General features: G+C 61.0%; 212 protein-coding genes and 1 tRNA gene (2 of these 213 only partly in view). 125 read left to right on the top strand and 88 right to left on the bottom strand.

What is annotated here, in order from left to right:
- A protein-coding gene (locus HV822_RS14900; protein WP_238870940.1) for a lysophospholipid acyltransferase family protein crosses the window boundary here: on the top strand, positions 1-739 show its 3' portion. The gene continues 8 nt to the left of window position 1, outside the view; the window shows 739 of its 747 coding nt (coding positions 9-747); its start codon lies beyond the left edge, outside the window; its stop codon occupies positions 737-739.
- 4 nt (positions 740-743) lie between these two features.
- Here the strand turns inward: HV822_RS14900 and HV822_RS14905 are convergent, their stop codons facing one another.
- The 3 genes from HV822_RS14905 to HV822_RS14915 form a co-directional block, all read right to left on the bottom strand.
- Positions 744-1,202, bottom strand: a complete 459-nt coding sequence (locus HV822_RS14905) for a hypothetical protein (protein WP_238870941.1) — start codon at positions 1,200-1,202, stop codon at positions 744-746.
- A 154-nt stretch (positions 1,203-1,356) separates the two neighbouring features.
- Complete coding sequence (locus HV822_RS14910; RefSeq protein WP_238870942.1) at positions 1,357-2,730, bottom strand: sigma-54-dependent transcriptional regulator; 1,374 nt, start codon at positions 2,728-2,730, stop codon at positions 1,357-1,359.
- A complete protein-coding gene (locus HV822_RS14915) occupies positions 2,727-4,232 on the bottom strand; it encodes a sensor histidine kinase (RefSeq protein ID WP_238870943.1) in 1,506 nt (501 codons plus the stop codon). Before HV822_RS14915 ends, HV822_RS14910 begins: the two co-directional genes overlap by 4 nt.
- 164 nt (positions 4,233-4,396) lie before the next feature.
- On the opposite strand from HV822_RS14915, the gene HV822_RS14920 reads away from it, so the two are divergent.
- Positions 4,397-4,783: a DUF4168 domain-containing protein gene (locus HV822_RS14920; RefSeq protein WP_238870944.1), complete on the top strand. Its 387-nt coding sequence runs from the start codon at positions 4,397-4,399 to the stop codon at positions 4,781-4,783.
- A gap of 66 nt (positions 4,784-4,849) precedes the next feature.
- Here the strand turns inward: HV822_RS14920 and HV822_RS14925 are convergent, their stop codons facing one another.
- Complete coding sequence (locus HV822_RS14925; protein ID WP_238870945.1) at positions 4,850-5,743, bottom strand: LysR substrate-binding domain-containing protein; 894 nt, start codon at positions 5,741-5,743, stop codon at positions 4,850-4,852.
- 121 nt (positions 5,744-5,864) lie between these two features.
- Here HV822_RS14925 and HV822_RS14930 point away from each other — a divergent pair, with 121 nt between their 5' ends.
- The 11 genes from HV822_RS14930 (at position 5,865) to HV822_RS14980 (ending at position 15,780) form a co-directional block, all read left to right on the top strand.
- The gene (locus tag HV822_RS14930) at positions 5,865-6,977 is read left to right on the top strand and encodes an S-(hydroxymethyl)glutathione dehydrogenase/class III alcohol dehydrogenase (protein WP_238870946.1); all 1,113 of its coding nucleotides are present in this window, start codon (positions 5,865-5,867) and stop codon (positions 6,975-6,977) included.
- A 139-nt stretch (positions 6,978-7,116) separates the two neighbouring features.
- Positions 7,117-7,965 carry an S-formylglutathione hydrolase gene (gene fghA, locus HV822_RS14935; protein WP_275419379.1) on the top strand — a complete coding sequence of 283 codons (849 nt, stop codon included), beginning with the start codon at positions 7,117-7,119 and terminating at the stop codon, positions 7,963-7,965.
- 74 nt (positions 7,966-8,039) lie between these two features.
- Positions 8,040-8,516, top strand: coding sequence for a 2-C-methyl-D-erythritol 2,4-cyclodiphosphate synthase (ispF, locus tag HV822_RS14940; RefSeq protein ID WP_238870947.1), 477 nt, complete (start codon positions 8,040-8,042; stop codon positions 8,514-8,516).
- Entirely contained in the window at positions 8,509-9,564 is a 1,056-nt protein-coding gene (truD, locus tag HV822_RS14945) for a tRNA pseudouridine(13) synthase TruD (RefSeq protein WP_238870948.1), read from the top strand. The genes ispF and truD overlap by 8 nt, the downstream gene beginning before the upstream one ends.
- Positions 9,564-10,313 (top strand): 5'/3'-nucleotidase SurE, encoded by a 750-nt coding sequence (surE, locus tag HV822_RS14950; RefSeq protein WP_238870949.1) that lies wholly within the window; start codon positions 9,564-9,566, stop codon positions 10,311-10,313. The genes truD and surE (HV822_RS14950) overlap by 1 nt, the downstream gene beginning before the upstream one ends.
- Positions 10,314-10,319: 6 nt before the next feature.
- Positions 10,320-10,991 (top strand): protein-L-isoaspartate(D-aspartate) O-methyltransferase, encoded by a 672-nt coding sequence (locus tag HV822_RS14955; RefSeq protein WP_238870950.1) that lies wholly within the window; start codon positions 10,320-10,322, stop codon positions 10,989-10,991.
- Between the two features lie 22 nt (positions 10,992-11,013).
- The gene (locus HV822_RS14960) at positions 11,014-11,937 is read left to right on the top strand and encodes a DUF368 domain-containing protein (protein WP_238870951.1); all 924 of its coding nucleotides are present in this window, start codon (positions 11,014-11,016) and stop codon (positions 11,935-11,937) included.
- A gap of 54 nt (positions 11,938-11,991) precedes the next feature.
- Positions 11,992-12,873: a peptidoglycan DD-metalloendopeptidase family protein gene (locus HV822_RS18245; protein ID WP_238873624.1), complete on the top strand. Its 882-nt coding sequence runs from the start codon at positions 11,992-11,994 to the stop codon at positions 12,871-12,873.
- A 260-nt stretch (positions 12,874-13,133) separates the two neighbouring features.
- Positions 13,134-14,042: an RNA polymerase sigma factor RpoS gene (rpoS, locus tag HV822_RS14970; RefSeq protein WP_396264906.1), complete on the top strand. Its 909-nt coding sequence runs from the start codon at positions 13,134-13,136 to the stop codon at positions 14,040-14,042.
- A 251-nt stretch (positions 14,043-14,293) separates the two neighbouring features.
- Positions 14,294-14,866: a LemA family protein gene (locus tag HV822_RS14975; RefSeq protein WP_238870952.1), complete on the top strand. Its 573-nt coding sequence runs from the start codon at positions 14,294-14,296 to the stop codon at positions 14,864-14,866.
- Positions 14,863-15,780: a GIDE domain-containing protein gene (locus HV822_RS14980; RefSeq protein WP_238870953.1), complete on the top strand. Its 918-nt coding sequence runs from the start codon at positions 14,863-14,865 to the stop codon at positions 15,778-15,780. The genes HV822_RS14975 and HV822_RS14980 overlap by 4 nt, the downstream gene beginning before the upstream one ends.
- A gap of 73 nt (positions 15,781-15,853) precedes the next feature.
- Here the strand turns inward: HV822_RS14980 and HV822_RS14985 are convergent, their stop codons facing one another.
- The 3 genes from HV822_RS14985 to HV822_RS14995 form a co-directional block, all read right to left on the bottom strand.
- Complete coding sequence (locus tag HV822_RS14985) at positions 15,854-17,914, bottom strand: putative bifunctional diguanylate cyclase/phosphodiesterase (protein ID WP_238870954.1); 2,061 nt, start codon at positions 17,912-17,914, stop codon at positions 15,854-15,856.
- A gap of 205 nt (positions 17,915-18,119) precedes the next feature.
- Positions 18,120-18,701 (bottom strand): superoxide dismutase [Fe], encoded by a 582-nt coding sequence (gene sodB / locus HV822_RS14990; RefSeq protein ID WP_238870955.1) that lies wholly within the window; start codon positions 18,699-18,701, stop codon positions 18,120-18,122.
- A 223-nt stretch (positions 18,702-18,924) separates the two neighbouring features.
- Positions 18,925-19,536 (bottom strand): LysE/ArgO family amino acid transporter, encoded by a 612-nt coding sequence (locus HV822_RS14995; protein WP_238873625.1) that lies wholly within the window; start codon positions 19,534-19,536, stop codon positions 18,925-18,927.
- 100 nt (positions 19,537-19,636) lie between these two features.
- On the opposite strand from HV822_RS14995, the gene HV822_RS15000 reads away from it, so the two are divergent.
- Positions 19,637-20,530: a LysR family transcriptional regulator ArgP gene (locus HV822_RS15000; RefSeq protein ID WP_238870956.1), complete on the top strand. Its 894-nt coding sequence runs from the start codon at positions 19,637-19,639 to the stop codon at positions 20,528-20,530.
- Between the two features lie 14 nt (positions 20,531-20,544).
- Here the strand turns inward: HV822_RS15000 and HV822_RS15005 are convergent, their stop codons facing one another.
- Positions 20,545-21,603, bottom strand: a complete 1,059-nt coding sequence (locus HV822_RS15005; RefSeq protein ID WP_238870957.1) for a saccharopine dehydrogenase family protein — start codon at positions 21,601-21,603, stop codon at positions 20,545-20,547.
- A gap of 72 nt (positions 21,604-21,675) precedes the next feature.
- On the bottom strand, positions 21,676-22,038 hold the full coding sequence (locus tag HV822_RS15010; protein WP_238870958.1) for a hypothetical protein: 363 nt from the start codon (positions 22,036-22,038) through the stop codon (positions 21,676-21,678).
- Positions 22,039-22,265: 227 nt separating this feature from the next.
- Between HV822_RS15010 and HV822_RS15015 the strand changes: the two genes are divergently transcribed.
- Positions 22,266-23,156, top strand: a complete 891-nt coding sequence (locus HV822_RS15015) for an ATPase (protein ID WP_238870959.1) — start codon at positions 22,266-22,268, stop codon at positions 23,154-23,156.
- A complete protein-coding gene (locus tag HV822_RS15020; RefSeq protein WP_238870960.1) occupies positions 23,156-23,791 on the top strand; it encodes an acyl carrier protein phosphodiesterase in 636 nt (211 codons plus the stop codon). Before HV822_RS15015 ends, HV822_RS15020 begins: the two co-directional genes overlap by 1 nt.
- Here HV822_RS15020 and HV822_RS15025 read toward each other — a convergent pair.
- On the bottom strand, positions 23,725-24,429 hold the full coding sequence (locus HV822_RS15025) for a lysophospholipid acyltransferase family protein (RefSeq protein ID WP_275419380.1): 705 nt from the start codon (positions 24,427-24,429) through the stop codon (positions 23,725-23,727). The two genes, HV822_RS15020 and HV822_RS15025, sit on opposite strands and share 67 nt — an antisense overlap.
- A gap of 104 nt (positions 24,430-24,533) precedes the next feature.
- Positions 24,534-25,286: a GNAT family N-acetyltransferase gene (locus tag HV822_RS15030; protein ID WP_238870962.1), complete on the bottom strand. Its 753-nt coding sequence runs from the start codon at positions 25,284-25,286 to the stop codon at positions 24,534-24,536.
- Positions 25,287-25,460: 174 nt separating this feature from the next.
- Between HV822_RS15030 and HV822_RS15035 the strand changes: the two genes are divergently transcribed.
- Entirely contained in the window at positions 25,461-26,246 is a 786-nt protein-coding gene (locus HV822_RS15035; RefSeq protein WP_238870963.1) for an oxygen-binding di-iron domain-containing protein, read from the top strand.
- 37 nt (positions 26,247-26,283) lie between these two features.
- Positions 26,284-27,444 (top strand): phospholipase D-like domain-containing protein, encoded by a 1,161-nt coding sequence (locus tag HV822_RS15040; protein WP_238870964.1) that lies wholly within the window; start codon positions 26,284-26,286, stop codon positions 27,442-27,444.
- Positions 27,445-27,499: 55 nt separating this feature from the next.
- On the opposite strand, the gene HV822_RS15045 is transcribed toward HV822_RS15040, so the two are convergent.
- The 3 genes from HV822_RS15045 to HV822_RS15055 form a co-directional block, all read right to left on the bottom strand.
- A complete protein-coding gene (locus tag HV822_RS15045; RefSeq protein WP_238870965.1) occupies positions 27,500-28,264 on the bottom strand; it encodes an enoyl-CoA hydratase in 765 nt (254 codons plus the stop codon).
- A 112-nt stretch (positions 28,265-28,376) separates the two neighbouring features.
- On the bottom strand, positions 28,377-29,306 hold the full coding sequence (locus HV822_RS15050) for a 2Fe-2S iron-sulfur cluster-binding protein (RefSeq protein ID WP_238870966.1): 930 nt from the start codon (positions 29,304-29,306) through the stop codon (positions 28,377-28,379).
- A complete protein-coding gene (locus HV822_RS15055; RefSeq protein WP_238870967.1) occupies positions 29,299-30,426 on the bottom strand; it encodes a GGDEF domain-containing protein in 1,128 nt (375 codons plus the stop codon). The genes HV822_RS15050 and HV822_RS15055 overlap by 8 nt, the downstream gene beginning before the upstream one ends.
- A gap of 269 nt (positions 30,427-30,695) precedes the next feature.
- Between HV822_RS15055 and HV822_RS15060 the strand changes: the two genes are divergently transcribed.
- Positions 30,696-32,222: a fumarate hydratase gene (locus HV822_RS15060; protein WP_238870968.1), complete on the top strand. Its 1,527-nt coding sequence runs from the start codon at positions 30,696-30,698 to the stop codon at positions 32,220-32,222.
- A gap of 145 nt (positions 32,223-32,367) precedes the next feature.
- Here HV822_RS15060 and HV822_RS15065 read toward each other — a convergent pair whose 3' ends face one another.
- Both HV822_RS15065 and pyk read right to left on the bottom strand, forming a co-directional pair.
- A complete protein-coding gene (locus HV822_RS15065) occupies positions 32,368-32,955 on the bottom strand; it encodes an HvfX family Cu-binding RiPP maturation protein (RefSeq protein ID WP_238870969.1) in 588 nt (195 codons plus the stop codon).
- A 52-nt stretch (positions 32,956-33,007) separates the two neighbouring features.
- Positions 33,008-34,459 (bottom strand): pyruvate kinase, encoded by a 1,452-nt coding sequence (gene pyk, locus HV822_RS15070; protein ID WP_238870970.1) that lies wholly within the window; start codon positions 34,457-34,459, stop codon positions 33,008-33,010.
- A gap of 93 nt (positions 34,460-34,552) precedes the next feature.
- Between pyk and edd the strand changes: the two genes are divergently transcribed.
- The 3 genes from edd to eda are packed head-to-tail and all read left to right on the top strand — an operon-like array spanning position 34,553 to position 37,733.
- A complete protein-coding gene (gene edd / locus HV822_RS15075) occupies positions 34,553-36,361 on the top strand; it encodes a phosphogluconate dehydratase (protein WP_238870971.1) in 1,809 nt (602 codons plus the stop codon).
- The gene (gene pgl / locus HV822_RS15080) at positions 36,358-37,074 is read left to right on the top strand and encodes a 6-phosphogluconolactonase (RefSeq protein WP_238870972.1); all 717 of its coding nucleotides are present in this window, start codon (positions 36,358-36,360) and stop codon (positions 37,072-37,074) included. Before edd ends, pgl begins: the two co-directional genes overlap by 4 nt.
- Before the next feature lie 8 nt (positions 37,075-37,082).
- Positions 37,083-37,733, top strand: coding sequence for a bifunctional 4-hydroxy-2-oxoglutarate aldolase/2-dehydro-3-deoxy-phosphogluconate aldolase (gene eda / locus HV822_RS15085; RefSeq protein WP_238870973.1), 651 nt, complete (start codon positions 37,083-37,085; stop codon positions 37,731-37,733).
- Here the strand turns inward: eda and HV822_RS15090 are convergent.
- Entirely contained in the window at positions 37,730-38,662 is a 933-nt protein-coding gene (locus HV822_RS15090; protein ID WP_238870974.1) for a universal stress protein, read from the bottom strand. The two genes, eda and HV822_RS15090, sit on opposite strands and share 4 nt — an antisense overlap.
- Before the next feature lie 145 nt (positions 38,663-38,807).
- Here HV822_RS15090 and HV822_RS15095 point away from each other — a divergent pair, with 145 nt between their 5' ends.
- The 4 genes from HV822_RS15095 to sbcB all read left to right on the top strand — a co-directional run bounded on the left by HV822_RS15095 (position 38,808) and on the right by sbcB (position 41,565).
- Positions 38,808-39,182: an outer membrane protein assembly factor BamD gene (locus HV822_RS15095; RefSeq protein WP_238870975.1), complete on the top strand. Its 375-nt coding sequence runs from the start codon at positions 38,808-38,810 to the stop codon at positions 39,180-39,182.
- A gap of 69 nt (positions 39,183-39,251) precedes the next feature.
- Entirely contained in the window at positions 39,252-39,674 is a 423-nt protein-coding gene (locus tag HV822_RS15100; protein ID WP_238870976.1) for a DUF4124 domain-containing protein, read from the top strand.
- Between the two features lies 1 nt (position 39,675).
- Positions 39,676-40,071: a PilZ domain-containing protein gene (locus HV822_RS15105; RefSeq protein WP_238870977.1), complete on the top strand. Its 396-nt coding sequence runs from the start codon at positions 39,676-39,678 to the stop codon at positions 40,069-40,071.
- Between the two features lie 45 nt (positions 40,072-40,116).
- Positions 40,117-41,565, top strand: a complete 1,449-nt coding sequence (gene sbcB, locus HV822_RS15110) for an exodeoxyribonuclease I (protein ID WP_238870978.1) — start codon at positions 40,117-40,119, stop codon at positions 41,563-41,565.
- Between the two features lie 85 nt (positions 41,566-41,650).
- On the opposite strand, the gene mvaT is transcribed toward sbcB, so the two are convergent.
- On the bottom strand, positions 41,651-42,022 hold the full coding sequence (gene mvaT / locus HV822_RS15115; protein ID WP_238870979.1) for a histone-like nucleoid-structuring protein MvaT: 372 nt from the start codon (positions 42,020-42,022) through the stop codon (positions 41,651-41,653).
- A gap of 333 nt (positions 42,023-42,355) precedes the next feature.
- On the opposite strand from mvaT, the gene purU reads away from it, so the two are divergent.
- From purU to HV822_RS15135, 4 genes are all read left to right on the top strand, one after another.
- On the top strand, positions 42,356-43,207 hold the full coding sequence (gene purU, locus HV822_RS15120) for a formyltetrahydrofolate deformylase (protein WP_238870980.1): 852 nt from the start codon (positions 42,356-42,358) through the stop codon (positions 43,205-43,207).
- Between the two features lie 68 nt (positions 43,208-43,275).
- Positions 43,276-43,689 (top strand): CBS domain-containing protein, encoded by a 414-nt coding sequence (locus tag HV822_RS15125; protein WP_238870981.1) that lies wholly within the window; start codon positions 43,276-43,278, stop codon positions 43,687-43,689.
- The gene (locus tag HV822_RS15130; protein WP_238870982.1) at positions 43,686-43,838 is read left to right on the top strand and encodes a hypothetical protein; all 153 of its coding nucleotides are present in this window, start codon (positions 43,686-43,688) and stop codon (positions 43,836-43,838) included. Before HV822_RS15125 ends, HV822_RS15130 begins: the two co-directional genes overlap by 4 nt.
- Before the next feature lie 149 nt (positions 43,839-43,987).
- Positions 43,988-45,241, top strand: a complete 1,254-nt coding sequence (locus HV822_RS15135; protein ID WP_238870983.1) for an HD-GYP domain-containing protein — start codon at positions 43,988-43,990, stop codon at positions 45,239-45,241.
- A 43-nt stretch (positions 45,242-45,284) separates the two neighbouring features.
- Here HV822_RS15135 and ahpF read toward each other — a convergent pair whose 3' ends face one another.
- Both ahpF and ahpC read right to left on the bottom strand, forming a co-directional pair.
- Complete coding sequence (ahpF, locus tag HV822_RS15140) at positions 45,285-46,868, bottom strand: alkyl hydroperoxide reductase subunit F (protein WP_238870984.1); 1,584 nt, start codon at positions 46,866-46,868, stop codon at positions 45,285-45,287.
- Positions 46,869-46,970: 102 nt separating this feature from the next.
- The gene (gene ahpC, locus HV822_RS15145) at positions 46,971-47,534 is read right to left on the bottom strand and encodes an alkyl hydroperoxide reductase subunit C (RefSeq protein ID WP_238870985.1); all 564 of its coding nucleotides are present in this window, start codon (positions 47,532-47,534) and stop codon (positions 46,971-46,973) included.
- Positions 47,535-47,788: 254 nt separating this feature from the next.
- Here ahpC and moaC point away from each other — a divergent pair, with 254 nt between their 5' ends.
- The 7 genes from moaC (at position 47,789) to HV822_RS15180 (ending at position 54,812) form a co-directional block, all read left to right on the top strand.
- Positions 47,789-48,268, top strand: coding sequence for a cyclic pyranopterin monophosphate synthase MoaC (moaC, locus tag HV822_RS15150; protein ID WP_238870986.1), 480 nt, complete (start codon positions 47,789-47,791; stop codon positions 48,266-48,268).
- Positions 48,265-48,513 (top strand): MoaD/ThiS family protein, encoded by a 249-nt coding sequence (locus HV822_RS15155; protein ID WP_238870987.1) that lies wholly within the window; start codon positions 48,265-48,267, stop codon positions 48,511-48,513. Before moaC ends, HV822_RS15155 begins: the two co-directional genes overlap by 4 nt.
- 1 nt (position 48,514) lies before the next feature.
- Entirely contained in the window at positions 48,515-48,985 is a 471-nt protein-coding gene (gene moaE, locus HV822_RS15160) for a molybdopterin synthase catalytic subunit MoaE (RefSeq protein ID WP_238870988.1), read from the top strand.
- Positions 48,982-49,968 (top strand): GTP 3',8-cyclase MoaA, encoded by a 987-nt coding sequence (gene moaA / locus HV822_RS15165; protein ID WP_238870989.1) that lies wholly within the window; start codon positions 48,982-48,984, stop codon positions 49,966-49,968. Before moaE ends, moaA begins: the two co-directional genes overlap by 4 nt.
- A gap of 148 nt (positions 49,969-50,116) precedes the next feature.
- The gene (hemN, locus tag HV822_RS15170) at positions 50,117-51,499 is read left to right on the top strand and encodes an oxygen-independent coproporphyrinogen III oxidase (RefSeq protein ID WP_238870990.1); all 1,383 of its coding nucleotides are present in this window, start codon (positions 50,117-50,119) and stop codon (positions 51,497-51,499) included.
- A gap of 104 nt (positions 51,500-51,603) precedes the next feature.
- Positions 51,604-52,797 (top strand): hypothetical protein, encoded by a 1,194-nt coding sequence (locus HV822_RS15175; protein WP_238870991.1) that lies wholly within the window; start codon positions 51,604-51,606, stop codon positions 52,795-52,797.
- 143 nt (positions 52,798-52,940) lie between these two features.
- The gene (locus tag HV822_RS15180; RefSeq protein WP_238870992.1) at positions 52,941-54,812 is read left to right on the top strand and encodes a methyl-accepting chemotaxis protein; all 1,872 of its coding nucleotides are present in this window, start codon (positions 52,941-52,943) and stop codon (positions 54,810-54,812) included.
- Between the two features lie 260 nt (positions 54,813-55,072).
- Here the strand turns inward: HV822_RS15180 and bfr are convergent, their stop codons facing one another.
- Together bfr and HV822_RS15190 are read right to left on the bottom strand one after the other, a co-directional pair.
- Positions 55,073-55,537 (bottom strand): bacterioferritin, encoded by a 465-nt coding sequence (gene bfr, locus HV822_RS15185; RefSeq protein WP_238870993.1) that lies wholly within the window; start codon positions 55,535-55,537, stop codon positions 55,073-55,075.
- A gap of 212 nt (positions 55,538-55,749) precedes the next feature.
- Positions 55,750-56,667, bottom strand: coding sequence for a helix-turn-helix domain-containing protein (locus tag HV822_RS15190; RefSeq protein ID WP_238870994.1), 918 nt, complete (start codon positions 56,665-56,667; stop codon positions 55,750-55,752).
- A gap of 226 nt (positions 56,668-56,893) precedes the next feature.
- On the opposite strand from HV822_RS15190, the gene HV822_RS15195 reads away from it, so the two are divergent.
- A complete protein-coding gene (locus tag HV822_RS15195; protein WP_238870995.1) occupies positions 56,894-57,745 on the top strand; it encodes an NmrA family NAD(P)-binding protein in 852 nt (283 codons plus the stop codon).
- Positions 57,746-58,003: 258 nt separating this feature from the next.
- Here HV822_RS15195 and HV822_RS15200 read toward each other — a convergent pair whose 3' ends face one another.
- The 3 genes from HV822_RS15200 to HV822_RS15210 all read right to left on the bottom strand — a co-directional run bounded on the left by HV822_RS15200 (position 58,004) and on the right by HV822_RS15210 (position 59,582).
- Positions 58,004-58,768, bottom strand: coding sequence for a hypothetical protein (locus tag HV822_RS15200; protein WP_238870996.1), 765 nt, complete (start codon positions 58,766-58,768; stop codon positions 58,004-58,006).
- Between the two features lie 48 nt (positions 58,769-58,816).
- Entirely contained in the window at positions 58,817-59,128 is a 312-nt protein-coding gene (locus HV822_RS15205) for a hypothetical protein (protein ID WP_238870997.1), read from the bottom strand.
- Positions 59,129-59,252: 124 nt separating this feature from the next.
- Positions 59,253-59,582, bottom strand: coding sequence for a hypothetical protein (locus HV822_RS15210; RefSeq protein WP_238870998.1), 330 nt, complete (start codon positions 59,580-59,582; stop codon positions 59,253-59,255).
- 467 nt (positions 59,583-60,049) lie between these two features.
- Here HV822_RS15210 and HV822_RS15220 point away from each other — a divergent pair, with 467 nt between their 5' ends.
- The 11 genes from HV822_RS15220 to HV822_RS15270 all read left to right on the top strand — a co-directional run bounded on the left by HV822_RS15220 (position 60,050) and on the right by HV822_RS15270 (position 67,376).
- Positions 60,050-60,259, top strand: a complete 210-nt coding sequence (locus HV822_RS15220; protein WP_238871000.1) for a DNA-binding protein — start codon at positions 60,050-60,052, stop codon at positions 60,257-60,259.
- 3 nt (positions 60,260-60,262) lie between these two features.
- Positions 60,263-60,508 (top strand): hypothetical protein, encoded by a 246-nt coding sequence (locus HV822_RS15225; protein WP_238871001.1) that lies wholly within the window; start codon positions 60,263-60,265, stop codon positions 60,506-60,508.
- Positions 60,505-60,723: a hypothetical protein gene (locus HV822_RS15230; protein ID WP_238871002.1), complete on the top strand. Its 219-nt coding sequence runs from the start codon at positions 60,505-60,507 to the stop codon at positions 60,721-60,723. Before HV822_RS15225 ends, HV822_RS15230 begins: the two co-directional genes overlap by 4 nt.
- Before the next feature lie 430 nt (positions 60,724-61,153).
- Positions 61,154-61,504, top strand: a complete 351-nt coding sequence (locus tag HV822_RS15235; protein ID WP_238871003.1) for a hypothetical protein — start codon at positions 61,154-61,156, stop codon at positions 61,502-61,504.
- A 25-nt stretch (positions 61,505-61,529) separates the two neighbouring features.
- Positions 61,530-61,760, top strand: a complete 231-nt coding sequence (locus HV822_RS15240) for a hypothetical protein (protein ID WP_238871004.1) — start codon at positions 61,530-61,532, stop codon at positions 61,758-61,760.
- A 25-nt stretch (positions 61,761-61,785) separates the two neighbouring features.
- A complete protein-coding gene (locus HV822_RS15245) occupies positions 61,786-62,028 on the top strand; it encodes a hypothetical protein (protein ID WP_238871005.1) in 243 nt (80 codons plus the stop codon).
- A gap of 125 nt (positions 62,029-62,153) precedes the next feature.
- A complete protein-coding gene (locus HV822_RS15250; protein WP_238871006.1) occupies positions 62,154-63,413 on the top strand; it encodes an attachment protein in 1,260 nt (419 codons plus the stop codon).
- Positions 63,413-63,763 (top strand): DUF2523 family protein, encoded by a 351-nt coding sequence (locus HV822_RS15255; protein WP_238871007.1) that lies wholly within the window; start codon positions 63,413-63,415, stop codon positions 63,761-63,763. Before HV822_RS15250 ends, HV822_RS15255 begins: the two co-directional genes overlap by 1 nt.
- Before the next feature lie 2 nt (positions 63,764-63,765).
- Positions 63,766-65,001, top strand: coding sequence for a zonular occludens toxin domain-containing protein (locus tag HV822_RS15260; RefSeq protein WP_238871008.1), 1,236 nt, complete (start codon positions 63,766-63,768; stop codon positions 64,999-65,001).
- Positions 65,002-65,067: 66 nt separating this feature from the next.
- Entirely contained in the window at positions 65,068-66,354 is a 1,287-nt protein-coding gene (locus tag HV822_RS15265; RefSeq protein ID WP_238871009.1) for a hypothetical protein, read from the top strand.
- The gene (locus HV822_RS15270) at positions 66,354-67,376 is read left to right on the top strand and encodes a phage integrase (RefSeq protein WP_238871010.1); all 1,023 of its coding nucleotides are present in this window, start codon (positions 66,354-66,356) and stop codon (positions 67,374-67,376) included. The genes HV822_RS15265 and HV822_RS15270 overlap by 1 nt, the downstream gene beginning before the upstream one ends.
- Positions 67,377-67,389: 13 nt before the next feature.
- Here HV822_RS15270 and HV822_RS15275 read toward each other — a convergent pair.
- From HV822_RS15275 to HV822_RS15290, 4 genes are all read right to left on the bottom strand, one after another.
- Positions 67,390-67,463, bottom strand: a tRNA-Gly gene (locus tag HV822_RS15275).
- A 43-nt stretch (positions 67,464-67,506) separates the two neighbouring features.
- Positions 67,507-68,505 (bottom strand): LLM class flavin-dependent oxidoreductase, encoded by a 999-nt coding sequence (locus tag HV822_RS15280; RefSeq protein WP_238871011.1) that lies wholly within the window; start codon positions 68,503-68,505, stop codon positions 67,507-67,509.
- Between the two features lie 201 nt (positions 68,506-68,706).
- Positions 68,707-71,019, bottom strand: coding sequence for an EAL domain-containing protein (locus HV822_RS15285; RefSeq protein WP_238871012.1), 2,313 nt, complete (start codon positions 71,017-71,019; stop codon positions 68,707-68,709).
- A gap of 17 nt (positions 71,020-71,036) precedes the next feature.
- Complete coding sequence (locus HV822_RS15290) at positions 71,037-72,215, bottom strand: tetratricopeptide repeat protein (protein ID WP_238871013.1); 1,179 nt, start codon at positions 72,213-72,215, stop codon at positions 71,037-71,039.
- Between the two features lie 287 nt (positions 72,216-72,502).
- On the opposite strand from HV822_RS15290, the gene flhA reads away from it, so the two are divergent.
- The 14 genes from flhA to HV822_RS15360 all read left to right on the top strand — a co-directional run bounded on the left by flhA (position 72,503) and on the right by HV822_RS15360 (position 86,927).
- Entirely contained in the window at positions 72,503-74,629 is a 2,127-nt protein-coding gene (gene flhA, locus HV822_RS15295; protein ID WP_238871014.1) for a flagellar biosynthesis protein FlhA, read from the top strand.
- Positions 74,630-74,689: 60 nt separating this feature from the next.
- Positions 74,690-76,063, top strand: a complete 1,374-nt coding sequence (gene flhF, locus HV822_RS15300) for a flagellar biosynthesis protein FlhF (RefSeq protein WP_238871015.1) — start codon at positions 74,690-74,692, stop codon at positions 76,061-76,063.
- A gap of 29 nt (positions 76,064-76,092) precedes the next feature.
- Entirely contained in the window at positions 76,093-76,920 is an 828-nt protein-coding gene (gene fleN, locus HV822_RS15305) for a flagellar synthesis regulator FleN (RefSeq protein WP_238871016.1), read from the top strand.
- On the top strand, positions 76,917-77,654 hold the full coding sequence (locus HV822_RS15310; RefSeq protein ID WP_238871017.1) for an RNA polymerase sigma factor FliA: 738 nt from the start codon (positions 76,917-76,919) through the stop codon (positions 77,652-77,654). Before fleN ends, HV822_RS15310 begins: the two co-directional genes overlap by 4 nt.
- A gap of 221 nt (positions 77,655-77,875) precedes the next feature.
- Positions 77,876-78,253: a chemotaxis response regulator CheY gene (locus HV822_RS15315; RefSeq protein ID WP_238871018.1), complete on the top strand. Its 378-nt coding sequence runs from the start codon at positions 77,876-77,878 to the stop codon at positions 78,251-78,253.
- A 27-nt stretch (positions 78,254-78,280) separates the two neighbouring features.
- On the top strand, positions 78,281-79,066 hold the full coding sequence (locus tag HV822_RS15320) for a protein phosphatase CheZ (RefSeq protein WP_238871019.1): 786 nt from the start codon (positions 78,281-78,283) through the stop codon (positions 79,064-79,066).
- Between the two features lie 163 nt (positions 79,067-79,229).
- Entirely contained in the window at positions 79,230-81,461 is a 2,232-nt protein-coding gene (locus HV822_RS15325; RefSeq protein ID WP_238871020.1) for a chemotaxis protein CheA, read from the top strand.
- Between the two features lie 76 nt (positions 81,462-81,537).
- A complete protein-coding gene (locus tag HV822_RS15330) occupies positions 81,538-82,656 on the top strand; it encodes a protein-glutamate methylesterase/protein-glutamine glutaminase (RefSeq protein ID WP_238871021.1) in 1,119 nt (372 codons plus the stop codon).
- Positions 82,656-83,396 (top strand): flagellar motor protein, encoded by a 741-nt coding sequence (locus tag HV822_RS15335; RefSeq protein ID WP_238871022.1) that lies wholly within the window; start codon positions 82,656-82,658, stop codon positions 83,394-83,396. The genes HV822_RS15330 and HV822_RS15335 overlap by 1 nt, the downstream gene beginning before the upstream one ends.
- A 15-nt stretch (positions 83,397-83,411) precedes the next feature.
- Positions 83,412-84,254 (top strand): flagellar motor protein MotD, encoded by an 843-nt coding sequence (motD, locus tag HV822_RS15340; protein ID WP_238871023.1) that lies wholly within the window; start codon positions 83,412-83,414, stop codon positions 84,252-84,254.
- 86 nt (positions 84,255-84,340) lie between these two features.
- The gene (locus HV822_RS15345) at positions 84,341-85,135 is read left to right on the top strand and encodes a ParA family protein (protein ID WP_238871024.1); all 795 of its coding nucleotides are present in this window, start codon (positions 84,341-84,343) and stop codon (positions 85,133-85,135) included.
- A gap of 88 nt (positions 85,136-85,223) precedes the next feature.
- A complete protein-coding gene (locus HV822_RS15350) occupies positions 85,224-85,961 on the top strand; it encodes a CheW domain-containing protein (RefSeq protein WP_238871025.1) in 738 nt (245 codons plus the stop codon).
- An 81-nt stretch (positions 85,962-86,042) separates the two neighbouring features.
- Positions 86,043-86,522 (top strand): chemotaxis protein CheW, encoded by a 480-nt coding sequence (locus tag HV822_RS15355; protein ID WP_238871026.1) that lies wholly within the window; start codon positions 86,043-86,045, stop codon positions 86,520-86,522.
- Between the two features lie 3 nt (positions 86,523-86,525).
- Positions 86,526-86,927, top strand: a complete 402-nt coding sequence (locus tag HV822_RS15360) for a DUF2802 domain-containing protein (protein WP_238871027.1) — start codon at positions 86,526-86,528, stop codon at positions 86,925-86,927.
- Positions 86,928-86,937: 10 nt separating this feature from the next.
- On the opposite strand, the gene HV822_RS15365 is transcribed toward HV822_RS15360, so the two are convergent.
- Both HV822_RS15365 and fliK read right to left on the bottom strand, forming a co-directional pair.
- Entirely contained in the window at positions 86,938-87,261 is a 324-nt protein-coding gene (locus tag HV822_RS15365; protein WP_238871028.1) for an EscU/YscU/HrcU family type III secretion system export apparatus switch protein, read from the bottom strand.
- Positions 87,261-89,006 carry a flagellar hook-length control protein FliK gene (gene fliK / locus HV822_RS15370; RefSeq protein ID WP_238871029.1) on the bottom strand — a complete coding sequence of 582 codons (1,746 nt, stop codon included), beginning with the start codon at positions 89,004-89,006 and terminating at the stop codon, positions 87,261-87,263. The genes HV822_RS15365 and fliK overlap by 1 nt, the downstream gene beginning before the upstream one ends.
- Before the next feature lie 171 nt (positions 89,007-89,177).
- Between fliK and ccmA the strand changes: the two genes are divergently transcribed.
- The 10 genes from ccmA (at position 89,178) to HV822_RS15420 (ending at position 96,900) form a co-directional block, all read left to right on the top strand.
- Positions 89,178-89,813 (top strand): cytochrome c biogenesis heme-transporting ATPase CcmA, encoded by a 636-nt coding sequence (gene ccmA / locus HV822_RS15375; RefSeq protein ID WP_238871030.1) that lies wholly within the window; start codon positions 89,178-89,180, stop codon positions 89,811-89,813.
- A complete protein-coding gene (ccmB, locus tag HV822_RS15380) occupies positions 89,813-90,487 on the top strand; it encodes a heme exporter protein CcmB (RefSeq protein WP_238871031.1) in 675 nt (224 codons plus the stop codon). Before ccmA ends, ccmB begins: the two co-directional genes overlap by 1 nt.
- Positions 90,488-90,507: 20 nt before the next feature.
- A complete protein-coding gene (locus HV822_RS15385) occupies positions 90,508-91,251 on the top strand; it encodes a heme ABC transporter permease (protein WP_238871032.1) in 744 nt (247 codons plus the stop codon).
- The gene (gene ccmD, locus HV822_RS15390; protein WP_096003667.1) at positions 91,248-91,415 is read left to right on the top strand and encodes a heme exporter protein CcmD; all 168 of its coding nucleotides are present in this window, start codon (positions 91,248-91,250) and stop codon (positions 91,413-91,415) included. Before HV822_RS15385 ends, ccmD begins: the two co-directional genes overlap by 4 nt.
- On the top strand, positions 91,415-91,873 hold the full coding sequence (gene ccmE, locus HV822_RS15395) for a cytochrome c maturation protein CcmE (protein ID WP_238871033.1): 459 nt from the start codon (positions 91,415-91,417) through the stop codon (positions 91,871-91,873). Before ccmD ends, ccmE begins: the two co-directional genes overlap by 1 nt.
- Before the next feature lie 10 nt (positions 91,874-91,883).
- Positions 91,884-93,857 (top strand): heme lyase CcmF/NrfE family subunit, encoded by a 1,974-nt coding sequence (locus tag HV822_RS15400; RefSeq protein ID WP_238871034.1) that lies wholly within the window; start codon positions 91,884-91,886, stop codon positions 93,855-93,857.
- The gene (locus HV822_RS15405; RefSeq protein WP_238871035.1) at positions 93,857-94,405 is read left to right on the top strand and encodes a DsbE family thiol:disulfide interchange protein; all 549 of its coding nucleotides are present in this window, start codon (positions 93,857-93,859) and stop codon (positions 94,403-94,405) included. Before HV822_RS15400 ends, HV822_RS15405 begins: the two co-directional genes overlap by 1 nt.
- Positions 94,402-94,884, top strand: coding sequence for a cytochrome c-type biogenesis protein (locus HV822_RS15410; protein ID WP_238871036.1), 483 nt, complete (start codon positions 94,402-94,404; stop codon positions 94,882-94,884). Before HV822_RS15405 ends, HV822_RS15410 begins: the two co-directional genes overlap by 4 nt.
- On the top strand, positions 94,877-96,088 hold the full coding sequence (gene ccmI / locus HV822_RS15415; protein WP_238871037.1) for a c-type cytochrome biogenesis protein CcmI: 1,212 nt from the start codon (positions 94,877-94,879) through the stop codon (positions 96,086-96,088). The genes HV822_RS15410 and ccmI overlap by 8 nt, the downstream gene beginning before the upstream one ends.
- Before the next feature lie 446 nt (positions 96,089-96,534).
- Positions 96,535-96,900 carry a SpoIIAA family protein gene (locus tag HV822_RS15420; RefSeq protein WP_238871038.1) on the top strand — a complete coding sequence of 122 codons (366 nt, stop codon included), beginning with the start codon at positions 96,535-96,537 and terminating at the stop codon, positions 96,898-96,900.
- A gap of 10 nt (positions 96,901-96,910) precedes the next feature.
- Here HV822_RS15420 and HV822_RS15425 read toward each other — a convergent pair whose 3' ends face one another.
- Positions 96,911-98,227, bottom strand: a complete 1,317-nt coding sequence (locus tag HV822_RS15425; protein ID WP_238871039.1) for an MFS transporter — start codon at positions 98,225-98,227, stop codon at positions 96,911-96,913.
- Positions 98,228-98,390: 163 nt separating this feature from the next.
- Here HV822_RS15425 and smc point away from each other — a divergent pair, with 163 nt between their 5' ends.
- The 4 genes from smc to HV822_RS15445 all read left to right on the top strand — a co-directional run bounded on the left by smc (position 98,391) and on the right by HV822_RS15445 (position 106,477).
- Positions 98,391-101,885 carry a chromosome segregation protein SMC gene (smc, locus tag HV822_RS15430; RefSeq protein WP_238871040.1) on the top strand — a complete coding sequence of 1,165 codons (3,495 nt, stop codon included), beginning with the start codon at positions 98,391-98,393 and terminating at the stop codon, positions 101,883-101,885.
- An 89-nt stretch (positions 101,886-101,974) separates the two neighbouring features.
- Positions 101,975-102,817 carry a cell division protein ZipA gene (gene zipA, locus HV822_RS15435; RefSeq protein ID WP_238871041.1) on the top strand — a complete coding sequence of 281 codons (843 nt, stop codon included), beginning with the start codon at positions 101,975-101,977 and terminating at the stop codon, positions 102,815-102,817.
- A gap of 277 nt (positions 102,818-103,094) precedes the next feature.
- Positions 103,095-105,470, top strand: coding sequence for an NAD-dependent DNA ligase LigA (gene ligA, locus HV822_RS15440; RefSeq protein ID WP_238871042.1), 2,376 nt, complete (start codon positions 103,095-103,097; stop codon positions 105,468-105,470).
- A gap of 32 nt (positions 105,471-105,502) precedes the next feature.
- Entirely contained in the window at positions 105,503-106,477 is a 975-nt protein-coding gene (locus tag HV822_RS15445; protein ID WP_238873626.1) for a tRNA dihydrouridine synthase, read from the top strand.
- Positions 106,478-106,564: 87 nt separating this feature from the next.
- Here HV822_RS15445 and HV822_RS15450 read toward each other — a convergent pair whose 3' ends face one another.
- Together HV822_RS15450 and HV822_RS15455 are read right to left on the bottom strand one after the other, a co-directional pair.
- Positions 106,565-108,121, bottom strand: a complete 1,557-nt coding sequence (locus tag HV822_RS15450) for a methyl-accepting chemotaxis protein (protein ID WP_238871043.1) — start codon at positions 108,119-108,121, stop codon at positions 106,565-106,567.
- A gap of 178 nt (positions 108,122-108,299) precedes the next feature.
- Complete coding sequence (locus HV822_RS15455; RefSeq protein WP_238871044.1) at positions 108,300-109,391, bottom strand: FAD-dependent oxidoreductase; 1,092 nt, start codon at positions 109,389-109,391, stop codon at positions 108,300-108,302.
- A gap of 145 nt (positions 109,392-109,536) precedes the next feature.
- On the opposite strand from HV822_RS15455, the gene HV822_RS15460 reads away from it, so the two are divergent.
- The 6 genes from HV822_RS15460 (at position 109,537) to HV822_RS15485 (ending at position 118,114) form a co-directional block, all read left to right on the top strand.
- On the top strand, positions 109,537-110,877 hold the full coding sequence (locus HV822_RS15460; protein ID WP_238871045.1) for a spinster family MFS transporter: 1,341 nt from the start codon (positions 109,537-109,539) through the stop codon (positions 110,875-110,877).
- Between the two features lie 47 nt (positions 110,878-110,924).
- Positions 110,925-112,109, top strand: coding sequence for an acetyl-CoA C-acyltransferase (locus tag HV822_RS15465; RefSeq protein ID WP_238871046.1), 1,185 nt, complete (start codon positions 110,925-110,927; stop codon positions 112,107-112,109).
- A gap of 170 nt (positions 112,110-112,279) precedes the next feature.
- Entirely contained in the window at positions 112,280-114,079 is a 1,800-nt protein-coding gene (locus tag HV822_RS15470; RefSeq protein WP_238871047.1) for an acyl-CoA dehydrogenase, read from the top strand.
- Positions 114,080-114,409: 330 nt separating this feature from the next.
- Positions 114,410-116,521, top strand: a complete 2,112-nt coding sequence (locus HV822_RS15475) for a TonB-dependent receptor family protein (protein ID WP_238871048.1) — start codon at positions 114,410-114,412, stop codon at positions 116,519-116,521.
- A 388-nt stretch (positions 116,522-116,909) separates the two neighbouring features.
- On the top strand, positions 116,910-117,500 hold the full coding sequence (locus tag HV822_RS15480; protein WP_238871049.1) for an IMPACT family protein: 591 nt from the start codon (positions 116,910-116,912) through the stop codon (positions 117,498-117,500).
- Positions 117,501-117,610: 110 nt separating this feature from the next.
- Entirely contained in the window at positions 117,611-118,114 is a 504-nt protein-coding gene (locus HV822_RS15485) for a DUF2059 domain-containing protein (protein WP_238871050.1), read from the top strand.
- 177 nt (positions 118,115-118,291) lie between these two features.
- On the opposite strand, the gene HV822_RS15490 is transcribed toward HV822_RS15485, so the two are convergent.
- Positions 118,292-119,455, bottom strand: coding sequence for an MFS transporter (locus tag HV822_RS15490; protein WP_238871051.1), 1,164 nt, complete (start codon positions 119,453-119,455; stop codon positions 118,292-118,294).
- 95 nt (positions 119,456-119,550) lie between these two features.
- Between HV822_RS15490 and HV822_RS15495 the strand changes: the two genes are divergently transcribed.
- On the top strand, positions 119,551-120,444 hold the full coding sequence (locus tag HV822_RS15495; protein ID WP_238871052.1) for a LysR family transcriptional regulator: 894 nt from the start codon (positions 119,551-119,553) through the stop codon (positions 120,442-120,444).
- Positions 120,445-120,576: 132 nt separating this feature from the next.
- Here the strand turns inward: HV822_RS15495 and HV822_RS15500 are convergent, their stop codons facing one another.
- Together HV822_RS15500 and HV822_RS15505 are read right to left on the bottom strand one after the other, a co-directional pair.
- Positions 120,577-121,413, bottom strand: coding sequence for an SDR family NAD(P)-dependent oxidoreductase (locus tag HV822_RS15500; protein WP_238871053.1), 837 nt, complete (start codon positions 121,411-121,413; stop codon positions 120,577-120,579).
- Positions 121,410-122,339, bottom strand: coding sequence for an alpha/beta hydrolase (locus HV822_RS15505; protein ID WP_238871054.1), 930 nt, complete (start codon positions 122,337-122,339; stop codon positions 121,410-121,412). Before HV822_RS15505 ends, HV822_RS15500 begins: the two co-directional genes overlap by 4 nt.
- Before the next feature lie 161 nt (positions 122,340-122,500).
- Between HV822_RS15505 and HV822_RS15510 the strand changes: the two genes are divergently transcribed.
- Both HV822_RS15510 and HV822_RS15515 read left to right on the top strand, forming a co-directional pair.
- Positions 122,501-123,472 (top strand): AraC family transcriptional regulator, encoded by a 972-nt coding sequence (locus HV822_RS15510; protein WP_238871055.1) that lies wholly within the window; start codon positions 122,501-122,503, stop codon positions 123,470-123,472.
- 127 nt (positions 123,473-123,599) lie between these two features.
- Positions 123,600-123,911 carry an NIPSNAP family protein gene (locus HV822_RS15515; RefSeq protein WP_238871056.1) on the top strand — a complete coding sequence of 104 codons (312 nt, stop codon included), beginning with the start codon at positions 123,600-123,602 and terminating at the stop codon, positions 123,909-123,911.
- A gap of 106 nt (positions 123,912-124,017) precedes the next feature.
- On the opposite strand, the gene alkB is transcribed toward HV822_RS15515, so the two are convergent.
- The 13 genes from alkB to arsS form a co-directional block, all read right to left on the bottom strand.
- Entirely contained in the window at positions 124,018-124,671 is a 654-nt protein-coding gene (gene alkB / locus HV822_RS15520) for a DNA oxidative demethylase AlkB (RefSeq protein WP_238871058.1), read from the bottom strand.
- A 98-nt stretch (positions 124,672-124,769) separates the two neighbouring features.
- Positions 124,770-125,045, bottom strand: a complete 276-nt coding sequence (locus tag HV822_RS15525) for a hypothetical protein (RefSeq protein ID WP_238871060.1) — start codon at positions 125,043-125,045, stop codon at positions 124,770-124,772.
- Complete coding sequence (locus HV822_RS15530; protein ID WP_238871062.1) at positions 125,045-125,833, bottom strand: SDR family NAD(P)-dependent oxidoreductase; 789 nt, start codon at positions 125,831-125,833, stop codon at positions 125,045-125,047. Before HV822_RS15530 ends, HV822_RS15525 begins: the two co-directional genes overlap by 1 nt.
- A 206-nt stretch (positions 125,834-126,039) precedes the next feature.
- Positions 126,040-126,876 (bottom strand): 5'/3'-nucleotidase SurE, encoded by an 837-nt coding sequence (gene surE, locus HV822_RS15535; RefSeq protein WP_238871064.1) that lies wholly within the window; start codon positions 126,874-126,876, stop codon positions 126,040-126,042.
- Positions 126,877-126,937: 61 nt separating this feature from the next.
- Positions 126,938-127,984 (bottom strand): phosphotransferase, encoded by a 1,047-nt coding sequence (locus HV822_RS15540; RefSeq protein WP_238871066.1) that lies wholly within the window; start codon positions 127,982-127,984, stop codon positions 126,938-126,940.
- Positions 127,985-128,078: 94 nt separating this feature from the next.
- On the bottom strand, positions 128,079-128,843 hold the full coding sequence (locus tag HV822_RS15545; protein ID WP_238871067.1) for an SDR family NAD(P)-dependent oxidoreductase: 765 nt from the start codon (positions 128,841-128,843) through the stop codon (positions 128,079-128,081).
- A 363-nt stretch (positions 128,844-129,206) separates the two neighbouring features.
- Complete coding sequence (locus tag HV822_RS15550) at positions 129,207-130,403, bottom strand: acyl-CoA dehydrogenase family protein (protein ID WP_238871068.1); 1,197 nt, start codon at positions 130,401-130,403, stop codon at positions 129,207-129,209.
- A gap of 185 nt (positions 130,404-130,588) precedes the next feature.
- Positions 130,589-131,203, bottom strand: coding sequence for a TIGR04282 family arsenosugar biosynthesis glycosyltransferase (locus tag HV822_RS15555; protein WP_238871069.1), 615 nt, complete (start codon positions 131,201-131,203; stop codon positions 130,589-130,591).
- 210 nt (positions 131,204-131,413) lie between these two features.
- Positions 131,414-132,109: a TIGR04283 family arsenosugar biosynthesis glycosyltransferase gene (locus HV822_RS15560; RefSeq protein WP_238871071.1), complete on the bottom strand. Its 696-nt coding sequence runs from the start codon at positions 132,107-132,109 to the stop codon at positions 131,414-131,416.
- Complete coding sequence (locus HV822_RS15565; RefSeq protein ID WP_238871072.1) at positions 132,106-134,247, bottom strand: FAD-dependent oxidoreductase; 2,142 nt, start codon at positions 134,245-134,247, stop codon at positions 132,106-132,108. The genes HV822_RS15560 and HV822_RS15565 overlap by 4 nt, the downstream gene beginning before the upstream one ends.
- Positions 134,244-135,203 (bottom strand): hypothetical protein, encoded by a 960-nt coding sequence (locus HV822_RS15570; RefSeq protein ID WP_238871074.1) that lies wholly within the window; start codon positions 135,201-135,203, stop codon positions 134,244-134,246. The genes HV822_RS15565 and HV822_RS15570 overlap by 4 nt, the downstream gene beginning before the upstream one ends.
- The gene (locus HV822_RS15575; RefSeq protein ID WP_238871076.1) at positions 135,200-136,567 is read right to left on the bottom strand and encodes an SLC5/6 family protein; all 1,368 of its coding nucleotides are present in this window, start codon (positions 136,565-136,567) and stop codon (positions 135,200-135,202) included. Before HV822_RS15575 ends, HV822_RS15570 begins: the two co-directional genes overlap by 4 nt.
- Before the next feature lie 22 nt (positions 136,568-136,589).
- Positions 136,590-137,552, bottom strand: a complete 963-nt coding sequence (gene arsS / locus HV822_RS15580; protein WP_238871078.1) for an arsenosugar biosynthesis radical SAM (seleno)protein ArsS — start codon at positions 137,550-137,552, stop codon at positions 136,590-136,592.
- Positions 137,553-137,760: 208 nt separating this feature from the next.
- Between arsS and HV822_RS15585 the strand changes: the two genes are divergently transcribed.
- Positions 137,761-138,627, top strand: a complete 867-nt coding sequence (locus tag HV822_RS15585; protein ID WP_238871080.1) for a class I SAM-dependent methyltransferase — start codon at positions 137,761-137,763, stop codon at positions 138,625-138,627.
- Between the two features lie 17 nt (positions 138,628-138,644).
- Here the strand turns inward: HV822_RS15585 and HV822_RS15590 are convergent, their stop codons facing one another.
- Positions 138,645-139,679, bottom strand: a complete 1,035-nt coding sequence (locus HV822_RS15590; RefSeq protein ID WP_238871081.1) for an AraC family transcriptional regulator — start codon at positions 139,677-139,679, stop codon at positions 138,645-138,647.
- A gap of 483 nt (positions 139,680-140,162) precedes the next feature.
- Here HV822_RS15590 and HV822_RS15595 point away from each other — a divergent pair, with 483 nt between their 5' ends.
- Together HV822_RS15595 and HV822_RS15600 are read left to right on the top strand one after the other, a co-directional pair.
- Entirely contained in the window at positions 140,163-141,962 is a 1,800-nt protein-coding gene (locus HV822_RS15595; protein ID WP_238871082.1) for a DUF1302 domain-containing protein, read from the top strand.
- A gap of 30 nt (positions 141,963-141,992) precedes the next feature.
- Positions 141,993-143,357, top strand: coding sequence for a DUF1329 domain-containing protein (locus HV822_RS15600; RefSeq protein ID WP_238873627.1), 1,365 nt, complete (start codon positions 141,993-141,995; stop codon positions 143,355-143,357).
- 272 nt (positions 143,358-143,629) lie between these two features.
- On the opposite strand, the gene HV822_RS15605 is transcribed toward HV822_RS15600, so the two are convergent.
- Complete coding sequence (locus tag HV822_RS15605) at positions 143,630-144,637, bottom strand: AraC family transcriptional regulator (RefSeq protein ID WP_238871084.1); 1,008 nt, start codon at positions 144,635-144,637, stop codon at positions 143,630-143,632.
- A 309-nt stretch (positions 144,638-144,946) separates the two neighbouring features.
- Between HV822_RS15605 and HV822_RS15610 the strand changes: the two genes are divergently transcribed.
- The 4 genes from HV822_RS15610 (at position 144,947) to HV822_RS15625 (ending at position 151,072) form a co-directional block, all read left to right on the top strand.
- A complete protein-coding gene (locus HV822_RS15610; protein WP_238871086.1) occupies positions 144,947-146,677 on the top strand; it encodes a DUF1302 domain-containing protein in 1,731 nt (576 codons plus the stop codon).
- Positions 146,678-146,706: 29 nt separating this feature from the next.
- A complete protein-coding gene (locus HV822_RS15615) occupies positions 146,707-148,077 on the top strand; it encodes a DUF1329 domain-containing protein (RefSeq protein WP_396264916.1) in 1,371 nt (456 codons plus the stop codon).
- A 153-nt stretch (positions 148,078-148,230) separates the two neighbouring features.
- Complete coding sequence (locus HV822_RS15620; protein WP_238871088.1) at positions 148,231-149,553, top strand: DEAD/DEAH box helicase; 1,323 nt, start codon at positions 148,231-148,233, stop codon at positions 149,551-149,553.
- A gap of 451 nt (positions 149,554-150,004) precedes the next feature.
- Positions 150,005-151,072, top strand: a complete 1,068-nt coding sequence (locus tag HV822_RS15625; RefSeq protein WP_238871090.1) for a 3-deoxy-7-phosphoheptulonate synthase — start codon at positions 150,005-150,007, stop codon at positions 151,070-151,072.
- A gap of 29 nt (positions 151,073-151,101) precedes the next feature.
- Here HV822_RS15625 and HV822_RS15630 read toward each other — a convergent pair whose 3' ends face one another.
- The 3 genes from HV822_RS15630 to HV822_RS15640 form a co-directional block, all read right to left on the bottom strand.
- The gene (locus HV822_RS15630) at positions 151,102-152,286 is read right to left on the bottom strand and encodes a multidrug effflux MFS transporter (RefSeq protein ID WP_238871092.1); all 1,185 of its coding nucleotides are present in this window, start codon (positions 152,284-152,286) and stop codon (positions 151,102-151,104) included.
- Complete coding sequence (locus tag HV822_RS15635) at positions 152,283-153,101, bottom strand: alpha/beta hydrolase (RefSeq protein ID WP_238871094.1); 819 nt, start codon at positions 153,099-153,101, stop codon at positions 152,283-152,285. The genes HV822_RS15630 and HV822_RS15635 overlap by 4 nt, the downstream gene beginning before the upstream one ends.
- 99 nt (positions 153,102-153,200) lie before the next feature.
- Positions 153,201-154,130, bottom strand: a complete 930-nt coding sequence (locus HV822_RS15640) for a LysR family transcriptional regulator (RefSeq protein ID WP_238871096.1) — start codon at positions 154,128-154,130, stop codon at positions 153,201-153,203.
- A 118-nt stretch (positions 154,131-154,248) separates the two neighbouring features.
- On the opposite strand from HV822_RS15640, the gene HV822_RS15645 reads away from it, so the two are divergent.
- The gene (locus tag HV822_RS15645) at positions 154,249-155,589 is read left to right on the top strand and encodes an aspartate aminotransferase family protein (protein WP_238871098.1); all 1,341 of its coding nucleotides are present in this window, start codon (positions 154,249-154,251) and stop codon (positions 155,587-155,589) included.
- A gap of 48 nt (positions 155,590-155,637) precedes the next feature.
- Complete coding sequence (locus HV822_RS15650) at positions 155,638-157,134, top strand: CoA-acylating methylmalonate-semialdehyde dehydrogenase (RefSeq protein WP_238871099.1); 1,497 nt, start codon at positions 155,638-155,640, stop codon at positions 157,132-157,134.
- A gap of 134 nt (positions 157,135-157,268) precedes the next feature.
- Here HV822_RS15650 and HV822_RS15655 read toward each other — a convergent pair whose 3' ends face one another.
- The 5 genes from HV822_RS15655 to HV822_RS15675 form a co-directional block, all read right to left on the bottom strand.
- Positions 157,269-158,084: an inositol monophosphatase family protein gene (locus tag HV822_RS15655; protein ID WP_238871101.1), complete on the bottom strand. Its 816-nt coding sequence runs from the start codon at positions 158,082-158,084 to the stop codon at positions 157,269-157,271.
- Positions 158,085-158,105: 21 nt separating this feature from the next.
- Positions 158,106-158,630, bottom strand: a complete 525-nt coding sequence (rloA3, locus tag HV822_RS15660) for a retropepsin-like aspartic peptidase RloA3 (RefSeq protein WP_238871102.1) — start codon at positions 158,628-158,630, stop codon at positions 158,106-158,108.
- 111 nt (positions 158,631-158,741) lie between these two features.
- Positions 158,742-160,358: a Vgb family protein gene (locus HV822_RS15665; RefSeq protein ID WP_238871104.1), complete on the bottom strand. Its 1,617-nt coding sequence runs from the start codon at positions 160,356-160,358 to the stop codon at positions 158,742-158,744.
- 470 nt (positions 160,359-160,828) lie between these two features.
- Positions 160,829-162,682, bottom strand: a complete 1,854-nt coding sequence (locus HV822_RS15670; protein ID WP_238871107.1) for an ABC transporter ATP-binding protein — start codon at positions 162,680-162,682, stop codon at positions 160,829-160,831.
- A 101-nt stretch (positions 162,683-162,783) separates the two neighbouring features.
- A complete protein-coding gene (locus HV822_RS15675) occupies positions 162,784-163,449 on the bottom strand; it encodes an SGNH/GDSL hydrolase family protein (protein WP_238871109.1) in 666 nt (221 codons plus the stop codon).
- Between the two features lie 502 nt (positions 163,450-163,951).
- Here HV822_RS15675 and nirB point away from each other — a divergent pair.
- From nirB to HV822_RS15710, 7 genes are all read left to right on the top strand, one after another.
- Positions 163,952-166,510: a nitrite reductase large subunit NirB gene (gene nirB / locus HV822_RS15680; protein ID WP_238871111.1), complete on the top strand. Its 2,559-nt coding sequence runs from the start codon at positions 163,952-163,954 to the stop codon at positions 166,508-166,510.
- Positions 166,510-166,875 (top strand): nitrite reductase small subunit NirD, encoded by a 366-nt coding sequence (gene nirD, locus HV822_RS15685; protein ID WP_238871113.1) that lies wholly within the window; start codon positions 166,510-166,512, stop codon positions 166,873-166,875. Before nirB ends, nirD begins: the two co-directional genes overlap by 1 nt.
- 71 nt (positions 166,876-166,946) lie before the next feature.
- Positions 166,947-167,756 (top strand): formate/nitrite transporter family protein, encoded by an 810-nt coding sequence (locus HV822_RS15690; RefSeq protein ID WP_238871115.1) that lies wholly within the window; start codon positions 166,947-166,949, stop codon positions 167,754-167,756.
- 54 nt (positions 167,757-167,810) lie between these two features.
- Positions 167,811-169,529: a bifunctional protein-serine/threonine kinase/phosphatase gene (locus HV822_RS15695; protein ID WP_238871116.1), complete on the top strand. Its 1,719-nt coding sequence runs from the start codon at positions 167,811-167,813 to the stop codon at positions 169,527-169,529.
- A gap of 302 nt (positions 169,530-169,831) precedes the next feature.
- Positions 169,832-172,093 (top strand): DUF6351 family protein, encoded by a 2,262-nt coding sequence (locus tag HV822_RS15700; protein WP_238871117.1) that lies wholly within the window; start codon positions 169,832-169,834, stop codon positions 172,091-172,093.
- 135 nt (positions 172,094-172,228) lie between these two features.
- On the top strand, positions 172,229-172,816 hold the full coding sequence (locus HV822_RS15705; protein WP_238871119.1) for a LysE family translocator: 588 nt from the start codon (positions 172,229-172,231) through the stop codon (positions 172,814-172,816).
- Between the two features lie 15 nt (positions 172,817-172,831).
- Complete coding sequence (locus tag HV822_RS15710; RefSeq protein ID WP_238871122.1) at positions 172,832-173,635, top strand: AraC family transcriptional regulator; 804 nt, start codon at positions 172,832-172,834, stop codon at positions 173,633-173,635.
- A 62-nt stretch (positions 173,636-173,697) separates the two neighbouring features.
- On the opposite strand, the gene HV822_RS15715 is transcribed toward HV822_RS15710, so the two are convergent.
- The 3 genes from HV822_RS15715 to HV822_RS15725 all read right to left on the bottom strand — a co-directional run bounded on the left by HV822_RS15715 (position 173,698) and on the right by HV822_RS15725 (position 178,192).
- Positions 173,698-175,149 (bottom strand): esterase-like activity of phytase family protein, encoded by a 1,452-nt coding sequence (locus HV822_RS15715; RefSeq protein ID WP_238871123.1) that lies wholly within the window; start codon positions 175,147-175,149, stop codon positions 173,698-173,700.
- A gap of 320 nt (positions 175,150-175,469) precedes the next feature.
- Complete coding sequence (locus tag HV822_RS15720; protein WP_238871125.1) at positions 175,470-176,309, bottom strand: CvfB family protein; 840 nt, start codon at positions 176,307-176,309, stop codon at positions 175,470-175,472.
- 41 nt (positions 176,310-176,350) lie between these two features.
- Positions 176,351-178,192, bottom strand: coding sequence for a monovalent cation:proton antiporter-2 (CPA2) family protein (locus HV822_RS15725; protein ID WP_238871127.1), 1,842 nt, complete (start codon positions 178,190-178,192; stop codon positions 176,351-176,353).
- 135 nt (positions 178,193-178,327) lie between these two features.
- Here HV822_RS15725 and HV822_RS15730 point away from each other — a divergent pair, with 135 nt between their 5' ends.
- Positions 178,328-179,140 (top strand): methyltransferase domain-containing protein, encoded by an 813-nt coding sequence (locus HV822_RS15730; protein ID WP_238871129.1) that lies wholly within the window; start codon positions 178,328-178,330, stop codon positions 179,138-179,140.
- A gap of 350 nt (positions 179,141-179,490) precedes the next feature.
- On the opposite strand, the gene HV822_RS15735 is transcribed toward HV822_RS15730, so the two are convergent.
- Genes HV822_RS15735 through HV822_RS15745 form a run of 3 tightly spaced genes read right to left on the bottom strand, consistent with a single transcriptional unit; the run spans position 179,491 to position 180,736 of the window.
- Complete coding sequence (locus HV822_RS15735) at positions 179,491-179,979, bottom strand: SprT family zinc-dependent metalloprotease (protein WP_396264919.1); 489 nt, start codon at positions 179,977-179,979, stop codon at positions 179,491-179,493.
- On the bottom strand, positions 179,979-180,446 hold the full coding sequence (locus HV822_RS15740) for a flavodoxin family protein (RefSeq protein ID WP_238871130.1): 468 nt from the start codon (positions 180,444-180,446) through the stop codon (positions 179,979-179,981). The genes HV822_RS15735 and HV822_RS15740 overlap by 1 nt, the downstream gene beginning before the upstream one ends.
- A gap of 2 nt (positions 180,447-180,448) precedes the next feature.
- Entirely contained in the window at positions 180,449-180,736 is a 288-nt protein-coding gene (locus HV822_RS15745; protein ID WP_238871132.1) for a hypothetical protein, read from the bottom strand.
- A gap of 196 nt (positions 180,737-180,932) precedes the next feature.
- Between HV822_RS15745 and HV822_RS15750 the strand changes: the two genes are divergently transcribed.
- Together HV822_RS15750 and ggpS are read left to right on the top strand one after the other, a co-directional pair.
- On the top strand, positions 180,933-182,252 hold the full coding sequence (locus tag HV822_RS15750; RefSeq protein WP_238871133.1) for an MFS transporter: 1,320 nt from the start codon (positions 180,933-180,935) through the stop codon (positions 182,250-182,252).
- Entirely contained in the window at positions 182,249-184,513 is a 2,265-nt protein-coding gene (gene ggpS, locus HV822_RS15755; protein ID WP_238871135.1) for a glucosylglycerol-phosphate synthase, read from the top strand. The genes HV822_RS15750 and ggpS overlap by 4 nt, the downstream gene beginning before the upstream one ends.
- Positions 184,514-184,574: 61 nt before the next feature.
- On the opposite strand, the gene HV822_RS15760 is transcribed toward ggpS, so the two are convergent.
- Positions 184,575-186,431 (bottom strand): choice-of-anchor I family protein, encoded by a 1,857-nt coding sequence (locus HV822_RS15760; protein ID WP_238871136.1) that lies wholly within the window; start codon positions 186,429-186,431, stop codon positions 184,575-184,577.
- Positions 186,432-186,558: 127 nt separating this feature from the next.
- Here HV822_RS15760 and HV822_RS15765 point away from each other — a divergent pair, with 127 nt between their 5' ends.
- From HV822_RS15765 to HV822_RS18250, 6 genes are all read left to right on the top strand, one after another.
- Positions 186,559-187,170 (top strand): DNA-J related domain-containing protein, encoded by a 612-nt coding sequence (locus HV822_RS15765; RefSeq protein ID WP_238871139.1) that lies wholly within the window; start codon positions 186,559-186,561, stop codon positions 187,168-187,170.
- 139 nt (positions 187,171-187,309) lie between these two features.
- A complete protein-coding gene (locus tag HV822_RS15770) occupies positions 187,310-187,909 on the top strand; it encodes a Yip1 family protein (RefSeq protein ID WP_238871141.1) in 600 nt (199 codons plus the stop codon).
- A 138-nt stretch (positions 187,910-188,047) separates the two neighbouring features.
- The gene (gene ttcA / locus HV822_RS15775; protein ID WP_238871142.1) at positions 188,048-188,872 is read left to right on the top strand and encodes a tRNA 2-thiocytidine(32) synthetase TtcA; all 825 of its coding nucleotides are present in this window, start codon (positions 188,048-188,050) and stop codon (positions 188,870-188,872) included.
- Positions 188,873-188,885: 13 nt separating this feature from the next.
- Entirely contained in the window at positions 188,886-189,557 is a 672-nt protein-coding gene (locus HV822_RS15780; protein WP_238871144.1) for a DNA-3-methyladenine glycosylase I, read from the top strand.
- A 113-nt stretch (positions 189,558-189,670) separates the two neighbouring features.
- The gene (locus HV822_RS15785) at positions 189,671-190,195 is read left to right on the top strand and encodes a C40 family peptidase (protein ID WP_238871146.1); all 525 of its coding nucleotides are present in this window, start codon (positions 189,671-189,673) and stop codon (positions 190,193-190,195) included.
- Positions 190,192-190,398 carry a cysteine-rich CWC family protein gene (locus HV822_RS18250; protein ID WP_396264920.1) on the top strand — a complete coding sequence of 69 codons (207 nt, stop codon included), beginning with the start codon at positions 190,192-190,194 and terminating at the stop codon, positions 190,396-190,398. The genes HV822_RS15785 and HV822_RS18250 overlap by 4 nt, the downstream gene beginning before the upstream one ends.
- On the opposite strand, the gene HV822_RS15790 is transcribed toward HV822_RS18250, so the two are convergent.
- Both HV822_RS15790 and HV822_RS15795 read right to left on the bottom strand, forming a co-directional pair.
- Positions 190,395-191,048 carry a class I SAM-dependent methyltransferase gene (locus HV822_RS15790; protein ID WP_238871148.1) on the bottom strand — a complete coding sequence of 218 codons (654 nt, stop codon included), beginning with the start codon at positions 191,046-191,048 and terminating at the stop codon, positions 190,395-190,397. The two genes, HV822_RS18250 and HV822_RS15790, sit on opposite strands and share 4 nt — an antisense overlap.
- Positions 191,045-192,124 carry a patatin-like phospholipase family protein gene (locus tag HV822_RS15795; RefSeq protein ID WP_238871149.1) on the bottom strand — a complete coding sequence of 360 codons (1,080 nt, stop codon included), beginning with the start codon at positions 192,122-192,124 and terminating at the stop codon, positions 191,045-191,047. The genes HV822_RS15790 and HV822_RS15795 overlap by 4 nt, the downstream gene beginning before the upstream one ends.
- 128 nt (positions 192,125-192,252) lie before the next feature.
- Here HV822_RS15795 and HV822_RS15800 point away from each other — a divergent pair, with 128 nt between their 5' ends.
- Genes HV822_RS15800 through HV822_RS15815 form a run of 4 tightly spaced genes read left to right on the top strand, consistent with a single transcriptional unit; the run spans position 192,253 to position 194,861 of the window.
- On the top strand, positions 192,253-192,564 hold the full coding sequence (locus tag HV822_RS15800) for a PepSY domain-containing protein (protein WP_238871151.1): 312 nt from the start codon (positions 192,253-192,255) through the stop codon (positions 192,562-192,564).
- Positions 192,530-192,868: a PepSY domain-containing protein gene (locus tag HV822_RS15805; protein ID WP_238871153.1), complete on the top strand. Its 339-nt coding sequence runs from the start codon at positions 192,530-192,532 to the stop codon at positions 192,866-192,868. The genes HV822_RS15800 and HV822_RS15805 overlap by 35 nt, the downstream gene beginning before the upstream one ends.
- The gene (locus HV822_RS15810) at positions 192,868-193,539 is read left to right on the top strand and encodes a response regulator transcription factor (RefSeq protein WP_238871154.1); all 672 of its coding nucleotides are present in this window, start codon (positions 192,868-192,870) and stop codon (positions 193,537-193,539) included. The genes HV822_RS15805 and HV822_RS15810 overlap by 1 nt, the downstream gene beginning before the upstream one ends.
- Positions 193,536-194,861, top strand: a complete 1,326-nt coding sequence (locus tag HV822_RS15815) for a sensor histidine kinase (protein WP_238871156.1) — start codon at positions 193,536-193,538, stop codon at positions 194,859-194,861. Before HV822_RS15810 ends, HV822_RS15815 begins: the two co-directional genes overlap by 4 nt.
- On the opposite strand, the gene HV822_RS15820 is transcribed toward HV822_RS15815, so the two are convergent.
- Positions 194,862-196,025, bottom strand: a complete 1,164-nt coding sequence (locus HV822_RS15820) for an EAL domain-containing protein (protein WP_238871158.1) — start codon at positions 196,023-196,025, stop codon at positions 194,862-194,864.
- Positions 196,026-196,418: 393 nt separating this feature from the next.
- On the opposite strand from HV822_RS15820, the gene HV822_RS15825 reads away from it, so the two are divergent.
- A complete protein-coding gene (locus HV822_RS15825; RefSeq protein WP_238871160.1) occupies positions 196,419-197,627 on the top strand; it encodes an ammonium transporter in 1,209 nt (402 codons plus the stop codon).
- A gap of 126 nt (positions 197,628-197,753) precedes the next feature.
- On the opposite strand, the gene fabI is transcribed toward HV822_RS15825, so the two are convergent.
- The 8 genes from fabI to gloB form a co-directional block, all read right to left on the bottom strand.
- A complete protein-coding gene (gene fabI / locus HV822_RS15830) occupies positions 197,754-198,548 on the bottom strand; it encodes an enoyl-ACP reductase FabI (RefSeq protein WP_104737703.1) in 795 nt (264 codons plus the stop codon).
- Positions 198,549-198,561: 13 nt separating this feature from the next.
- The gene (locus tag HV822_RS15835) at positions 198,562-200,196 is read right to left on the bottom strand and encodes an ABC transporter ATP-binding protein (RefSeq protein WP_238871162.1); all 1,635 of its coding nucleotides are present in this window, start codon (positions 200,194-200,196) and stop codon (positions 198,562-198,564) included.
- A 1-nt stretch (position 200,197) separates the two neighbouring features.
- Positions 200,198-201,229, bottom strand: coding sequence for an ABC transporter permease (locus HV822_RS15840; protein WP_083728981.1), 1,032 nt, complete (start codon positions 201,227-201,229; stop codon positions 200,198-200,200).
- Positions 201,230-201,232: 3 nt separating this feature from the next.
- A complete protein-coding gene (locus HV822_RS15845) occupies positions 201,233-202,306 on the bottom strand; it encodes a microcin C ABC transporter permease YejB (protein ID WP_083728983.1) in 1,074 nt (357 codons plus the stop codon).
- Between the two features lie 2 nt (positions 202,307-202,308).
- Positions 202,309-204,153: an extracellular solute-binding protein gene (locus HV822_RS15850; protein WP_238871164.1), complete on the bottom strand. Its 1,845-nt coding sequence runs from the start codon at positions 204,151-204,153 to the stop codon at positions 202,309-202,311.
- Positions 204,154-204,170: 17 nt separating this feature from the next.
- On the bottom strand, positions 204,171-205,994 hold the full coding sequence (locus HV822_RS15855) for an extracellular solute-binding protein (protein ID WP_396265169.1): 1,824 nt from the start codon (positions 205,992-205,994) through the stop codon (positions 204,171-204,173).
- Between the two features lie 173 nt (positions 205,995-206,167).
- Positions 206,168-207,724, bottom strand: a complete 1,557-nt coding sequence (locus HV822_RS15860; RefSeq protein WP_238871168.1) for a LysM peptidoglycan-binding domain-containing protein — start codon at positions 207,722-207,724, stop codon at positions 206,168-206,170.
- 65 nt (positions 207,725-207,789) lie between these two features.
- The gene (gene gloB / locus HV822_RS15865) at positions 207,790-208,569 is read right to left on the bottom strand and encodes a hydroxyacylglutathione hydrolase (protein ID WP_238871169.1); all 780 of its coding nucleotides are present in this window, start codon (positions 208,567-208,569) and stop codon (positions 207,790-207,792) included.
- Between the two features lie 77 nt (positions 208,570-208,646).
- Here gloB and HV822_RS15870 point away from each other — a divergent pair, with 77 nt between their 5' ends.
- Genes HV822_RS15870 through dnaQ form a run of 3 tightly spaced genes read left to right on the top strand, consistent with a single transcriptional unit; the run spans position 208,647 to position 210,603 of the window.
- On the top strand, positions 208,647-209,432 hold the full coding sequence (locus tag HV822_RS15870; RefSeq protein ID WP_238871171.1) for a class I SAM-dependent methyltransferase: 786 nt from the start codon (positions 208,647-208,649) through the stop codon (positions 209,430-209,432).
- Positions 209,416-209,868: a ribonuclease HI gene (gene rnhA, locus HV822_RS15875; protein ID WP_238871173.1), complete on the top strand. Its 453-nt coding sequence runs from the start codon at positions 209,416-209,418 to the stop codon at positions 209,866-209,868. The genes HV822_RS15870 and rnhA overlap by 17 nt, the downstream gene beginning before the upstream one ends.
- A gap of 3 nt (positions 209,869-209,871) precedes the next feature.
- A complete protein-coding gene (dnaQ, locus tag HV822_RS15880) occupies positions 209,872-210,603 on the top strand; it encodes a DNA polymerase III subunit epsilon (protein ID WP_238871175.1) in 732 nt (243 codons plus the stop codon).
- 76 nt (positions 210,604-210,679) lie between these two features.
- On the opposite strand, the gene nhaB is transcribed toward dnaQ, so the two are convergent.
- Positions 210,680-212,173: a sodium/proton antiporter NhaB gene (nhaB, locus tag HV822_RS15885; protein WP_238871177.1), complete on the bottom strand. Its 1,494-nt coding sequence runs from the start codon at positions 212,171-212,173 to the stop codon at positions 210,680-210,682.
- Positions 212,174-212,520: 347 nt separating this feature from the next.
- Here nhaB and HV822_RS15890 point away from each other — a divergent pair, with 347 nt between their 5' ends.
- From HV822_RS15890 to HV822_RS15905, 4 genes are all read left to right on the top strand, one after another.
- Positions 212,521-213,333: a crotonase/enoyl-CoA hydratase family protein gene (locus HV822_RS15890; protein WP_238871179.1), complete on the top strand. Its 813-nt coding sequence runs from the start codon at positions 212,521-212,523 to the stop codon at positions 213,331-213,333.
- 96 nt (positions 213,334-213,429) lie between these two features.
- Complete coding sequence (locus tag HV822_RS15895) at positions 213,430-215,043, top strand: ferrous iron transporter B (protein ID WP_238871180.1); 1,614 nt, start codon at positions 213,430-213,432, stop codon at positions 215,041-215,043.
- Complete coding sequence (gene nudC, locus HV822_RS15900; protein WP_238871182.1) at positions 215,040-215,876, top strand: NAD(+) diphosphatase; 837 nt, start codon at positions 215,040-215,042, stop codon at positions 215,874-215,876. Before HV822_RS15895 ends, nudC begins: the two co-directional genes overlap by 4 nt.
- Positions 215,877-215,898: 22 nt before the next feature.
- Positions 215,899-216,543 carry a hypothetical protein gene (locus HV822_RS15905; RefSeq protein ID WP_238871184.1) on the top strand — a complete coding sequence of 215 codons (645 nt, stop codon included), beginning with the start codon at positions 215,899-215,901 and terminating at the stop codon, positions 216,541-216,543.
- 68 nt (positions 216,544-216,611) lie between these two features.
- Here the strand turns inward: HV822_RS15905 and HV822_RS15910 are convergent, their stop codons facing one another.
- The 4 genes from HV822_RS15910 to HV822_RS15925 all read right to left on the bottom strand — a co-directional run bounded on the left by HV822_RS15910 (position 216,612) and on the right by HV822_RS15925 (position 220,700).
- Positions 216,612-217,379, bottom strand: coding sequence for an SDR family oxidoreductase (locus HV822_RS15910; protein WP_238871186.1), 768 nt, complete (start codon positions 217,377-217,379; stop codon positions 216,612-216,614).
- Positions 217,380-217,606: 227 nt separating this feature from the next.
- The gene (gene atzF, locus HV822_RS15915; protein WP_238871188.1) at positions 217,607-219,412 is read right to left on the bottom strand and encodes an allophanate hydrolase; all 1,806 of its coding nucleotides are present in this window, start codon (positions 219,410-219,412) and stop codon (positions 217,607-217,609) included.
- Positions 219,413-219,630: 218 nt separating this feature from the next.
- Positions 219,631-219,945, bottom strand: a complete 315-nt coding sequence (locus HV822_RS15920; RefSeq protein ID WP_238871190.1) for an SCP2 sterol-binding domain-containing protein — start codon at positions 219,943-219,945, stop codon at positions 219,631-219,633.
- 50 nt (positions 219,946-219,995) lie between these two features.
- Positions 219,996-220,700: a histidine phosphatase family protein gene (locus HV822_RS15925; protein ID WP_238871191.1), complete on the bottom strand. Its 705-nt coding sequence runs from the start codon at positions 220,698-220,700 to the stop codon at positions 219,996-219,998.
- Between the two features lie 171 nt (positions 220,701-220,871).
- Between HV822_RS15925 and sohB the strand changes: the two genes are divergently transcribed.
- Positions 220,872-221,897: a protease SohB gene (gene sohB / locus HV822_RS15930; protein WP_238871193.1), complete on the top strand. Its 1,026-nt coding sequence runs from the start codon at positions 220,872-220,874 to the stop codon at positions 221,895-221,897.
- A gap of 8 nt (positions 221,898-221,905) precedes the next feature.
- Entirely contained in the window at positions 221,906-222,892 is a 987-nt protein-coding gene (locus tag HV822_RS15935) for a YhdH/YhfP family quinone oxidoreductase (RefSeq protein ID WP_238871194.1), read from the top strand.
- 61 nt (positions 222,893-222,953) lie between these two features.
- Here HV822_RS15935 and HV822_RS15940 read toward each other — a convergent pair whose 3' ends face one another.
- The 5 genes from HV822_RS15940 to metH form a co-directional block, all read right to left on the bottom strand.
- Positions 222,954-223,451, bottom strand: a complete 498-nt coding sequence (locus HV822_RS15940) for a DUF934 domain-containing protein (protein WP_238871195.1) — start codon at positions 223,449-223,451, stop codon at positions 222,954-222,956.
- Positions 223,435-225,093, bottom strand: a complete 1,659-nt coding sequence (locus tag HV822_RS15945) for a nitrite/sulfite reductase (RefSeq protein WP_238871197.1) — start codon at positions 225,091-225,093, stop codon at positions 223,435-223,437. The genes HV822_RS15940 and HV822_RS15945 overlap by 17 nt, the downstream gene beginning before the upstream one ends.
- A gap of 354 nt (positions 225,094-225,447) precedes the next feature.
- A complete protein-coding gene (locus tag HV822_RS15950; protein WP_238871199.1) occupies positions 225,448-225,678 on the bottom strand; it encodes a DUF2970 domain-containing protein in 231 nt (76 codons plus the stop codon).
- Between the two features lie 46 nt (positions 225,679-225,724).
- The gene (locus tag HV822_RS15955) at positions 225,725-227,059 is read right to left on the bottom strand and encodes an MATE family efflux transporter (protein WP_238871201.1); all 1,335 of its coding nucleotides are present in this window, start codon (positions 227,057-227,059) and stop codon (positions 225,725-225,727) included.
- On the bottom strand, positions 227,059-227,238 hold the final stretch of the coding sequence (gene metH / locus HV822_RS15960) for a methionine synthase (RefSeq protein WP_238871203.1). Its footprint extends 3,513 nt past the window's final position; the window shows 180 of its 3,693 coding nt (coding positions 3,514-3,693); its start codon lies beyond the right edge, outside the window; its stop codon occupies positions 227,059-227,061. Before metH ends, HV822_RS15955 begins: the two co-directional genes overlap by 1 nt.

Raw genomic sequence — 227,238 nt, forward strand, 5'->3', positions numbered from 1 at the left:
TTCCGCTTCGCTGACTGAATCTGCTACCTTGCTGCGCCGCATTGGCGTAGTGGTTGGCTCCGTACTGGTTACCCTTGCTTACTGTCTGGATGTGCTTTGGCGCGCAGCGCTGCGGCGCCTTGATCGTGCCCGGGTGGATAGTTACACCCGTGGCTGGGCTGGCGCCCTGCTGCGCCTGGTGCGCCTTGAGGTGGCAGTGGTGGGGCGGGCGCCGGATTTCAGCGATGGTCGTCGCTATATCGTTTTGTGCACCCACGCCAGCCACTACGATATCCCAGTCAGCTTTGTGGCGCTGCCAGGCTCCATTCGCATGCTCGCCAAGTCGGAGTTGTATCGCATCCCGGTGCTGGGGCTGACCATGCGCCTGGCGGAGTTTCCGTCTATCAACCGCCACAAGCGTGATCAGGCGCTGGCCGATTTGGCGCGGGCCCGGCAGATGATGGAGTCAGGCATTGTGCTGTGGGCTGCCCCGGAGGGCACGCGCTCGCGCAGTGGTGAGCTGTTGCCGTTCAAGAAGGGGTGCTTTCATCTCGCGTTGGACACCGAGGCGGTGATTGTGCCGGTGGCCATCCGCGGTATTCACAAGGTGCTGCCGGCGCGCAGCTGGCGCTTCAATCTCGGGCAACAGGTGTCGGTACACATTGGTGAGCCAATTGACGCCGGCAGCTACACGCGTGCAGAGCTGCCCGAGCTGATGGCTGAGACTCGGCGGCGCATTGCGGCGCTGTTGGGGGGATAGGCGATCAGCGTTGGGTTGATTCTTCGACCGCTAGGTGAAATTGTGCGCCTTCGGCTTCCAGCGGGGCGAGGGTGCTGATGCAGTAATCCAGTTCGCCCAACAGGTCACGCACCTTGTTGCTGTTCAGGCCGCTGTGCGGAGACTTGCGCAGATGGTGCTGCAGTGCTTCCAGCGTGCTCATGCCGGTCGCTACCGGCTGCCAGCTGACGTCCTCAATACCCCATATCTGACCGGTCTGCGGGTCCGGTTCCGGCACGGCCTTTTTCGCTTCATCGTCCAGCATCGCCACAGCGGCCTGTAGCTCCAGCGCGGTGGTGTCGACAAAACTGCTGAGCTCTGAAACGCCCAGTGTGCGGCACAGGCCGTCCAGCAGTTTCAGCTCGTTGCGCAAGGTATCGAGCAGACGGTCATCTGGCTGGAATTGATGGTTCAGCAGGGTGTTCAGCCGCAGGGCGCTTGCCACAGTGTGCTCCTGAGTTGAGAAGGAATAGGTAGGGTCTGTTGACGCCTCGTTCACTTGCCTGCCGGACGTTATCTTCTGGGCCGGGTAGGGCGGAGGGAGTGCAGTCCCTCTGACCTACTTTAACCCAGAGAGCGGCTGACCTGCACCGCCGTGCTCATTCGATCCAGCGGTACAGCGTGCGCCGCGTGATACCCAGGATGGCTGCGGCCCGGCGCTTGTTGCCGCCGGTCGCGCTGAGCACCTGGTGAATGTACTGGCGCTGGACTGTCTCCAGGCTTGGCAGCTGCTCCAGCGCCGTGCCGGTCAGCTCGTCCAGCAGCGGGACGCCGGGTGAGCCCGGATTCTGCTGCTCTGCCTGCCGCAGTCGGTCCGGCAGATTGTTCAGCGTGATCAGGTCTCCGGTGCAGAAGGTGGCCGCACGCTCCACGGCGTTCTGTAGCTCGCGTACGTTGCCTGGGAAGGGGTGGCGCTGCAGGGCCAGGCGGGCGTCATCGGCAAAGCCCTTGATGTGGCGCTGTTGTCTGGCGTTGAAGCGCGTGAGAAAGAAGTCGGCCAGGGCGTGAATGTCTTCGGCTCGCTCACGCAGCGCGGGTACCTGCAGGGTGAAGGTTTCGAGGCGATAGAACAGGTCTTCGCGGAAGCTGCCGTCAGCTACACAGTCGGTCAGTTGGCGGTTGGTGGCGGCGATCACGCGAACGTTCAGCTGAATTTCGTGATCGCTGCCGACCGGTCGCACCTTGCCATCCTGCAGGGCGCGCAGCAGCTTGGCCTGCAGGGCCAGCGGCATCTCGCCAATCTCATCCAGCAACAGGGTGCCGCCGTCAGCCTGCTGGAACAGCCCGGCGCGGGTCTTGCGGGCGCCGGTATAGGCGCCGGCGGTGTGACCAAAGAACTCGCTTTCCATCAGCTCGCTGGGAATGCCGCCGCAGTTCACCACCATGTACGGGGCGCCTTTGCGGCTGCTTTGCTCGTGCACGGCGCGGGCAACCAGCTCCTTGCCGGTGCCGCTTTCGCCCTGGATAAGTACCGGGCCGTCCGCGTTGGCAACCTGGCGGATATCCTGAAACAGGCGGCGCATCACGCTGCTCTGGCCGATGATGCCGTGACACTGTTCCACCGCCATGATCGAGCGATAGCGTTGTACTTCGCGGCGCAGACGGCGGTTTTCCAGCAGGCGGCTGGTCGTGAGCAGGAAATGATCCATTTCCAATGGCTTGGTAAGAAAGTCGTCCGCGCCTTGCTGCAGCGCCTGCACGGCCTGTTGTACCGAGCCAAAGGCGGTGATAATCAGCATTGCTGGCGCGGGGTTCAAACTCTGCGCAACCGGCAGCAGGCTCAGGCCGTTGGCGCCGGGTAGACGCAGGTCGCTGATCAGCAGATCAATATCGCCCTGTTGCAGTAGCGGCTGCGCGGCTTCTGCGCTGGCGCAGGCGGTGACGCGGTAGCCTTCGGCCTCGAGTTCTTCCTGCAGCAGTTCGCGCAGGCCCGGATCATCCTCTACCAGCAGCAGGTGTTCGGTGTGGCTCATGCGGTGCTTTTCCCTTGATCAATCGGTAGCAGCAGGCTGGCCCGGCAGCCGCCCAGCGGGCTGTCGCCGAGTACTAGCTCGCCACCGTGCTCTTCGGCGATGGTGTTGACGATGGCAAGCCCTAGCCCGGTGCCGTCGCCCGGTGGTTTGGTGGTAAAGAAGGGCTCCAGCAGTTGCTCGCGCGTGGCCTCGGGCAGGCCGCGGCCGTCGTCATCAATGTCTATGCGCAGCTGGCCTTGTTGCTGGCTAAGGGTTACCTGCAGCTGCCGCTCACTGGCTTGTAAGGCATTACGCAGCAGATTCAGCAGCGCTAGCTCCAGGCGGCCCGGATCGCCTTTGATGGTTGGCAGCGGGGGCTGACTGGCGGTCTTGGTCTGTAGCTGGCGACCGCTGACTTCCAGCTCGGGGGTAATGGCTGCCACCGCGCTGTCGAGGACCTGGCGCAGCGAGGTCGCTCGTGGTTCGGTAGCGCTGGGGCGGCTGTAGTCGAGCAACTGGCGCACCGTGTGGGTAAGGCGGCTAACCTGAGCGCGGATGGCGCTCAGCTCGCGGTGCTGCGCGTCGTTATCCCCAACCTGTCGCTGCAGGCGGCGGGCGCGGCCATCAATAACGCTTAGCGGGGCGCCCAGTTCATGCGCGACCCCGCGCGCCATGCCGCCGATCGCCGCCATTTTTTCCTGATCCTTGAGCTGCGCCAGCAGCCCGGTTTCGGCAGCACGACGCTGGTCCAGCTCCTGGTGCGCCTGCTCTATGCTGTCGAGCATCTGGTTCAGCCCCTCGGCCAAGGCGGCCACTTCCGTTGGCCCCTCCAGCGCTGCCCGGTGTGCATGATCTCCCTGGGCGACGCGCTGCATATGTTCCAGCAGTCGATCAACATGCCGACCAATACCGCCGTAGTGCCCGAGCATGACTGCGCAGAGGATACCGACCGCCAGCACGCCCCACGCCAACCAGGCGATGATCTCCAGTTGATCCAGCGCCCGGCCGAAATCGCTGGCGCGCCGGGTTATCTGAATCAGCCCCTGAATTTGTCCGCCGGCGTCGAGCAGCGGCATAAAGTGGGAGAACAGGTGACGTCCGCCGACCTGGCTGAAGCCCTGCTGGGCTTGGCCGGTGGAAACAATCAGGTCGGGAATGGCAGTGCGGGTCAGGTCGCTCTCGGTAATGCCCGCCGATGCCAGGCGTACGCCGTTGACGTCGAATACCGAGGCACCATACACCTCACCAATGATAAAGACCGACCCGAGTGCGAGTTCGATGGCTTGCTCGTCGTGCTCGCGCAGGGCGTCGCCGATAGGGATGCTGATGGCCCGGCCGATCAGCTCCAGGTCATCTTTCAGGCGCTGCTGCTGAAACTGGCTGGCCTGCTCCAGGCCGAAGCGTATGCCCAGTGCCGTGAGTACCAGCAGCGGCAGCACGACAAATAGCAGTAGCGTGCGCTGCAGGCCACTGATGCCGAGCCAGGAGAATGGGTCATATCTGAACGGATATTTTTTGCTCATGTTTAAAAAAGATACGGTTTTGTGGGCGATTCAGGCAAGCTGAGCCGCGTTTTGGTTGGTTTTTCTGCAATTTAAGCTTTATAAAACAATGGCTTATTGGTGTTGTTCGGGTGTGGCACGGTCTCTGCTCTAGACCCAGTGATACTCAACCAAGGAGAAACACCATGACGAATCTGAAAACACTGACTGCCGCCCTGTGTGTTGTGACCCTGAGTGCGGGCGTCCCGTTCGCTGTTGCGCAGTCCGCTGGCGGTACCGCCGGTCAGCAGTATGGTGCGCCTACAGAGGCGGCCTCGGCGCCGGTGACCGATGAGGAGCTGGAGAAGTTCGTTGCAGCGGAGCAGAAGGTCAACGAAATCCGCCAGAAACTGACCGAAGAGCTGGGCAATGCGGGTGACCAGCAGGAAGCCCAGCAGATGCAGCTTGATGCCCAGGAAGAGATGGTTGAGGCCATCAAGGATGAGGAGATGGATATTCCCCGTTACAACGAAATCGCGTCGCGCATGCAGACAGATATGGAGCTGCGCCAGCGCGCGCAGCAGATCAATTGATAGCGTGATTTGAGTTGAGAAAAAGGGGCTTCGGCCCCTTTTTTAGTGCGCTGTCAGGGTGCGCTGTCAGGGTGCGCTGTATTCCGGGCGCTCGGCCAGGCCGCGTTTGAGGTGGTCAACCAGTTGACGCACCTTGGGTGAGAGGTGCCGCTGTTGCGGATACAGCGCCCAGACGGCGGTATGCGGCGGCTGGTGCTGAGGCAGCAGGGCGCGCAAGGCACCGCTACGCAGGTGGCCTTGCACGTAGTAGTCGGGCAGCTGGCACAGACCGAAGCCGCGTAGCGCGGCATCCAGTACCGCCTGGCCACTGTTGCAGCGCCAGTTGCCCTGCACGCGAACCGGTAGTTCTCGACCGCGCTGTTGGAAGGTCCAGACGTCGGTGCTGCCGATCAGGCAGTTGTGTCGCGGCAGTTCGGACAGGCTGTGCGGCGCGCCAAAGCGCTCCAGATAGGATGGTGCGGCGCACAGGTACATATGCCGCGGAGCGATGCGAGTGGCAATCAGGCTGGAGTCCTGTAGCCGGCCGAGGCGAATGGCCAGATCATAGCTGCCATGCAGCAGATCCAGCGTCTGATTGGTCAGCGTCATTTCCACGCGCAGTTGCGGGTACTGCTGCATGAAGTCGTTGACGATGGGCATGATGAAGCTTTCGCCGTAGGCCACGGCGCAGGTCATGCGCAGCAGGCCTTTGGGTTCGCTGCCCAGATCAGTGATGGCCTGCAGCGCTTCGTCGCGGGCGTCAATCAGGCGCTGGCAGTGCTGCAGAAAGGTCTGGCCGGCTTCGGTCAGGCTGACGCGACGGGTACTGCGGTAGAACAGGCGGCTCTGCAAGCGGTCCTCAAGCCGGGCCACCTGACGGCTGACGTGGGAGGAGGATACGCCCAGGCGAGAGGCTGCGCCGGTGAAGTGTCCGGTCTCGGCCACGGCTACAAACTCGTCGATACCCTCCCAGTCACTCATACCCACTCACTCCTGATTATCCCTGCTTGGCAATAATGTTTTGTCTGGTGAGGGATTATCCACGAAACCACTCTCTACTACACTTGCCTACCTGTGATTACCTCACTCAATGGAGAGTCCTATGATCAAGTCCCGCGCCGCTGTGGCCTTTGCGCCGAATGAACCCCTGCAGATTGTTGAAGTGGATGTGGCGCCGCCGCAGGCCGGCGAAGTGCTGATTCGCATCATTGCCACCGGTGTTTGCCACACCGATGCCTACACCCTGTCTGGTCAGGACAGCGAGGGTGTTTTCCCGTGCATCCTTGGACATGAGGGTGGCGGCATTGTTGAGGCGGTGGGCGAGGGTGTTACCTCGGTCCAGGTGGGCGACCATGTGATTCCGCTGTATACCGCCGAGTGTGGCGAGTGCAAGTTCTGCAAGTCCCAGAAAACCAACCTGTGCAGCTCCGTGCGCACCACCCAGGGTAAAGGCGTGATGCCCGACGGCACCAGCCGCTTCAGCTATAACGGTGAGCCGATCTATCACTACATGGGCTGCTCCACCTTCTCCGAGTACACCGTACTGCCGGAAGTCTCGGTTGCTGTGATTCCGAAGGAAGCGCCGCTGGAGAAGGTCTGTCTGCTGGGCTGTGGCGTTACTACCGGTATTGGTGCGGTGCTGAACACCGCGAAGGTAGAGGCCGGCGCGACCGTTGCTATCTTCGGTCTGGGCGGCATTGGTCTGGCTGCCATCATCGGCGCCAAGATGGCCGGTGCCAGCCGCATCATTGGTATCGATATCAACCCGGGCAAGGAAGGCATCGCTCGCGAGCTGGGTCTGACCGAATTCGTCAATCCGAAGGACTACGACAAGCCGATTCAGGAAGTCATCGTCGACATGACCGATGGCGGCGTTGACTACAGCTTTGAGTGTATCGGCAACGTACAACTGATGCGTGCAGCGCTGGAGTGCTGTCACAAGGGCTGGGGTGAATCGACCATCATCGGTGTGGCCCCGGCTGGCGCCGAGATCAGCACCCGTCCGTTCCAACTGGTCACCGGTCGCGTCTGGCGCGGCAGCGCCTTCGGTGGCGTCAAGGGCCGCACCGAGCTGCCGAGTTATGTCGAAAAGTCCCAGAAAGGTGAAATCCCGCTGGACAGCTTTATCACCCACACCATGGGCCTGGAGCAGATCAATGACGCCTTTGAGCTGATGCACGAGGGTAAGAGCATTCGGACGGTCATTCATTTTTGAAAAGCGGCTTGAGGCTGAAGGCTAGAGGCTAAAAGTTGAAGAGTTGAGCAGTTGGTCGAGCCAGTAGCACGGGCTGCTTCTGGCTTCCAGCCTTCAGCTTCCAGCCTCTGGCGGCTTTTATCTGTTTTCGAGGTTTCCTATGAACGACATTGAACTGGTCAGCGCCAACAAGAGCTTTGGCGGCTGGCTGAAGCGTTATCGTCACCGCTCTCAGGTGCTGCACTGCGACATGGTGTTTGGCATCTATCTGCCGCCGCAGGCGGATCAGGGCAAACCGTTGCCGGTGCTGTACTGGCTGTCGGGGCTGACCTGTACCGACGAGAATTTCATGCAAAAAGCCGGCGCGCAGCGGCTGGCTGCCGAGCTGGGTATGGTCATTGTTGCGCCGGACACCAGCCCGCGTGGCGAGGGCGTGCCGGACGACGCCGACGGTGCCTATGACTTCGGTCTGGGCGCGGGCTTTTACGTCAACGCCACCGAGCAGCCGTGGGCGCAGCACTACCGCATGTACGACTACGTCGTGCAGGAGCTGCCGGGGCTGATCGAGGAGCACTTCCCGGTATCGGATCAGCGCTCAATCAGCGGTCACTCGATGGGTGGCCACGGTGCGCTGATCTGTGCCCTGAAAAATCCCGGTCGCTACCGCTCGGTCTCGGCGTTTGCGCCGATCAGCAACCCGAGCGACTGCCCTTGGGGGCACAAGGCGCTGGGGCAGTATCTGGGCAGTGATCGGGCGGCCTGGAAAGCCTGGGACACCTGCGAGTTGCTGGGCGGGGCGAGCGAGCGTTTGCCGCTGCTGGTGGACCAGGGCGAGTCCGACAACTTCCTGGCTGAGCAGCTCAAGCCTGAGGCGCTGGAGGCGGCGGCCGCTGCGGCGGGCCATCCGCTGACCCTGCGCCGTCAGCCCGGCTACGACCACAGCTACTACTTCATTGCCAGCTTTATTGATGACCACCTGCGTCATCATGCTGCGGCGTTGGGCCTGTAGCAGACTGACTCCGGCCTGTTCCCTGTCATGTCGAGGCGGTAGAATCGCCGCCATCGACTGACCGGAGACTCACTATGCGCATTGGCCATGGCTACGACGTTCACCGCTTTGGTGATGGCGATTTCATCACTATTGGCGGGGTGCAGATTGCACACAATCACGGTCTGGTGGCCCATTCAGACGGTGATGTGCTGTTGCACGCGTTGTCCGATGCGCTGCTTGGTGCCGCGGCCTTGGGCGATATTGGTCAGCACTTTCCTGATACCGACCCTGAGTTCAAGGGCGCCGACAGCCGAGCGCTATTGCGTCATGTCATGGGGTTGCTGCGCGAGCGCGGCTGGAGGGTCGGCAACGTCGACGCCACCATTGTTGCTCAGCGCCCGAAGATGGCCGCGCATATTCCGCTGATGCGCGAGCGGATTGCGGCGGATCTGGGCGTTGCGCTGGATCAAGTCAACGTCAAGGCGACCACTACTGAAAAATTGGGCTTTGTCGGGCGCGAAGAAGGTATCGCTGCGCACGCTGTTGCGTTGTTGCTGGCTGATGTCTGAGGCGCTGCTGGGGCCGCGTGCCTGGGGTGACAGTTGCGGCCGCGCAACACTGAAGGCAACACCTGAGGACTTTCGGGTGACCGAAGTGCTGGATATCGCGCTCAGCGGTGCCGGTGAGCACCTCTGGCTGCTGCTGGAAAAGCGCGGTCTGAATACTGAAGAGGTCGCTCGCAAGCTGGCCCGTTCGGCGGGTATTTCGCTGCGCAACGTCAGTTACGCCGGCCTGAAGGATCGTCAGGCGGTGACCCGTCAATGGTTCAGTTTGCAGCTGCCGGGCCGGGCTGATCCTGACTTCAGCGCGCTTTGGAATGACCAGCTGCGCTGCCTGGAGCAGAGCCGCCACCAGCGCAAGCTGCAACGCGGTGCCCACAGTGCCAATGGCTTTTTTATTCGCCTGACTGATCTGGCCGCAGACCGGTCGCGTTTGGATGAGCGGTTACAGATTATTGCCCGCCAGGGTGTGCCTAATTATTTTGGCCCGCAGCGCTTTGGTCGTGACGGCGGCAATCTACATGACGCGCGTCGCTGGGCAGAGCAGGGCGGTTATCCGCCAGCCCGTGGCACCCGCTCGCGACTGCTGTCCACGGCGCGCAGCCTGCTGTTTAACCGCATGCTGGCAGCGCGGGTTGCCGACGGCAGCTGGAACTGCATTCTGCCAGGTGACTGTTTGGCGTTTACCGACAGTCGCAGCCACTTTCCGGCCAGTGAATTGGCCGCAGATGATCCACGGCCGGCGGCGCTTGATCTGCATCCCACGGCGTCGCTCTGGGGCGCAGGCACGCTGGCCAGCACAGCGCAAACGGCGCAGCTTGAACAGCAGGTGGCCGACGACGAACCGCAGCTCGCGGCCTGGCTGGAAGGGGCGGGTCTGGAGCAGGCGCGGCGGATTTTACGCCTCCCCATTGGCGGTCTGACGTGGCATTATCCGTCGACCGATTGTCTTGAACTGGAATTTACCCTGCCTACCGGCTGCTTCGCCACGGCGTTGCTGCATGAGCTGCTGGACCTCTCCAGCGCCCCGGGTGGCGGACTGGAAAGTGAGATCTGATGCGAATTCTGATTGCCAACGATGATGGTGTGCTGGCGCCGGGCATCAAGTCCCTGCACGGCGCGCTGGCCGATTATGCCGATTGTGTGGTGGTGGCTCCGGCCGAAGACCGCAGTGGTGCCAGTAGCGCCCTGAGTCTGGACCGGCCGCTGCGTCCGTTCACCCTGGACAACGGCTATATCGGGGTCAATGGCACGCCGACCGACTGTGTGCACCTGGGCCTGAACGCGCTGTTTGAAGACAGCATCGACATGGTGGTGTCCGGTATCAACCTCGGTGCCAACCTGGGCGATGACGTGCTGTATTCCGGCACTGTGGCCGCCGCGCTGGAAGGCCGCTTTCTGACGCGCCCGGCCATGGCCTTTTCGTTGACTGGCCGCCAGGCCGATAATCTGCCGAGCGCTGCGTACTTTGCCCGCAAGATGGTCGAGGCGCACGATCAGCTGGATCTGCCGCCGCGCACGGTGCTCAATGTCAACGTGCCCAACCTGCCGCTGGAACATATCAAAGGTGTGCGCCTGACCCGCCTGGGCCACCGGGCGCGCGCCGCCAGGCCGATCAAGTGGGTCGATCCGCGCGGCAAGGAAGGTTACTGGATCTCGGTAGCCGGCGACGCCGAAGATGGCGGTGAGGGCACCGATTTTCACGCCATCATGCAAGGGTACGTGTCGGTGACACCGCTGCGTGTCGATAAGACCCTTTATGAGGTGTTTGATCACCTGGAACACTGGCTGGGTGAGTTGGGCTGATAGACCATGGTACGCGACGACCTCTACCGCGCCGGCATCGGCATGACCTCTCAGCGCACCCGCGAGCGGCTTCTCGAGCGCCTGTTTGAAGAGGGTATTCGCAACCTGCACGTGCTCGAAGCCATACGCCGTACCCCTCGCCATCTGTTTGTGGACGAGGCGCTGGCGCACCGCGCCTACGAAGATACCGCCCTGCCGATCGGCCATAACCAGACGCTGTCGCAGCCATATATTGTGGCGCGCATGACCGAGTTGCTGCTCGGCGGCGGGCCGCTCGACAAGGTTATGGAAGTGGGCACCGGTTCTGGTTACCAGACGGCAATTCTCGCGCAGGTGGTGGAGCGGGTGTTCAGCGTTGAGCGCATCTATCCTCTGCAAGAGCGCGCCAAGAATGTGCTGCGCGACATTGATATCCGTAACGTGGTGTTTCGTCACGCCGACGGTAACTGGGGCTGGCCCCAGTACGGGCCCTATGACGCCATTCTGGTTACCGCCGCGCCGGCTGAAATACCGCGCGAGCTGTTGGGCCAGTTGGCCGATGGCGGCCGTCTGGTAATCCCGGTTGGAGAGCACGAGCAGCATTTGATGCTGGTGGTGCGCCAGGGCGACGAATTTATCCATCAGCAGGTTGAGCCGGTGCGTTTTGTACCGTTGCTGGCCGGCGCCATCCACTCCTGACCTCAGCCAGCAAGGACCCTCTGTGAAGGAATACCTGTTTATCTTTCTGCGTGGCGTGGCCATGGGGGCTGCCGATGTCGTGCCCGGTGTCTCGGGCGGCACCATCGCGTTCATTTCCGGCATTTATGACCGGCTACTTGCTGCGATTGCTGCCTGTACACCAGACAAGGTGATCTGGCTGCTGCGCGGGCGCTTTGTCGAAACCTGGAAGGCCATCGACGGCGCCTTTCTGTTTACCCTACTGGCCGGCATTCTGTGCAGTATCGTCTCGCTGGCGCGCCTGATTACCTACTTGCTGGAGCAGCATGGCTTGCTGGTCTGGTCTTTTTTCTTCGGGCTGATTGTTGTCTCGGTGTACCTGGTCGGCCGTGAGATCAGCCGCTGGAACCTTTGGACCCTAGTGGCTGCGTTGGGTGGCGCGCTCTTTGCCTACCTGATCACAGTGGCTGCGCCCCTCAGTTTGAGCGTTACGCCACTGAATCTCTTTATCGGGGGGGCTATCGCCATCTGCGCGATGATTCTTCCGGGCATTTCCGGCAGCTTTATCCTGCTGTTGCTGGGCCTGTACACCGGTGTTCTGCAGGCGGTAAAAAACCTGGATGCTGGCCTGTTGGGGCTGTTCGCGCTGGGCTGTGTCACAGGCCTGCTGAGCTTTTCGCGCCTGCTGTCATGGCTGCTCAAGCACGCCCGTAACGTGACCCTGGCTTTTCTCACCGGTCTGCTGGTCGGCTCGCTGAACAAGGTCTGGCCCTGGAAACAAGCCTTGTCCTGGCGCACCAACAGCCACGGTGAGCAGGTACCGTTGACTGAGACCAACCTCTGGCCGCAGCAATATAGTCAACTGACAGGAGAGCCTTCGCTCTGGCAGGCTGGATTGGCATTGATGGTGCTTGGCGTGGTATTAGTGTTGGCATTGGAGTGGTGGGGACGGCGCGCTTCAGCTTAGGTGCTGCTGCCGACGCGAACCCTGCAGGCGATACTGAACGGGAGCCAACCTGGAATGGGGCGGTGTGTGCGAGAGGGGTGCTGGGCCGCTGAACGGGCCAGGGGTGCCGCAGTAGTATTACTGGCGGCCATACTGGCTGCCTGCGCCGGTCCGTCGGGTACCGTGCCGATTGATGATCGCGGTCGCGGCGGCCAGCGTGCGCAATCTGTCACGACCGGTGCCCACACCGTGCAGCGTGGCGAGACCCTGTACCAGATCGCCTTTCGTTATGGCTGGGACTGGAAAGAACTCGCCAGCAGGAACAACCTGCGTGCGCCCTATACCATTTACCCTGGCCAGCGTATCAGCCTGGCCAGTGGATCCAGCGCGCGTGCCCGCACGCCAGCCCCAAGCACTCCTGCGCGGCCCGCTCCGGTGACCAGCAATCCGGTTGTTACCTCCGCTCCTGCCCGCAGCACCCCTGCTAGCACACCGAGCGCGCCCACCACCCGGGCGCCGGCCAGCACTGCCAGTACCACCAGCTCCCCGACCACAGCGCCGGTTATCGCGCCTGGACCGGTTAGCGCAGCGGGCTGGAGTTGGCCGGCGCGGGGTACCTTGGTGGCTCGATTTCAGTCAAACGGTAGTTTGAATAAAGGGATTGATATTGCCGGGCAATTGGGTGAGCCTGTGAAAGCAGCAGCTGACGGCGCCGTGGTGTACGCAGGGCGAGGATTGATCGGCTATGGTGACATGATCATCATCAAGCATGACGAGACTTTCCTCAGTGCTTACGCACACAACAGTCGTTTGCTGGTGAAGGAAGGGGATCAGGTCAAGGTTGGTCAGGTAATAGCTGAAATGGGCAGTAGCGGAACTGATCGCGTCAAGTTGCATTTTGAGATCAGACGTAAGGGGCAACCTGTAGACCCGTTGGCGTATTTACCTCGATCTTGATGCTAAGGTGTAGTCAGGTCTGACATCGTTCTGTCATTTTCGGCAGGCAGTCTGCTGAAAAAGGTTCGATTGGCAGTCCAGCGCAGTCGCGAAGTGCACGCCGGGATCGGGTCAGTGCTGCGGCTGTTGAGATACCGCGTTTTTCTGATATTTGGGGCGCGCATATGGCAGTCAAAAATAAGAAACCGCCAGAGCAAAGCTTGGCAGCAGGTAGTAGGCTATCGCAGAGCGACATCAAGGTTGATGAGGAGGTGCAAGGAATGCCCGTATCCGTCGAACGTCCCCAGCGTGTTACCCCGCGCAATCACCGCCGGGAGAACGCCTTCGAGTTTACCAAGGAGCTGGATGCTACTCAGCTCTATCTGAATGAAATCGGTTTTTCCCCGCTGTTGACACCTGAAGAAGAGGTGCATTTTGCCCGCCTGGCGCAGAAAGGGGATCCGGCTGGCCGCAAGCGCATGATTGAAAGCAACTTGCGCTTGGTGGTGAAGATTGCGCGACGCTACGTGAATCGCGGGCTGACGCTGCTCGACTTGATCGAGGAGGGTAACCTGGGGCTGATTCGTGCGGTGGAGAAATTTGACCCCGAGCGTGGCTTCCGCTTTTCGACCTACGCGACCTGGTGGATTCGGCAGACCATTGAGCGCGCGATTATGAACCAGACGCGCACCATTCGCTTGCCGATCCATGTGGTGAAAGAGCTGAATATCTACCTGCGCGCGGCCCGTGAGCTGACGCAGAAGCTTGATCACGAACCCTCTCCAGAAGAAATCGCTCATTTGCTCGACAAGCCGGTTGAAGACGTCAAGCGCATGCTCGGCCTGAATGAGCGAGTGGCCTCGGTAGACATGTCTCTGGGCCCAGATTCTGACAAGACCCTGCTGGATACGCTCACCGACGATCAAGGTGGCGACCCCTGTGACCTGCTGCAGGATGATGACCTCAACGCGAGCATTGACCAGTGGCTGGGTGAGCTGACCGAGAAGCAGTGCGAGGTGGTGACCCGGCGGTTTGGTTTGCGTGGTCATGAAAGCAGCACGCTGGAGGAGGTGGGGCGTGAGATCGGTCTGACCCGTGAGCGGGTACGACAGATTCAGGTCGAGGCCCTCAAACGCCTGCGTGACATCCTCGAGCAGCACGGTCTGACCGGCGAGTCGCTGTTCCAGTAAGCTAGCCGGGGCCGTCTGTTGGCGGCCCCGGAATATTCCTGCCTGCTTATCCTTCCTGAAAAAAACGCCTCGCAGCGGCAGCTGGCATTAGTCAGCGCTGACCAAGTTCTTTCTTCTTGTGTGCTGCGTTCCACGTTGCGGAGCGCGATGTTTTTGCGTGCGCCGGCGCCTGTGGAATTAATCAGGGCTTCCTTTATAGTGTGGCCTGTGCCTGCGCAGCTGTGCGCGTTAATTACCAAAGGAGATGGGTGATGGAACTGACGACGGTTATCGTGCTGGTGGTGTTGGGTGTGGTGTTGTTGTACGCGATCATGTTGTACAACCAGCTGGTCAGCGTGAAACACGCGGTCAGTCAGGCCTGGTCCAATATCGACGTGCTGCTGCGCCAGCGTCATGACGAGCTGCCCAAGCTGGTCGATGCCTGTCGCCGTTACATGACGCACGAGAGCCAGACGCTGGAGCGGGTGATCGCTGCGCGTAGCGCGGTGGCGTCGGCGCGGGCAGACGAAGACGTCCAGGGTGTTGGACGCGCAGAGTCGGTGTTGCGCGCCGGCTTGGGACAGTTGTTTGCGCTGGCTGAGAACTACCCTGAGCTGAAGGCCAATGAGTCGTTTCAGCACCTGCACGAGCGCATCAGCGGCCTGGAAAATGGCATCGCTGACCGGCGCGAGCTATACAACGCTGCAGTCAACATCAACAACGTGCGGATTGAGCAGTTCCCGGAGGTGTTGCTGGCTCGTCTGTTCGGCTTCAAGGCGGCCGAGCTGCTGCAGTTCAGCGAGGAAGAGACGGCGGATGTCGACGTGCGGGCGCTGTTTTCGTGATTGATGTTCATGGCGTACTGCTGTTGTCCACGCCTGCTTATTACATCTTTAGTTGCCTCGCCAGCGCGCTGGCGTTGTTCTTTCTGATGGCGATGTTTCGGCGCTGGCGGCGCGCGCGTTGGCTGGAAGACACTCCTACCTCACGTATTCGCTCTGCTGCCCAGGGGCTCGTCGAGCTGCAGGGAACCTTGGACGCCGGTGGACATGAGCCGCTGATCTCGCCGCTGGGTGAGGTGGACTGTCTGTGGTACCGCTTTGTCGTGGAGGAATATCAGCGTACCGGCAAGAACAAGGAATGGCGTACGGTGGAGAAGGGCGAGTCGGAGCGTCCTTTCTTGCTACGCGACGATACCGGTAGCTGCTGGATCAAGCCCAAGGGGGCAGACGTGCATCCGCGCCAGCGGCGGCGCTGGGAAGGTAGTCAGCGCTGGCCGGCGGGCCGCAATGTGCGTACCGGCTTTTTGGCGGGGTTGCTTGGTAGTCGATACCGTTACACCGAGGAATGGTTTTCCGAGGGCGAGATGCTGTACGCGCTCGGCTGGTTCGAAAGTCGCGGAGGTGGTCGTGAAGCGATTGATCAGCAGGCTATTGCGCGTCAGGTAATCAGCGGCTGGAAGGCCGATTATGATGATCTGCTGGCACGTTTTGATCGTAACGCTGACGGCCAGATCGACCTGCAGGAGTGGCAGCAAGTGCGCGCCGCGGCCGGTCGTGAGGCCGAGCGCTTGGCGCGGGTAGAGGGGCGCCAGCCTGTGGTGCATGTCTTGGCCAAGCCTGCACGCTATGGCTTGCCGTTCATCTTGTCAGATCACCATGAAGAGGATTTGAGCCGCCGCATGCGGCGCGGTGCGGTCTGGTGCATGCTCGGACTAGGTGTCAGCATGCCGCTGGCTTGCTGGTTCTGGCTGGCCTAGGGGCTGTTGCCGCATTGTTCATTTGCTTGCCAGAGGCCATGTTCTGGCCAGGCTAGGCGCAATACCGCATCCCTTACTGTGTTACTTGCTGTTGTGGTCGTGAGGCGTTGTAGCTGCGAACCCAGTCGTCGAATGCCGAGGCCGACAATGGGCGACTGTAGTAGTAACCCTGACCCTCGTTGCAGCCTTGGGCGGTGATGTAGGCTTCTTGCTCGGCGGACTCCACCCCTTCGGCAATGACCTGCATATTGAGGCTGCGCCCCAGTTGAATGATGGCGCGCACGATGGTGGCATCGTCCTCGTCCACTAGAACGTCCTGGACAAAGCTGCGATCAATCTTGATCTTGTCTAGGGGCAGGCCTCGCAGATAGCTGAGCGATGAGTAGCCGGTTCCGAAGTCGTCGATGGCAATCTGCACTCCGGCCTTCTTGAGGCTGTTCAGGTGACCCGCGGCGGCAGCGATATCTTCCATCAAGCCGGTCTCGGTCACCTCCATCTCCAGGCAGCGCGGGGGCAGTTTGTAGCGTTGTATGAGGTTGGTCACCATGCGCGACAGTTCGCTGTGGTGAAGTTGGACGGTTGAGAGGTTAACTGCCATGCGCAGGTCGGTCATACCTGTGTCATGCCAGAGACGCAGCTGGCGACAGGACTGATCCAGGACCCATTCCCCGATGCTGATGATTGCGCCGTTCTGTTCGGCCAGCGGAATGAACAGGTCGGGCGGTACCAGACCGCGCTCCGGGTGGTGCCAGCGCAGCAGGGCTTCTACCCCGACTACCCGGTGATCTTCGAACGACACCTGAGGCTGGTATACCAGATGAAATTCATTGCGATCCAGTGCGCCGCGCAGCTCCTTGTCCAGCTCGCGGCGTACGCGCATCTCGCTATCCAGGCTGGCGATATAGAACTGGTAGCGGTTACGTGAGCGCGCTTTGGCCAGCATCATGGTTTGTTCGGCTTTCTGCAGCAGCTTTTCGGCGTTGTCACCGTCGTCGGGGAACAGGGTGATGCCGATGGTGGCGCGCAGGCTGACCGAGTGTTCGCCAATCTCGAAAGTACGGCCAAGGTCGTCAAGAATGGTTTGTGCCAGCTCGGCTGCCTCGTAGGGCTCGCCGACGCCGGTTTGTACCAGTGCGAACTGGTCGCCGCCCAGGCGAGCCAGGCTGCCCAGGCGTCCGCTGTTGGCGCGCAGGCGATCGGCGACGGTAACCAGCAGGCTGTCGCCGGATTGGTAGCTGAATTGCTCGTTGATCTCTTTGAAGTCATCCAGGCCGCAAACCAGAACTGCAACGCCGCGCTGTCGCCGGCCGGCGTCGGCCAGAATACGACCTAGCTGTTCCTGCAGCATGCTGCGGTTTGGCAGCCCTGTGAGGTGGTCGTGTTGGGCCATGTGCAGCAGATTCGCTTCGGCTTCGCGGCGCCGGCTACTGTTGCGCTCGATTGACTCAAGCAGCTCGTTGGCCTTGATGATCCAGAGACCGAGTTCGTTCTTCTCCTGGCCCGGCAGCATGGGGATGTGCATTTTGCCTGGATGGTCTGGATTGATGTCGCTGATACGCTCGATGATTGCCGCCAGCGGCTTGGTGAGCAGCAGGTGATACAGCAGGTACAGCGCCAATGCCATAGCCATAGCGCGTAGTACACCGGAAATCAAGATGATCAGGGAGTCCTGCAGGAAGTCCTGTCCGTAGTGGACGGTGTCCAGCACGATGCGCAAATCACCGTAGTACTCGTTGTAGGGCTCTCGGCCGAACAGGCCTACGCTGTAGTGCTGTTCTACACCAAACAGCCAGTCAGTGACGACGCGCACGGGGCTTTGGGTTAGCGGGCGCTCGCGGCTGGCTAGCTGGGTTTCGTCCGGGTGGCCAATGGAGGCGAAGCGGACAGCGGGGTGCTCAAACAGCCCGCCAATCACCTGTAACGCCATTTCTCGGTCCAGGCTGTAAACAGCCTGGGTGGCCGGGTCCTCCGACATGGCGAGGATTTGCTCGGCGGTGCTATCAATCTGTAGGCGTTCTTTGCGCAGATCAAAACTGATTTGACCCAGGCTCAGCACTACACCCACCAGTAGTGCCCATAATAGCACTAGGCGTAAAAGTCTGACCGAAAGACTGTGTCTGCGCTCGAGCTTCAAGGTGTTCTTGTTCCTGTCCTGGTAATGTCTGCGCTTGAGGCATCATGCAGGGGAGGAGGTCTATGCGCAATAGCTGCACATACCGGTGTTCTCCCGCCAAGGTGGCTATCAGGAAACATTAACTTGGCGTCAAAATGCAATCATTTTTTCAGCCAAAACGCAAACACCCTGCCGGAGCAGGGTGTTTGCGGTATTGCTGGCGGGATCAAGCGGCGAAGTTTTTCGCTACAAAGTCCCAGTTGACCAGGTTCCAGAACGCCTCAACGTACTTCGGACGTGCGTTGCGGTAGTCGATGTAATAGGCATGTTCCCATACGTCGCAGGTCAGCAGCGGAGTGTCGCCGCTGGTCAGCGGGCAGCCGGCGCCGATAGTGCTGGCCAGTGCCAGGGAGCCATCAGACTTCTTGACCAGCCAGCCCCAGCCGGAACCGAAGGTGCCGATGGACACTTTGCTGAACTCTTCCTTGAAAGCTGCGAAGGAGCCAAACGCCTTGTTGATGGCCTCAGCCAGCTCGCCAGTCGGCTCGCCGCCGCCGTTCGGGCTCAGGCAGTTCCAGTAGAAGGTGTGATTCCAGATTTGCGCTGCGTTGTTGAATACGCCGCCGCTGGAGGTCTTGATGATATCTTCCAGGCTCTTGCCTTCATACTCGGTGCCAGGAACCATGTTGTTCAGGTTGACCACATAGGTGTTGTGGTGCTTGCCATGGTGGAATTCCAGCGTTTCTGCCGAGATGTGCGGCTCCAGCGCGTTTTTCTCGTAGGGGAGTGCGGGTAGTTCAAAAGCCATGATCTCTCTCCATCGTCAGGTATCAGGGTCTGCATTGCACGGGCGTTGTCCGAATGCAAATGCCGACGGGGTGCCGTGTTGGGTCACGGTCAATGTTGCTGCGCCTTCTGCGAACTGTCGGTATCAACGGCCGCAGGGCGCTGCCCGTCTTGCGATCGGGAAGACCCGATGATAGCACCTGATATCCGCCCTATCCACGCACCTTCCATGGGGTTTTTCTCGGTCAGAGGCTCTGTAGTGCGGGCTGGGCGAGTGACCAGGCGACCGTCAGCATCATGCCAGCGACCATCAAATCGATTAGCCGCCAGGTCAAAGGTCGCTGCAAAACGGGTGCCAGGCGGGCGGAGCCAATGGCCAGCAAGGTAAACCAGAGGATGGAGGCGCTGGCCGCGCCCAGCGCGAAGACCAGTGGCAGGCTGTGTTGTGCCGCCAGACTGCCGATCAGCACCATGGTGTCCAGGTAGACGTGGGGGTTGAGCAGGGTGACGGCCAGGGTGGTGAGCAACACCGTGCGGCGTGAGCGGGCGGGCGCGCGCATGGCTTCCAGGCCGCGTGGTGAAAGGGCTCGCCATAGTGCTTGGGTGGCGTAGATCAGCAGAAACACCACGCCGCCCCAGCGGGTGATTTCCATCGCCAGCGGGTGCGCCTGCAGCAACGCCGACAGGCCGAATGTGCCGGCGAGAATCAGTATTGCATCGCAGCTCATACAGATCAGGGCTACGCTGATGTGATGCTCACGACGCAAACCCTGGGCGAGTACGAAGGCGTTTTGCGCGCCGATGGCCATGATCAGGCCGGCGGCGGCGATCAGGCCGTGGAAGTAGCTGTAGAACAGAGTGGGCATAAGGGCTTCCTAATTAACAATGGCGGCAGTCTGCGCTGGACAGAGTGATAAGGAAAACAAATAATCCTCATGATTCATTAGGAAAAGTAATGTGGTTGATTACAAGCTGCTGGTCGCCCTGGCTGCGGTTATCGAGCATGGCGGCTTTGAACGAGCGGCATCGCATTTGGGGCTGTCCCAGTCTGCGGTATCGCAGCGTATCAAGTTGCTGGAGGCGCGCCTGGGGACTGCCGCGCTGGTGCGCAGCGCGCCGCCGCAGGCAACGGCGGCAGGCCAGCGGCTGCTCAACCATGTGCAACAGGTACGACTGCTGGAGCGTGATCTGCAAGCCGATCTGCCCCAGATTGCGGATCAGGGTGGTCGTACTCGCCTGCGGGTGGCGTTGAATGCTGACAGCCTGGCGACCTGGTGGGCCGCAGCCGTTTCTGGCTGGTGTGAACGGGAGCAGGTATTGCTGGACCTGCAGGTGGAAGATCAGGACGTAGGGTTGCGCCGCATGCGCAGTGGTGAGGTGGCGGCCTGCCTATGCGCCGCGGAGCAGCCGGTGGCCGGGGCGCGCAGTGCGCTGCTGGGGCAGATGCCCTACCTGGCCGTGGCCAGTCCGGCCTTTGTGCAACGGCACTTTGCTGGAGGGCTGCAGGGGCTGGCGGCGCGGGAGGTGGCGCGGGTGCCGGCAGTAGTATTTGGGCCGGATGACCAGTTGCAGCATCGTTTTGTCCAGCAGTTCGGTGTTGTTGGCGAGTTTGACTATCATCTGTGCCCCTCGTCGGAGGGCTTTGTGCGGATGCTTGAGGCGGGTGTGGGCTGGGGCATGGTGCCGGCGCTGCAGGTAACCGATGCGCTCGCCACAGGGCGGTTGCAGCAACTGCTGCCCAGTCAGGCACTGCAGGTGCCGCTGTACTGGCATTACTGGCGCAATGGCGGGCAACTGCTCAATGGCCTGACTGAACAGTTGCTGCGCCTGGCGCCAAAGTTGTTGCGCTGAGTGCGCTCGGCTTGTTACTCAATGAGCATGCTGCCGGAGCCCGGCAGCTTTTCGATGCAGTCGCTGCCCAGCAGGCGCGAGGGGGTGTAGTAGCCGGGAGCCGGCTCGTTTTCAAGCAAAAACGCGACAGCCATGAGGGCGCCCTCGACTGTGACGTCATAGCCGTTGGCGGTTTCGATGCGCGCCACCACCTTCCGCCCTGCGCGGTTTTGCGCCTCGCCCCAGACATAGCTGCGCGCGGATTCGCGTTGCTGGGTGTCGGGCCCGAGGATACGGCGTGCGACCAGATATTTAAGCAGAGCCTGGATCGGTGCCAGGCCCAGCAGCGGGCGCAGACGATCCAGGCGGCGCAGGCGAGCGGCTGCGCTGGGCGCCATCGGCAGGAACACCTCGATATGGTCGATGCCGGTGGAGAACCAGGCGGTGGCGATGTCGCCCCAGGGAATGGTCACCGCGTGCTTGGTGCCATTGCCAAAGTCGATCTCGCGGCTCTGGTAGGCCAGCGGCACGCTGACGATGCGGTCATCCTTGCGTATGCGGCCGCCATATTTGAGCCCTTCAACCGAGGTTTTGGCGGTGCCTGGCGATAGCGCGCTGCGCGAGTCAAAGCCCAGGGCCAGCCGGTCGGCATCGGGTAGTTCCTGTTTCAGGCGGGCGGCGATGCAGTCGGTCGGTATCACGTCAAAACCGACGCCCGGGCAGATAACAATGTTGGCTTGTTCGGCATCAGCCTGCCGCGCCTGGGCTGCAACAAAGGCATCAATCTCGCCGGTGATATCCAGGTAGTGACAACCGGTGGCGAGACAGGCTTCGATCAACGGCGCGCTGGTGGCGGAGAAGGGGCCAGCGCAGTTCAGCAGCACCTTTTGCTCTGCCATAATGTGCTGCAAGGCGGCCTGATCGCTAAGGTCAAATGTCTGGTGAGGCAGTTTCAGTGACTCGCCGAGACGAGCGATGGCTGCGCCGTTGCGGCCAGCCAGTATCGGCTGCAGCCCGCGTGCGGCGGCGGCCTTGGCCAGCAGTTGGCCGGTGTAACCATTGGCGCCGTAGATCATCCATTGCGACATGCACATGCTCCTGAATACGGGGACGCACTCAGATTAATGGCTGTCGACGGCTTGCGCCAGCGCCGCAGCGTGACGCGCTTAGCCGCGGATCACCTGGCCGCGATAGATGCGCACGCTGCCGCTAGGGGCGTTGCCCTGGTCGGTGTCGGCCTCCAGGCGTGCTCTGTTTTCCTGCCGGTGCTGAAATTGCCGAGCGGCAATGGCACCCTGCGCAAGGGGGGAGGGCTGAACGGCCGGCTCCGGCGCGTGCACCAGGCCCGCCAGACGGCTACCCAGTTCGCGAATCTCCAGCTCGCTGCTGTCACGACTCAGGCCAATCATGTGTTCAACGGCATCTGGATCACCCAGGCGCACAGTGACGCCCAGAGAGCGCTTGAGCTGACGTCGTAGCGCGGTCATGCAATCCAGTGTGGCGCGGTTGAACTGTGCCTCTGCAATCATGTTCATACCTCCGTAGGTCGCTGGTAGGGTGAAGGTGTGGTAGCCAAGTCAAATTTCGGTAAGCAGAATGTGTACCAATCTGCTGAGTGGCTGGGGGGAATGCGGCGTGTAGCCTGGTTCTTCGGTCACGGAAGTGACGTCAGATGATTGGCGTGCAGCGCGCTGGTGCAGGCTTGCACTGCTCTGGCGCAAGGGTTTTGGTTTGTTCAGGTGGGTAAGGTAAAGCAATGAAAGAGCCAGAATTGGGTGAACTGCCCAGCATCAGTGCTGTACGGGAGCGGCCCTCGGCTGAGACCAAGGCGCCTCGCTCTCGCGGAGCGGAGAACACGCTTCGTGCCGAGCCGCCGCCACGCGCTGCGGTGGCCGGCACCGGTGCGCTGTGGGCTCTGTGTGCGGCGCTCAGCCTGGCGCTGATCGGGCTGGGGTATTGGACGCACCAGCAGCAGCGGGCGTTGAAGCAGCAACTGGTTTCGACTCAGAACAGTTTTGCGCGGATCAGCGAGGAGGCCTCCGGGCGGATCCAGGATATCACTGGTCAGGTGTCTGCCAGTCAGGATAGCTTTGGCGCCGCCGAGCAGGCTCGACAAGAGCAACTCAAACGGCTGCAGGACGCGTTTGCGGCGTTGGAAAAGCGTCAGGCTGAGCAACAACAGCTACTTGAGCAACTGGATCAGCGTGGAGAGCGCCGTGGCCAGCAGTTGGTAGCCCAGCAGCAGGCGCTGCAGGCCCTGAGCGAGCGCAGTGAGCAGCAACTGGCCGACGCCGAGCAGCGCGGCGTTGAGCTGGCGGCTGTAAAAAACCAGCTTGCCGAGGCCGAACAGGGGCTCGAGCAGGTCTTTAGTGAGCTGGCAGGGTTGGCGGCACTTGAGTTGCAGCTAGGGCAGCAGAGCGAGCGACTGGATGAGCAGCGTCAGGCGCTGGCTAGCTTGCAGAATCAGGACCATTCGGCGGAGGTAGACCAGGCGCTGCTGGTGCTGCGCAGCGAGCTGGATCAGCGCCTGGGAGCAACCGATCAGGCGCTGAAGGCGATCGACAGCTTTCGTCTGCAGACCAACCGCAGCCTGAGCACCCTGCAAAACCAGTTGAGCGCGCTGCACCGCCGGGTTGAGGGTAACTGATGAACTTTTTGGCCCATCTGCTGCTGGGGTCGGCCTCGGCTGAACAGGCGCTGGGCAGCATGCTGGGTGACTTCGTCAAAGGCCCGGTGCAGCAGCTGGACTTGCCAGAGGCGGTGCGTGGCGGTGTCTGGTTGCATCGGCGCATCGACAGCTACACCGATGCGCACCCTCTGGTGCTGCAGAGCAAGGCGCGTATCAGTGGAGAGCGCAGGCGCTTTGCCGGGATTCTGGTCGACATGTTCTACGACCACCTGCTGGCACGGCACTGGGCGAACTTTGCTGATCGGTCGCTCGATGACTTCAGTCAGGATGTGTATCGCCAGTTGCGCGCCCAACGGGCATTGATGCCGGAGCGCGCGTGGACCGTCGTGAGTTACATGAGTGAACAGGACTGGTTGGGCAGCTACGCCGAGCTGAGACACTTGCACCGGGCGGTCGATAACATGGCCCGGCGGTTTCGTCGTGAAACGGCTCTACCGGGCGGCGTGGCGGAGCTTGAGGCAGCGTATCAAGGGTTTGAGGACGATTTTCTGGCTTTCATGCCGGAGCTGCAGCGCTTTGCCGAGGATCAGGCGGCCGCCTTGACCTCGGCGGGCTCGCTGGCTGACTTGCCATCATCCAGGCCTAGCGCCTGACAGACCGAGGCATGTGCGCTGCGTGCCAGCTGGTTGCGGTTCAACGCGCTGCTGTCCAGCAGCGGCAGGAAATGAATCTCCACGTCGATATCCCGTGAGCCCAGCAATCGCCACAGATGCTGCGAGAACTCGTCGTCATCGATAAAGGGTGCCACCGCGTCCCGTTGACCAGCGTAGCGGTAGGCAACGGCGACTGGCTGGGTTGGTACCTGCGCCTCAATGGCGGCCGCCAGCAGGCGGCCGTGAAAGGTGCGTACCCGATCGCCTGCGGTGGTGGTGCCCTCGGCGAACATCACCAGGCTGCGGCCTGCTGCCAGCACGTCGTTCAACTGGTCCTGCACGGTACTGGAGGTGCCTTGACCGCGCTGAATGAAGCAGGTGCCGGCCGCGCTGGCCAGCCAGCCGATGACAGGCCAGTTGCGCACCTCTGCCTTGGACAGAAAATGCACCGGCGCTTGAGCGCCGAGCACCACAATATCCAGCCAGGACACATGGTTGCTTACCCACAGGGCGGTTTGCCCGGGCGCGGTGCCCTGTACCCGCACCCGCAGGGGTAAAATGCGGATCAGGTTGCGGAGCCACCAGCGGGTGAGCTTTTGCCGTTGCCGATCAACCCGCGCTGGTAGCAACCATTGCATCAGTTGAGCCCAGCACACCAGCAGCAGCCCGCACCCGATCCAGCCGATGACTGCGCACAGGCGCAGTAGCCGTCGAGGCATACTTACCGAGCGCGCAGCCATGCTCAACTGGCCTTGAAGTGACGTGCGTAGCGCGGACACAGTTGTTCGCGGCGCAGCAGAATGAACACGTCGGCACAGTTGAATTCCGGATCCCAGCAGGGCTCGCCGCAGACCTTGGCGCCCAGGCGCATGTAGGCCTTGAGCAGCGGTGGCAGCTGGGCGGTGACGTTGTCTGGCAGGGTGCGCTCGGGCAGCGGCAGACGTGGAATGGCGTTGAGGTAGTCGCGATTCAGGTAGCGTCCGCGCAGGCGCTGCATGATGGCGTGGGCCTGTATGCCGCCATCGTTCATGTCGATGCTGGCGCAGCCCATCAGATAGCCGTACTGGCGCTCGTTCATCAGTTGGGCCAAGCCGGACCAGAGCACCGAGATGGTTGCGCCGTTGCGGTAGTTGGCGTGTACGCAGGTGCGTCCAATTTCCATGATGTCGCCGCGCAGGTCCGTCAGGCCAACCAGCTGGAACTCGCTCTCGCTGTAGAAACCACCCGCCGCGCCGGCCCGGCTGCTATCGAGAATGCGGGTGGTGGCCACTACCTGACCGCTACGCTGATCGCGCACGATCAGGTGTTCGCAGTGCAGGTCGTAGTGGTCCTGATCCAGCCCGGGCTCGGTGCTGTGCAGCTGGGCGCCGCACTCCTGTCCAAATACCTGATAGCGCAGGGCTTGTGCGGCCTGCAGGCTGGCGGCATCGGTTGCCAGTTCCACGGTCAGGTGACGATTGCCGGATTCTTCAAGGGCGAAAGCTGCTTGGGTCATGGACACCTCCATCTGGGCATCAGCTGCTGTTGTTCAGGCTGAGCCTATGGCGCGGTGGTGTCAGTCGCGTGAATCTGTGGTGACGTTCCTGTGACGCTCGCTTCGTTGATACAAGTCAGTAGCCAGCCTCCGGGTGGAGGGTATAACAGCGGCTTTTGCGTCGAGGTGCCAACAATGACGGGTTCGCCCAGGGTTCTGTTTGATAACGGTGAGCACAAGGTGCTGTGCTTCGATCAGTTGGTCAGTGGCGATGGTGTGCAGTCAAACCAGTTTCTGATCATCGATCATGATCAGCATGCATTGCTTGATCCGGGGGGCGACCTGACTTACACGCCCCTGTCACTGGCGGTGAGTCGGCATATTCCGCTGCAGGAGCTGACCTATGTGTTTGCCTCGCACCAGGACCCGGACATTATCGCGTCACTCGACAAGTGGTTTCTGCACACCGGATGCCGCGTGGTGTGCTCGAAGCTGTGGGCGCGCTTCTTGCCGCACCTGAGTGCCAGCTACCTGACCAAGCATACCGGCTTGAGTACCACCGAACGCATGATCGCGGTGCCGGACCGCGGTATGGACATTCCGTTGGGCCGCTGCCAAATCAAGGTATTGCCTGCCCACTTTCTGCACTCTGTAGGTAATTTGCACTTCTATGACCCGCTCAGTGGCATCCTGTTTTCTGGTGATATGGGTGCTTCCATGGTGGATGATGCGGAACCGGTGACCGACTTTGCTGCTCACAGGAGCAGTATGGAAGGTTTTCATCGGCGCTACATGGCGGGCAACAAGGCCTGCCGCCTGTGGGCAAACATGGTCCGGCGGCTGCAGCCGAAGATGATTGTGCCGCAGCACGGCAGTCCCTTTGCAGATGCTGATACCATCAACGCCTTTCTGGATTGGATCAGCGAGCTGGAATGCGGGCTGGACCTGCTGACGCAGGAGGATTACTGCATTCCAGCGTAACGGCGGCTGCCTCTGACTGGTGGCCTAAGGACAGATTATGCAGGCACCGGTTTATCCCTGGCGTGAGGGTAATCGCTTCAATTTGCGCGTGGATGGGGAGTCCTTCTTCCCGCACATGCTGTCGTGTTTCGAGCAGGCGCAAAAGAGCATTGATATCGAGCTGTATCTGGTGGAAACAGGACGCAGCACGCGACAGTGGATCGATGTGATGCTGGCTGCCCGCGAGCGCGGGGTGCAAGTGCGCTGCCTGCTGGATGGGGTCGGTAGTGACGGCCTGCAGGCGAGCGAGCGCAAGGAGCTGGAGCAGGCCGGGGTGGTCTTGCGCTTTTACAACCCGCCCAGGCTGCTCAGCGGTTCGCGCTTGTTTCACCGCGATCACCGCAAGCTGTTTGTGATTGACCGACGCCTTGCGCTGGTGGGCGGCACGGGCATCACCGACGAGTTCTGCCAGCCCGATCCGCAGACCGGTACCGCCCTTTGGCATGAGCAGCTGCTGGAAATTGAGGGCCCGGTAGTCGAGGACTGGGTATCGCTGTTCGAGTACGAGTGGGAGCGTGTCGAGGAGCGAGCCAGGCCAGGGCTGGCAGCAGTGCGTCGCGGCCAGGTGCCGCCGTTGCCGGCCGGGCGTGATGGCCAGGGCCGGGTTGCCTACGTTGGCGCGCGGGAGCAAAAAGAAGTGGTGGCTTCGCTGCTGGCTGCGGTGAAGCGATCGGAGCGGCGCGTCTGGCTGACCACCCCTTATTTTCTGCCGTCACGGCGTATTCGCTGGGCGTTGTCTCGTGCCGCGCGGCGTGGTGTCGATGTACGTCTGCTACTGTGCGGCATGACCATCGATCACCCGCCAGTGCGTTACGCCGGTCAGCGCTATTACACGCGTTTGCTTAAGGCCGGCGTAAAAATCTACGAGTACCAGCCCCGGTTTACTCACCTGAAAACGGCACTGGTGGACGACTGGGTGTCGCTGGGCTCCTGTAATTTTGACCACTGGACGCTGCATTGGAACCTGGAAGCTAATCAGCAGGCGGTGGATAGTGAGCTGGCGGCGGCGGTGGCCAAGAGCTTTGAGAATGACTTTGAGCAAAGCCGCTTGTGGACGCTGGCTGAGTGGAAAGAGCTGCCCTGGTCGCACCGTTTCAAGATTCGTTTCTGGGGGCAGATCAACCGCTGGGTAATGTGGGTGTTTGGTATTCCGCGTTAAGGAAGCAATCTCTCTGCGCCTCGGCTGGCGCAGAGAGACTGAGGAGCAGCCCGAATCAGTTGAAAACGGGTTTGCGCTTCTCCATAAAGGCGGTCAGCGCTTCCTTGGCTTCGGCACCGCTGAGCAGGGTGGCGAAATGCTGTCCTTCGGTTTCCATGACCTCATCGGCGGTGCGGCTGATGCCGTTGCGGATCAGTTGCTTGGTCAGGCGTACCGAGCTGGGCGGCAGCTCAGCGATGCGCAGGGCCGCGGCGCGGGCAGCGTCCAGCACGGCCTGGCCGACCGGCAGCGCCTGGTTGGCCAGACCGATCTCGCAGGCGCGACTGCCATTGATCTCCTCGCCCAGCAGCAGTAACTCAGCGGCGCGGGGGTGGCCCAACAGGCGCGGCAGCAGGAAGCTGGAGCCGGCCTCCGGACAGAGCCCAAGGTTGACGAAGGGCATTTTCAGGCGCGCGTTCTGCGCCACATAAATCAAATCGCAATGCAGCAGCATGGTGGTGCCGATGCCGACGGCAGGGCCGTTCACGGCGGCAATGATGGGTGTGCTGGCATGGCAGATGGCCTTGAGGAAACGGTACACCGGGCTGTCGGTGCCGGAGCGCTCGTTCTTGATGAAGTCGCTTACGTCATTGCCGCTGGTAAAACACTCTGTGCTGCCTTGAATGATGATGGCGCGGATGCTGTTGTCGTTCTCGGCCGCGGCGATGGCGTCGCCCATGTCGCCGTACATCTCGCGGGTCAGCGCGTTCTTCTTGTCGGCGCGGTTCAGGGTCAGGGTCAGCACGCCCTGGCTACGGTCGATCAGCAGATGGTCGCTCACGGTTATTCCAGCCTGTGTTGTCGTTTAGGGAAGCGCAGGCATGCTCGCACGTCTGGCTGGAGCTGGCAGCAAAGCACAACCTGTTGAATGGCTGAGCATAACAGGGCCGCATTCAGCGCCGGGTGAACACCTCGTGCAGCACCTGGGTTCGGCTTAGTCCAGCCATAAACAAGGGGCGGCCCAGACGCTCCACGAAGGTCTGGGAGCCGCAGGCCAACGCCAGTGTGCGGCGCGAGGGGACGCGCAGGCGCTGCAGGTCTGCTTCAAAGTGCTGCCGCTGGCGCAGCGCTAGTTGCAGGTTGGGGTGAGCCTTGGCCAGTTGTTCGAGTTCGTCCTGCAGGTAGCAGGGCTGCTCGCCCCGTTGCCAGTGCCATAGCGTGATACCCGCTGTGTGTCCCTGTTGCAGCGCGTCCCGGGCGATGGCCTGGAGTGGGGCCAGCCCGGTGCCGCGCGACAGCAACAGGAGTGGACGGTCCTGCCAGTCAGGTTGGTAGTGCAGGTGCCCGCTGGGGCTTCCCAGGTAACACTGGGCGCCAACGCCCAGGTGTTGCAGGCGCTCACCGAATTGGCTGCCCGGGCGTTGCTGGAGGTGAAACTCAAGCAGCGGGCTGCCCGCTTGGCTGGCAATGGAAAAGGTTCTCGCCGTGCCGCAGGGTAGCCAGATGACCAGGTGTTGTCCGGGGTGAAAACGCAGCGCTCTGGCCGGGCGCACTCGCAGGCGCAGGACCAGGGCATTCAGCTGTGTCAGTTCTTCAATATGGGCTGGCAGACCATCGGTAGCGGGGTCGTACAGACTCAGGTGCAAATCCTGCTGAACGTTGCACTGGCAGGCCAGTAGCCAGCCTTCTGCCTGCATGGCGGGTGACAGAGACGCCTGCGCCGCCTGTGGCGCCGCTCCCGGCTGGCTACGGACCAGGCAACTTTGGCAGTGCCCGCTGCGGCAGGAATAGTTGATGGGCAAGCCCGCGGCCAGTAGCTCGTCCAGCAGGTTGCTGCCGGCCGACACGCGCAGGCGGCGGTCAGCAATCTGGATATCAGGCATAACTGGGCTGGTGTAACTCGCAACGGTTGCGGCCGCTATTTTTGGCCAGATACAGAGCCTGGTCTGCATCGTTTAGGCAGACTTCCAGGTCATCCTCCGGGCGGATCACGCAAAGACCCGCCGAGAGACTACAGTGCACGCCTGCCGGCAGCGCGTCAAAGTTGAGGACGGCAAAGGCGGTACGCAAGCGCTCCATACACTGCAGCAGGGCTTCGGGGTTACTATCGCCGAGCAGAATGACAAACTCCTCGCCGCCAAAGCGTGCGACCAGGTCGCCGTCGCGCAGGCTGTTGCGAGCCAGTTCGGCAAAGCCCTGCAAGACCTCGTCACCGGCGGCGTGGCCATACAGGTCGTTGATGCGTTTGAAGTGATCCAGGTCGATCAGTGCGAGGCCCAGTTGCTGGCTGGGGCGCATCAGGGTCATGCGACGTTGCGCTTCGGTAAGAAAGTGGCGGCGGTTGGCCAAGCCGGTCAAGGCATCGGTGGTGGCCAGGTTCTGCAGTTGCCCCATCATGCCGCGCAGGGTTTCCTGGTGAGCCTGCAGGGTGTTGTGGCGCCGTTGCAGGCGTTCGCGCAGCTCACGGATATAGCTGCCGGTCAGGCTCAAACAGAACAGGAAGCAGGCCAGTACAAACCACTCGACCAGGCTCAGGGTAAAGCTGCGAGCGCCGGGTTTGAAATAGTGCTCCAGGGTGATCAGCAGCCCAAAGCACACCAGTGCCAGGCCTGACTGAATATGAAAGTCCCGCCGCGACAGCTGAAAGATGCCGAAGACCAGAATGTTGGCGTAGATCATGATGAGGGTGCCGCGCAGCGGGCCGGCAAAGGCTAGCAGGTAGGTGATCAGCAAAATGGCCACGACAATTTGCGCGTTGGTCATGCTGGGGTCTTTCAGGCGCAGGTTCCAGTTACTGCGCATCAGCAGCAGGAACACCAGCTGGGTGCTCAAGCCCAACAGGATATGGCTGAACACCAGCAAGGCCGAGCCTTGGTAGTGCCCGACTGCCCAAGCGACGCCAATCACCAGGTAAGTGATCAGGTAGTTGATCTGGGCGAGGTAAAAACGCTGCAGCCTTAATGCCTGAAACTTGGCTGTCTTGGAATCTGGCGCCTCACTCACTCTGTTTGCCTCCGAATGATGGCATTATGACGTCAATTTATCGGGTATCTGTCGTTTTGCAAGCGCTTTTCTAGCGGCATGCAGCAAATGTGATCAATGCCCGGTGTTCGACTTCTGTCAGATGGCGCTGTCCTGCCGGTGCGGCTCGGGTATACTTATGCGCGCTTTTTCAGGGCCAGTTGACCCGCAGAGTCGGCGGCCCCATCCCGTGAGTCTGGTTTGGCGCCCCCAGCGTCACCAGCAGCCACAATGCAGAGGAGCTGTCCGAGATGGCCGTTATCAAGCAAGACGATCTGATTCAGAGCGTCGCCGACGCGTTGCAGTACATTTCCTACTACCATCCGGTAGATTTCATTCAGGCCGTACACGAGGCCTATCAGCGCGAAGAGTCGCAGGCTGCCCGTGATGCCATGGCGCAGATTCTGATCAACTCGCGCATGTGTGCTACCGGACATCGTCCGATCTGCCAGGACACCGGCATTGTCACTGTGTTCGCCCGCGTAGGTATGGATGTGCGCTGGGATGGCGCCACCATGAGCCTGGACGACATGATCAATGAAGGCGTGCGCCGCGCCTACAACCTGCCTGAGAACGTGCTGCGCGCCTCCATTCTGGCTGATCCGGCCGGCAAGCGCGCCAACACCAAGGACAACACCCCGGCCGTGATCCACTACCAGATCGTGCCAGGTGACAAGGTCGAGATCGACGTGGCAGCCAAGGGCGGTGGATCCGAGAACAAGTCCAAGATGGTCATGCTCAACCCCTCCGACTCGATCGTCGATTGGGTGCTCAAGACCGTGCCGACCATGGGCGCTGGCTGGTGCCCGCCGGGCATGCTGGGCATCGGCATTGGTGGTACGGCCGAGAAGGCTGCGGTGCTGGCCAAAGAGTCGCTGATGGACTCCATCGACATCCACGAACTGCGTGCCCGTGGCCCGCAGAACCGGGTCGAAGAGCTGCGTCTGGAGATCATGGACAAGGTCAACGCGCTGGGCATCGGCGCGCAAGGCCTGGGCGGTCTGACCACCGTGCTGGACGTCAAGATCAAGGATTACCCGACCCACGCAGCCAGCCTGCCGGTCTGCATGATCCCGAACTGCGCCGCGACCCGTCACGCGCACTTTGTGCTCGATGGCAGCGGCCCGGCAGTACTGGAAGCGCCGCCGATGGATGCTTACCCGGAAATCACCTGGGAAGTGGGCTCCAGCGTGCGCCGCGTCAACCTGGACACCGTGACGCCGGAAGAGGTGCTGAGCTGGAAGAGCGGTGAAACCGTATTGCTGTCTGGCAAGATGCTGACCGGCCGCGACGCTGCGCACAAGCGCATGGTCGACATGCTCAACAAGGGCGAAGAGCTGCCGGTTGATCTGAAAGGCCGCTTTATCTACTACGTTGGCCCGGTTGATCCGGTCCGTGACGAAGTGGTTGGACCCGCTGGCCCGACCACCGCAACCCGCATGGACAAGTTCACCCGCCAGATCCTCGACCAGACCGGTCTGCTGGGCATGATCGGCAAGTCCGAGCGCGGTCCGATTGCGATCGAAGCGATCAAGGATCACAAGGCGGTGTATCTGATGGCAGTCGGTGGCGCGGCGTACCTGGTTGCTCAGGCAATCAAGAAAGCCGACGTACTGGCCTTCCCGGAGCTGGGTATGGAAGCGATCTACGAGTTCGAGGTCAAGGACATGCCGGTCACCGTGGCGGTGGACACCACCGGTGAGTCTGCGCACATTACCGGCCCGCAGATCTGGCAGAAGAAGATTGCCGATAAAAGCCTGGCGGTTGAAGTGGAGTAAGCGCTTCGCCGTATAAAGAAGCCCCGCTGCGCGGGGCTTTTTTGTGTCTTGGCAGATCACGCCCTATAGGGCGGCCGCCGTCGCGTAGGGCGGAGAAAGCGCAGCGTCTCCGCAAGGGGGCGCTGCTTTTTCTTCATACTCTGGTTTAGCCGGTCGAGAGTCGACGTTTCAGCCAGTAATCAACACTCACCCAACGCCCACCGCCGGTAAAGAACAGACTCAGCAGCAGAATGAAGTAGGTGGCGGCGAACTCGATGCCGTTATTGAGTATGACCAGGCGGCCGCTGCTGCTCAGCCAGTCGTAGTTGCCGTGCTTCTGTAGCAGCGCCTTGGCGCGTGCCAGCTTCTCGGCGGAGGCAGCGACGCGGTCATTGGCGAAAAGCGAGTTGGGATCTGCAATGGCTGACCAGCCGTACGGCCAATGCACGGCAAAGGCCGCTACCAGCATGGTGATCATCAGCGGAGTGCTGATCCAGCGAGTCGCAAAGCCGATCAGCAGCAGTACCGCACCGACGACTTCGGTGAGCGCCGCCAGCCAGGCCAGCAGCTCAGGGAAGGGCAGGCCGAGGCCGTGTTCAAACCAGCTGATGGTTGAGTCGATATGGGCGAGTTTGCGGGTGCCGGCCATCCACATGATCGGTGCCAGATAAAGGCGGATCAGTAGCGGCGCAAGGAAGTCGAGGGTTTGGGTGCGGTCCAGCAGGCGCTGGGCCGGCAGCAGGGTAGAAAGCATGGCATCGGGTCCTTGGTGGTGACCACCAGAGGACGCCGATGCCGGCTGGTTGTTACACCAGCTCTTCGCCTACGTGCAGCAGCTTCATGGAGTTGGTGCCGCCACGGGAGTTGTAGACGTCGCCCTTGGTCAGAATAACCCAGTCACCGGGCTGCACATGGCCCGCGGCGAGCAGCCGGTTGACGGCTTGCTGGTTGATCTCGCTGGAGGGCAGCTCCGCCGGGTTGAACGGGATAGCCTGTACGCCGCGCATCAGCGAGACGCGGCCCAGGGTCTGGGCATTGGGCGACAGCGCGAAAATTGGCAGGTGCGAGCGGATACGCGACATGATCAGCGGGGTGTAACCGCTCTCGGTCAGGGTGATGATCGCGGTCACGCCCGGGAAGTGGTTGCCAGCATACATGGCAGCCAGTGCCACGGTTTCGTCGCAGCGTTCGAAGGTCTGGTACAGGCGGTGGCCGGACTTCTTGCTGACCGGCTGCTTTTCGGCGCCCAGGCAAACGCGGCTCATGGCGCGCACCGCTTCGACCGGGTAATCGCCGGCGGCGCTTTCGGCTGACAGCATAACCGCGTCGGTGTAATCCAGCGCTGCGTTGGCAACGTCGGACACCTCGGCGCGGGTCGGCATGGGGCTGGTGATCATGGATTCCATCATCTGGGTGGCGGTGATGACCACCTTGTTCTGCTTACGTGCGCGGCTGATGATGTGCTTCTGGATGCCGACCAGCTCGGCGTCACCAATTTCCACGCCCAGATCGCCACGGGCAACCATGACGGCATCGCTTGCCTGGATCAGGCCGTCGAGCGCCGCGTCATCGGCAACCGCTTCGGCGCGCTCAATCTTGGCGACCAGCCAGGCGTCGGATTCGGCGTCACGCAGCAGCTTGCGCGCCAGTTCCATGTCGGCGGCGTCACGGGGGAAGGAGACCGCCACGTATTCCATCTGCAGTTCGGCGGCGAGGTTGATGTCGGCGCGGTCCTTGTCGGTCAGCGCAGCAGCAGACAGGCCGCCGCCACGACGGTTGATGCCCTTGTTGTTGGACAGCGGGCCGCCGGTGGTAACGCGGCAGCGCACTTCATCGCGGCCGACACTCTCAACCTGCAGCACCACGCGGCCATCGTCCAGCAGTAGCTCGTCACCAGCGCGGCAGTCCTTGACCAGATCCGGGTAGTCCAGACCTACGACGTCCTGGTTGCCTTCCTCCAGTCCGTGGCTGGTGGACAGGCGGAAATGGTCACCCACCTCCAGGCTGATCGGGCCGTCGGCAAAGCGTCCGATGCGAATCTTCGGGCCTTGCAGGTCGCCTAGCAGGGCTACATGCTGGCCGTTCTCGGCAGCAATTTCGCGCACCAGACGGGCACGCTGGCGGTGCTCGTCTGCGCTGCCGTGGGAGAAGTTCAACCGGGCCACGTTCATGCCGGCGTTGATCAGCTCGGCAATACGTTCCGGGCTGCTACTGGCGGGCCCGAGGGTGGCAACGATCTTGGTGCGGCGCAGTGACATGCAGAGGTCCTTGTTCGGTGGGTTTTGGCTGCGTCCTACAATAGACCATAATGCCGTTAAACGGGTAGGTAGACAGTGAACGGAGCGGTGGTCATGCACCCTGAGGTAACGGCGGTAACAGAGCGGCTGCGAGCGCGCAGCCGCGATTCCCGGGCAGCTTATCTGGCGCAGATGGCGCAGGCACCAGCGGGTCGCAGCGGCTTGTCCTGCGGCAACCTGGCGCACGGCATGGCGGCTTGCTCCGCGCAGGACAAGGCTCGCATCCGCATGATCGATGAGGTCAATATCGGCATGGTCAGCGCCTACAACGACATGTTGTCGGCACATCAGCCCTATGAGCGTTATCCGCAGCTGCTGCGTGAATACCTGAGAAGCATCGGTGCCACCGGCCAGGTGGCAGGCGGCGTGCCGGCCATGTGCGACGGTGTAACCCAGGGCGAGCCGGGTATGGAGCTATCGCTGGCCAGCCGCGATGTGATTGCCATGGGCACCGCAGTGGCGTTGTCGCACAACATGTTCAATGGCGTCCTGTGCTTTGGCATCTGCGACAAGATCGTGCCAGGGCTGCTGCTGGGCGCGCTGCGTTTTGGTCATTTGCCGGTTGTTTTTGTGCCCTCCGGCCCGATGCCGAGCGGTTTGGCGAATAGCGAGAAGGTGCGCGTGCGCCAGTTGTACGCCGAGGGCAAGGTGGAGCGTGAACAGCTGCTGGCGGCTGAGAGCGCCTCCTATCACAGCCCCGGCACCTGTACCTTCTACGGCACCGCCAACACCAACCAGATGCTGCTGGAAGCCATGGGCCTGCAACTGCCGGGCGCGTCCTTTGTGGCGCCAGATACGCCGCTGCGTGACGCCCTTAGCAAGGCCGCAGCCAAGACCGCGGTGACCCTGGCGCGGGCGGGGCAGGGCAGTCTCTGTCAGGTGCTGGATGAACGGGCGTTGATCAACGCGGTGGTGATGCTGCTGGCGACCGGTGGCTCAACCAACCTGACGCTGCATCTGGTGGCCATCGGTCAGGCAGCCGGCTTGCAGCTGCGTTGGCAGGACATGGCAGACCTGTCGCAGGTGGTGCCGACGCTCGCGCACATTTACCCCAGTGGCAAGGCGGACATTAACCAGTTTCAGGCCGCTGGTGGCACCGCCTGGCTGTTTCGCGAGCTGCTGGCGGCGGGGCTGCTGCATGAAGATGTAGATACCGTCGCGGGCGCCGGGTTGGCGCGCTACTGCCAGGAGCCTTATCTGCGTGATGGTGAGCTTGCCTGGCGCGATGGTCCGCAGCACAGCCTGGACGATAGCGTACTGCGACCGGTCAGTGCGCCCTTTGCTGCTGATGGCGGCCTGCGCATGCTTGATGGCGAGCTGGGACGTGGCGTGATCAAGGTGTCGGCCGTGGCGCCGGAGCATCGTCAGGTAACGGCCCCGTGCCGTGTTTTCGATAGTCAGGAAGCTTTTGTCGCGGCCTTTGAGGCCGGTGAGCTGGCCCGTGACGTCATTGCGGTGGTGCGCTTTCAGGGGCCGGCAGCAAACGGCATGCCTGAGTTACATCGGTTGATGCCCTACCTGGGCGCGCTCCAGGATCGTGGTCATCGCGTTGCACTGGTGACCGATGGCCGGCTATCCGGCGCCTCGGGCAAGGTGCCGGCGGCTATTCATCTGTGCCCCGAGGCACTGCAGGGTGGCGCCATCGCGCGCTTGCGAGATGGTGATGTGCTCAGCCTTGATGCCGAGGCCGGGACCCTACAGGTCGATGCGACTGGCTGGCAGCAGCGCGATGCTGCATCTTGCCCGCAGGCGGTGCGCCGGGGCTGGGGCCGTGAGCTGTTTGCGTTCATGCGGGCTCAAGCCAGCTCGGCGGAGCTGGGTGCCAGTGTCTTTACCGCCGGACTGCAGGACGCGGATCAGTGAGTAGCGCACTGCTGGCCGCACTGCGCGAGCGCGGCGTTGGCTGGGTGCAGACACCCTCGCCGGGGGCCCAGGCGCGCGTGCTGGCCGAATCTGTGGCGATGTCGCTGCGCGAGGCCCAGGCAGCGCGCGGGCAGGCCAGGCTGGCTTTGTCCGGCGGTCGCAGCCCGATCCCCTTTCTCAAGGCGCTGGCATGCCATGTGCTTGACTGGGAGCAGGTCAAACTCACTCTGGTCGATGAGCGATGGGTGGCCGCAGATCAACCTGAGAGTAATGAGCGATTGTTGCGCACCCATCTGCAGCCGGTGTTTGACCGGTTGCAGTGGCAGGGGTTGTACCAAGGTACGAGCCCTGCGCAGGATGCGGCGCTGGCGGATAATGCGTTGGCCCGCTGGGCGCCTTTGGATGTCGTGGTGTTGGGGATGGGGCGGGATGGCCATACTGCCTCGCTGTTTCCCGGCCAGCCGCAGTTGAGAGAATGGCTAGAGCCCAGCGCCGGCGCATTATGCGCGGCTACACTGGCGGCAGACGGCTCGCCAAGGTTGACCCTGACCGGGCGTGCGTTACACTCCGCGCGCCGGCAGCTACTGGCGATCAGCGGCGAGCAGAAATTGCAGGTTCTGATCGACGCGCTGGAGCGCGAACCGCTGGATTGCCCGATAGCGGCGTTTTTGCGCGCGCCGCTGGAAATTCACTATTGCCCGGACCAAGCCTGAGGACACTGATGTCGCTGCCAGAAAAGACCCGTTTGCTCGACAGCCTGTTCGCCAGCAGTCGTCTGTTGCCGTTGCTGAATATCGAGCGCATGGCAGACGTGCTACCGCTGGCCGATGCCTTGAGTGCCGGTGGTATCAGCACCCTGGAAATCACCCTGCGCACGCCGCTCGGCATTGATGCCATCGCCCTGTTGCGAGCTGAGCGCCCGGCACTGACGGTAGGGGCCGGAACCGTGCTGGATGCGAGCCAGTTTGCCGCTGTGCAGGCTGCTGGCGCTGCCTTTGTGGTGACGCCCGGCGTTACCCAGGAACTGCTGGAGTGGGGCTGCGACGCTTCTATTCCCTTGCTACCGGGGATCGCTACAGCATCTGAATTAATGCAGGGCTACCGGCTTGGGTATCGTCGTTTCAAGGTTTTTCCGGCTGAGATAGCGGGCGGAGTCGCTCTGCTGAAGGCTTTTGCCGGCCCGTTTCGCGACGCGGCGTTTTGTCCCACGGGCGGGGTGACGGCCAACAACCTTGGTGCCTATCTGGCGCAGCCGAATGTGATGGCGGCAGGCGGCAGCTGGATAGCGCCGCCGCAGCTGATTGCGGCGGGGCGCTGGCAGGAGATTACCGCGCTGGCCCAGGCGGCGGTCAGCGCTGGGCAGCGCGCTTAGGGCTTGCTGGGGTCGACGAAACCGTCTGGCTTGATAATCAGCAGGTCGCAGGGCGTGGCATCAATCAGCCGTTCGGCGGTGTGGCCGATCAGCGCGCTTTCCAGTCGGGAGCGCGATACCGCGCCCATGATCAGCAGGTCAATCTTCTGCTCCTCGACAAAGCCCGGCAGGGCTTCTTCCGGGTCTCCTTCAAGCAAATGCGACGTCACGCCCTCAGCCGGCGAGCGGGCCAGTAGCTGGCTGAAAGCGGTGGCGTGATGCTGTTTTACATCCTTGGCGTAGCCTTCGTAGTCGGCAATCACACTGGCGTCGAACACCATGGTACGTGGCAGTGGCGTATAACAGTGAGCCAGGTGCAGTTGCGCCTTGAGTTGCTGGCTGAGCTGGTAGCCGTACGCGACCAGCTTGTTATCCAGCGCTGCTGGCTTATCGGCGCTGTGCAGTGGGTCGACACTGGCGCACACCTGGCTGAGTGTGTTGTCGCCATGCTTGACTAGCCACAGCGGCACTTCGCAGTAGCGAATCAGTTGCCAGTCGGCAGCGCTCAGCAGCAGGCGCTTGAGCGGGTTGCGCTGGTGACTGGTTTTCAGCACCAGATCGGGGCGACGGGCCTGCACTTCACGCAACACATGCCGGTCCAGACGCTTGCCCCAGATCGCGGTGGTGTCGATCTGTACGCCTTTGTTGCGTAGTGGTGCGGCCAGTTGCTCCAGGTGGGCCTGGTGGTGGGCGAGCAGCGATTCACGGGCTTTCTCCAGGGCATGGGATTCAAACAGCACGCCGCCGTCCAATGCTGGAACATAGTCACAAAGCATCAGGGTAACGCGAGCCTCGGTGTAGTGTTCAAGCAATTGTGCGGCGCGCTCCAGGGCCGGTTGTTGTTCCTCTCGGGTGGCATCTACCACCACGAGCATATGGCGAATGTCCATACGGCTGACTCCTGTTGTCCAAGGCTCTGGTCGGGAAGGTTCAGCCTAGCCAAGTCGGCCGGGCTTTGCACTGATCTGGGTCATGGCTTGGCGCGCTGCAGATCGGCGAGCAACTGCCGATACAGAGCCATTAGCGGAGGTGAACATGAATAGATTCTGGCTCGTCGGAGCCCTGGCTTTAGCGTTGAGCGGATGCGCATCGAGCGCCTACAAGGGACACCTGGATGACGCTTACCAGGCCTATGCCGAGGGCGATTGCACTAAGGCAATGCTCGAGCTCTCTCGCACGGAGCGGGGCATCCGGTCACGGCCTTATCTGCAACCGGAAATCTCGCTGCTGCGAGGTCAGTGTCTGGAGCGGCTGTCGTTGTATCTGGATGCAATCCAGACTTACCGCTTTATGCTCGACAGCTATCCGTCCAGCGAATACAGCTATCGGGCAGCCGCGCGGCTGGGAACCTTACGTCAACTGGGACACTACGATCCGGCCCGGCCGGTGCCGCCGCGTGCCGTAGATTGAGCGCTTGGCTCGATAGTGGCCGTCCGCTATGCTCAGAGGCCTGTTTATTCAATCGGAGTAAGCACATCTATGCGCATGCTTCTGCTGCTGCTCTGTTGTGGCGCCAGTCTGCCGCTGCACGCCGAGATCTACCGCTGGGTAGATGCCAACGGGCAGGTGCATTTTGGCGAGCGGGCCCGCCCTGGTGCTGAGGCGATTGAGGTGCGCCCACAGGTAATCGAGCGTGATCAGCGCGTGCTCGACGGCGAGGCCGATATGCAGCGCCTGCTGGAGGTGCGCGCGGCTGAGCGCGAGCAACGCAACGCCCAGTTGGCCGAACGCCGACAGCGGCAGGCGGCACGCTGCCAGCAATTGCGCCAGCGTCTGGCTGACTTTCAGCGTCGCACCTATTGGTACGAAGAGGATGCCCAAGGCAAGCGGGTAGAGGTCAGCCCTGCGCGCGTACGCGAGGCCGAAGCTGCGGTCCGCCAACAGATTGCCGAGCAGTGCTGATATGCAAGTGCTGCCTGGTTCCGACCCAATACCAACGCCAGACCAGCGGCGCATTCCGCGTCATCAGCTCAGTGCCTACCTGGCGGTGATCAACAGTCTGACGGGGCGCCCGTTTGGCTACATTGGTAATTTATCCGCCCACGGCGTCATGTTGATTTGCACACTACCTGTCGTGCTCAATGAGGAATACCATCTGGAGCTGCATCTGCCCGAGATGAGTGCCAAGGAATATCCCCGTATCATTCGATTTCGAGCGCGCAGTCGCTGGTGTCGTGCTGATGTCGCGCCCGGCCATTACGATTGCGGGTTCAGCATCAGCCACAACCGCGAGGCCTTCGCCGGTCTCGCCAGAGCGTTGCAGCGTTACTTCACGTTCGGCGACTTTACGGGTGCCTGAGGCGTTAAGGTGCGTTACTCTGCCGCTTTGCCAGCAGGGGGACACATGACCAAGCGCTTTTTCTGGTACGACTTCGAGTCAACCGGCATTGATCCGCGACGCGACCGCCCGCTGCAGGTGGCGGGTATTGCGACCAACGCCGAGCTGGAAGAGATTGGCGAGCCGTTGTGTATCGACGCCCGGCTGCCAGCCGATGTGCTGCCCCACCCACAGGCCTGTCTGGTCACCGGTATTACGCCGCAGCGACTGGCCAGCGGACTGCCGGAAGCGGACTTTATTCAGCGCCTGCATGAGCAGATGATGCAGCCTGGCACCTGCACGGTCGGCTACAACAACCTGCGTTTTGACGACGAGATGACGCGCTTCTCGTTGTACCGCAACTTCCATGATCCCTACGCCCGTGAATGGCAGGGTGGCAACAGCCGCTGGGACTTGCTCGACGCCTTGCGTGCTGCCCACGCGCTGCGTCCTGAGGGCATTGAATGGCCGCAGGTGGACGGGTTCACCAGCTTGCGACTCGAGCTGCTGACCGCCGCCAACGGTATCGATCACGGGCAAGCTCACGACGCGCTGGCCGACGTGCGCGCCACTATTGCCATGGCGCGGCTGCTCAAGCGCGCGCAGCCGCGGTTGTTTGATTACCTGCTGGGGTTGCGTGACAAGCGGCGTGTAGCGGAGTTTATCGACCTGCAGCATGTACGCCCACTGGTGCATGTGTCGGGCCGTTTTGGGCGCGAGCGCAGTGGCCTGTCGCTGGTGTTGCCGCTTGGCTGGCACCCGGTTAACCGTAACGCGGTGATTGTCTATGACCTGGCGGTTGACCCGGCTGCACTGACGGATGTACCGGCTGATCAGGTGCGCGAGCACCTGTATACCCGCACCGAGGACTTGCCCGAGGGGCAACTGCGTCCTGGCCTTAAGCTGGTTCACATCAACAAGTGTCCGGTGCTGGCGGACACCAAGGTGCTGCTGCCTGCCGATATAGCGCGCTTGCAGCTCGACCTGCCACTGATGCTCAAACGCGCCGAACAACTGGCTGTCTGGCGTGGGCAGGGGCAGGGCGTGTTGGCAGAGATCTATCAGGAGCAGCCAGCGGACGATAGCGTCGAACAGGATGCCGAGGTTCAGCTCTACGATGGATTTCTCGGTGATGCCGATCGTCGATTGATGGCGGCTATCCGCGAGGCCGATGGTGCTGCGTTGGGCGCGATGCGCTGGCCCTTGCGGGATCAGCGATTGGTGGACATGCTGCCGCGCTATCGGGCGCGTAACTTCCCAGACAGCTTGAACGCACAGGAGCAGCAGCAGTGGCTTGCATGGTGCGCAGCCCGATTGTCGGGGGTGGCAGGGGGGGCGCCAATCACCTTGCCAGCCTTCCTGCAGGAAATTGATGCCCTGCTGCCGACCCTGGATGCGTCTCAGCAGGCGTTGTTGCAGAGCTGGCGTGCGTACGCTCTGCAGCAGGCGGATCAGTTGGGTATTGGCTCTGCCTGAGCGTCTGCAGGTTGGCCTAAGGGCGAGGCGTTGAGCACAAAAAAACCCGATGCCAGGGCATCGGGTTGGTCGGCTACTGCAGCTATCAGCCCAGGATGGTGACCCAAGACTCAACAGTGTCGGCGCCGTACTTTTCTTTCCAGGCCTTCAGAGTCTTGTGGTTGCCGCCTTTGGTTTCGATAACTTCACCGGTGTTCGGGTTTTTGTACTGCTTAACCTTGCGCGCGCGCTTGGCGCCGCCAGCAGCTTTGCCCTTGGGCGCCGCCAGTTTGTTGTCCGGGTCAAGAATGGCAGCCACATCTTTCAGCGACTTATTGTACTGCCCCATCAGGCTGCGCAGCTTTTCTTCGAACTCGATTTCTTTCTTAAGTTTGTCATCATTGGACATCGAATTCAGGCGCTCTTTAAGTTCGCGGATCTGTTCTTCGATGTGCCGGTATTCTTGCAGCATGGACATGGGATAGTTTCCTTTATGCCTAGTTTGATAATCAGGACCAAAGAATAATAGGTTATGCCTGCCAAACCTACAATAAGTTGTTGTATATCCCTGCGTGCCACAATCGGCGTTTTTATGTGTGTGATGACATGTTTTTCTCTGTTGCTGCGTTTTGCAAAATCACCCCGGCGCGATAGTGTCTTATCTCCGTTTGCAGCCCTCTGCCTGACGCCTTGCTGACCGAATTAGTCCGCACGCACACAGGGGCAACAGGGTAGAATGTCGCGGCCCGACATATCCCTTGCAAGTGATATGGGCAATGTCTTTTGAAAATCGCACACCACAGGAGAGCAAATGCGCACTTTCAGGCTGGTAATCGCCTGCCCCGATCGGGTTGGCATCGTCGCCAAGGTCAGTAACGTACTGGCCACCTATAACGGCTGGATTACCGAAGCCAATCATCATTCGGATAATTTGTCTGGTTGGTTCTTCATGCGTCATGAGATTCGCGCCGACTCCCTGCCGTTTGACCTGGAAGGGCTGCGCACCGCGTTCGCGCCGATTGCCCGTGAGTTTCATATGGATTGGCGGGTAAGTGACTCGGCAGTGCGCAAGAAAGTGGTATTGATGGCCAGTCGCGAGTCGCACTGTCTGGCTGACTTGTTGCACCGTTGGCATAGCGGTGAGCTGGACTGTGATATCAGCAGCGTCATATCCAACCATGACGATTTGCGCAGCATGGTGGAATGGCACGGTATTCCCTTTCATCACGTTCCAGTCGACCCGAAAGACAAAGAGCCCGCGTTTGCCGAAGTTACTCGACTGGTTGAAGAGCAAGAGGCCGAGTGTATTGTACTGGCGCGCTACATGCAGATTTTGCCGCCGGCGCTGTGCGAACGTTATGCACACCGCATTATCAATATTCATCACAGTTTTTTGCCGTCGTTCGTTGGTGCGCGGCCTTATCACCAGGCGGCACAGCGCGGGGTCAAGCTGATTGGGGCGACCTGTCATTATGTGACAGAGGAACTCGATGCCGGACCGATCATCGAGCAGGACGTGGTACGTATCACCCATCGCAACAACGCTGAAGACATGGTGCGGCTGGGCAAGGATGTGGAGAAGATGGTGCTGTCGCGAGGCTTGCGCTATCACCTGGAAGATCGGGTGCTGGTACACGACAACAAGACGGTGGTGTTCAGCTAAGCTGTAGAGGGACGTTTGTGACGCTGGCGTTGGCCTGGAGGCGCCGGCACACCCTCACAGGAGGCTTTATGCTCAAATCCGTCAAAGTGCGTGATTATATGACCACGGACCTGGTCACCTTTTCCCCCGAGATGGATCTATTTCGTGCCATCGACCGCCTATTGGCTCACCGCATTTCCGGCGCCCCGGTGCTCGACGCCGATGGGCACTTGGTCGGGCTGCTGTCCGAAGGTGATTGTCTTAAGGGTATTCTGGCCGGCAGCTACTTCGAGGAGGCAGGCGGCAGCGTGGCCTCGGTAATGACGGTGGTTGTGGAGACCATTGACGCCGACGCTGACATCGTCAAGGCGGCCGAGCACTTTATCAACATGCGCCGGCGGCGCCTGCCAGTGCTGGATGAGGGCAAGCTGGTAGGGCAGATCAGCCGTCGTGACATTCTGCGCGCCATGCAAACCTACAACGAGCATGGAGCCCCCAAATGAACGATGAAGAAGAACAGGGTCCGCTGGCCGCTGGCGCGGCCAATCTGCCGCCTACCTTGGGAGAGGGCTGCTTGCTGCGGTTTGACCCGGACGAGCTGACTGATGAAATGGGCGCAGATTTTGATGCGCCGCTGACGCCTGAGAGCTGATCTGCGTTGCGCGGTGCGCTGGCAAAGGCGCTCGACCGGTGGCATATTGTCATCATAGTGAGGGAGTCATCCGCAACGCGCGCAACGTCGTGCCGAGGCGGGCTGTACGGATACGCGGCAAAACAATCACTAAAAGGCCGTAACCGAGCATGCTCAAGAAGATTTCAACTGCCGCCCTGCGTAAGGGTATGTTTGTAGACCAGTTTTGTGGCTCCTGGCTGGATCACCCATTTTGGAGTCGCAAGTTATTCATCGAGAACGACAAGACCCTCGAGTCCATCGTGCTCAGTTCGATCACCGAGGTGGTGATCGATACCACCAAGGGCGCTGACGTCGCCTCCAGACCGTCTAACTGCGCCACGCCTGATCCCGAGCCCGCCCCTGAGACGGACGCTGACCCTATTTCCGCCGCTGAAGTGCCCGCTGCCGGGGCTCCGGCGGTGGTGTCTGAGCTGCCCGTCAGCGTTGCGCTGGAAGATGAGGTGCAGCGCGCCAAAGCTATTTTCCGCCATGGCAAACAGGCGGTGCGCAGCATGTTCCAGGAGGTGCGTCTGGGCAAGGCGTTGGATACCGAGGGGCTGCGAGACCTGGTTGAGGATATGAACCGCTCGCTGGCACGCAACCCGCACGCGCTGCTCAGCGTGGCACGTATCAAGCACAAGGATGAGTACACCTATCTGCATTCGGTTGCTGTGGCCGCGCTGATGGTGGGGCTGGCGCGGGCAGCCGAGCTGGACGAAGCCACGGTGCGGGATGCGGGCATGGCTGGGCTGCTGCATGACCTCGGTAAGGCCATGATGCCCGAGGCGGTGTTGAACAAGCCGGGCCGACTGACCGATCAGGAATTTGAGGTCATGCGTCAGCATCCGCTTGAGGGCTACAAGCTGCTGCAGGCTTGGCAGGACGTGCCTGAACCGGTGCTGGACGTTTGCCTGCATCATCACGAGAAAATGGATGGTAGTGGTTACCCAGAGCGACTGCCGGCCGAGCAGATCAGTATCATGGCGCGCATGGGGGCTATCTGCGACGTGTATGACGCCATTACGTCCAATCGCCCATACAAGGCTGGTTGGGATCCGTCTGAGTCGCTCAGTCGCATGGCCAGCTGGCAGGGGCATTTTGACCCCACGCTGTTGCAGCTGTTTGTACGCATGCTGGGTATCTACCCGGTAGGCTCGCTGGTACGGCTGAGTTCAGGTCGTTTGGGTGTGGTGGTCGAGCAGAACGCCGGTGCGTTGCTGCTTCCGTATGTCCGGGTTTTTTATTCGGCGACGCTGAAGCAGGCGGTGCCAGTGACGCTGATCAACCTGGCCGAGCCAGGTGAAAACGAGCGCATTCAAGCCCGCGAAGACCCCCAGGACTGGCCCTTCAAGAATCTTGAGCGTTTCTGGATGGGCGACTAAAAAAGGCAGCCGATGGCTGCCTTCTTTACGCCCGCCTATTACCTCAGGCAGTGACGGCTTCGTTGCGCTCGATCTGCGCCGGGTCCGGCGTGCGGATCAGGTGATCGAAGGCGGCCAGTGACGCAGTGGAGCCAGCCCCCATGGCGATGATGATCTGCTTGAACGGCACGGTGGTGACGTCGCCTGCGGCAAACACGCCGTCGAGGTTGGTAGCGCCACGTGCGTCGATCTCGATTTCGCCAAAGCGGGTCAGGTTCAGCTCGCTGTCTTTCAACCATTCGGTGTTGGGCACCAAGCCGATCTGTACAAAGATACCTGCGACATCGACCTGCTTGAGCTCGTCGTTGCTGCGGTCCTTGTAGGTCAGACCGACGACCTTGTTGCCGTCACCACGCACCTCAGTGGTTTGCGCATTCTTGATGATCTCGATGTTTTTCATCGAGCGTGCCTTGCGCTGCAGCACCTCGTCGGCGCGCAGGGTGTCGGCAAACTCCAGCACGGTGACGTGCTCGACGATACCCGCCAGGTCAATCGCCGCCTCGATGCCCGAGTTGCCGCCGCCAATTACCGCTACGCGCTTGCCCTTGAACAACGGGCCATCGCAGTGCGGGCAGTAGGCCACGCCCTTGCCGCGGTATTCCTGCTCACCGGGCACGTTCATTTCTCTCCAGCGCGCGCCGGTGGCGAGGATGACCGACCGGCTGCGCAAGGTCGCGCCGCTCTCCAGGCCAATCTCAACATAGTCGCCGGTTTCCAGGCTGGCGGCCTTTTGCTCGGTGATCACGTCGACGTCGTATTCCTTGACGTGTTGCTCCAGGCTGGCAACCAGCTTGGGGCCTTCGGTGTAGGGCACGGAGATAAAGTTCTCGATGCCGACGGTATCCATCACCTGGCCACCAAAGCGCTCGGCAACGATACCGGTGCGGATGCCTTTACGGGCAGCGTAGATGGCGGCCGAGGCGCCAGCCGGGCCACCGCCAACGATCAGTACGTCGTAGGGGGCTTTCTCGTTCAGCTCGGCAGCTTTGCGCTTGCTGGCGCCGCTGTCGACCTTGTTGACGATCTCGGCGAGGGTCATGCGGCCCTGACCGAAGGGCTGGCCGTTCAGGTAGACCGACGGCACAGCCATGATCTGGCGCTCGTCGACTTCGTCCTGGAACAGGGCGCCGTCAATCATCACGTGAGTAATGTTGGGGTTCAGTACCGCCATCAGGTTCAGCGCCTGGACCACGTCCGGGCAGTTCTGGCAGGACAGCGAGATGTAGGTTTCAAAGTGAAACTCGCCGTCCAGGTTGCGGATCTGCTCCAGCAGGGCCGGGTCGGCCTTGGACGGGTGGCCGCCTGATTGCAGCAGCGCCAGTACCAGAGAGGTGAACTCGTGGCCCATCGGGATGCCGGCGAAGCGAATGCGCGGCGTCTCGCCTGCCGGACCGACACCCATGCTCGGGGTGCGTTTGTCGTCGGCGGCTATCAGGCCGATTTTGCTCGACATGTCGGCGATTTCGACCGCGAGTTCGTGCAATTCTTTGCCCTTGGGGCTGTCATCGGTGGACACGCTGACTTCAATCGGGTTAACGATGTGCTGCAGGTACGTGTCCAGTTGCTTCTTCAGGTTAGCGTCCAACATGTGCGTGTCCTTTTGAATAAGAGTCAAATTCTGGGCATAAAAAACCCGGCCCGCCGTCTGCGCGCCTGAGGCTGCGCAGCGGGCCGGGTTATCAGGCCGATCTTAGATCTTGCCTACCAGGTCGAGGGAGGGAGCCAGAGTGGCTTCGCCTTCCTTCCACTTGGCCGGGCAGACTTCACCCGGGTGGGCGGCGATGTACTGGGCTGCCTTGACCTTGCGAACCATGTCTTCGGCGTTGCGGCCGATACCTTCGGAGGTGATTTCAACAGCTTGAATCACGCCCTGGGGGTCGATGATGAAGGTACCGCGGTTGGCCAGGCCCTGATCTTCGCGCAGAACTTCAAAGTTGCGGCTGATCTGCATGGTCGGGTCACCGATCATGGCGTACTTGATCTTGCCGATGGTTTCGGAGCTGTCGTGCCATGCTTTGTGGGTGAAGTGGGTGTCGGTGGAGACCGAGTACACCTCAACGCCCATCTTTTGCAGCTCGTCGTAGTAGTCGGCAACGTCGCCCAGCTCGGTCGGGCAAACGAAGGTGAAGTCAGCCGGGTAGAAGAAGAAGACGGCCCACTTGCCTTTAACGTCGGCTTCGGTCAGGTCGAAGAACTCGCCGTTCTTGAATGCGGAAGCCTTGAAAGGTTTGATTTCAGTATTGATTACGGACATTGAAAAACTCCTTATCTGAGTCGTTTTCGTCGTTGGTTGAGAAGACAGGAGCAATGGTATGCGCCTGGGCTAAATACTTAAAATAAATTTCAACTAAACCCTGGATAGCTTTTCGCTATATAGGCTCGCCGCCGCCGATTTCAAGGTGGCAGGGGTATCTTGGGGTTATTTTCGTGACGGTTTCAGGGCTGTCCGGTTCTGCCTTACCGCAGATTGCAGTAAAGTAGACCGCACGTATTCAAGGGGTTCACTCTATGCTGACTCATCTGGACGCACAAGGGCGCGCGAACATGGTCGATGTGACCGCTAAGTCCGTTACTCAGCGCGAGGCGGTAGCCGAGACGTTGGTGCGGATGCTTCCCGCCACCCTCGACCTGATTCAGGCGGGCGGTCACCCCAAGGGCGATGTGCTGGCAGTGGCGCGTATCGCCGGGATTCAGGCTGCCAAGAAAACCTCTGATTTGATCCCGCTGTGCCATCCGCTGATGCTCACCAGCGTCAAGGTTGAGCTGACACCACAGCCGCCGGATGCTGTGTACATTCAGGCCCGTTGCAAGCTGGCCGGGCAAACGGGTGTCGAGATGGAAGCGCTGACCGCCGCCAGCGTCGCTGCTTTGACCTTGTATGATATGTGTAAGGCGGTAGATAAGGGCATGGTCATCGAGAGTACGCGATTGCTGAGCAAGTCTGGTGGCAAGAGCGGTGGCTATCTGGCGCCGGGGCAGGGCATATGATTGATTTGCAGTTTTTTGCGCGTTATCGCGATGTGCTGGGCTGCGGCGCGGAGCAACTGCCCTGGGATGACAGTTTGCGAACCTTGGGTGATGTGCGTGACCGCCTGCTCAGCCGCGGTGAAGCCTGGCAGGTGCTGGCCGAGCCGCGTCTGATGTGTGCCCGCAATCAGACGCTCTGTGACCTGGCGACCCCGGTGGCCGACGGTGACGAGGTCGCCTTTTTTCCACCGGTTACCGGGGGCTGAGATGCGAATCTGCGTACAGACCGATAGCTTTGATCCGGGTGCACTGCTGAACCAGATGCATGCCGATTACCGTGGCACCGGCGCTGTGGTCGGGTTTGTCGGTTACGTGCGTGACTTCAACGATGGCGACCCGGTGAGCGGAATGTGGCTGGAGCACTACCCGGGCATGACCGAAAAGGCGCTTGCTGACATCGTTGAGCAGGCACAGACGCGCTGGCTGCTGCATGAGGTACATGTGTTGCACCGGGTTGGACAGCTGGAGCCGGGTGAGCCGATTGTCTTTGTTGGCGTGGCCAGTGCGCACCGCCAGGCCGCATTTGAGGCCAACACCTTTATTATGGATTACCTGAAAACCCGCGCCCCGTTCTGGAAGCGCGAGAGCACGCCGCAGGGTGAGCGCTGGGTGGACGCAAAACACAGCGACGAGCAGGCGCTAACTCGCTGGCAAGCCTCGGAGAGCAAGCCGTCATGAGCCTGCAGGACGGTCTGGGGCGGCGTATTGAATACCTGCGACTGTCGGTGACCGACCGTTGCGATTTTCGCTGCGTCTACTGCATGGCCGAAGATATGACCTTTCTGCCGCGTGCGCAGATTCTGACCCTGGAAGAGATCGAACGGTTGGCCAGGCTGTTTGTTTCCCTCGGCGTGCGCAAAATTCGGCTGACCGGCGGGGAGCCGTTGGTCAGGCGCGGCATCATTGATTTGTGCGCGCGGATCAGTGCATTGCCAGGGCTGCGTGAGTTGGTGATGACCACCAACGGCTCGCAACTGGTCAAGCTCGCGCAGCCGCTGGCCGCGGCCGGCGTCAAGCGCCTGAATATCAGCCTGGACAGTCTGGATGCTGCGCGCTTTCAGGCCATTACCCGCACCGGCAAGCTGCAACAGGTACTCGAGGGTATCGAAGCGGCGCGGGAGGCAGGGTTTGAGCGTATCAAGCTAAACACCGTGGTGCTCAAGGGGCGTAACCACGATGAGGTGCCAGCGCTTACCGAGTACGCCTTATCACGTGGGCTGGACATTACCTTCATCGAAGAAATGCCGCTCGGCGAGGTTGGCCGAGCGCGCGGTGAGGCCTACTGTTCCAGCGATGAGGTACGAGCCATGCTCGCTGAGCAGTATCGGCTGATTGACAGCACCGAGAGCAGCGGCGGCCCGGCGCGCTATTTGCGGGTGGAGGGTTACCCGGACAGCCGCATTGGCTTTATCTCGCCGCACTCACACAACTTCTGCGACACCTGCAATCGGGTGCGCCTGACAACTGAAGGGCGCTTGCTGCTATGCCTGGGGCATGAAAATGCGCTGGATATGCGTCGTTTGCTGCGTCAGCACCCTACCAGTGATGTGCCGGTGCATGCTGCGCTGGAGCGTGCGCTGATACACAAGCCAGCGCGGCATGAGTTTGATGTGGGTGGCGAAGTGCAGATCCTGCGTTTCATGAACGCGACCGGCGGCTAAGGAAGCGCTGATCAATTCCACACGCCCCGCAGAGGGCATGCGGAATTAATCAGTGCTTCCCTAGGCGCTCGCTCGCTTATTGATGCTGGTCAACAACGCTTCGGCCGAGCCCGCGTAGTCTTTCTCATTATTTGCCGGAGAAAGCCCCATGCTGCCAACCCTTCGCTGGGATGCGGACCTGATTCGTCGTTACGACCATGCCGGTCCGCGCTATACCTCCTACCCGACTGCCCTGCAGTTTCACGATGGCGTCAAGCCAATGGATTTTTTGCATGCTGTCGACGCCAGTCGAGCGGCCAACCGCCCTTTGTCGCTGTATGTGCACATCCCTTTTTGCGCCAACATTTGCTATTACTGCGGCTGTAACAAGGTGATCACCAAGGACCGGAGTCGCGCCCGTGAGTACCTTGCCTGCCTGGAGCGCGAGATGGAGCTTATCAGCTCACACCTCGGGCCGCACCAGCAGGTGGAGCAGCTGCACTTTGGCGGCGGTACGCCGACCTTTCTCAGCCATCAGGAACTGGGCGAGCTGATGGCGGCGCTGCGCCGCAACTTCAATCTGCATGACGATGATATCGGTGACTACAGCATCGAAATTGACCCCCGTGAGGCAGATTGGGCAACCATGGGCCTGCTGCGTGAGCTGGGGTTTAATCGCGCCAGCTTTGGTGTCCAGGATCTGGACCCGGAGGTGCAGCGCGCAGTCAACCGGCTGCAGTCGCTGGAGCAGACGCAGGCAGTCATGGATGCCGCGCGCACCCTGGCGTACCGGTCGATCAATATTGATCTGATCTACGGGCTGCCCAAGCAGACGCCTGAGCGCTTCGCCCGCACCGTTGAAGCGATTATCGAGCTCAAGCCCGACCGCTTGTCGGTCTTCAACTATGCGCATCTGCCTGAGCGCTTCCTGCCGCAGCGACGTATCAACAGCGCTGACTTGCCTGCGCCGGCGCAGAAGCTGGAGATGTTCGAAAACAGCGTGCGGCAGCTACTGGACGCGGGGTACCGGTATATCGGCATGGATCACTTTGCGCTGCCCGATGACAGCCTTAGCGTGGCGCAGGAAAACGGTGAACTGCAACGCAACTTTCAGGGTTACACCACCCATGGTCACTGCGATCTGATCGGGCTCGGGGTGTCATCGATCAGTCAGGTGGGTGATCTGTACAGTCAGAACTCAGCTGATCTCAAGGTCTATCAGCAGTCTTTGCAGCAGGATGCGCTGGCTACCCGCAGGGGAGTGGTCTGCCATACCGATGATGTGATTCGCCGAGCGGTGATCAGCCAGCTGATCTGTCATTTCAGTCTCAGCTTCAACGACATCGAACAGCGCTTTGATATCGACTTCCGCGACTACTTTGCCGGCTGTCTGCCCATGTTGGAGCAGATGGCGCGCGATGGCCTGCTAATCCTGACGCCCGGCGGCATTCGTGTGCTGGCGGCGGGGCGTCTGTTGGTGCGCTCGATCTGCATGTTGTTCGATGCCTACCAGAGCGATCTGAGCCAGCAGCGCTTCTCGCGGATTATCTAGCGCTCGCAGAGGGCGTGTGGAATTGATCGGTGTTTCCCTCGCCCGCCAGTTCTTTGCGCTCGCCTGCTATGCTGCGGACAGACTGGGGCGGCAGAGGGCTGGCTATGAAGGGGTTGAAAGAGCGCAGCGGCCAACGCCGCCTGCTGCTGTTGGTGGTTGTCACTCTGCTGGTGGTGCTGTCGTGGCTGGGGCAGGGAGATCGAAGCTCTGCCGCTCATCTGGACGCTTCGTTGTTGCAGGCCTCGGTCGCTTTTGCCTCCGCTCGCGCGCTTAACGCGCTTATTTCGGTGTTGCAGTCCACCACTATCAGTTTCAGCCTGTTTGGCGGTGTTGCCGTTACACTGGGTGAAATGCTCGACCCGTTCAACGATCTTATCGAACAATACGCCTACCTGATGCAATGGGCTATTGGCTCGCTGCTGGCGCAGAAGATATTACTCGGGCTGGTGGGGCAGACCTTCTTCAAATGGCTTCTGACGCTCTCTGCGCTGCTGTTGGGCGCCTCGCTGTGGCTACGCGGCGGGCGCCATGCGGGGGTGTTCCTGCGGCTGTTTCTGGTGATCGCTTTTTTGCGCTTTGTACTGGTGGCAGTCGTGCTGATCAATGGCGAGGTGGATCGTTGGTATCTGGCGCAACAGAGCCGCGAGCAGATTGGCCTGCTGGATCGCCTGCCAGGCGAGGTCGAAGTGCTCGGCGCCGATACGGGCGCCGAGGCTGCGATGCTCGGAGGCTCGACGGCAGAGCAGGCGTTGGACAGCCAGCTTGCCATGCTTGAGGAGCAACGCAGCCGCCTGATTGTCGCCCAGCGTGAGGCTGGCAGGGCGGTGAGCTTGCAGCGTGAGGAGTTGACCAGCCAGGAGCAGCAACTGGACTGGTCTGAACGCCTCAATCCCTTCGCTGAGGTGCCGGCCAGAGAGGACGCTGCGAAGCGGCTGGCGATGCTGCGTGACAGCTACCAGGGTATCAGCCGGGAGCTGAGTGAGGTCGAACAACAAAGGGCGCGGGTGCTGGAGGAGCGGTCAGCGCTGCCTGCCGAGGGTGACAGCAGCTGGCGCGGCTTGGGGGAGCAGTTGGCAAAGGCCGGGGACCCGCAGACCTATCTGGCGATCAAGCAGGCGCTGGACGAGGCCGTCGACAGCGTGTTGCAAGTGATGACGCTGTTTGTCTTGCGCACGCTGATTCTGCCGTTGCTGTTTTTCTACCTGCTGCTGCGTGGCTGGCGCTGGCTCTGGCAGCTGGATGCAGAGCGGCTGCTGGGCGGGCCTGGTGTCCAACCCGGTCGCGTGCCTGCGGCCTGATTTCTGCGTGATGGCATTGGGTCATCTAGTATTGGAAAGGTCGCCTCTGGTGCTGGCTGTAAAGTTTCCGATTTTTGGGACGACATAAAGGAAGTGCGGATTCAACCGCATGCCCTCTGGCTCTCTTTCCGAGGCACCGTCCAATGCCCACCAAACTTAGCTTCAATCACAAGATAGTACTGGCTGCGGGCCTGGTGGTGATTGCCGCCTTCGCTGCCTTCTCGGTATACAACGACTACCTGCAGCGGCGCACCCTGCAAACCAACCTGCAAACCTACCTGAATGATGCTGGCAGCCTGACTGCGCAGAACATCAGCAACTGGCTGTCTGGTCGCATCCTGCTGCTGGAGAATCTGGCGCTCAACCTGCAGAGTGAGGGCAGTGATCGACAGGTGCCCTTGCTTGAGCAGCAGACCTTGGCAAGCACCTTTGATTTTGCTTACCTCGGCGGTGCCGACGGCAGCTTCATCATGCGGCCGGATTCCGAGATGCCGGCGGACTACGACCCGCGCAACCGGCCCTGGTTTACCGCTGCGCAAGCCGCCCGGGGCACGGTGTTGACCGAGCCCTACATGGATGCCGCTACCGGGGCGCTGATCGTCACCATCGCTACCGCCGCCGGTCGTGATGTGGTGGGTGGCGATCTGAACCTGCAAACCATCTCGCAGATTATCAACGCGCTGGACTTCAACGGCATGGGGTACGCGTTTCTGGTCAGCCGTGACGGACGGGTGCTGGTGCATCCGGATTCGGCACTGCAAATGAAAACCCTGAGCGAACTGTATCCGCAGAACACGCCGCAGATCAGCAGCGCGCTGAGTGAAGCTGAGTTGCACGGCGAGGCGCGCTTGCTGACCTTTCTGCCGGTTGCCGGTTTGGCCGGGGCAGACTGGTACATTGGCCTGTCGATTGATCGCGAGAAGGCCTTCGCCAGTGTGACCAGCTTTCGTATCTCGGCGCTGATCGCCGCAGTGATTGCAGTCATGGTCATTGTGGTGCTGCTGAGTCTGCTGATGCGCTATCTGCTGCGCCCGCTGGTCTCGCTGGGCGGGGCGCTGGAGAACATTGCAGAAGGTGAGGGGGATCTCACGCGGCGCCTGCCGGTGACCAGTCAGGACGAGTTTGGCCGTTTGGCGGCGGCGTTCAATCGCTTTGTGCAACGCATCCACGAATCGATCACCCAGGTTGCCTCCACCAGTACCGAGCTGGGCGATGTTGCACGGCAGGTGGTGGCGGCTTCGAATGCCAATATGGCCAGCTCCGATGAGCAGTCCAGCCGTACCAACAGTGTGGCTGCTGCCATCAACGAACTGGGCGCCGCAGCGCAGGAAATTGCCCGCAATGCGGCGGACGCCTCCGCCCAGGCCTCCGGTGCCCGTCAGGGGGCGGAGCGCGGCAGCGAAGTGGTCAGCGAAACCATCGACGCCATGCAGTCGTTGTCGAGCAAGATCAGCGAGTCGAGCGAGACTATCCAGTCGCTCAGCCACAAGACCACTGACATCGGCCACATTCTGGAAGTGATTCAGGGTATCTCCGAGCAGACCAATCTGCTCGCCCTGAACGCGGCGATTGAAGCGGCGCGCGCCGGTGAGGCAGGGCGAGGGTTTGCAGTGGTGGCCGATGAGGTGCGCAATCTTGCGCATCGCACGCAGAGCTCGGCGCGCGAGATTCACGACATGATCGAAGACTTGCGCAGTGATGCCGGCGCGGCGGTAGCGCTCATGAGTGACAGTCAGTCGCACAGCCAACGTAGCGTCGAGGTGGCTACTCAGGCAGGCGACCGGTTGAGTGAGATCACCCAGGGAATCGGCGATATCGACAATATGAACCAGTCCGTCGCCGCCGCGACCGAGGAGCAGACCTCGGTGATCGAGAGTCTTAACGTCGACATCACGGAGATCAATACTCTCAATCAGGAAGGGGTCGACAATTTGCAGGCAACCCTGCGCGCCTGTACCTCGCTGGAGCAGCAGGTCAACCGTCTGCGCCAACTGGTTGGCAGCTTCCGTATCTGAGGCGTCAGGGGCTGTTGCCGGGCCGCAGCGCCTGCTGCCAGTTGCGCGCCGGGTAAAAGAACCTCAAGGCCGCTACCTGGTGGCCGATGCCAGGGTTCTAAGGTCGTGGGCGCGGTCACGGATACTGCGCTACCCCGTGCAGGTGAGGGCCGCATATCTGCTGCTGTGCCAGCCTCCGAAAGGGGGGAAAGACGAGTTGCCGGCAGGGCGCGCACAAAAAAGCCCCGCTTGCGGGGCTTTCTGAAAGGGAGCGGTACAGATTACATCTGCGACTGCAGGTAGTTCTTTTCGCCAACCATCTTGATCAGGCGCAGTTGCTGCTCCAGCCAGTAGGCGTGATCTTCTTCGGTATCTTGCAGTTGCAGTTCCAGAATCTCACGGGTCTGGTAGTCAGCGCAGCGTTCGCATAGGGCGATGGCCTTGGCCAGATTCTCGCGTACTTCGTACTCCAGCTTGAGATCCGACTCCAGCATTTCCTGCACGGTAAGGCCGGGCGTAATCACCGAGGGGCGCATGTCCGGTTTGCCTTCCAGAAACAGGATGCGCTTGAGGATAGCGTCCGCGTGCTGGGTTTCTTCTTCCATCTCGTGGTTGATGCGCTCGTACAGCTTGGCGTAACCCATGTCCTCGTACAGGCGCGAGTGCAGAAAGTACTGGTCACGCGCGCCCAGCTCACCGCGCAGCAGCTCGATCAGGCAGTTGACGACGTCTGGATGACCTTTCATGGCACTGCTCTCCCACTCGTTAGTTGAACATACGGCCATTGTGCAGCATGTTTCATCTGAATGCCATGATTTGGTTTGAAAAATCCAATAATTACAAGGGGTTATATGTATTTTTATAGTAAGGAAAGCACGAAGTAGAGCTGTTTGCGCACGCGAGCTTTTCTCGTTTCTTGGGCAAGTTATTGATCCTGCACAAAAACGCAGTGAACGCTTCAGGTGGTTGCGGCTCTGCCTGACATGCTGTGGCGGAAGCGGGCTGGGGTCATGCCGGCCCCTTTACGAAAGAACTTTACGAAGTTGGTTGGCTCTGAAAAGCCCAGTTGATGTGCCACCTGAGCTACTGAGGCATCGCTGTGCGCCAGCAGGCGTTTTGCCTCCAGCAGGATGCGCGCGGAGATGACGTTCTTGGCAGAACGCCCCTCGGCGCTCAGGCAGGCGCGGCTGACGGCGCTTTGCGAATAGCCAAGGCGCTTTGCGTAGTACTGTAGTTGATGCTCTGTGGCGAATGTTTGCTCGAGCAGCTGGATAAACAGGCGATATGTCTTGTGGCGAAGGGCGTCGGCTGGCGGGTGGTCCAGGTGCAGCTGTTGCTGCTGTCGGGCGACTCTGATGAGCAGAGCCATCAACTCGTGGCGCAACAGGGCTATATCTAGGCTACTACCGCTGAACTGCGCGAAGTCGGCGCGGATCTTTTGGAAGCCGCCTGCGATTGCGTCGCGAGCAGACTCCGGCAAGCTGATGCAGGTTACCCAGTCGTCCAGCCCCAGGCGTCTCAGGTCACTGTAGGGCATGAGCTCGCTGCGATGAGGCAGGGTGCCTGGGTCGACCAGGATTAACTGCGCCTGCAGACCCTCACTGTGATGCCACTGCTGAACCTGGCCGGGTCTGACAAATACCAGGCTGCCTGGCAGCAGGTTCCAATCGACAAAGTCGACGGTGTGCGTTGTATGACCCTCCAAGACCAACAGGAGCATGAAGAAGTCGACCCGCTCAGGCCGTTCCAGCCAGCCTTGGGGCGTTCTGCCGCGTAGCTCATTGACGCTCATGGGCTCTATCCCCAGGGCAGCCAGCAAGGGGTTTTCGAAGCCTACTGTGCGCAGGTTGCTCGTGCGCTGGTCGATTGTCGTCATGAATTATGTAAACGCTCGATTTTGACCATTTATTTCTGCCGACATACCTCGCGCACACGCTGCTGCCGGCTCACACTGTATAGCAGTTGCAGCGTCTGCTCTCAAAACGATCACCCAAATTTGATCGGGCTTTTTTGAAAGAGGCTTCTGCCTTGATGGCTTTTCTGCACAGCTGGCTGTGTAAGGAGAGCTCGGAAGTGGTTTTCAAAATGTGAGGAAATTGATCATGAAAAGATATCTGATTGCAGGTGCTTCCGGCAATATTGCATCCCGGGTTGCGAGCTCACTGGCCGAGCACGGCAACAGTGTGCATGCCGTCACCAGCAAGGCTGAGCGCGAGGGCAAGGTCGAAGGTAACCTGCGTTGGGTCTACGCCGACCTAGCGCGTGGCGAGGAAATAACCGATATATTCTCGGGGGTGGATCGTGCTTTCCTGTTCGTACCACCGGGGTATGCGGCTCATGATGCTTTTCTCGCACCGTTGCTGAAGGCGGCGGTCGAACATCAGTTGGAAAAGGTGGTGCTGATGACCGCCTTTGGAGCGAATGCTGATGAAACCTCTCCTCTGCGGTTGGCCGAGCGGCAGCTGGAGCAATCCGGTATGGCCTACAACATCGTGCGTCCCAACTGGTTCATGCAGAATTTCAGCTCTTTCTGGCTGCAGGGTATCAACGAAGAGAACAGTATTCTGCTGCCGACAGGGCGAGCCAAGGGTAGCTTTATTGATGTACGCGACATTGCCGATGTGGTCGTTCGTCTGATCGCCACCGATGATCTTAACAACCGGGCATTTGATATCACCGGCAGCCAGGCTCTGGACCATGATCAGGTGGCGGCCATCCTGTCGCGGGTTACCGGGCGGACCATCGTCTACCAGGAAATCGCTCCGCAGCAACTAAAAGAGGGCTTGCTGCAGGCCGGCTTGCCGGCAGACTACGCGGACTTTTTGTTGTTGATTCTGAGTCACTTTGCCCAGGGTCACAGCGAGGCTGTGACCAATAGCGTGAGGGAGCTGCTGGGGCGCGAGCCAATCAGTTTCGAGCAATATGCAAACGACTGCCGTACTGCCTGGATGTAGGCGGCTACCGGTGGCAAGGAGTGTGTAATGTGGCGCTTGGCGTGAGCGCCACAGCAAGGTATAGGCTAGCTGGAGCGGGTGAAGGGAATCGAACCCGTTTCAGAGTATCTGCATTGTCTAGCTATTTTTAGCTTTTCTCTTCAAATCAGGCTGTTAGCTAAATCTTCGCCTTGTGTTGTCCTGCATTGCTCAGCTATGTCTGCGACACTTTTTCGACACTGAATTGGCCGAAATAGACGTCGAGTGGTGTTTGTATTGCTATTGAATTTTCTGCTTTTTCATGCTGTCTATTTTTTTTCTTTCTTTCGCTATTCTCTCTTTTTCGAAATTCTCATTTTTTAGTCTTAAGAATCCTTCAGGGTTTAGCTTGCAGTGGTGATGGTGGTGCTCTTTTTCTAATCGCTCTTTTTCTTCTGCTATTTCTTTTTCCGTTTTTTTTCTTTTTCCCCAAAGCGATCTCCCTTTTTGGAATGCCACATACCAGCTATAGATTAGCACTACGGCTGAAAATACAGGGCTTGACCACCCAATGATTTCAATTGTTACAGGTATGATGCATATCCATACTGTCATTCCGATAAGTAGGATTTTCCTACTCTTTGCCTCATTTTCTTGCTTTACTGCGACTTCTTCGTATGTCGTGCTACCTAGGTCTGAGTAAATTTCTTTCAGTTTTTCTTTAGATAGATCGAATTTGGGTTTTTCTGATTCGGGGTATTCGTCCCAGTGCTGAATGATTTTTCCTTTCTTTGCATAACCTAGTAGAAAGTTATGCCCCACCTTATCTTTTGTTCGCCATTTTTCATTTGTTTTGTTATCGATCATGAGCATTATTGGGGTTGCATATCTTAATGCCCAGTGCTCTAGCTCTGATTCTGCTATTTCTTTTATGTTTTCTAGCGGTTCGTATATATGGAGCGTTAGCATTGCGAATTCACCCCCTGTAAATACGGGGTTGTACTCTACATAGTAGCCATCTCTTTTTTCTTCGATAGCATTGTATCTAACCCAAGGTTTAATCATCGGATTCCCTTTTGACAGAGCAGACGCCTACTTCGCTTGTGCTGTTTTTTAAGCGGTATCGTCGATTTCTCTAAATTTTGCTAGAGCGACTTCTTGTACGCGAGCATGGATCAAAATAAAAATGCTGAACATGAAACCAAGTATGGTTATTTTTAAAAGCCACGAAGCTGTGTTGTACATTAGTTCTGGGTCGGAAAAATAAGGTTCTTGCCAGAAGTTCAATATGTAGTTGCTGAAGTCGGAGTACTGAGTCGCGGCAATTGTTCCCAAAACTAAAATTGCCCCTGCTGATAAGCTGGGTATAATTGAAAGTCTTGCTGCCCAGCATAGTTTTATGATCGACTTTTTGATTATGTTCATGTATTTAATGTTCTGTTTTTATATGCTTGCGAAGCTTTCGATTTTTAATGGTTCGTGGTTTCGGTGGAGAGGATACTTTGATGATTTTCAATCGGTCGCTCTTCTTTGAGTCAAGTTTTTAGGTTCACCACGTTTTCTCTCTGCGCCCTTGCGCGCACTCTTGTACGTCTTGGTCGATCACATTGCCTGGCTTCATGCACTCTCGTACAGAACGCATCGGTCCTCTATTTGCCTCCATTTCGGCTCTTTCTTGTGCTCTGAGCTGATTCCGGGCCGCTTGGCCCAACGCTGAGTCATTGTCGGCAAACGTCTGCATGACGCTTTTTTGGATGTAGTCCGTATAGGCTTTGAGCGTGGGCTCCATCGCTTCTGCTGCTTGAGCCAATGCGGTCTTTTCCTCGGCTGTAGCGGTGATGCTGAACAGCATCAGGGTGATTGCTGTTGTCTTCTTCATCCTTGTTACTCCTACTCTTCCTTGACCCTGTGAAACCGGGAAAACCAGCGCCTAGCAGCTTCTTTTGTGATCGCTATCCCGCGTTGTGACTGGGTAACTTTGAGTTGGCCTCGTCGTATTCTGGGCTTGTTTGGCCTATCTCCGGCATCACTTCACCGGTGCTCAACCACCACCTGTACTGCGGATAGACCTTCCCTAGTGTCTCTACTTCATCTGCACCGACACGGGCTTTGCCTCGTTTGATGCTGACCCAGCGGTCGTAATTGGTCTCACCTGCGCGAGTGAGTTCGCTCAGGTTGCTTATCTCTATCAATGCAAGTGATCTATCAGTAATGCTCATTTAATAGTAACAAATCATATTTTGGACTATGTACAAACCTTAGCTTGGACGCTATTGTTTGGACTATGTTCATGGACATAGTCCATGAGGTGTTTTCTTCATTGCCAAACATAGTGGAACAAAGCGTATGGATATGGAAGGCGTAGGACCGGAAAACCTCATTGGCGCACCGCCAATCATGCCGTGGCCCAAGTTTGCCGACTGGATCGGCATGGGCGATGAACCCCGCGTGGTTGAGTCATGGATTCAACGGGGCTATCTCCCGACCAAGAAAATCGGCAAGCGCCAGATGGTCAACGTCGCGTTGCTTGTCCGTCAGTTGCTGGAAGAGGAATAGGTCGTGAACAGCCTGCAGCGCTACAAGCCCAAGCACGAACCCGGCTGCGAATGCTCCGTTTGCTGGACTCACCAGTTCTGCAACGAAATGCACGCCCGCAACGATGCCCGCGAAAAGCGCTGTCACGAACTCCTGAACAACCCGCTGGAAGCTCGTCGGGAAAAGTTCTGGACGCTGGAGCGCAAGGAACGTGGAACCCCGTTCGTTCCCATGGAACGCCCGACCTTGCCGAAAGGTAATCAAGCATGAGCAACCAGATCGCAGCGCTGACTGATGGCTATGTCCTTTGCCAAGAGTGCGGCCACGTCGAGGAATACTCCGAGGCCCGCGCCAACCGGCAGGAACGCTGCTCGCGCTGCAAGTCTGGTTTCTTCTGCGGTTGTCACTGCTGCGACGGTCTGGCCCGTATGAACCTCCAGCTGCGTATTCACGAACAGTTTGATCAGAAGGAAAACGACCAATGACCGTCCGTTTCCGTACTGCTCGTTATCTGGTGGCGTTGCTCTGGCATTGGTCAGTGCCGTTCATGCTGGGTGCCGTGACGGCTTCGATTGTTGCTGCTCAAGGCATCCTCTCAACCGTTGAACTGATTGATCAGTCTTTTGATGGCGCCCTACAGCGGACGGTCGCCAGTTGTTCAACCGCAGCGCCCGAGACGGCGGAAATTAGCGGAGCAACGCGGAGTCTGTTTCCGCTGGCTCGGGGGCCAACAAGCCCACCGGGCGCGTTAGTCCTGGCATTACCCAGTGATACCCGGCCCTAGGCCAACAACGTAAACCCCCGCAGTACCGAGAACACCCTCGGGCGAAACCAGAAATTCGCCTGTGTGGATTCGCTCGGCCTGCAGAAAGGCAAAACCGCGCAATCAGGCGCATCACAAGTGAGGTAACACCAATGGCACGTTCAACTATCGAAGTCGCATTTCTGAGCACTCAAAAGCTCCAGTTCAGCAACAAGGACGGCAACGTGAAGATCGTGAAGGTCTTCTATGGCGATGAACCTGACGGCCAAACCGAACACGGTCTGTCCGTGGTCAGCATGGACGTTCCCGAAGAAGTGGCCGATGAAATCTTTGCTGCCGGTGCCAACATCGCCCCGCTCGAACAGGTGCGCATCACCTTTGAGATTGCCCGCGCTGGCAAACAAAAGGGCAACAATCTGTGCCTGCACATCGAGCCGGTGAAACCCAAGGCCGACAAGCCTGCGACTCAGGCCCAGTCCCCCAACACCCAGGCCAAAGCCTGACCCGTTAACTGAAAAGGGGTAGGCCATGGGACCGCAAGTTTACGTTCAGGTGTGTTCCACCTTCGACCAATCCGGCCAGTGCGTACAGGCCGCTTGGCAACTGGCCTACCTCGCTTCGGACTCCACCGAGTTCGAAGCCTTCACCTCATTCGACCCTCAAGCCTTTTGGCTTGGGTTCGGATCGACAGTGACCTGTTTCTTCGTCGGTTTCGGCATCGGGTTGCTGGCGGCACTGTTCCGCAAGATGCGCGGATAACTTAACCCTGCAAGAGGTAGTACCCATGAAACACATGAACGCTGTTCGTCGCTTCGGCGGCAAGTTTGGCATTGCATCCCGCAATGCCGCCATTGCTCTGACCGTCCCGGTCATGGCGTCCCCGGCCTTCGCGGCTCTCCCGGAAACGGTCCAGACCGAGGTTGATACCGCTGTCGCTGATCTTCGCTCTGGCGGCGGCCTGATCATCGGTGCAGTTGCGGTACTGGCCGGTCTGGCTCTGGTGATCGCTGTCTTCCGTAAGGCGTAAGCCGTGCTCTGGTCATTGCTGCTGGGCGTCGTGTTGGCCTCGGCGTTCATCACAGGCATCAAGGTTGGCCAGTATCAATGACTTCTAGGGGCCTTCGGGCCCCTTTCTTGTTTGAGGGTGTGGGTATGCGTTGGGTCGTTGCACTACTTCTGATGATAGGGGCCGGTCCCTCTTTTGCTGTCGATTACTATTGGGGCATCGCATATCGCGGCAGCTATTCGGGCGCATCTCCCCAAGCCGCCTGTTCTGCCATGACCTCGGCCAAGACTAGCTCGACTGAAATTTGGACTGTTGACCAAGTTTTCATGGTCTCGCCCACGCATTACAAGTGCTATGCCAAGGTGGTTAATCCGAACTACCCAAATCAGCCTTCCATTTCCAAGCAGGACGCTTATCGGTACGGCGACAACTGCCCCATTGGCACGACTGAAGATGCCGCTACTGGTCTTTGTGAGGTCGATTGCTCTGACACTGTTGGCGAGTCCTTGTTTGTTCGTGGCGATAACGCCGTTGTTATTAATAGCAATGGCACCAATTACGTTGCCTCTCAGGCGCCTGAGTCGATCTGCTCCCTCAACTGCAGCTACGCGCCTACCTCTAGTTTTTCTGCCAGCTGTTATCTCGTAGCGGGCTCCACTACTTCCGGTTATTGCAACTACATCGTCGAGGGCACAGGTGATACCTGCAGCGGCTCGAACCTCGTTGCCGGCGATACCTCTGGCGACCCTCTTAACCCTGTTGATCCAGGTGATGGCAGTGAGCCGGAAGAACCTGATCCCTGTCATGGTGTGCCTGGCTACGAGTGGGACGGCTCCACCTGCGTCAAAACTGACGGCGAAGGCGGTGGTGATGGTTCGGGTGATGGTGGTGACGGCTCCGGTGATGGTGACGGCGATGGATCGGGCGACGGCGATGGCGGTGACGGCTCGGGTGACGGCGGGTCGGGTGACGGCGGGTCGGGTGGCGATGGCGATGGCGGTGGCTCGGGTGATGGCGACGGTGACGGTTCAGGCGGCGGCGGTGGCGGGTCGGGCGATGGTGGCTGCACTGGTGAGGATTGCGGCGAAGGTGAGGGCGGCGGTCTCAACCGTCCCGAGAAAGGCAACTTCGAAGAAGCCATAGCTGAATACGAGCAAAAGATCACCGACACGCTTGCCGAGATCAAAGACCAGTCCGGCCAGTTCGGGTCGCTGATCGAGCAAAAGATGACTATCCCGCTGAATTCCGGTAACGCCGTTTTGCCCTGCTTTGAAGCTGAGGTAGTAGGCCGCACGGTCGGCTTCTGCCTGTCTGATAACGCTGATCAGCTCGCCATCCTGCGCAACATCCTGCTGTTTCTCGCAACCGTGATCGCCCTGTTCATCATCTTCCGGGAGGACAAGTAATGGATATCCCGTTTATCGGTGACATTCTCGAGTTTTTTCAGGCTGTCTGGGACTGGATCTATTCAGGCATCTACGACTTTGTGAAAGAGGCCTTTGTACTCGCCACCAAGGTCGCCATCTATAGCTATTACCAAGCCCTGCTATTCGCCCTGCAGGTGGCTTATCAGACTTTTCACGAACTGGTGAGCGAGATCGGCATCAGCGACAAGGTGCAGCAGTACTACAACATGTTGGACGCTGACGTTCGCTCGGTGCTTGCGTTCTTCGGCATACCTGATGCGCTGATGATTATCTTCTCGGCCATCGGCACCCGCTGGACCCTCAAGTTCGTACCGTTTGTGGGGCGCTGATCATGGCTATCAAAATCCACCATGGCCCTAACGGCTCCTATAAAACCTCCGGCGCTATTCAGGATGACTTGATTCCTGCACTTAAGGCCGGTCGGCACATCATCACCAACATTCGTGGCCTGACACGTGAGCGGGTGTTTCAGGTGTTTCCTGACCTGCCGTCGAGCGTCGAGATTGAAAACCTCGATCTGGAAAACCTCGACGACTTGGAGAAGATGCGCACCTTTCCGCAGTGGGCACTGCGGGGCGCGTTCATCATCTTCGATGAAACGCAGCTGATCTTCCTCAAGTCGTGGCGCGAAACCGATCTGCGCAAGTTCGATTTCCCGGGTGGTCCCCAGGCTGCAAAAGAAGCTGACCGGCCCATCAACTGGCTGGATGGCTGGACCCGTCACCGGCACTGGAACTGGGACATCATCCTCACCACGCCCAACATCGGCTACATCCGCGAAGACATTCGCTTGACCGCCGAGAAAGCCTACCTGCATTCGAATTTGGCCGTGATTGGCATCAAGGGCCGTTACAAGGAATCGCAGCACTCGGCCACCGAGAACAAGCCCGCCATGAAAGGCTCCATGGTCGCCGTTAAGAAGATCAACAAGAGGACTTTTCAGCTCTATGACTCAACAGCAACCGGTACCGTCTCCGACACCATCGCGGGCAAGAGCATTTTTCGAGACCCTAAAGTACTTTTTCTACTCGGTCTTCCGGCCCTTTTTGTTGGGAATTTTCTACTTGGTGGTGGATTCAGCTTCAACCAGCCTAATGATGATCCTGCGCCTGCTGCGCAGCCTGTGGCGGGTGCTGTGGCCGGTCATCCGGGTAGTAATTCAATACCTGTTAATCCGCCTCGTAACGATGGTTATTTTTCTCTACCTGGGCAGCAAGGTGATCGGCTGGCTGCTGTGACCCATCCCTTCCAAAACCATGTAATCCAGATTCGTGGGTCATTGCTTGGCGACAAAGACGCCTTTCGGCTCTACCTGTTCGATGTGATCGCCCCCGGTGGTGAGCGTTTCCAGCTTAACAGCCGCCAGCTTCGACAGAGTGGCTACTCCCTTTCCGAGACGGCTGATTGTTCGGTGCGGCTGACTTTCGCAGGCGCATCCTTCTACGCCGTATGCGCCGGGGCTGCGGAGCGCGCCGCCGAGCGGCTCGTCTCGGAGCGTAGCGGCGCGCCCAGCAGCGAACCCGCGCGCCCCTATGTCCGCGTCATCGAGCACAGCGCGCCCCGCTGACGTCCCTGTAACACGTCAGATAAACAGTACTAACAAACCTCAATAACACGCATTGGAGCACAGTTAATGGCCCGGCTAATTGACCAAAAACGACTGAACAAACAGACAGCTGAGGATGATGTTAAAGGGCGTCTGTTTGTTGATCCTTCCACCTGCAAACTGACTGACCTGTCTGGTGTTCGGTTGCTTCGCTGTGGTGTGGATACCGTCCGCCAGCTTTACCGGGGCATGATCCGGTTGGGTGTTCTGGCCCTGTTTGAGAAAACCGGCACCATCGTTGAATTTGCCGGTCAGCGTTGGCATACCGGACGGGTAGGGCGTGATTCGGGCTACCAGTTCAAGCTGCAGAATGCTGACCTTGGGTTCGTTCTGCTGATCAAAAACTTCAACGCTAAAGCCGACAGCATCGGTCCACACCTCAAAATCGAAGTGTCGCCCCACACCATCGACACGCTGTCGCCTGATCGGCTGCAAGCCCGTATGGACTATTACGCTTCTGAGATTCTGGAGCACGTCGAAGTAAATCAGTGTGCGGTGCATCTGGCTCTGGACCTGCAGGGCTGGCAACCACCAGCCGATCTGGTGTCCCGCATGCACTGCCGTGCACGCAATCACCGGGACGTATCCGGTATCAACTCCATTGAGTGGGCCACTAAGTCCAGCGTCTACGGTCGCGGGGAAACGTCCATGTTCGGCTCGGCCAGTGGCGTCCAGCTCTGTATCTATAACAAGACCGAGCAGGCCAAGGCCACCGACAAGCTGGATTACTGGCAAAGCGTCTGGCGTCGCAATGATGACCCGTTTGATGATGCCTGCCTGGACAACTACAACCCCGATCAAGACGTGTGGCGTATTGAGCTGCGCTATCACCATTCCGTTATCCAGCAATTCGCCAGCGGATCCACTCAAGTCAGCACCGGTCAGCTGATCGACACGCGCACCTTTGAGGCGTTCTGCCCGCATCTGGACGGCCTGTGGCGCTATGGCCTGCAGCAGTTCAAGCTGCTCACCCGACCGGGCTGCTATGACCCGTTCTGGACCCTGATTCGTGAGGATGTACGTGTAGAACTGCCGGTGGAATCCCTGATGGACGACACCGAGTACAAACGCTATTACAAGACGGCTGCTGGCTTCTCTGGCAAGAACGTTGAGCTGTTCGTGGGAAACTTCGTTAGCCTGCTGGCACGGGAGCGAGTGGGCGCTACTAAAGCGTTTGACCGTCTGAGGGAGTGGGAATGCTGGCCTGTTATTCGCGATCACTACGCTGCAAAGGATATGGGCGAGCGTGCTATCTATCGCCATATCCGCGACCTGCTTGAAGAACGTCACGTTAGATGGGGCAGGGCGGTCTGATGGCGATCACTAAGCAACCTGATGGCCGTTGGAAAGCGGACGTTGAACCCGTCAAAGGGAAACGGTTTCGCAAGACTTTTAAAACCAAGGCTGAGGCCCTGCGGTTTGAGGCTACTTGCCGTTCAAAGGTCGCTTTAGACGGTGATTGGTCTCCCAAGCCCAAGGACAAGCGCAAGCTGTTGGAACTGGTCGAACAGTGGTACCAGCTTCACGGCGTTACCCTGGCCAACGGTGTGCAGCGCCATGCTATTTTGGTTGAGTACGCCAAGGCGCTCGGCAATCCGGTTGCCCGTACTTTGAACGGGTCTTCTGTGGCTCGCTTGCGATCTGCACAGCTCAAAGCAGGCTTGGCACCTAAAACGGCTAATAACCGGCTGGGCTATCTCAAGGCCGTTTATAACCAGCTGCATGAAATGGGCGTGATTGACTACCGCTCGCCTATCAATCTGCGTCCGATCAAGCTGCAGGAAAACCCGCTCACGTACCTTACCTGTGACCAGATCACCGAATTACTAGCCGTTCTCGACTCCCGCCCGCTGTCCCCACACCCGGCCATGATCGCCCGCATTTGCCTCGCTACTGGTGCCCGCTGGGGTGAGGCCCAAGCCCTGACCCCGGAACGTGTCAAAGGCGGTTCAGTGCTGTTTGCCAACACTAAGTCAAAGCGGGTGCGGTCTGTTCCTATTGCACCGGGATTGCATCTTGATCTGGTCCAGCATTGGCGGCGGCACGGTCCGTTTACTCAATGCATGAACGGATTTCGCAAAGCTCTGGAACTGGTTTCTTTCAAGCTACCTCGGGGGCAGGCATCGCATGTGCTGCGGCATACCTTCGCCAGTCACTTCATCATGAATGGCGGCAACATCGTCACGCTGCAAAAAGTGCTTGGGCATTCCTCGCTGTCGATGACGTTACGCTATGCGCATCTGTCGCCTGATCATCTGTCTGAAGCTGTGCGGCTGAACCCGCTGTTCGACACTTTGTCGACACAAGGGCAGGGGAATAAGGAAAAGTCTTTGTAAAACAGTGGGATACTGGAGCGGGTGAAGGGAATCGAACCCTCGTATGCAGCTTGGGAAGCTGCCGTTCTACCATTGAACTACACCCGCGCAGGCGCTCTTTTTACCAGAGTCGCCTGCATCAGGGAAGGGGTTACAGCGAGTCGGCCACCTGTTTCAGCAGGCCATAGCTGTGCTGGCGCGCGCTCTGGTCAAAAATAGGGCTATTGACGATCAGCTCGTTGACGCCGGTACGTTCCAGCAGTTCGGCCAACTGACTGCCAACCGCGTCAACGTCACCAATCAGGCTGCCTGATAGCGTGGACATGACTTGATGGCGCTCGTGCGGCTGCCATAGCGACTCCATATCGTGGGTCGGCGGTGGCAGTTGCCCCGGTGTACCCCGAATCAGCTTGAGAAAAGCCTGTTGGTGAGAGCTGGCCAGGTAATGGGCCTGTTCGCGATCGTCGGCGAGGTAGGCGTTGATGCCCAGCATGGCGTAGGGCGTGGTCAATTGCTCGCTGGGTATGAAGTGTTCGCGATACAGCCGCAGGGCGCTGAACAGGTAGTCGGGTGAGAATTGCCCGGCGAAGGCAAAGGGCAGTCCCAGCTGCCCGGCCAACTGGGCGCTGAAGGTGCTGGAGCCAAGTAGCCAGATGGGTACGTTCAACCCGGCGCCGGGTACCGCACGTAGCCGTTGGTCGGGTGCGGCAGGGGCAAACAGTTGGCGCAGCTCGTCCAGCATCTGTGGAAAGTCAGACCCGTCGGTGCGGCCTCGGCGCAGCGCTTGCGCGGTGATTCCGTCGGTACCGGGCGCGCGGCCCAGCCCCAGGTCTATGCGGCCGGGGTAGAGTGATTCCAGGGTGCCGAACTGTTCGGCAATCTGCAGTGGCGCGTGGTTGGGCAGCATAATGCCGCCTGAGCCGATGCGGATCTGCTGGGTACCTGCGGCCAGGTAGCCCATCACCACTGAGGTGGCGGCGCTGGCAATGCCGGTCATGTTGTGGTGCTCGGCTACCCAGAATCGCCGGTAGCCCAGGGTTTCGCAGTGTTGCGCTAGCGCCAGTGCATTGTGCAGGGCGGTGGTGGGGGTGGCTCCCTCGGCGATGGAGCATAGGTCCAGTACGGACAGCGTTATGGCGTGCTGCGTCATGGGGTATCCTGCGTATTGGCGGGTAATTTCGTCATGCTAGCGTCGGTGAGCCGGGCTGTATAGGCAACGCTGATCCGCAGCGCAGACACCGCCCACAGGAAGTATAGGGGGGCACGCTAACAGGAGCACCAGCCAATACAGCGGGCCGATTCGCTTGTCTGTCCGGCCGAAGCTCCCCAGGCTGACTGAGGTGACGGGCGATCAGTCGGCTTCTAACTCCACTTCAGTGATCAGTGCAGCAGACGGCATGCCGATGGCTGCGCCCTGGGCGAACTGAATGCCCAGCGCCTGCACGCGCTGCAGTACGTCGGGGCTGTGCACAAACTCGGCGACCGTTTGCATGCCCAGTTCCTCGGCGAACTGGACGATGCCGCGGCACAGGGTCAAGGCGGTCGGGTTGCTGTCGAGCTGGCGTATCAGGCTGCCGTCGATCTTGATCAGGTCGACATCCAGGCGCAGCAGGTGTTCAAAGTTGGAGTACCCGGTGCCGAAGTCATCAATCGCGATGCGACAGCCCAGTACTTTGGCGCGGTCGATGAATTGGCGTACGGCGGTGTAGTTTTCGATACCCTCGGACTCCAGGATTTCAAAGATGACCTGTGGGCCGACCTGGTGCCGGTCGATTTGGCTGAGAATGTAGTCGGTCAGCTCCGGGTCCAGCAGGTCATCACAGGACAGGTTGAGCGAAAAACTCCAGGGCTGGCCCGCGAAGCGCTCCAGCGCGGTATCCACCATGCGGCGGGTCAGCGAGCGGTAAAGTCTGATCTTTTTGGCCAGCTCCAGAAAGTGTATCGGGCTGATGGGCTCACCCTGCTCATCGAGCATACGCACCAGGCACTCGTACTTGTCGATGCGTCCGGTGCTCAAGTTCAAAATCGGCTGGTAGAAGGCAACGATGCGGTCCTGTTCCAAGGCTGCGCGCAGCCGGTTGGCGCCAATCAGATTTTGTTCGTAGCTCTCGCGTACACGCTGGCGGGCATCGTAGAACACGTGGCTTTCCATGTTCATGCGTGCCAGCTCCAGGGCAATGTTGGCCCCATGCAGCAGTTGTTCGCCGGTCAGGTCGGCGGCTTCGCCTTGACCGCTGCAGGCCACGCCGAGACTGGCGTTGAGCGCCAGCGGCTGTTCTTGCCAACGCACCTGCACGTTGCCGATGAAGGCCAGCAACTGTTCCAGCGCCGGGGTCAGGCTGCTGGAGTCGTGATGGCCGGGCAACCAGATAGCCAGTTCGTCTGCCGGCATTCGGTAGAGACGGCTGCCGCGCCACTTGGGGTGGCTGTCCAGGTGGCGCTGCAGGGCCTGGGCCAAACTGACGATGACGTGATCTCCGCAGCGATGGCCGTAAAAGTCGTTGATCTCCTTGAAGGCGTCGATGTTCAGCAATACCAGGCTGGCGGTATGGCTTTTCTTCAGGTCGACCAGCAGACGTTCTCGGTTAGGCAGGTTGGTCAGGCTGTCGGTATACAGGGTTTGCAGCTGTCGCAAGGTGCCGGCTACCAGATACAGAATCAATGCCGAGATCAACAGCATGACTACGCCGGCAATCAGCTGAAGACGCACGTTGCTGGCGCGCATTGGCGCCAGTACAGCATCAATCTCTGCCTGTGGCACACCAATGCCAAACACCATGCCGGCGCGGCTGCGTGAAAAGAACAGGCGGTAATCCTCGCCGTTCAGGCGCTGCGACAGCTGCTGCATGGGCGAGGTCAGCTGGCGCGAGTTGATGACATGTGGCAGCGACTGGGGCTTGAGTTGGGTGTGCAGATCCAGCCCGATAACGCCGTTAATCAGGGTTTGCGCGCGGCTCTGGTCGGCGGCTGCCGAGAGGCTGGAGAGGTTACGGTTGGCATGGTCGATCAGAAAGGAAAAGGTGCCCGGCGTAACCTCCACACGGCTGACCGTGCGGATGACATCGTCGGCCAGCCAGTCAGTGGTCGCCAGCCCAATCGGTGTGCCGCCGCTGCCCAGTACCAGGGTGGCGTGACTGATCACCACCGAGTCGATGCTGCTTTTGTAGTAGGCGGCGGTCCAGTTCAGCGTCGGGTCGACCAGCGCGTTGTTGCCTCGGGCCGCCACCAGTTTTTCGTACCACTCGCGCAACTGCCGCTGTTCGTCGGCCGGTACGGCAGTAATGGCGATGCCCTGGGCCTGTCGATAGGCATAGCGTGTGGGTAGGCGGCCGCTGGCGTACCAGAGGGTGCTGCCGTGGCTGTCGGGAAAGTCCGTCAGCGCGTGGCGAAGGCTATCGTCCAGCTGCCCTGTGCCGGCGCCCTGGCGCGGTAGCAGGCTGCCGGCACGCGCCAGACCCTGGGTGCTTTGCGCCATCAATCGGTGGTGTGCGTTGATGCGGTCCAGATTGGCGTAGAAGGTGTCGGTAATCTGGCGTTCGCGTAGTTGCCCCATGGCGCTTTCGGCAAACTCGAGATTCAGGCTAGCCATCAGCCAACTGACGATCAGAAAGAGCCCTACCATCAGGCTGAGCAGGACCATAATTGCGCGCTTGACTGGCAGCATGCCCTTTGCTCCGACGGTTAGCGGCTGTTAAGACGGTTCTGAATCTGGCTGCGGGCACTGGCCAGTTGGTCGCTGCCGAGCTGCGTTGACAGCCGCTCGACATGCAGCTTGCCGCGTTGCTCGCCATTGACCAGTGACAAGCTTAGCCAGACGTAGGCGGCTTGCAGGTCGATGGGCCCGCCGGTGCCTTGCATGTAGTCTAGCCCCAGTCGATATTGCGCCTCGGGTGAGCCGGCTTCGGCGGCCTGTTGCAGCCAATGGCGTCCGGCCGCGCTGCCATGCTTGTTGCGTCCCAGTGCCAGCATGGCCGGCAGGTAGCCCTCAGCGGCTGCGCGGCGTAACTGATTGTCGGCCTGCGCGGTGTCGGCCTCAGTGCCCAGACCCTGCTGGTAAGCCTGCGCAAGTTGATAGCGCGCTGCCGGCAGGCCGCTGTCGGCGGCTCTTTTCAGCCAGCCTAGCGCCTCGGTCGGCCGCCCTTGCTGTTGCAGCAGTTCAGCCAGCAGCATCTGCCCGTTAGGCTGACCCTGGGCCGCAGCGCTGCGTGCCCAGCGCAGTGCGGTGGTTTGGTCGCCGCTGCTGTGGGCGATAGCCGCCAGGTGGTACTGGGCTTTGGCGTCGCCGCTCTCGGCCGGTGCGTGGCACGCGGGCTCGGCCTGTTGGTAGTTCTTGATGGCAAACAGCAGGTAGCAGTTGTCAGCGTCGCCGTTGTTGCCGGTTGCGGCGCTTGCCGGAGCCGGGTTGCTGGGCTGAGCGCTGGATGTTGGCGCGGCGGGCACGCGGCTGGCGAAGTCGCTGACCACCTGCGGACAGGAGAGTTGATATCCGGCTCGCAGGCGTTGCAGATTTGAGCGTGTCGGCTGTTCACGCCGGTAACGATCCTCAATGGCCTGGCAGCGGCTGACGCGCTCCTCGCGCACCAGTGGCAGATAGTCAGCGTAAGCCGGGTCGTCGGCATGAGCATTGATATAGCGGGTCAGCGGGTCGATGTACTGCTGGGCGAACAGGGCTTCGACTTCAGCATGGCGCGCCTCGGCCTCCGGGTCGCCGGTGATGCGCGCTGCCAGCTCGCTGAGCTTTTGGGTTTGGGTCTTGATGATTTCGCCGGAGCGCGTCAGCAGGCTGTCCGGGCCGGACAGGTTCTGGCAGCCGCCAAGGGTCAGGGCCAATGCCAGCAGCAGGGAAGTGTAGACGCGCATCATGTCTCTCTGGTGACGTGGCCGGGGCGGTGCGCGACCCGGGCAAAGGGTGAATGACTCAGGTATCCGTCGGGGTGATCGGGCTGGCTTTCCCTTGCCGCTGTTGCGCGAGCAGTGTATCAGAAAGGCTGCGCGCAGCAGGCATGGCCGCTCCCCGGAATCTCTCTATGATGGCACATGGATGGCGTCCGTGCTGCGTCTGTTCCCGAACAAGTGGAACGCTTCTTGCGTAGTCCCCGGTACTACGCACCATGCGTCAAATATTTGATTCGGGGACATTTCTGCCAATGGCTGTTGATCGTGCGCAACTGATGGGCAATATGCGGACCAATCTGGCTGGGCTGCGCCATGGCAGCCTGGGGATTCCGGTGCTGTTGCTGGTGATGCTCGGCATGATGATGCTGCCGATCCCGCCGTTTCTGCTGGACGTGCTTTTTACCTTCAATATCGCGCTGTCGCTGGTGGTGCTGCTGGTTTGCGCTTATGCCCTGCGGCCATTGGACTTTGCCGTTTTCCCGACCATTTTGCTGGTGGCCACGCTGCTGCGACTGGCGCTCAACGTGGCGTCGACCCGTGTGGTGCTGCTGTACGGTCACGAGGGGGGCGATGCAGCGGGTAAGGTGATCCAGGCCTTCGGTGAGGTGGTAATCGGCGGTAACTACGTAGTAGGTCTGGTGGTCTTCGCCATCCTGATGATTATCAACTTTGTGGTGGTCACCAAGGGCGCCGGGCGCATCTCCGAGGTCAGTGCACGCTTCACCCTGGATGCCATGCCCGGCAAACAGATGGCAATTGATGCCGACCTGAACTCCGGCCTGATTGATCAGGACCAGGCCAAGGTCCGTCGGCAGGAAGTGGCGCAGGAGGCCGAGTTTTACGGCTCCATGGACGGTGCCAGCAAATTCGTACGCGGCGACGCCATTGCCGGCCTGCTGATTCTGTTTATCAACGTGATCGGTGGTTTGGCGATCGGTATGGCGCAGCATGGACTGCCGTTTGCCGAGGCCGGTCGCATCTATGTGCTGCTGACCATCGGTGACGGCCTGGTGGCGCAAATCCCGTCGCTGCTGCTGTCTACGGCCGCCGCCATTATGGTGACGCGGGTATCGACATCCGAGGACATGGGCGCGCAGGTGCAGCGCCAGATGTTTGCCTCGCCCAAGGCGCTGGCGGTAGCCGCCGCCATCCTGATTGTCATGGGCCTGATTCCGGGCATGCCGCATTTCTCCTTCCTCAGCCTGGGTGCGATCGCCGCAGGCGGTGCCTGGTTCATCGCCAAGCGTCAGAAGGAAAAGGCCGAAGAAAAAGTCGAGGCGGAGCGCAAGCAGGCTCAGCTGCCAGCGGTGCAGACGCCGGAAACCCGCGAGCTGGGTTGGGACGACGTGACGCCGGTGGACATGGTCGGTCTTGAGGTCGGCTACCGGCTGATTCCCCTGGTGGATCGCAACCAGGGTGGTCAGCTGCTGGCGCGCATCAAGGGCGTACGCAAGAAGTTGTCGCAGGACCTGGGCTTTCTGATGCCCTCGGTGCACATCCGCGACAATCTGGACCTGGCACCCAATGCCTATCGTTTGACGCTGATGGGCGTCAGTGTGGCCGAGGCGGAGATTTATCCTGACCGTGAGTTGGCCATCAACCCGGGTCAGGTATTTGGCGAGATCAAGGGCATCGCCGGCAAGGACCCGGCCTTCGGGCTGGATGCGGTGTGGATCGAAGCGTCGCAAAAGGACCAGGCCCAGTCCTTGGGTTACACCGTGGTAGACGCCAGTACCGTGGTGGCCACCCATATCAACCAGATTCTGCACAAGCACGCCCACGAGCTGATTGGCCATGAGGAAGTGCAGCAACTGATGCAGGTGCTGGCCAAGGCCTCGCCCAAGTTGGCCGAGGAGCTGGTACCGGGGCTGATTTCGCTCTCCAACCTGCTCAAGGTGCTGCAGGGGCTGCTGCAGGAGCAGGTGCCGGTACGTGATATTCGCACCATTGCCGAGGCCATCGCCAATAACTCGGGCAAGAGTCAAGATACCGGCGCCTTGATCGGCGCGGTACGGGTCGCGCTGTCGCGCTCCATCGTGCAAAGCATTGTGGGGCTTGACTCCGAGCTGCCTGTGATCACCTTGGAGCCTAGGTTGGAACAGATGTTGCTTCAGAGTCTGCAGAAGGCCGGGCAGGGCACTGATGACGGAATGTTGTTGGAGCCGGGCATGGCCGAGAAGCTGCAACGCTCGCTGTCAGACGCGGTACAACGGCAGGAGGTGCAGGGTAAGCCGGCAATTCTGCTGGTGGCCGGGCCGATTCGCATGATGATGGCCAAGTTTGTCCGCTATGCGGCGCCCGGAGCCCATGTACTGTCCTACCAGGAAATACCCGATAGCAAGCAGGTCACCATCATTGCGACGGTAGGCCAGAACTAGCAGCACCGAATGATTGAGACATCTGCCCCGGCAGGTGACCGATAAGCGACGAGGTCAGCCATGAAAGTCAAACGTTTCTTTGCCGCCGATATGCGCCAGGCGATGAAGCAGGTCCGCGATGAGCTGGGCGCCGATGCGTCCATCATTGCCAACCGCCGGGTGGCTGGCGGCGTCGAACTGACGGCTGCGCTTGATTACGAGGCGCCGCGCCTGAGTGCGCCAACGCCCGGCCTGGATCAGGAGCTGAAAAAAACCCAAGAGCGCATCGTTGCAGCCCGGGCCGAGCTGGAAAGCGGTGAAATGGCGTCGCACGACCAGCCGCTGGTCAACCGTCAGCTGTTTGGTGAAAGTACCCGTCACGCTGCGCGCCAGGGCTCGGCTGAAGCACGTGAGCTGCTGGATCGTCTGATCCAGGAGCCGACCGAGCTGGCCAAGCCGGCGCCCGCTGCCAGTCGCCGTGCCCCTGATGCCGAGCAAACGCCCGCCGCTGATGTTGACAGCGTTGGCCTGAGTGCCATGCGCGCCGAGCTGGCGGGCCTGCGCGAGATGCTGGAGTCTCAGCTGGGCGGTTTGGCCTGGGGCCAGCTCAACCAGCAAAAGCCCAAGCAGGCAGGTCTGTGGCGTCGCCTGACCCAGATGGGTCTGCCGGCGGAGATCTGCCAGGGGCTGCTGCGTCAGGTTTCTGACGTGAGTGATGTGCGCCAGGCTTGGCGCATGCTGCTGGCGCACCTGGCGCATCGCGTCCCTGTGTTGCGTGAAGAACCCATTGATGCTGGCGGTGTGATTGCCCTGGTTGGCCCCACTGGCGCCGGCAAAACCACCACCCTGGGCAAGCTCGCTGCCCGCTATGTGTTGAAGCACGGCAGCCAGCACGTTGCGCTGGTAACCATGGATACCTACCGCATCGGTGCCCACGAGCAACTGCGCACTCTGGGGCGTATTCTGAACGTGCCGGTCAAGGTGGTAGACGACAAGCAGAATCTCAGCGACGTGCTGGCTGACTTTGCCGGCAAGCGCCTGGTATTGATCGATACCGCCGGCCTGCAGGCCAATGATCCTTATCTGCGTGGCCAGCTCGATGCGTTGGCAGAGCAAGGCCGCCAGGTGCGCAACCTGCTGGTGCTGGCGGCGACCAGCCAGCACCGGGTGATGAAGGCGGCGTACCACAATTACAAATCCTGTGGCCTGTCCGGTTGTATTCTGACCAAGGTGGATGAGGCCGCGACGCTGGGTGAATCGCTGGGGCTGGCTATGGAGCAAGGTTTGCCGGTAGCCTATCTGGCAGATGGCCAGCGAATCCCGGATGATCTGAGCAAGGCTGTCGGCCACCAACTGGTCAGTCGCGCGGTCAGCATGGCGGGTAACGAAGCACCGGCCGATCAGGCCATGGCGGACGTGTTTGCCGGTATGATGCATACCCAGCGAGCAGGCTAAGTATTCAACAAACAAGGTATCCAGCGCAGATGGGCAGCAATCACCCGGTTCAGGTAATCGCAGTCACCGGCGGCAAAGGCGGCATCGGCAAGACCAATGTGTCAGTCAACCTCAGTCTGGCGCTGGCCGACATGGGGCGGCGCGTGGTGTTGCTCGATGCTGACCTTGGCCTGGCCAACGTCGACGTGTTGCTCGGCCTCAAGCCCAAGGCGACGCTGGCCGATGTGCTTGAAGGCCAGTGCGACCTGCGTGACGTCATGGTCAACGGCCCAGGCGGCATCCGTGTCGTGCCCGCTGCATCCGGTGCGGCCAACATGGTCAGCCTGAGTGCGCAGCAGCACGCGGGCCTGATCCAGGCGTTCAGCGAAATCGGCGACAATATCGACGTGCTGATTGTCGACACCGCCGCCGGTATCGGCGATTCGGTCGTCAGCTTTGTGCGTGCTGCGCAAGAAGCGCTTGTCGTGGTCTGTGACGAGCCCACCTCGATTACCGACGCATACGCGCTGATCAAGCTGCTTAATCGTGACTACGGCATGACCCGTTTCCGCGTGTTGGCCAACATGGTCGGCACACCGCAGGAAGGGCGCATGGTGTTTGCTAAGCTGGCCAAGGTGACTGATCGCTTTTTGGATGTCGCCCTGCAGTACGTTGGCGCTGTCCCCTTTGACGAGGCGGTGCGCAAGTCTGTCCAGAAGCAACGCGCGGTGTTCGAGGCCTTTCCGCGCAGCAAGGCCTCGTTGGCGATTCGGGCAATTGCCCAAAAGGTGGATGCCTGGCCACTACCGGCCAATCCCCGCGGTCACCTAGAGTTCTTTGTCGAGCGCCTGGTGCAGCCGGCAGGAACCGGTCTATGACGGCACAGGTTGGCAGATTGAACATGTATACACGCGCTCAGGGCTCGGCAGAGCAGCAGGATCGCCTGGTCGAGCAGTATGCCCCGCTGGTTAAACGTATTGCCTACCACTTGCTTGGACGCTTGCCCTCCAGCGTCCAGGTTGAAGACTTGATGCAGGCCGGCATGATCGGCCTGCTGGAAGCCTCCCGCAAATTCGATTTTGGCAAAGGCGCCAGTTTTGAAACCTACGCTGGTATCCGTATTCGCGGCGCCATGCTCGATGAGGTGCGCAAGGGCGATTGGGCCCCCCGTTCGGTGCATCGCAATACCCGCATGGTCAGCGATGCAATGCGCGCTGTGGAGGCGCGACTGGGGCGTGACGCTAAAGATCACGAGGTTGCCGCCGAATTGGAGATGAGTCTGGAAGAGTATTACGCCATTCTCAGCGACACCGCCGGCAGCAAGCTGTTCAGTTTTGACGACCTGCTGGAAGCCGGTGCTCCGGCAGATGTGCAGGGCGATGAGGAGCCGTTGAGCGGCTTGCAAGACGAGCGTTTTCGCGCGGCGCTGGTAGAGGCAATCGACGGCCTGCCCGAGCGCGAGCGGTTGCTGCTGTCGTTGTACTACGACGAAGAGCTGAACCTCAAGGAGATCGGGGCGGTGCTGGGCGTCAGCGAATCGCGGGTCAGTCAGTTGCACAGTCAGTGCGCGGCGCGCCTGCGGACGAAGCTGACAAACTGGCGAAATGATTGATTTTGTCGCCAACATCCGGACAATGCTCGGATTGCCCGACTGGCAAAAGGCCGGCAGGGTGCGGTAACGGCACATAAGAAGGGCGCGTCCGAACAGGCAGTTGGCAGCAGTTTCCTGTTCAGAGCATCTTTCTACGGCTTGTGTGGCCATTGGCAATGGGTATCTGGGAGTGCAGGCCTGCACTTTTCCTGGTTTGTACGGAGGTCGACTTGGACAAGAATATGAAAATTCTCATCGTTGATGATTTTTCGACGATGAGGCGCATCATCAAGAACCTGTTGCGCGACCTTGGGTTTACCAACACGGCTGAAGCCGACGACGGCAGCACCGCGTTGCCGATGCTGCAGAGCGGCAACTTCGACTTTCTGGTGACCGACTGGAACATGCCCGGTATGAGCGGCATCGATCTGCTGCGCGCGGTGCGCGCTGACGAACGTCTCAAGCACCTGCCTGTGCTGATGGTGACGGCCGAAGCCAAGCGCGACCAGATCATCGAGGCGGCTCAGGCTGGCGTGAACGGCTACGTGGTCAAACCTTTCACTGCGCAAGCGCTGAAAGAAAAGATCGAGAAGATTTTCGAGCGGGTGCAGCCCAAATAACATCCAGCCGGGGTACAGGTTATGGCTTTGAGCAAGGATCCCGGTCAGGCAACTGCCCAGGAATTCGAACATTCACTCAAGGACAACGCGCGCCAGCTGGTGGACCACCTTGAGAGCGGCGATTTTGCCGAGGCGTTGCTGGTTATCCACGCCATCAATCAGGCGCGTGATCGTGGTTTGTATCATGAGGTTGGCCAGCTGACCCGCGCGCTGCACAACGCCATTGTCAATTTTCAGATCGACACCACCCATGCCTTGGGCGGTGACAATGAGTCTTCCAAGATTTCCGATGCCTCCGACCGCCTGGACTATGTTGTCCAACTGACCGACAAGGCAGCCAATCGCACCATGGACCTGGTAGAAACCAGCGCCCCCAAGGTCTCTGAGCTGGGCCAGCAGGCCAGTGCGTTGAAGGCTGACTGGCAGCGCTTGCAGCGGCGTGAAATGGCGGCCGACGAATTTCGCGATCTGTATCGTCGTGTCGGCGAGTTTCTCGATCGCACTGAGAGCGTCAGTAGCGATGTCTCCTCCGATCTGAACGACATTGTCATGGCGCAGGATTACCAGGACCTGACCGGTCAGGTGATCAAGCGCGTTATCACCCTGGTGCATGATGTTGAGCAAAGCCTAGTCAGCCTGGTACGTATGGCCGGTCAGGTGGATCGGATCACTGGCATCAGTCACGTTGATCTTGGCGAGACAAAAAAAACCTCTTCCAGGGGTGAAGGTCCGCAGATTCATGCCGATAAAAGAGAAGACGTTGTTTCCGGCCAGGACGAAGTTGATGACCTCCTGTCCAGTCTGGGTTTCTGACTCCTGCCGCAACCGCCGTATCCTCAGCCGGCGCCGTCCGGCTGGCGGGGGTGAAATCAGGTGCCTGCCGAGCCGCAACGTTCAATAACAACGGTGTGCGTAGCACGCAAGTACGGGTGGCGCCAAACCGTTTACCGATAACACGCCCGAGGGGAGTGGGTGCATGAGTTTCGAAGCGGATGAAGAGATTCTCCAGGACTTTCTGGTCGAGGCCGGGGAGATTCTCGAGCAATTATCCGAACAGTTGGTTGAGCTGGAAAACCGGCCCGACGACATGGATCTGCTCAATGCCATCTTCCGCGGCTTTCACACCGTCAAGGGCGGCGCCGGCTTTCTGCAGCTCGATGCTCTGGTAGCGTGCTGTCACATTGCGGAAAACGTATTCGATATCCTGCGCAAGGGCGAACGCGCCGTTACCTCCGAGCTGATGGATGTGGTGCTACAGGCGCTGGATACCGTCAACAGCATGTTCGATCAGGTTCGTGAACGTCAGGAGCCGACCCCCGCAGATCCTGCCTTGCTTGATGCGCTGTCGCGGTTGGCGCAGCCTGCATCGGCTGACGAAGCGGCTGCTGAGCCCGAGCCTGAAGCTGCAGCAGTCGCATCCGAGGTTGTCGAGGCAGCGGCGGTGGCGACGCCAGCGGCTGCTGATAACGGCGACATCACCGACGACGAGTTTGAGCAGCTGCTAGACGCGCTCCATGGCGATGGCGGCAGCCCCTCTGCGGCGCCGGCGGCAGCCGCAGCGACCGCGGCGACCGCGGGCAGTGATGATATTACCGATGACGAGTTCGAAGCGCTGCTGGATCAGTTGCACGGCAGCGGCAACGCGCCCGCCGCGGTCAGCAGCCCTGCGCCTGCGGAGTCGGCGTCTGACGACATCAGCGACGACGAGTTTGAGGCGCTGCTGGACGAGCTGCATGGCAAGGGCTCGGCGCCCGGCCAGCAGAGCGCGGGTCCTGCTGCTGCGCCAGAGGCGACAGACGCAGATGCATCGGATCACATTACCGATGACGAATTTGAAGCGCTGCTGGATCAGCTGCATGGCAAGGGTAGTGCGCCGGGCGCTGTGGCTGCCGCTGGCACGCCAGCCAAGCCGACGCCAGCTGCGCCACCCGCTGCCAAACCTGAACCCAGCAAACCGGCGCCAACACCTCAATCGATGGCCAAGGCGCCTGCTCCGCCAGCGCCGTCAGCGAGCAAGCCAGCCGCGGAGGCGCCCGCCGCCGATACCACGGTGCGTGTAGATACCGCCCGGCTGGACGAAATCATGAACATGGTTGGCGAGCTGGTGCTGGTGCGTAACCGCCTGGTCCGCCTGGGCGTGGCCAGCGGCGATGAAGAGCTGGGCAAGGCGGTGGCCAATCTGGATGTGGTGACCGCCGACCTGCAGATGTCGGTCATGAAGACCCGCATGCAGCCGATCAAGAAGGTATTCGGCCGCTTCCCCCGGGTGGTACGTGACCTGGCGCGTAACCTGAAGAAAGAAATCAACCTTGAGCTGATCGGTGAAGAGACCGACCTGGACAAAAACCTGGTCGAAGCGCTTGCCGATCCGCTGGTGCACCTGGTGCGTAACTCGGTTGACCACGGCATTGAACTGCCGGCTGAGCGCGAAGCCTCCGGCAAGCCGCGCACCGGTAAGGTCGTGCTGTCGGCCCAGCAAGAAGGTGATCACATCCTGCTGACCATTGTCGATGACGGCAAGGGCATGGACCCTGAGGTGCTGCGCACCAAAGCAGTCGAGAAGGGCATGATGGAGAAGGACGCGGCCGATCGCCTGAGCGACAGCGAGTGCTTCAACCTTATCCTGGCCCCCGGCTTTTCCACCAAGACCGAAATCTCCGACGTGTCGGGCCGTGGTGTGGGCATGGACGTGGTCAAAACCAAGATTTCCCAGCTCAACGGCACCATCAATATCGAGTCGACCAAGGGGCAGGGCTCGCGCATTGCCATCAAGGTCCCGCTGACGCTCGCCATCATGCCGACGCTGATGGTCATGCTGGCCGATCAAGCCTTTGCCCTGCCGTTGGTCAGCGTGAACGAGATCTACAGCCTGGACCTGTCGCGTACCAATGTGGTGGACGGCCAGGAAGTCATCATCGTGCGTGAAAAGGCGCTGCCGCTGTTCTACCTCAAGCACTGGCTGATGCCGGGTGTCGAGGATACCAGCGACCATTCCGCCGCCAGTGTGGTGATCGTGTCGGTCGGCACCCAACGGGTTGGCTTTGTTGTCGACCAGCTGGTTGGTCAGGAAGAGGTGGTGATCAAGCCGCTGGGGCGCATGCTGCAGGGTACCGCTGGCATGGCCGGCGCCACCATCACCGGCGACGGACGCATTGCGCTGATTCTGGATATCCCCAGCCTGCTCAAGCGCTACGCGCGACGCATGTGATAGCCTGAGCTAGGCGCCACAGAGCGGCGCCGTCGATTTTTTTACTTCATGTGCAGGATGCAGTTCGGGAGAGGGTATGGCGGTTAAGGTGCTGGTGGTCGATGATTCGGGTTTCTTTCGCCGCCGGGTGACTGAGATCCTGGCAGGTGACCCGCAGATTCAGGTGGTGGGTACGGCCACCAATGGGCGCGAGGCCATCGAGCAGACTCTGGCGCTGCACCCTGACGTAATCACCATGGATTACGAAATGCCGATCATGGATGGCATCGAAGCCGTCCGCCAGATCATGCAGCGCTGTCCTACACCGGTCATCATGTTCTCCTCCCTGACCTATGAGGGGGCTCGCGTTAGTCTTGATGCACTGGACGCCGGCGCCGCTGACTATCTGCCGAAGAACTTTGAGGATATCTCGCGCAACCCGGATAAGGTGCGTCAATTGCTGTGCGAACGCGTTCAGGCGCTGGCGCGCACCAACCGGCGCTCCCTGGGGCTTGGCAGCAGCGTGCCCGCAGGGCCGCCCGCCAGTAGCCTGAGCGCTCCGGCGCGCAGCATCGGCGGCCATGCAACAGCCGCAGCGCCGCGCCCTGCTGCGGCTCCTACCACGCCAGCGAAAACCAGCCCGGCGCCGCGTAAGCGCAGCTACAAGCTGGTAGCCATTGGTACCTCAACCGGCGGCCCGGTGGCGTTGCAGAAAGTTCTCACCCAGTTGCCAGCGAACTTCCCGGCACCCTTGTTGCTGGTTCAGCACATGCCGGCTGCTTTCACCAAGGCGTTTGCCGAGCGCCTGGACAAACTCTGCCGGATTTCTGTCAAGGAGGCCGAAGACGGTGACACCCTGCGTCCTGGTCGTGCCTTGCTGGCGCCCGGCGGCAAGCAGATGATGGTGGATTCACGCGGTGTGGTGCGCATCTTGCCGGGCGATGAGCGCCTAAACTACAAGCCCTGCGTGGATGTGACCTTTGGCTCGGCCGCCAAGGCCTTCCAGGACAAGGTGCTGGCAATTGTGCTGACTGGTATGGGGGCTGATGGCCGGGAAGGGGCACGGCTGCTCAAGCAGTCCGGCAGCGCAGTCTGGGCGCAGGACGAGGCCAGTTGCGTAATCTACGGTATGCCGATGGCAGTGGCCAAGGCCAATCTGGCCGACGGCATCTACCCGCTGGATGATATCGGCCGTTACCTGGCAGAGATCGGCTGATGGATATCCTCAGCATCATCGGTGTCATTCTGGCGTTTGTCGCCATTATTGGAGGCAATTACCTGGAGGGCGGCCATGCAAGCGCCCTGCTGAATGGGCCGGCGGCGCTGATTGTCATTGGCGGTACGCTGGGGGCGGCCTTCATCCAGACCCCGCTGACAGTGTTCAAGCGCGCGCTGGTGATCTTTCGCTGGATTATCTTTCCGCCGCCCAATCGCATGCGCGAAGGCATTGGCCAGATCATCAACTGGAGCACCATCGCAAGGAAAGAAGGGTTGCTTGGGCTGGAATCGCTGGCTGAACTGGAGCCCGATGCCTTTGCCCGCAAGGGGTTGCAGCTATTGGTCGATGGCAGTGAGCCGGAGGCGCTACGCAGCATTCTTGAGGTCGACCTGGTCAACCGCGAGCACGGCGACCTGATGGCGGCAAAAGTCTACGAAAGCATGGGCGGCTACTCGCCGACCATTGGCATCATCGGCGCTGTGATGGGGCTGATCCATGTGATGGGTAACCTGGCGGACCCGTCACGGCTGGGGGCTGGGATTGCGGTGGCCTTTGTCGCGACCATCTATGGTGTAGCGCTGGCCAACCTGCTGCTGCTGCCGGTTGCGGCCAAGCTCAAGTCGGTAGTGCTGCAGCAATCCAAGTATCGCGAAATGCTGCTGGAGGGGCTGCTGTCCATCGCTGAAGGTGAAAATCCACGTTCGATTGAAATGAAGCTCGAAGGCTTCCTCGACTGAGCCGGGGCCGCCAACATGCGCCGCAATCGACAGCAAGAGCACGAAAATCACGAACGTTGGCTGGTGTCCTACGCTGACTTCATAACCCTGCTGTTCGCTTTTTTTGTGGTCATGTACTCCATCTCCTCGGTTAATGAAGGCAAGTACAAGGTGTTGTCGGACACCCTGGAAGGCGCCTTTAATCAGCCCCAGCGCTCGATGGACCCCATACAAATTGGCGATCAGCTGCCGCGTGGCATAGCGCAAGCGAACACCGACGCTAGTGGGGCCGGTACGCCGGATGCCAGTAGCCAGGCGCTGCAGGACATCACCAGCGCCATGCAGGCCGCGTTTGGTGAGTTGATTGAGGCTGGTGAGCTGGAGGTTCGCGGCAATGAGATGTGGGTTGAAATCGAGCTGAGTTCGGGGCTGCTGTTTCCCAGCGGCGACGCGCTACCGCTGGACGCGGCTTTTGATCTGGTCGAACGCATCGCTGGCATTCTCAAGCCCTACGATAACCCCGTGCACGTCGAGGGTTTCACCGACAATATCCCGATTCGTTCAGGGCGTTACCCTACCAATTGGGAGCTGTCGGCGGCGCGCGCTGCCACGGTAGTGCGCATGCTAGGCAACGGGGGGGTGAACCCTGACCGCCTTGCTGCCGTGGGCTATGGTGAATTCAGGCCAGTGGCTGATAACAGCACTGAAGCCGGTCGACGAGCGAACCGCCGGGTTGTGCTGCTGGTTTCGCGTTACCTTGATCGTCGTCATGAGCCCTTTAGCGGTCCGGGCGAAGGGGTGGATGGCATGCGCGAGGCGCGGTTGCCTGCTGCGCAGGAGGCTTCTGGCACGGGTTCTGCATCGAATCAGCTTCGCTAGGCGCAAAGTGATTGGTCTGTCAAAATGTTGTCGTATGTTCACGTAGTCGGGATGCTCGCCACAGGTAGCGCCCGCGGAGGAAAGGTATGAGAGTCTGGGCTGTCGCCAATCAAAAGGGTGGGGTGGGTAAGACCACGTCGGCCGTGGCGTTGGCCGGCTTGTTGGCGGACCAGGGCCAGCAGGTTCTGGTGGTGGATCTTGACCCGCATGGCTCGATGACCAGTTATTTCGGTCACGACCCGGACCAGCTCACCAGCAGTGTCTTCAATCTGTTCCAGCACAATGGACAGGTGCCCGACGGTCTGGCCGCCGCACTGCTCAAGGACACTTCCCACCCGAATATCCGTCTGATGCCCTCAAGCACCTCGCTGGCTACGCTGGAGCGTCAGTCCGCGGCCCAGGGTGGCTATGGTCTGGTTATCTCTCGGGCGTTGGCACAGCTGTGGAATGACTACCAGTTTGTGATCATCGACAGTCCGCCGCTGCTGGGTGTCTCGATGATCAACGCACTCGCCGCGTGCGAGCAGTTGATCATCCCGGTGCAGACCGAGTTTCTGGCACTCAAGGGTCTGGAGCGAATGGTGCACACCTTGAATATGGTCAACCGCTCGCGCAAGCAGGCGCTGCCCTTTACCATCGTGCCGACACTGTTTGACCGCCGCACCCAGGCCTCGCTCAATACCTTACGGCTGCTGCGTCGTGACTATGCCGAGCATCTGTGGCAAGCCTATATTCCGATCGATACCAAGCTGCGTGATGCCAGTCTGGCAGGTGTAGTGCCATCGCAACTGGATGGTAATGCCCGTGGCGTCCTGGCCTATCGTGCGCTGCTGCGTTACCTTCTCGCGCAGTCCCTGAGCCGTGGTGAGCAGGTTGCCTGATACGGTGAGCAACGCGGCTAATGCTTTTGTCCAGCAGGCCGATAAAGAACCAAGGCCGTACGCGGCGTAGTGAGCTGATTTCCCGGTTATGAACAAGCCCCAGTTACCCGTCCAGCAATACGTCCCCGAACAGACCATCCAGCATTACCTGGATGCGCTGCTGCAGGATGCGGCCGAGGAGCTGGCGCGTGCGGAAGAGGTGGTGCCGGCTGCGCCGCCGGTGGCAGAAGAGCCGCCCCGTGAGGCGGTTGTCCACCGGTTGGAACGCTCAGTTGAAGTGGTGCCCGAGCGCGAGCCTGAGGTCGAGCCCGCACCCAGTGCGCCGCCGCCTGCCCCTGCGACTGCGGCATGGCGAGATGAGCCATTTGAGGCGCTGTTGTTTGATGTGGGCGGCCTAAAGCTGGCGGTGCCGCTGGTGCTGCTCGGCACTATTTATCCGCTGGAAGGGGAGATTACCCCGCTGTTCGGTCAGCCGGATTGGTTTTTGGGCATCCTGGCCACGCCAGCGGGTAACCTCAAGGTGCTGGATACCGCGCGCTGGGTTATGCCCGAGCGCTACAGTTCGGACCTCAAAGACAGTCTGAGCTTTGTTATTTCAGTTGAAGGCTTCGATTGGGGGATGGCGGTACACGGCGTGCAGCAGTCCATCCGCCTCAGCCCCGATCAGGTTAAATGGCGCTCCCAGCAGGGCAAGCGTCCGTGGCTGGCGGGTACGGTAATCGAACACATGTGCGCGCTGCTGGATGTCTCGGCATTGGCCGAGCTGATTATCGGCAATACCGGGCGTGGCGCCGCTGGTAATGCCGTAGCGCCAGCATTAGGATAAAAATACTTGGCGGGCACCTGCTGCCGTGCTGCCACACCGGTCAGATGATCGGTGGATACCAACGATGATCGGGAAAAGACAATGAAAAACGATTCGGGACAAGGTGCTGAAGATCCGATCCTGCAATGGGTGACCTTCCGGCTGGATAACGAGACCTACGGCATCAACGTGATGCAGGTGCAGGAAGTGCTGCGACACACCGAGATTGCACCAGTGCCGGGTGCGCCGGCTTATGTGCTGGGTATCATCAACCTGCGTGGTAACGTGGTCACCGTGATCGACACGCGTCAGCGCTTTGGCCTGAGCCCTGCGCCGATCACAGACAACACCCGTATCGTGATTATCGAGGCAGACAAGCAGGTGGTTGGCATTCTGGTCGACTCGGTGGCAGAAGTGGTTTACCTGCGTCAGTCCGAGATCGAGACCGCGCCTAACGTCGGCACTGATGAGTCGGCCAAGTTTATTCAGGGCGTGTGCAACAAGAACAACGAACTGCTGATTCTGGTCGATCTGGAAAAGATGATGACCGAAGACGAGTGGGCCGAGCTGTCAGGGTTCTGATTGATGAATGAACCCTGGTTGCTGTTGGTACTCGGTGGGCTGCTGGGCATTTTGCTGGCAGCCCTGGCAGTGCTGTTCATGCAGATACGCCGCGTGCCGGTTGATCAGCAGCAACTGGAGGCGCGGCTGCAGGCTCGGATAGAGCAGTTGTCGCGCGAGCTGGCGACCTTCCAGCAGGGTAATATCCGCATGGGTGAAGAGCTCACCGCGCTTGGTCAGCACATCAAGCGTCTGGAAGACAAACAGCTCAAGCTGGAGCAGCACGATCCGCAGTCCCTTCCTTACAATCAGGCCGCCCGGCTGGTTGGGATGGGCGCCAGTATTGAAGATCTGACCCAGTCCTGTGGTCTATCCAAGGCCGAAGCTGAATTATTCGTCAAGTTGCACGCCTCCCGCCAGGCTTGACCTGCGGGCCTTACTCCCTTTTCTTGCTCTCTAGCCGTAACGGCTTTTCTTTGCCGCCATCAGGGTCAAAGCCTTTCGGTCGCCTGCCCTTGATATACCAGGCAAAGCCTATGATCTCGGCGATAGTGCGATACAGCGCCTCTGGAATCTGATCACCCAGCTCCATGCGCGCGAGCATGCGCGCAAGGTCTGCATTCTCGTAAATCGGTACCTCATACTGCATCGCCAACTGAACGATCTGTTCGGCCAGATCACCTTCGCCTTTGGCGGTGATGGTGGGCGCCTGCTCGCCGCCGTCGTAGACCAGGGCGATGGCTTCGCGTGCATCGCTCATCAGGTTACCTCATCGATCCAGGTCTGCTGTACAGCCTGCCGTGGAGCAGGCGGTGTGCCGCAGTGACAGCTGATCTCGCCAACATCCAGCCCCTTGGCAAGCAGGCGATCTCGTAGGGTGTCCAGTTCGCTGTGCAGTAAGGCAAGTGTCGACTGTTGTTCAGCCCAGAGTTCGCTGCTGATGCGGTCGTCACGTAATCTGGCGATGGCCTGCAGGTTGCCCAGGTGGTCCAGGTTGAAGGCCAGACGAACCTCCCAGACCGGCACGGGGTCGGGGTGCTCGCGGTCCGGTGCGGGGCTGTCGCGTTGAATGCGCATCTGTACGTGATTGAACTGCTGGCCGTCGCGCAACGGAATTTCCAGCTGCCAGGTGGTCTGGGTGCTGCCGTCTGAAAATACTTGGGTCTGGCCCATGCTCTGCAGCTGATGATGCTGAATGCGTGACAGCAGGGCGGCGGTAAGGCGTAACAGACTGCCCAGGTCGCCGCTTTCACCTAGCGCCTGCAAGGCCCGGCTGGGCAGGGGAAACAGGCCGGGTTTGCCTGCGCTTTGCTGTTGCGCGGCCTGCACCGCCTGCTGCCATGGGCCGGGTGGCAGGCCGGCGGTTTGCAGGCTGCCGGGCGGCATTTGCTGTTGAAGGGTGACCAGCAAACCCAGTAATGCGCCCTTCAGGTCTGCGCCGGCCAGGGGTTCTGCAGCTCCGGGGCTGGCCAGGCTGGCCAGCAGGGGCAGGAGCTTGTCGAGTGCGGGCAGCGGATTGGCCGGTCGGCTGGCTGGCTCGGTGGTAGCCGTCGTGGCGGCGGTAACCGAGTCAGCTGTTGCGGTTGGCGAGCCGGCAGCTGCCTGGCGGCCGAGGATGTTGGCCAGTTGCGCCAGGTTGCTTTCCAGAAAGGCGCCGCTCTGGGCGACTGCGTTGGCCACGCCGCTGGCGGTAGTCAGCTGTGGCGCGCTGACGATCTGATTCAACACGTTCTGGATCGCCTGATGCAACTGCGGTACCGCTGGCAGTGGTTGCGGGTTGCTCACCAGTGTCTGCAGTCGTGCCAGCAGTGGCTCGGCTGAGCCCTGGCGCTGTAGTGCCTCACGCAGCCCCTGTAGCAAGTCGGCCTGACGTAGCTGTTCGCCGGCACTTTGCACCCTCAATTCGCCTTGATTGCCGACCGTTGCATTGAGTAGGGTGCCGGGCGCGACCGGGCGGCTACTGGTCAGTTGCAGCAGGGTTTGTGAAGGGCTCTGCTGCACCAGTTCGGCAACCAGTTGATAGCGGGCGATCTTGCCGTCTGACGCAGGTAGTGGCTGTTGTTCCACGACGCGTGCCTGCAATTGGCTGCCGGGGGGGAATTGCTGCGGGTCCAAGCGCGTCAGGGGTGGGCCGGCCGGGTTGGTGGCGCTTGGTTGCAGCGCGGCCATCAGCTGGTTTTGCGCGACGGCCTGAATCAGTAGCTGGCTGCCGCTGGGCAGCGGTTGTGGGCTGCTGGTCGGCAGGGTGGTGGTAGCGGGGGCAGTACCAAGGTGCTGTTTCGAAATGCGCAGCAGCAGTTCAAACTGGCCATTGGCGTTGGGGCGCTCGCTGCTCTGAATGACTTCGGCACGCGCCTGTTCGCCGCCAAGCAGGGCTAATGCGTCAATTGGCCGCAATAGTTGCAGGGCAACTACCAACGCGTCGGCACTGCGCTCCTGCGCTGCGCTGGCGGGCGCTGCGGGCTGGGTGAGGCTGGTTGGCGGCAAGCGAATATCGGGGCTCATGTTGTCACATGTTGACGTAAATCGAGGTCCCTGGCCAAGGGGCTGCATGTATAATGGCGCCGCTGAAATAATAGCGCTCGGCGAAGTCTGTTGGCCTGACAGAGTATAGCGGCAGCCAGCGCGAGAACATGAACGGGGCGGCGACTCGACAGGGTGGCCTACGGAGTACAGGTGGCGGCTGAGCAGATCGACATCATCGACCTGGCCTGCGAGCGGGACGAGCGCGAGCTGTTCCGGGGGCTGAGTTGCCGTCTGCAATCTGGCGAGGTGCTGCAGGTTGCTGGCCCTAACGGTGCCGGTAAAACCAGTCTGCTGCGGATTCTGGCCGGCCTGATGCCCGCCGCCGAGGGTGATATCCACTATGCGGGCCAGTCGATTCTGAGTGGCGCTGGCCGAGAGCATTGGCGCCGCAGCCTGTTGTTTCTGGGCCATGCAACCGCGATCAAGGCCACGTTGAGCGCTGAGGAAAATCTCGCCTGGCTCTGTGCGCTGGATCAACCCGTAGCCCGTGAGGCGATCTGGGAGGCCCTGGCAGCCGTCGGGCTGCGTGGTTACGAAGACGTGCCCTGCCGCCAGATGTCGGCAGGTCAGCAGCGCCGGGTGGCGCTGGCGCGACTGCGTTTGCAGCACAAGCCGGTTTGGGTACTGGATGAGCCCTTTACCGCCCTTGACCAGGCCGCCGTGCGGGCACTGGAACAGCAAATTCTGGCCTTTGCTGATGCCGGCGGCACCGTTGTCCTGACCACGCACCACAGCCTGGATCACCTGAGCCAGGTGCGGCAGCTGCAACTGGGGCAGGTGGCCTGATGCGCTCAGTGATCTGGCAACTGTTACAACGCGAATGGCAGCTCAGCTGGCGCCGACCGGGCGACGTGCTTAACCCGCTGGTGTTCTTTGCCATGGTGATTACCCTGTTTCCGCTGGCAGTCGGCCCGGAGCCGCAGATGCTGCAGCGCATGGCCTCCGGCGTGATCTGGGTTGCGGCGTTGCTGGCCACGCTGCTGTCACTGGACGGCCTGTTTCGCAGTGATTTCGAGGATGGATCCCTGGAACAGTGGGTGCTGTCACCGCACCCGCTGACCTTGCTGGTGCTGGTCAAGGTGCTGCACCACTGGCTGATGTGCGGCGTGCTGCTGGTGTTGCTGACGCCCTTGCTGGGCACGATGCTGGCGCTGCCCTGGTCGGTTATTCCGGTGCTCTGTGTCACCCTGTTGCTGGGCACCGCGGTACTGAGTTTGCTGGGGGCGATTGGCGCAGCGCTGACGGTCGGCCTCAAGGGTGGCGGCAGCATGTTGCTGGCGCTGCTGATTCTGCCACTGTATATCCCGGTGCTGATTCTCGGCACCGGCACTATGGATGCGGCGCTGCAGGGCTTGCCCGTGCAGGGCTACCTGCTCTGGATGAGCTGCCTGGCGGTGCTGGCGTTGAGTTTGTCTCCGCTGGCCATCGCAGCAGGTTTGCGTATCGGGGTTAGCGAATAACATGCGGAGTTGAACGGCCAATGAGCTGGACTTTTTTCCATAAGCTGGGTTCGCCCAAATGGTTTTACGAGATCAGCAGCAAGCTGCTGCCGTGGGTCGCGGTGTTCAGCCTGCTGATGCTCGCGGTTGGCCTGGTCTGGGGCCTGGTCTTTGCGCCAGAGGATTATCAGCAGGGCAACAGCTTTCGCATTATCTATATCCACGTACCGGCGGCCATTCTGGCCCAGTCCTGCTACATGATGCTGGCGGTGGCCGGCGTGGTCGGGCTGGTCTGGCGCATGAAGCTGGCTGACGTGGCGCTGCAATGCGCCGCCCCCATCGGCGCCTGGATGACCCTGGTTGCGCTGTTTACCGGCTCGATCTGGGGCAAGCCGACCTGGGGCACCTACTGGGAGTGGGATGCCCGTCTGACCTCCATGCTGATCCTGCTGTTTCTGTACTTTGGCATCATGGCGCTGCGCATGGCGATCAGCAATCGTGACACCGCAGCCAAGGCCACGGCGGTGATGGCGATTGTCGGTGTGATCAACATTCCGATCATCAAATACTCGGTGGACTGGTGGAATACCCTGCACCAGCCGGCCACCTTCACCATTACCGAGAAGCCGGCCATGCCGCCGGAAATGTGGATGCCGCTGCTGGTGATGGTGCTGGCCTTTTATGGTCTGTTTACCCTGAACCTGTTGATGCGCATGCGCCTTGAAGTGCTGCGCCGTGAACACAAGACCCGCTGGGCGCGGGCCGCTCTGGAGAGCAATACATGAGCAACCTGGCCGAGTTTTTTGCCATGGGTGGCCATGGCCCCTATGTCTGGACCGCTTACGGATTGACGGGCGCGGTTCTGATTCTGTTGTTCCTCACCCCGATACTTGGACGTCGTCGGCTGGTGCAGGCTGAAGCACGCCGTCGTCGGCGAGAGGAAACCTGATGCATCCCGCACGAAAAAAACGCCTGATCCTGATTCTGCTGGTGTTGCTGGGCGTAGGCGCTGCCGTGGCGCTGGCCCTTAGCGCATTACGCGAAAACATCAATCTGTTCTACACCCCCACCCAGATCGCCAACGGCGAGGTCCCCGAAGGGGCGCGTATCCGCGCCGGCGGCATGGTGGTTGATGGCAGCGTCAAGCGCGCCAGCGATAGCCTGGATGTACGTTTCGACGTATCCGATGGCGCCGAGGCGGTCACCATCGCCTACAGCGGCATCCTGCCGGACCTGTTCCGCGAAGGGCAGGGCATTGTCGCCCTCGGCCGAGTGAACGCCGATGGTGTGCTGGTAGCCGATGAAGTACTGGCCAAGCACGATGAGGAATACATGCCGCCCGAAGTGGCCAAGGCCATGAGCGATGCGATGCAGAACAAGGCAGCGCAGCCGGTAACAGCCGAATAAGGGGTAACAGATGATTCCCGAGCTTGGGCAGATTGCCCTGATCATTGCACTGTGCCTGGCGGTGCTGCAGGCCAGCGTGCCGCTCTATGGCGCCTGGCGTGGTGACGCCTTGGCGATGAACGTGGCTCAGCCGGCAGCAGCGGCGCAGTGCCTGTTTGTTGCCTTTGCCTTTGCCTGCCTGGTGCAGGCCTTTGTGGTCGACGACTTCAGCGTCACCTATGTTGCGCTCAACTCCAACTCGGCATTGCCCTGGTATTACAAGGTCAGCGCGGTGTGGGGTGGTCACGAAGGTTCATTGCTGCTGTGGGCCTTGATCCTGGCTGGCTGGACCTTCGCAGTGGCAATTTTCTCCCGTGACCTGCCGGAAGAAATGCTCGCGCGCGTGTTGTCGGTGATGGGCATGATCAGCGTCGGCTTCTTGTGTTTCATGCTGATGACCTCCAACCCGTTTGATCGGCAGCTGCCGTTCCATCCGGTTGACGGCAATGACCTGAATCCGCTGCTGCAGGACTTTGGCCTGATTGTGCACCCGCCGATGCTCTACATGGGCTACGTCGGCTTCTCCGTAGCCTTTGCCTTTGCCATCGCTGCGCTGCTGGGCGGCCGCCTGGATGCCGCTTGGGCGCGCTGGTCGCGGCCTTGGACCATCGTGGCCTGGGCATTCCTCACCATCGGTATCGTGCTGGGCTCCTGGTGGGCCTATTACGAACTGGGCTGGGGGGGCTGGTGGTTCTGGGACCCGGTCGAGAATGCCTCCTTTATGCCCTGGCTGGTCGGTACGGCGCTGATTCACTCGCTGGCGGTGACCGAAAAGCGCGGTGTGTTCAAGAGCTGGACGGTATTGCTGGCTATCGCGGCTTTCTCGCTCAGCCTGCTGGGTACTTTCCTGGTGCGCTCTGGCGTGCTCACCTCGGTACACGCTTTTGCCAGCGACCCTGATCGCGGCGTGTTTATCCTCGGCTTCTTGCTGGTAGTGGTCGGCGGTTCGCTGCTGCTTTATGCCCTGCGTGCTCCGGTGGTCAAAAGCCAGATCGGCTTTGCCTGGAGCTCGCGTGAAGCGCTGCTGCTGGTCAACAACGTGGTGCTGGTGGTGGCTGCGCTGATGGTGCTGCTGGGCACCCTGTATCCGCTGATTATGTCGGCGTTCGACACCCTGGTGTCGGTGGGCCCGCCGTACTTCAACGGCATGTTCCTGCCGCTGATGGCGATTCTGATGGCCGCGCTGGGCGTGGGTATTCTCAGCCGCTGGAAGCAAACGCCGGTTGATTGGCTGGTGGGGCAGCTCAAGTGGGTGCTGGTGCTTGCGGCCGTGGGCGCGGTGGTGATCGCGGTCTGGCTGGGTGCCCACCAACTGGCCATCGGCAGTCTGCTGCTGCTGGTGTTCTGGGTATGCGGTGCTTCGCTGCGCGATGTGCTGCACAAAACGCGCAACAAGGGTCTTGTAGCCGGCGTGCGTGCGTTGCCGCGCAGCTACTGGGGCATGACGCTGGCGCACATCGGCATTGCTGTCTGCGCCGTGGGTGTTGTCGGCGCTAGCCTGTTCGACAATCAGCGTGATCTGCGCATGGCGCCCGGCGATGCGCTGGAGCTGGGCGGCTACACCTTTATCTTTGATGGTGTGCGCCATCGCGAAGGCCCCAACTGGATTTCTGACCAAGGGGCTGTCAGCGTGTATTCCGGTGACAAGCTGATTACCACCCTGCACCCCGAGAAGCGCTTGTATCGCGTCAAGAACCAGGTGATGACCGAGGCAGGTATTGATGCCGGCTTTACCCGTGACCTTTTTGTCGCCATGGGCGAGCCGCTGGAAGGCGATGCCTGGGCAATGCGGCTGCACATCAAGCCCTTCGTGCGCTGGGTCTGGCTGGGCGGCCTGATGATGATGGCTGGTGGCCTGTTGGCGGCCAGTGACAAACGCTACCGGTTGAAGGCGCGACAGCGCGTCAACAAACCGGCCGAACCGCTGACCGGGGAGACCGCCTGATGCGTCGTGCCTTGTTGATTCTGCCGCTGCTGATCTTTCTGGTGCTGGCCGGCTTCTTTCTCTCCAGCCTGATGAGCAAGGAGGCGGGGGTGACCGAGCTGGAGCTGCCGTCGCCGCTGCTGGACAAGCCGTTCCCGAGCTTTGAGCTGCCGTCTGTGCTGGATGAACAGACGCGCATCACCCAGGCCGATCTCAAGGGCCCGGCGCTGGTCAACATCTGGGCGACCTGGTGCGTGGCCTGTCGGGTCGAGCATCCGGTGCTCAACCGTCTGGCTGCTGAAGGTGTGGTGATCTACGGGGTCAACTACAAGGACAACAGCGCCGATGCGATCAAATGGCTGAAGGACTTTCATAACCCCTATCAGCTGAACATCAGCGATGTTGACGGCCGTCTGGGCCTGGATCTGGGCGTCTACGGTGCGCCGGAAACCTACCTGATCGATGCCCAGGGGCATATCCGCTACAAGTTTATCGGCGTGATTGATGACCGCGTGTGGGATACCAACCTGGCCGCGCGTTATCAGGCGCTGATCGAGGAGGCCCAATGATCCGACCACTGAACTGGCTGGCCCTGGGCCTGCTGCTGATAATCGGCAGCGTCAGTGCGGCGGTAGACACCTTCGAGTTCAGCTCTGAGCAGGAGCGCGACCGCTTCTACGCCATTGGCGCCGAGTTGCGCTGTCCCAAGTGTCAGAACCAGAACATCGCCGATTCTGACGCACCCATCGCCTCAGACCTGCGCAAGGAAGTCTATCGGCTGCTGGAAGACGGCCAGAGCGATGAGGAAATTGTGGATTACATGGTCGCTCGTTACGGCGAATTTGTACGCTATAAGCCTGCGCTGAACCGCGAGACGCTAGTGCTCTGGTTTGGCCCGCTGTTTTTCCTGCTCGCTGGCGTGCTGGCCATTGTAGTGATGGTGCGTCGTCGCCAGAAGGTCGCCGCCTCTGCGCCGGCTGCCGAGCTGTCGCCGCAAGAGCAGCAGCGCCTGGACGACCTGTTGAACAAGAAGAGCCAAGATGACTGATTTGTGGTTTGCGGCCGCCGGCCTGGTGCTGGTGGCCATTGTAATGGTGCTGTGGCCGCTCTGGCGCCGTCGTCAAAGCGAGCGGGTAGACCGTACCGCGCTCAACGTTGCGCTCTATGAAGAGCGGGTTGCTGAACTGGAAGCCCAGCAGCGTGCAGGTGATCTGAGCGAGGCCCAGCTGGCTGCCGCCAAGGGTGAAGCCAGCCGGCTGCTGCTTGAAGACACCGCCGCCGCCGACGCCCGTCAGGCGCCGCTGACTCGCCAACTGACCTGGGTGCTGATCATTGGCGCCGTTGCGCTGCCATTGGCCGTGCTGGGGCTCTATCGTCAATGGGGCGCTGCCGACGGGCTGGCGCTGTATCGCGAGATGCAGGCGACACCGCAGGTGGATACCCTTGAAGCGCTGATCGACCGTACCCAGCGGGTGGTCGAGGTGCAGCCGGAAAACGGCGAAGCCTGGTACATGCTGGGCCGTGCCTACATGAGCGCGCAGAACCCGGAGAAGGCCGCAGATGCTTTTGGCAATGCACTGGTGCGCCTGGGTGAGCAGCCCGAGGTACTGGCGCAGCTGGCGCAGGCACGCTATTTCGCCAATGGCAATCAGCTGGATGCTGAGACCGCCCGGGCTCTGGACAAGGCCATCGAGCTGGACCCACAACAACCTACCGCTCTGGGCCTGCTGGGTATCGCGGCCTTTGAGGCCGGTGACTTTGCCGGTTCGATCCGCTACTGGCAGTCGCTGATGCAGGGCATGGACCCGGAAAGCCCCGGTGCCCTGGCGATTCAAAGCGGCATAGAGCGCGCACGCCAGCGTATGGTCGATGCCGGCCAGACGCCGCCACCGGCAGCCGAGTCTGCCACCGGCCCGACCATCAGCCTGCGCGTCAGCGTAGCGCCTGAGTTGCTGGCCGAACTGCCGGCTGACGCCAGTGTGTTTGTCTTTGCCCGCGACCCCAACGGCCCGCCGATGCCGCTGATCGCCAAGCGCCTGAACCTCTCGCAACTGCCGCTGGAGATTACCCTCAGCGCCGCTGATGCGATGTTGCCGGGTGTTACTCTCGATGAGGACACTGCGCTGCAGCTGGTTGCCCGCGTCTCGCCCACGGGCGACGCACGTGAAGGGACGCATCTGGGGCAGCTGGATGAAGTTCGTGCTGGGCAGGATGAGACGTTGGAGCTGGTGATCGACCGCGCGATTAACTGAGGGCTTTGTTGGCTCGCAAAATAGGATTCATTGGCAGGGTAACAAACACGGCTTTTCGGCTTTTTGTTGCGCTTTTGTGGAGTCCGCCTTTCGCCTTTTCCGGCGAGCCAAGGGGGGCTGCTTGCCCAGCCCCCCTTAGCGATCCCCCGGGGCACCCGACTACGCGGCCCTTCGGGTTCGCTGCGTTGCTCGGGCTAACGGGGAGTCATAAAACTCGTCGCTTCGCTCCTCAGACATCCTATGACTCTTTTTCCCGTCAGCCCTGCGCTACTCGCCCGCGTAAACGGGACGAAACCCGGTGCACACTTGGCCATTGGGTGCTGGTTGGTCAGGCGTATTTTTGGCGTCGGGTAGTGTTGGAGCGGCTGAACTAGAAGCGTGGCTGCAGGGTCCATTCTGTAACAGGACTTTTACAGCGCCTGTAGGGCAGGCGGGAGGGGTGCGCTATGTTGACCCATATTCCCTTTGGTAACAGCAAGGTGCTGGGCTTTCGTATTGAGGGCAAGATCAGCGCCGAGATGCTCGATGAGATGCTTGAGCTGATCGAGGCCAAACTACGCGAGCACGCCAAGGTGCGGTTGTATGTGGAGATGCCGGCCTTTGGCGGCATGGCTGCCGAGGCGCTGTACAAGGATCTGAAGTACGGCATCAGTCACTGGAACCGTTTTGAACGTGAAGCGGTGGTGACGGATCAGGGCTGGCTGGAAAAGCTGGCCGGGCTAGCCGGCCGCCTGGTATCAGGTGTCGAAGTACGGGTTTTCCCCACCGCCGAGAAAGACGCCGCGCGGGACTGGATTCAGGCGCTGGAGTGAGGCGAGCGGCTCAGTCTTGCTGCACCTCGGGCAGGCTGACTGCCAGCAGTGCGCCGGCCAGCCCCACGCCGGACAGCAACAGCAGCATGCCGGCGGCGCCAATCAGCGAGCTGAGCAGGCCGAACAGGCCGGTCGCCAGCAGAATCAGGCCAATGGCGCTGTTGCTGACCGCAACATAGTCGGTGCGCTTGTTACCGCCGGCCATGTCCAGCACGTAGGTCTTGCGGCCCACGCGTACGCCGGCATGGGCAATCCCCAATACGAAGAAGGCCACCGGGAACAGCCATGCATGCAGGTTGTCGAGCAGTGGCGCCCAGCGGTCAATGGCGATGACCACCGGCCCCAGCAGGCTGGCCAGAAGCGCAGCGCGGATTAGTACCTGACGGCTGGAGGCATCCGACATGCGGCCCCAAACGCCCGCACTCAGGCTGCTGGCTAGCCCGTTGGCGACCAGAAAGGCACCGAGCATGCCAAAGCTGGTTTCCACTTCCTGGGCCATGACCACGTAGTAGGGCGCCGACAGCGCTGAACACAGCAGCAATGCGCGCGTTACCACAAAACGGCGAAACGGCGCGTCGTCGCGCAGCAGGCTGATACGGCCAAGGGCGTGGCTCAAGGCGTTGCCGCCGCCCTCGGTGGCGCCGGGTGCCTCGTCAATGCCGCGATATACCAGCGCTGCCGCTACCCAGAGCAGCGCCGCGCCGATCAGTAGCGCGGCGTAGAACAGCATGTCGTCGTCGCTGGGTGGGTAGATCAGGCAGTACACACCAAAGGCCAGTGCCAGCCAGCCCGATAGGCTGGTCGCTAACCCGTTGAGCCGGCCGCGTCGGGTTTTGGGCACGGTCTTGCCGATCACATCCTTGCTCGCCACCGAGCACAGCCCGCGCGCCAGACTGAAGATAATCAGACAAACAATGATCAGCGCGCCGGCCAGCGTGCCTTCAAAGCTCCAGGCCACAGCGCCCATGGCCAGCAGGGCGGCGGCCTGCAACAGGCTGCCGACAATCCACACGCCGCGTCGGTAGGGCATACGGCGAATCCAGGCGGCGATCAGTAGCTGCGGCAACATGGAGCCGGATTCGCGAATCGGCACCAGCCAGGCAATCAGCGCCACCGGTGCGCCGACCACGCCCATCAACCAGGCCAGGGTGGTTTTCGGGTTGGTCAGGGTATCGCCCAGGCTGGTCAGCGTATTGGCCAGCACCTGACGGAAGAAGTTCTGGGGTACCTCCGAGCAGGCGGCGTCGGGAATGTCCTTGCAGACGCGCGCGTCCTCTTCGTTCATCAGCTTGCTGTAAAGGTCGTCTAGGCGTGGTGTCTGGGGCATGGTCTGGTTTCCTGCTGAACCTGTGCTGCGGCGCTGGCAAGTGTGCCGCAAGCCAGGGTCACAGGCCAGTGTTGCAGGTATTTGCCTGCAACCCTTCTCATACGGGCACCGTCCGGGTAACAATGCGGGTTTGGCCCAAGGCACTAAGGACAACGCCCCTTTCATGCGACTCAAATGCATCAAGCTGGCCGGCTTCAAATCCTTTGTGGACCCGACTACCGTCTATTTCCCTACCAACATGGGCGCGGTGGTGGGGCCGAACGGCTGTGGCAAGTCCAATATCATCGATGCGGTGCGCTGGGTCATGGGCGAAAGCTCGGCCAAGAACCTGCGCGGCGAGTCGATGACCGACGTTATCTTCAACGGCTCCAACTCGCGTAAACCGGTAGGGCAGGCATCCATCGAGCTGGTGTTCGACAACAGCGATGGCACCCTGCAAGGCGAATACGCCGGCTACAACGAGATTTCCATTCGTCGCAAGGTGACCCGCGAAGCGCAGAATCAGTACTTCCTCAATGGCACCAAGTGCCGTCGCCGTGACATTACCGACATTTTTATGGGCACCGGCCTTGGCCCGCGCAGCTACTCGATCATCGAGCAGGGCATGATTTCCCGGCTGATCGAAGCAAAGCCCGAAGAGCTGCGTCTGTTTATTGAAGAAGCCGCCGGGATCTCCCGTTACAAGGACCGGCGCCGCGAAACCGAAAACCGTATTCGTCGCACCCAGGAAAACCTGTCCCGCCTGACTGATCTGCGTGAAGAGCTGGAGCGTCAGTTGGCGCACCTGCATCGTCAGGCCCAGGCGGCGGAGAAGTACAAGGAGTTCAAGGCCGAGGAGCGTCAGCTCAAGGCCCAGTTGCAGGCGCTGCGCTGGCAGAACCTGAACGAGCAGGCCGGCCAGCGTGAACACCGGGTGCGCGACCTTGAAGTGGCGCTGGAGGCGTTGATTGCCGAGCAGCGCAACGCCGACAGCGAGATCGAAAAACAGCGCGACCAGCACAGCGACCTTACCGAGTCCTTTAACCGGGTCCAGGCGCAGTACTACAGTCTGGGCGCGGATATTAGCCGTATCGAGCAGATTCTGCAGTTCAACCGTGACCGCCAGCGGCAACTGCACAGCGACATTGAAGAGACCGAGCTGGCCTGGCAAGAAGCGCAGAGCCACCTGACTCAGGATGAGGCGCTGCTGGCCGACCTGCAGGCCGAACTGGACGGCATCGAGCCAGAGCTGGAGATGGCGGGCGCCGCCGAAGAAGACACCGGCATGGTGCTGCAGAGCGCTGAAGATGCCATGCAGAACTGGCAGGGCGCCTGGGACCAGTTCAACCAACGCGCCGCCGAGCCGCGCCAGCAGGCCGAGGTAGAGCAGTCGCGTATCCGTCATATGGAGCAATCGGTCGAGCGTCTGGGTGAGCGCATTCAGCGGCTTGAGGACGAGCGAGCGGGCCTGAGTGTCGGCAGCCTTGATGACGAACTGGCCGAGCTGTCTGAGCAACTGGCTGAACTGGAGCTACGCAGCGAAGGCGAGCAAGTGCAGCTGGCGGAGGTGGGCGAGCGCCTGCAACAGGATCGCGACACCCTCTCAGCCTTGCAGCAGGAGCAGGATATTCGCCGTGGCGAACTGCAGCGCGGCAGTGGTCGGCTGGCTTCGCTCGAAGCCTTACAGCAGGCGGCGTTGGCCCAGGGTAGCGATGTTGGCGACTGGCTCAGCGCTCAGGGCCTCCAGAGCCGTGGGCTGCTGGCCGAGCAACTGCAGGTTGAAGCGGGCTGGGAGGCTGCCGTTGAGGCGGTCCTGGCCGATGACCTGCGGGCCATCGCGCTGGATGACCTGAGTAGCCTGGACGCCACCCTGGCCGAGTTTGAGCAGGGCAGTCTGCGCCTGCTGCAGCGCGGCGCGCCCGGGCAAGCCAGCCCAGGCAGTCTGCTGGACAAGGTGGATAGCCCGCTCGACCTGCGCCCCTGGCTGGCCGCCATTCGCCCCGTCGACTCGGTCGCCGAGGCGCTGGCGTCGCGCGATAGTCTGGCCCCCCACGAATCGCTGATCACCCGCGAAGGCCATTGGATTGGCCCCAACTGGTTGCGTTTTCGCCGTGGCGAGGCGAGTGAAGGCGGGGTGCTCGCCCGGCAGCAGGAAATGGAGCAGCTGCAGGCCAGCCTGGACGAGCAGCAGGGCGCACTGGATAGCGGGCAGGAACGTATCGATCAGCTGCGCGAGGGCATTCGCGCGCTGGAGCTGCAGCGTGACGGCTTGCAGCAGACACTGGCTGCCAGCGGCCGCCAGCAGGGCGAGATCAAGGCCCAGTGGTCTGCGCGCCAGGTGCGGCTGGAACAAATCAACGCGCGTCGTCAGCGCATTGGCGAGGACCTGGAAGAGCTCAAGCGTCAGCGCGGTGAAGAGCTGGAGCAGATTGGCGAGGCACGTCTGACCCTGCAGGACGCGTTGGACAGCATGGCGGCGGATACCGGTCAGCGTGAAGAGCTGCTGCGCCAGCGAGATCTGGCCCGCGAAACCCTGGATTTGGCCCGCCAGCAGGCCCGTCAGCACAAGGACCGCGCTCACCAGCTGGCCTTGCGCGCTCAGTCACTTAGCGCCCAGCTGAAAAGCACCCGGCAGGGGCTGGAGCGTCAGCAGAGCCAGGCTGAACGGCTGTCCGAGCGCCGTGAGCAGCTGCGCATGACCCTGGAAGAAAGCCAGGCGCCGGAAGACGATCAACGCATCGAGTTGGAGAGCCTGCTGGAGCAGCGCGTGGAGGTGGAACAGTCGCTCGGCGCCGCACGCCAGGCACTGGAAGGCGTGGATCAGCAGATGCGCGCGCAGGAGACCCGACGCGTGCAGGCCGAGCAGCAAGCGCAGGTGCTGCGTACCCAGCTTGACGAGCAGCGTCTCAACGCCCGTGACCTGCAAACCCGCCGTCAGGGCCTGCAGGAGCAACTGGCCGAGGCCGGTTACGACCTGCGCGGCGTACTCGCTACCTTGCCGCAGGAAGCCAGCGAGAGCGACTGGGAACAGCAACTGGCGCAGCTGGATGCGCGTATCCAGCGCCTCGGCGCGATCAACCTGGCGGCCATTGAGGAGTACGAGCAGCAATCGGAGCGCAAGCGCTACCTGGATGCGCAGAACAGTGACCTGGAAGAGGCGCTGGGTACCCTGGAACAGGTGATCCGCAAGATCGACCGCGAAACCCGCGCACGCTTCAAGGAGACCTTCGACAAGGTCAACCACGGCCTGCAGTCGCTGTTCCCGAAAGTCTTTGGCGGTGGTCATGCCTATCTGGAGTTGACCGGGGATGACCTGCTCGACACCGGTGTAGCCATCATGGCGCGTCCGCCCGGCAAGAAGAACAGCACCATTCACCTGCTGTCCGGCGGTGAGAAAGCGCTGACGGCCATTGCCCTGGTGTTTTCGATCTTCCAGCTCAATCCGGCGCCATTCTGCATGCTGGACGAGGTGGATGCGCCGCTGGATGACGCCAACGTGGGGCGTTATGCCCGTATGGTGAAAGAAATGTCGGCGCGGGTGCAGTTTATTTATATCACCCACAACAAGATCGCCATGGAAATGGCCGATCAGTTGCTGGGTGTGACCATGCATGAACCTGGCTGTTCGAGGCTGGTCACAGTAGATGTAGAAGAGGCCGCTGCGTTGGCGGCAGTGTAAGTTTCCCAATGGCCGTGCTAGCATCCGGCCAGACGAGAGGCGGGTTGCCAGCCGCCCGAACAGCTTAGTGATAACAGGAACGGGTATTCATGGATTTCGGTTTGCGTGAGTGGCTTTTCATCTTCGGCCTGCTGGTAATAGCTGGCATCTTGTTTGATGGCTGGCGGCGCATGGGCGGTCGATCAAAGATTCGCTTCAAACTCGAACGCAATCTCTCCGATCTGCCCGAAGAGGGCGGCAACGATGAGTTGCTTGGACCGCCGCGTGTGGTCAATCGCCCTGAGCGGGCAGAACCGTCCTTTGGTGGCGACACGCCGGACGCCTTGCCCGGTGATGACAGCAGTCAATGGCACGAACCGGAGCAGGTTGGCCTGGACCTGGACGAGCCACCGGTACTGGTGGACCCGGTCGCTGCCGAGCCGCGCAGCAAAAAGGCTGCGGCCGACAAGCTCGCACGTAAAACCGACGCCGAGCCCAAACCTGAGCAGCAGTCGCTGCCGGTTGAGCTGGTGCTGGTGATCAACGTGGTCTCGCGTGACGAGCAGGGCTTTTCCGGCTCTGCGCTGCATCAGAGCATTCTCGAAAGTGGCCTGCGCTTTGGCGACATGAATATTTTCCACCGCCATGAAAGCATGAGCGGCAACGGCGATGTGCTGTTCTCCATGGCCAACGCACTCAAGCCGGGTGTTTTTGATCTGGACGAGCTGGATCAAAGCCACGTACGTGCGGTTAGCTTCTTCATGGGCCTGCCCGGCCCGCGCCACCCCAAACAGGCGCTGGACCTGATGATCGCCGCCGCCCGCAAACTCTCACACGAGCTGGGTGGTGACCTGAAAGACGAACAACGCAGCGTCCTCACCGCCCAGACCATCGAGCATTACCGTCAGCGTATTGCTGAGTACGAGCGGCTGAACTATAGCCAGCGGCGATGAGCGCAGCGTACTCCCGGGGCTGTCTTGTGGGGGGGCGCTACTAGTGCTCTAGCTATAGCACCGGGGTGGCTGAAGGCTGAAGGCGGGAGGCTTGAAGGTGCAGGCCTGCCTATACGGCCACCCTCGGAGCTTGGACGGTGATCAATTTTGCAGAGCTTTGACTTCCAGCCTCTAGCCTTTAGCCTCCAGCCATTACTCGTATTCTTGCGCTAACCCTGCAGCTTCTCCTCGCAGGTCGGTTAGAATAAGCACCTCATACTTGACCCCGCGGTTCCCCATGCCCCAGTCCGTTACCCCCGCCGAGCGCGCTCTTGCCCTGCGTGAAGAGATTGCGCAGCACAATTACCGTTATTACGTGCTCGATCAGCCGGCGGTGCCGGATGCCGAGTACGATCGGCTGTTCAACGAGCTCAAGGCCATTGAGGCGGAGCACCCTGACCTGATTACCCCAGACTCACCTACGCAGCGTGTGGGCGGCGCACCGGCGTCTGGCTTTGGCGAGGTCAAGCATGAGGTGCCGATGCTGAGCCTGGGTAATGCCTTTGCCGAGCAGGATATGCACGACTTTGATCGGCGGGTGCGCGAGGGGTTGGACTTGCCATCGGGTGACCTGTTTGGCGGCGGTGCAGAGGTTGAATACTGCTGCGAGCCCAAGCTGGACGGTCTGGCGGTCAGCCTGCTGTACGAGAACGGCCTGTTGGTGCGTGGTGCAACCCGGGGCGACGGCAGCACTGGCGAGGACATTTCCACCAACGTGCGCACCATTCGTAACGTACCGCTGAAACTGCGTGGCGAGGGCTGGCCGGCGGTGCTCGAGGTGCGCGGCGAAGTCTTTATGAGCAAGGCGGGCTTTGAGGCGCTGAACGAGCGCGCCCGTGAAACCGGCAGCAAGACCTTTGCCAACCCGCGTAACGCCGCTGCCGGCAGCCTACGTCAGCTGGACCCGACCATTACCGCCAGCCGGCCGCTGGAGTTTTGCTGTTACGGTTTTGGCCGGATAGACGGTGAACTGCCCGATAACCAGTACGCCATCTTGCAGGCGTTTCGAGAATGGGGGCTGCCGATCAGTCGCGAGCTGAAGCTGGTCAGCGGTATCGACGGCACACTCGATTACTACCGCGATATTGGTGAGCGCCGGGCTGCGCTGGAATACGAGATCGATGGCGTGGTGTTCAAGGTCAACCAGCTGGCGTACCAGCGTGAGCTGGGCTTTCGTGCCCGAGAGCCGCGCTGGGCCATCGCCCATAAGTTTCCGGCGATGGAGGAGCTGACCGAGCTGCTGGACGTCGAGTTTCAGGTGGGCCGCACCGGCGCGGTGACGCCGGTCGCGCGTCTCAAGCCGGTTCAGGTGGCGGGTGTCACCGTCTCCAATGCCACCTTGCACAACATGGATGAAGTGGCGCGTCTTGGCGTGATGGTCGGCGATACTGTGATCATTCGCCGCGCGGGTGATGTGATCCCGCAGGTCATGCAGGTGGTCACCGAGCGCCGCCCGGCCGACGCACGGCCGGTAGAGGTGCCGAGCAATTGCCCGGTCTGCGGCTCGGCCGTCGAACGCACCCAGCTGGTCAAGCGCGGCAAGGCTGGCGCTACCACCAGCGAAGGCTCGGTGTACCGCTGCGTTGGCCGTCTGACCTGTCAGGCCCAGCTCAAACAATCGATCATTCACTTCGTCTCCCGCCGTGCCATGGATATCGATGGCTTGGGTGAGAAGAGTGTCGAGCAGCTGGTTGATACCGGCCTGGTGGCCTCCCCAGCGGACCTGTACCGCCTGACCTATGAGCAGGTGCTGGCGCTGGACGGCTTTGCCGAGTTGTCGACCAAGAATCTGCTGACCGCCATTCAGGCCAGCAAGTCGCCGACCCTGGCGCGTTTCATCTACGCCCTGGGTATTCCTGATGTGGGTGAGGAAACCGCCAAGCTGCTGGCGCGCGCGCTGGGCAAGCTGGAGCGCATTGAGCGGGCCTTGCCCGAGGTGCTGGTGTACCTGCCGGATGTGGGGCTGGAAGTGGCCCACGAAATCCACTCCTTCTTTGCCGATGCGCACAACCGTCAGGTCATCGACCAGTTGCTGGAGCGCGGCGTCACGCCAGAGGAGCCGGGCGAGCTGGCGGCTGAGTTTGCCGCCTGCGTGTCGTTGGCCGATTTTCTGGCGCGCCTGAATATCACCGGTATCGCCAGCACTGGCGCCGAACGCCTGGCCAGCACTTTTGGCAGTCTGGACAAGATTCTCACTGCGGATTGGCTGGACCTGAAACAGGTTGAGCGTCTGAACGATAAGGCGATCAAAGCCCTGCGCGAGTTTGCCGAGAACCCGAAGCAGCGCGCCCATGCAGAGGCGATCGAGCAGCAGCTACGCGAGTTTGGCATGCACTGGGATAGCCCTCGTGCAGAAGCCGCTGGTGGCCTGTCTCTGGCCGGCCAGACCTGGGTGCTGACCGGCACGCTGGAGGCCATGTCCCGTGACGTGGCCAAAGCGCATCTGGAAAGCCTGGGTGCCAAGGTGGCTGGCAGCGTGTCGGCCAAGACCCACTGCGTTGTGGCTGGCCCCGGTGCCGGTAGCAAGCTGGCCAAGGCTGAGCAGCTGGGCGTAACCGTCTGGACCGAGCAGCAGCTGCTAGACATGCTGGCGGAGCAGGGTATCAGTGCATGAGCAGCCCTGAGCGTGCGAACAGCCCTGAGCGAATGAGCAACCCTGAGCGCGTCAGCGGCCCGGTTGTGCTGGCGCCGATGGAGGGGCTGGCCGATGCGCCGATGCGCGATGTGCTGACGCGCATCGGTGGCATCGACTGGTGCGTCAGCGAGTTCATTCGCGTGACCGAGGGGCTGCTGAACGTGGGTACTATTCGCCGCAGCGTACCGGAGAGCGAGTACGGCTGGCGGACCCGAGCCGGTGTGCCGGTGCGTCCGCAACTGCTCGGTTCAGATGTGCGCTGGATGGGAGAGAACGCGGCACTGCTGGCGTCGATGGACGCTCCGGCTATTGATATCAACTTTGGCTGTCCGGCTAAGACGGTTAACCGTCACCGTGGCGGCGCTGCGCTGTTGACCGAGCCCGAGCTGCTGCGCGAGATTGTCGCCAGCGTGCGCGCAGCAACGCCGGCGCATATTGCCGTGACCGCCAAGATGCGCTTGGGCCTGACCGATACCAGCCAGGCGCTGGAATGCGCGCAGGCGCTGGCCGACGGCGGCGCTGGTGAGATTACCGTGCATGCCCGCACCAAGGTCGAAGGCTACAGGCCGCCGGCCCATTGGGAATGGCTGGCGCGTATTCGCGAGGCGGTAGCGGTGCCGGTGATCGCCAATGGCGAGGTCTGGACCACCGAAGATTACCGGCGTATCCGTGAGGTCAGCGGCTGTGATGCGGTGATGATCGGCCGCGGTCTGGTGCGCTGTCCGGATCTGGGGCTGCGCATCGCGCAGGATAGCGACGCGGCCGTGCTTGGCTGGGATGAGCTGTGGCCCTGGCTCGGTGACTTCTTCCGGCAGACCCGCCTGCGGGTGGTAGACCGCCATGCGCCGGGCCGGCTGAAGCAATGGCTGGCGATGCTCGGCCAGCATTATCCCGAAGCGCGCGAGCTGTTTGACAGTCTGCGCCGCGAGACCTGCGCTGATGCCGTTACCCGACGGCTGGAAGGCCCGCTGCAATCGGCGGCCTGATTACCACATACTCAGTGTTTCGCCACCATCCGGCCGGGCGCGACGTTGCGTAGGGTGGTGAACGCCGAAGGCTTCTCCGCCATCGGTCTATTGCTCCGGCTTATACCCCAGCCGCAGCCCGCCCCAATGCTGACCGTCCACCATGATCGGCACTGACAGATCGTGCATCACTTCTCCGGTATCGCGTTTGTAGGTCTGCAGCAGCAGGGTTTGCTCATGGCTGCCGCAGCGTCGTCCTGTTGGATCGTCAAACAACCGCTTGCTGCGGCAGTGCAGGGTGTCGTGCTGCACGTCGCCGGTGGGTTGCTTGCTAAAACGCTGGTTGTGGGTGGGCACATAGCCTGAGGGGATAGCGGCGATGGCGTAGACCAACTCGGCGTGCTGTTGCAGGAGTGGCTCCTGCAGGCCCGGCAATACCTGGTCGGTGTAGCTGTCGAAGGCGCTGTGATAACGCGCCGGGTTGCTACCGGCGATCAAGGTGAGGTTGCGATCAAACAGTGCGGCGCGCTGAATCTTGCCGTTGGCCAGGTCGGCCGCAAAACGCGCGGCAATGGCGTTAGCGGTCTGCTGCGCCGCCTCAAAGAAGCGTTGATGGTAGTCATCCAGCGCGACGTCGGCCAGCATCTCGCTGACCTGTTCAGCCAGGCCCACCAGGTTGGCGGCCTCGCTGCCCAAGCGTTGGGTCTGTTCGTCGCTCTGGGCGATGTCGCCACGCACCTGCTCCAGAGCGCTGCTCAGGTTGGCGAGCTGGTCGCGATTGGTCAGGCTGCCGGCAGCGATCTGCGCGGTCGCCTCTTTGACCTCACTTCCTTGCTGCTCAATAGCCTGCAGCTGCTCAGACGCTTGATCGATCAGCGCGACGCTGTTGTGCACCTGACCCACCAGTGCCGAGAAGTCGGCGTTGACCCGCTGACTTTGCTGGTGCATCTGTTCAATGATGCCGGCAACCTCGCTGGTGGAGGCTGAGGTGCGTGCGGCCAGAGCCCGTACTTCATCGGCTACCACCGCGAACCCGCGCCCCATGTCGCCCGCCCGGGCCGCCTCAATGGCGGCGTTCAGGGCCAGCAGGTTGGTCTGGCTGGCGATGGCTTCGATTACCTCTGTGACCTGCACAATCTTGGCGCTGTGGGCGTTCAATGCCTGCAGCATGGCGCTGGACGTATCGGCTTGGGTGGCCAGCTGGTGCATCACCTCGGTTGCCTGTTGCAAGGCGTCGCGGCCGCTGGCACTGCTGGCGCTGGCCTGTTCTGCTGCCTGGTCTGCGCGTTCTGCATAACGACTGGCAGCGTCGACTTCAGAGGCGATCTGCTGGGCGCTGTCGGTCACCTGGCTGATTGCCTGCAGTTGAGAGTGCTGGCGCGCGCGCAGCAATTGTACGGAGTGGGCTACCTCTGCGGCGCCAATCGCATTCTTGCTGGTAGCGCGGGACAGCCGGGCGGTCAGTTCGCTGTTTTGGCGGTTGTCTGCGGCCACCGCTGGCGCTGGGTCTGATGGCGCATAGAACCAGGGCAGCCCCAGCCAAGGCAGCAGAGCAAGAATCAGCGCCGGTGCGGCGAGGTCGACGCCAGCGCTGTAATAGAGCCAGCTGAGGGTGCAGAGCTGCAGCACAAGCACGGTCGCTTTGCTGCGGAGTCCGGTGGGCATGCGAAGGCTCCAGTGGTGCCTGGGTGGGCGATTTTTTGTTATGGGTTGACGGCATTTAGCCATCTGTCTCGCCGCAAGACAATGGCTCTTTGGTCTAGTGTCGGGTGGTAGCCCCGAGCCCAAACGGGCTGGTTGGGGAGGGCATGAATAAAGGGGGGGGCAGATCATCGCGTTGCTGTCAGTCGCCGCGTATGGCCCGGATAAAGCCGTTATCCAGCCGGTCCTTTAGCCTCAGTGCCAGGCGGCTGCGCAGGGCGATACCGTTGCGGGTAGCAATCGCCTGCTCGTCGGCTGTTGCCAACAGCGCCAGGCTATGGCGCGGCGGCTTGAACTGACGTGTCGCCTGGTCGCCGCACAGGACTTGGCTAAGGTTCTCGGCCAGCACTGCGCCTTGCCTTACCGCTTGCACACCGTTGTGCGGACAAGCTGACAGGCTGGCGCAATCACCGGTCGCGAACACCGTCGGGTGACTGCTGCTTTGCAGGTTTGGCTGGATGCGTACGGCACCCGTTGCATCGCAGGTCATGGCGCTATCTGCGAGCCAGTGAGGCGCCATGTTGCCGCTTGCCAGCAGTGCTGCGTCCGCTGCGCCAATCACCTGGGTGTCTTGCCACAGCTGGCCGTTCTGGATGCCAGTGACAGTCACGCCCTCGTGATAACTAATACCTCGCTGACGCAGCAGGGGGCGTACCAGGTTGCCCGCGCGCGCCGGTAAAGCCGCCAACAGCGGCCCTGCACTGAACAGGTTTAACTGCGTTGCCGGTAGCAATCTGGCCAGCGCCAACGCCAGCTCTACAGCAGCGGCCCCGCCGCCGATGATCGCCAGGCGCTGTGGTGCGTTCTGTTGCTGCCATGTACGGCACTGCTGATAGAGCCCGGCAAATGGCTTGGCCGGCAGCAGTGTAATGCTGTGATCGTTGTGAGCGGGTGCTTGTGGCGCGCCACCCACGCCCAGTGACAGCCACTGCCAGCGTATCCGGCTTTGGTCGGCCAGCTGTGCCTGCTGGCTGTTGGCGTCTAACTGTGTGATCTCGCCGAGCCGCAGCGATACGCCAACGGCAGCGCACAAAGGCGCCAGTTCAATGCAGCATTGCTCTGCTTGCCATCTGCCAGCCAGCAGTCCGGGTAGCATGCCGGAATACCAGGCCTGCGCGGTCGGGTTGATCAGGCAGCTGCCGACTGGCGCGTGGTATCCCTCGGCGCGCCAGCGCTGCAGAGTAACCAGGTGGGCATGGCCGGCGCCGGCCAGCAGCAGTGGAACAGGGGGCATCGTAGGGCTCCGGTTGGTGCGTAAATAGTCTTGGGTGATGGGTTCGCATTGGGTAGATTTATCTCAATATTTTGAAATCGACTTTCGCAGTGCGAACCTGATACGCTCAAGATGCTGATAATTTAACTACAAGAAGGAGCATGGCGTGACCGAGAATAATAGCTATCCGTCGCCGGTGCGGGCTTGGTTGACCGTTGGGATTTTGCTGGTTGCCTATGTTCTCTCCTTTGTAGATCGACAAATTTTGAACCTGCTGGTGGAGCCGATTCGCCGCGACCTGCAGATCAGTGACACTGAAATGAGTCTGCTGATGGGGTTGTCTTTCGCCATCTTTTACACCGTAGCCGGAATTCCGCTGGGGCGGATTGCTGACAGCAAGAGCCGTCGCGGGTTGATTGCCGGCGGTGTGGCGGTATGGAGCTTGATGACCGCGTTCTGTGGCCTGGCGCAGCAGTATTGGCATTTTATTATTGGTCGTATCGGTGTGGGCGCGGGTGAAGCGGCGCTGTCGCCGGCGGCGTATTCGCTGATCGCTGACAGCTTCTCACCCAATCGCCGTGCAACGGCGATCAGTGTCTACGCGATGGGCATCTACCTGGGCGCGGGCGCGGCCTTTCTGCTCGGCGGTATTGTGGTGACCTGGGCCAACGCCCGCGGCGCCATGGTGCTGCCGGTGTTGGGCGAGGTGCGTCCCTGGCAGCTGATCTTCCTGGTGCTCGGCGCCGTTGGCCTGATGTTCTGCCTGGTGCTGCTGGCCATCAAGGAGCCGACGCGTAAGGGCATTGGTGCTGGTGTGGCCGTGCCGCTCAAGGATGTTGCCAACTACCTGCTGGGCATTCGCAAGGCGGTGCTGTGTCACAACTTCGGGTTTGCCTGTCTGTCGTTTGCCTCCTATGGCGCGTCGGCCTGGATTCCGACCTTTTTTATTCGCAACCACGGGCTGACAGCGGGTGAGGTAGGCATTTATTACGGCTCGCTGGTCATGGTAGCCGGCTCGCTGGGGATCGTATTCGGTGGGCGCCTGGCGGATTTTCTGGCTCAGCGTGGCTGCCTGGATGCCAACATGCGGGTCGGTCTGCTGTCGGCTATCCTGACCCTGCTGTGCAACGTGGTGTACTTGGTCGACAACATGCCGCTGCTGTGGACCATCATGTTCTTTAACGTCTTCACCGTAGCCATGCCCTTTGGTGTGGCGCCGGCGGCTATTCAGGAGATCATGCCCAACGCTATGCGCGGCCAGGCCTCGGCCATCTATCTGTTTACCATCACCCTGATTGGCCTGGGTATCGGCCCAACCGCTGTGGCCATGTTTACCGACTATGTGTTCCAGGACGACATGGCGGTACGTTATTCCATATTCATCGTTGCCAGCGTGATAACCGTGGGCTCCATCATCCTTCTGGCCATGGGGCTCAAACCCTACCGGGAGGCACGGGACACGCTGACACGCTGGGGTGAACAACAGGCTCAGCCGAGCCAGGGGTAACCTTGGCAGCCGGCTGAAGTACTTGAATTACAACAGGAGCTAAACACATGACAGACGCAGTTATCGTATCCACGGCCCGTACCGGCCTGGGCAAATCCTACCGTGGCGCACTGAACAACACCCACAGTGTTGACATGGCCGGCTTCGTCATCGAAGAAGCCGTCAAGCGTGCAGGTATCGACCCGGCACTGGTTGAAGACGTCATCCTCGGCGCGACCTTCCACGAAGGTGCTCAGGGCAAGAACATGGCGCGTCTGGCTGCCATTCGTGGCGGTCTGCCGGTCACTACTGCCGGTATGTCCCTGAACCGTTTCTGCAGCTCCGGCCTGCAGTCCATCGCCATTGCCGCCCAGCGTGTTGTCAGCGAAAAGATCCCGGCTATTGTTGCCGGTGGCGTTGAGTCCATCAGCCTGTGTCAGAACGACAAGATCAACATGTTCCACGGCACCAACGAGTGGATCATGAAGAACAAGCCGGAGCTGTACCTGTCCATGATCGAAACGGCCGACATCGTAGCCCAGCGCTACAACGTCAGCCGTGAGTCCCAGGACGAGTACTCGCTGCTGAGCCAGCAACGCGTTGCTGCCGGTCAGCAGAGCGGCAAGTTTGCCGACGAAATCGTGCCGTTCAAGACCATCATGAAGGTTCAGAACAAGGAAACCGGCGAAGTCTCCGATCAGGAAGTGGTTCTGGATCGTGACGAGTGCAACCGTCCGGGTACCACCCTGGAAGGCCTGTCCTCCCTGCAGCCGGTTCGTGGCCCGGGCAACTTCATCACCGCCGGTAACGCCAGCCAGCTGTCTGACGGTGCTTCCGTTTGCACCGTGATGAACAGCAAGGTGGCTGAGCAGCTGAACGTTGAGCCCATGGGTATCTTCCGTGGCTTCGCCGTTGCCGGTTGCGAGCCTGACGAAATGGGCATCGGCCCGGTCTTCGCCATTCCGCGCCTGCTGGAGCGTAACGGCCTGAAAATGGACGACATCGGCCTGTGGGAATTGAATGAAGCTTTCGCTTCCCAGGTTGTCTACTGCCGCGACAAGCTGGGCATCCCGGCTGAAAACCTGAACGTCAACGGCGGCTCCATCGCCATCGGTCACCCCTACGGTGTAACCGGCTCCCGCCTGACCGGCCACGCGCTGATTGAAGGCAAACGCCGCGGCGTCAAGTACGTGGTTGTCACCATGTGCATCGGCGGTGGCCAGGGCGCAGCGGGTCTGTTTGAGATCGTATAAACCTTGAAGACGAATGCGCCAGCTATGCTGGCGCACGGGCTATAGGCTGGAGGCTGAAAGGAGCCGCTCACTGCGGGGCTGACCTTCCAGCTTTCAGCCTATAGCCTTCAGCCTCGTCGAAAATAGCCTACTATTTGCGGGTTCCTGCAGTACCCGCAGGAGTCTGTACTTTGTCCCAAAAAATCATCAATACCGACGACCTGGCGTTTCTGCTCTATGAAATGCTGGATATCGAGCGTTTTACCCAATTTCCGCGTTATGAAGACCACAGCCGCGACACCTTTGACGCTGCCATTGAGCTGGCGCTGAAGGTCGCGAGCGAAACTTTCGCACCGCACAACCGCCTGTGTGATGAAGACGAGCCGCGTTTTGAAAACGGTAAAGTCGTGATTCGCCCGGAAGTTTCCGAGGCGCTGGCCGTGCTGCGTGACACCGGCCTGATGGCGGCCTCGCAGGACTATGAGCGCGGCGGTATGCAGCTGCCGGCGGCTGTCTCCCAGACCTGTATTGGCCTGATCAAGGGCGCCAACGTCAGCACCCAGGCATACGCCGGTCTGACCATCGCCGCCTGCAACCTGATCATGGCCCACGGCACCGACGAGCAGAAACAGCGTTACGCCGAGCCGATGATGGCTGGTCGCTTCTTCGGCACCATGTGCCTGACCGAGCCGCATGCCGGCTCCTCACTGGGCGACATCAAGTCCCGCGCGGTGCCACAGGACGACGGCACTTACCGCATCAGCGGCAACAAGATCTTCATCTCCGCCGGTGACCACGAGCTGAGCGAAAACATCGTGCATCTGGTGCTGGCCAAGCTGCCCGACGCGCCGCCCGGCGCCAAGGGTATCTCGCTGTTTATCGTGCCCAAGTTTCTGGTCAACGACGACGGCAGCCTCGGCGAGCGCAACGACGTTCAACTGGCGGGCCTGATCCACAAGATGGGTTACCGCGGCACCACCTCCACCATGCTCAACTTTGGCGAGAAGGGCGGGGCGGTCGGTTATCTGGTCGGCGAGCCGCACAACGGCCTGGCAGGCATGTTCCACATGATGAACGAAGCCCGCATTGGCGTGGGTCTGGGTTCGGTCATGCTGGGGTACACCGGTTACCTGCACGCGCTGGAATACGCCCGTGAGCGTACCCAGGGCCGTGGCATGGCAGAACGTGACCCGAACACCCCGATGATCCCGCTGGTGCAGCACGCCGACGTTCGTCGTCTGCTGCTGGCGCAGAAAGCCTTCGTCGAAGGCGGTCTGTCGCTGTGCCTGTTCTCCTCGACGCTGGTCGATGAGAAGAAGCATTCGCCGGACGCTGCCGTGCGTGAAGAGGCTGCTGGTCTGCTCGACCTGCTGACGCCTATCGTCAAATCCTGGCCGTCGCAGTTCTGTCTGGAAGCCAACAGCCTGGCGATTCAGGTGCACGGTGGCTACGGCTACACCCGTGAATACCCGGTCGAGCAGTTCTACCGCGACAACCGCCTGAATCCGATCCACGAAGGCACCCACGGCATTCAGGGGCAGGATCTGCTGGGCCGCAAGGTCAGCATGGCCGGTGGCCGTTTCTATCAGAGTCTGCTGACCCGCATTCGCGCCACGCTGGACGAGTGTGCAAACGCCTCTGAGCTGAAGGCCAACGCCGAGCTGCTGGGCGCTGCGCTGAGCACTGTCGAAGGCGTGACTGAAGCCCTGCAGGCGATGAAGAAGAGCGAGCCCGATCGCGCGCTGGCCAACGCCTACCTGTACATGGAGTGCTTCGGCCATCTGGTTGTCGGCTGGCTCTGGCTGCGTCAGGCGCAGGCTGCACTGCGCGGTCTGCAGAACGGCGGTGAGCGGCCGGCGAGCTTCTACCAGGGCAAGCTCAACGCCTGTGATTACTTCCTGCGCTACGAACTGCCCAAGCCGCTGGCGCTGGCAGAGGTGCTGCGCAGCGCCGACCGCACCACGCTGGACATGCCGCTGGATTGCTTCTGATCCTGCAGGTGTGACGAAAAGCCGGGCCTTGTGCCCGGTTTTTTTGTGGCTGATACCGGTGGTTGAGCTTGGCGGGCTCGCAGAGTAAGACGTTGTTTTTCCTTGCTTTATGAGAGGTGCTGTGCGAGGACGAAAGAAGGTTTTTTTGATCTTTACACTTCCTTTGCTGATAGATAATACGTCTCATTTTTTGTACACTCCGGCCCGCTAATAAGAATCGTTAAATCCCTCCCTTGGTAGCTATCCAGCGGCCGCTGTGTGCAGCGCTGCGGCTGTGCTGTTGCCGTCTGATTATGCAAGGGGGGCAGCACATCAGGAGCTTCAACCACAATGACAGGTAATCATCGCCGCCTTGGCATTACGGCAGTTCTCAGCGCGGCTGCTTTCGCGCAGTTGGCGCAGGCCAGTGAGATAGAGCCGGATCAGCAGCAAAACGGGCATGAGGTACAGATGCTCGCGCCGGTCGTGATCCAGGGTGACGTGCTGGGCAGTGCCAGCGAGGAAGAGGTACGCAGGTACGCGGGCAGCCGCAGCGTGGTGCAGGCGCAGGCGCTTGAAGGGGCGAGCGTACGGGGACTGGATGATGCCCTGCAGCGTGTTCCGGGGGTGAAAATCTTCGATGAGACCGGTACCGGCGTGCTACCCCAGTTATCCGTTCGTGGCCTGTATGAAAGCCGCAGCGGGCGTGTTCAGGCGCTGTCCGACGGTATTCCGCTGGCATTGGCGCCCTACGGTCAGACCAGTTTGTCACTGTTTCCGCAGACTCTGGCGACGGTTGAGCGCATTGACATCGTGCGGGGCGGCGCCTCTGTGCAGTACGGGCCGAACAACGTCGGCGGCGTGGTCAACTTCATCAGCCGGCCAATCCCGGAAAAGTGGGAGACCTCGTTGTCGCAGCGCATTACTTTCGCACCTGCCGGTCGTCAGCTGTACGACAGCTACCTGGGTACAGGCGGGCGGTTGAGCGACAACCTGCGTCTGCAGCTGGACCTCAACACGATCACTGGCGAGTATGGCCGTGAGCACTCCGAGACCGACGTGCAGAATTATCGGCTGCGTGGCGAGTGGGATATTGATGACACCCGCAGACTGAGCTTTGGCGTGCAGCGGTATATCGCCGACATGGAGTTGGCGGGTGCCCTGAGCGTGGCAGATTACAAGGATGATCCTCGGCAATCGACGCGCAACATGGACAGTTTTGAAGGTGACAGTGATCGTCTCTGGGGAACCTATAGCCAGTATTTTGGTGCGGTGGGGCCGTTCGATGATGTCGAGTTCAGCTGGACGAATTTTGCGCATAACAGCTACCGCAACTTCCTCATCGGCCTGCCATTCGACCCAGCTGCGACGCCAACCAATTTTCAGGACGCCCCGCGTGATTTCCGGGTATGGGGTAGCGAGCCGCGTGTGAGCCTAAGCCTGTATGGCGATGATGTCAGTCAGACTTGGCTGCTGGGTGCGCGTCTGGTTAAGGAGAATGTCGACTTCGATGTCAACAACCAGGACCTGGCGACCGGGGCGACTCGGGTGGTGCGTGACTGGGTATTTGATACCGAGGGCAAGGCAGCTTATGTGAGCAACGAGATCATCTTACTGGATGAACGTCTGACCATAACCCCGGGTTTGCGCTACGAACACGCGACCATGGAGTATGAAGGTTCGGTTAATGGGACTGTGCAAACTCCACAGAAAAATGTCGCTGAAGAGTGGCTGCCCGGTTTGACCGTGGGGTATCAGGCCACCGACGACTGGTTTGTCTACGCTAATGCCCAGCGTTCGCTGCGCCTTCCACAGGTGTTCCAGATCGTCAGAGATGGCGTTGTGCAGGCAGAAATTTCGCGTAACTACGAGATCGGGACCCGCTTCACGCCAATGGCTGCGCTGCGCATTGATGTGGGTGTGTACCGCATCGACTTTGATGATCAGATCGTGTTCGCCAATGGCAGCTTCAGAAACCTGGGCAGTACCCGTCATCAGGGACTTGAGACCGAGGCCTTCTGGACGCCAGCGGCCGTCCCCGGTCTCGATTTGCACGCCAGCTACGCGTACCTGGATGCCGAGCAGCGCGCTGGCGCCTTCAAGGGTAAGGAAGTGCCCTACAGCTCCAAGCACCAGTTCAGCGTCGATGCACGTTACCGGTTTGCCGGTTCCTGGACCTATCAGATCGACGGCCTGTACGTAAGTAGTGCGTATTCCGACAGCGCCAACAGCCAAGAGGAAAATGCTACCGCCTCGGTCGGTGAGTTGCCTGCCTATTGGGTCTGGAATACCGCGATCGAGCGGGAGTTCAAGCTGCAAGACGAGCGTGTGCTGACGACCTCGGCCGGGGTGAGCAACCTCTTTGATCGTCGCTACTATTTCCGCGGCATTGATACCAGCCCCCTGGGTCGCCAGCCGGCGCCCGGTCGCACTCTGACAGTGGCGATGAACTACCGCTTTTGAGGCGTAGACGGTAGCCGAGTTATTGGTCTGTCGTTCAGCCAGGGCTGTGTTGCTTGGCCCTGGCTGAACCCAATCTTACGGGCTGCGGCGTACTCAAACGTCGCTTCTGCAATGCGCTGGTCGCCGAAGCCCGGCGCTTTGGCACGTACCTGACTAGGTCCGTGATGACCTTTTCCGCAGAGACGTACTGTCTTACGTCCTCAGCCAACGGAGCGCAGAGTCCATCGACCACTGCGTCCATCCTGGCGTCTTGAAGCTGGCTAGCAGGTAGCCAAGGCGTTGTTTTACGTGAGGGGCGACAGAGCCCTCTTGCTGGCGGGCCAAACCATATGGCCTGAGACCCGCTGCGGTGCTGCCCGGCCGGTGACCGTTAGGGTATCCTTGCCCCATGTATAGTCTTGCTCAGCCCGTCTCCCACACACTGGACATTCGCAAAAGCCGCTTCCTTGCCTGCGTCGAACCCTGCACCGATCGCGCCGCTGCGCAGGTGCGGGTTAATGAGCTACGCGCGCAGCACCCCGGCTGCGCGCATGTTTGCTGGGCATTGCTGGCTGGCGGGCATAGCGCGGCGGTGGACGATGGCGAGCCCTCCGGCACTGCGGGGCGACCCATGCTGGATGTTCTGCGTCATCAGCAGCTAGACGGCGTGTTGGCGACCGTGGTGCGCTATTTTGGCGGGGTAAAGCTGGGGGCTGGCGGGTTGGTACGCGCCTACACCGATGCGGTGGCCCAGGCGCTGCTGCAGGCTGAAAAAATTGAGCATATCCCGAGCCAGACGTTGAACTGTGAACTGGCCTACGCCCACGAAGGCATAGCCCGCAATCTGATCGCTGAGTTGGGTGGTGAGCTGCTTGAGGTGAGCCACGGCCAGACGGTACGTCTGCACGTCCGCTTGCCCGCCACGGCGGTTGAGACCCTGCACGAACAGCTGCTTGCTATCACCCGCGGTGAGCTTGGTTGGGTGCTCGCGACCGGCTGAGTCAGTGAGTGCGTCGCTTTTATTAATTTGTTTCTGCCCACACAGTCTTGGGGCTGCCGTTGCTATATGCTGACCCCTCTCAGCTAATACACCACCGGTAAGGACACACTGTGAAAAAGACACTGCTTTCTATCGCCTTCGCCCTGATTACCCCAGTCGCGCTGGCCGCACAGCCGAGTGACGAGTCTATTCGCGAGCTGCTGCAAGTAACCGATGCGCGCCAGTTGATGGAGGGGGCTATGGCGCAGACGGATCAGATGATCAAGGCCGCCATGGAGCAATCGCTGCAGGGCAAAGAGGTTTCAGCGCAGGACCGTAAGGTCCTTGAAGACATGCAAGCCCAGATGGTCGCGGTGCTGAACGAGGAGCTCGGCTGGGACAGCCTGGAGCCGATGTTTGTTGAGATATACCAGACATCTTTCAGCCAGTCGGAAGTAGACGGCATGCTGGCGTTTTATCAGTCCGATGCCGGCAAGGCCGTGACAGCCAAGATGCCGCTGGTCATGCAGAACACCATGATGCTGCTACAGCAGCGCATGGCCGGTATGGCCGGTCGCATGCAGCAAATCGAGAATGCGACGGCGGAAAAGCTCAAGGCTAATGCGGCTGAGTAGTCGGGTTTAGCCCGCTGCGCTGGAGTGGGGCTCGGCAGCTGATGCGGTATTTGCTGTGACCGACAGTGAAAACAACCTGTTGCCGTCGGCGCGCCGCAGGCGCGGCGCTGTCTGAGGTGGAGGGTAGCCGCAACAGTGCCGGGCTGTTGCCCGGCTGTGCCGGCTAACTCGCTGGCGCTAGGCCGGCGTTGCCACCGCCCGTGCTCGCCAGGCAGAGCCCAGCACCATCAGCAGCCCCAGGCCAGCCATCATGGCACCGGCCAGTGAGATAGCTGGATAACCCAGGCCCGCGTTGATCACCGCACCACCCAACGCCGCGCCCACGGCGTTGCCCAGGTTAAAGGCACCGATATTTACCGCAGAGGCCAGGTTGGGGGCGTCCTTGGCAGCATCCATCACGCGCATCTGCAGCGGCGGCACGATAGCGAAGCTGGCGATGCCCCAGATCAGAATGGCTACTGCCGCCGGCAGCGGCCAGCGCATCAGCACCGTAAAGGCCAGCAGAATCACAATCAGTGCGCCCAGCGAGACAATCAGTGTGCGATCAACCGAACGGTCCGCCGCTTTGCCGCCCCACATATTGCCCAGCGTCAGGCCAACGCCATAAAGCACCAGCATGGCGGTGATAAAGCCGGCAGAGGCGTGGGTCTCGCTGGCCAAAATCGGGGCGATGTAAGTGAATACGGTAAACATGGCGCTGGAGCCGATCACGGTCAGGGCCAGCGCCGACAGCACCGGGCCGCGACCCAGCACGCGGATTTCCGCCAGCACGCCGTCGGTTGTAGGCTGCGGCACATGGGGCAGGGCAAACCATAGCGTAAGCATGGCCAGCACGCCCAGGCCGGTAATGCCCCAAAATGCGGTACGCCAGCCGAATGCCTCACCAAACCAGGTGGCCAGCGGTACGCCACCAATGGTCGCCAGCGTCAGCCCCAGAAACATCGCCGCCACCGCGCCCGCGCGCTTATCCGGCGCGACCACGCTGGCCGCCACAATCGAGCCCACACCAAAAAAGGCGCCGTGGTTCAGTGAGGTCACAACCCGGGCAATTAGCAGGCTGTAGTAGTCGGTTGCCAGCGCTGACATCAGGTTGCCCAGAGTAAAGATACCCATCAGGCCGATCAGCAGATAGCGGCGGGGGATTTTGCCGGTGGTCAGCGTCATCAGCGGCGCGCCGAGCAGCACGCCCAGCGCATAAGCGCTGACCAAGAGGCCCGCCGCCGGAATGGACACGCCCAGATCGGCGGCAATGTTGGGCAGCATGCCCATCGGAGAAAACTCGGTCACACCAATGCCAAAGGCACCGATGGCAAGAGCAACAAGGGGTGGGTTGATACGCATGGAATGGCTCCTCATCTATGCCGGGAATGCTACAATCCGAAACCTGATGGCAGTAGATGGCTTTTCCGGTAAGCACCTTTGCGTAGAGGGCACAAATGGACGTTGGCGGCAGGTCGGGTGACATGGTCGTGTTTAGCACGGTGGCGCAAGAGGGTAGTCTGTCAGCTGCTGCGCGGGCGCTGGGCCTGACACCTTCGGCGGTCAGCCGCATCATCACCCGCATCGAGCAACGCCTTGGCACGCGGCTGCTGCTGCGCACCACCCGCGCGATTACCTTTACCGCTGAGGGCGAGGCCTACCTGCGCGGCGCCCGCCGTATTCTTGCCGACATGGCCGAGGTAGAAGAGTCCATCGCCGATCAGGGCGTGCCCAAGGGCCGCCTGCGGGTCAGCGCTGCACTGGGGCACGGGCGGCTGGCTATCGTTCCTCTGGTGGCTGCCTTTACCGCGCGCTACCCGAACATCACCGTGGATCTATCCCTTGGTGATGAAGTGGTCGACATCCTTGCTGGTCAGGCCGACGTCGCCGTTCGCTTTGGCATGCTGCCGGACAGCCCGCTGACGGCGCGTCGCATCGGTGACACAGGACAGGTTGTGGTGGCGTCCCCAGATTATCTGCAACGCTACGGCACCCCACAGCAACCGGAAGACCTCGCCCAGCACAACTGTCTGCGCTTCAGCTTCCGCCGCGCCGAACCCAACTGGCCGTTTATTCGCGATGGTCAGCCCCTCTCCCTGCAGGTGTGTGGCAATATCGAATGCAATAGCGGCGAAGCATTGGCACAACTCGCAAGAGTCGGTGCGGGCATCGCCCGCATTGGCGAGTTCAGCGTGGCCGAGGATATACAGCGCGGTGCTCTCGTGCCCTTGCTGGAAACCTTCAATCCAAATGACCGCGAACCTATTCATGCGGTCTTCGTCGGCGGCTCGACAATGCCGGCGCGGGTGCGGCTGTTTGTGGATTTTCTGGTGGAGCAGCATCGGTTGTGAAGGGGGCGGGTTTCGGTCAGACAGTGACACGAAGGGTGCACCTTTGTGTCACTGTTTTGGTAACGCTGCCTGTTACGTCGGCCAAGATACGCCTGGTTCAACTTCTTGGCGGCATCTAACCAGGCTTACTCGTTACGACGTTTTTGCCTGGCTGGAAACCCTTACCGCCTCAGCAACGCGCTGATCGTCAAAGCCGAACCTTTCGATAAGGCCGCGCAGCAGTCCGGGCGCTCGGGCGACTATTGCATTGCTGCTGGGCACTGTGATCATTTCCCGTCGAGAGACAATTCCTTCAACGAGTCCTTTCACCACGGCCTCCAATTCAACGAACTTCCACATGCCTTGGTAGTTGTTGAACACCAACTCTGAGCAGGGGTTGCCCATTAGCGCGTCCATCATTGGTGTCTTGAAAAAAGTAGGATGCAGCGTACCAACGCCGACCCCGAGATGTTTGAGCTCTAATCGCAGGCTGTTGCACATGGCGAGAACCCCTGCCTTGCTCGCGGCATAGTGTGCATTTAGCGGCGCGTTGACGAAGGCCGCCATTGAGGAAACCGCCAACATATAGCCCTGATGCTTGCTTACATAGGGTAGGCTTGTCTTGAAGGTACGCCATACGCCGTTGAGATTGATGTCGATGGTGCGCTCGAATGTTCTGGACTCCATTGCCTCCATCGGCTCTGTGAAGCCGATGCCGGCGCCGGCAATTACTACATCTATCGCTCCAAAATGCTGCTCTACCGACCGCATGGCTGCTTCGAGGCTCTCCATCGAGCAAACATTGGCCTCGCAGGCATAGGCGACGTCAGCGCCTCCCAGTTTTGCCGCCTGCGCTTTCGCATCCTCCAGGTGAAGATCAAGCAGGGCAAGCTTGGCCCCTTGAGCCCGTAGCGCTTCGGCCGCGGCTTGGCCGAGACCACCCGTGGAACCGGTGATAAGCACCACTTTGTTGTTCAGGTCATAGGTCATACGTTCTTACTCTCTGAGGAATGGATGGGCACATGGCGTTGCAGAAACTCGATTTGATCGCGCACCACCTGCTCGAAGGCGCTGCCCACATAGACCTCAAAGTGGCCGTAGGAGTATCGTTTGATCTCGCCGCGGGGCGCCCGGCGGGCGTGTTCCAAGGTTCGCTTTGCTGGCGCCACGCTGTCGGGGTCACATACGCAAAACAAAACAGGCGCTTTTATCTGAGGGGTCTTGCGGCCTGGGAAGTAGCGGACGATGTCCAGAGCAAAGCGCGCCGGGGCTTCATTTCGGATATGAGCCCCTGGCGGAATCAGTCCGTGGTAGCCATCCCAGCTATCGGGAGTGCTCATCAGAGCTGTATCACCGGGCCGTCCTGCAACGGGAACCCAAATAGGGCTTGCACCGAAAAGGGAGCCGATGCGGTCAGCCAGAGCCAATGCTGTGAGCTTGATCGATACCCAGAAATTGACGGCGCGGCTAGAAGCGATGCCGTCAGTGAAGGGGCACTGTGAGACGACTGCGGCCACTTGGTCATCGTCGGCAGCGGTTGCCAGCACGTGGCCGCCGCCAAATGATGTCCCCCAGAGAATGACCTTGGCCGGGTCAACTTCTACCAGGCTGCGAGCATGGGCTACGGCGGCTTTCCAATCATCAAGCTGACGACCGATATCCAGCAATTGACGAGGTTCACCCCCGCTCTCCCCAAAGTGGCGATAGTCAAACACCAAGCAGGCATAGCCTGCTGCCACAAAACGCTCTGCGTATGCCCCCAAGCGCATTTGGCGCGTGCCGCCAAGGCCGTGCGCCATAACCACGACGGGAAAGGGGCCTACACCTGGTGGCCGGTAGTAGTCAGCCACACAATATGAGTCGCTGGATAAAAACTGAATTTTCGTGGGAGCCAAGGGATCCGTGTTCGTGCTCATGAGCAACATCCGCTGGAGTGACTGGAGTGATGTCATTCTAGGCAGCTGCATGTTGGCTGGCTTGACGGTTTTCGCCTAACCACTTGATACTTTGCACCAAATTGCAAAACGAGCTTCTGATGATCCGGCCATTGCATAGGCACGTAGTGCAAGAGACCTATGTGCAACTGCTCTATGACTATCTAGATGAGCTGGGGTATGCGCCTGAAGAGATACTTGGCGAACCCTGGCCTGAGCCGACGCCTGAGCGTTGCGGGGTAGATGTGGAGCACTGGGATTGCTTGCTGAAGAAGGCTGCTCAGGCTCTGGATGATCCGTTGCTGGGGCTGCACCTCGGGCAAACCATTCGCGCCCGGCATTTTGGTGTGGTCGGATCAGTGATATTGGCCAGCACAACCATGGAAGCCGTGTTACAGCACACGCAGCGTTATTTGCGTCTGGTCTTCGATGTTATTCCCATGAGCCGGCGCGACGGAGAGGGTTGGTTTGAGCTGGTCTGGGACTCAAGCAACTATCTTCCCGGCTCGTTGGTAAGTGAGACGGGCACTGTGGCGATGCTGCAATTTTGCCGTGATCTGGTGAGGGGCACCGTTACTCCGCTGAAGGTTGACTTCTTCCATGCAGGCCCCGAAGACACGACACCTTACGAGACCTTTTTCGGCTGCCCGGTGCGCTTTGGCCAGCCCGAGGCCGTATTGCGCTACTCCACGCAATTGCTTGATCTGCCCTTGAAAAGCCCAGACCCGGCATTGGTTACCTTGCTGGAGCAGCACGCAGATCGCCTGTTGGCCGAGTTACCGCAACAAAACGAGCTGGTTGAGCAGTTGCGCAAAACCATTGTTAAGACGCTGCGCGATGGAGAACCGACTGTCGAGCGACTAAGCACGTTGCTTCAATGTACACCTCGAGCCCTGCAGCGGCGCCTCAAAAGTGCCGATACCACCTTCCGCAGAGAGCTGAATCTTGTTCGCCACCAGCTGGCAGAGTCGTACCTGCGTGACTCTCGCTTGCAAATCGTTGATATCGCCATGTTGCTTGGTTATTCGGAGCACAGTGCTTTTACTCGGGCGTTCAAAGAGTGGTGCGGACATACACCGCATGAGTTCAGGCGACTACATGTTGCCCAGCAGTGAGACGTTCAGAATCTGCTTAGCATAGTGACCGTAGTCTGTCGCCCTGACGCTGCCGAGCACGCCGCTCACCGCCACTCGTGCTCTCCATGTAAAATGCCGCCCCCACCCAGGCCAATACCTTCTTTTTATGATCACCTGTCACGTCAAATACATCATCGATCCCTATCAACTTGCTGCATTCGAGCGCTATTCGCGTCAGTGGATCGGGATAGTGGAGCGGATGGGCGGGGTACACCATGGTTACTTTTTGCCGTCTGAGGGGGCTAATAACGTGGCGTATTGCCTGTTTAGTTTTCCCAGCCTGGCAGACTACGAACGCTACCGTCAGCAGGCGGCGGAGGATGCGGAGTGTGTGCGGTTGGTAGAGGAGGCGACGGCGTTGAAGTTTATCGTCAGCTACGAGCGCAGCTTTGTGCGGCCGGTGCTGGAGTCGCTTTGAGGCGGTTGTTCTACTGCCGGGACGGGCGTGCTGGTAGCAGCCGGCAGTTGGATTCAAGGCGGTGCTGCCACGGATCTTAAGAGCGCATGAGTAGCGAGTGCTCGGGTCAGCGCACCTTTCTGAACGTCAGGTTGTAGCGCATCGCGCCTGTTTGCGGGTGACTGGCTTTTTTTCCTAGCGGTGCAACGCCGTGGAAGTACAGCCGACTGACGCCGCCCCAGACCACTACATCGCCGTGCTCGAGCAGCCAGCGGCTGGTCGGGTCGTTGCGGTTGGGGCCGCCGAACAGGAAGGTGATGGGGGCGCCGAGAGAGATGGAGACGATGGGGGCGTTGAAGTCCTGTTCGTCCTTGTCCTGATGCAGGCCCATGCGCGCGCCGGTTTCATAGCGGTTGATCAGGCAGGCTTCGGGCTCAAAGTGGGTAAAGCCTGCGCTGTGGGCGGCGCGCTCGGCCAGCTCTGAGAGCAAGGCAGGCATGGCGGGCCAGGGTTGGTTGCTTTGCGGATCGAAGGCGCTGTAGCGATAGCCGTGGCGATCGGTGACCCAGCCGTAGGCGCCGCAACTGCTCATGGCGGCTGACATCGGGTAGCCGCCGGGGGTGACCTGATGACGAAAGGGCGCCTGTGTGGCGACTTGCTCGATGGCCGCCAGCAGGGCGTCGGCGTCATTCAGCGCAAAGCCCTTCAGCAGCCAGGCATCGGGGCCGATCTGCTGTCTTGCCGCTGACTCGGGCGCGGTGAGGTCAAGCAGGCCTTGCATGGTTGCAATCCGGCTTCAGAGATGTGGTTGGTGACGACGGCATGGGCAGATCGATAGTGAAAGTGTCTGGCCATGATGCGGGAGCAGCGGGTGTTGGCTCAACCCTGCGACTGAATCGGGGAGTCTTCTCCAAGCAGAAGACTCAGGCCGCTTGACTCAGGTTTAGGGCAGGGTACTGCGCCGTGACGGCATGCAATAGCGTGCAGGCCGGGAGAGAAATACAGAATCAGTTGGCAGTGCAGGTCGCCTGATTCGAGCTTTTGCAGTACCGCTTCGCCGCAAGGCACCGGCGCCAGTTCGGCGCGCAGTGCCTCCAGCAGCGGCTCGGCCAGCGTCGGGTCACCGACGACCCAGCGCGACCATCCGGCGCTCATCAGAACTTCATGCCCGGCAAGTTGAGCGAGGCCGTGTTGCCGCCGTCGACGGCCAGTGCCTGGCCGGTGACGAAGCTGGCGTCGTCGCTGGCGAGGAAGGCGATGGCGCCGGCGATTTCTTCCGGGCGGCCGTAGCGGCGCAGCTCGCAGCGGGTGCCGAGCTTGTCTTCCTTGTTGTTTTCGCGGGCGTACTTGAACACCGGTGCGGTCATGCCGGTTTCGATCAGACCGGGGCATACGGCGTTGACGCGAACGTTGAACTGGCCGAGGTCGCAGGCGGCGGTCATGGTGAAGTTGATCACGCCAGCCTTGGAGGCGCTGTAGGCGTTGCCACCGGCACCGGAGCGAATACCGGCCACGGAGGCGGTGTTGACGATGGCGCCGCCGTTTTGCTCGCGCATCTGACGCGAGGCGTATTTGGTGAACAGCATGACGCCAAACAGGTTGACGTTGATGATCTGTTGCCAGGTTTCCAGGCTTTGGTCAGTGGCGATGCTGTAGTCGCCGCCAGCGATACCTGCGTTGTTGCACAGCACGTCCAGCCGGCCGTAGTGGGCGATGGTGTCCGCTACGCATTGCTCAACGGCGGCTTCGTCACTGACATCCAGTGCGCGCTGCAGTACCTCGGTACCGGCGGGCAGCTCGCTGATGGTCTGTTCCAGCCCCTCAGCGTTGCGGTCAACCAGCATCAGACGCGCGCCTTCGTTAGCCAGGCGTTTGGCAGTGGCACGGCCAATACCGCTACCGGCACCGGTGATCAAGGCAATTCGGTTGTTGAAGCGTTGCATTTCAAAATCCTCATAACTGCGGGCTGAAGGCCAGAAGTTGGAAGAGCAGGCTGAAGGCTTGAGGCTGAAGGCTAGAAGACGGTTTTCAATGTGGTCAGATAAATGGGTGTGGGGTCAAAGCGCCGTGCGGCTCCACACAAAAACCACTAATCCACACCGGGTTACGGCTTCCAGCTTCAAGCCTCTGGCTTCCAGCTCCTGTTGGTTTAATGACTAATACTCGGATCATCCACCACAGTATCGTTGTCGCCGTTCTGATCAATACCCAGCTGGTCGGCCATGTTGCCGGTGTCGACTTGCCAGCTGCTGGCGATGTCGCGTTCGAAGCGTACCGGTGACAGGGCGATCAGGCCGTCGCGCAGGGCACCGACGTCGGTCTGGCGGCCGGTGATGCGGTCGGTCTGACGTTGGAAGCCGAGCCAGTAGTAGGGCACGCCACGGGTGTCTTCCCGGCGTTCGATGTTCACGCCACCGATGCTGCCGCGTTGCGGCCGGCAGATGGCGACACCGCGCACCTCTTCCGGTGGGCGCGCCGGAAAGTTGATGTTCATGGCGCAGTCCTCCGGCCAGCCGGCGTCCAGCAGTTGGCGGACCAGATTGGCGCCGTACTGGCGGGATGTCTCCCAATGCACCTCGTTGCCGGGAATGTAGGCCTGGCTCAGGGCGATGGCCGGGATGCCCAACAGGGTGCCGGTCAGCGCGCCGCCGATGGTGCCGGAGTAGGCAACCGAGTCGCTGATATTGGCGCCGTTGTTGACGCCAGACAGCACCAGGTCGGGCTTGACCGGCAGCAGCTCAGCAACGCCCAGCAGCACGCAGTCGCTTGGGGTGCCACTAACGCTAAAGCGGCGCTCTGCAAACTGGTGAACGCGCAGCGGGTGGTGGACGGAAATGGACATGGACACGCCGCTCTGGTCCAGATCAGGGGAAACGATCCAGACTTCCTCTGCGATCTCGCTGGCAATTTCTTCGAGCACTTGCAGGCCCGGGCCGCGCCAGCCGTCGTCGTTGGTCAGCAGCACGCGCTTGACGGGTTTGCTCATGGGCAATCCTTTTTTGTCTTTACATATGCAACGGGGCAGCTTGCGGCTGCCCCGTGTGGTCTTACTTCTGGGCTATTTCCCAGCCGCGATCAGCCAGCAGGCTGGCGCGCTTGCCGACCTCCAGTGCGTCGGCGTTGCTGGCGTTGCCCTGCAGCGCGCGGTGATAAACACCTTGCACGATGGCCGCCAGGCGGAACAGCGAGAAGGCGATGTAGAAGTTCCAGTTGGGTACATCGGTGCGGCCGGTGTACTGGCAGTACCAGTCCAGCAGCTGCTGCTCTTCCGGCAGACCAAGTGACTTCAGGTCAGCACCGACCAAACCCTTGGCGCCGTCAACGTTGACCGGCATGTGGTAAGGCAGGCAGCAGTAGGCCAGGTCCGACAGCGGATGGCCGAGGGTTGCCAGCTCCCAGTCGAGGATGGACACGACCTTGGACTCGCTCGGGTGCAGCATCAGGTTGCCGATACGGAAGTCGCCGTGGGCGATGGTGGTGCTCTGGTCAGCCGGGATGTTCTCTGGCAGCCATTTCATCAGCGCGTCCATCGACGGCATGTCGTGGGTGCGGCTGGCTTCAAACTGGCCGCCCCAGCGCTTCACCTGGCGGGCGATGTAGTTGTCGGGCTTGCCATAGCCTTCCAGGCCAATGGCCTTCCAGTCGGCGTTGTGCATCTTGGCCATGGTTTCGATCATGGACTGGTAGATGGGCATGCGCTCTTGCTGCGCGACCTCGGCCAGCAGCGGCTGCGAGTAAACGCGGCCTTCAACGTAATCCATGACGTAGAACGCGGTGCCGATGATCTCTGGGTCTTCGCACAGCAGGCGTGCGGTGGGCACCGGTACGTCAGTCTGGCCCAGGGCGTTGATTACCTGGTATTCGCGCTCGACCATGTGCGCGGAGGGCAGCAGTTTTCCCGGCGGCTTCTTGCGCAGTACATAGCGCTTGCCGGCGATGTCCAGCAGGAAGGTCGGGTTGGACTGGCCGCCCTGGAACTGCTTTACCTTGATGCCCTGGTTGGCTCCCGGAAGGTAGTCCTGCAGGTAGTTGGCGAGCTTTGCCTCGTCAAACTGGTGGGCAGGCAATACGTCAATCAGGGTCGCTCCGCTCATCTTTGAAGATCCTGTTGTTGATGGGTCAAGTACGGGAAAATAACACGCCAGGGCGATCCCTGGCGTATTGAACAGCCTGATGAATCAGGTGTTATCAGGCAATGGTATCGCCGCCATCGGCAACGATGGTCTGCCCGGTAACGTAGGCTGACGCGCTGGACGCCAGGAACAGCGCGACTCCGGCGATATCCACCGGCTCGCCAACGCGGCGCAGCGGCAGTTTTTCTTCTACCTTGCGCAGCCGGTCCGGATCTTCCAGCAGCGCCTGGGCAAAATCGGTGCGGATCAGGCCCGGGGCGATGCTGTTAACGCGGATGCCCTGCGGGCCCCATTCCAGCGACAGGTTGCGGGCCAGACCGGCTTCGGCGGCCTTGGACATGCCGTAGACGCCGATATTGGCGCTGGCGCGCAGCCCGGCAATGCTCGACAGCAGCACGATGGAGCCGCCGCCTTGCTCGACCATATGCGGGATGGCCATGTTGCAGAGCCAGAAGGTACCCTTGACGTTGGTGCCCATGATCTTGTCGAAGGCGTCGTCGCTGACGGCGTGGGTCGGGCCGTAGACCGGGTTGGTGGCGGCGTTGCAGACCAGCACGTCGATGCGGCCAAAGGCAGCCAGGGTCTGATCAACCAGATTCTGTAATTGGGCCTTGTCGCCCACGTGGCAGGCCACCGGCAGGGCATCAAAGCCTTGCGCCCGCAGCTCGTCGGCTACCTGCTGGCAGACGTCGGCCTTGCGACTGGAAATCACCACCTTGGCCCCGGCCTTGGCATATTCCTCGGCAATCGACTTGCCGATGCCTTTGGTTGAGCCGGTGATGATGGCGACCTTGTCAGTGAGATCAAACAAACCGCTCATGGGGGGGGCTCCTGGGTTGTTGTTTTGATTTGGGGGGTGAGGCGGGCTGGAAGCTGGAGGCTTGAAGCTGGAAGTCGTCACTCGGCGTGGGTTGTTGATGTTGTGTGTGGGGCCATACGGCGCTTTGGGCCCCACACTCGTCTCAGCAACTACGTCGAAAACTGTCTTTCAGCCTTTAGCCGGTTTTTGGGCTGGAAGCTGAAGGCTTGAAGCTGGAAGTCGTCACTCGGCGTGGGTTGTTGTTCTTGGGTGTGGCGCCTAGCGACGTATTGGCCCCACACTCATCTCAGCAACTACCTCGAAAACCGTCTTCCAGCCTACAGCCTCAAGCCTTCAGCCCGTTCGTCCAGCCTGCGGCTGCCGTCAGAGATACTGGCTCATCTCCATCTTCGCAATGGCATTCAGATGCACTTCGTCCGGGCCGTCGGCCAGGCGCAGGGTGCGGGCTTTGGCGTAGGCGGAGGCGAGGAAGGTGTCCTGACACACGCCTTTGGCGCCGAAGATCTGGATGGCGCGGTCAATCACGTTGCAGGCCATGGTCGGGGCTACGGCTTTGATCATGGCGATCTGCTGACGAGCTACCTTGTTGCCGTGCAGGTCCATGCTGCGCGCGGCGTGCAGGGTCAGCAGGCGGGCCTGGTCGATCTCGCAACGGGAGCGTGCGATCATTTCCGGCACGCTGCCCAGCTTGTACATCGGCTTGCCGAAGGCAACACGCTCGCCGGCACGGCGGCACATGGCTTCCAGTGCGCGCTCGGCAACACCGATGCTGCGCATGCAGTGGTGGATGCGGCCGGGGCCAAGGCGACCTTGAGCGATCTCGAAGCCGCGGCCTTCACCAAGCAGGATATTGGAAACCGGCACGCGCACGTTGTTGTACTCGATTTCGGCGTGGCCGTGCGGGGCGTGGTCGTAACCGAACACGTGCAGGTCGCGGACGATCTTCACGCCGGGGGTGTCCAGCGGGACCAGGATCATGCTTTGTTGCAGGTGCTTGGGTGCGTCGGGATCGGTCTTGCCCATGACGATGGCGATCTTGCAGTGCTCGTTCATGGCTCCGGAGGACCACCACTTGGTGCCGTTGATGACGTACTCGTCACCTTCGCGGCGGATCTCGCATTGGATGTTGGTGGCGTCGGAGGAGGCAACGTCAGGCTCGGTCATGGAGAAGCAGGAGCGGATTTCGCCCGCCAGCAGCGGCTTGAGCCATTGTTCTTTCTGCTCGTCGTTGCCGTAGCGCTCGATGGTCTCCATGTTGCCGGTGTCCGGCGCGTTGCAGTTGAAGACTTCGCCGGCGAAGGAAACGCGGCCCATGATTTCACACAGGTGGGCATACTCTTCGTTGCTCAGGCCAGCACCGCGCTCGGACTCGGGTAGAAACAGGTTCCACAGGCCCTGGGAGCGAGCTTCTTCTTTCAGCTCTTCCAGGATGGCTGGGTGGCCCCACTTGTTCTGTTTTACCTGTTCGTAAAACAGCGCTTCGTTCGGGTAGATGTGCTCGTCCATGAAGCCTTGGAGCTTGTTTTTCAGGTCTTGTACGCGAGGGCTGAGGTCAAACATCGCTAATCCTTCGATTGGTTGTAGAGCGTGCCGGGCGCCGGGAGGCGGCTGCTCGGCCGGATAGCGGTGACCATATAGTCAGGCGGGGCAAAGGAGAACAATGTGTTATTGGCGGCAATACGGCTGCATAAGCTGTATTGATTTTATTGGGCGGGTACTATTTGCATTGGCGAGACGCGGCCGGCTCAGAAAGTGCCGGCCAGAGCCTGCGGCAGGCGGGAGAGGTCTGCCGGTTCATCCAGATCCCAGAGCGGCTCGCCCTCCCACAGGCTGAGGCCGGCTGCCTGCAGGCGCAGGCGGGTGTCATGCAGTACCTGCGGGTGACTCCAGCGCATCTGCAGAAAAGGCGCAGGGTCGGGTTGCCGCTGCCCAATCAGCACGTAGCCGCCGTCTTCACTGGGAATGATTGCGGTGTCGTGGCGCTGCAGCGCGCGACAGGCATGGTAGATGGCGCGGGTGTCCAGCGCCGGACAGTCGCTGCCGATCAGCAGGGCGCCGTTCGGATGCTCTGCCAGCGCGTTGGCCATGCGTTCGCCCAGATCCTCACCCAACTGAGTGCGTAACTGCAACTGATGCTCCGCAGCCAACGCCTGCAGGGCCGGGTGGTCGGGTTGATTGGCGTAGAGGTAACGCGGGCCAGGCCAGTCGAGTGTCTGTTGCAGACAATGCGCCAGCAGGCGCTGATACAGCGAGCAGGCGCCCTCGGCACCCAGTGCGGGAATCAAGCGCGTTTTTACCTGCCCCGGCAGCGGCGCCTTGGCGAAAATCAGTAGCGGAAGAAAGGCGTCGGTGGAGTGCATGACGGTGGCTCGCAATAGAGGGCTCACAGGTGTGACACGGATTTTGGGGAGGGGTTCGCGCTTGCCGTTCACGGCAAGCGCGGGCTGCAAGCTGAAGGCTAGAGGCTGGAAGCCATACACGGATGTAGGCTGCTCGGACGCGGTGCGGACCTTCACGGTAATGCCCCAATCCCCGCATCCGAAACCGCACCTAAGCTCACCTTCCCGCCTTCAGCCCTCAGCCTTCAGCGCGGGCGAAGCCCGCTGGTATTTTCGGGCCAACTCCTCCACCGGCGCGCCGCGCCAGTAACGCCAACGCAACCACCACATGAGGACGATGGTGCGCAGGGTGCCGTGGGTTTGCCAGCGGCGGCTTGAGGTGGTCAGGGGGGGGCGCAGGCAGAGTGGTGGGCTGAGGCGGCGCAGCCGTTTGCTTAGCTCGACGTCTTCCATCAGCGGCATCGGTGCGTAGCCGCCCCACTGCTCGAAGAGTGCGCGGCGAACGAAGATGGCCTGGTCGCCGGTGCAGACGCCGGTCAGCCGTGAGCGCCAGTTCATCATCCAGGCGACGACGTTTAACAGGGGCGATGAGGGGGCCAGCCGCACATCAAAACGTCCCCACTGGCGGGGTGCATTGCGGTCTGGAAGCCGGTCGAGAAAGCTCGCAGGTAGTTGCGTATCAGCATGCAGAAACAGCAGCCAATCCCCCTTGGCCTGGGCGGCGCCGGTGTTCATTTGCTGAGCGCGGCCGGGGGCGCTGTGCAGCACGCGGTCAGCCAGCGGCGTGGCGAGCGCCAGGGTGTCGTCACTGCTGCCGCCGTCTACTACGATCAGTTCCAGCTGTCCTCGCAGTGGCTGCAGCGGTGCGAGGCTGTCAACAATGTTGGCCGCCTCGTTACGCACGGGCACGATAATCGACAGCTTCACCCGCGCCTCCAGGCATGAAAGCGGGCAACCCACTGCAACAGGCGCTCGGGCTGATGGGCACGTTTCCACTCACCGGCGGCGTACTTATTGGCCTCACTCAGCGTTGGATAGCTGTGCACGGTGCCGAGGATTTTATTCAGCCCCAGGTTGTACTTCATGGCCAGCACGTATTCGGCGATCAGCTCACCGGCGTGGGCGCCAACGATAGTCACGCCAAGAATGCGGTCGCGTCCGGGGACGGTCAGTACCTTTACGAAGCCCTCTGCTGCGTCATCCGCAATGGCGCGATCCAGGTCGTCAATGCCGTAGCGAGTGACCTCAAAAGCAATGCCCTGGGCTGTGGCCTCGGTTTCAGACAGGCCCACCCGGGCAACTTCCGGGTCGGTAAAGGTGCAGTGCGGCAGCACCCGGTAGTCCGCCTTGAAGCGGCGGAAAGTACCAAACAGAGCGTTCACGGCGGCGTACCAGGCTTGATGGGAGGCCGCGTGGGTGAACTGATAGGGGCCGGTCACATCGCCCACGGCGTAGAGGTTAGGGAAGCGGGTGGCCAGGTACTCGTCGGTTTCCAGGGTGCCGTTGTCGCGGATCGCTAGATTGAGCGTGTCAACGCCGTAGCCGCTGGTATTGGCAACTCGACCAAGGGCGACCAGCACGCAGTCAAACTCGATATCGACGGTGCTGTCATCATCGAGTGAGCGACACTGAACAGTCGGTACGCCGTCACGCAGCTCGAAGGTCTCTGCCTGATGGCGCAGACGCAGCTCGACACCAGCGTTGCGCAGGCTGCTCATCACCAGCTCGCTGGCGTCGGTGTCTTCGCGGGGCAGCAGGCGTGGGCCGCGTTCAACCTGAATGACCTGCGACCCCAACTGCTGAAACGCCAGTGCCAACTCGCAGCCGATCGGGCCGCCGCCCAGCACGAGTAGACGGCGCGGTTGCTCGCGCAGGTTCCAGACGGTATCCGAGGTCACCATGGGCATGCAGTTCAGCCCTGGCAGCTCGGGCACAAAGGGGCGAGCACCGGCAGCGATGATGATGTTGCGGGTGCTGATGCTGCGACCAGCGACCTCAACGTGCCAGGGTGAGGTAATGCGCGCCTCTCCGGTAATGACGTCGACGCCCAGGTCGGTATAGCGCTCAATGGAGTCGTGCGGTTCGATCTGCTTGATCACCCGCTGGACCCGCTCCATCACGGCGGCAAAGTCGACCTGCGCTTGTGCATGGCTGAAGCCTAGCTCTGGCGCCTTACGCACCTCGGCTGCCAGGCGCGCCGAGCGGATCAAGGCTTTGGAGGGTACGCAGCCGGTGTTCAGGCAATCGCCGCCCATGGCGTGCTTTTCGATCAGGCTGACGTCGGCTTTGACGGCTGCTGCGATGTATGCGCTGACCAGGCCACCGCTGCCCGCTCCGATCACCACCAGGTTGCGGTCGAACTGGTTGGGCTTCTGCCAGCCTTTGTAGACTCGACGGGCCTTGATCACGTCCAGCAGGCGCCGGGCGATCAGCGGAAACAGGCCCAGCAGCACGAAGGCGCCCAGCAGCCCTGGCGAGAGAATGCCGGCCAGTGAATCCAGCTGGCCGAGTTCACGACCGGCGTTCACGTAAACGAGGGTGCCGGGCAACATGCCGAGCTGGCTGACCCACCAGAAGGTGCGGGCGGGCAGGCGGGTGAGGCCCATTGCCAGGTTGATCAGAAAGAACGGAAACGCCGGCACCAGCCGCAGGGCAAACAGGTAGAACGCGCCTTCGCGGTCGACGCCCTGGTTGATGCGTTCCAGTCTTGCACCAAAGCGCTGCTGCACCCAGTCCTGCAACAGAAAGCGGCTGATCAGCATCGCCAGCGTAGCCCCGGCGGTGGAAGCAAAGGACACCAGCAGCAGACCCCAGCCAAGGCCGAACAGGGCGCCGCCGATCAGGGTCAGCAGCGCTGCGCCGGGCAGCGACAGCGCCGTCACCAGTACATAGAGCCCTACATACAAGACGCTGGCCAGTATCGGCTGCTGGGTTACCTGCTGGTCAAGAACCTGCTGTTGGGCTTTCAGCGCATCCAGACTCAGGTGTTGCTGCAGACCCGAGGCAAAGAAGCCCGCGACCAGCGCCACTACCACAGCCAGCAGCAACAGACGGCGCAGGTTCATGACAGTATCTCCATTGCGCAAAGCGTGTTGGCCAGGGTGAAGCCCTGGATGCAGGCCTGTTTGGTCGTCATGTCAGTTCCTTGTTGGATGCGCTGCCAGTAGGACAGCGTGGCGGGTGAGCCGTCGGGCCACTGGCGTTTGAACTCGCTGGCAAAGGCGCGCTGGTCATAGGTGACGGGCAGCGCTTCGACGACCAGTGGGCCGGCTTGTGCACGATAAATGGCGGCTGCTGAAGGGTGCTGCGCGATGCGTGTGATCAGGCCATAGAGGCCGTTGTTGAAGTTGGGCATGCCGGCTGCGCCGTTGTTGATCACGGCCCACTGCCCGGTGCTCAGCGCCGCCGGGCTGCAGGTGTGGCTGCAAGCCAGCACGCGGATACGCTGCTGGTCGAACCAGGCATTCAACTGTTGCTGGCGCTCGTCGCGCTGCAGCGCGGCACGATCGCATTGCCAGCCGGCCAGCGATTGCTCGTCACCGTGGGTGATACCAACAGGCTCTCCAGCGACCTCGGCAACCAGCCAGGCGGGGCGCTTGCCCAGTTGCTCGGCCATGCCTGGCAGACCGTCGACGGTCTGCTGCAGCTGCTGGTGAATGCGATTAGAGCGCTCGACTGTGGCGGCTTCGGTCTGCTCCGGATAGGCGCAGCCGCAGCCGAACGCGTCCCCGCTACGGGCCAGTTCGGTTTCAACGTTGCCGCGCAGCGGGTGGTGGCGCTGCAGGCGTTGCTCGATGTCATTGAATATCGCCGGGTCACAGTCAAACCAGTGGGCGTCGCCGTTGAATACGGCGGCTGCCCCTGGCTCGCTGGCCAGCTTGCGCTCGATGACGTCGAGGGCCTGTCTGTTGCCGTAAAGCCCGCCGATGACGTAGAGCACGTTGCAGGTAAGACTGGCTGGCGCGCTGAACGCGTCGGCCGGCAAGCGATAGTCTGTGGGGCAGGTGCGTCCCTTGCTCATGCGGCTCTCCTGACCATGCCGGGCAGCAGGTAGCCTGCGGTGCAGAGTAGCAAGCCATAGAGGTTGGTGCCCAGCAGCAGCGCGTATTTGCCATCCCCGATCGCCCAACTGGCCGGAATCCAGCCGAGCGTCAGCGCGACACCCAGGCTCAGGCCGGCCCAGAAGCTCAGGTGAAACCCCAGCCGTGTCGGCCGCACCAGGCCATGCAGCAGAAACACCGGCGCCAACCCAATCACCATGGTGCCGCTGATGGTGGTGGCTTTGAGAATATCGGTGCCGGCCAGCATGGGCAGGTTACCGAGCAGGGCGAAAATCATCATGGCGGCCATGCCGACGCCGATCGCCTTGTGGCCAAAATCACGACCGATCAGAGCGGGTAACTCTCGGCCACTGAGTCGCGCGAGGCTGGAGAAGGTGGAGTCCAGTGTTGAACCGGCGGCGGAGATCATCACCAGGGTCATCACCACCAATGCGCCAACACCCAGGCTTTTGGCGAGTGCTGCGGGTACGTTGCCGTTGGCTTCGATGCCGCCGAGCGTGGCGTGCACGCCGATCAGGCTGAAGGCCAGAATCGCAATAAAGCCGAGCACGCCCGCGAGGGTAAAGGCGCGCAGCATGGACTTTTCTTCACTGATAAAGCCGCGATCTGTCAGCACCGGGTCGTGGAATGGGTAGCTGACCAGCTGCAGGCAGGCGACCAGAAACAGGTCGACACCGGCATTCAGCGCCCAGTGGCTGGTGCTGACCAGCTCGCCCGGGCTGTGGCTGGGTAGCACCATGCCCAGTACCCAGACCAGCGCAATGACGAAGATAGCGGCCTGCGCGGCGTCGGTCAGGATAGAACTGCGCAGGCCGCCACGCAGGCTGTAGATCAGAGTGACGGCGGTAAACAGCAGTGCGGCGCCGATAAAGGCTGGGCTGCCGCTGTCGCCGTAATAGCCACCCACGACGGCGGTGTTGCTCCAGACCTCATTGAACAGCCGGATAAGAATGGCAGCGGAGAACGCCAGTGCGGCGGCGCGGCCGTAGTGACTGGTTAGAAAACTGACCAGACTGGTCGCCTGAAACCGTTTGCGCAGGCGGTAGATCACCAGGCCGCACAGCGGGATAGATAGCCAGTAGGTGGCATAGGCCAGGCCGCCAACCAGGCCAAACTCGGCGCCCAGGTTGGCGGCGTTGGTCACGGATTTGGCGAAGATCCAACTGATAAAGATGCTGGTAGTCAGCAGCATGGGCGAAGCCTGCCGGCCCTGGCTGTCTTCGCCATTGAAGAAGCCGCCCACCGTTACCGTGCGCGGCGAGAGCCAGTACATCAGGGCGCCGTAGGCGAGCAGAAAACCCCAGAAAAATACGCCGGTCAGCATGAGTTGTCGGATCCTTCTGAGTTCAGTTGAGCGTGCCGCCGCAGCTGGAGCCTTGCCCCGCAGTGCAGGCAAAGCAATGATCACGCGTGGCTATGGGGTGATTCTGCAACGGTTGGTTGAGCAGCTCGCGCAGGTGTGGGCGGTCTGATGCCAGCACGGGCATTGGCAAGTCGAGCATTTGGTTAAAGTCGCAGTCATACAGGTAGCCGCGCCAATCCACGCTGACGGTGCTCCGGCACATCAGCCCTGGCAGGTTGTCGGCCCTGAAGTTATCGCGCAGTAGCTGCATGTAGTCGTTGAATTGGCCACGGCTGACCAGCGTGCTGCCGAAGCGCGCAATCGGCTGGTTGGTAATGGTGTGCAGGTGGCTGAAGACAATCCCGAAGTCCTCCAGCAGATGGGATTTGTAATCGGCTTCCAGCGCCTGCTGTGGCGGTGGCAGGCTTGGCCCCTGGGGGTTGTAGACCAGGTTAAGTTCCAGCGGACTACCTGGCTGGCCGTAGCCCAGCCGGTTTAGCTGGCGCAAGCCCGCGATGCTCCGTTCAAACACGCCATCACCGCGTTGGCGGTCGACGTTGTCTCGGGAGTAGCAGGGCAGGGAGGCTGAGATGGCGACCTGTTCAGCTGCCAGAAACTCGGCCAGGTCCTCATAGCCGGGCTCGCTGAGAATGGTCAGGTTACAGCGGTCGATGACCCGTATACCGGCCGCCCGGGCATGGCTGACCAGCGCGCGGAACTGGGGGTGCATTTCCGGTGCGCCGCCGGTCAGATCCAGCGTGGCAACCGGGTGGGCGTCAATGACCTGATGCAGCAGGGCAATCAGGTCGTCGGACGTGCTTTCGGTGCGCGTAGGGCCGGCGTTGACGTGGCAATGCAGGCAGCGCTGGTTGCAGCGGTAGGTCAGGTTGACCTGCAGGGTGTCCAGCGCTGCGCGGCGTAACGGCGGAAAGTCCAGCTTATTGAGTAGGGGCAGGGTATCGCGCACGGTATCTCCTCATTTGCTGTGTAACAGACTCCGGGTGAGCGCATCTGTTACAGATCGAGGCTGTTGAAAGGGAATATTTTTCGGCACCTACCGGCCGTTTGGCGGTCACAGGGCCAGAAGGCAGCGACAGGCACGCGGCGCTGTTTCAGCATCTTGTTGTGACTGTCAGTGTACAGCGGCTGTGCTCTGCCTGCGCGCCGAGCAGGCCATGACCATTATTGAAGAGGACCCGATGCGCAAACTTGCCTATGCATTGCTGCTGTGCGCAGCAACCGTTCAAGCTCAAGAGCCCGGGGCGCCGACGCCACCGCAACTGGATGAGGCTCAGGTACAGGCGATCCGCAGTGCGGTGGGCAACAGTGGTCGCACTATCACTAATGTCACCCGCGACGCCTACCGCAACCCGGAGCAAACGCTAACCTTCTTTGGCGTCACGCCGGAGCAAACCGTGGTGGAGGTCTGGCCCGGCGGCGGCTGGTATACCGAGGTGCTGGCACCGCTGCTGCGTGACAAGGGCACACTGATCGCTGCCCACTTTGACCCGGACAGCAAGGTCGCCTTTTATCGCCGCTCTCGTGCCGGGTTTGAGGAGAAGCTGGCAGAGCACCCCGAGCGCTACGATCAGGTGCAGCTGGCTACGCTGAATTACGATGCGGATACGCCGATCGCTGCACCTGGCACAGCCGACCGGGTGCTCACGTTCCGCAACGTGCACAACTGGCTGGCGGCGGGCGACGACAAGGCAGCGGTGATGTTCGACAAGTTTTTTGCGGCGCTAAAACCGGGTGGCATGCTTGGTGTGGTTGAGCATCGCGCCAAGGCCGGCACCTCGCTGGAGCAGATGATCGACTCGGGTTATGTCACTGAACAAAAGGTGCGCGAGCTGGCGAGCCAGGCTGGTTTTGAGCTGCTGTCGGTCAGCCCGGTCAACCAGAATCCGCGCGACACCACCGATCACCCGGAAGGCGTCTGGACCCTGCCGCCCACCTTGCGCCTGGGAGATGAGCAGCGCGCTCACTATCTGGCGATTGGCGAAAGTGATCGTATGACGCTGCTGTTTATGAAGCAGGAATGACGGGCGGCAGGGCGTCCTTATTCCCCTTTGCTGCGACTCAGCTCGCGCCGGTAGGCCGTTGGGCTCATGTTGGTCCAGCGGCGGAAGGCACGGGTAAAGCTGCTGGGGTCCAGAAAACCCAGCTCGTAGGCAATGCTGGTCAAGGACATCTGGCCGTCACCAATGAGACGGATAGCCGCTTCGCGTCGTACCTCATCGGCCAGTTGCTCGTAACTGGTGCCCTCCTGGCTCAGCTTGCGACGCAGGTGGCGCGAGCTGATGTTCAGTGGCTCTGCCACTCGCTCGGCGCTGATATCACCGGAACCCAGTAACAGATGAATGCGACGTTTGACCTGTTCGGTTAAGGCGTAGCTGGGCAGAGCAGCTTGCATGGTCTCAAGGGTATCTACCAGCTTCGGCAGAATGAACGGACAGGCACTGGGCATGGGCTGTTTGACCTGTTTCAGGTCCAGCGCCAGGGCATGCTGCTCGCCGAAAATCAGCTGGTTGCGCTGAAACAGGCGGCGCGCCATTGCCTCATCGCTGCAGCGAGGGATATGCAGAGCCTGCAGCAATCCCTGGCTACTGATATCCAACCTGTTGAAAAAACGGCTGAGATACCCGAGTACCGCATCAATGTGCTGGGGATGCGGCTGCCCGACGGGCTGCAGGTTCAGTATCAACTGGCTGCCTTCGGCGCTCGCAACCAGTTTCAGCTGCGTGCTGAAGATGCTGAAAAAACGTTCCAGCAGCGCGATGGCAGTATCCATCCGCGGGCTGGAGGCGGCAGCCAGGGCCAGCGCGCCAAACGCGGTTGGCGCAAATACCCGGTGGATACGCAGACCAAACAAGCGGTCATCGGAAATGCGCACAGCTTCGTCCCAGGCATGAGAGCACAGACGCTGGTCTATAAAGGAAGGTTCGCCATTGCTTTGGCTGTGCAACAGGGGCGCGAGGTGGCTGGAGGAGGCCAAGGTTAGCTCGTACTGGCGCAGCGCATGCTCAATGGTAGTTACCCAAAAGGCGCTTTCCCGGACGTGGGCAAAGGAATCTGAGCTGGAACGTTCGAGCATCGACTGCATCCTGCTAGCCATTGTTGTGACAAAAACGAAATTTGTCTTTTATGGCTGCGCAGTATAACGATATTTTGACGTCACAAAAGCCCGGTGCGCTGTTTCGCAGAGCAGAATAGTGTTGCAATCAATGTATCGATGCCTATAAGGGTGTTTTCCGGAGCCTGGTGTACGTCTGCTTTCCTGGTGGTGCCTTGCGCGGCAACTGTCTCATTGTGAATCAGGTGCTGTGGCGGCCTGGGCGGGTTCTCTATCCCGGTGTTATCAGGCTTGCGAAGAGTGCTTTGAGCCACAGGGTGCAGGCGTTAGGTAGGCAAGCCTAGTATTTGCTTATAGTGTTAATTCATTCTCTGAATGTCCTTCTTGGCCAAATATGTTGGCCGGTTTGGGCAAGTCCTCGATGCTGGCCTCGTGACAGACTGCGGGGGTCTTGAACGCGCACGCCCTGTGCGTGATTTCATGTCACCCAAACGGAGCAGCACAATGACAAAAAAAATGCATGCCTGGTCTCTTGCCGCATTGCCTCTGGCAATTGGTATGGCCAGCTTTTCTGGTTCTGCTAACGCAGTCAGTTTCAATATCGGTGAAGTAGAAGCTCAGCTGGATTCTCAGCTGTCCGTAGGCGTCAGCATGTCCACCCAGGGCGCTGACAAGCGTTTTATCTCTGTGAACAACGGCGGTGAGGCGGCGGCTCGGACCTCCGATGACGGTCGTCAGAACTACGACGCTGGCGATGTCTTCTCCAAGATTTTCCGAGGTGTCCACGATCTGGAACTGCGTTACGGTGATTCCGGCGCATTCTTCCGTGGCAAGTACTGGTACGACTTTGAAACCAAAGACGGCAGTCAGCGTTTCTACAATATCGATGACTCCAGCCGTGATCCGCTGCAAAAGGCTTCTGGCGTTGCGCTGCTGGACGCTTTCGTCTATCACAACTACTTCATTGGCAACAATCCGGGTAACGTCCGTCTTGGCCGTCAGGTTGTCAGCTGGGGTGAGTCTACCTTTATCCAGAACTCCATCAACTCCATTAACCCGATTGACGTGGCCGCTCTGCGCCGTCCGGGTGCCGAGCTGAAGGAAGGTCTGCTGCCGGTCGAGATGCTGTATCTCTCCCAGGGCCTGACCGAAAACCTGAGCATGGAAGCCTTCTATCAGCTGAAGTGGGCACCGACTGTTCTGGATAACTGCGGTACTTTCTTTGGTTCGGACACCTTGGCTAAAGGTTGTATTGATCGCCTGGTTTATACCGGTACCGACTTCCCGCAGGGCGAGCAACCTGCCGGCACTTATATCTCGCGTGCCCGTAAAGATAAGGAAGCCTCTGATGACGGTCAGTTCGGTGTAGCTTTCCGTTGGTTCGTGCCTGAGCTGAACGACTCGGAGTTCGGTTTCTATGCCATGAACTATCACAGCCGTGCGCCGATTTACTCGAACGTTGCCGGCAACATGGTTCTGGGCGGAGCGGCTCAAGGTGTACCTGGTCTGGACGGCACTTTTGGCGCTGCCGGTTATTTCTTCGAATATCCTGAAGATATTCGTCTGTACGGCGTCAGCTTCCAAACTAGCGTCGCCGGGGCATCTGTCGGTGGTGAGGTCAGCTATCGTCCGAATATGCCGATGCAGATCAACACTGGCGACATGAGCCGTACAGCTCTTCAGCTTGGCGCTGATAACACGCACCGTGATTACGTGGGCTTGCCGACAGGGACTTATATCCCGGGCTACGAGCGCAAGGAGTTTTGGCAGGCGCAGGTCAGCGTAATTCAGTTCTTCGATCGAGTGTTTGGTGCAAGCCGTTTGGCACTGGTTGGTGAAGCTGGCGTTAACTACATCTCCGGTCTGGGCGATGTGAAGTTTGGTCGCGACTCTCTGTTCGGTCAAAGCCCGTATAACGGCGACGAGGGCCCCGCTGCTGCGGGCGTGATAGCTGGTCGCTGCGCCACGCAAGTTCCTGCTCCGTCAACCCCCAATGCCAACAGCTGGTGTGAAAACGACGGTTTCTACACCGACTGGTCCTACGGTTATCGCATCCGCGCGTCGCTGGATTACAGCAACGTTATCGCCGGTATCAACCTGAGCCCGAACGTGTCCTGGTCACACGACGTTGAAGGTTACGGTCCCAACTTCACCGAAGACGCTAAGGCAATCAGCGTTGGTGTGAATGCTGACTACGGCAACAAGTACAACGCCTCCATCAGCTACACCGACTTCTTCGACGGCAAGTACAACACCGCCGTTGACCGCGACTTCGCTTCCGTCAGCTTCAGCGTAAGCTTCTAAGACTGACCACAGGAGAACAACAATATGCGTATGCAAAAAACTCTCATCGGCGCCGGTGGTCTGGCGTTCAGCCTGCTGGCAACGGGTGTCATGGCTCAAAGCCTGACGCAGGCTGAAATCGACTCTCTGGGTACCACCCTGACCCCGATCGGTGCTCAGAAAGAAGGTAACGCAGCTGGCACCATCCCCGAGTGGACCGGTGGCCTGCCGACTGACGCTGGTCAGTCGCTGCCGAACAACTTTCTGGAAAGCCCGTACAAGGACGACCAGCCCGAGTTCGTCATTACTGCTCAGAACTACCAGCAGTATAAAGACAACCTGACCCCTGGCCAGATCGCGTTGTTCGAGCGCTATCCGGAAACCTTCAAGATGCCGGTCTACAAGACCGAGCGTAGCGTCGGCTTCCCGCAGTCTGTTTATGACCAGGTCAAGGCGACTGCCGGTCAGGGCAAGCTGGTCAACGGCGGTGACGGTATCTCCGGCTTTGCCCACGGCTCTTTTGCCTTCCCGATTCCGAAGTCTGGTGCTGAGGTGGTCTGGAACCACAACACCCGCTACCGCCTGAACATCCACCGCTGGTACATGCAGGCCATGCCGCAAACCAACGGCTCGTTCACGCTGATCAAGATGGAAGAAGAGGTTGGTTATCCGGAGCAGATGTCCGACGTAGACGCCTCGAGCATGCCCAACACCCTGCTGTTCTTCAAGCAGCGTGTAAACGCACCGGCGCGTCTGGCGGGTAACGTACTGCTGGTACACGATAGTCTGGATCAGCTGAAAGAGCCGCGCATGGCGTGGGTTTACAACGCCGGTCAGCGCCGTGTACGTCGCGCTCCGCAGGTTGCCTACGACGGCCCGGGTACCGCCTCTGACGGTATGCGTACTTCTGACAACTTCTCCATGTATAACGGTGCGCCTGACCGTTACAACTGGACCCTGGTTGGCAAGAAGGAAATCTACATCCCGTACAACAGCGGCAAGCTGACCGAGCCGGGCGTGAAGTATGACGATGTGCTGCAAGCTGGTCACATCAACCCCGACTTCACCCGCTTCGAACTGCACCGTGTGTGGGAAGTGCAGGGTAACGTCAAGGATGGTCAACGCCACATTTACGCACAGCGTAACTTCTTTGTGGACGAAGACTCCTGGATGATCTCGCTGGCAGACCACTACGACGGTCGCGGCACTCTGTGGCGTGTAGGTGAAGGCCACATCGGCTTCAACTATCAGCAGAAGATTCCGGGCTACTCCATCGAGACCCTGTATGACCTGCTGGCTGGTCGCTACATCGCTCTGGGTATGTACACCGAAGAAAACTCTGCTCCGCAGTATGACTTCGACCCGAGCTACAACCAGTTCACCCCGGCGGCACTGCGCGCCTCGGGCGTTCGCTGAGTTGAGTTGACCGTACGACGAAAAAGGGAGCCGCAAGGCTCCCTTTTTTGTTTATGGCTCTGGATGCGACGTTTAGTTGAGTCGGCGCCGGCTAGCTAGCCGAGGGCGCTTGACAGTGCTCTAGCAAATGCTGAATCGGCCGGGCGCGGGCTCCGGGCGATATCGTGCTTACCGGTTATATATCCCGGCAGATATTGGCGGCTAGCGTACCGCGTCCTTGCGGATGATGGGGAACTGGCTTGCCTTGCGCTCCGCGCCTTTGGTGCGGGCGGTCAGGAGGGGATTGCGTTCTGGTTGCCCTGGCTGCGAAAGTTGGTCGGGCTCATCCCGGTCCAGCGGCGGAAGGCGCGGGTGAAGCTGCTGGGGTCCAGAAAGCCGAGTTCGAATGCAATACGCCCCAGGTTGAGCTTGCCCTCACGAATCAGTCGCATGGCCAACTCCATGCGCACTTCATCGAGCAGCTTCTCATAGGTTGTTTGTACTTCGCTGAGTTTGCGGCGCAGATGGCGCGGACTCATATTGAAAGGCGTAGCTACCAGCTCCTCTGATACTTCGCGCTCGGCAACCAGTACTCGAATGCGTTGTTTGACCTGCTCGGCAAAGTCGACGTTGGGTAAATCGCTGAGCATGTCTTCCAGCGAGCTGTCCAGCCGCTTGCGCAAAAACGCATCAGCGAGGGGCAGGGGGGTTCGGAGTAGTTGCCGGCTGATGCGAAAGGACGGCCGCTTGGCACCCAGGCGCACGCGGTTTCCCAGCAGGCTCTCGCACATGTCTCGGTTGCGTTCGTGATCACTGAGTAGGCGAGCTTCGAGCATCAGCGATGCCTTGCCTATGCCAAGCCCTTCCCAAATCTTGTTGCACTGACTCATCACCGCTTCCATGTGCAGCGGATGCGGGTTGCCGCGAGGCTGAAAGTAGAGGGTGAGGTATTGGTCATCTTCAACCGAGTACAGCTGCACCTGGCTGCTGAATACCGGCATAAAGCGAATAACGCGCTGTATAGCGTCGCCGAGGGTTTCGCTTGAGGCGGCCGCCAGGGTCAGCAGTGACAGAGTGTTGGACTGATAGTGACGGCCCATTCGCAGGCCAAAGCAATCGTCCTGGGACAGCCGGGCGGCAGCGTTCCAAAGGCGGTTGATATCACTCTGACTGATGTGGTTTTGGCTCAGGTCTGCAGCCTTGCAGTGCTGGCGCAGGTCGCTGGGCAGGTCGCGCAGGGATTTGCCATAGAGTTCCAGCCCCTGGGCAATACCCTGGGCCCAAAAACAACGTTCGTTCACGCGCTCTGAGGAGAGGGATTGAATCTGTGGAATCATGGGCACTGTGGGCCTCGGTTTTATTATTGTTTGTTGACTGCCTACGCCTAAACAATAAAGCAGGGAGGGTGATTGTGCAAAATTTTGCAACGGATAATTGCGGGGCTTGGCTCTACGGTATTCAGAGCGTGAATGTCCCAAGCGGACAAAAAACTCGTCCTAATCGGCCAAATCGCGCTCCGATCTCGTGACAGACTTGTCCCCGGTGCTAGACGGCCTGCGTCGTCTTGAACCCATGATTCAATCTAACGGAGCAGCACAATGACAAAAAAAATGCATGCTTGGTCTCTGGCCGCTTTGCCGCTGGCAATCGGCCTGGCCAGTTTCTCTGGATCGGCAGGGGCGGTTAACTTCAATATCGGTGACGTTGAGGCGCAGCTGGATTCAACGTTGTCCGTCGGGGTGAGTATTTCTACCCAGAACGCAGACAAACGCTTTATTCATGCAGCTTCTGGTGGTGAAGCTGCTGCTCGTACATCTGACGACGGCCGCCAGAACTATAGCTCTGGAGATGCTTTTTCCAAAATCTTCCGCGGTGTCCACGATCTTGAATTGCGCTATGGCGATTCCGGCGCATTCATCCGCGGCAAATACTGGTACGACTTTGAAACCAAGGACGGCGACCAGGAGTTCTATAACATTGATGACTCCGGCCGTCCGCCACTGGTTAAGGGCGCAGGCGTAGCGCTGCTTGATGCCTTTGTCTATCACAACTACTTCATTGGCAATAACCCGGGTAACATCCGCCTGGGTCGTCAGGTGGTGAGCTGGGGGGAGTCGACTTTTATTCAGAACTCCATCAACTCCATCAACCCGATCGACGTGGCTGCTTTCCGCCGTCCGGGCGCCGAGATCAAAGAGGGTCTGCTGCCAGTCGAGATGCTTTATCTGTCTCAGGGCCTGACCGAAAACCTGAGTCTGGAAGCCTTCTATCAGCTGAAATGGCACCCGTACGCGATCGATAACTGCGGCACCTTCTTCGGTGCTGACACCTTGGCCACTGGCTGTGTTGACCGTCTGGTAGTTGGCGGTGCCGATGCACCGCAGGGTGATCCGACGCTGAACGGTCGTATTACCGTTCGCGCCCAGAAAGACGTTGAAGCTAAGGACGATGGCCAGTTTGGCGTGGCGCTGCGCTGGTTTGTGCCGGAGCTAAACGATTCCGAGTTTGGTTTCTATGCAATGAATTACCACAGCCGGACACCCATCTACAGCAACTTCGCTGGCCCGCAGGCGGGCTTGGGCGGCCTGGCAGGTGGCGCGGGTTACTTCTTCGAGTATCCTGAGGATATTCGCCTCTATGGCCTGAGCTTCCAGACCAGTGTCGCCGGCACTTCGCTTGGCGGTGAAGTCAGCTACCGGCCCAATATGCCGATGCAGATCACAACAGGTAGTGTGAGTGTTGCTGGTTTGACAAGCAATGGCTCATGGATCGGTCGTGATGATGTCTATGCCGCCGGCGATTACGTTCAAGGTTATGACCGCAAGGGAATGTTCCAAGCGCAAGTTACCGCGATTCGCTTCATTGAGCGCGTCCTGGGTGCCAGCCGGTTGGCGTTGGTGGGTGAGGTTGGCTACAACCACATCGAAGGCATCGGCAGTGATCCGGGCGACACTTTCTACGGCCGCGACTCGCTGTTCGGTCAGAGCCCTCTCGCTAACGGTACCTGCCCGCTGTCTCAAGGTGTTGGCCGCGGCGCCAGCTGGTGTGAAACCGATGGCTTCTATACCAGCGACTCTTGGGGTTACCGTATGCGTGCGTCGCTGGACTATAGCAACGTCTTTGCTGGTATCAACCTTAAGCCGACCGTGTCCTGGTCGCACGATGTTGAAGGTTACGGCCCCAACTTCAACGAAGATGCCAAGGCCGTTAGTCTGGCTCTCAATGCAGATTACGCGAACAAGTACAACGCCAGCGTCAGCTACACCAATTTCTTTGATGGCAAGTACAACACCGCGGTTGACCGCGACTTCGCGGCTGTCAGCTTCAGCGTAAGCTTCTGATCTGGCTGACCATAAGGAGAAAGAACAATATGCGTATGCAACAAACTCTCATGGGTGTCGGTGGTCTGGCTTTGAGCCTGATGGCATCCTCCGTTATGGCGCAGACCCTGAGCCAAGCTGAAATTGACCAGCTTGGCACTTCCCTGACGCCCATCGGTGCCGAAAAGGCCGGTAATGCCGCCGGCACCATTCCCGAATGGACTGGCGGTCTGCCGCGTGACGCCGGTCAGCGTCTGGAAGATAACTTCTACGAGAACCCCTTCGCTGGGGATCAGCCGGAGTTCGTGATTACCGCTCAGAACTATCAGCAGTATCGCGAAAACCTGACTCCGGGTCAGGTCGCCATGTTCGAGCGTTATCCTGAAACCTTCCGTATTCCGGTCTACAAGAGCCAGCGGACTGTTGGTTACCCGCAGTCGGTATACGACCAGGTGAAGGCAACGGCCGGTCAGGCCAAGCTGGTCAACGGTGGCGACGGTATCTCTGACTTCAGTCACGGTACTTTCGCGTTCCCGATTCCCAAAGTCGGCGCCGAGATCATCTGGAACCACAACACCCGCTATCGTGTGAATGCGCAGCGCTGGTACATGCAGGCAATGCCGCAAACCAACGGCTCCTTCACCTTGATCAAGCTGGAAGAGGAAGTGGGTTACCCGCAGCTGATGGACGACGTTGACGCCGCGAGCATGCCCAACACCCTGCTGTTCTTTAAGCAGCGCGTAAATGCTCCGGCACGTCTGGCAGGTAACGTTCTGCTGGTACATGACAGCCTGGATCAACTGAAAGAACCGCGTATGGCGTGGGTATACAACGCCGGTCAGCGTCGCGTACGTCGTGCTCCTCAGGTTGCCTATGACGGCCCGGGTACCGCCTCTGACGGTATGCGTACTTCTGACAACTTCGCCATGTATAACGGTGCTCCGGATCGTTATGACTGGAAGCTGGTTGGCAAGAAAGAAATCTACATTCCGTACAACAGCGGTAAGCTGACCGAGCGTGGCGTTAAATACGAGGACGTTCTGCAGGCTGGCCACGTTAACCCTGACTACACCCGCTTCGAGCTGCACCGTGTGTGGGAAGTGCAGGGTAACGTCAAGGCAGGTCAACGTCATATTTACGCCCAGCGTAATTTCTTTGTGGACGAAGACTCCTGGATGATCAGCCTGGCTGATCACTACGATGGCCGCGGTACTCTCTGGCGCGTAGGCGAAGGTCACCTGTCCTTCAACTACGACTACAAGATTCCGGGCTATTCGCTAGAAACGCTGTACGACCTGCTGGCAGGCCGTTACATCGCTCTGGGTATGTACACTGAAGAGGTGGCAGCTCCGAACCTTGATTACTCTCCCTCTTACAAGCAGTTCACACCGGCTGCCCTGCGTGCTTCGGGTATCCGTTAAGTTCTGATGCTGCTTTGATGTTTGGGTTTTAGGGGGTATCTTCGGATACCCCCTTTTTTCGTTGTCATCCTGCCTGCTTCCCTCCTGATTCGGCGCGTCAGTCTGCTAAACTGCGGTCTCCTATCGAGCAGATCAACCGACCGAGTGATTCTTTTGTTCAGCGAACTTCAATTGCATGAGCGCTTGCTAAAAGCGCTTGACGAGCTTTCTTTCAAGCAGCCTACCCAGGTGCAGCAAGAGGCGATTCCCGCCGCGATTGCTGGCCAGGACCTGTATGTCATTGCCCAGACCGGCAGCGGCAAGACGGCAGCCTTCGTGCTGCCGATCCTGCAGCGTCTGCTGCACGACGACAGTAAGCCAATGGCCCCGCGTGGCCTGATTCTGGTGCCTACGCGAGAGTTGGCCCGTCAGGTGTTGAAGGACATCGCAGCGCTGGCGCAATTTACCTTTCTCAAGGCAGAGCAGGTCACCGGTGGTGAAGACTTCAAGGTGCAGGCAGCTCGGCTGCGCAAAAATCCTGACATCGTTGTTGCGACACCGGGCCGCGCCCTGGAGCAACTGACGGCTGGAAACCTGGACTTGTCCGTGGTGCAAACGCTGGTGCTGGACGAGGCCGACCGCATGCTGGACATGGGTTTCGCCGAGGATGTAGGCACGCTGGCTGATGCCTGCCCGCAACCCCGTCAGACGCTGCTTTTCTCTGCGACCAAGGGCAGTCGCGGGTTGCAGCGGATGATAGATCAGGTGCTGCGCGAACCGCTGAATCTGGAGCTCAACTCGGTACGTGACGATACACCGGCGATCACCCAGCAGGTGGTACCGGCGGATGACAACACGCACAAGGAGGCTACGCTGATCTGGTTGTTGCAGAACCAGGGCGAAGGCAAGACCATCGTGTTTACCAACACGCGGGTGATGGCGGACCGCCTCAATGGGGTGCTGCGCGCCAAGGATCTACGCGTGTATGTGTTGCATGGTGAGAAGGACCAGAAAGAGCGCAACCTGGCAGTCGAGCGCTTCAAGCAGGGAGCCTCTGGCGTGCTGGTGGCAACCGATGTGGCTGCGCGTGGTCTGGATATAGCGGAGCTGGACCGGGTCATCAACTTTGATATGCCGCGCAGTGGCGACGACTACTTGCACCGTGTCGGGCGCACCGGCCGTGCGGGTGCTGAAGGCCTGGCGATTTCGCTGGTCAGCCCCCACGAATGGAATCTGATGTCCAGTATCGAGCGCTATCTGCGGCGACAGTTTGAGCGTCGCCTGGTCGCCGAGGTGCCCGGCAGCTTCAAAGGACCTAAAAAGGTCAAGTCCTCCGGTAAGCCGGTCGGCGCAAAGAAGAAGAAAGACGGCAAAAAAGATGGCAAGAAAGCCGCCGCCAAGCCTAAAAAGCCCAAGGCCGGTAAGCGTCCGTCGCGTCCTCCAGTGGGGCAGGTGGTGACATCTTCCGATGGACTGACACCGCCCAAGCGGCGCTGATCGACGAAAGAAGGGGGTTGCGTCGCGCGCAACTGATCCGTTAGAGTCGAGACATTGTTCAAAGGTAACCACGCATGACTCTTATGACTGCACAGCTCATCACCGCTAGCGCCCTGCGTGCTGTCGCTGCTGCGCGCGCGGCGGTTGGTTACTTTTATTTTGGGTATTGGTTTAGCCAAAGGCGCGCCTGATACCCCCACAGGCGCCCTGAATTGACGGGTTGCCACCAGAGAATCATGAAACCCCGGTCGGCCTCCCGACCGGGGTTTTTTATTTGGCTTTGATTTTTTCTGATGTTGAGGACTGACCATGTACGTACAACGCACTTTCAACCCACGTTCTTACTGCAGCTGGCGATTTTGCTCCGGTGCCCTGACTACACGACATCCCCTCGATCGAACACCTAGATAGCGCTGTGGCGCAAAGACCGCCACAGCTAAGGAAGCAAAAGATGACCGCCACCGTAACCGCCCTTGCCAGCGCCGCTCCGAGTACCCAACGCGCCGCCCGGCGTACCCACACCCTGCCGACACCTGCTCAGCTGCGTGAGCGCCTGCCGCTGAGCTCCACCCAGGCTGAAGCCATTGAGCGCCACCGCCAAGCTATTCGTGACATTCTGGCGGGTAACGATGATCGCCTGCTGGTGATCACCGGGCCCTGTTCTCTGCATGATGCAGATGCCGCTATTGAATACGCCGAGCGCCTGGCTGAGTTGCAGAGCCGTGTCGCCGACCGGCTCCTGTTGGTGATGCGCGCCTACGTCGAGAAGCCACGCACCACGGTGGGTTGGAAGGGCATGCTGTACGATCCGCAGCTCGACGGCAGTGGTGATATGGCAGGCGGGCTGGCACTGTCTCGCCGCACCATGCTGGCGATCAGCGAGCTGGGGCTGCCGATTGCTACCGAATTGCTGCAGCCGCTGGCGGCCAGCTACCTGGATGACCTGCTGAGCTGGGGCTGTATTGGTGCGCGTACCAGCGAGTCGCAGATTCACCGCGAGATGGTCAGCGGCCTGCATTTGCCGGTCGGCTTCAAGAACGGGACTGATGGCAGCGTGAGGGTCGCCTGTGATGCCATGCGCTCAGCCCAGCATCCGCATCAGCATTTCGGCATGGATCTGCACGGTCGACCAGCACTGGTTGAGACCGCAGGCAACGCGGACACCCATATCGTGCTGCGGGGCGGCCGCAGCGGCCCCAACTACCAGGCCGATGCTGTGGCCAAGGTGCGCGCAGAGCTGGAACGACTGGGCATGCCGGCGGCGCTGGTGGTGGATTGCAGTCACGCCAACAGCGGTAAAGATCCGCTGCGTCAGCCGCAGGTGTTGGCCGATGTGGTGGCCCAGCGCGCGGCAGGCGATCTCAGCCTGCGTGGCGTTATGCTGGAAAGCCATCTGTTCAACGGTTGTCAGCCGCTGTCAGGCGAGCTGCGCTACGGGGTGTCCATTACCGACGGTTGTCTGGGCTGGGAGGCAACCGAACAGTCTCTGCTGGAGGCTGTCCGGCAGCTAGGCGTTTGATCTCGCCGGTGGCCGCCTGGGCGACGCGCTCAGGCAGGCTGCGCCGCACGGCTGAGGGGGTAGGCGAAAAACGCGCCGAGTGCGCATAATGCGCTGGCCGACAGCAGGGCGCCGAGAGTCAACGCAGGTGGCAGCGTTACGGCGCTGATCAGCCAGGTGCCCAGCGCGGCTATGGCCATTTGCAGAAACCCTAGTAGAGCTGAGGCGAGTCCCGCGCGGTCACCAAAGGGTTGCAGGGTGATGGCGGTACCCAGCGGGTTGATCAACCCCATGCCGGCCAGAAACAGGCAGATGGCCAGGCTGAATGTGGTCAGCGCCTGCCCGTCGTACAACAGAACCTGAGCCACGCCGCCAGTTAGCGCCAGCAGGCTGCCGGCCAGCGCGACCGACACAGCGCCCCAGCGCTGGGCCAGCCTCGGTGCGAGTATGCCGGCGCTGAACACCACCAGGACGGTCGCGGCAAAGAACAGCCCGAGCTGCACACTGTTGTAGCCCATGCCGCCAATCATAATGGCCGGCGCCGAGGCGAAAAACGCGTAGAGACCGCCGATCACCAGGCTGACGGCCATGGCCGGTAACGCGAAGCGCCGATCTCCCAGCAGTTGCAGGTAACCAGTCAGAACGCTCCCAGGTTTCGCTGTGCTACGCGCCTCAGGAGCGTGTGTTTCGCCCAGTACCAGCGCGTAACTGAGGGCCAGCAGTGCACCCACCGCAGCGACCAGAACAAAGCTGCTGCGCCAGCCGAGCTGGCTGTCGATCAGGCTACCTGCTAGCGGTGAGAAGCCGGGTGCGGCGGCCATGGCAACCATGATGAACGCCAGCGCCTTGGCCAGCAGCGCGCCGTCATACAGGTCGCGCGCGACCGCGCGGGCCAGCACCGAGGCCGCGCACACGCCGGTCGCTTGGATCACACGGGCGGCCACCATGGTGCCCAGGTCAGTGGCAACCGCGCCCAGCAGACTACCCAGTATGAAGAGCAGCAAACCTCCCAAAATCAGCGGCTTGCGGCCGTAGCGGTCAGACAGGGGGCCGACCGCCAACTGCCCCGCGGCGAATACTAGGAAAAAGCTGCTGAGGGTAAGCGCCATCTCTTGCGGCGCCGCCTGCAGGTCGCCCGCCATCGCTGGGAACGAGGGCAGGATAATGGTGGTCGACAGCGTGCTTACTGCGGCCAACCCCGACAGCAGCACCAAGGTGCGAGTCGAGGTACTCATGCGATTGCTTCCTGCCGGCGTGCGCCGCTGAGTAACGCGCAGCTACGGGCGATGACTTGCGGATCGGTGAGAATGCGTCGGTGTCCGAGCCCTTCAAGCTCAATCAGCTTGGCACCGGGCCACTGGCGCTGCAGGTCGGTTGAGGCGGCAAACGGCACCAGTCGGTCAGCAGGGTCGTGCATGATCAGCCCGGTGTGGCGTAACCCGTGTTTGAGAGCGGCCAGATCCATCTCTGCCACGGGGATGCCAATGTGTTTCTCAACCCAGCTAACGAAAGCAGTTTGCTCATCCGGGCTCAGGCCGTGTCCCAGCGCCTGCAGTTGTAGCATCGGGCTCAGCGATGACGGGCCGCACAGGTGCACGCTGGCGTTCACCTCAAGCCCGTGAGCAAAGGCCCAGAGGCTGGCGGCTGAGCCCAGCGAGTGGGCAACCACACCGTGGATCGGCCCCAGGGCCTGCGCCAGTGAAGCAAGGGCGCGGCCTGCGTGCACTGGGCTGCTGAGGTGGCCGCCTGAGTCGCCGTGCGCAGGCAGGTCTAGCAAGGTGACCGAGAAGCCGGCGCGTAGCAGCGGCTCAATAAAGGCGGCCAGGTGCGAGCCACGGCTGTCCCAGCCATGTACCAGCAAGACCCGCGGGCCAAGCCCGAACGTCCAGTGTGCGATATCGCCGTCAACGTAAGGGTGGGTGTCGTGTTTCCCCTGTGACAGTACGCTGCGCTCCAGGCTGCTGGCCTGAATGCGTTGCGGCACACTGAAGGCGCGGCACGCGCTGTCGAGGGCAGAGGGGGGTGCGACGTTGGCGTGGTGAGCGGTCATGGCGGTGCTCCTTGTTTATATGATGGTTTAAATGTAAATAAAATGTCGTTCATCATATAAATAAAGTCAAGGCTTTTTATGCATGCCTGGAAGGGCGGATCAGGCGTTGGGCGGTCCTGCCGCCAGGGCGTCCAGGAAGCTCTCGAGTACCAGATGGGGGCGCCGTCCCTTGCGGGTCACTGCCGACAGCACCAGATCATAGTGGTAGCGGGCCGGGTCAAGCGCGCGCATACGGCCGTGTTCTACCCATTGGGCGGCGTAATGATCGGGCAGGTAGCCTATGTAGTGGCCGGTCAACAGCAAGAAAGCGATGCCCTCGCGGTCTGAGGCGGTGGCGCTGCAGCGCAGAGCCTGAAACTGGGCCTGCACCTCGGCCGGTACCCGGAAGCTGGGCGAGACGGCATCGTGGCGGCGTAGTTCCTGCAGGGTGAGCTGCTCATCTGGCAGGTTAAACAGCGGATGCCCTGCGGCGCAGTAAAGCTCTGCCCGCTCGCTGTACAGCGGTTGATATTCCAGGCCGGAGAGTGCGCCCACCTGAGGGATCACGCCGACATGCAGGCGGCCGTCGAGTACCCCCTGTTCTACCTGACCGGGTGCCGACATGCTGATCTGGATACGCACGTCAGGGCCGCGGGTTTTCAGGCGAGCGAGGGCGTCGGTCACGCGCATGTGCGGCATGGTGACCAGGTTGTCGGTGAGGCCAATATTCAGTTCGCCACGCAGGTGCTGGTGCAAGCCGTTGACCTCGGTACGAAAGTTCTCAACGGCTGAAAACAACAGCAAGGCTGCCTGGTACACCTCGCGTCCGTCTTCGGTCATGGCAAAACCGGCGCGCCCGCGCTGGCACAACCGCAGCCCCAGCCGCTGCTCCAGATCGTTCATCTGCTGGCTGATGGCCGAGCGGCCGATACCCAGCACGCTTTCCGCGACGGAAAAGCCGCCGCATTCCACCACGGTGCGAAACACCCGCAGCAGGCGCAGGTCAATATCAGAGAGTTGGGCAAGAGGGGCTGGTCGGCGCTGGCTCATAGTTTAGTAATTGGTAAACCGAAGGTGATAAAAGTCATGTTTTATCATAACTTTTAATGTGGCACCGTAGTGAACATTCCGGCGCCAACGCGCCTGCCGACTCCCATGAGGCATCTGCATGCAAGACCAGAACACACAGCAACTCGTCAGCCAGCTCAAGCTGGACGCCCACTGGATGCCGTTTTCGGCCAACCGCAACTTTCAGCGCGATCCTCGGCTGATTGTCGCCGGTCAGGGCAGTTGGCTCACCGATGCCGATGGGCGGCAGGTGTACGACAGCCTCTCCGGGCTCTGGACCTGCGGCGCCGGGCACTCGCGCAGCGAGATTCAGCAGGCGGTGGCGCAGCAGTTGGGTACCCTCGACTACTCACCCGGTTTCCAGTTTGGCCACCCGCTGTCGTTTCAGTTGGCGGAGCAGATCGCGGCCAAGCTGCCGGGTGATCTGAATCACGTGTTTTTTACCAACTCGGGGTCTGAGTGCGCCGATACGGCGGTGAAGATGGCGCGGGCCTACTGGCGCCTCAAGGGCCAGCCCAACAAGGCGCGGATGATCGGTCGCGCCCGTGGTTATCACGGCGTGAACATTGCCGGTACCAGCCTGGGCGGCATCGGCGGCAATCGCAAGATGTTCGGTCAGTTGATGGAGGCGGACCATTTGCCCCACACCCTGCAGCCGGGCATGGCCTTCACCCGTGGTATGGCCGACACCGGCGGGGTGGAGCTGGCCAACGAGATGCTCAAGTTGATTGAGCTGCATGACGCCTCAAATATTGCCGCGGTGATTGTCGAGCCCATGTCCGGCTCTGCCGGTGCCATTGTGCCGCCCCAGGGGTACCTGCAGCGGCTGCGTGAGATCTGCGACCAGCACGATATTCTGCTGATTTTTGATGAGGTGATTACCGGTTTTGGCCGTTTGGGGTGCTGGAGCGGTGCAGAGTACTTTGGCGTCACGCCTGACATCATGAATCTGGCCAAGCAGATCACCAACGGCGCCATCCCCATGGGGGCGGTGGTGGCCAGCAGCGAGATTTACCACACCTTTATGCAGCAGGCGGCGCCCGAGCACGCCGTTGAGTTTGGCCACGGTTATACCTATTCAGCCCACCCGGTGGCCTGCGCGGCCGGTCTGGCCACCTTGCAGTTGCTGGAAGACGACGCGTTGGTGCAGCAAGCCGCTGAACTTGCGCCGCAGTTTGAGCGCATGTTGCACGGCCTGCAGGGCGCCGGGCATGTGATTGATATTCGTAATTGCGGGTTGGCCGGGGCGATTCAACTGGCGCCCCGTGGCAACGACCCGACCATCCGCCCGTTCGAGGCGGGTATGGCCCTGTGGAAGGCGGGCTTTTATGTCCGCTTTGGCGGCGATACCCTGCAGTTCGGGCCCATGTTTAATGCGCAGCCAGCCGACCTGGAGCGCCTGTTTGATGCTGTAGGCAGCGTACTCGATACGCTGGACTGATTTTTCGCGGCGCCAGTCGGCGCTCAGACCCCTTTGCAGGAGCACATGATGACCAATATTACCCATCTTATCGACGGCCATCCGGTAGCCGGTACTGGCCGTAGCGCCGATGTTTTCAACCCGTCTACTGGCACCGTCACTGCTCAGGTGCCGCTGGCCGATGATGCTGTTATCCAGCAGGCGATCGACTCGGCCAAGGCGGCGTTTCCGGCCTGGCGCCGTACCCCGGCTGCCAAGCGCGCGCAGATCATGTTCCGCTTCAAGCAACTGCTGGAGGAGAACGAGAGCACCATCGCCGAGATGATCAGTGCCGAGCACGGTAAGACCATCGAGGATGCGGCGGGCGAGCTTAAGCGCGGTATCGAGAACGTCGAGTACGCCTGCGCGGCGCCCGAGATTCTGAAAGGGGAGTACAGCCGTAACGTTGGCCCGGATATCGATGCCTGGAGCGACTTTCAGCCGGTGGGCGTAGTTGCCGGCATTACCCCGTTCAACTTCCCGGCCATGGTGCCGCTGTGGATGTACCCACTGGCCATCGTGTGCGGTAACTGCTTCATTCTGAAGCCGTCCGAGCGTGACCCAAGCTCGACTCTGTTCATCGCCGAGCTGCTGCATCAGGCGGGTCTGCCCAAGGGTGTGCTGAACGTGGTACATGGCGACAAGCAGGCAGTGGACGCGCTGATTGCCGCACCTGAGGTCAAGGCACTGAGCTTCGTTGGCTCCACGCCAATTGCCGAATACATCTACGCCGAAGGCAGCAAGCGCGGTAAGCGTGTGCAGGCGCTGGGCGGCGCCAAGAACCACGCGGTGCTGATGCCCGATGCGGACCTGGACAACGCCGTCAGCGCCTTGATGGGCGCCGCTTACGGCTCCTGTGGCGAGCGCTGCATGGCTATCTCGGTTGCCGTTTGTGTGGGCGATCAGATTGCCGATGCGCTGGTGGAGAAACTGGTGCCGCAAATCAAGGCGCTGAAGGTCGGCCCTGGCACCACCTGTGGCCTGGACATGGGCCCGTTGGTCACCGGTCAGCATCTGGACAAGGTGACCGGGTATGTTGAAGACGGCGTGAGCGCCGGTGCCGAGCTGGTGGTTGACGGCCGCGGCCTCAGTATCGACGGCCATGAACAGGGCTTTTTCCTCGGTGGTTGCCTGTTTGATCGTGTTACGCCGGATATGCGTATCTACCAGGAAGAGATCTTTGGCCCGGTGCTGTGTGTGGTACGTGTGAATAGCCTGGAAGACGCGATGCAGCTGATCAACGACCACGAATATGGCAACGGCACCTGCATCTTCACCCGCGACGGGGAGTCTGCGCGCGTGTTCTGCGACGAGATCGAAGTGGGCATGGTCGGCGTCAACGTGCCGCTGCCGGTGCCGGTCGCGTACCACAGCTTCGGGGGCTGGAAGCGCTCGCTGTTCGGTGATCTGCATGCCTATGGCCCGGATGGGGTACGCTTCTATACTCGTCGCAAGGCCATTACCCAACGCTGGCCCAAGCGTGCCAGTCATGAGGCGGCGCAGTTTGCCTTCCCCAGTAATGGCTAGGGAGCGCGCAATTAATCAGTGCTGCCCTAAGTGGACCCTCAACGAACAAAGCCGGCCTCGCGCCGGCTTTGCTCGTTGAGGCATCAATAAGCGCTTCACTTTTCTGTATGGCTGCCGCTGCAGCCGGCCTGAGGTTAGTCAGCGTCCAGTGAGGGGCCGATCATCGCGGCGACCTGATCGTAGACGCCGGGACAGGCCACCAGATAGGGGTTGCCGTTGAGCAGTCCGTCACCGCGCAGAAAGTTGTTGCAACGCCCGCCGGATTCGGCCAGTAGCGCCAACCCGGCAACGCAGTCCCAGCTCTTCAGGCAGGTCTCGTAGTAGCCCAGCAGTCGCCCCGCAGCCACATAAGCCGTCATCAGAGCGCCGGAGCCGTTGCGCAAAAACATCCCGCCGGCATCAAGCAGTTGGCCCAGAAAGGGCATGAAGTGCTGCTTGCCGTTGGCGTAGAAGGTGCCAACGCCCAACAGGCCCGCGCGCAGGTCGGTGGCGCTGCTGACCTGCAACGGCTGGTCATTGACCCAGGCGCCAAAGCCGCGCCCGCCATGAAACAACTCGTCGTGGTTCGGGTCGGCGACGGCGCCGATGGCGGGTACGCCATCGACCAGCAGGCCGATGGATACGCACCAGTTGTGCAGCCCGTGCAGAAAGCACGCAGTGCCGTCGATGGGATCAATCACCCAGACGCAACGCGCATCCAGCCTTGCCGTGCCGGTTTCTTCCCCGACAAACCCGTCTTCCGGAAAGGCCGCCAGCAGCTCGGTACGGATGAAGACTTCCAGCTCCCGGTCCGCCGCGCTGACCACGTCCTGACTGAAGCCGCCCTTGCTCTCCACCGTCAGGTGCTCGCGTTGACGATATAGGTGCAGTCCACGCTGGGCAGCTTGCTGGGCCAGATGCCTGGCAAGCTGGTAGCGAGCGCTGAGGTCGAGTGGGGCGGCAGAGGTCATGCGCTGGGTGTCCTTGGTAAATCAGGCGTTGTTGCTGGAGCAGTCGGGTGTGGTGGTGTAGGTGCGCGAGCTGTCCACGTTACCCAGTTCATTGAGGGTGCGGCGCCCCAGCAGTACCGGATAGTGCATGTTGCTGCGATCACGCAGGGAGAATTCTTCGTTCAGGCGCTGGCCGGCGATGCATACGTCCATGCGCACCACAGGGCGCTCTTCGGAGCCGCCCGCACCGCGTACGCGCAGGTCACGTTCCAGCGGGCGTTCGAAGGTTTCGCTGACCAGGCTGTCGGACTTCAGGTCTTCCAGGGCAACCTTGAAGCGCACCCATTGCTCACCGTTGCGCTCAAAGCGCTCGATGTCCTCGGCGTGCATGGAGGAGGTGAGGGCGCCGGTGTCGAGCTTGAATTTAACGGTCATGTCTGCCGGTTCAATCACGCCTTGTTCAATCCAGCCGAGCTGCCGTGGGCTGTCGGCGTGGGCGGATACGGGCAGACTAGTGGCGAGGGCAAGTGCGGTGGGCAGGAACAGGCTTTTCAACGATGCAGGCATCGGACATCTCCTATGGCGTCGGTTGCTCAAATGGACTGGCCGGAGGAGGAAATGTTCCGTTTTCATCATCAGACAGCGGGCCGGCAAGGCGTTCTTGCCGACCCGCGCTGCTTACTCAGCGGTGAGGCGATACAGGCCGTTGTCCAGGTCGGACGCGAAGTATACGCGGCCCTCAGCATCAGCCGCCAGCCCAGTTGGGATGCCGGTTGGCGGCATGCCGGGCCCCGCTGGCAGGCCGATTGGCAAGTGCTCTGCGACAACCTCTTTTGCACCACTTTGCGGGTCAATGCTCAACAGTCGCTGGGCTGTTGGCTCGGCCACCAGCAGCCGGCCGTCAGGCAGTTCGGTCAGCCCTTCGGGCAGTTGCAGCCCCTCGGCGATGACGCTCAGGCTGAAATCGCTGACGTCCAGACGCGCCAGTTGGCCGCTGAGCAGGGTCAGATAGATCTTGCCGCTGGGGCCTTTGATCATCTGTACCGGGCCTTGCAGGCCGCTGGCGACTTCGCTGCGCTCTGCAAGGTCAGGGCCGGACAGGCGCAGCAGCCTACCGCTGGCCAGTTCGCTGACCAGCACGCTACCGTCGTCCAGTTCGACCGCTGCCGAAGGTGCCTTGAGCTGGTGGACCATGGCCAGGGTGCTGTTGTCGCTGCGGCTGATCAGCTGCAGGGTGCCAGTCGAGAAACTGGTCACCAGCAGCCGCTCACGGCCCAATGCCACGTTGATCGGGTATTCGGCGTCTGAGCCGTGGGCGCGGCGCAGGTCCGTTACCTTGCCGCTGGCAGTATCCACTGCGCGCAGGGCGAACACATCGGCTACATATAGCGTCTTGCCGTCCTCACTCAAGGCCAAACCGGCCGGTACGGCCAGATCGCCATTGACCAGGCGGCGCTGCTCGCGCGTCTGTGGGTTGATGCGGGTAATGCGGTTGTTGGCCATGTTGGAGACGTAGATATTGTCGTCGGCATCCAGCGCCAGGTTGTCGAGGGCGCTGTCGAGCTGGGCGATCAGCTCGGTGCTGCCGTCGGCCAGGTTGACCTGCTTCAGTTGGCCGCTGAAGGTGTCGATGGCGTAGAGGTTGCCCTTGGAGTCGAAGTTGGCGGCTGCCGGGGTCTTGAAGTCGCTGGAGATTACCTGAAGTTCGCCGCCCGCTGGGTTGATGCGCACGATCTGCCCTTTAAACCAGAGTGGACCGTACAGCCAGCCGTCGGCCCCAACTTCAAAACCGTTGAAACCACCCAGGTCCTTACCGATCAGCCTGGGCGGCTCGGCGCCTGTGCGGTCAACTTCCCAGAGCGCGTCGCCCAGAAATACCTGGCTGGCGTATAGCGCGCCTGTCTCGTCATTGAAGTCCAGCGAATTGATGCCGGGCAAGTCGCTGGCCAGCACCTGGATGGGGGCATCGTCGTTTTCACGATACAGCACGCGGCCGGAGTAGAACCCGGTCCAGGCCATCTCGCCATTGGGGCCGATGGCGATGTCATCGGCTTGACCGTCATTGGGGCCGATCAGTGTCTGTACATCGCCGCTGTCGGTGTCGACCTCATACAGACTGGCACCGACCACGCTGCCGGCGAGCAGACGACCCTGCTTGTCGACGGCCAGACCGTGAATGCCCTTGAAAGGAGAGGGGGCGACCAGTTGTTCGGGGGCGGAGTAGTGGGTGGCTAACGCCAGTGGGGCCAGGCTGAATAGTCCGGCGAACGTAAGGGTGCGAAGGCGCAATGTCATCTTGGAGCTTCCTTGTTGTTGTTTTGCTCCGATTCTAGTCTTGGTTGACGGCGTTTGTGGGTGCAATCAGGCGGGGTTATGGTGGGGGATAAGTGGTGGGCGAAAGCTAGGGGTCGAGATGTTCGGGGCGCGGCATGTCGCAGCCCCGGATGGGATGATGTAACAAGTGGTGGAGTGTGCACGGTGCCAATCCCCGTTTACGCGGACGAGTAGCGCAGATTTATCGGGAAAAAGAGTCGCAGCATGTTTGAGGAGCGCAGCGACGAGTTCTGCGACTCCCCGAGAAATCGAGCAACGCAGCGAACCCGAAGGGCCGCGTAGCCGGGTGCCCGGGGGATCGCTAACGGGGGGCTGGGCAAGCAGCCCCCCTTGGCTCGCCGGGAAAGGCGAAAACGAATCGAAAATCGCCGCCGGCAAACAGCTAAACATTAGGGGCAAAATACGAGCTTTTGGAGGCGCCAGCAGGGCCGTCACGCCGGCTGCTCAGCCTCTTCCAGCTCTTCCCCAATAAACCCGCCAGACTGCCGTGCCCAGAGGCGAGCATAGACGCCGTTTTGCGCGATCAGCTCGGCATGGGAGCCTTGCTCGATGATATTGCCGTGCTCCAGTACCACCAGCCGGTCCATCTGCGCGATGGTAGACAGGCGGTGGGCGATGGCGATCACCGTTTTGCCGTCCATCAGGCGGTTCAAGTTCTCCTGAATCGCGGCCTCTACGTCCGAGTCCAGCGCGGAGGTGGCTTCGTCGAGGATCAGGATGGGCGCGTCTTTGAGCATCACCCGTGCAATGGCAATGCGCTGGCGCTGGCCGCCGGACAGCTTCACGCCGCGCTCGCCCACGTGGGCATCAAAGCCCCGGCGGCCCTTGGCGTCTTCCAGCTCGGCAATGAACTGATCGGCCTCCGCGTTGCGCGCGGCCTGGTGCATCATCTGCTCGTTGGCATCCGGGCGGCCGTAGAGGATGTTGTCGCGCACCGAGCGATGCAGCAGCGAGGTATCCTGGGTCACCATGCCGATGTGTTCACGCAGGCTGTCTTGCTGCACGTCGGCGATGTTCTGGCCGTCAATCACCACGCGACCACCCTCAACGTCATAGAAGCGCAGCAGCAGGTTGACCAGCGTGGATTTGCCGGCGCCGGAGCGGCCGACCAGGCCGATCTTTTCACCGGGGCGAATGTGCAGGTTGAGCTGCTCCATCACGCCGCTACCCTTGCCATAGTGGAAGCTGACGTCCTCAAAGCGAATGTCACCCTGGCTCACGGCCAGCGGCGCTGCATTCGGACGATCAAGTACCAGTTGCGGGCGGGAGATGGAGTTGACACCGTCCTGCACTGTGCCGATGTTCTCGAACAGGGCGGACAGCTCCCACATGATCCACTGCGACATGCCCCACAGGCGCAGCACCAGCGCGACCGCCACGGCCACGGCACCCACGCTGATCGAATCCTGCACCCAGAGCCACAGGGCCAGCCCGGCCACGCCCAGCAGCAACAGGGCGTTGAGCACGTAGAGCAGGCTGTAGAGGGTGGTTACCAGCCGCATCTGTTTGTACACAGTGACCATGAACTGGTCCATGCCGTCGCGGGCATAGGCCGATTCACGGCGGGCGTGGGAGAACAGCTTGACCGTCTGGATGTTGGTGTAGCTGTCAACGATACGGCCGGTCATGACCGAGCGGGCATCGGCCTGTACCTTGGCGACCTGGCCCAGCACCGGGATGAAATAGCGCATCAGCAGGATATAACCGACCAGCCAGCCCAACATGGGCAGGGTCAGACGCCAGTCGGCAAAGCCGACCAGAATCAGGGTGCCGATGAAATAAACACAGATGTAGTTGAGGACGTCGATCAGCTTGATCACGCACTCGCGGACCGCCAGCGCCGTCTGCATCAGTTTGGTGGCGATGCGCCCGGCAAACTCGTCCTGATAGAAAGCCATCGATTGTTTGAGCAGATAGCGGTGCACCAGCCAGCGGATGCGCATGGGGTAGTTGCCCATCAGCGTCTGGTGGGTCATCAGGCTGTTGATGAAAATCAGCGAGGGCAGGGCCACCAGCACCACAAAGGCCATACCGGCCAGTTTCCAGGCTTCTGTCTGCAGGAAGGTGTCGCGGTTCTGGTCTGACAGCCAATCGACAATGCTGCCCAGAAAACCGAACAACCAGACCTCGGCGATGGCAATAGCGGCCATCAGCAGCGAGGCAAGAATAATGTAGGGCCAGGCGCCCTTGGTGAAGTGCAGACAGAAGGGCAGCAGCTTGCGCGGTGGCTCGCTCAGCTCTTCAACGGGGAACGGGTCAAGACGGCTTTCAAACCAGCGGAACATGCGATGGGCCTGCGAACGGACAACGAGGAAGGCCGTGCATTATGAGCCCCGTGGCGGCGCGGCTCAAGCGGACAGGACGTGCCTGTCCGCCTGGGTGGTTCTCAGTCCAGTACTTGCAGAATCTGGTCTGCCAGCACGCGAGAGCCAGCGGCGGTGGGGTGAATGCCGTCGCTGGTGATGTAGCGGCTTTCGTTGCCGGCGAAGGCGGCGCGCACGTCGACAAACTTGACGCCCATGCCCGGGTAAGCAGCCGCCTTGTAGTTCATGCTGTAATTGTTGATGTCACGCAGCTCCAGGGCGCCGCCTACGGCGTTGTAGTAGCCGAGAAAGACGATTTCCTCGATACCGTCGTTGCGCATTTGTTGCACCAGTGCAGAGATGCGGTCTTCCAGCTCGTTAAGTAGCGGCATGCAGGCGCTGAGAGACGGCCGGCAGCTATTGAGCTGAATGTCGTTGCCGCCGCCGTTGAAGATCACGGTGCGGATGCCACGTTTGCTGGCGCGCTGGTACTGACGTTCTACCGAGTAGCGGCTGGAGCACAGGATATTGCCCCCGGTCAGTTGGCAGCCGGAGCGGGCGGAGGTGTTGATGTTCTCGTCAAGGTCGGCTTCCAGGTATTCGTGGATATCACCGGACAGGGCAAAGATCGAGTCTCCCAGGATAAGAGTGTCGGGCGAGCTGCTGCCGGGGTTGGTGGCCAGCGCGGGTGTGCAGCACAGCGCGCTGAGGGCGAGTACGGCCAGGCCGCGGGTGAACAGGGTGGGCATGCGCAATTCCTCTTGTTGTTTGGGGTGGCCGCGCCAACGGCAAACTGGCGTGAGACATATGTGCGTTTTGCGTCATGCATGTTAGGGCCTTCAGCTTGGGCTACAAGCACCCAAACGGGCGAGCGTGGAACAGCCTCGTAGCGCACCAAAGCGGGGTGATATTGCGCGCCATGCACCCCGATGGGTCGCGACTCAATGCCGAGTAGGGCAGGGTTTTTAGTTTTTTTGGTTTTTTTAAAATCAAATAAAAACAATGGCTTGATGTTTGTTTTGTGGGGTTTGTGGTCGTCTTTTACAGGTTGGCATGGCAGTTGCTGAAGCCTGTTAGAGGCCGGTGCCGAGACCACCGGCTGGAAGTGAGTCGCCGGTGTTGGCGTGGGCTTGCCCTTTATTCGCTTCCCCACAATCTGTGAATCCAAGGCAAAGGCGCCTGCAACTGGAGACAGTTGCAGGCGCCTTTTTTGTTTTCTGCCCCACAGCAGAATCTGAGTGAGGACTGGCCATGAACGCGTTCGTCGCCCCGATCAAGAAAGAAACGCTGATCATCATCGGCAATGGCATGGTGGGTCACCACTGTGTCGAGCAGCTCGTCGAACAGGGGGCGTTGGCCCATTTTGATGTCCACGTGTTTGGTGAGGAGCGCGAGCGCGCTTACGACCGTGTGCATCTATCCGAGTATTTTGGCGGTCGTGATGCTGAGTCGCTGGCGTTGTGTACGCCGGATTATTACAGCGAGCACGGCGTGCAGTTGCACCTGAGCGAGGCGGTGCTGGAGATTGATCGCGAGCAGCGCCAAGTGGTGACACCTACCGGTCGTCTGGCGTACGACAAGCTGATTCTGGCAACCGGCTCCTATCCCTTTGTACCGCCGATTCCGGGCGCTGAAGGCAACTCCCGTCTGGTCTATCGCACTCTGGAAGATTTGGACGGCATTCGTGCAGCGGCCACCAATGCCCGTCGCGGCGTGGTCGTCGGTGGCGGCCTGCTGGGCCTGGAAGCGGCCAACGCGCTCAAGTCATTGGGCCTTGAGGCGCACGTTGTCGAGTTTGCTCCGCGCTTGATGCCGGTGCAGCTGGACGTGGACGGTGGTGCAGCGCTCAAGGCGCGTATCGAGGAGCTGGGTGTGGGTGTGCATCTGTCGCGGGCGACCAGCGAGATCGTCGCCGGTGAAGACTATGCCTACCGCATGAACTTTGCCGATGGCGAGTTTCTGGAAACCGATCTGGTGCTGTTCTCCGCCGGTATTCGCCCGCAGGATGCGCTGGCCCGGGCCTGCGGCCTGGACGTGGCCGAGCGCGGCGGGGTGGTGATCGACGACCGCTTCCGCACCAGCGATGCGTCTATCTTCGCCATCGGCGAATGCGCCTCCTGGAAGGGCAGCATCTTTGGTCTGGTGGCGCCGGGTTACACCATGGCGCGCAACCTGGCCGCGCAACTGGTCGGCCAACCGCATGAACCCTTTGCTGGCGCCGACATGTCTACCAAGCTGAAACTGCTGGGCGTGGATGTGGGCTCCATCGGTGATGCCCATGGCAATACCGAAGGCTCGCGCAGTTACCGCTTTATCGATGACGTGAACGCCAGCTACCGCCGTCTGGTGGTTTCGGCGGATGGTACCCGGGTGATCGGTGCGGTACTGGTGGGTGATAACAGCTATTACGACACCCTGCTGCAATATGCGCAGAATGGCATCAAGCTGCCGGCCGATCCGGCCAGCCTGATCCTGCCGGTGGGCGACGGTGCGCCGGCGCTGGGCGCCGATGCGTTGCCCGCTACCGCCACCATCTGCTCCTGCCACAACGTCAGTAAGGGCGCCATCTGCTGCCAGGTGGACGCGGGCTGCACGGACCTTGGCGAGCTGAAAGCCAACACCAAGGCGGCGACCGGCTGCGGCGGTTGCTCGGCGCTGCTCAAGCAGGTGTTCGAGCATGAACTGTCGGCCCGTGGCGTCGAAGTAGACAAGAGCCTGTGCGAACACTTTGCCTTCACCCGTCAGGAGCTGTACGGCATCGTTCGCGTCGAGGGTATCGAGTCCTTTGAAGAGCTGCTGAGCAAGCATGGCCGAGGACATCACGGCTGCGACATCTGCAAGCCGGCAGTCGGCTCTATTCTGGCCTCCTGCTGGAACCAGCCGATCACCGATCCGGGCCTGATTCCGTTGCAGGACACCAACGACACCTTTATGGCCAATATGCAGAAGAACGGCACTTACTCCATCGTGCCGCGCATTGCCGGTGGTGAGATCACCCCGGCGAAGCTGATTGTGCTGGGGCAGGTGGCCAAGAAGTACGACCTCTACACCAAGATTACCGGTGGTCAGCGCATTGACCTGTTCGGCGCCGAGCTGCACCAGTTGCCGGACATTTGGGGCGAGCTGATTGAGGCTGGCTTTGAAACCGGCCATGCCTACGGCAAGTCGCTGCGTACCGTGAAATCCTGCGTTGGCAGCACCTGGTGTCGCTACGGCGTGCAGGATAGCGTCGGCATGTCGCTGGTACTGGAAAACCGCTACAAAGGCCTGCGCTCACCGCACAAGATCAAGTTTGCGGTGTCTGGTTGTACCCGTGAGTGCGCCGAGGCGCAAAGCAAGGACGTGGGCGTGATTGCCACCGACAAGGGCTGGAACCTCTACGTGGCAGGCAACGGTGGCATGCGTCCGCGCCACGCCGAGCTGTTCGCCACCGACCTGGATGACGCGACGCTGATCAAGTACATCGACCGCTTCCTGATGTTCTACGTGCGCACTGCCGACCGGCTGCAACGTACCTCTGTGTGGCGTGAAAGCCTGGATGGCGGGTTGGAATACCTGCAAGACGTAATCATCAATGACAGCCTGGGCCTGGGGGCCGAGCTGGAAAGCCAGATGCAGCTGGTGGTGGACCGCTATGAGTGCGAATGGGCCAACGCGCTGAAAGATCCCGACAAGCTCAAGCGCTTCCGCACCTTCGTCAACGACGAGCGCAACGACCCGGATATCCATTTTGTGCGCGAGCGTGGCCAGCGGCGGCCGGTCAAGGCGTGCGAATTGCACCTGATTCCCGTGACTGAGGAGGTAGTGTGATGACTCAAGTAAACCGTGCTGAAGACATGCAATGGTGTGCGCTCTGCGGCCGCGCTGATCTGGTTGCCAACTCGGGCGTGGTGGCCTGGGTAGCGGGCAGGCAGGTGGCGCTGTTTCACCTGCCGCAGGCTGATACCGAGGCGCAGCTCTACGCCATCGAAAACCGTGACCCGCAGTCCGGCGCCAATGTTATTGGGCGCGGCATCGTCGGTCAGTTGAAGGGCGAGATGGTGATCGCCTCTCCGCTGTACAAGCAGCATTTCCGGCTGCGCGACGGCCAGTGCGTGGAGTACCCGGACCAGCAGTTGCAGGTCTGGCCGGTGCGCCTGGTTGGCGATCAGGTCGAGATTGGCCTGAGCCACTAAGGTAGTCCCCCTTTGGCCGCCCCTTCGGGGCGGCCTGTTTTCTCTGAATCTCAAGCGTGAGAGGCACCTTCATGTCTTATTTGGTCCCTGCTGAATTTGTTACCAAGATGGTTGACGCCGGTGAGTCGAAAATTTACATGTCCACCCGCGACACCCTGATTCGCGCCTTCATGGCTGGCGCCATCCTCGCGCTGGCGGCGGTATTTGCCATCACCATTACGGTACAGACCGGCTCGCCGTTGGTCGGCGCCGCCTTCTTCCCGGTTGGTTTTATCATGCTCTACCTGATGGGCTTTGATCTGCTCACCGGGGTGTTTGTGCTCTGTCCGCTGGCGCTGCTCGACAAACGTCCGGGGGTGACGGTCAAGGGGGTGCTGCGCAACTGGGGGCTGGTGTTTGTCGGCAACTTTGCCGGCGCCCTGACCGTGGCGGTGATGATGGCTTTCGTGTTTACCTACGGATTCTCTGCGGCCGCTGGTGAGATTGGCGAGAAGATTTCGCACATTGGCGAGAACCGCACCCTGGGCTATGCCGAATACGGTCTGGCCGGTTGGCTGACTATCTTCCTGCGCGGCATGCTGTGCAACTGGATGGTATCCATGGGCGTGGTGGGCGCGATGATTTCCACCTCGGTCAGCGGCAAGACCATCGCCATGTGGATGCCCATCATGCTGTTCTTCTACATGGGTTTTGAGCACTCGGTGGTCAATATGTTCCTGTTCCCGTTCGGCATGATCATGGGCGGTGACTTCTCGGTGATGGACTATATGATCTGGAACGAGATTCCTACCGCACTGGGTAACCTGGTGGGCGGTCTGGCGTTCACCGGTCTGACCCTCTACACCACCCACGTGCGCACCGCGCCCAAGCGCGCTATCTAATCCTTTCCTGGAGAATCATTTGCGCCCGGATCACCCGGGCGCAGGTGTCACCGCATGCATCCGACTCTGTTGCTTTCCGTTGGCCAGTCATCCAGTGCGGGTATCAAGCCGCAGAACCAGGACTTCTCGGCCGTGCTGGTGCCGCAAGGCAGTGCGCTGTTCAGCAAGGGCGCGGTGCTGGCGCTGGCCGATGGCATTAGCTCCAGTCTGGTCAGCCAGGAGGCCGCACAGGCAGCGGTGAACGGCTTTGTGCAGGATTACTATTGCACCTCCGAGGCCTGGTCGGTGCGCCAGGCCGGGCAGCGGGTTTTGCTGGCGCTCAATTCATGGCTGCATGCCCAAAGCCGGCGCAGTCAGTACTGTTATGACCGTGATCGTGGCTATGTGTGTACCTTCAGCGCGCTGGTCATCAAGTCCACCACGGCGCACCTGTTTCACATTGGTGATGCCCGGGTGTATCGGGTGCATGCAGGCAGTCTCGAACAGTTGACCGAAGATCACCGGGTCTGGATTGGTGAAAACAGCCATCTGGCCCGTGCGCTGGGCATCAATGACCGGCTGGAAGTCGATTATCAGAGTCTGCCGTTGCGTGTTGGTGATCTATTTCTGCTGGCCACCGACGGGCTCTACGAGTTTATCGAGGCGGCCGACGTCAGCCGGCAGTTGGCCCGCGCCGGAGGTGATCTGCAACAGGCGGCCGAGGCGCTGGTCACGCTGGCGCTAAACAATGGCAGTGACGACAACCTGACCCTGCAATTGCTGCGCGTTGATGCGCTGCCTATGGCGCAGGCGAGTGAGCTGCACCAGCAGCTGGATGATCTGCCGCTAACCCCGATGCTGCAAGCAGGCAGCGATTTCGACGGCTTCCGCGTGCTGCGCCAGCTGCACGCCAGTGCGCGTAGTCACGTGTATTTAGTCGAGGACCGCGATAGCGGCGAGCAGGTGGTGCTCAAGGCGTTGGCTACCGACCAGCAAGGTGATCGCGCTGCGCAGGAGCGCCTGCTGACCGAGGAGTGGATAGCTCGGCGCATCAACAGCCCGCATGTGTTGCGCGCCGCGCTGCCTGAGCGGCGGCGCGGTTACCTGTACAGCCTCAGCGAATACCTGGACGGCCAGACCCTGGAGCAGTGGATGCGCGACAACCCCGAGCCGGAGCTGCAGCAGGTGCGCGACATCATTGAGCAGGTTGCTCGTGGCCTGCGCGCCTTCCATCGGTTGGAAATGCTGCACCAGGACTTGCGCCCGGCCAACATCCTGATTGAGCGCAGCGGCTGCGTGCGCATCATCGACTTTGGCGCGGTGCAGGTGGCCGGTTTGCTGGAAAGCGGCCTGCAGCAGCGCGGCGAGCTTCTGGGCACCGCGCAGTACACCGCGCCCGAGTACTTTCTTGGCGAGGGGGGGAGTGACCGCTCCGACCAGTTCTCGCTGGCAGTCATTGCCTATCAGATGCTCAGTGGCCGGCTGCCCTACGGCACGGGGGTGTCCGCCGCACGCAGCCGGGCGGCGCAGAACCGCCTCAGCTACCAGTCAGTCCTTAGCCCGACTCGCTCGCTACCAGCCTGGATCGACGCTGTGCTGCGCCGCGCCCTGCAACTGGACCCGGCCAAGCGTTTTGCCGATGTCGATGAGTTTGTCTTTGAGCTGCGCCAACCCAGCGCTGCCAGCCTGGCTACGGGTAAGGCGCCGCTGCTGGAGCGCGACCCGGTGCTGTTCTGGCAGTTGGTGTCGCTGGGGTTGGGCGCTGCGCTGCTGGTGAGTTTGACGCGCTTCTGAGACAGCGTGGGTAGCCTTGTTACATTTCTGCTTTGCTTAATTTTGGCGCATTTTCTAACCCGGACTAGACTCCTGTAAGTCGGCTGCGACCGACGGCGTGGGCGAGAGTGCAGGATGCAGAGGGTGTACGCGACGCTGTTGGCCGATCCAAACTACCCTCTCTCTGCTGGCGCCCGGCAATCTCGACAACAAGTCCAAGAGAGGGATTCTTCATGGCCTGCCCAAGAGTTTTGCTATCCATTCCTGTGTTGTCTATCGCCCTTAGTGGCTGTCTTTCCAGTAGCGATTCTGACGATGATCCGGTGCGCCCAAACTTGCAGCTAGGGGTGTTATCCAGCGCGCTCGACCAGGTGACCGGTGATGATGTGCTTGTGACTATCGAGGGTGACCTGGATGTGGTTGATGCGGAGCTGGACAACCTGGAGCTGTGGCTGAACGATGCCGAGATCGAGCCGACCCGGATGGTCGAGCGTAACGGTCGATTGGAAATACTGGTCGAGGGGCTGACGCTCGGCGAAAACCGTCTGGAGCTGCATCACAGCCGCTTTGGCGAGCTGAACAACATGACACTGACAGCCTACCCAGAGACCGGGCCGGTGTTTTCTGGACCGCAACAGTATCCCTTTGTCTGCAGCGTAGTAGGGCAACTGGGTATCCAGCCGCTGGTCGACAACCAGGAGGGCGGTTTCCCGGTTTACGAGGACGAGACGGTGGTAGGTTACAGCCGTGACTGCACCATTGAACCTCGGGTGGAGTTTCTCTACAGGACTACCGGTGGCAGTTACGCAGCGCTGCCGGCAGACCGCAGCCGTCCGGCCGACATGGCGACGACCACCCTGACCGACGGACGGGAGGTGGATTTTGTCGTGCGCCGTGAGGTTGGCACTCTGAACCGCTTTATCTACAGTTTTGCCACCCTGGCTGACCGCAGTGATGCTGAGGACGCCGCCAGTACCGAGCTGTGGAACGGCCGCTTGCTGTATCACTTTGAGGGCGGGGTTGGTATCGGGCATAGTCAGGGCCGGCTAAGCGGTGATGCGCTCACCCCGGAAGTGCTCGGCTTGGGCTATGCGGTGATCTACTCTACCGGCACCCGTGCCAGTACCCACTACAATCTGCAACTGGGCGGTGAGACCGCGCTGATGACCAAGGAGCACTTCGTCAAGCGCTTCGGTGTGCCTGACTACACCGTGGCCATTGGCGGCTCTGGCGGAGCGATTCAGCAATATGTTTACTCGCAGAACCACCCGGGTTTGATTGATGCCGGGGTGCCGCAATACGCCTACCCGGACATGGTGACCCAGACCATTCATATCGGCGACTGCGAGTTGCTGGAGCACTATATGGATGCCACCGATCGCGCCAACTCGCGTTGGCAGACCACCGAGAACCGCAGCCTGCTGGTCGGCCTGAATGCCACGGATGCCTATGCCGATCCGTTGTACGACACCAAGCGCACCCTCGGCTACGCCAGCGCACCGGGCATGTCTGAGTGCGTCCCGGCCTGGCGCGGGCTAACTCCGCTGACCATGAATCCGCTGTACGGACAGGCGCCGTATCAGGAGCAGATGCAGCCGCCGGAAATCATGGCGGATGTGCACTGGACGCATTTTGATGATTTACGCAACGTATATGGCGTAGATGGCGAGGGTGAACCGCGCACGCTGTTTGATAACGTCGGCGTGCAATACGGCTTGTTGCCACTGCGAAGAGGGCAGATTACTCCGGCCGAGTTCCTGCGCTTGAACGCCCTGATTGGCGGTTGGAAACAGCCGAGTGAGATGGTCCAAGAGGGCGCGCCGTTCCTGCCGCCGAACACCCCGGAAAACTTCGATCCCTGGAGTCGTCGCAACATGAACCTCAGTGCCGACGGGGTTGCACCTGCGCCGCGCACCGAGGGCGACCCGCTGGCGATGAACGCCGCCTATGAGCAAGGCATCGTGTTTGATGGGCAGTTGAATATTCCGGTAGTTGATTGGCGGCATTATCTGGAGGAGGTGCTGGATATGCACAATAGTCACCAATCCTTCTCGGCACGTCAGCGTATTCTGAACCGCATGGGCCACGCTGATAATCAGGTGATCTGGTTTACTGATAGCCGCCCAACCGACACCAGCAATCCAGCCAGGCCGCGGCCGCAGCGCAACTTTGACCAAACCTGGATGGCGCTGGAGTTGCTGGACGAGTGGTTAAACAATATCCGCGAGAACCCCGAGCGCAGCATCGGCGAAAACCGCCCGGCGACTGCGCTAGACAGCTGTTTCAACACTGACGGCAGCCTGATCGCGGAGGGTGACAACGTATGGGATGGCATCATCAACGAGCAGCCAGCAGGGGCCTGTACCCAGCAGTTCCCGACCTATAGCACCTCGCGAATGCAGGCAGGTGGGCCGATTGAAGGCAGTATCTTCAAGTGTGCGCTCAAGCCGGTAGCCAGTGCGCTCAGCGATGGCACCTATGGCACCTGGGTTCCGGACTCCGATGAGATCGCCCAGCTCAATGCGATCTTCCCGCAGGGTGTATGCGATTACAGTGAGCCTGATCAAGGGCGGCCGGAAAGCTGAGTCACCGAGATGATGGTCGGGCTAATGCCCGACCACTCAAGGCGCCGCGAGGCGCCTTTTTTGTGCGCAATTTCCTTCAATACACGCGAGTGCCATTGCGTCAGCATGCCGCTGTTCGGGTCATGAGGGCGTACCATGCTGTCGCTGTGGTTATCGATGTTGGCGTTTATTCTGGTGGGTTCAATCGCGCCGGGGCCGGTTTGTGTGGTGACGGTCAGCAGTGCGGCACGGGTCGGCTTGCCAGGGGCCATGCCCTATGTGGTAGGCGCCTCGCTGGGCTATGCGCTGATGGTATTGCTGCTGGGGCTAGGCTTGCTTGGCAGCCTGGCGCAAAATCCGCAGGTGTTGCAGGGGCTGGCCTGGGTTGGCGCGGCCTACATGCTGTACTTGGCTTGGCGGCTTGCGAGGGCAAAGCCGGGGTTGCCGCGGGCAGATAACGCCAGGGTGCCTGGCTTTTGGGCTGGCGCCCTGGCGCAGTGGCTCAACCCCAAGGCGTGGCTGTACTCCCTGTCGGGGCTGGGGTTGTTCGTCAGCAATCAGGCGCAGTCGTTGGCGGTTTTCTGTATGGTGTCGTTGCTGGTTTGTCTGTTTGGTGTGGGGTGCTGGGCGGTGCTGGGGCATTTGCTGGGTGGCCGCCTGCCAAGTGTGCGGGCAATGCGCGTATTCAACCTGTTGATGGCGTTGTTGCTGGTGCTCAGCGTAATGCTGATTCTGTGGCGGTGAGAAGGTGAGATGAACATGTCGCAAGAGCAATTTCTTCAGCGTAGCCCAGCGCTGCCGCTGGTTGAGCTGCGGCAGGCAGATCGCTCCAGCGCGTGTTATCAGGCGCACACGCACGACGAGTTTTCCTTTGGTGTGATCGACCAGGGGCACACGGCCTACCGCAACCGTCAACGCCTTGAGCGTATCGGTGCGGGCAGCATGGTGACGGTCAATCCGGGTGAGGTGCACTCGTGCAACCCGGCGGCCGGTCAGTGGTCGTATCGCATGCTGTTTGTTGATGCCCACTGGTTGGGCTCTTTGCAGCGCGAGACCTTTGGCGGCAGCGCTGACTATCAGGGCTTTCCGGATGTTTGCAGTGTGACGGGGCGAGCGCAGTTCGACGGGCTGTACGCCAGCCTGCAGCGCTCAGACGGCGCGCTGGAAGCGCAAGGGCGGCTGGTCGAGTTATTGCACCCGCTGTTCAGCCGCGCTCAGGAGCACACCCCAACGCTGCATCAGAGCGGCCTGCAGCGCGCGCGGGAGTTGATCATGGATCGGCTTGGCAGCAATCTGCAATTGGAGGAGCTGGCCGAAGCGGCTGAGCTTAATCGTTATCAGCTGATTCGCGGTTTCAAGCGGCTGTACGGTCAGGCGCCGCATGCGTATCAATTGGATGCGCGGATCAAGCAAGCGCGTTCACGCTTGCGCACTGAGCCGGTCAGTCTGAACCACCTGGCGCTGGATCTGGGCTTTGCCGATCAGGCGCATTTTCAGCGTCACTTCAAATTACGTACTGCGCTGACGCCCGGCCAGTACCGGGCGTTTCACCAGGCCACCTGAACGCCTCTCTGAAACAATACAGGCGCCGTAAAGGCGCCTGTATTGTTTGCCAGTCCAGCTGATCAATCGACTGACAGGTCTACTTCTCGGATGTACAGGCGGCCTGCGTCGATGGTGGCGTCGTCGAGCATCTTTTGCTCCAGTACGCCGCCGGTGGACCAGGTGGCGAAGTCATCGTCGTTCAGCACGCCCAGGTGGCCGTTGTCGATGCGCCACAGGCCTTCCATTTTGTCGTGCGGGTAGTTGGCTTCAACCACCATGTCCAGCGCCAGTGTCTTGTCTACCGGGTAGATGCCGACCGCAGCTAGGGCTTCCCAGCCACCTTCCAGTACCACTTGCTCCAGCGTCTTGCCATTGATGGTCAGGCCGAGATCCGGGTCTTGCACCATGCCGGGCAGCAGCGCCACGGTTTCCAGGTTGGTGCCGGTAGACAGGTCAATGCGGTAAACCTGCTTCTGCGCATCGGGCGTGACGCCGGCTGCGCCGTTCGGGCCACCGTAGAGGAAGCTGCCATCACGCTCCAGAACCAGAAAGTCGGTAGCGCTCAAGCCGACCATCTCCGAGTTGGAGTTGGCTGGCAGCTCCTGCCGGTAGAGGTACTGGCCGATCTCGTTGGTCTGCAGGTTGACGGTGACAATACGGGTGATGGTGAGCGAGCGCACTGTGCGGTCCGGCAGGTCCATGGTGGACTGCATCAGGCCGACCAGCGTGGACTCATCCGGGGTGATGGCCAAGCCTTCCATGCCGCGATTGGCGCGGCGATAGGCGTACTCTGCCGGCAGGTTGATGCGGGTGCGTGTATCTGCCGCAAATGGGTTGATACGGTCGATCTCGCGGCCCTCGGCGTCAAAGTGAACCATGTGTGGGCCGTATTCGTCGCTGGCCCAGAAGCTGCCGTTGCGCAGCGCCACCAGACCTTCGCCATCTAGGCCGTAGTCGTCGAGTTTGATCGGGTTGGTTGCGGCATCGTAGGGCTGCATGGGGTCAACCACAATCGGTGTGCCATCGGGGTTGTAGGGCGTTTCACCGGTGCCGCCCAACGCGGAGGTATTGGGCAGACCGGTGATCAGGGTGCCGTCCGGGCGCTTGAGCAGGATGGTTGCCAACTGCTCGACACCGCCGCTGGCGATGATTCGGAAGTGGCCGATGCGCGGAGTGTAATCGGCGACCGGGAATGACTTGCCAGAGCCGTAGGCGCCACCCACAAAGTCGGCGTTGGGGCCGCGGTCGGTCATGGCGTAGAACTCACCGAGGTTGCTCGGGTGCGCGGTCATGGCCGAGCCGTAGCCACCGTTACGCACCTCGAACGGGGCCATGGTCTTGCCGTCGATCAGGTCATCACGCAGCACCGCGAAGGGCAATTCGACCCCTGCCTGCGGGAAGGCGGCCAGGCGTGCGGCCAGCTCTTGCTCGGGGGTGGTTGCGGCGTCGTCGTCATTGCCGCTGTCGGAGTTACAGGCGCTCAGCAGCGCGCTGCCCAGCAGCAGCGCAGACAGCACTTTCCAGTTGGTCATTACATCATCCTTGTCATCGGCAGGGCGCCGGCGGCTGCCGTGCGCGAAGATCGGCAATCTAGCCCCGGGACGTGACAAAACAACGAACGCATGATGACCGTTTGAGGATCAGGCCGGTCCGCCGCTTAGGCGTTATGGCCTGGTGCAGAGGGGGCTGCATCCATGGCGGAGACGCCGTTGGTCTACTCCGCCCCCGTAGCATGGAGAACCGCGCAGCGTTCTCCGTGGGTTCATTTGCCGACGCGCGGAGAAGCCTGCGGCGTTCTCCGCCCTACGTCAGAGCCGCAATGCGCAGGCCCGCCGGTCCGCCGTGCCGTTGCTTATTGGGCCAGTTCGATATGCTCCGAATGAATCCGAATAACGCCCTTTTTCATCAAACCACCAATGGCCTTTTTGAAGTTGCTCTTGCTGACGCCGAAGGCATCGCTGATGGCCTCGGGACTGCTGCGATCACTCAGGGCCAGGTGACCACCGCTGGCCTGCAGGCGGTCGAGTATCTGCTGCTGCAGCAGGTCAGCGGCCCGGGCGCCGACCGGCTGCAGGCTGAGGTTGATCTTGCCGTCGGGGCGCATCTCACGAATGTAGCCCTGCTCCTTGCGGCCCAGCTTGATCGGCCTGAAGGCTTCATTGCGGTGTACCAAACCCCAGTGTTCGCCATTGATGATGGCCTTGTAGCCCAGGTCGGTACGCTCGACCAGCAGCAGGTTGACCGCATCGCCGACCTTGTAGTTGGCCGGTGTCTTGTCCAGGTAGCGATCCAGACGGGTGGTCGCCAGCACCCGGCTGGTGTGCTTATCCAGATACAGGTAGGCGACGCAGTACTGGCCTTCTTCCAGTGGCTTTTTCAGCTCGGCAAAGGGCAGCAGCACATCCTTGGGCAGGCCCCAGTCGAGGAACAGACCGACTCGGTTGCGCGCGACGACTTTGAGGTTGGCGAAGTCGCCCACCTGCGCGCGGGGGCGCAGGGTGGTAGCAATGATGCGGTCTTCGCTGTCGAAGTAGACGAACACCCGCAGGCGGTCACCCACCTCGGTACTCTGATCCTTGGGTACATAGCGGTTGGGCAGCAGGATTTCGCCGTCTTCACCACCGTCCAGATAGAGCCCGAAGTCGGTGTGCTTGGTGATTTCCAGATGATTGAAACGCCCAATGTCGGCCATGCTGCTGCTCCTGATTGCGATAACCGCGCATTCTAGCAGGCTCAGCTCCGCTGTTTAGCCTGCTCGATCATGTCGGCGACGCTGCGTGCCTCGATACGGTCGGTGTCGAACAGGTTTTCCAGGTCGGCGCGGGCCTGACGGGCGGTCTGCATCACGGCTGCTGCATCGTCATAGACGGCGTGCTGGGCCGCCAGTACCTGCTCGTCGTGCCTGCGGAAGCGCGAGAGGCGCGAGTCGGCCTGCTCATCACTCAGCCCCAGGCCGGTCAGAATCTGCCTGCTCATCTCCAGGCTGGAGTGAAAGGTTTCGCGTACTGCCAACACGTTCAGGTCAATCAGCTTGTGCACATGCTGGCGGTTGCGGGCACGGGCGATGATGGTGATCTTCGGATACAGGCGGCGCACGGTTTCGGCGGTGCGCAGGGTGACGTCCGGGTCGCTGCTGGTAATGATAAAAAACTGCGCCTTGTCGACCTGGGCCGCGCGCAGGATGTCTGGGCGTAGCGGATCGCCGTAGTAAATCGGCATGTCGGTACTGATACTGCGCGACAATTCGATACTGTCTACCGAGGTATCCAAAGCAACGTAGGGCACGCGCTGGGCACGCAATACCCGAGCGATGATCTGACCCATACGCCCCATGCCGGAGATCACGACCCGTGGCGCGTCGGCGTCGATTTGCTGGTACTCATCGGGCACTGCGCGCGGTGCTGCCTGGTCCTTGGGCAGCAGCGCGGCCAGCAACAGAATGAGCAATGGCGTTACCGCCATCGACAGGGTAATTGCCAGTATCAGCAGGTTGTTTTGGGTGGGGCTGAGCAACTGATGGGTACTGGCCAGCTGAAACACCACAAAGGCAAATTCGCCGCCAGCGGCCAGCACCAGGCCCAGTCGCAGCGCGCTGTGTCGCCCCAGGCCACCGGCCAAACGGCCGGTCAGGTAGATGAGCGGCAGTTTCAGCGCAAGGATCAACGCGGTCAACAAGGCGACGGACAAGGGGCTGCTTTGCAGCAGCGAAATGTCGGCCCGCATGCCTACGGTGATAAAGAACAGCCCCAACAGCAGCCCCTTGAAGGGTTCGATCTGCGATTCCAGCTCATGGCGGTACTCCGAGTCGGCCAGCAGCAGACCGGCCAAAAAGGCGCCGAGGGCCATGGAGACGCCCACCGACTCCATTAGCCAGGCCGTGCCGATCACCACCAGCAGGGCCGTGGCGGTGGAGACTTCCTGCAGCCCGGTACGGGCCACTACGCGGAACACCGGGCGCAGCAGGTAACGGCCGCCAACAATGATCACGGCAATGCTGCCGAGCACCTTGATGGTCTGCAGCAGCAGGCTGCTTTCGCCGCTGCTGTCGGGCTGAACGCCGAGCAGCGGGATGAGGGCGATCAGCGGAATGGCGGCCATATCCTGAAACAGCAGCACGGCGAATGCCTGGCGGCCGTGGGCGCTGGTCAGCTCGCGGCGCTCGGCCAGCAGCTGCAGGCCGAAGGCGGTGGATGACAGCGCCAGGCCCAGACCCAGCACCAGTGCAGTGGCCGGCGGCTGTTCGAATAGCAGCAGGGCCAGCAGGCCGATGACGGTGGCGCACAGACCGACCTGTAGCGAACCGGTGCCGAACACCGCGCGGCGCATTACCCACAGCCGGCGCGGCGACAACTCCAGGCCGATGATGAACAGCAGCAGCACTACTCCGAGCTCTGACACATGGCTGATGTCTTCCGGGTGTGGTACCAGGTCCAGCGCCCCGGGGCCAATGATCACACCTGCGGCCAGATAGCCGATCACTGCGCCCATCCGCAGGCGCTTGGCCAGCGGCACGGCGATGACGGTGGCGAGCAATAGAACGACGATAAGCTGAAGGACGCTGCCGGAAGGGTTCATATGCGGAGGTACCTGAATAGCGGGAAACGACAACCCCAGTTTAAGTGACGGTGCTGACGCCGTGGCGGAAAATTTGCCGCGCTGCTGGGCAAAGCTGCTACTGTGCCGCGGACAGGACAGGGTGGGAGTATCGCGGTGACCGAATGGCGAGGCTATCTGCAGCAAATGGGGTGGTGGCTGGCCCACCGCCTTGGGCGCGAGCCTGAACGCTTGCTGGCGCGTGAACAGGATGCGCTGGGTGAGTTGCGGGTAACGCAGGCGGGCGAGTTACGTTACCTCTACTTTGGGGCGGAGACTGAACAGAGCTGCGCGCTGATTGGCGACCCCGCCTGGCTGGAGTACGACTACACCCGCGCGATGCTGCTGGCGGGCTTCTGGCTGCCGCAGATTGAGCGGGCACTGGCGCTGGGGTTGGGGGCAGGCAGCCTGGTCAGTGCGGTGCTGCAGCATCTGCAACCGAAGCAGATACGTGCGGTCGAGCTCCGCCCCGCGGTGGTGGCGCTGGCCCGGCGCTGGTTTGCCCTGCCGGAGGTGCCCGAACTGCAGGTGGTGGTGGCAAGCGCCGAGCAGTACATGGCGTCACTGACCGAGCCGGTGGACCTGCTGATGCTCGATTTATACCTGGAAGACGGTATTGCCGGCGCCCAACTGCATATGGACTTTTTGCAGCAGTGCCACGCGGCGCTACGCCCTGGCGGACTGATGGTGGTCAATCAGTGGCAGCAGGGCAGTAGCGGCAAGCCCTACGCCGTCCACCGTCTGCGCGAGCTGTTCGGCGAGCGCTACCTGCAGGTGGAAGTGGTGGAGGGCAACATCATCCTGTTTATTCCCCAGAGCGGTGAGTTGTCTCTGGACCGCCAGGCCATGAACGTCTGGGCCGACCGCCTTGCTCCACAACTGGGCTACAGCCTGCGCCCTTACATCGAGGTGATGCGGCGGGCGGGGTAGGGTCTGTTGACGTTTCGTTCACCCGCCTGCCGGAGGCCATTTTTCGGCCAGGCAAGGCGGAGGGAACGCTGTGTGGTCGCCCCACATAAGCGACCGGCAACGCAGCATGGCCGAAAAATGGCCCCGGCCCTGCGGGTGGGGCCGCCGAGGTTGCGCCTGTAACGCCGCCACTCGGCGTCGCTCGTCGCTCACGTGGAATGACCACAAAACGCCGGGAGCGTTTTTGTGCGCCAGCCCCGAAGGGGTGAAGCGCAGGGATGCGCTGAACACCCTACGCTTCTCGCTCCTTGATTGGCGGCTTTACAGGCTGCAACAGGCGGGTGAACGAAACGTCAACAGACCCTAGAGCTTCAGACCTGCTGGCTCTTGCCGGTAAAGTGCAGCGCATCGCCGCAACGCCGGCACAGATAGCGATTGCCCTTTTTGACCAGCGCATGGCGGCGTGCGGTAAAAGGCATGTGCTCCGGGCAGGCGCAGCGATACAGGTACTGGGTGCTGCGCCTGCGGGCCACGGCGTAGTTGTGGCAACGATCAGCCGGCAGCTCAAACAGCCCGGTCATCAGCGCCTGCCATTCGCGGCCGTGCGGGCGAATGCGGTGGCCGTACAACTGATGGGCAATCAGGTGAGCCACCTCGTGCGCAACGGTCTGCTGCAGAAAGTGCGCGCTGTTCTCCCGGTACAACTGGCCATTGAAGCGCAGCAGGTTGCGGTCAAGGTAGGCGACGCCGGCGCGCTGGCCGCGCAGATCCAGATGGATAGCGGGGCGTGCAAAGGTGCGTTGAAAATACTGTTCTGCCTTGGCGTAGCAGGCTTCGGTACGGGCGATGATACGCTCCATCAGAACACTGCGCTATCGAGTCCGGCGGCCATGTACATACCCAGCTCCTCGACCTGCTGTTCAAAGGCGTCCTGCCAGTCACCGCGCAGGGTCAGTGGCGTCTGCACCCAGTGCCAGCGCAGGCCGGTAACAATCGACTCGACCGCCCTGCGGGTGCCGGTGCCGTCCATCCCGGCGCGAATGTAGAGTGCACAGGGCAGGCCCTGTTTTTCTTCCAGCACGGGGTAGTAGCAGCGATCAAAGAAGTCCTTGAGCGCGCCGCTCATGTAGCCCAGGTTTTCGGTGGTGCCCAGGATGATGGCGTCGGCCTGCAGCACGTCCTCCGGCTGGGCCTCCAGCGGCGGCACCCAGCGGGCTTCCACGTGCTCGATATCCGGATGGCGTGCGCCGCGCAGCGCTGCCTCGGCCAGCTTGCGGGTGTTGGGCGAGGGCGCGTGCGCGACGATCAGGAGTTGTTTGGATGTCATGTCTATCGGCTATTCCACAGCCGTGCTACCGCGCGTTCGCTGCCCAGCCAGGCGACCAGCAGGCCGAGTGCCCCGAGCAGCCCGAAGACGGCCACGGGCAAGATGAAAAATGGATCGCTCCCGGCCGGCAGCAGCAGCCCCAGCGCGCTGGCCAGGGCGATAAACAGCAGACTCATGATGACCAGAATGGCGCGGCTTCTCGGCGCGTAATGGTACGGCGCGTCACCGGCTTCCAGCGGGTTGAGCAGGGGCGCGCAGAGGCGGCGTGCGTGGTCTTTAAGGGTGGCCATGGCGGGGCGAGATTCCTGTCTGCGAATGTCGGCCAGTGTAGCGTCATATGCCCGGTGTTTTGAAGGCACACAAGCCGGGCTGGTCAGTGCGACCCGGTTTGCGGTAGGGTGTTTACAGCTGAATATAAATAGTGCACATCAATTTACGCCCCCCAAACCCTGCCTGGACCCGACGCCACCAAGGAGACTCGGTTCCATGCTTCGACTTGTAGTACCCATTGCGGCCCTGCTGTGCGGCATCGCTCTGTTGCTGCTGGGTACCGGCCTGCTCAATACGCTGCTTGCCCTGCGCGGCAGTGCCGAAGGCTTCAGCGACCAGACACTCGGTCTGCTGGGCTCCGCCTACTTTGCCGGTTTTATTCTCGGTACCTGGTTATGTCCGCGGTTGATTCGCCGCATGGGGCATGTGCGTGCCTTTACCTTTCTTGCTGCAGCCGAGGCTGCCTGCGTGCTGATCCATCTGCTGTGGATGTTGCCTGGCGTCTGGTTGCTGCTGCGGGTGATGACCGGGGTGGCGCTGGTCGGTATTTACACCGTGATTGAAAGCTGGCTTAACACCCAGGCGCCCCCGGAGCGACGCGGACAGGTGTTCGCCTGCTACATGGCGATCAACCTGGGCTCGCTGGCGCTGGCCCAGCAACTGCTGAACTGGGACAGCCCGCTCAACTTCACGCTGTTTGTGATTGCCGCGATGCTGGTGGTGCTGGCGGTGATGCCGGTATCGGCCACCCGCCTGTCGCAGCCGGTGATCACCGATACCCCTGCCTTGTCGCTGCGCCGTCTCTGGGAAGCCGCGCCGGTGGCCTGTGCCGGGGCCTTGTTGTCTGGCTTGGGCATGGGCGGCTTCTGGGGGCTTGGTGCGGTTTACGCCACACGTATGGGCATGGACACCGCGCAGGTTGCCGGGTTTGTGTCGTTGGTGATTGTTGCCGGTGCGCTGGCCCAATGGCCGATGGGGCGGTTGTCGGACAGCATCGATCGGCGCCGTGCGCTAGTGATTATCGCCGGCAGCGCTGCGCTGGGCGGCCTGCTGATGGCGGCGCTCGGCCCGTTCGGACTGTGGCTGCTGCTGGGTGCAGCCGTGTTTGGCGCCGGCTCCTTCTCGGTCTATCCGGCCGTGGTGGCGCACCTGATCGATCATTTACACCAGGAAGATATTCTCTCGGGTAACGCGGCGCTGCTGATGCTGCACGGCGTTGGGGCAGCGATAGGACCGGCGTTGGCTGGCCTGCTGATGGGCGCGAGGCCCGTCGCGCTGCCGCTGTTCTTTGCGTTGATGTTTGCGCTGTGTGCCCTTTATGCCGGCTGGCAGTTGCGGGCCGGCCGTGACCGTATTGTCGATGGCGCCGCCCATCAAGTGCCCATGGTGCGTACCTCCACCGCTGTGCTGGAGATGATGCTGGAGGAGGCGGGCGGCGATGAGCCTGCTGCCGCTGCGCGCACCGATGGGCTCGCCGCTGAAACCGAGCTGGCGCCCGACACCGATTCCGATGCAACAGGGAGACCTCAATCATGATGTTGGCTACTGACCTGGATGGAACCTTTCTCGCTGGCGACCCGGACAATCGTCAGCGCCTTTACCAACTGATCAGCGCGCACCCGGGCATCACCCTAGTGTTTGTCACCGGCCGCGGCCTTGAAGTGGTGGTGCCGTTGCTCTCGGACCCGGCGATCCCGCAGCCCGATTACATCATTTGTGACGTGGGCGCGACCGTGGTGGATGGCAAGACCCTGCAGCCGGTCTACCCGGTGCAGAGCGAGATTGATGCGCGCTGGCCGGGCGAGCAGCTTATTCTGCAGAAGCTGGCCGCCTTTCCCGGGCTGGAGCGTCAGCAGGTGCCGCAGCAGCGCCGCTGTTCCTGGTTCTGTGAACCGGATGCGGTAACCGACGAGCTGCGCGCGGCTGTCGAGGCGCTGGATTGCGACCTGCTGTTTTCCGCCGGCATGTACCTGGACTGCCTGCCCCGTGGCGTCAACAAGGGCAGTACCCTGCAGCGTCTGGTCGAACATCTGGATGAGTCGCTGGACGATGTGCTGGTAGCGGGCGACACCCTGAATGACCTGTCGATGTATGAGCAGGGTTTCAAGGGCGTGTGCGTCGGTGAGTCGGAGGCCGCCTTGCTGGAGGCCACCGCTGACCGCGCCAAGGTACTGCACGCACGCCTGAGCGGCTGCGGCGGGATTCTAGAGGCGATATCGCATTTCGGCTTTCTCGGCCCGCTGGGCGTGGACTCGGAGCTGCGCGACCTGCAGATCAAGGGCAAGGCGGACCTGGTGATGGTGTATCACCGCCTGCCATACGAGGAGGTGGAGCAAGGCGGCAAGGTGATACGCCGTCCGCCGTCCTCGCCCAACGGGATTCTGCCGACGCTGCTGAGCTTTTTTGCTGGCGATCAGCAGGGTTCCTGGGTGGCCTGGTCGATCCATGACCCGCGCCGGCGCGAAGGCTTTGAGGTGCACACCAAGGTGGATGCCGAGCGCTACCCTAATCTGGTCGCCGCGCGGGTGGCGCTGACCAAGGACGACGTCGACGTGTTCTATAAGCGCTTCTCCAAGGAAGCCTTTTGGCCGACCCTACATACCTTCTGGGAGCGCGCCGTGTTCCGCGAGGAGGACTGGGCGGTATTTCTCAAGGTCAATCGCCTGTTTGCCGAGCGTACGGCCGCCGAGGCAGCGCAGGGCGCGGTGGTCTGGCTGCACGACTACAACCTGTGGATGGTGCCGGCGTTCTTGCGACCGCTGCGTCCGGATCTGAATATCGCCTTCTTCCATCACACCTACTTCCCGTCGGCCGACGTGTTCAACGTGCTGCCCTGGCGCCGCGAAATCATCGGCAGCCTGCTGCAGTGCGATTACATCGGCTTTCATATTCCCCGTCAGGCCGAGAACTTTGTTGATGTGGTACGCGGTGTCGCGCCGCTGGAGGTGCTGGAAGAGACCGGCTGTGCGCCGCGCTATCTGACCTACGGTTGCGCGGTAGGGCTGGATCGGATGGCCACGCGCATCAAGGTGCACGGCCGTGAGATCGGTCTGGGCGCGCACCCGGTCGGGCTGGATGTTGACCGAGTGCAACAGGTGCTCGACAGCGATGTGTGTCAGGAGCAGATCAGCCTGCTGCGCAAGGAGCTGGAAGGTATCCGCGTGGTGCTGTCGGTCGAGCGGTTGGATTACACCAAGGGCACCTACGCCAAGCTGCTGGCCTTTGAGGCGCTGCTGGAGGCGCATCCGGAGCTGATCGGCAGGGTCAGCCTGATCACCATCTGCGTGCCTGCAGCCCGCGAGATGACCATTTACGCCGAGCTGCTGGGGCAGATCGAGCAGGCGGTAGGGCGTATCAACGGACGGTTCTCGCGGGTGGGCTGGACGCCGGTACAGTTCTTCTACCGCGCCGTGCCCTTCAACCAGTTGGTGGCCTATTACCTGATGGCGGATGTGATGTGGATTACCCCGCTGCGTGACGGGCTGAACCTGGTTGCCAAGGAATACGTGGCAACCCAGGGGCTCTGTGGTGGCGCCGGGGTGCTGGTGCTATCGGAGTTTGCCGGTGCCGCCGCCGAGCTGCACGGAGCGCTGTTGACCAACCCGCATGATCCGCATGATCTGCGCGATGGTCTTTATATCGGGCTGACGCTGGGCAGGGCAGAGCGCGAAGCGCGGTTGCGGGAGTTGTTCGGGATAGTGCAGCACAACGATATTCGCCGCTGGGGCGATGAGTTCTTGCAGGCGGTACGTGGGGTGCACCGTGAGGCGCTGGAGCATAGCGACGAGGTGGCCTAGCCGCAAATGAACAGGGCCGGCCAAGTGGCCGGCCCCGTGGGCCAACAACGCGTCAGCGGTGTTATGGCAGTACCTGATTGATCTGGTACACGGTTGTGGTGCCGCTGACTTCGTGACCGACGATCAGCAGAGCCTCACCGTTTGGTGAGTCCTCGGCAGAGACAAACACCAGACCTTCCGGCCCCAGATCGCCGGCATCGGCCAGCACGGACTCGGTGTCTTCGGTGGTCCAGTCGGCGCGGGTGTTCAGGTAATCCAGCATTTCAGGGGCGGTCGGGTCGGTGACGTCCCAAACCATGACACCGCCCATGCGCTCCAGGCCGATGAAGGCGAAGGTTCTCTCGCCCAGTTGGCCGATAGTGACGCCTTCGGGCTCAGGGCCCTTGTTGTCACTGCGGTTATCGAATACGTCACCTTCATCATGGGTCGAGTTGAAGTAGTCGGCGCAGGGAATATCGCGGTTGGCGCCCAGCATGCACTCGGCGCTGGCGATGTACTGCTCAAGTGCATCACCTGAATCCCAGACCAGCGCGCCGTCGGCATCGCGAATGGAGAAGGAGCGAGCACCGTAGGCGTACAGGTTGTCGTACATCAGGCGGTCACCGGCGACGTTTTCATTGCCGGCAGCATCGAACATCACCGGGTTGCCGGCGTCGTCCTTGCGATAGCCATCGGTCCAGGCCACGGTCAGGCGGCCCAGGGTTTCGTCTTCACGGCAGTCGCCCGGGTCGGCAGCCGTCGCACCGCAGTAGCTGAAGGTGGTTGGGTTGAGCAGGGCGCCCGCTGCCAATGCACGCAGCTGCGGCGGCAGGTCGTCGCCGGCGCGGCGGTCAAAGCCGCCGGTGTGTAGCAGGTGCTTGGCGCGGAACTCCTCAACAAAGCCCTTGCTGGCATCACCGGCCCAGTAGGCGTCGTCATCCTCGCCCCAGGCGCGGGCGTCACCCTCGTTGGCGGTGACCAGGTAGGTGTTGCCACCTGCGCTGTAGGCGGCAATAGCATCAGGCTGGTACATGCCCAGCACACCGGGCCAGGTGGTGATGTTGATGGCGTCGTCTTTGTCGCTGGCATCAATGCCGTTGGCGGCCACACCGTGATCCTTGTAGCCCAACGGCAGGATGTCGGTGACGGTAGCGCTGGCGATATCGATCTTGGCCAGGGCGTTGTTCTCTTGCAGGGCAACCCAGGCGGTGGTGCTGTCCTCGGCGATGGCGATGTACTCTGGCTCCAGGTCCTGCTCGACACTGGCATTGGGGCCAAAGATGCGCACGCCGGCCTGTATCAGGGCGTCTTTCTGCGCGTTGAAGCTGCTGAAGGTGGCCGTTTTGACCTCGACGATCTCGTCGTCATTCAGGCTGAGAATGCTGATGGAGCCAACCGGGTCAACGCTGTAGTCGTTGCTGGGTTCGCCTTCGTTGGTGGTCAGCAGGTACTTGCCGTCCGGGCTGAAGGCGAGCATGTCGGGCTGCGCGCCAACCTGCTCGGAGCCCAGCAGCTCAAGGGTTGTTGCGTCATACAGGGCGACGTAGCCGTTAGCGGTCTTGGGGGAGGCTTCGATAGCCACCGCCAGGTAGCCGCCCTTGTAGGCAATGCTGTTAACCACTGCGCCAGCGGCAATGCTGGTGGCGGTCAAGGTCTCGAGCAGTGTTGGGTTGGCCGGGTCGCTGGCATCCAGCACGTCGACTGCGCCTTTTTGTGCATTGACGATGAAAATGCGCTTGTTGATCGGGTCAAAGGCCGGAATCTCGGCGGCGCTTTCAGCAAAGATGCCAGCACTGTAGCGACCCAGGAAGCTCAGGTTGATGCTGTCAGGGGTGACTACCGCTGGTGGGGCAACAACCTCGTCGTCATTGTCGCTGTTGCAACCGGCCAAGGCAGCCAGCATGGCGGTGGTGGTGGCGGCGAGTACCCATCTGTTCATTTTTTGTCTGTCCTTGCTGAATACGAATGAGGTGACATTGATACGCAGCCGCGATGACAGAGGCTTGTCGCTTTGATGGCAAACTGATGACGGACAGCAACGGACCAGGGGCTGTTACACTCCCGGTATGATTGAGGTTCAACCTGAAGACCTGCTACCGGCCAATTTCAGCGATGTATTGCTGGATCTGCTGCACGCTCACCCGCAAGGGCTTGGAGAGCATCACTTGCTGCAACTGCTGGCCCAGCGCTGGCCGGAGTCGTTGTTTGCCGAGCCAGGTGCTCTGCGTGACCCACTGCAGCTGTTCCGTTTGCACTTTCTGCTATTCAATCGCCTGTACCTGCTGGCAGATCAGTTGGCGCCAGCGCACCTGGCTCTGGACATCCATGTGCTGAAGATTGTGCTGCGCACGCGCGAGGCGGGCGCGGATGCCATTGAGCTGGCCGACCCGCTGCGGCGTTATTACCTGGACTGGGCACAGTGGCGCCAGACCAACGCCGACGACGTGCAACGACTGCTGGACAGCTTCTGGCAGGGGCGGGGCGCGGTAGCGGATGGGGAGGTAGATGAAGCGCTGGCGGTCATGGAGTTTACCGAGGCACCGACGCCAGCGGCGTTGAAGCGGCGCTACCGCAGCCTGCTCAGTCGTCATCATCCGGACCGTGGCGGCAGTACGGTGCGGGCGCAAGAGATCAACCGGGCGATGTTAATTCTGCAACGCTATTACGGTAAAACCTGAAGTCGCCAATCTCTCTAAGCAGGGTTTCATATGCTCAATGGTTTTTGACTATAGTCAACGCAGGGCATTGCTAAGGCGTGCCCGGGTCTCCGGCTGGGCATCGCTGGTCGGGGCTGAATAATAATGAGGAGGTCAGACCATGATCCATCACGTAGTGGGGTTGTTCACCCATCCTGACGAGGAGTGGAGGGAAATCAAGGGCGAGGACGAAAGCATTGGCCACATGTACCTCACCCACGTATTGCTGCTGGCGGCTATCCCGGCGGTGTCCGCCTATATCGGCACTACCCAGATTGGCTGGACCATCGGCACTGCTGAGGCGGTAAAACTGACCCAGGCCAGCGCTATGCAGATGACGGTGCTGTCGTATCTGGCGATGCTCGCTGGCGTGGCGGTAATGGGGGCTTTCATTCATTGGATGGCGCGCACCTATGATGCCAATCCGACCTTCAACGACTGCGTAATCTTTGCGGCCTATACCGCTACACCGCTATTTATTGCTGGCGTGGCAGCACTGTATCCGAGCCTCTGGCTGGGTATGCTGGTAGGCACCGCAGCGATCTGTTACACGGTCTACCTGCTCTATCAGGGCATTCCCATCTTTATGGACATACCCAGTGATGAAGGCTTCCTGTTCTCCAGTTCGGTGCTCGCGGTCGGATTGGTTGTCCTGGTGGCCATGATAGCGACCTCAGTCATCTTCTGGGGCTTTGGCGTGGGGCCTGTCTACCTGCGCTGAACCACCGGATCACCTTAGCTGTTCTAGGCTTGCCTGAGCCGGCATCAGCCCCCGTCAGTCGCACTGACGGGGGCTGATGTTTTTATGCTCAGCGCTTTCCAGTAAAATGCCGGCTTTTGCCAGACCGGTGCCCTGTCCATGAGTCGTCTCAGCGTCAACCAGAACAAGCTGCAAAAACGTTTGCGTCGCCTGACCGCCGAGGCGGTTACCGACTACAACATGATCGAGGATGGCGACAAGGTGATGGTCTGCCTGTCCGGCGGCAAGGACAGCTACACCATGCTCGACATGCTGCTGTACCTGCAAAAGGTCGCGCCGATCACGTTTGAGCTGGTTGCAGTCAATATGGATCAGAAGCAGCCGGGCTTCCCGGAAGAGGTACTGCCTGCCTATCTGGACAGCGTTGGTGTGCCGTACCACATCCTTGAGCGTGACACCTACTCGATCGTCAAGGAGAAGGTGCCCGAGGGCAAGACCACCTGTTCGCTCTGTTCGCGCCTGCGCCGGGGCAACCTGTATACCTTTGCCGATGAAATCGGCGCGACCAAGATGGCGCTCGGGCACCACCGTGACGACATCATCGAGACCTTCTTCCTCAACATGTTCTACGGCGGCAACCTGAAGGCCATGCCGCCCAAGCTGCGTTCGGATGATGGCCGCAACGTGGTCATTCGTCCGCTGTCCTATTGCAACGAGGCGGACATCGAGTCCTACGCCCAGCTGCAGGGCTTTCCGATCATTCCCTGCAATCTCTGCGGCTCACAAGAGAACCTGCAGCGTAAGGTGGTCAAGGATATGCTGCAGGGCTGGGAGCGCGCCACGCCAGGCCGGCTCGAGAATATCTTCCGCTCGCTCAAGCATGTGCAGCCCTCGCAGTTGGCTGATACCGCGCTATACGACTTTGTCGGCCTGCGTATCGATGAGCAGGCGGCGTCTCGTGTTCTGAACGTCATGAACCTCTGAAGGTGAGCTGTCGATGCGGGACTATCGCTGGTTGCACGAGTACTGCCTGAATCGCTTTGGCTCGGCGCAGGCGCTGGAGGCGCTTTTGCCCCAGCCGCGGACGGTTGATGAGCTGCGCGCAATGACCGATGACCGCTATCTGTCGACTATCGCCCTGCGGGTGTTTCGCGCCGGGCTAAAGCACAGCCTGGTGGATGCCAAGTGGCCGGCCTTTGAAGAGGCTTTCTTTGGGTTTGCCCCGGAGAAAGTCGTGCTGATGAGCGCTGAACATATTGAGCGGCTGATGCAGAACACCCGCCTGATTCGGCATCTGGGCAAGCTGCGCAGCGTGCCACGCAACGCCCAGCTGGTGCTGGATATTCGCGCCGAGCACGGCAGCATGGGCAACCTGATTGCTGATTGGCCGGAAGAGGACATCGTCGGGCTCTGGCGCCTGCTGGCCAAGCGGGGCGCGCAACTGGGCGGACAATCAGCGCCGCGTCTGTTGCGAATGGTGGGTAAGGATACCTGGGCTCCCAGCGAGGATGTGGTGGCCGCGCTGAAGGCGCAGGGTGTTATCGACAAGATGCCCAGCAGTCAGCGGGACCAGGCCGCAGCGCAGGCGGCCTTCAATGAGTGGCGCGCGCAAAGCGGGCGGCCCTTGTGTCAGTTGTCTGCCATGCTGGCGTTCACTGTGAACCATTGATCAGAAAAAGGCAGCTGATCTGTAGCTTGGCGCGGTAAGTTAAAGTAAATTCTTGACCTTGGGCGCTTTAGCGTCCATTTTTTAATCAAACCCCTCGGGCTGGAGGTTGCCGGATGCGGCACAGTGCGCTGTTGATCCTGTTTCTGACCGCTGTTCTGGCAGGCTGCTCCAGTGCGCCCAAAAGCCCCCCCGTCGCGGCACCCGCCCCCGTGCGTGCCTTGCCCTCGGTAACGCCTTCCGACTCCTCCCGGATTCTTGGTAATGACGTGGTCTTTCAGGCGTTTAGCCTGGTTGGTACCCCGTATCGCTGGGGCGGCAGTTCACCTGACACCGGTTTTGATTGCAGTGGCTTGATTCAGTACGTCTACCGCGAAGCGGCCGGCATGGACCTGCCGCGTACCACCTCTGACCTCTACAACCTCAAGGTAACCCGCCCGTCTGAAAGTGCCCTGGCGCCAGGCGATCTGGTGCTGTTTGCCATGAATGGTGGGCGGGTGAACCACGCCGGTATTTATATTGGTGAGGGGCGCTTTTTACATGCGCCCAGTACCGGTGGCGTGGTGCGCGTCGACGAGCTGGAGTCGTCGTTCTGGCAGCGCACGTTCAAGGGCGCACGCCGGGTGCTGGACGTGAATTGACCCAGACCTGCCCGTTTTGTCAGCAAGAGAATAGCTGCACGGCCAGTAGCGGTGACTGCTGGTGTTTCCGTCTTTCAGTTCCCTCCAGCATGCTGGCCCTGCTGCCGGCTGAAGCGCGCAACCGCGATTGCATCTGCCAGGCATGTGTAAGGGCCTGTCAGGCAGCCCCTGATGATTTCGCTGCTCGCGTCCGGCAGCGCTAGGCGGATTTGCGCAGTAACGTCACATCGGCGCCGATCAGCTCCAGCTCTGCCTGCCAGTGCTGCGCCAGCCAGCGAAAACTCTGTTCGCTGAAGAAGCTGATATGCGTCGGGTCGCTTTTGTAATGCCAGGTGCTGAAGGCCTCCGGGCTGGTTACGCGCTTGGTCATCAAGCCGAGCCAGCCGCCGGGCGTCAGGCAACGCCAGAGTTGCTCCAGCACCGCACGCGGATCAGCCAGATGCTCGACTACCTCGGTGGCGGTGATGAAATCCCACTGCTGTTCAAGCGCTGCCGGGTTGGGGTGGTAATAGAGATCGTGCAGGGCGACCTGATGCCCTTGCTCACGCAGCATCAACGCGAGCGCAGGGCCTGGGCCGCAGCCAAAGTCCAGACCACTGCTGGCTGGCGGCAGGCGCTGCAGCAGCGGATCAGCCAGACGCGAGAGAAAGCGCCGGTAGCCCGGATCATCGGGGTGGTTTTCATGGCGGTCGTACTCGGCCTTTTCCTGCTCGGCAGTCAGCTGCCAGGGTGCGGGGACATGCACCATCAAACACTGCTCGCATTGCCAGTAGCTGCGCTTGCGGTCGCTGAGCATCCAGTGGGTAGCTGCGCTGCAGAGCGGGCAGGGCAGGGTCTGGTGTGGCTCGATCACAGTGGCTTGATACGGTCTATCAGGCGCCCGGAGTCAGCCAGCTCCAGAAACTCGTCGCCCATGCGCTGGCTTTCGCTCATCGCCTTGCGCCAGTACTTCTCGCGGCCGTCGTTGTCGTAGACGTAGCGGTTGAAGTCCTTGCGGTCCGGCAGTTTGCGGTGTGGCAAGCGCTCCAGGTACTCGGGCGAGGGAGCGAGCAGCAAGACGTCACGCAGTTGCTGGGCGTTGTGTTTGCGCCAGGGAATGCTCTTGTCAAACCAGCCGGGGATGACCCGGTCAATGAAGTGCGGATACAGAATCACCCCGGGTGCGGTGTAGGGCAGGTCCAGATGGTAGTCGAGCAGGCCGCCGTCGCGGTAGACACCGGGCGCCGCCCCCGGAATCTCGCGCACCGCTTCCATCACCATGGGAATGGAACCAGAGGCCAGCAAGGCCGAACGCAGGTTCTCTGTGGTCAGCTCGACATGGGCGCTGGTGAAGTCACGTAACTCATCCAGTGCGGGCAATTGGCGCGGGTCGTGCAGAATGACCCTTTCAAAGAAGCGGCCAAGGTGGCGGCGCCCCAGCAGGTTGGCGCCAATCACGCCGCCCAGGCCAAGTGCCAGGCGGGTGCGCGAATCATCCCGCAGCAGGCCGCGGCTTTTCACCACGACGATGTTCAGGCGGTAGTGGGGGTTATTGAGAATGGCATCAAACTGCCCCTGCAGCAGCTCGTCGATCATCTGGCCGCAGGCCGCGCTGATGGTCTGGATGGTGACACCCTTGGGGAAGCGCATGGCGGTGTACAATTCGCCGAGCTGGCGCAAGGTGTGTACTGGGTCAGGCATGCAGGCGCTGGCAAAGCGCCAACTGCCGATGGAGGCGCCGATAAGACTGCGCGGCTGCGGCGCGCGCGGCAGCCATTCGCCGAACAGCGCCAGATCCAGCCCCTGGATGCCGAGTGCCTTGGGCCCGCCGGCGGCGCCTGGAATCATGTGCACGTCGGCAGGCTGTAGTCCCTGTTCGCGGATATGCTGAATGGCGCGCTGCCCTGCGCGGAGCGTCAATGCCGGTGCTTTAACCTGTATCGCTGTCATGCTGAGCGGGTTCCCTGTGGCTGCGCGCCCGATTTTAAGGTTGGTTTCAGCTGGTGGCTATAGTCTGTACCTGTCAGAAGGCGGTGCCGATAGGTTCGGCATCGCTCCACACAAAAGAGGAAATGACTATGTACAAGCAACTTGTTTCGCTGTCTTGCGCCGCCATCCTGGGTCTGGGTAGTGCCGCCGTGTTGGCAGATGACGATGTCCGCATGGACGAAGTACCGGGCCTGGTTGAGCAGGGCACCATCCAGTCACTGGAAAGCCTGAATGAAAAGGCACTGTCAGTGCAACCCGGTACCATTACCGACACCGACCTGGACAAGCACTATGGCCGCTATGTCTACGAAGTTGAAATCCGTGATGCCCAAGGGCAGGAGTGGGACATTGACCTGGATGCGAGCAATGGCGAAGTACTGGAACACCGCCGCGACGACTGATCCACGGCCCAGCGGCCGCCTGTTGTTGTGTGCGCTGGTGCTGATCCCGCTAGGTGTCAGCGCGCGCGATCTGAGTCAGGATGAGGCGCTGGCATTGACCGAACAGGGGCACATCGTGCCCCTGCAGGTGTTTGTAAATGACGCGCTGCAGCGCTTTCCAGGCCGCTTGCTGGAGGCTGAGCTGGAATTGGACGATGACCGCTACATTTATGAGATTGAGGTGGTGACGCGCACCCGGCGGGTTATGGAGCTGGAGTACGATGCGGTTACTGGAGATCTGCTGGATGTGGAAGAGGACGACTGATGCGGCTGCTGCTGGTTGAGGATAACGTAGCACTGGCCGAGAGCCTGCTGGCCGTGCTCAAGCGCGCGGGCTATGCAGTGGATTGGCGGGCCGATGGACGTGACGCCTTGCTGCTGGGTGAGCAGGAGCCCTACGATCTTGCCATTCTCGATCTGGGCCTGCCGGGTCTGGATGGGCTTGAGATTCTGCGACGCTGGCGTGCGGGCGGCAGCGCACTGCCGGTGCTTATATTGACCGCGCGCAGTCGCTGGACTGAACGGGTAGAGGGATTGCAGGCTGGCGCCGACGACTATCTGACCAAACCCTTCCACAATGAAGAGCTGGTGCTGCGGGTGCAGGCGTTGCTGCGCCGTGCCCACGGTCGCGAGCCGCAGGCCATGCTCAGCGCGGCGGGTCTGCAACTGGATGAGGCGCATCAGCAGGTGGTGCGTGGCGGCGAAGCGCCAATTGGCCTGTCAGCCAGCGAGTTCAAGCTGTTGCGCTATTTCATGTTGCACCCGGGGCAGGTGTTGTCCAAAACTCGGCTGGCCGAGCACCTCTACGATTACGAAGACGAGCGCGACTCCAATGTTATTGAGGTGTTGATCAACCACCTGCGGCGCAAGTTGGGGCGCGGGGCCATTGAAACGCGACGAGGGCAGGGGTACGTGCTGGTAGGCACAGCCGAATGATGTCCATCAGCCGCCGCTTGACGCTGAGCCTGGTGCCGCTGCTGCTGATCAGTTTGCTGCTGGTTGTGCAGGGCAGTGTCTGGTTGTATGACCGCGCGCAACGCAACTACCTGACGCTGCTTTTGCAGCGCGAGACTGACAGCCTGCTGGCTGCGCTGACCGCTGGCAGCGACGGGCTCTATCTGGACATGGACAAGGTTGACCCTGACTACCGGCGCCCCTACTCGGGGCGCTATTTCGTGGTGCAGGGCAATGAGAAGTGGCGCTCACGCTCGCTCTGGGACCAGCGCCTGCCGCTGCCGGGTGACGGCCTGCAAAGCGACCTGCTGCCGGGCCCGAGCGGTCAGGAGCTACTGGTGTGGTCGGGTGAGTACCTGAAGTCGGGGGAGCGTCTGACCATCAGTGTGGCCATCGACTACCAGCCCCTGCTAGGCGAGTTTCGCCGTGCAAGCTGGTGGCTCAGTGGTTTGGGGGTGCTGGTGGTGCTGCTGGCGGCGGGCGTACAACATTGGTTGCTGCGGCGTTCGCTCAGGCCGCTGCAAAGTGCCCAGCGCGAGTTGGCCGAGTGGCGCAGCGGTGAGCGGCTGCAGCTGAGCGAGCAGGTGCCGGAGGAGCTGGCGCCATTGGTCAGCGAGATCAACCATCTGGGGCAGCAGGTCGAAGCCTTGCTGGAGCGCGCGCGCAACAGCGCCGGCGACCTGGGCCACGCGCTCAAGACGCCACTGGCGGTGATCGAGAGCCGGCTGGACAGCCTCACCGCACAGCTGCCTGCGCAGCAGCGAGACGAGCTGCAAACGCAGGTGCAGGCCATGCGTACCCAGCTGGAACGTACGCTACAGCGCGCCCGCCTGGCGCCCGACCAGTCCCGTGGTCAGCGCTTTGCTCCCGACGCTGACCTGAACGCGCTGGTGCAGACACTGCAGCGCCTCTATCCCGGCGGCCCGCACATCAGCCTCGAGGGCGAGCTGTCCGCAGGCTGGCCGTTTGACCGCGAAGACCTGTTGGAGCTGCTGGGTAATCTGCTGGACAACGCCTGCAAGTGGGCGCGTGCGCAGGTACGGGTAGGATGGCAGTTGGGTGCGGCGCAGTTGACGCTGGAGGTAGCAGACGACGGCCCCGGCATTGATCCAGCCGCGCGTGATCAGGTGCTGGGCCGCGGTGCGCGGCTGGACCAGCAGGCACCCGGCCACGGCCTGGGGCTGGCCATTGTGCGGGATATGGTGGCGACCTATCAGGGCTCGCTGGCTCTGGAGCAGGCGCCGGAGGGCGGCCTGCTGGTACGCATCAGTCTGCCACGCCAGCGCCGCCGTGGGCTTGATTGATCAGAGTGCCGATGCGTCGATGTCGACCAGCAGCAGGTGACGACTGTCGTCGATGAACAACCCTGAAGTCATGCAATACTGGTTGGTGGTGGCGTCGCGGTAGCGATTGGAGAGGATCACGCGGCTGTCTTCGCCAGCTTCGGCCAGAATCTGGTAGAAGTACGGCCGCCAGGACCAGTTGTGGTCCAGGTAGCGCGGGTCGGTTTGCCAGCTGCCGTCGCGCCAGTCGAAGTTGGGGGAAATCTGCGTGCCCTCGGCGTCGCACAGGAAGCAGCGCAGCAACCAGGGGTAATCGCGTGGGTCAGGCAGCTTTGACGGCTGTGCGCCCTGACGAAGCCACTGGCGCAGCTCCGCGAACAGGTCTGCCAGTGAGCGGCGCAGGTTGGCCAGCTTTTCGCGCTCAGCCAGCTTGGCGCGTACGTAGTGGTCGCGCATTACCGAGAACTGCTGCTGCACGGCATCGCTGGGCAGAAAGTTTTCTTCCGGGCGGCCAAACAGGTAGCCCTGTACGTAGCGGGCGCCGCACTCCAATGCAAAGTGCAGCTCCTGTTCGGTTTCTACCCCTTCGGCGATGATCCAGCAGCCACTCTTTTCAGCCATTAGCGCCAGCGCGCGCACAAAGTCGCCACTGTTGCTGTTGCCCGCGGCAGCCTGACGGAATAGCTGAATGTCCAGTTTGAGGATGTCCGGCTCCAGCGCCAGTACGCGGTCGAGCATGGAGTAGCCGGCTCCGAAATCGTCAATGGCGATGCGGATACCGGCGCTGCGGTAGCGCTGTACCACCTCACGCAACTGCTCGATGCTGCCCTGCAGTTCAGTTATCTCGAACACCACCTGATCGGTTGGCAGCGCCAATTCATCCAAGAGTTGCAGGCTGGGCAGCGGCTTGCCGGGCTGCAGCTGGCTGATCCAGGCCGGTGAGATGTTGAGGCTTAAAAAACCTTCAGGGCTGTCGCGAAAGCGTTCCAGCGCCTGGCGCCGGATGCTGCGGTCCAGTTCCAGCAAATCACTTTGGGATACAGCCGGGTCGGTAAACAGAGGGCCTGCGCTGCTGATGTTGCCCTCCTCATCGCGCAGTCGCGCCAGCGCTTCGTAGCCGGCAATGCGGCCGGTGGCAGTATCGATCAGAGGTTGGAAATAGGGCAGGGGCTGGCCTGTGAACACATCATTCTCCGGGGTCGGGACGTCGGGCGCTGACAGTATGCAAGATTATAGCCAAGCAGCCGGAAGCTGCCGCAGGTCTGGATTGGGCAGCTGCTGGCGCTGTCATGAAAGTGTCATTGAGCGCTTTCAGTGCACGATTCTGCCTATTTGGTATGACGATTGCACTAATCAGGGGAGTCGGTCTTGTGGTGCTGCGCCAACATGGTGCCAGTGTGTTGGCGAGTGTCCCAGGGTTTTCGGCTAAGTCAATGAAATACAAATATAAATTTAACAAACCCCGCTAGCTGGGTTGCGTTGTTTAGCAATCGCCCGTTTAGCGTATCGCACCAAATGCGCACACCAAACCGTGTTGTGCACGCATGAGGTGCATTTTGTTTGCAAGAGGCTGCTTGAATGGAAAACCTGCACAGCGCCGTTGAAACCCTGGTTCACGGTGCAAACACCCTGTTTATTCTGATGGGCGCGATCATGGTTCTGGCCATGCACGCCGGCTTTGCCTTTCTTGAGGTAGGTACGGTGCGGCAGAAGAACCAGGTCAACGCGCTGTCGAAGATTATCAGCGACTTCGCCATCTCCTGCCTGGCGTATTTTTTTATTGGTTACTGGATCGCCTACGGCGCAACCTTCTTTACCGATGCGGCTACGCTGTCGCAGAACAATGGCTATGCGCTGGTCAAGTTCTTCTTCCTGATGACCTTTGCTGCGGCGATTCCGGCCATTATCTCGGGCGGTATCGCCGAGCGTGCCAAGTTCGCCCCGCAGCTGTGCGCGTCACTGTTGATTGTCGGTGTGGTCTATCCGTTCTTCGAAGGTATCGTCTGGAATGGTAACTATGGCTTTCAGGGCTGGCTGGAGGCGACCTTTGGCGCCGGTTTCCATGACTTTGCCGGCTCGGTGGTAGTCCATGCCGTCGGTGGCTGGATCGCGCTGGGTGCTGTGCTGCTGCTGGGTGCGCGTAACGGCCGTTATCGCGGCGGCCACGTAGTCGCCATGCCGCCCTCCAATATCCCGTTTCTGGCGCTGGGGGCGTGGATCCTGACCATCGGCTGGTTTGGCTTCAACGTGATGTCGGCGCAGACGCTCGATGGCATCAGCGGCCTGGTGGCGGTCAACTCGCTGATGGCGATGGTTGGCGGCACGCTGGTGGCGTTGCTGGTGGGGCGTGCTGACCCGGGCTTTATCCATAACGGCCCGCTGGCGGGTCTGGTTGCGGTGTGTGCGGGCTCCGACCTGATGCACCCGTTGGGCGCCCTGGCTACTGGTGCGGTGGCTGGTGGCCTGTTTGTCTGGACCTTCATCCTCACCCAAAACCGCTTCAAGATCGACGACGTTTTGGGTGTCTGGCCGCTGCATGGCCTGTGCGGTGTGTGGGGCGGTCTGGCGGCGGGTATCTTCGGCACCGAGGCGCTGGGCGGTCTGGGTGGTGTGAGCTTTATGTCGCAGTTGATCGGCTCGCTGGCCGGTGTGGTGGTTGCCTTTGTTGGCGGTCTGCTGGTCTATGGCCTGATCAAGTCGGTTGCCGGTCTGCGCTTGAGCGAAGAGGAGGAGTACCAGGGCGCTGACCTGTCGATCCACAAGATTGGGGCGACCTCCGACGACTGATCGTGCGCAGTCATGTGCAGCCGTAGGGCGGACAATGCCGCAGGCTTGTCCGCGTGGCACAGCGCAGAAGCCATAAAAAAACCGGGCAGCGTTGCCCGGTTTTTTGTGTCCGCAAGCAGCGGCGACTTATTCTTCCAGACCACCCATGGCGGTGATGTTGAAGCCACCGTCCACGTAGGTGATTTCACCGGACATACCGGAGGCCAGGTCGGAGCAGAGGAAGGCGCCGACGTTGCCGACCTCTTCGATGGTGACGTTGCGACGCAGCGGGGTTTGCGCGGCGTTGTGGGCCAGCATCTTGCGGAAGCTTTTGATGCCGGAGGCCGCCAGGGTGCGAATTGGGCCGGCAGAGATAGCGTTTACGCGGGTGCCTTCCGGGCCCAGACTGGTGGCCAGGTAGCGAACACCGGCTTCCAGACTGGCTTTGGCCATGCCCATGACGTTGTAGTTGGGCATGGTGCGCTCGGCGCCCAGGTAAGACAGCGTCAGCAGGCTGCCGTTGCGGCCTTTCATCATCTCGCGGCCAGCCTTGGCCAGGGCTACAAAGCTGTAGGCGCTGATGTCATGGGCAATGCGGAAGCCTTCACGGGTGGTGACTTCGGCGAAGTTGCCGTCCAGCTGGTCACCCGGGGCAAAGCCGACTGAGTGAACGATGCAGTCCAGGCCGTCCCACTTCTTGGCCAGTTCGACGAACACCTGTTCGATCTCGGCGTCGTCGGCCACATCGCAGGGGAAGCACAGCTCAGGACCGGAGCCCCAGCCGGCCGCGAATTCTTCAACCCGGCCTTTCAGCTTTTCGTTCTGATAGGTGAAGGCCAGTTCGGCGCCCTCGCGGTGCATGGCCGCGGCGATGCCGGAGGCAATGGACAGTTTGCTGGCTACGCCAACGATGAGTACGCGCTTTCCGCTGAGAAATCCCATAGTGCTTTCCTGTTTAGTGCATGGCCGTATCGGCCCTGTTATCGGTTTGCGGCAGGGCAAAGGCCGCTTCCAACAGCTGCCGCGTATACGCGTGCTGCGCAGAAGCGAAGATGTCGCCTGCCGGTCCCTGTTCTACTACTTCGCCCTGGCGGATCACCATCAACTGATGGCTGAGAACCTTGACCACTGCCAGGTCGTGACTGATAAACAAATACGTCAGATTGTACTTCTGCTGCAGATTGCGCAGCAGCTCAACTACCTGCCCCTGTACCGTGCGATCGAGCGCTGAGGTCGGCTCATCCAGCAGGATCAGCTTGGGCTTGAGCACCAGTGCTCGGGCAATCGAGATCCGTTGGCGCTGGCCGCCGGAAAACTCGTGCGGATAGCGGTGCCGGGTCTCCGGATCCAGACCAACTTCCTGCAAGGCCTGAATCACCATCTGTTCACGCTCTGCCTCATTGCCGATGCGGTGAATCTCCAGCCCTTCGCTGATGATCTGACCGACGGACATGCGCGGGCTCAGACTACCGTACGGATCCTGAAAAACCACCTGCAGCTCGCGGCGCAGCGGGCGTACCTCCTGTTGGCTAAGCCCGTCCAGGCGCTTGCCGTCACATTCGATCAGGCCCTGGCTGTCGATCAGCCGCAGGATCGCCATGCCCAGCGTGGTCTTGCCCGAGCCGCTTTCACCGACAATGCCCAGGGTCTGCCCACGGGGCAGGCTGAAGCTGATGTCGGTGACCGCCTTGACGTGATCAACGGTACGTCGCAGCACGCCTTTTTTGATCGGAAACCACACCCGCACCTGCTCCGCCCGCAGAATATCCTCTGCATTCGGATCGACCGGAACCGGCTCGCCGCTCGGGTCTGCAGCCAACAGCTGACGGGTGTAGTCGTGCTGCGGCTTGCTGAACAGAGTAGCGCAATCGTTCTCTTCGACGACGTCTCCGCGATACATGACACATACCCGGTGGGCAATTTTGCGGACCAGGTTCAGATCGTGGCTGATCAGCAGCATGGCCATGCCGAGTTTCTGCTGCAGCTCCTTGAGTAGTTCGAGGATTTTCAGCTGTACCGTGACATCCAGCGCGGTGGTCGGCTCGTCGGCAATCAGCAGCTCCGGTTCATTGGCCAGCGCCATGGCGATCATCACGCGCTGGCGCTGGCCACCAGACAGCTCATGGGGGTAGGCGCCCAGGCGCTTGCGTGGCTCTGGAATGCCCACCAGCTCCAGCAGCTCCAGCGTGCGTTCGCGCGCCTGCGCCTTGTTCAGTCCCTTGTGCAGAGCGAGCACCTCACCAATCTGCCGCTCTACGCTGTGCAGCGGGTTGAGCGAGCTCATGGGCTCCTGAAAGATCATCGAGATGCGGTTGCCACGGACCTTGCGCAGCTGGTTTTCGCCAGCCTTGAGCAGGTCGCTGCCTTGAAACTCGATGCTGCCGCTGGGGTGTGAGGCGAGCGGGTAGGGCAACAGGCGCAGAATGGAGTGCGCGGTGACCGACTTGCCGGAGCCGCTCTCACCGACCAGCGCCAGGGTCTGGCCGGGCTGAATGTCAAAGCTGACATCCTTGACCGCCAGAACGCTGTCATCGCCCTGCCGGAAGGCGACGCTGAGATTGCGGATGCTGATCAAAGGTTGTTCGCTCATCTCATTTCCTTGGGTCAAAGGCATCACGCAGCGCTTCGCCGATAAACACCAGCAGGCTGAGCATCAGCGACAGCACGACAAAGGCGGTAATCCCCAGCCAGGGCGCCTGCAAGTTGCTCTTGCCCTGGGCAATCAGCTCGCCCAGCGATGGCGCGCCGGGTGGCAGGCCAAAGCCCAGAAAGTCGAGCGAGGTCAGGGTGATGACGCCACCGGTCAGAATAAAGGGGAAGAAGGTCAGGGTGGCGACCATGGCGTTGGGCAGAATGTGCCTGAACATGATCACCTGGTTGCTGGCACCCAGGGCGCGGGCGGCGCGCACGTACTCCAGATTGCGTCCGCGCAGGAATTCGGCACGCACCACGTCCACCAGTGCCATCCAGGAGAACAGCAGCATGATGCCCAGCAGCCACCAGAAGTTGGGCTGTACGAAGCTGGCCAGAATGATCAGCAGGTAGAGCACCGGCAGGCCGGACCAGACCTCGATGAAACGCTGGCCGAACAGGTCTATGCGCCCGCCGTAGAAGCCCTGCACCGCGCCGGCAATGACGCCGATGATCGAGCTGAAGATGGTCAGCGTCAGGGCAAACAGCACCGAGATACGGAAGCCGTAGATCACCCGTGACATCACGTCCCGCGCCTGATCATCGGTGCCCAGCCAGTTATCCGCCGAAGGCGGCGCAGGGGCAGGCACCTGCAGGTCGTAGTTGATGGTGTCGTAGTGATAGGGAATGGGTGGCCAGAGCATCCAGCCATCGCCTGCCTCGGTAATCAGCTCCTGCACGTAGGGGCTGCGGTAGTCGGCTTCGATCGGAAACTCGCCGCCAAAGGCGGTTTCCGGATAGCGTTTGAACACCGGAAAGTACAGCTCGCCCTGATAGCCCACGGCCAGTGGCTTGTCGTTGGCAATCAGCTCGGCGCCCAGGCTGAGGACGAATAGCACCATGAACAGGTGTAACGACCACCAGCCGCGGCGGTTGGCACGAAAGCGCGCAAAGCGGCGCTGATTGAGCGGGGACAGATTGAATAGACGCATGGATCAACCCTCCCGGCTGGAAAAGTCGATACGCGGATCGACCAGGGTGTAGGCGATATCGCCGATCAGCTTCACCACCAGACCGACCAGTGTGAAGATGTAGAGCGTGCCGAACATCACCGGGTAGTCGCGGTTGATCGCCGCTTCAAAGCCGAGCAGGCCGAGGCCATCGAGGGAGAAAATCACCTCGATCAGCAGCGAGCCGGTGAAGAAGATGCTGATCAGCGCCGACGGGAAGCCGGCAATGATCAGCAGCATGGCATTACGAAACACATGGCCGTAGAGCACGCGGCGCTCGGAGAGCCCCTTGGCGCGGGCGGTGACCACGTATTGCTTGCCGATCTCGTCGAGAAAGCAGTTCTTGGTCAGCATGGTCAGGGTGGCAAAGCTGCCTACCACCATGGCAAAGATCGGCAGCACCAGGTGCCAGAAGTAGTCGAGAATCTGCTCGCCGGTACTCATCTGCTCGAAGTTGTTAGAGGTCAGCCCGCGCAGCGGGAACCAGTCCAGATAGCTGCCGCCGGCAAACAGCACGATCAGCAGAATCGCCAGCAAAAAGCCGGGGATGGCGTAACCGACAATGATCAGCGAGCTGGTCCAGACATCAAAGGCGGAGCCGTGCTTGATGGCCTTGCGAATGCCAAGCGGGATGGAAATCAGGTAGGTCAGCAGGGTGGTCCATAGCCCCAGCGAAATGGAAACGGGCATCTTCTCCAGAATCAGGTCGGTGACCTTGGCGTCGCGAAAGAAACTGTCGCCAAAGTCGAACTGCAGGTAGCCCTTGATCATCAGCCAGAAGCGCTCATGGGCGGGCTTGTCAAAGCCGTACATGCGCTCGATCTCGGCGATGATGTCCGGGTCCAGCCCCTGGGCGCCGCGATAGTTGCCGCCGCTGGCCACTTCACTGCCGCCCCCGCCGACCCGGCTGGTGGCGCTGCCCTCAAAGCCTTCGAGGTTGGCAATCATCTGCTCGACGGGGCCGCCGGGTGCGGCCTGGATGATCAGGAAGTTGATCAGCAGGATGCCGAACAGGGTCGGAATAATCAGCAGCAAACGGCGAATGATGTAAGCCAGCATGCTTATTCGGCTCCCTCGGCGCTGGGTGCTACCTGTTGCTGATGGCCTTGCAGGCGCGCATCGCGCTCGGCATCAACCCACCAGGTAAACAGGCCCAGGCTGTATTTTGGCGATTTGGCCGGGTGGCCGAACTTGTCCCAGTAGGCAACGCGATAGACGTTGGTGTACCAGTTGGGCACCACCAGGTGCAGTGAGCGCAGGGCCCTATCCAGTGCGCGGGTGTGGGTGACCAGACTGTCGCGTGAGTCCGCCTGAATCAGACCTTCGACCAGGGCATCGATTGCCGGGTCGCGCAGCCCCATGAGGTTGCGGCTGCCCGGGTTGTCGGCGCTGGAGCTGTGCCAATACTCGCGCTGCTCGTTACCGGGAGAGTTGGACTGGCCAAAGCTGGTGACCACCATGTCGAAGTCGCGCGAGCGCAGGCGGTTGATGTATTGAGACACGTCTACCCGGCGCAGCTCCAGGTTGATGCCCAGCGATGCCAGGTTGCGCTTGAAGGGCAGCAGGACGCGCTCGAAATCAGCCTGCACCAGCAGAAACTCGAAGCTCAGTTGCTCACCTTCGGCGTTGACCAGCTTGTCGTCAACGATCTGCCAGCCAGCCTCCTGCAGCAGTGCATAGGCTTGACGGCGCTGTTCGCGCACGGTGCCGCTGCCATCGGTGGTGGGTGGCGTCCAGGCTGCGCCAAAGGCGGCTTCGGGTAGTTGCCCGCGCAGCGGCTCCAGCAGTGCCAACTCTTCTTCATCGGGCGTGCCGCGCGCAGCCAATTCCGAGTTGTCGAAGTAGCTGGTGGTGCGGGTGTAGGCACCGTGAAACAGCTTGGCGTTGGACCATTCAAAGTCGAATAGCAGGGCAATCGCCTGACGTACTCTGGCATCGGCAAAGTAGGCTTTGCGCAGGTTGAAGACAAAGCCTTGCATACCCTGGGTGTTGTGATTGGGGATTTCTTCTTTGATGATGCGCCCGTCGCTCAGGGCCGGGCTGGTGTAGCCGGTCGCCCAGTTCTTGGCGGCCACTTCCTCGTTCAGGTCAATCTGTCCGGCCTTGAAGGCTTCGAGAATCACGCTGGTGTCGCGGTAGTAGTCGGTCACCACCTTGTCGAAGTTGTAGAAACCACGTTGCACGGGCAGGTCCGCGGCCCAGTAGTCGTTGACGCGCTCGAAGGTCACGCTGCGTCCGGGGCGTACCTGGGTGATGCGGTAGGGGCCGCTGCCCAGCGGCGGCTCCAGGGAGCCTTTGCTGAAGTCGCGCTCGGCCCAGTAGTGCTTGGGCAGTACCGGCAGTTGCCCCAGCACCAGCGGCAGCTCGCGGTTGCCGCTGTGCTTGAAGTGAAAGGTGACGGTATGTTCATCGTCGGCGACCACCTGATCTACATCGCTGTAGTAGGCGCGGTAGAAGGGGGCGCCTTGTTCAACCAGGGCGTTGAAGGTGAATACCACATCGTCGGCAGTAATGCCGACGCCATCGTGAAAGCGAGCTTCTGGTCGCAGGTAATAGCGCACCCAGCTGTTGTCCTCGGCCTTTTCGATGCTCTTGGCCACCAGGCCGTACTCGGTAAAGGGCTCGTCCAGCGCGTGGAAGGTCAGGGTGTCGTAGATCAGACCAAGGTTTTCGGCGGCGGTGCCCCGGCTGATGTAGCCATTGAAGGAGTCAAAGCTGCCGAAACCGGACAGTCGCAGAGTGCCGCCCCTGGGGGCGTCCGGGTTGACGTAATCGAAGTGGGTGAAGTCTGCGCCATACTTGGGCGCCTCATCATAGAGCGTGACGGCGTGTTGTGGTGCGGCCTGCAACGCGCCGCTAGCGCATATCAGCAGAGCCAGGCTACAGGTTTTCAACGAGAGTCGCATTCAGGTCCCTTGTTCTTCTATTGTTGCGCCGGCGCTTGCCACCAACTGCGAATCGACAGCGAGTAGGGTGCAATCTCCGGCGTGCGGAGCCAGCTGCGGTAGGCGATGCGGTGGTAATCGACATACCAGTTCGGAATCGTATAGTGGTGCCACAGCAAAACCCTGTCGAGGGCCCGTGCAGCCGCTACCTGCTCGCTGCGGCTGCTGGCCGCCCGAAGCTGTTCGACCAGACTGTCCACGACCGGGTTGTTGATACCCGCGTAATTGCGGCTGCCTTTGACGTTGCGCTGGCTGGAGTGAAAGTAGCTGAACTGCTCCAGACCAGGTGAAAGCCCTTGTGGCAGGGTGGTCAGAATCATGTCGTAGTCAAACTGGTCCAGTCGTGCCTTGTATTGCGCCCGGTCCACGGTACGAATCTGCATATCGATGCCCAAACGCGCCAGATTTGCCCGGTAGGGCTGCAGGATACGTTCCAGACTGGGGTTGACCAGCAGCATTTCAAACCGCAAATCCTGGCCCTGATCGTTCTGCAGGCGCCCCTGGCGCAGCCTCCAGCCGGCTTCGGCAAACAGCTCCACCGCTTCACGCAGGGTATCGCGCGGAATGCCGCGCCCGTCGGTCACGGGTAGACTGAATGGCTGCAGGAAGAGTTCCGAGGGCAGTTGCTCGCGAAAGGGTGACAGGTACAGGAACTCCTGCCCGGCAGGCAGGCCTGTCGCGCTGAACGGGCTATTGGGATAGTAGCTTTGCGAGCGCCGGTAGGCATCGTAGAACAGCACCCGGTTGGACCACTCAAAGTCGAATAGCATGCCCAGTGCCTTGCGCAGCGGCAGGCTGTCGAACGGGGTGCGACGGGTATTGAAGAACATCGCCTGGGTAGGGCTGGGTATCTCGTGGGGTACCGCGCGCTTGATTACGTCGCCGCTGGCCACCGCCGGAAAGGCGTAGGCGTTGGCCCAGTTGGCCGCTTTGCGGTCGATGTAAATATCGAATTCGCCGGCCTTGAAGGCTTCAAAGGCGACGCTGTTGTCGCGGTAAAACTCCACTTCCATGCGGTCCAGGTTGTACTTGCCTCGGTTGATAGGCAGGTCGCGGCCCCAGTAATCCTCCACCCGCTGAAAACTGATGCGCCGGCCGGGGTCCACGCTGCTGACCCGATAGGGGCCGCTGTTGAGGCCGGCCTGGAACGTGGTGGTGGCAAAGTCTCGGCCCTGCCAGTAGTGCGCCGGCAGCACCGGCAGTTCGCCCAGACGCAGGATCAGCATTGAATTGCCGGGGCGGCTGAAGATAAAGCGAATGCGGCGCTCGCCCAGGATGTCGATGCGACTGACGTCTTGCAGCACCGAGCGGTAGTTGGGGTGACCCTGCTCTTTGAGCAGGCGGTAGGAAAAGGCCACGTCGTCGGCGGTAATCGGCTCGCCGTCGTGGAAACGCGCCTCGGGCCGCAAATTGAACACCACCCAGCTGCGGTTGTCGGCAAACTCCAGGCTTTCGGCGATCAGGCCGTAGGCCGAATAAGGCTCGTCAGCAGAGGGGTCATAGATACCGCTGCCCACCATCAACGGCTCGTTCAACTCGCTGATGCCAAACTGCGCAAAGTCGCCGGTGTTGATCGGGCTGGTGCCTTTGAGGGTGTAGGGGTTGAGGGTGTCAAAGGTGCCGTTACCCATAACGCGCAGCGTGCCGCCCTTGGGCGCGTCCGGGTTGACGTAATCCAGATGCTCGAAGTTGGCAGGGTATTTGGGCTGGCCGTAAAGCGAGTAGCCGTGCTGATGGTAGAGCGTGGCCCAGCTGGACGGGGCGGTGATCAGTAGTAGCGCCAGACATAGCGTTCGAGACAGCAAGGGCATGACATTCCGCACGATAGAGTGGCCGGTGACTGACGACACTGCTCTGGCTGCACCTCGAGTGACAGCTGGTGTCGGCGCGCCGTCAGCGATGTTGCCAACGCTACCATTGTGCGGCGCCGGGCGGAAGCCCGGCGCGGTGCCCTGTGGCGCTAATCTGTGCCGGCCTAGCGGACGAACAGCGTCAGTTGCTGGCCTGGCTGCAGGTAGCGACCAAGCTGGTTCCAGTCACGGATCTTGTCTACATCAACATTGAAGCGCTGGGCGATGGTGTAGAGCGAGTCGCCTGAGCGCACCGTGTAGGCCACGCGGCGGGTGTCGCTACCGCCAGTTGAGGCGGCGGCCTGCAGAATCAGGGTGTCGCCTACGGTCAGACCGTTGCTGGCCAGGTTGTTGTCGCGCTTGATGCGGTTGACGGTGGTGCCGTGGGCGCGGGCGATGGTCCAGAGGTTATCGCCTGAGCGAATACGATAGCGCAATGGCTCAGCGCTGCTGGCCAGCGCGCTGGCGGCGGCGTTGGTGGCCGGTGCGCTGCCGCCGAGCTCTGGCAGCATCAGGGTTTGGCCAACGCGCAACAGGTTGCCGTTGATATTGTTGATGTCGCGAATCACGCTGACGCTGAGTTGGTGACGGCGAGCGATTTGCGACAGGGTGTCGCCGCGGCGCACGCTGTAGTGCTGGTAATTGACTCGCTCATCAGCCGGCAGGCTGGCCAGCGCTGTGGTGAACTGCTCAACGTGATCGACCGGGATCAGCAACTGATATTCACCGTTGGGGGCGGTGACGCGTTGGTTGAACGCCGGGTTGAGGCTCAGCAGCTCGTCGGTCGATAGCTCGGCGAGCTCGGCAATCTTGTGCAGGTCGATCTGCTGGTCGATGGCCACCCCGGCAAAGTAGGGCTCGTTGGCCAGACTGGGTAGTACGGTGCCGTAGGCGGTGGGGCTGTCGACAATCTGTGCCAGCGCCAGCAGTTTGGGCACGTAATTCATGGTTTCGCGCGGCAGCTGCAGATTCCAGTAGTCGGTCGGCAGACCGAGTGCTTCGTTACGTTTTATGGCGCGACCAACGCAGCCTTCGCCGCAGTTGTAAGCCGCCAGCGCCAGCAGCCAGTCGCCATCAAAGTAGTTATTCAGCAGCGTCAGGTAATCGAGCGCAGCGGTGGTGGAGGCGGTAACGTCACGGCGGCCGTCGTACCACCAGTCCTGGCGCAGGGAGAAGTTGCGGCCGGTTGAAGGAATAAACTGCCAGAGCCCGGCGGCCTGGGCACTGGAAACGGCCTGCGGGTTGTAGGCACTTTCAATAAACGGCAGCAGCGCGAGTTCCAGCGGCATCTGGCGTTCGTCCAGCTGCTCAACGACGTAGTAGAGGTAACGCTGGGCGCGGGCGGAGGTCAGTTCAAAGTAACGGGTCTGGCTGGCAAAGGCGATGCGCTGCTGGTCGATGCGTGGGTTGTCGATAGCGGCTGGGTCGAGGGTGAAACCGGCGCGAATGCGGGCCCAGAGGGTATGGGGCTTGCTAGCTTCAGGAATTGGTGAGCGGACGGAGGGGGCAACAGACGGGGTGCGGAAAGGTGAAGCGCTGACAGGCTCGCTGGGGGTGCTAAGTTGGCCTGTCTGTCGGTAGCCCTGGCTGTCGGTGGTTTGGCAGCCGGCAATCAGCAGCATGGCTCCGAGGGAGGCTGCTGACAGCAACTTGGGCAAGATGGCAGGTACCGAAATATGCATGGACGACCCCAAAAAATGAGGTCGATTCTATGGACCGCTATCTGGAGGGTCAAGGCAGGCAGTAGTTAAAAGCTGTCCTTCCATTTCCGTACGGCAGCGAAGGTCTCTGGACCGGGCGCCAGCGAGCGACCGGCCTGCGCACTGGCGGCCTGCGTCACAGCGTCGCATTCGCTGCGTAAAAAGGGGTTGGTGCGCTTTTCCAGGGCAAGGTCGGTCGGCAGGGTCATGCGGTCGTCAGCGCGCAGCTCTTCGACCACTTCCAGGCGTACGCGGATGTCGTCATTGTCGGGCTCTACCGCTTGCGCAAAACGCAGGTTTGCCAGGGTGTACTCGTGGGTGCAGTAAATGCGGGTGCTGTCCGGCAGCGCAGCCAGGCGCGACAATGACTGGTGCATCTGCTCTGGTGTACCTTCAAACAGGCGGCCGCAACCACCGGCAAACAGGGTGTCGCCGCTGAGCAGCCAGGGGTCTCCGGCGTTGTCGCAGAAGAAGGCGATATGGCCCAAGGTGTGGCCTGGTACAGCAATCACTTCCAGCTCGAGACCAAACAGACTGATCCGTTCCCCATCTTCCAGGGCTCGGTCCCGGCCGGGGATAGTTTCGTGAGCTGGCCCCCAGACCTTGCATTGGGTGCTGGCCTTGAGCGTGTTGATACCGCCAACGTGATCAGGATGGTGGTGGGTCACCAGAATATGGCTAAGGCTGTACTCGGGGTTGCGCCCGAGCCAGACGACGACCGGCCGGGCGTCGCCGGGGTCGACCACCGCGACCTGTTGGCGCTGCTCGTCGAGCAACAGCCAGATATAGTTGTCATTGAATGCCGGTAGCGCGATAAAGGTGGACATGGGCAGGCTAATCCTTAATGTGTTTGCCCACATCTTAACCAAATGCGGTGAGGGGCCAAGCCCCAGGTGGAGAATCCATGGCACGTGGCGAGGCCACTCGTTCAATCAGTCAGGCTGACCTGTTGCGGTTGCTTCAGGAGGCGCGCCATTGGCTTGGCTCGCCGGCCGGCTTGATGCTGCTGGATGCCGAGCGGGCGGTACAGCGCGAGGTGCTGGCGGCCTGCTTCGGTCAGCACATGGTGCAGTACGGGTTGGCCCCGCAGCTGCTGACACCCGAGGTGCGAGTGCTGCGTCACTGCTGGTTGCTGGATATGAACGGCGAGGGCGGCAGCATCGCGTCGGAGGAAGCCCACTGGCCCTTTGCGCCGCAAGCGCTGGACGTTGTGGTGTTGCACCACGGGCTGGATTTCAGCCTGTCGCCACGGGCGCTGTTGCGCGAGGCCAGTCAAGCCGTGCGGGCGGGCGGCCACCTGCTGATTTTTGGCTTCAACCCCTTGAGCACCTGGGGCTGGCAACACTATCTGGGGCGTGACTGGTTTGGTGAGGCCGGCTTTGTCAGTCCGGCGCGCTTGGAGGACTGGCTGGAGTTGCTTGGCTTTGCGGTGGAGAAACGTCTGGATGGGTGTTATCGTCCGCCGCTTGCATCGCCGACCTGGCTGCAGCGCCTGGCTTTCCTTGAATCCTTCGGACAGCGTGGTGGCCTGCCAGGCGGCGGATTTTACTGCCTGCTGGCGCGCCGTCAGATGCTCGGTGCCACACCGCAGCGCGAGCGCGGCCGGGTCTTCCCCACGTTGGTGATGCCGCCTCTGGCCGCCGGTAGCCGACGGGCGCAGAAACGGAATGGTCATGACCCAAGCGATTGAAATTTTTACCGATGGTGCCTGCAAGGGCAACCCTGGGCCGGGTGGCTGGGGCGTGTTGCTGCGATTGGGCGAGCATGAAAAACGCCTGTACGGCGGCGAACTGGAAACCACCAACAACCGCATGGAGCTGCTGGCTGCCATCCGTGGTCTGGAAGCCCTCAAACGCTCTGCGTCGGTGATTCTGACCACGGATTCGCAATACGTCATGAAGGGCGTGCGCGAGTGGATGCCCAACTGGAAAAAGCGTGGCTGGAAAACCGCCAGCAAGCAGCCGGTGAAAAACGTCGATTTGTGGCAGCAACTCGACGCACTGGTCAGCCAGCATGAGGTGGAGTGGCGCTGGGTGCGCGGACATACAGGGCACCGGGAGAATGAACTGGCCGACGAGCTGGCCAACATGGGTGTGCAGTACATCCTCAGTGAACGGAAGGGTTAAAGCATGCGTGAAGTGGTACTGGATACCGAAACAACGGGTATCGAGCACAAGGAAGGGCATCGGATTATCGAGATCGGCTGTGTCGAGGTGATTGGCCGGCGCCTGACCGGGCGGCACTATCACGTCTATATCAACCCCGAGCGAGACATTGATGAAGGTGCCCAGGCGGTGCACGGCATTTCCAGCGAGTTTCTTGCGGACAAGCCGCTTTTCGCCGATATCGCCGATGACTTCATGAACTTCATCACCGGGGCCCGGTTGGTCATCCATAACGCCGCGTTTGACGTTGGCTTTATCGACAGTGAGCTGACCAGGCTCAATCGCGGGCATGGTGTCGTGGCGGAGCACTGTTCGGTGCTGGATACCCTGGCCATGGCGCGGGAAAAACACCCTGGGCAGCGCAACAGCCTGGACGCCCTGTGCAAGCGCTATGGCGTAGATAACTCGCAGCGTGATCTGCACGGCGCCTTGCTCGATGCCGAGATCCTGGCAGACGTCTACCTGACCATGACCGGCGGCCAGACCGCGTTGTCGCTGGCCGCTAACGGCCAAGGCGATGGCGAGGGTGGTAACACCGCCAGCGCCATTCGCCGCATCGACCCGGCGCTACGCCAGCAACTGCAGGTACTGCGCGCCAATGACGTCGAGCTGCAGGCCCACGAGGCGCGCCTGGACGCGCTGGAAAAGGCGGCCGGCTTCGCCTTTTGGCGAGGTGCGCCAGAGCAGCAGGGTTGAGCAGCCGACGCCAGCCTTGTTAGCTGATACAAAAACGCCCCGCTGAGCGGGGCGTTTTGCGTTGGCAGGTTGTCTGTTACAGCCAATACGTCACCGCAAACAACCCCACACCACCCAGCACCAGCGTGTAGGGCAGCGCCATAAACACCATGCGGCCATAGGACAGGCGCACCAGCGGCGCGATAGCTGACGTCAGCAGAAACAGGAAGGCCGCCTGACCGTTGGGGGTTGCCACGCTTGGCAGGTTGGTGCCGGTATTGATGGCAATAGCCAGACGCTCGAATTGCAGCGGGCTGATCTCACCGGCATCCAGCGCTTGCTTGACCTCGCTGATGTAAACGGTAGCGACGAATACGTTGTCGCTGATCATCGACAGCACGCCGTTGGCAATAAAGAACATGCTGGGTTGCTGCTCGGGCGGCAAGGCCAGCACCGCATGGATAACCGGGCTGAACAGGTGCTGCTCGTGGATCACCGCCACGATGGCAAAAAACACTATCAGCAGCGAAGTGAACGGCAGTGCCTCCTGGAACGCTTTGCCAATCTGGTGCTCATCGGTGATGCCGTTGAATGAGGCGATCAGAATGATCACCATCAGGCCAATAAATCCGACCTCGGCCAGGTGTAGCGCCAGACCGATAACCAGCAACACCGCGGCGAGTGCCTGAATCAGCAGCGCTGCACGCTGCGGGCCTCGGCGTTTGGCCTGTTCGGCGGTGGCAAAATCCTCCAGCACTCGGCGTACCGGACGCGGCAGGCGAGCGCCGTAGCCAAACCAGCTGGTCTTCTCCAGCAGCAGGCAGGTCACCAGTCCGCTGGCCAGCACCGGCATGCTGACCGGCGCCATCAACAGGAAGAATTCAACAAAGTCCCAGCCTGCAACGCCCGCTATCAGCAGGTTCTGCGGTTCGCCCACCAGGGTGCAGACGCCACCCAGTGCGGTGCCCACCGCGCCATGCATCAACAGGCTGCGCAGAAAGGCACGAAACTGCTCCAGGTGCTCTCGCTGACGTGGGTCCTCGTCTGGGTCCAGGGTGCCATCGTCCCCGGGTACGGTGGAGGCAACCTTGTGGTAAACGCCGTAGAAGCCCACCGCAACCGTAATGATCACAGCGGTCACCGTCAGCGCATCGAGAAACGCCGACAGCACGGCTGCGACCAGGCAAAACAGCAGCGCCAGCACGGATTTGGAGCGCACACCGAGGATCAGTTTGGTGAAGGTCAGCAGTAGCAGATCCTTCATGAAGTAGATGCCCGCCACCATGAACATCAGCAGCAGTATCACCGGAAAGTTGCCGAGCACCTCCCGGTATAGCGCGTCGGGTGTGGCCATGCCGATCAGCAGGGCCTCCAGCGCCAGCAGGCCGCCGGGCAGCAGGGGGTAGCATTTAAGGGCCATGGCCAGGGTAAAGATAAACTCTACCACCAGCAGCCAGCCGGTCAGGTAGGGGCCAAGCAGCCACATGGCCAGCGGATTGAGCAGCAAGAAGGCGACAATGGTGCGCTTGTACCAACCCGGCGCCTGGCCGAGAAAGTTCTGCGCCAACGCCGGGATAAGGGCATCAGACATGGTTAATATCCTGTATTAAAGGGGAAAGTGCGTTGAGCAGTGCGCTGGGGCCAGCGGGCTGTTCGATGAACTCTCTGTGAGCGGTCGGGAGCTTAGCGCAAATCGAGCGGCGGTGTGGCCCGTCGATGGTGTTGGTCCAGTGCGCTTTTAGTCCCGGTTTGCGCTGAATTATCAGTCCAGCAGATCGCATTTTCAGTATCTTAGGCTGCTTTGCTGAGTTTTTGGTTATGGTGTTTGCCGGTCGGCTTGTTATAGTCACGCTACTACAACCGTCTGACAGTGGGATCTGCGCTGAGTCAATTTCTGCGCGTTTATCAGACGCATTCACAAAAGAAGAAGGTCTAACGATGCCGGAGTTCAAGACGCTGCTGGTTGAGCAGATCGGTAAGGTCGCTCATATCCAGATTAACCGCCCTGAAAAGATCAACGCCATGAATCGCGCGTTTTGGGAAGAGATGATTCAGGCATTTGCCTGGGTAGACGATACCCCAGAGGTGCGATGTGCGGTGATCTCTGGCGCTGGTAAGCATTTCTCTGCCGGTATCGACCTGCAGATGCTGGCAGAAGCCGCCGCAGGCATGAACCCGGACATTGGCCGCAAGGCCGAGACCATTCGCCGCAATGTGCTGCAGCTGCAGCAATCGTTCAATGTGATAGATCGTTGCCGCAAGCCGGTCATTGCTGCCATTCACGGGTATTGCATTGGCGGTGCCATTGACCTGATCTCAGCCTGCGACATGCGTTACAGCACCGAAGATGCGCACTTCTCGATCAAGGAAATCGACATGGGGATGGCTGCTGATGTGGGCACCCTGCAGCGATTGCCGCGCATTATCGGCGATGGCATGATGCGGGAATTGGCCTATACCGGCCGTGCCGTTGACGGTCAGGAAGCTGCGCGCATCGGCCTGGTCAATCGCACCTGGCCGGATTATGAACAGTTGCTGGCCGGCGTGCTGGAATTGGCGCAGCAGATTGCCAGCAAGTCGCCTCTGGCCATACGTGGCACCAAGGAAATGATCCGCTTCAGCCGCGACCACAGCGTCGAAGACGGCCTGAATTACATCGCTACCTGGAATGCGGCGATGCTGCAATCCGATGATCTGAAAGCCGCAGTAATGGCACACATGAGCAAGCAAACGCCAGAGTTTGCCGACTGATCGGCCAAGGCGCAGTGCAGGGATGGTGGGAGACTGATCGCTATGTTAACCGGTACCACGTCGCTTGATCTTGTCAGGGATGAACTCTTCACCAGCATGGCTGAGGTAGAGGATCTACTGCAGCAGTTTCTGGAAGACAGGCAAAATGGCAGTTTGCTGCAGCAGTCGATCGAGGGGCTGCAACAGCTGCGCGGCACCCTGGCGCTGATCGAGCTCAAGGGCGCTGCCGAACTGCTGGATGAAATGACCGCGCTGGCGACCGATATTCCGGTGCACGAAGGTGAAGAGCGCAACGAACCGCTGGCGGCGCTGTGTGATGCCCTGTTTCTGTTGCAGCGCTATCTTGATCAGGCGCGTCAGAATGGCCGTGAGCGGCCAGAGCTGCTGCTGCCGATGATCAACCAGCTGCGCCGTCACCGTGCTGGCGCAGCGCCCCTGCCTGACAGCCATTTCTATCCTTTGCCGGTGGCCGGTCTGCCACTCAAGCTGCGCCCCGGCGTCACCGATGCACCCAACCCGAAAACCTTTGCGCGGCTGCGTCAGATGTATCAGTTGGGTCTGCTGGGTCTGCTGCGTGAGGACGGCTTGTCGGCCTCCGCACCACTGATGCAGCGGGCGCTGATGCGTTTCGAGACGTGTCTGGGCAGCCGCATGGCGACGCTGTGCTGGGTGGCCGGCGCTGCACTGGAATCGCTGGAGCAGTCGGCGCTGGAGCTGACGCCGGCACGCAAGCGCCTGTTTGCCCAGCTGGACCGGGAAATCAAGCGACATGCGGTGTCCGCAGCTGAACCGGTGAACGAACCGCTGCTGCGTGAACTGCTGTATCTGGTGGCCCTGGCGGACTCCAACTGCCTGCGCTGCCAGGAGGTTGTGCGCGCCTATCAGCTACCGGACCCTGGCTACACCGAGATCGAGATTCAGGATGCCTTTAGCCGGCTGCGTGGTCCGGGCATCGACGTCATGCACTCGGTTGCCGAAGCCCTGCGCGAAGAGATCACGGCCATCAAGGATTTGCTGGACCTGCTGGCCCGTAACGCGGGTGACCCTGAGCAGTCGCTTGAAACCCTCAGTGGCAGCCTGGAGCGCCTGTGGAAAACCCTGAACATGCTTGATATTCAGGCCGAATCGGAGGGTATCAAGGCCGCGGCAACCCAGCTGAGTCGCTGGGAGAGTGGTGATATCGCTGCACTGGAGCAGGTGGCTGATGCAGTGCTGCGCGCAGAAACAGCGGTCAACCGTCTGGATGTTGCGGGTGAAGAGGGCGAGTTGGCTGCGGCTGATGGCGTTGGCTACGGTGAGCCGCTGGAGCTGAAAGAGGCTCGTATCGTGCTGATCGAAGAGTCTCAAGCCGGGTTGGCCCTCGCCAAGCGTGCGATTACCGCCTACATGGAGTCCGGCAACGATGCCATGCACCTGCTGAACGTGCCGCCCTCGCTGGAAACCGTGCGCGGCGGTTTGGTGTTCTTGGGAATGACGCGTGCGGCCAATGTGATTCATATGGCCGCCAGTTTTATCCGCGAAACCATGCTCGAGCGTAAACAGGTGCCGCAGGATGCCCAACTGGAAGTGCTGGCAGACGCGCTCACCAGCATTGAATTTTATCTCGAGTCGGCCGAGCGCGCCGCTGTTGCGACTGGTGACGTGCTGGCGCTGGCGGAGGAAAGTCTGGCCGAGCTCGGCTATGCCGTACCGGGGAACCCCTCTGCATGAGATCTTTCCGGCTGTTTGAACCAGCCACCCGTTTGCAAAATACCGCCCACGACGGGGTGGTTGTGGTGTATCACCAAAATCAGTTTGCGATGTTTGAGGGGCGGCTGCTGCTCGACCCTGATCAGGTCATGTACTTTGGCGACACCGCCCATCGCCTGACGCTGGGCCACCTTGATGGTCGCCCGTGTGAGCTGATTCACTTGAGCAGCAGTGTCGACATGCCCGGTCTTAGCTGGCACGGCCTGCGCACGTTGATCGGCCAGGTAGACGACTCGCTATTCCGTCTGCTGGGGCTGGCGCAGCAGCTCGACGCCTGGTATCGCAGTCATCGCTATTGTGGCAGCTGCGGCCAGCCGATGCAGGCGCGCGAAGATGAGCGTGCCATGGAGTGCGAACCCTGCCAGCGCCGTGAGTACCCCAAGCTGGCACCGTGCATCATTGTCTTGATTACCCGTGGCCGGGAGGTTCTGCTGGCCCGGGCACCACACTTTCCGCCCGGATTTTTCAGCACCCTGGCCGGCTTCATCGAGCCGGGTGAGTCGGCAGAGGAATGCTTGCATCGCGAGGTCAAGGAAGAGGTCAATCTTGAGGTCGCGCAGCCGCGTTATTTGGGTAGTCAAAGCTGGCCATTTCCCAACTCGTTGATGCTCGGGTTTCATGCCGAGTACCTGAGTGGCGAGATCGTTCCGCAACCGGGTGAAATTGAGGAAGCGCACTGGTGGTCAGTTGATGACCTGCCGCGCCTGCCACCCAGAGGTACTATCTCGCGCTGGCTGGTGGACTGTTATCTGGCCGAACTGGATGGCACGCCGATGCCTCCGGTTCCCGCCTGAGTTAGGTTAGGAGTCGCTGGTTATGCAATTTTACGGACTGGCCCTGATTGCGGCAGTTGTAGCAGGGTTACTGGTGCTGTTGATCCTGCGCTATGGCTGGCGCCTGCGCTGGCTAGCTGGCTGGCTGCAGGGCAACCTGCTGTTGTTGGGCTTGTTGCTTGCGACAGCGGTTGGCCTGCTGGCCTGGGACCTGCAGTACTTCAAGGTGATCGAGGCGCGCACGGTCGGCACTTTGAGCTTTAGCAAGGTGGGTGAGCAGCAATACGAGGCGGTGCTCACGGGTGCTGGCGAGGAGCAGCGCGTGCGCCTGGCGGGCGATTTGTGGGAGCTGGAGGTGCAGGTGCTGCGTTGGCACGGCCTGGCTAATTTGATTGGCTTGCAGGATGGTTATCGAATGCATCGCCTGCTGGGCCGTTATCTGGCGTTGGAGCAGCAGCGTGATGCCGGTGAGGCGCTGGCAGCTAACTTCAATCACGCGCCGCCCTGGCGTGATATCTGGGATTGGGCTGACCGCCTTGAAGCCCGTGAGCTGGTGCAGGCCGACGCCTTTGAAGTGCGCTTTGTCCCGCTGGTCGATGGCGCACGCTTTGCGCTGGAGATCGGCCCTACCGGGCTAACCCCCGAGCCTCTGAATGCACAGGCGCGCGCAGCAATGAAAGGTTTGTGAGTTGCTGGAAGTCGCCCAATAAGCAAAAAAGGCTGCCCGAGGGCAGCCTTTTTTGTTGTGGAAGATGCTTAGGACAGCATGCCACCGTCCACATTGATGGCTGCGCCGGTGGTGTAGCTGGACGCTTCGCTGACCAGATACAGCACGGTGCCGGCCATTTCAGACGGGTCGGCGGCGCGTGCCAGCGGGATACGCTGCAGAGCGGGCTTGAGGATAGCGTCATTGGTGGTCAGTGCTGAGGCGAACTTGGTGTCGGTCAGACCCGGCAGCAGGGCGTTGCAGCGAATACCGAACTGAGCCGTTTCCTTGGCGAACACCTTGGTCATGTTGATGACTGCCGCTTTGGTGATGGAGTAGATGCCCTGCAGCTGGCCAGGAACGACGCCGTTGACCGAGGCGACGTTCAGGATGTTGCCGCCACCGTGCTTGCGCATCAGCTTGCCGGCTTCGACCGACATGAAGAAGTAGCCGCGGATGTTGACGTCAACGGTCTTCTGGAAGGCGCCGAGGTCAGTATCCAGTACGTTGCCGAAGTAGGGGTTGGCAGCGGCGTTGTTGACCAGGATGTCCAGCTTGCCGAACTGCTCTTCGATGGCAGCGACGGTGGCAACGATCTGATCCATGTCGCCAATGTGGCAGGCTTGGGCAGACGCCTTACCGCCGGCTGCAACGATGGCATCTGCAACCGCCTGGCAGTCTTCGATCTTGCGGCTGGAGATGATGACGTGCGCGCCCTGCTGGGCCAGCAGCTTGGCGATGGCTTCACCGATGCCGCGGCTGGCGCCGGTTACCAGAGCTACTTTGCCGTCGAGGTCGAACAGTTGGGTCTTTTGCATGGCTTGATCCTTGGTCTCGTTCTGGCCCCTTGCAGAGGCGCTGATTGGATGCCGCGCAGCGGCCACAGGGTCGCTGCGGGCGCCAGGCAGGGCGACATGACCGGTTAATCTAAAGCAGGCGGTGGGCAGGAACAAGAAATGTGCCGGACGATTAGACCGGGTGTTGCCGGTCCATTGGCTGAATCAATGGGCCGCCCGCTGCTGAGTACAGCGGGCGGCGTGGGCTATCAGGAGGCGTTCTGGCTGGCGATAAAGGCGCGCCAGCCGCCAAAGCCGGTAATGTCTCGCGCGCCAGCCAGCGCGGCAGGCTCGCAGATAAAACCTTTCACCCAGCGGCCATCGGCCAGCTGCAGATTGCCGATACCCAACGGCGGCGGTATTTCTGCCACAAACTCACCAAAGCGGGCAGTTGGCACATCCCACAGTTCGACGATGATCTGTGCGCCATCCTCGTTGACGCGTGCGAGCCCGGGTTTGGGTGGCACGGTGCCGGGCAGGGCGTAAAGGCGGTAGTCGGCACTGGTCAGGGTCTGCTCAACCAGGCACGCGTTTCGGCTGGTGAGTTGGACGTTGAGTGGCATGCCGGTCAGGTGCGCGCCTACCACCGCAACACGTACCGAGCCTGGGGCCGGCTGGTTGTTGCCGGAAGGGGGCGGGCAGGGGCGATCCGTGGCGCCAAGGGGCAGGGCCTGGCTGTGCTGCCAGCGCTTACCCAGACTGGTCAGAGCGTAGTCATGCCAGGCCGGTGCGATCAGGGTCACGCCGGCCGGTAAGCCGTCGGCCCGAAATCCCGCGGGTAGTGCCAGAGCACTCAGGTCGGCCAGATTGGTGAAATTGGTGTAGGTGCCAAACTGGCTGTTGTAGAGAACCGGCTCATCCTGCATTTCGCTGATACGACGAATGGTCGGTGAGGTGGGCACCAGTAGGGCATCAAAGTCGGCCAGCAGCAGGTTGATGCGGCGCGATAGCTCAGCCCTGGTGTATTCCGCGCGGTAAGCGTCGCAGGCGCTGTACTGAGCGCCACCGGCGGTAATGCCACGGACCACCGGGTCCATATCCTCCGGGTTGACGCCCTCAACGGCCACCGTGCGCTCGGCGACCCAGGAGCCCTGGTAGAGTTGCGCTGCCAATTCGGCAAAGGGCGTAAAGTCGATCTCACACAGCTCGGCGCCCATGGCGCGCCACTGCTGCAGCGCCGCCTCGTAGGCCGCCTGCATCTGTTGGTCGCCGTGGAACTCGGGGTTGCTGACGATGGCCAGGCGCGGGGTTTGCGTGATACCCACTGGTGCGCTGCCGGGGTTGCTGCGGCTGTAAGGGTCGGCAGCATCAAAGCCGCCGGCAATGCCCGCTACCTGCTCCGCGTCTTCCACGGTCAGCGCGAAGACGGAAATGCAATCCAGCGTGCGGCAGGCAGGGAGCAACCCCTGGTTCGACAGCCAGCCACGGGTGGGCTTGAGGCCAACGATGTTGTTGAAGCCGGCGGGTACCCGGCCGGAGCCGGCGGTGTCGGTGCCCAGGGCGAAGGGTACGAGACCACGTGCAACCACGCTGGCAGAGCCGGAACTGGAGCCACCGCTGACGTAATCAGGGTTGAAGCTGTTGGCGACGGCGCCATAGGGCGAGCGGGTGCCAACCAATCCGGTGGCAAACTGATCCAGGTTGGTCTTGCCGATCAGAACGGCGCCAGCGGCGCGCAGGCGGGCGACGACGGTGGCGTCAGCATCGACCTCATGGGCAAACGCCGGGCAGGCGGCGGTAGTTTGCCAGCCGGCTGCGTCGATATTGTCCTTGATGGCAAAAGGAATGCCATACAGGGGGAGTGCCGTCAGGTCACCTTCTGCGTCGGCCAGCTGCGCTGCCAGTGCTTCCAGCTGACTGTCCAGTTGCTCGGCGCTGGCAAGGGTAATCCAGGCATTGTCTGCGTCGCTAAGCTGAGCACGCAGTGCAGGCAGCAGGCTATCGGGGGTGACGTCTGGTTGTTGGTAGGCTTGTTGCCATTGGCTGAGGGTGAAGCCGGTGGTGTCGTTGCTCATGGTGTTGGATACCGTCTTGGATACAAGATGGTATTAGCTAAAGCAAGTCGCATGCCTTTATATGGTTGTTCAATAAAATCAGGTTGTTATGTCTGATTTTTGGAGAGAGGGGAAGGAAGGAGAGTATTGCGTGCGCGGTTTTTGGGCGCGCAGGTCGGCAGGCTGCCTGATTACGGTGCAGGCGGAGCGCCTGGCGGCGCTCCGTCTGGCTAACTGACTCAGGCCGGGAACAGTTCGCCCAGCTTGAGGGCCAGCATCATATCGCCTTCAGCGCGCAGCTTGCCGCTCATAAAGGCTTGCATGCCATCGGTTTCGCCGGTCATGACGCCAACCAGGGTTTCCTTGTCCATGATCAGGGTTACGTTCGGATCGGCGGCTTCGCCCTGGGCCAGTGCGCAGGTGCCGTCCTTGACGGTAACGTTGAAGTTTTCGTCGTCGGTGATGTTGAACTGGAATACCAGATCCAGACCGGCTGCAGCGGCTGAGTTGAACTTGGATTCCATTTGGCTGGTGATTTCTGCAACGGTAGTCATCGGTCGTTCCTATGCTGATTAAGGTGACGGTGCGGGATGCGCCGTCGCGGTTACCTGTAGCTGATCCATTCCGGGCGCTGGTGGATGTCCAGATGAGCCTGGCCATTGAAGGCCGCCAGGCTCAGTTTGTCTGCCCGGTACTGCAGTCTGCTGACAGAGGTATTCACGATTTGCCAGTTCAGCTCAAAGGCGCTGGTGGCTGGCATTTGCGTGATCAGTTGCACGGCGGCAGTGATAGTGCCGCCTGAGGCAAAGATGGCGATATTCTGGCCGCTGCCGTTGTTGGCAGCCATCACGCGCTGCAGGCCGCCTGCGACCTGGTCGACGTAGCTTTGCCAGCTGGGGCACGCCTGCGGCGGGTTGTCGTCGGTGATCCACAGGGTCACAGCCAGACTGAAAATGCGCTGAAATTCCTTACGGTACTGCCCAGCGTTGGCCAGGTAGTAGTCGGTATCGGCGATCTGTTCGCGGACTCGCGGCAGGTAGGCGGCCATGACCTGATCTGAGTGGTATTCGTTAAATGCCGAGTCGATTTGAATCTCTGTTTCGGGCTGACGCATACCTGCCAGACAGTGCCGTGCGGTATCGATCTGACGACGAAGGTCGCCGGCATAGCAGGCATTGAGGCGCAGGCCACTGCGGTGCAGGAACTCCCCACACAGCTGGGACTGGCGCACTCCGAGCGGCGACAGTTCGTCATAGTTGGCAGCGCCAAGTGACGCCTGCCCATGTCTGATCAGGTAGATACTGCCCACAATCTGCCGTCCGGTTACCTGTTGTGCACTGAGGTTAGGCTTGAGCCGTTGGGGCTGTCAACAGAAAATCATACGAGCGTTTGAATTTTGCGCGCAGAGCCAGCGCCTACGCCGCATTCCTTACTGTATGCTTGGTCGTCAACGCGGTAGATATGGAAACTGGAGAGTGCTGTGGAATGGTTTGATCAGTATGTCTTTTTCTTGGCCAAGGCACTGACGGTGCTGTTGGTGGTCGCGGTGTTGCTGGTACTGATTGCTGCCAGCAAGGGGCGTGGCCGGCGGGCCGAGGGCAGTTTGCAGGTGACGCGCCTGAACGATCGTTTCCAGCGCATGCAGGACCAGTTGAGCGATCTGGTACTCAGTAAGCAGGCTCGCAAGGCGCAGCTCAAGGCTCGCAAACAACAGGTAAAAACGCGCAGCAAGGACGCACAGGCCGATGAACAGGGCAGGGTGTATGTGCTCAACTTTCACGGCGATATCAAGGCCAGTGCGCTGGACAACCTGCGCCATGAGGTCAGTGCCCTGCTGGAATTGGCCCGTCCGCAGGATGAGGTGCTGGTACGGCTGGAAAGCGGTGGTGGCATGGTGCACGCCTACGGTCTGGCGGCCTCGCAGCTGGTCAGGGTGCGTGACGCGGGGATTCCGTTGACCATTTCGGTGGACAAAGTGGCCGCCAGCGGCGGCTATATGATGGCCTGCATTGCCGACCGGGTGCTGGCTGCGCCCTTTGCGATGCTGGGGTCGATCGGCGTGGTGGCTCAATTGCCGAACGTGCATCGATTGCTGAAAAAACACGACATCGATTTTGAAATGCTGACGGCTGGCGAGTACAAGCGCACATTAACTATCTTTGGCGAGAACAGTGACAAGGGGCGGGAGAAGTTTCAGGAAGACCTGGAAAACATCCATCGCCTGTTCAAGGACTTTGTGGCCCGCTATCGGCCGAGTCTCGACATCGAGGCGGTTGCCACCGGTGAAGTCTGGTTTGGCAGCGAGGCACTGCAGCGTGGCTTGGCCGACGAGATCAAGACCAGCGACCAGTACCTGTGCGAGCGGGTTCGGCAGGCGGAGGTTTTTGAAGTGCACTTCGAGCAGCGCAAACGGCTGCAAGACCGCCTCTCCGGTGGCCTTGCACAGGCCGCAGACAAGGTTCTGCTGACCTGGGCGTCGCGTTTTAACAATCAACGATTCTGGTAGGGGTGAGTATGTCTGAATTCAAAGCGTTGGTGGTTTCTGAGCAGGATGGACGCTACGCAGGCGCTGTGCAGCGGCGGCACGTGGATGACCTGCCAGCGGGCGACGTGCTGATTCGCGTGCGTTACTCCTCGCTTAACTACAAGGATGGCCTGTCTGCCAGTGGCAACAAGGGCGTTACCCGCAACTACCCGCACACCCCGGGCATTGACGCGGCGGGTGTGGTTGAAGCCAGCTCGGTACCTGAACTGGTCGCCGGAGATGAGGTGATTGTGACCGGCTACGACCTGGGTATGGGCACCGCGGGAGGCTTTGGCCAGTACATTCGAGTGCCGGCGGGCTGGGTTATCAAGCGGCCTGAGGGGCTGTCGCTGCGTGACAGCATGGTACTGGGGACTGCCGGCCTGACGGCGGCCCTGTGTATCGACAAGCTGGAGCAGGCTGGTCTCACTCCGGGTCAAGGTCCGGTACTGGTGACCGGTGCGACTGGGGGCGTGGGCAGTATTGCTGTGGCGATGCTCTCCAGTCTGGGTTATGAGGTGGCCGCCGCCACCGGTAAGACGCAGCAGGCGGACATGCTCAAGCGTCTGGGTGCCAGCCAGATTGTTGACCGTACCACGCTGGAAAGCGGCAAGGACAAGATGCTGCTCAAGGAGCAGTGGGCCGGTGCGGTGGATACCGTGGGCGGCGACATCCTGTTCAACGTGGTCAAGTCGCTGCGCTATGGTGCCAGTGTGGCTACCTGCGGGATGACCGCCGGTGGCGGCTTTGCGGCCAGTGTATTTCCGTTCATTCTGCGCAACGTCAACCTGCTGGGTGTGGACTCGGTCGAGTTGCCGCTGGTGGTCAAGGCGTCGATGTGGGATCGGTTGTCGCTACAGTGGAAGACTGACCTGCACAATCTGGAGCGGGAAGTTTCTCTGGAGGAGCTGCCCGAAGAGATCGAGCGCATTCTGGCCGGTAAGATGACCGGGCGTGTGGTGGTCAATCTGGGTTAGTCAGCTGACTGTTTCATGCAGGCAAAAAAACCGGGGCAGAGCCCCGGTTTTTTTATGCGTCTCAGGCGCGGCGGCGGAACAGCGGCAGGGGCTGGTCAGTCGCGGCCTGATAGGTGTTGGAGAAGTCTTTCAGGCTCTCCAGCGCCTCGTCGGCGTTGCGGTCGGCGCGCAGGTCAAAGGCATCAAAGCCGCAGCGCTGCATGAAGAACAGCTGGTCACGCAGTACGTCGCCAATGGCGCGGACTTCACCCTGGTACTGGTAGCGATCACGCAGCAGGCGGGCGTTGGAGTAGTTGCGGCCGTCGCTGAAGACCGGGAAGTTCAGCGCGACGACCTGAAACTGGCTCAGGTCGTCGGCGATGCTTTCCACTTCTTCATCGCTGTCCAGCCACACACCCAGACCGCCGTCGCGGGCTTTCAGGGCATGGCTGTGTTCCAGCCACAGGGCCAGCGGCACAATGATGCTGTCGCTGTTGGGCAGACCATCGAGCGTGGCGTCCTTGTCGAGCAGGTGCCAGCTGTCGTTGACGACTTCGCCGTTCTTAATTAGCCGCTGCATACACGCGCTCCTTGAAAGGTGCCATGCCGATACGCTTGAAGGTATCGAGGAACTGTTCTTCGGGGGTGCGGTTCTCGATGTAGACATCGATTACCTTGGTCATCACGCTGGGCATGTCTTCAGCCGAGAAGGACGGGCCGAGGATCTGACCAATGCTGGCATCGCGACCGCTGTTGCCGCCAATCGAGACCTGATAGAACTCCTGGCCCTTCTTGTCGACCCCCAGCACGCCGATATGGCCAACGTGGTGGTGACCGCAGGCGTTCATGCAGCCGGAGATGTTCAGGTCCAGATCACCGATGTCGTGCAGATAGTCCAGATCATCAAAGGTGCGCTGGATGGCTTCGGCAATCGGAATCGACTTGGCGTTGGCCAGGGCGCAGAAGTCACCGCCAGGGCAGCAGATGATGTCGGTCAGCAGGCCAATGTTCGGTGTTGCGAAGCCGTGCTTGCGGCAGGCTTGCCACAGCGCGTACAGGTCGCTCTGACGCACGTCGGCCAGCACCAGATTCTGCTGGTGGGTAACGCGCAGTTCGCCAAAGCTGAACTGGTCGGCCAGATCGGCAATGGCCTCGAGCTGCTTGTCGTCAGCATCGCCCGGGGCAACGGCTGTTGGCTTGAGCGACAGGGTAACCGCGGCATAGCCAGGCACCTTGTGCGCGTGCACGTTACGCATAGCCCAGTTGTTGAAGCCTTTTTCGGCCTCTCGCTTGGCCAGGTAGTCGGCGTCGTCACCGCTGAACGGCTGGTAAGCCGGGGCGGAGAAATGGCCGGCGACACGATCCAGCTCTTGCTGGGTCAGGGTGGCCGGGCCGTCCTTGGTATGTGCCCATTCGGCAGCAACTTTCTCGGCAAACACCTCAGGTGTGAGTGCCTTGACCAGAATCTTGATGCGCGCCTTGTACTTGTTGTCACGACGGCCATAGCGGTTGTACACACGCAGAATGGCGTCGAGGTAGGTCAACAGGTGCTGCCACGGCAGGAACTCGCAGATCTGCGAGCCGACAATCGGGGTACGGCCCAGGCCGCCACCAACCAGCACGCGGAAGCCGATCTCGCCGGCTTCATTGCGTACTACGTTAAGACCGATGTCGTGTACACCGATAGCGGCACGGTCCGCCACGGCGCCGTTGACGGCGATCTTGAACTTGCGCGGCAGGAAGGCAAATTCCGGGTGGAAGGTGGACCACTGGCGGATGATCTCGCACCAGGGACGCGGATCAACCAGCTCGTCGGCGGCGACGCCGGCAAACTGATCGGTGGTGGTGTTGCGGATGCAGTTGCCGCTGGTCTGAATGGCGTGCATCTGGACTTCGGCCAGGTGGGCCAGAATGTCCGGCACATCTTCCAGGGCGGGCCAGTTGAACTGCACGTTCTGACGGGTACTGAAGTGCACGTAGCCCTTGTCGTACTGACGGGCAATCAGGGCCAGCTTGCGTACCTGTCTGGCAGAAATCAGGCCGTAGGGGATGGCAACGCGCAACATCGGCGCGTAGCGCTGTACATACAGGCCGTTCTGCAGGCGCAGCGGCAGAAATTCGCTCTCGCTCAGCTCGCCGGCGAGAAAGCGGCGGGTCTGATCGCGGAACTGCTTTACGCGGTCCTCGACGATCTGCTGATCATATTCGTCGTAGATATACATACAGAAACCTGTTCATGGGGCACTGCTGGCCCCTTCTTTAGTCATGACCCTTCAGGCTTGGGCGGGCAGACAATAGCAGTTTTTGAATATGCACAAAAGGAATGTTTATCTATATGTTTAGATCGATTTTGTACATAAAAAGCGGCCTTGAGAGGCTGATTGGAATGGTCTTAACTGGTACCTGATATGACGGCAATAACCATAACAACAAGATAGAGGGCCTTGATATGACCGACCACAATCTGCAGGACAGCAGCGCCGGTGACTCCTCTCTGGATGCCCTGGCCGCGGTTGCGCTGATTCTAATCGTGGTGGTGGCGGCTGTTTTCTGGGTCAGTGGCCAGTAGGCCGCTGTCAGCCAGCTGCTGTGTGCAGCACCAGTTTCACCACGCCCAGTACGCAGAGTACAAATAGCAGGGTAAAACCTATGCCAGCAATAATGAAGTGACTGGGCTTGCCCTGGCTGAAGTCGCGTTCGCGTGCGCGGTTGCTTTGCACGCCTAGCGCGGCAGCCAGCACGCTGGAGAGAGTGTCGCGCAGGCGCATCGGCTTGTCGTGCGGCTTTTGTTGATCTGAGTCGGTCATGGCACAGCTCCGTTGGGGCGCTCTGCCAGCTTAGGTGTTTGGCGACTCAAATGCGAATCTCGGCCCAGTGCCTGCGCCGCCACATCACCGCAAAGATCATCGAGTTGACACAGCGATACAGGCTTTGCAGCAGCCATACCATCAGCAGACCGCCGCCCAGCAGCGGCCCGGCAATATAGGCGCAGGGCAGAAAGAGCAGCCATTGACTACCCAGGTTTACCGCCATAACGGTGCGGCTGGCGCCAGCCCCCAGCAGTGCCTGGGTCAGCACCAGTGCAGTTGCATCCAGGCTCATGCCCAAGCCGGTGATACGCAGCGGCCACTCGCCAAGGGCTATCAGCTCTGGATCATGGGTGAAGAGGCCAAGAATCAGGTGCGGTGCCAGCCAGAAGGGCATACCCAGCACAAAGAGCACCAGGACGGCTACGCGCACCACGTCCCAGCCCCAGCGATAGGCTTGCTCGGGTTCCTGTTTTCCCAGGCTGTGACTGACCAGCGTGGTAGCGGCCATGCCGAGCCCTACGCCGGGCAGAATCAGAAATAGCGCCAGGTTGACCAGTACGTGGGCGATAGCCAGCTCGTCTGTGCCGATGCGCGCGACAATCCAGAACAGGGTGGTAATGCCGGTGGCGAAGAAGAACTGCTGCAGCGAGTTGGGCAGGGCCAGGCGCAACATGGCGCGAATGTCTGCGCCGCGCGGCCGGGCCCGCAGGAAGCCGTGCTCGCGCCCGCCGTGCAGGGTGATGCCGAAATACAGCGCCGAGCCCAGCAACATGGCTATCGCGGTGCCCATGCCTGAGCCTTCTGCGCCCATTTCTGGCAGGCCGAAGCGGCCGAAAATCAAACCGTAGCTGATCAGCACATTGGCCAGGTGCATGATGACCAGAATCTGTAGATAGCGCCCGGCACGGTGGGTGCCGTTCCAGTAGCCGCGAAAGGCAAAGTTGGCGCCCACTGCCGCGATGGCCAGCACGCGCCACTGGAAGTAATGGGTGCCAATCTCGACCACCGCAGGGTCGTCGGCGAGAAAGCGAATAATGCGCTCGGCTTGGGCCCAGCAAATCAGCGTCAGGGGGATTGCCAGCAGCAGGGCGATCAGCAGGCCTTCATTGAGTGGGCCGGCAACGCGCCGGGTGTCGCCGGCGCCCTGGCGCCGCGCGACCATGGCTTGCACCCCCGCACCCAGCCCCATCACCAGCGCCACGGCCATGAAGTTGGCATAGCTGCCCAGCCCTACGCCCGCCAGTGCTTCGCTGCCCAGGCTGCCGACCATGGCAGCGTCTATCAGGTTGAGCAGGCTCTGGCTCAGCATGCCGCCCATGATCGGCAGCCCCAGCACGGCGATACTGCGTAGCCGTGCGCGGGAGGGAAGCAGGGCCATCAGTTGTCGTAGCTGAGGTTGGGTGCCAGCCAGCGTTCGCTGACTGCCTGATCCTGGCCCTTGCGGGTGCTGTAGGATTCAACCTGGTCACGGGTGATCTTGCCCACCGCAAAATACTGGCTTTGCGGGTGCGAGAAGTACCAGCCGCTGACCGAGGCCGCCGGGAACATGGCGAAGTG

Origin of the sequence: Halopseudomonas maritima (assembly GCF_021545785.1) — a bacterium.
Classification (GTDB): Bacteria; Pseudomonadota; Gammaproteobacteria; order Pseudomonadales; family Pseudomonadaceae; genus Halopseudomonas; species Halopseudomonas maritima.

Coding starts and splice junctions, on each gene's coding strand:
- HV822_RS15715 (WP_238871123.1), bottom strand. CDS start 175,149: ATGACCAACTGGAAAGTGCTGTCTGCGCTGCTGCTGGGCAGCGCGCTG.
- HV822_RS15285 (WP_238871012.1), bottom strand. CDS start 71,019: ATGCTGCCAGTCAAGCGCGCAATTATGGTCCTGCTCAGCCTGATGGTA.
- flhF (WP_238871015.1), top strand. CDS start 74,690: ATGAAAGTCAAACGTTTCTTTGCCGCCGATATGCGCCAGGCGATGAAG.
- HV822_RS15455 (WP_238871044.1), bottom strand. CDS start 109,391: ATGCCCCCTGTTCCACTGCTGCTGGCCGGCGCCGGCCATGCCCACCTG.
- HV822_RS15645 (WP_238871098.1), top strand. CDS start 154,249: ATGCAAGACCAGAACACACAGCAACTCGTCAGCCAGCTCAAGCTGGAC.
- surE (WP_238871064.1), bottom strand. CDS start 126,876: ATGAGCAAACCCGTCAAGCGCGTGCTGCTGACCAACGACGACGGCTGG.
- HV822_RS15570 (WP_238871074.1), bottom strand. CDS start 135,203: ATGAGCAAGGGACGCACCTGCCCCACAGACTATCGCTTGCCGGCCGAC.
- HV822_RS15695 (WP_238871116.1), top strand. CDS start 167,811: ATGCATCCGACTCTGTTGCTTTCCGTTGGCCAGTCATCCAGTGCGGGT.
- HV822_RS15610 (WP_238871086.1), top strand. CDS start 144,947: ATGCATGCTTGGTCTCTGGCCGCTTTGCCGCTGGCAATCGGCCTGGCC.
- HV822_RS15475 (WP_238871048.1), top strand. CDS start 114,410: ATGACAGGTAATCATCGCCGCCTTGGCATTACGGCAGTTCTCAGCGCG.
- surE (WP_238870949.1), top strand. CDS start 9,564: ATGCGAATTCTGATTGCCAACGATGATGGTGTGCTGGCGCCGGGCATC.
- ahpC (WP_238870985.1), bottom strand. CDS start 47,534: ATGTCCGTAATCAATACTGAAATCAAACCTTTCAAGGCTTCCGCATTC.
- HV822_RS15280 (WP_238871011.1), bottom strand. CDS start 68,505: ATGACGCAGCACGCCATAACGCTGTCCGTACTGGACCTATGCTCCATC.
- fliK (WP_238871029.1), bottom strand. CDS start 89,006: ATGAGCCCCGATATTCGCTTGCCGCCAACCAGCCTCACCCAGCCCGCA.
- moaE (WP_238870988.1), top strand. CDS start 48,515: ATGCGAATCTGCGTACAGACCGATAGCTTTGATCCGGGTGCACTGCTG.
- HV822_RS15670 (WP_238871107.1), bottom strand. CDS start 162,682: ATGTTCCGCTGGTTTGAAAGCCGTCTTGACCCGTTCCCCGTTGAAGAG.
- HV822_RS15655 (WP_238871101.1), bottom strand. CDS start 158,084: ATGACCTCTGCCGCCCCACTCGACCTCAGCGCTCGCTACCAGCTTGCC.
- HV822_RS14975 (WP_238870952.1), top strand. CDS start 14,294: ATGGAACTGACGACGGTTATCGTGCTGGTGGTGTTGGGTGTGGTGTTG.
- HV822_RS15250 (WP_238871006.1), top strand. CDS start 62,154: ATGCGTTGGGTCGTTGCACTACTTCTGATGATAGGGGCCGGTCCCTCT.
- HV822_RS15550 (WP_238871068.1), bottom strand. CDS start 130,403: ATGTTTGACCTCAGCCCTCGCGTACAAGACCTGAAAAACAAGCTCCAA.
- HV822_RS15595 (WP_238871082.1), top strand. CDS start 140,163: ATGACAAAAAAAATGCATGCCTGGTCTCTTGCCGCATTGCCTCTGGCA.
- HV822_RS15095 (WP_238870975.1), top strand. CDS start 38,808: ATGAATAGATTCTGGCTCGTCGGAGCCCTGGCTTTAGCGTTGAGCGGA.
- HV822_RS15220 (WP_238871000.1), top strand. CDS start 60,050: ATGGATATGGAAGGCGTAGGACCGGAAAACCTCATTGGCGCACCGCCA.
- HV822_RS15615 (WP_396264916.1), top strand. CDS start 146,707: ATGCGTATGCAACAAACTCTCATGGGTGTCGGTGGTCTGGCTTTGAGC.
- HV822_RS15765 (WP_238871139.1), top strand. CDS start 186,559: ATGATTGAGGTTCAACCTGAAGACCTGCTACCGGCCAATTTCAGCGAT.
- HV822_RS14925 (WP_238870945.1), bottom strand. CDS start 5,743: ATGAGTGACTGGGAGGGTATCGACGAGTTTGTAGCCGTGGCCGAGACC.
- HV822_RS15330 (WP_238871021.1), top strand. CDS start 81,538: ATGGCGGTTAAGGTGCTGGTGGTCGATGATTCGGGTTTCTTTCGCCGC.
- HV822_RS15895 (WP_238871180.1), top strand. CDS start 213,430: ATGGCTGAGGTAGAGGATCTACTGCAGCAGTTTCTGGAAGACAGGCAA.
- mvaT (WP_238870979.1), bottom strand. CDS start 42,022: ATGTCCATGCTGCAAGAATACCGGCACATCGAAGAACAGATCCGCGAA.
- HV822_RS15760 (WP_238871136.1), bottom strand. CDS start 186,431: ATGAACAGATGGGTACTCGCCGCCACCACCACCGCCATGCTGGCTGCC.
- HV822_RS15405 (WP_238871035.1), top strand. CDS start 93,857: ATGCGTCGTGCCTTGTTGATTCTGCCGCTGCTGATCTTTCTGGTGCTG.
- HV822_RS15035 (WP_238870963.1), top strand. CDS start 25,461: ATGACGGGTTCGCCCAGGGTTCTGTTTGATAACGGTGAGCACAAGGTG.
- ccmE (WP_238871033.1), top strand. CDS start 91,415: ATGCATCCCGCACGAAAAAAACGCCTGATCCTGATTCTGCTGGTGTTG.
- HV822_RS15235 (WP_238871003.1), top strand. CDS start 61,154: ATGGCACGTTCAACTATCGAAGTCGCATTTCTGAGCACTCAAAAGCTC.
- sbcB (WP_238870978.1), top strand. CDS start 40,117: ATGACCAAGCGCTTTTTCTGGTACGACTTCGAGTCAACCGGCATTGAT.
- HV822_RS15350 (WP_238871025.1), top strand. CDS start 85,224: ATGAACAAGCCCCAGTTACCCGTCCAGCAATACGTCCCCGAACAGACC.
- HV822_RS15870 (WP_238871171.1), top strand. CDS start 208,647: ATGGCACGTGGCGAGGCCACTCGTTCAATCAGTCAGGCTGACCTGTTG.
- HV822_RS15600 (WP_238873627.1), top strand. CDS start 141,993: ATGCAAAAAACTCTCATCGGCGCCGGTGGTCTGGCGTTCAGCCTGCTG.
- bfr (WP_238870993.1), bottom strand. CDS start 55,537: ATGAAAGGTCATCCAGACGTCGTCAACTGCCTGATCGAGCTGCTGCGC.
- HV822_RS15065 (WP_238870969.1), bottom strand. CDS start 32,955: ATGCTTTCTACCCTGCTGCCGGCCCAGCGCCTGCTGGACCGCACCCAA.
- flhA (WP_238871014.1), top strand. CDS start 72,503: ATGGCTGTTGATCGTGCGCAACTGATGGGCAATATGCGGACCAATCTG.
- HV822_RS15195 (WP_238870995.1), top strand. CDS start 56,894: ATGAAAAGATATCTGATTGCAGGTGCTTCCGGCAATATTGCATCCCGG.
- HV822_RS15090 (WP_238870974.1), bottom strand. CDS start 38,662: ATGGACATTCGCCATATGCTCGTGGTGGTAGATGCCACCCGAGAGGAA.
- fabI (WP_104737703.1), bottom strand. CDS start 198,548: ATGGGATTTCTCAGCGGAAAGCGCGTACTCATCGTTGGCGTAGCCAGC.
- HV822_RS15005 (WP_238870957.1), bottom strand. CDS start 21,603: ATGTGCATGTCGCAATGGATGATCTACGGCGCCAATGGTTACACCGGC.
- fleN (WP_238871016.1), top strand. CDS start 76,093: ATGGGCAGCAATCACCCGGTTCAGGTAATCGCAGTCACCGGCGGCAAA.
- HV822_RS15365 (WP_238871028.1), bottom strand. CDS start 87,261: ATGAGCGATGCACGCGAAGCCATCGCCCTGGTCTACGACGGCGGCGAG.
- moaA (WP_238870989.1), top strand. CDS start 48,982: ATGAGCCTGCAGGACGGTCTGGGGCGGCGTATTGAATACCTGCGACTG.
- HV822_RS15735 (WP_396264919.1), bottom strand. CDS start 179,979: ATGGAGCGTATCATCGCCCGTACCGAAGCCTGCTACGCCAAGGCAGAA.
- HV822_RS15465 (WP_238871046.1), top strand. CDS start 110,925: ATGACAGACGCAGTTATCGTATCCACGGCCCGTACCGGCCTGGGCAAA.
- HV822_RS15635 (WP_238871094.1), bottom strand. CDS start 153,101: ATGACCGCTCACCACGCCAACGTCGCACCCCCCTCTGCCCTCGACAGC.
- HV822_RS15490 (WP_238871051.1), bottom strand. CDS start 119,455: ATGCGTATCAACCCACCCCTTGTTGCTCTTGCCATCGGTGCCTTTGGC.
- HV822_RS15860 (WP_238871168.1), bottom strand. CDS start 207,724: ATGCATATTTCGGTACCTGCCATCTTGCCCAAGTTGCTGTCAGCAGCC.
- HV822_RS18245 (WP_238873624.1), top strand. CDS start 11,992: ATGGGGCGGTGTGTGCGAGAGGGGTGCTGGGCCGCTGAACGGGCCAGG.
- purU (WP_238870980.1), top strand. CDS start 42,356: ATGCGCACTTTCAGGCTGGTAATCGCCTGCCCCGATCGGGTTGGCATC.
- HV822_RS15770 (WP_238871141.1), top strand. CDS start 187,310: ATGATCCATCACGTAGTGGGGTTGTTCACCCATCCTGACGAGGAGTGG.
- HV822_RS15025 (WP_275419380.1), bottom strand. CDS start 24,429: ATGCAATGGTTGCTACCAGCGCGGGTTGATCGGCAACGGCAAAAGCTC.
- HV822_RS15845 (WP_083728983.1), bottom strand. CDS start 202,306: ATGCTGGCTTACATCATTCGCCGTTTGCTGCTGATTATTCCGACCCTG.
- HV822_RS15625 (WP_238871090.1), top strand. CDS start 150,005: ATGACCGCCACCGTAACCGCCCTTGCCAGCGCCGCTCCGAGTACCCAA.
- zipA (WP_238871041.1), top strand. CDS start 101,975: ATGGATTTCGGTTTGCGTGAGTGGCTTTTCATCTTCGGCCTGCTGGTA.
- edd (WP_238870971.1), top strand. CDS start 34,553: ATGCACCCTGAGGTAACGGCGGTAACAGAGCGGCTGCGAGCGCGCAGC.
- HV822_RS15290 (WP_238871013.1), bottom strand. CDS start 72,215: ATGCGCGTCTACACTTCCCTGCTGCTGGCATTGGCCCTGACCCTTGGC.
- HV822_RS15950 (WP_238871199.1), bottom strand. CDS start 225,678: ATGACCGACTCAGATCAACAAAAGCCGCACGACAAGCCGATGCGCCTG.
- HV822_RS15545 (WP_238871067.1), bottom strand. CDS start 128,843: ATGAGCGGTTTGTTTGATCTCACTGACAAGGTCGCCATCATCACCGGC.
- HV822_RS15360 (WP_238871027.1), top strand. CDS start 86,526: ATGAATGAACCCTGGTTGCTGTTGGTACTCGGTGGGCTGCTGGGCATT.
- HV822_RS15355 (WP_238871026.1), top strand. CDS start 86,043: ATGAAAAACGATTCGGGACAAGGTGCTGAAGATCCGATCCTGCAATGG.
- HV822_RS15665 (WP_238871104.1), bottom strand. CDS start 160,358: ATGACATTGCGCCTTCGCACCCTTACGTTCGCCGGACTATTCAGCCTG.
- HV822_RS15905 (WP_238871184.1), top strand. CDS start 215,899: ATGCAATTTTACGGACTGGCCCTGATTGCGGCAGTTGTAGCAGGGTTA.
- rloA3 (WP_238871102.1), bottom strand. CDS start 158,630: ATGCCTGCATCGTTGAAAAGCCTGTTCCTGCCCACCGCACTTGCCCTC.
- fghA (WP_275419379.1), top strand. CDS start 7,117: ATGAACGACATTGAACTGGTCAGCGCCAACAAGAGCTTTGGCGGCTGG.
- HV822_RS15725 (WP_238871127.1), bottom strand. CDS start 178,192: ATGAACCCTTCCGGCAGCGTCCTTCAGCTTATCGTCGTTCTATTGCTC.
- gloB (WP_238871169.1), bottom strand. CDS start 208,569: ATGTCCACCTTTATCGCGCTACCGGCATTCAATGACAACTATATCTGG.
- nhaB (WP_238871177.1), bottom strand. CDS start 212,173: ATGTCTGATGCCCTTATCCCGGCGTTGGCGCAGAACTTTCTCGGCCAG.
- HV822_RS15325 (WP_238871020.1), top strand. CDS start 79,230: ATGAGTTTCGAAGCGGATGAAGAGATTCTCCAGGACTTTCTGGTCGAG.
- HV822_RS15745 (WP_238871132.1), bottom strand. CDS start 180,736: ATGGCCACCCTTAAAGACCACGCACGCCGCCTCTGCGCGCCCCTGCTC.
- HV822_RS15100 (WP_238870976.1), top strand. CDS start 39,252: ATGCGCATGCTTCTGCTGCTGCTCTGTTGTGGCGCCAGTCTGCCGCTG.
- HV822_RS15015 (WP_238870959.1), top strand. CDS start 22,266: ATGAAAGAGCCAGAATTGGGTGAACTGCCCAGCATCAGTGCTGTACGG.
- ggpS (WP_238871135.1), top strand. CDS start 182,249: ATGATGTTGGCTACTGACCTGGATGGAACCTTTCTCGCTGGCGACCCG.
- HV822_RS15130 (WP_238870982.1), top strand. CDS start 43,686: ATGAACGATGAAGAAGAACAGGGTCCGCTGGCCGCTGGCGCGGCCAAT.
- HV822_RS15450 (WP_238871043.1), bottom strand. CDS start 108,121: ATGCCCACCGGACTCCGCAGCAAAGCGACCGTGCTTGTGCTGCAGCTC.
- HV822_RS14910 (WP_238870942.1), bottom strand. CDS start 2,730: ATGAGCCACACCGAACACCTGCTGCTGGTAGAGGATGATCCGGGCCTG.
- HV822_RS15590 (WP_238871081.1), bottom strand. CDS start 139,679: ATGCTCGAACGTTCCAGCTCAGATTCCTTTGCCCACGTCCGGGAAAGC.
- HV822_RS15385 (WP_238871032.1), top strand. CDS start 90,508: ATGAGCTGGACTTTTTTCCATAAGCTGGGTTCGCCCAAATGGTTTTAC.
- HV822_RS15810 (WP_238871154.1), top strand. CDS start 192,868: ATGCGGCTGCTGCTGGTTGAGGATAACGTAGCACTGGCCGAGAGCCTG.
- HV822_RS15530 (WP_238871062.1), bottom strand. CDS start 125,833: ATGCAACGCTTCAACAACCGAATTGCCTTGATCACCGGTGCCGGTAGC.
- HV822_RS15740 (WP_238871130.1), bottom strand. CDS start 180,446: ATGACATCCAAACAACTCCTGATCGTCGCGCACGCGCCCTCGCCCAAC.
- HV822_RS15800 (WP_238871151.1), top strand. CDS start 192,253: ATGTACAAGCAACTTGTTTCGCTGTCTTGCGCCGCCATCCTGGGTCTG.
- HV822_RS15640 (WP_238871096.1), bottom strand. CDS start 154,130: ATGAGCCAGCGCCGACCAGCCCCTCTTGCCCAACTCTCTGATATTGAC.
- HV822_RS15050 (WP_238870966.1), bottom strand. CDS start 29,306: ATGCCTGATATCCAGATTGCTGACCGCCGCCTGCGCGTGTCGGCCGGC.
- HV822_RS15410 (WP_238871036.1), top strand. CDS start 94,402: ATGATCCGACCACTGAACTGGCTGGCCCTGGGCCTGCTGCTGATAATC.
- ccmI (WP_238871037.1), top strand. CDS start 94,877: ATGACTGATTTGTGGTTTGCGGCCGCCGGCCTGGTGCTGGTGGCCATT.
- HV822_RS15310 (WP_238871017.1), top strand. CDS start 76,917: ATGACGGCACAGGTTGGCAGATTGAACATGTATACACGCGCTCAGGGC.
- HV822_RS15230 (WP_238871002.1), top strand. CDS start 60,505: ATGAGCAACCAGATCGCAGCGCTGACTGATGGCTATGTCCTTTGCCAA.
- HV822_RS15010 (WP_238870958.1), bottom strand. CDS start 22,038: ATGATTGCAGAGGCACAGTTCAACCGCGCCACACTGGATTGCATGACC.
- HV822_RS15040 (WP_238870964.1), top strand. CDS start 26,284: ATGCAGGCACCGGTTTATCCCTGGCGTGAGGGTAATCGCTTCAATTTG.
- HV822_RS15315 (WP_238871018.1), top strand. CDS start 77,876: ATGAAAATTCTCATCGTTGATGATTTTTCGACGATGAGGCGCATCATC.
- HV822_RS15245 (WP_238871005.1), top strand. CDS start 61,786: ATGAAACACATGAACGCTGTTCGTCGCTTCGGCGGCAAGTTTGGCATT.
- HV822_RS14915 (WP_238870943.1), bottom strand. CDS start 4,232: ATGAGCAAAAAATATCCGTTCAGATATGACCCATTCTCCTGGCTCGGC.
- sodB (WP_238870955.1), bottom strand. CDS start 18,701: ATGGCTTTTGAACTACCCGCACTCCCCTACGAGAAAAACGCGCTGGAG.
- ccmD (WP_096003667.1), top strand. CDS start 91,248: ATGAGCAACCTGGCCGAGTTTTTTGCCATGGGTGGCCATGGCCCCTAT.
- ahpF (WP_238870984.1), bottom strand. CDS start 46,868: ATGTTGGACGCTAACCTGAAGAAGCAACTGGACACGTACCTGCAGCAC.
- rnhA (WP_238871173.1), top strand. CDS start 209,416: ATGACCCAAGCGATTGAAATTTTTACCGATGGTGCCTGCAAGGGCAAC.
- HV822_RS15505 (WP_238871054.1), bottom strand. CDS start 122,339: ATGAGCACGAACACGGATCCCTTGGCTCCCACGAAAATTCAGTTTTTA.
- HV822_RS15495 (WP_238871052.1), top strand. CDS start 119,551: ATGGACGTTGGCGGCAGGTCGGGTGACATGGTCGTGTTTAGCACGGTG.
- HV822_RS15205 (WP_238870997.1), bottom strand. CDS start 59,128: ATGAACATAATCAAAAAGTCGATCATAAAACTATGCTGGGCAGCAAGA.
- hemN (WP_238870990.1), top strand. CDS start 50,117: ATGCTGCCAACCCTTCGCTGGGATGCGGACCTGATTCGTCGTTACGAC.
- HV822_RS15030 (WP_238870962.1), bottom strand. CDS start 25,286: ATGACCCAAGCAGCTTTCGCCCTTGAAGAATCCGGCAATCGTCACCTG.
- HV822_RS15835 (WP_238871162.1), bottom strand. CDS start 200,196: ATGAGCGAACAACCTTTGATCAGCATCCGCAATCTCAGCGTCGCCTTC.
- HV822_RS15125 (WP_238870981.1), top strand. CDS start 43,276: ATGCTCAAATCCGTCAAAGTGCGTGATTATATGACCACGGACCTGGTC.
- HV822_RS15910 (WP_238871186.1), bottom strand. CDS start 217,379: ATGCAAAAGACCCAACTGTTCGACCTCGACGGCAAAGTAGCTCTGGTA.
- HV822_RS15200 (WP_238870996.1), bottom strand. CDS start 58,768: ATGATTAAACCTTGGGTTAGATACAATGCTATCGAAGAAAAAAGAGAT.
- HV822_RS14920 (WP_238870944.1), top strand. CDS start 4,397: ATGACGAATCTGAAAACACTGACTGCCGCCCTGTGTGTTGTGACCCTG.
- HV822_RS15525 (WP_238871060.1), bottom strand. CDS start 125,045: ATGAGCGCCGGATGGTCGCGCTGGGTCGTCGGTGACCCGACGCTGGCC.
- HV822_RS15935 (WP_238871194.1), top strand. CDS start 221,906: ATGTCTGAATTCAAAGCGTTGGTGGTTTCTGAGCAGGATGGACGCTAC.
- HV822_RS15190 (WP_238870994.1), bottom strand. CDS start 56,667: ATGACGACAATCGACCAGCGCACGAGCAACCTGCGCACAGTAGGCTTC.
- HV822_RS15630 (WP_238871092.1), bottom strand. CDS start 152,286: ATGAGTACCTCGACTCGCACCTTGGTGCTGCTGTCGGGGTTGGCCGCA.
- HV822_RS15940 (WP_238871195.1), bottom strand. CDS start 223,451: ATGCAGCGGCTAATTAAGAACGGCGAAGTCGTCAACGACAGCTGGCAC.
- HV822_RS15675 (WP_238871109.1), bottom strand. CDS start 163,449: ATGCCCACCCTGTTCACCCGCGGCCTGGCCGTACTCGCCCTCAGCGCG.
- HV822_RS15335 (WP_238871022.1), top strand. CDS start 82,656: ATGGATATCCTCAGCATCATCGGTGTCATTCTGGCGTTTGTCGCCATT.
- moaC (WP_238870986.1), top strand. CDS start 47,789: ATGCTGACTCATCTGGACGCACAAGGGCGCGCGAACATGGTCGATGTG.
- rpoS (WP_396264906.1), top strand. CDS start 13,134: ATGCCCGTATCCGTCGAACGTCCCCAGCGTGTTACCCCGCGCAATCAC.
- alkB (WP_238871058.1), bottom strand. CDS start 124,671: ATGCAAGGCCTGCTTGACCTCACCGCGCCCGAGTCAGCGGCAAGACAG.
- HV822_RS15265 (WP_238871009.1), top strand. CDS start 65,068: ATGGCCCGGCTAATTGACCAAAAACGACTGAACAAACAGACAGCTGAG.
- HV822_RS15105 (WP_238870977.1), top strand. CDS start 39,676: ATGCAAGTGCTGCCTGGTTCCGACCCAATACCAACGCCAGACCAGCGG.
- HV822_RS15500 (WP_238871053.1), bottom strand. CDS start 121,413: ATGACCTATGACCTGAACAACAAAGTGGTGCTTATCACCGGTTCCACG.
- nirD (WP_238871113.1), top strand. CDS start 166,510: ATGACTCAAGTAAACCGTGCTGAAGACATGCAATGGTGTGCGCTCTGC.
- HV822_RS15890 (WP_238871179.1), top strand. CDS start 212,521: ATGCCGGAGTTCAAGACGCTGCTGGTTGAGCAGATCGGTAAGGTCGCT.
- ccmB (WP_238871031.1), top strand. CDS start 89,813: ATGCGCTCAGTGATCTGGCAACTGTTACAACGCGAATGGCAGCTCAGC.
- ispF (WP_238870947.1), top strand. CDS start 8,040: ATGCGCATTGGCCATGGCTACGACGTTCACCGCTTTGGTGATGGCGAT.
- HV822_RS15260 (WP_238871008.1), top strand. CDS start 63,766: ATGGCTATCAAAATCCACCATGGCCCTAACGGCTCCTATAAAACCTCC.
- HV822_RS15540 (WP_238871066.1), bottom strand. CDS start 127,984: ATGAGCGGAGCGACCCTGATTGACGTATTGCCTGCCCACCAGTTTGAC.
- ttcA (WP_238871142.1), top strand. CDS start 188,048: ATGAGTCGTCTCAGCGTCAACCAGAACAAGCTGCAAAAACGTTTGCGT.
- pyk (WP_238870970.1), bottom strand. CDS start 34,459: ATGTCACTGCGCCGCACCAAGATCGTTGCCACCCTCGGGCCCGCCAGT.
- HV822_RS15210 (WP_238870998.1), bottom strand. CDS start 59,582: ATGAAGAAGACAACAGCAATCACCCTGATGCTGTTCAGCATCACCGCT.
- HV822_RS15585 (WP_238871080.1), top strand. CDS start 137,761: ATGACCATTATTGAAGAGGACCCGATGCGCAAACTTGCCTATGCATTG.
- HV822_RS15420 (WP_238871038.1), top strand. CDS start 96,535: ATGTTGACCCATATTCCCTTTGGTAACAGCAAGGTGCTGGGCTTTCGT.
- HV822_RS15400 (WP_238871034.1), top strand. CDS start 91,884: ATGATTCCCGAGCTTGGGCAGATTGCCCTGATCATTGCACTGTGCCTG.
- HV822_RS15135 (WP_238870983.1), top strand. CDS start 43,988: ATGCTCAAGAAGATTTCAACTGCCGCCCTGCGTAAGGGTATGTTTGTA.
- HV822_RS15750 (WP_238871133.1), top strand. CDS start 180,933: ATGCTTCGACTTGTAGTACCCATTGCGGCCCTGCTGTGCGGCATCGCT.
- truD (WP_238870948.1), top strand. CDS start 8,509: ATGTCTGAGGCGCTGCTGGGGCCGCGTGCCTGGGGTGACAGTTGCGGC.
- HV822_RS14930 (WP_238870946.1), top strand. CDS start 5,865: ATGATCAAGTCCCGCGCCGCTGTGGCCTTTGCGCCGAATGAACCCCTG.
- HV822_RS15705 (WP_238871119.1), top strand. CDS start 172,229: ATGCTGTCGCTGTGGTTATCGATGTTGGCGTTTATTCTGGTGGGTTCA.
- HV822_RS15270 (WP_238871010.1), top strand. CDS start 66,354: ATGGCGATCACTAAGCAACCTGATGGCCGTTGGAAAGCGGACGTTGAA.
- HV822_RS15240 (WP_238871004.1), top strand. CDS start 61,530: ATGGGACCGCAAGTTTACGTTCAGGTGTGTTCCACCTTCGACCAATCC.
- HV822_RS15840 (WP_083728981.1), bottom strand. CDS start 201,229: ATGCGTCTATTCAATCTGTCCCCGCTCAATCAGCGCCGCTTTGCGCGC.
- HV822_RS15815 (WP_238871156.1), top strand. CDS start 193,536: ATGATGTCCATCAGCCGCCGCTTGACGCTGAGCCTGGTGCCGCTGCTG.
- HV822_RS15445 (WP_238873626.1), top strand. CDS start 105,503: ATGAGCAACCCTGAGCGCGTCAGCGGCCCGGTTGTGCTGGCGCCGATG.
- HV822_RS14955 (WP_238870950.1), top strand. CDS start 10,320: ATGGTACGCGACGACCTCTACCGCGCCGGCATCGGCATGACCTCTCAG.
- HV822_RS15850 (WP_238871164.1), bottom strand. CDS start 204,153: ATGCGACTCTCGTTGAAAACCTGTAGCCTGGCTCTGCTGATATGCGCT.
- HV822_RS15060 (WP_238870968.1), top strand. CDS start 30,696: ATGGCCGTTATCAAGCAAGACGATCTGATTCAGAGCGTCGCCGACGCG.
- HV822_RS15555 (WP_238871069.1), bottom strand. CDS start 131,203: ATGCACTCCACCGACGCCTTTCTTCCGCTACTGATTTTCGCCAAGGCG.
- HV822_RS15690 (WP_238871115.1), top strand. CDS start 166,947: ATGTCTTATTTGGTCCCTGCTGAATTTGTTACCAAGATGGTTGACGCC.
- HV822_RS15155 (WP_238870987.1), top strand. CDS start 48,265: ATGATTGATTTGCAGTTTTTTGCGCGTTATCGCGATGTGCTGGGCTGC.
- nudC (WP_238871182.1), top strand. CDS start 215,040: ATGAGATCTTTCCGGCTGTTTGAACCAGCCACCCGTTTGCAAAATACC.
- HV822_RS15780 (WP_238871144.1), top strand. CDS start 188,886: ATGCGGGACTATCGCTGGTTGCACGAGTACTGCCTGAATCGCTTTGGC.
- HV822_RS15020 (WP_238870960.1), top strand. CDS start 23,156: ATGAACTTTTTGGCCCATCTGCTGCTGGGGTCGGCCTCGGCTGAACAG.
- HV822_RS15650 (WP_238871099.1), top strand. CDS start 155,638: ATGACCAATATTACCCATCTTATCGACGGCCATCCGGTAGCCGGTACT.
- HV822_RS15710 (WP_238871122.1), top strand. CDS start 172,832: ATGTCGCAAGAGCAATTTCTTCAGCGTAGCCCAGCGCTGCCGCTGGTT.
- HV822_RS15565 (WP_238871072.1), bottom strand. CDS start 134,247: ATGAACCTGCGCCGTCTGTTGCTGCTGGCTGTGGTAGTGGCGCTGGTC.
- HV822_RS15480 (WP_238871049.1), top strand. CDS start 116,910: ATGTATAGTCTTGCTCAGCCCGTCTCCCACACACTGGACATTCGCAAA.
- smc (WP_238871040.1), top strand. CDS start 98,391: ATGCGACTCAAATGCATCAAGCTGGCCGGCTTCAAATCCTTTGTGGAC.
- motD (WP_238871023.1), top strand. CDS start 83,412: ATGCGCCGCAATCGACAGCAAGAGCACGAAAATCACGAACGTTGGCTG.
- HV822_RS15720 (WP_238871125.1), bottom strand. CDS start 176,309: ATGGCCGACATTGGGCGTTTCAATCATCTGGAAATCACCAAGCACACC.
- HV822_RS15515 (WP_238871056.1), top strand. CDS start 123,600: ATGATCACCTGTCACGTCAAATACATCATCGATCCCTATCAACTTGCT.
- HV822_RS15425 (WP_238871039.1), bottom strand. CDS start 98,227: ATGCCCCAGACACCACGCCTAGACGACCTTTACAGCAAGCTGATGAAC.
- HV822_RS15805 (WP_238871153.1), top strand. CDS start 192,530: ATGGCGAAGTACTGGAACACCGCCGCGACGACTGATCCACGGCCCAGC.
- dnaQ (WP_238871175.1), top strand. CDS start 209,872: ATGCGTGAAGTGGTACTGGATACCGAAACAACGGGTATCGAGCACAAG.
- HV822_RS15825 (WP_238871160.1), top strand. CDS start 196,419: ATGGAAAACCTGCACAGCGCCGTTGAAACCCTGGTTCACGGTGCAAAC.
- ligA (WP_238871042.1), top strand. CDS start 103,095: ATGCCCCAGTCCGTTACCCCCGCCGAGCGCGCTCTTGCCCTGCGTGAA.
- HV822_RS15345 (WP_238871024.1), top strand. CDS start 84,341: ATGAGAGTCTGGGCTGTCGCCAATCAAAAGGGTGGGGTGGGTAAGACC.
- HV822_RS15175 (WP_238870991.1), top strand. CDS start 51,604: ATGAAGGGGTTGAAAGAGCGCAGCGGCCAACGCCGCCTGCTGCTGTTG.
- HV822_RS15920 (WP_238871190.1), bottom strand. CDS start 219,945: ATGACTACCGTTGCAGAAATCACCAGCCAAATGGAATCCAAGTTCAAC.
- HV822_RS15575 (WP_238871076.1), bottom strand. CDS start 136,567: ATGCTGACCGGCGTATTTTTCTGGGGTTTTCTGCTCGCCTACGGCGCC.
- HV822_RS15945 (WP_238871197.1), bottom strand. CDS start 225,093: ATGTATATCTACGACGAATATGATCAGCAGATCGTCGAGGACCGCGTA.
- HV822_RS15785 (WP_238871146.1), top strand. CDS start 189,671: ATGCGGCACAGTGCGCTGTTGATCCTGTTTCTGACCGCTGTTCTGGCA.
- atzF (WP_238871188.1), bottom strand. CDS start 219,412: ATGAGCAACGACACCACCGGCTTCACCCTCAGCCAATGGCAACAAGCC.
- HV822_RS15795 (WP_238871149.1), bottom strand. CDS start 192,124: ATGACAGCGATACAGGTTAAAGCACCGGCATTGACGCTCCGCGCAGGG.
- nirB (WP_238871111.1), top strand. CDS start 163,952: ATGAACGCGTTCGTCGCCCCGATCAAGAAAGAAACGCTGATCATCATC.
- eda (WP_238870973.1), top strand. CDS start 37,083: ATGTCGCTGCCAGAAAAGACCCGTTTGCTCGACAGCCTGTTCGCCAGC.
- HV822_RS15255 (WP_238871007.1), top strand. CDS start 63,413: ATGGATATCCCGTTTATCGGTGACATTCTCGAGTTTTTTCAGGCTGTC.
- HV822_RS15955 (WP_238871201.1), bottom strand. CDS start 227,059: ATGGCCCTGCTTCCCTCCCGCGCACGGCTACGCAGTATCGCCGTGCTG.
- HV822_RS15180 (WP_238870992.1), top strand. CDS start 52,941: ATGCCCACCAAACTTAGCTTCAATCACAAGATAGTACTGGCTGCGGGC.